The sequence below is a fragment of the Pseudomonadales bacterium genome, from assembly GCA_024234165.1.
Taxonomy (GTDB): Bacteria; Pseudomonadota; Gammaproteobacteria; order Pseudomonadales; family UBA5518; genus UBA5518.
On record JACKOP010000001.1, the window covers coordinates 403,699 to 634,384 of the forward strand.

Here is a 230,686-nt window from a genome sequence, read left to right on the forward strand (position 1 = left end):
GCTTTCGGAGCACGCACGCGAAGCACTCAGACCCTACCTGGCACCGAACGTCCATATCGTCGACAGCCTGGGCTCATCCGAAACCGGCACTTCCGGTGGTGGAGGCAAGCCTGACGATGGAGGACTGCTGCGGATCCCGCCCAGTCCGACGGTCGCGGTAGCGGTGGACGGCAAGCGCTTCGCCAAGCCCGGCGAAATGGGCATCCTGGTCCGCATGGGGCATCTGCCACTCGGCTACTTTCGCGATCCGGAGAAAACCGCCAGCACCTTCGTCATCATCGACGGCAGGCGCTGTGCGATCAGCGGCGATGCTGCCCGCCTCGAAACCGATGCTTCGATCACGGTTTTCGGTCGGGATTCGCAGTGCATCAACACCGGCGGCGAGAAGGTGTTCACCGAAGAGGTGGAAGAAGGTCTGCGTTCGTATCCGGGCGTGCGTGATGCCGTAGTGGTCGGTGTTCCCGATCCGCGCTGGGGCCAGAAGGTCGTGGCACTGGTGTCGTTACGCCGGGACGTTGCCGAGGATACCGATGCGCTGAAGCAGCACTGCCGTGCCAGACTCGCTGGTTACAAGGTACCCAAGGATGTCCTGTTCGTTGCCGAAGTGGCGCGCAATCCGATGGGCAAGGCCGACTATCGCTGGGCGCGCCAGGTTGCAGAACGAAGACTGGGCAGTGAGCCCGTATCCTGAACCGTCACCGACACGGTGTCAGCCCCGCGCAATCAGCCTGGCTCCCCGGCTGCGTCGGAATGCGTCGCTCCACGGCCGCGAGCAGATCGGCAAATCCCTCGCGCAACACGTCTTCCGAGGAAATCTCTGCGTACTGTGAACGCAGCACAAGGAAGAACTGCTGCTGCCGTGGTTCAAGCTCGTCGAGTCGATCCAGCGCGGGCGGCGAATGGTAGTTGACGTTACCGAATTCCATTGCCAGCAGGCTCAGCACCTGGTGGCAGAACAGCCAGTTCGTCAGCGTCAGTTCCCGGCCACGGAATCCGAGTCCATGCAAGGTTTCACCGACCACGTGTGCGATTGCCAGCCAGCCTGCGGAAGTCTTGCCGTCGACCCCTGTGACCTTGAACATCATCGGATAGCGTTTGCCGAGTGCGTACAGCGTCCACATCCAGTCGCTCAGCGTCCTCTTCCAGTCTTGCCCTGGAATCGGTTCGGGCATGCGGAACTGTTTGCAGACCTCGTTGGCGACCTCCGCCAGCAACGCTTCGCGACTCGGGAAATAGTTATAGAGTGCCATCGACACCGTGCCGAGCCGCCGCGCCACGCTGGCCAGCGTGAACTGCTCCACCGTGCAGTTCTGCAACAGCGACAGCGACTCGGCGATGATCGCCTCGCGCGAGATCCGCGGAGGCCGCCCTACGCGTGCTTTACGTGCCTGCTGCGGACAATCCATCGTTCACTCTTCTCCGTTGAATTCCGCTACGACTCGCGAACTCCATGCGATGGCCTCCGGACTCGCCGGGCAAGGGTGCCGTTCGTTCAAAGGCCCAGGCGCAACTCACTGGCAAGTGGTCGGGCCGGGTAGTGAAAGCCGACCGGACCGTCCGGCTCTGCGTTGATGAACTGGCGCACGAAGGGATCGTCGGAAGCCACGATGTCGGCGGTACTGCCCCCGGCGACGATCCGCCCATCGGAGATGAAATAGGCGTAGTCGACGACCTTCAGTGATTCCGAGACATCGTAGGTAACCACCACCGACGAGGTACCAAGGGCATCATTGAGACGTCGCAGGATGCTCGCGATGACGTTCAGCGAAATCGGATCGAGACCGGCAAACGGCTCGTCGTACATGACCAGCAGAGGATCGATCGCGATGGCGCGCGCCAATGCGACGCGCCGCTGCATGCCACCGGAGAGCTCCCGCGGCATCATCGCGTGCGCTCCACGCAACCCGACCGCATGCAGCTTCATCAGCACCAGATCGCGGATCGTTCGCTCCGGCAGGTCGGTGTGCTCGCGCATCGAGAAAGCCACGTTCTCGAATACCGACAGGTCACTGAACAGACCGCTGACCTGGAACATCATGCCCATCTTGCGCCGCAGACGGTACAGCCCGGCGTTGTCGAGTGCGTGCACGTCCTCGCCATCGACCAGCACCCGCCCGCGCGCCGGCTGCAGTTGCCCGCCGATCAGACGCAGCAGGGTGCTCTTGCCGCAGCCACTGGTACCGAGGATCGCGACCAGTTTTCCGCGCGGGATGCGCAGATCCAGCCCTTTCAGGATCTGCCGCTGACCGTACGCAAAATGCAGATCGCTGACCTCGATGATGTTGTCGTCGGACACGCTGGAATTCCCGATAGTGCAGTGGAGCCCGGTTACACGACGCCATGTCGTTGCCGGGACGAAGCAAGCGCCAGTCTACGGATCGGGTCGTGACAGGTCGAGTGCACGCCGAGCAATTGCACTCCTTCAGGCAATTTCAGGGAATCGTGCCGTCGCGCTTCAACTCTGCAATCTGCTCCCAGCCATAACCCAGTTCCAGCAGCAGCATTTCGGTGTCGGCACCGTGCTCCGGTGCCGGTTTGCGCACGCATGAGTTCACACCATCGAAATCAGCCGGCCCTGCCGGCATGCGGACATTGCCATGCACCGGATCATCGATCGCAATCCAGGCGTTGTTGAGCGCGGCCTGCGTGTCGTGGACGATCTCCTCGACCGTCTGTGCCTCGGCCCAGATCACACCTTCCGCATCGAAGCGCACACCCCACTCGGCTCGGGTACGCGCCGTAAAGGCCTCATCGAGCAAGCCGACCAGGCCGGACGCATTGCGCATCCGGTTGGCGAACACATCGTAGCGTGGATCATCGATCAGCTCGCTGCGACCGATCGCACGACACAATCCGGGCCAGTACGGATCCGGGGTATTCATCGTGAGATAGAAATCCAGTCCGTCTGCGGCACGGTAGACGTTATACAGCGCATTCAGCACCTGATCGCGCTGCGGATGACGGAAAACCGGAATGCCGCGCAACTGCCCCGCAATGTTCCAGGCCATCACATGAATGCCGGTTCGGTACAACGATACGTCGATCAGTGCGCCCTCACCGGTGCTGGCACGGCGAAACAACGCAGCCGCTATGGCACCTGTGCAGGCGAGCGCGGTCGACATGTCCCCCACGCCCGACGGCGGCACCGGAGGATCCGCACCCGGCTGCATCATCGACGTCATGAATCCGGACCGCGCCCAGAATGCTCCGCTGTCGAAGCTCGGGCGATCGGCATCCGGACCGTACGCACCGTAGCCGGTGATGCGGCAATAGAGCAGCGATGGATGCGCGGCTCGCACGGTTTCGGCGTCCACACCGAGCTTCTGTGCGGCACTCGATTGCAGGTTCACGATCAGCACGTCGCTTTCCGAAAGCAGACGATCGAACAGTTCACGCCCGGCCCGGCGACGCAGATCGATTGCCATCGAGCGCTTGCCCCGATTCACCATCTGGAACCAGGGATTGCTGCCTTCCGGCATGCCAGGCTGCGTGATGCCGCGCAACGGATCGCCACCAGGTGGTTCGATCTTGATCACGCTCGCGCCCCAGTCGGCAAGCAAGGTGCCTGCGGCCGGAGCCGCAACCCACATACCGAGTTCGAGTACGCGCACGCCCTGCAGCGGCTGGTTCATGGTCGATTCACACTGCTGCATCATCTGCCGCCGGTCGGCAGGCCAAGCGCTACGAAGCTGCCATAGTCCGGTCCGCGCCGCAGGTGGTTGCCGCCGTCGATGCGGATCGTCTCGCCGGTGATCCAGCGCGCTTCGGGGCCGAGCAGGAAACGCACCAGCGCTGCCACATCCTCTGCGCGCCCGATGTCACCGAGCGGGGTGTTGTCGACGTAGGAACGGAAAACCGGACTGTCGCGCGGCACCACGGCCATCGCCTCGGTATCGATGAAACCCGGCGCGACCGCGTTGAAGCGCAGGTTCACTGGTCCGTATTCGTCGGCGGCATTGCGCACCAGCGCCTCTATTCCCGCCTTCGCGATCGGGTAGGCGCCAAAATACGGATGCGGCAGGCTGCCGGCGAGCGATGACATCGCGATGAAGGCGCCGCCCCCGGCCCCAGCCAGTGCAGGCGCGGCGTGCTTGACACACAATACCGTGCTCAACAGGTTCAGGTTCAGCACGCGCACGAATTCAGCGATGTCTCGCCGGTGATACGGTTCGAGCGTGCCGCCACCACCGGCGTTGGCAACGAAGCCGTGCAGAGAACCATGCTGCGCCACCGCCTGTGCGACCAGTCGTGCCACGTCATCCTCGACGGTCACATCGGCCACCTCGAAGTGCAGCCGCGCACGCACCGAGGAATCCCCACGTGCAAGCTGCTCTGCAGCATCGTGCAGCCGTCGTTCGCTGCGTCCGCAGATCGTGACCATCGCACCATCGGCAAGCAGCCGTGCGGCGCAGGCCGCACCGATTCCTGCACTGCCGCCGGTCACGATGAACGACTGTCCTTCAACGCCTCGCATCCTGTCTTCCTCGACGAGCAGTTGCCTTGTGCAGCGCCATCACGCCGTGCGATCAGGCGATGAACTGCAGGAACACGCCCCAGTCGACCTTGCCCGGATACATGGCAGCCTCTTCGAGTGCGTGCTGCGGGATCTGGTAGCCTGCCGTGTCCATCGCCTCGGGGAAATGCGCCAATGCATCCTCGATGGTGAGCGGTGTTCCCTCCGGCTGCTGGTAGCCAGGCGTGGCACCCAGGAAAATACGCCGGAATCCGCCACCACCAACGCTGAAGATCTCGCCGTTGCACGGACATCGTTCGTGCGCAAGCAACGCGACCACGGGTGCAACCGCCTCCGGCGGGAAGTAACGCTCCATCGCCGCGTCGACTTCCTCGCCCATGTGCACCGTCATGCGGCTGCGCGAGATCGGCATGATCACGTTGATGCGCAGATTGCGCTCCCTCATCTGCGCTGCCACCGCCGTGCCACGCGTCATGCCGATCACGGCACCCTTCGCCGCCGGGTAAGGCACGGCGCTGCCCATGCCGAAGAAGGAACCCGAGGCCACGTTGACGATCCGGCCGTAGTTGCGATCCCACATCTGACGCCACACCGCACGCATCAGATGGAAAGTCCCTCCTGCCGCACTGTAGAGATCGGTATGAAAGTTCTGGTCGCTGACCTGGTCGAGCGTACCCGTCGAAGTGACCACGCCGGCGTTGTTGACCAGGATATCGACCTGCCCCCACAGATCCATCGCATGCTGCACGATCGCCGCCGCGGCCTTCGGTTCGGCCACCGAGTGCGGATCGGATTGGGCCATCCCACCTTCGGCGCGTATCTCCGCCGCAACCGCCTCGGCATATCCCGGGTCGGCCCCCTTGCCCATGGTGTCACCACCCAGGTCGTTTACCAACACGCGTGCACCACGCGCAGCAAGCAATTTTGCGTATGCCCGTCCCAGGCCACCTCCCGCACCGGTGACGATCGCCACCTTTCCATCGAATCGCAACTGCTCCATCGTCGATCTCCTCTGATTGTCTTATGAAAACGGAATCCCGCTGCGGGTGGTATCAGAAACTGTAGTCAGGCAGTGCAGTGAGGCCGTCGAGGCTCATCACGCCATTCATCCCGAGTTCCCGCAGCAACTCCAGACTGAGCGTGATCCGCCCGGACAGCTCGCCTGCCGGCCGCGTGGAAAGCGCGAGTGCGGCTTCCGCCATCGCCTCCAGCGGCTCGTAATGCGCCACCGCGTCGATCACGCCAAGCTCGACCGCACCTTCGCTGGCGACCGCCTCGACCGGCGCCAGCGTATTGACCGCGATATGGTACGGCGCGAGTTCGACCGCCAGTCCGGCAGTGAGCCGCTGCAGGGCAGCCTTGGTCGATCCGTAAACCGTCGGTCCCATCTTCAGGTTGAAGCCAATGTAACGCTCGTTGAAATCATACGGCGCAGGATGCGGCAGGTCAGCAGTCGCACTCGAGAGATTCACCACCCAGCCGCCGCCGCGCGCCTTCATGGCCTCCAGACACTGTTGCGTGAGATCGAGCGGTGTCACCACGTTGATCTCCCACGCGAGACGCAGGTTGCGCATATCCTGCTGGTGCGCCGGAACATAGCGCCCCCAGGCAGCGTTGTTGACCAGCACATCGACACCACCAAAGGCCGCGACCGTCTGCGGCACGATGCGCTTGCGATCTTCTTCGCTGGAGAGGTCGGCTGCAATACACACGCACTCACTACCCTGCGCGCGGATCCACGCCGCAACCTCGTTCAGCGAGCCGGGGAGCCTGCTGTCGCCCTCTTCCACCGTGCGCGCCACCAGCGCCACCCGGGCGCCCTCGGCCGCGAAGCGCTTCGCGATCCCCGCGCCGATACCGCGACTGGCACCGGTGACTATGACGACCTTGCCTGCGAGTTTCCCCACCATGTCCTTTGCTCTCCTTTTACAAATCGATGTCAGTGCTGGCGATAACGCCGTTGTACGTGCTCCTGACGGATCGCTATCTGGTGCCGCCGCTCCTCGGCTGTGACACGAACCGTCCCGGCCGGCAGATACTGCATGATCTCGCCGAACCGGACCTTCGTCGCACTGGCCCACGGCAGATCCTGCTGCGGACGCACCGAATAGGCCCAGCGCACCGTCATATAGCCCTCCGGATGCCCCGTCGTATCCACCCAGTTCGCAACCCCTGGATCGTCGTGTGCGATCACGTAGCGGATCACATTGTCGCGGTCGCGGTGCGCCTGCACACCGTTCAGGCTGCTCTGGCAGTTCGCGAAGTCGAGCGACTCGCCCCACATGTTGCCAAGGCTGAAGCCTATATAGTCCGGCTCGATCGGTTGATGCAGTTCGACGATCATCGCTTCGTCCGCCGCCAGTTCGAAAATGCCGCCACTGTAGATATTGGTTGCCATGCCGCCGGCAGTCGCCAGCGACGCCGCATTCGGTTTGTTGAAACCGTTGCGCGGCATGAAGCACTGGCCATCACCGTTCATGTCACCGTAGGCCTCGCAGGTCACGGCGTAGAACTCGTTCCAGAAGTGCACCTGGTTGCGCGTCAGCCGCCCGATCTCCTCCATCTGGCGTACTGCGTCCGCGGGCGTATACGCCGGCATCGGACGTCCGAGCCGATCACTGCGGTAGATGAACAGATCGAGCAGATCCTCGTGCTCCCAGTCGCAGAAAAGTTCGCGCAACACCACGAACCGTGCCACGTACACCTGCTGCTGCGTGCTACCGTCGGGCAGGGTTCGGCTGCGTTCGGTGCGCGTGTGCATGAAGTTGCCGGTGTGCCCTGCGGGGCGCTCCGGCGCAAGCAGGATCTCGAAGCTTCCATCCTGCTCGACCTGCAGCTTCGGGCTGTCGAGCACGGCGCAATTCGCGCGCGTGCCCGGGCGCAACTCGGCGATGTTGCCGGTATCACCGGAATAGCCACTCGGCGCCTCGAAGATCACGTAGTGCGGAGCCTTGCGTGCTCCCTTGACGGCAGGCTCACCCCGCCAGTGCCGGGCATCGGCGGCACGACCACGGATCACGTAGCTGTGGTTGCCGTCGATCGGCGCCGCAAGATAGATCGCATCGGCATTGTCGATCGTCGAGCGGTTCAGTGGCTGGATCGCGCGTACGAAGTACGGAAACTCGGGCGTGGGGCCCAGAGTACGGGCCAGCGACCCATACAGAAAACCCAGCACGTAGCGATAACCTTCGGCAAGGTTGCGCTCCCCCAGAGGCGGCGGCCAGCGCTGCGGATCGTCGATCGCCTCGCGCGTCTCGACGAGCTGTTCGAGCAGACGATCCCACGCCGCCCGCAACTGCAGTGCTGCCGTCCGCGTGCGCTCCGACTCATTGCTCATGCGGCATGACCTCCCTCGAATTGAATTCACTCACGGCAGATACGGCAACACCCGCGTTTCGAACAGCCGCAGCATCCGCCACGCCTCGTGGATCGGGATGCCTCCCATCAGCGGGTTCAGCAGCAGCAGCCCGCGCGAGCCGAGCCGTTCACCGAGCGCGATCGCCTCATCCACGGTCAACACGCGGTAGGCCGGGTTTGCACGCGCCTGCTCGGGACTGACCCCTCCCCGGTACGGACCACGCGCCTCGCCGAAACCCTCCACCGTGAACTGTACGTATTCCTCGATCTGGCCAAGCACATGGGGCATCAGCATGCGCCAGGCTGCCTCGACGTCTTCGGCCACCCAGAGAAACACCGGCCCAAGCGCCTGCGCAGGTCCCGGATCCGGCTTGCCGAGCGCCAGACATTCCTTGCGGTAAGGTTCCCACAGGGCCGCATCGTGCGGGGTGGCAAAACCATCTGCCATGCGTGCAGCGCGCCTGGCCGTCGCGGCACTGCCACCCCCGAGGAAGATCCGTGGCAGCGGATCCGGCACCGGCCGGATGCAGAGGCTCCGGCCCTCGTATTCGAAGGATTCACCGGTCCAGGCGCTGCGCAGGAACGCGATCGTATCGCCAACGGTCTGCCAGCGATCATCCAGGCGAGTTCCGTACATAGCGCACTCGCGCTGGCGGTAACCACCACCGATTGCAATATCGAAGCGCCCGCGCGACACCAGTGACAGAACCGCCGTGTCTTCCGCCAGCCGCACCGGGTTGTAGAACGGTGCCAGCAACACGTTCGGCCGCATGCGGATGCGCCGAGTGCGCCCTGCCACCGCAGCGCAACTCACCAGCGGAGACGGGTTGTAACCACTCACGGAGGCGTGATGCTCACCGAAATTCGCATAGGCGAAGCCCAGATCGTCCGCCCACGTGCAGACATCGAGCATCGCAGGGTGCAGGTCTCGATGTGGCGTGGCGCCCGCCGGCGAACGCAATTCGAACGCAAGATGCAGTTCCATTTGGCTCTCCTTGGCTCTCCGCTTCGTCCTACGGGATCGACATCGGCAAGGTACAAGAGCTCGCTGTACCCGATGACGACCACGGCACTCTACAAGGCTGGTATATGATTGAACAAATACATTCTTTTCATGCTAACGATATGGACCGAATCAATATCAGACGGGGCGATCTGCATCTGCTCGTCGTGTTCGACGCGATCTACCGCGAAGGCACCGTGACGCGCGCGAGCGACCGATTGCACGTCACACAATCGACTTTGAGCCACTCCCTGCGCCGCTTGCGTGAGCTGTTCGACGATCCGCTGTTCGAGCGCCAGGGCAATGTGATGTCACCGACCGCAAAGGCACGCAGCCTGATCAAGCCGATCCAGGCTGGGCTGGAGATGCTCGAGAGTTCGGTGAACGAGATCGTGCCTTCGCAACCCCGACGTGCTCGCCAGAAGCTCACGATCGGTATCGACAATACCGAAGTCGCCAGCTTCCTGCCGGAGCTCATCGCTCGCCAGGATGCTGATTCGGATTACGACATCACGATCGCGCACTACGATCCGGGCCAGTTCGAGACACGCCTCGTGACCGGCAGGTTCGACGCGGTGCTGCAGCCGCTGGCATCGCACTCCGAACATATACGCCGTGTACTGCTGACCCGTCAGGGTCTCGCCATCGCCGCACGCCACGACCATCCTGCAGTCGTCGACGGCGAGATCAGCTTCGATGCGTATATGCGCCAGCGCCATGTGTTGATCTCACCGGGCAGTGCGCCGTGGAGCCTGGTCGATGCGGCGTTCCGCGAAGCACGGCTGAAGCGCGAGATCCAGGTGCGCTGCCTGGACTACTGGACTGCATGCCGGATCGTCGCATTGACCGATTGTCTGCTGACCGCGACACAGGCCACGATCACGCGTGTTGCCGCCAGCTTCCCGGAACTGCAGGTATGTCCGCCACCCACGGAACTGCAGATGGAACCACAGGATGTCTACCTCTTCTGGCACGCAGCACGCGACAACGACCCAGCGAACCGCTGGCTGCGCGAGAGCCTGCTGACGATATTCGAGGAGCGGCAACGCCAGGCTCCATCGAAATCATCGATTTACTCTTGATGCAAATATCTCATTTGCTCGATTGTCCAGCCCCCCGCTAACTTCCCATAGTGCTCGAACGCCGTCGGGTTCGTGGCGACCCGCGATCAGCACAGCCGCTCTCGCAAGGCCTTACAACAACGACCGGAACACCGAAGAGGAGTCGCACCATGCAAGCAATCCTGCTCCGTCCAAATGGGTCTCCACTGCTGCGAGCAGCAATCGTCGCCGGCATGTTCGGGTCGTACACCAGCGTCACAGCCGCACAACAGCCCGGCACCCCGGCATCCGGCGGATTGGTACTGGATGAAATCGTCGTGACGGCACAGCGGCGGGCAGAGAACATCCAGGACGTATCGATTGCGATCAGCGCCTTCGACGCCAACACGCTGCGCCAGCAGAGCATCGCCAACGCGTACGACATCGTCGGCAAGGTACCCAGCGTGATGGTCAGCACCGGTGGTGGCCCGCGCAACTCCGAGGTAGTCGTGATCCGCGGCCAGGGCCAGACTTACCTCGCGTCGGTCGGCGTTGTGAACTACTTCGCCGAGGTGCCACTGATCCAGGGCACGATCATGCCGACTCAGGGCGCCCCCGGCACCTTCTTCGATCTCGAATCGCTGCAGGTGCTGCGCGGGCCGCAGGGCACGCTGTTCGGGCGCAACACCACCGGTGGCGCGGTGCTGCTCGGACCAAAGAAGCCCGACGAGCATTTCGAGGGCTATGCGCAGGTCCAGGCGGGCAACTACGACGATCGCGAATACGAGGGCGCACTGAACCTGCCGCTGTTCACCGACAAGTTGATGGTTCGCGCAGCATACAAGGACGTCAGCCGCGACGGTTTCACCAAGGATGTCGGGCCGAGGGCCTTTGGCTTCAATACGGTGTGCGATGTGGGGAGTGGCAACTCCTGCGGGTTCGGCAACCCGAACGGTGCGGGATTCGCCGGCAAGGACTACGACAACCAGGACTACTGGCATGCACGGATCAGCGTGCTGTGGCGTCCGACCGACAACGTCGAAAACAATCTGATCGCGTTGCGCGGACGATCGCAGGACAACGGCACCGGAATCATCTTCGATGGAGCTGGCCCTGGAGCCAACCTCGCCAATCTGGTGGGCAACATGGCCTACCACTTCCCGAACCTGTTTTCGCCGGCGACGATGTTCGACCCCGCGGTCACGCAATCGGTACTCGCACGGCAGAAGGCCCTCGGCAAGCGCAAGACTGCACTGAATACCGACCAGTTCTTCCGCATCGAGCACGACGGTGCAATCGACACGTTGGCGATCGATCTTCGCGACAACCTCACCTTCCGCAACATCCTCAGCCACCAGGAAATGAAGATCAGCTACAGCTGGGACAACGACGGTTCGATCCTGCCGATCCTGTCACAGCTACCGCCATACGTTCCGGCCACTGTACACAGCAACCCGCTTGCACCGGCAGGGGCACGCGGCAGCCTGTCGGATGCGAGCCAGTTGACCGAGGAGGCACAACTCGTCGGCAAGCTGCTCGACGATCGGCTCGACTTCGTTGTCGGTTTGTATTACTCGAAACTGGAGCCTGAAGGCTTGCAGGGAACCGGCACCTTCAACGCTGCAACGATCGGACCCGGCACTTTCTATTCGATCGAAACCACCAGCAAGGCGATCTATGCACAGGGAACACTGCAGCTCGGCCTGCTCGCGCCGTCGCTGGAGCGGTGGAAGCTGACCGTCGGCGCCCGCTACACCGAGGACGAAACCCGGGGTACCCGCTACAGTGAAAACTTCTACGGTGATCGCGTTTATACCGACATCGCGGCTAACGTGTACACGATTCCACCACGCCGCGCAGTGTTGAAGTCCGAGGAGCCGACCTGGACCCTGGGGCTCGACTACGAGCTGGATGATCGCACGCTGCTCTACGGCAAGATCACGCATGGCTACAAGGCGGGCGGTTTCAACTACGCAGGGACTGGCCCCCTTACCTACGAGCCGGAGCTGGTCACGAACTACGAAATCGGCGCCAAGGCAGACTTCGACCTGGGCGGCATGCCGGCCCGTGTGAATGCAAGCGTGTTCCACCTCGACTACAAGGACATCCAGCGAGCCGCCGCCTACAACCACCCGATCGGCAGCTTCGTGAACGGTGTCTGCACCGGACCCAACGGCGAGAATTTCTCGAGCAGCCGCACCTGCCTCGACCAGGGTGCCGTGACCTTCAACGCCGACAAGGCATGGATTCGTGGCGTCGAACTGGAAGCACTGCTTCGGCTGAACCAGAGCTTCGATATTTCGGGCAGCTATTCGTACCTGGACGGCGAGTACGACGACTTCAGACTCAAGGTGCAGCCAGACCCGATCCGTGGCGGTTACTCCACGTACACCTGCGACGGCCCGCGCCAGATACCGTACATCGGCCAGCCAGACATGGTCGCGAACCTGTCGTGCATTCCGATGCAGAACATTCCCCGCCACACCGCCTCGCTGAACCTGCGCTACACGCAGCAGCTCGGCGATGACCTCGGCGAGGTCGTGCTGCTTGCCGGATGGAACTATCGCGGCAAGCTGTATTCGTCGGCGAGCACGCACCCCAAGGACGATCCGAACGCATGGATCAAGAGCTACGACGTCCTGAACCTTTCGGCCGAATGGAACGGGATCATGGGTTCGAACTTCGATCTGCGTGCCTTCGTGAACAACGCCACCGACAAGACCTACAAGGTATTCGGCTACATCGGATTGCAGCAGTCGACCGGTTTCGTGACCGCCACCTATGGCGAGCCACGCATGTACGGTGTCTCGCTGCGCTATCGCTTCGGTGCACAAGGAGGCTGATTCACCCGGCGGGACCTCGAACATCGCAGAAAGATCGCAAGCTCCCCGTGCAGGAGGGTATGCTGAAACAGCAGTCGTGAAGTGGGCCACATGTCCTGAGGAGGAGTTTGCACATGCAACCGATCCATGCGACTCGCCGGGATTTTCTGCGCAGCGCAGCCATCGGTACGCTCGCGCTCACGCTGGACCTGAAAAGCCTTCGCTCGCTCATGGCGGATGATCGTCTGCCAGAGCAAGCGCGGGCATATGCCGGTTATCGCGACGTCTACCGCCGCAAGTGGCGATGGGATCGCATCGGCATAGGCACGCATTCGTGCACGAACTGCGCAAGCGGCGGCTGCTCGTGGGACCTGTATGTGCGCGACGGCATCGTCTGGCGGGAAGAACAGGCGGCTCCGTATACACAGACCAACGCGAGCGTCCCCGACGCCAATCCGCGTGGTTGCCAGAAAGGCGCGCTGGCCAGTGTGCTGTACCGCAGCCCGGCACGGATTCGCTATCCCCTGAAGCGCGTGGGGAAGCGTGGTGAGAATCGCTGGAAACGCATCAGCTGGGACGAAGCGCTTGACGAGATTGCAGCGCAACTGGTCGACACGCTCTCGACGCGCGGCGGCGTCGGGGCGTACTGCGAGAACGGCAACAACAGCGACTTCGGCCCGAGCTGGATCGCGATGGTGCGCTTCTTCAACCAGCTCGGCATACCGATCACCGAAAACTTTGCCAGCACCGGCGACCTGATGACCGGCGGGACGGTCACGCTCGGCGCCCCTGTACCAGGCGGCTCCTCGGATGACTGGTTCCGCAGCGACTACTTCGTGAACTGGTTCGGCAACCCGATCACGACCCGGATGCCTGATGCACACTTCATCACCGAAATGCGCTACCGCGGCGGCAGGTACGTATCGATCACACCGGACTACAACGCGAGTGCGATCCATGCCGACCTGTGGATAGGACCGCGTCCGGGCACCGATGCGGCGCTCGCGCTGGCGGCCTGCAGGATCATTCTCGACGAGAATCTGCACGATCTGCCCTACATCATTGAGCAGACCGACCTGCCGCTGCTGATCCGTGAAGACACCCGACAGTTCCTGCGCGAATCCGACGTGATCGGGGGTGGCCGGCGCGAGTGCTTCGCATGGTGGGATGCCCGGAGGCAGGAAATCGTCTGGTCGACGAGCTCGGCAGGGTTCGACAAGGATCGACGCACGCTGAAGCTGGCACCCGAGGACCGGGTCGACATCGACCCCCATAATGCGCATGTGCAACTGCTGTCGGGAGAGGATGTGCGGCTGCGCAGTGCATTTTCGCTGCTGCGCGACACACTCGATGCCTACGACACCGATAGCGCCTCGAGAATTACCGGCGTACACCCGGACGTGATCCGGCGCTTTGCACGCGAGTTCGCCACCGCAAGGTCGGCGAAAATCTATATTGGTGCGGCTGCCGGCAAGATCCTGCACGGCGAGCTGGTGCAGCGTGCGACGATCCTGCTGTGCGCACTGACCGGCAATAACGGCCGTATCGGTGGCGGCTGGGAAGTCATGACGTTCTGGGAACTCGACGGCAAGATCCTTTCTGCCTTCCACGACTTCCCCAGCGATCTGATCGCGGGCGACATGAACAGCATCTACCCGGCTCTGATCGACATCGGTTCCCGCCAGGCAGAAAGCCCTGCGTTCATCTCGGGATCGCTGATGATGCTGATGAACGGCGGCACACGCGACGCACAACTCAAGCCCGAGTACAACGACCCGACACTGCCTCGCACCCCGGAGGCGTTCCTCGAAGACGCGCTTGCAAGCAACGAATTGCATAACGTGCCGGGCGCGGAACTCGCCAATCCGGACGTGATCTTCAACATGTTCGGCAACCCGTTCCGGCATCGCCGCATGGGCGAGCGACTTGGCAGGACACTGTTCGCGAAAGCCAGGCTGGTCGTCGATATCACGCTGCGAATGGACGACACCGCACGCCACTCCGACATCCTGCTGCCTACGGCCGGACCGTACGAAAAGCTCGGATTCAAGTACTCGGTCGCGTATCCACCATACCTGCACCTCGCCGACAAGGCTGTCGAGCCGCTTGGCGAGGCGAAGTCGGACTGGGAGATCCTGTCGCTGCTGATGCAGCGCGTCGAGACCGAAGCAAGGCGCCGCAGCGTAGCAAAGGTGAAGACCTACCGCGGCGTCGAGTACGACCTCGGTCAGGCGTACTGGCGCTTCAGCGACAAGGGACGCATCGGTCCGCGCGAGGATGAAAGGATCATGCGCCTGATTCTCGCTCTGTCACCAGCCACGCGAGGCATCACGCTGGAGGATCTGCGCGCGAACAGGGGCGTCATGCGCTACACCGGCGTGAGCCGGATGGGCAGGATGTGGTGCGGCACCAGCGATTACCGTCCCGACGAACCGCTGGTTCCGTACCAGGACTACGTCACCAGGAAGGTACCGTGGCCGACCAGCACCGGTCGCCAGCAGTTCTACATCGACCATCCTTTCTATATCGAAATCGGCGAGACGCTTCCGGTGCACAAGCAACCGCCGAAAGCCGGCGGTGACTATCCGCTGGTCATGACCTGTGGTCATACGCGCTGGAGCGTGCACACGCTATGGCGTGACGTCGATATCCTGCTGCAGTTGCAGCGAGGCGAGCCGGTGATTTTCGTAAACCCTGACGATGCAAACCATCGCGGTCTCATCGATCATGACTATGCCGCCGTGCATAACGACCTCGGCGAGTTCATCGCACGGGTGAAACTCACGCCCGGGATACAACCGGGGCAGGTCCACATCTACCACGCCTGGCTCGCCAGCCAGCATGTGGGCGGCCACGCCAGCGATGCGATCACGCCAAGCCCGGCACGAGTGACGAATTTCGTCGGGCGACATGGCCATCTGGTCAACGAGGTCGGCTGGCTCGATCTCAGCGGCAACGATCGCGACACGCGTGTCGATTTGCGTAAATATACGTCCTGAGCGAAGCCGTGCGGTGTTGTCGCACGCGACAGCACCGGACCTTTGCAAGGACCACGATAAACCAGAGCAGGATCGGCATCGTGATCGAGACATCGCGCAGCCTGAGCTATCTCGCGTTCGCAACGGCTTTCACTTATCCGGATCAGGAAGTCTTGCAGGCGATTCGGGGCGGCGAGTTGGCCGGCGCCCTGCAGCGGCTGCTCGGGGCCGTCGATCCTGCCCTGGTTGCAGACGTGGACTGGAAGGCGCTGGGCAGCGCCGTACCGGACGACGACACGCTGCTGGTCGAGTTCACGCGGCTATTCGAGGCAGGCGCGAACGGTCCCGACTGTCCGCTCAACGGCGCGCACCACCAGGGCAGAAAGACGGATCTGCACGAGGAACTGGTTCGCTTCTACGATTTCTTCGGACTGTCGCTCGACCACGCCACGCAGGGTGAACCGGACCATCTGCTCACCGAACTCGAGTTCCTGCATTTCCTGGCGTTCCAGGAGGCACAGCTCGGGGCGGCTGGCGAAGACGTGGGTGCCCTGCTCCGTGCACAACGTGATTTCATCGAACGGCATCCCGGCGCCTGGGTACCCGCCTTGCGCGAACAGCTGGCCAAACACGATGCACCTCGCATCTTTTGCGAACTTGCACGACTGCTTGAACGTTTTCTCGAATTCGAACTGATACGCTTACGCCGGCAGACCGGTGGCGAATCCATCGCACATTGAATGCTTTTGGTCCGTTTCATCGACCTACCGAAGGACACACCCAGATGAAGCACTATCACTACACGTCCACAGCGCCGCTCGAAGGGCTGCCGGGAGCTGTTTTCGGCCTCGCGCTGCGCGAGTCGCCCGTGCCAACACCTGGTCCGGGCGAGGTACTGGTACGCATGCGCGCCAGCGCCCTGAACTTCGCCGATCTGGTATTCCTGCACGGCAGCGTGCCGCAGGTGGATGGTGTGGTGCCGCTACTCGACGGCGCCGGTGAAATCGCAACAGTCGGCGACGGAGTCGACGGCTGGCGCAGCGGGGACAAAGTGATCGTGCATCCGCACCGCAAGTGGATCGCCGGCGAACCCTGTCCCGAGCACTACGGTGAGGTACTCGGCAGCCTGGTCGATGGCACGCTTGCCGAATACGCACTGATGCCTGCCGAAGCGCTGGTCGCGATGCCAGCCCATCTTTCCTTTGCCGAAGCGGCTGCCCTGCCCTGCGCCGGCCTGTCGGCATGGAACAGCATCCTCGGCGGCCCTCCCGCACGCCGCCCGTGCCTGCCCGGAGAAACGGTGCTGGTGCAGGGTACCGGCGGTGTTTCGCTGTTTGCGCTGCAGTTCGCGAAACTTGCCGGATGCCGGGTGATCGCCACCACATCGACCGCCGCCAAGGCCGAACTGCTGCAGCGCATGGGCGCCGACGCCGTCGTGAACTATCGCGAAAATCCGCAGTGGAGCGATGCGGTTCTCGCGGCCACCAATGGGCGCGGCGTCGATCTGGTGGTCGAGGTCGGCGGTCCGAACACACTGGCACAGTCGATACGCAGCGTACGTGTCGGCGGACGGATCGCGATGATCGGCATCGTTGGCGGACTCGGCAGCATAGACTACCTGCACCTGTTGCCAGTGATCGAACGCGCCTTGACGTTGTTTGCGAACGCGATGGGCAGTCGTGCCGATCTTTCGGCGATGCTGCGTGCGGTCGCACAACATCGCCTGCGGCCGGTGATCGATCGCGAATTTCCATTCGCTCAGGCAACGCAGGCTGTGCAGCATTTCGCTGCACGCGGCCATATCGGCAAGGTAGTGATCACACATGACTGAAACGACGCAGCAACTCACGGCAGGGCGCACCAGCACACGCGATCCGGCTGAACTCCACACACTCCTGAGCGCGTGGTTCGAACGCACGCTGGGCGCGCAGAGCAGGCCACGCCTGTCGGCGCTCAGCAGTCCCGGCAAGGCCGGCATGTCGAGCGAGACACTGCTGTTCGACATGCAGTGGAACGAACAGGGACAGGAGCGCAGCGGCAGCTTCGTCGCGCGTCTGCCGCCCCCGGCGGACGCGTTTCCGCTGTTTCCCCGCTACGACTTCGATCTGCAGGTCAACGTGATGCGCCTGGTCAGCAGCCACACCAACGTACCGGTACCCGGTGTACCGTGGCAGGAGCGCTCCAGCGAGGCGCTGGGTGTCCCGTTCTTCGTGATGGAACGCATCGACGGTGCCATGGTGCCCGACAGCCCACCCTACGTCTTCGGCGGCTGGCTGGCCGACGCCTCGCCCGCGCAGCAGCGCCAGGTCCAAGACGAGATGCTGCGTGCGATCGCCGGCATTCACGGTATCCGTGCCGGTGCCAGCGAAATCGCCTTCCTGAACATCGACCAGCCAGGCGACACTGCATTACGCCGGCACTTTGCGCGCGAACGGGCACTTTACGAATGGGGACGCGGCGAGCTGCGCTTTCCACTCGTCGAGCGCTTGTTCGACTGGCTGGAGGCACACTGGCCCGCACAGGAGGGCGAACCGGTGGTGAGCTGGGGTGATGCGCGTCCTGCAAACGCGTTGTGGCGCGACACGCACATCGTCGCAGTGCTCGACTGGGAACTCGCGATGCTCGGGCCACGTGAAATGGACGTTGGCTACCTGATCTTCTTCCACCAGTATTTCCGACACATCGCGAAAGTCATCGCGGGCATCGACACGATGGCCGATTTCCTGCGCCGTGATGCCGTGGTTGCCGGCTATGAAGCGCTGACCGGTGTGCAGCTCGACAACATCGACTGGTATATCAACTACGGGTTGCTGCAGCAGTCGGTGATCGATATCCGCGTCACGCAGCGGCGCATCCTGTTCGGCGAACTGGAACGCCCGCAGAACACCGACGAATACCTCTTCGGTCGGCAACTGATCGAACGGGTACTGGCCGGCGATCGCGATATCTGGCTGTCGTAGGCCCGGGCTGTGCCGGAACATGTTCGACTACAGACCCGAACCGGGCAGACACGATCACACACAGAGGCGCACTCATGGACAACACCGTCAGCCCCGGCAGCAACCCCATCGGGCCCCTGATCGAGGCCGACGAGCAGTTCTGCCACCAGGTCATGGATTCCTTCGCCTGCGTGGGCAGTACAGATCCCTCGTGGACCGAGAAGGTCTGCGCGATGGCGATGGCCCGCAACGGTAGCCTGCAGCTCGGCTTCGGGCTCGGCAAGTACACCAACCGCAACGTGATGGACGCCTACGCGGGCATCTCACGCGGCAAGGAACAGATCACGGTGCGCGCCAGCCGCGAGCTCGCACCGGAAGCAAACCTGACTGCAATCGGCCCGATCCGCTACGAAGTGGTGGAGCCGCTGAAGAAGGTGCGCTTCGTCCTCGAACCCAACGCCACGCAACCGATCGCCTTCAATTGCCTGTTCGAGTACCGCATTCCGGCCCGTTTCGAGGATCGCACGCATATTCGCCAGGGGTATCGGGTGATGAGCGAGCTGGTGCGCTATCACCAGATCGGCATCGCATCAGGCTGGATCGAGGTCGACGGCGTGCGCACCGTGATCGATCCCGACGGCTGGGTCTGTACGCGCGACCACTCGTGGGGCGTACGCTACGGCGTCGGTCACCCGCTGATCGACGCCGAGCCGCCCGGCGTCGGCATGCAGGCCGATTACGAGTTCTTCTGGAGCCCGAGCTACCTGCAGCGCGCCGACGGCAGCCATTACGCGATTTTTCTCAGCTTCAACCAGTTCGACACCGCAAGCGGGCGTACGCGCTCGGTGATGTCCGCGATCGAGCACCCGGACGGGCGCATCGAGCGCATCGTCGATATCGAACCCGAACTCGAGTACCACCCGGTCAACCGTCGCCTGCTCGGCGGCAGAATCGTATGTCGCATGGCCGACGGCTCACTGCGCCCGATGACCATCGAGGTGCTGTCGGATACGGGTTTTCATCTTGGTGCCGGACTCTATTTCGGTTTCGAAGGCCAGTTTCACGGCGGCTGGCGCGGCAGGCTGCACGTCGACGGCGAACGCATCATCGACTGCAGCACGCTCGAGAACGCCAAGCGCCTGCACCAGATCCGCGACACAGCAGTGCGCATCAGCGACCCGGTCGGCGGCGGCGTGGGCTGGGGCAACTGGCAACCCATGATGGTGGGCAAGAACGAACGGCTCGGCCTGAAGGCCGAGGATTCATTCTCCTGATTCTGCATTGCCCGGAGACGATGCGCGATGAATGCAGCGGTCTACTACCAGAACGGCGGCCCCGAGGTGCTTCGCCACGAGGACGTCCCGAACCCGGTGTGCGGTGCAACGGGGCGACTCCCATGCCTTACCTGAAACGCAACGATGCCAGCGTGTTCTTCGACGATACCGGCGGGCGCGGCGAGGCAATCGTCACGCTGCACGACTTCATCGAGAACGGCAGCTACTGGGGACGCACCGGCGTCTCGGGCGCGCTGGCCAATGTCGGCTACCGTGTGATCGACATGGACATGCGCGGCCACGGGCGCAGCGTGCCGGAAGGCGCGAACCCGGGTTATTCGATCGAGTCGGTCGCCGCAGACATCGGCGCGCTAGCCGATCTGCTCGGCCTGCAGCGCTTCCATCTGCTCACCCACGCCACCGGCGGCATGGCGGCGCTGCGCTACGCGATGGACCACAGCGAGCGGCTGCTGTCGATCACCTCCAGCGACACCTCCTCGGCCACGATCCCGCTCGACAAATACTGCGGGCCGGAATGGGACGAGCGGCTGGTGCCGATGGACGATCCCGACATCCTCTCGGTGGCCGAATACAACACCGGCATGCTGGCGGCGTTCCCGAACTTCGCCGAAATGTTCCGCCGCCTGCGGGAGGACCCGGCGAACCACCCGCTGGCGCCGTTCTACAACCGCTTCGACAGCAACTCGGACCCCGAACGCTGCTGGCGCTGGGCACTGGAGATCCAGTCGTTGAACAACCCGGTGCTGTGCAGCACCTTCGCGCGCAGCTACTACGCGGACCACGATCCGCGCACCGCGGCCCTGCGACGCATCGGTTGTCCGAATCTGGTGATCGTCGGCGAGCACGACGTCTACATGGTGAAGCCCGCCGAACAGCTCGCACGCTGCATACCGCAGGCGGAGCTGGTCGTGATGGAAGGCCTGGGTCACATGACCGCGATCGAGGCACCGGAGCGCATCACCGAACTGGTGCTGCGCTTCCTGCACTCGACATAGGTCGGGTTTCAACCCGACAGGGAAACGCATCCGGCACACGCACCTGTCGGCATGAATGCCGACCTACGACCAAACCGTCGGCATGAATGCCGACCTACGACCAAACCGCCGGCATGAATGCCGACCTATGACGTAGGTCGGGTTTCAACCCGACCGGTATCGCGCCCGCCTCAATCGTGCCCGAAGATCATCGCCCCGGTGGGCACGCCCACCCCGCTCGACACCAGCACATGCTCGGCACGCTTTGGCTGGTTGTATGAGGTGCCACGGATCAGGCGCACTCCTTCGGCGATATTGTTCACACCGTGGATGTACGCTTCCGAAAGCAGACCACCGTGCGTGTTGTTCGGCAAGCGTCCATCTATGCGCAGGTTTCCGTCGGCGATGAAATCCTTGGCTTCGCCGCGCGCGCAGAAACCGAACGACTCGAGCTGCATCGGAATCTCGGTGGTAAATGCGTCATACAGGCAGGCAGCATCGATGTCGTCCGGCCCCAGCCCGGACATCGCGAACACACGTCGAGCTGCGAGCTCCATTTCCGGCAGCGAGTCGAGTTCCTCGCGGTAGAAGCTGGTCATCTGCTCCTGTCCACGCGTGGAGGCCTGGGTGACACCGCGAATCACCGCCGGCTTCTGCCGCAGGTCGCGCGCACGCTCGACACTGGTGATCAACAGGGCGCAACCACCGTCGGTTTCCTGGCAGCAGTCGTAGATGCACAGGCGCTCCGTGATCCGCTTCGCCGCCATGTACTCTTCCAGCGTCAACGGGCGCCCATAGCCCGCAGCATTCGGGTTGTTCAGCGCGAAGCTGCGTTGTGCCATCGCGACTTCCGCCAGATGCTCCCGCTGCAGACCGTACTTGTGCATGTAGGTGTTTGCAATCATCGCGACCCAGGAAACCGGCGTCAGCATTCCGTACGCCATGTACCACGACCAGTGGATCAGGTCGCTGCTGACGATGTTGCCCGAAACGCCCTGCCCCATGCGCTGACCCGAGCGGCCGTTCATCGCGCGCCAGACGACGACGTTCTTCGCTGCACCGGTGGCCACCGCCATCACCGCTTGCTGAATCAGACCGACCGCAGCGCCACCGCCGTAGTTGATCTTGGCCCAGGTCGTGAGATCACCCAGACCCACTGCCCGTGCGACCTCGATCTCGTCACTGGTTTCCATCGTGTACGTGATCAGACCGTCGACCTCGGCCGGATCAAGACCGGCGTCGTCGCAACAGTTGCGCACCGCCTCACAGGCCAGTGCGAGTTCCGATACACCCGAATTCTTCGTGAACTTGGTGGTGCCGATGCCGGCAACCGCTGCCTGGTTCTTCATCGAAATCGCCATCGTCACACACTCCCCTTCGCCGCCGGCCGGAACATCGGAATCCTGAATCCGTCCTCGTCCTCATGGATGTACGCCGTAACCGGCATCCCGAACTCGATTTCCTCGGGAGTGCAATCGGTCAGACACGACGTGATTCGTGTACCCTCGTCGAGATCAATCAGAACGATGTTCAACGGGTACTCGTAACCCGGGAACTGCGGATGATAGAGCGTCGTGTAGCTCGTCACGGTACCCTTGCCGCCAGCCGCAACGAAATCCCACTCGAGCGAACGACACTCACTGCACATCGGTCGCGGGGGATGACGCAGCGTCTGGCATTTCTTGCAGCGCTGGATGGCAAGCACGCCGTTGGCGGCCTGCTCCCACCACCACCCATTGTCGTGCGCCATCGGGGGCTTGATCCGGCCGGGCTTGGGCATCAGTTGACTCCTCATCGTATGGTTCGCTTGCCGACCCACGCATCTTAGCACCACAACTGCGACGACATGGGGCATATCGGCACCCGGTCCACGGGCAATGCACTTGCACCTGAACCAGCCGGGTTACCTGCACGTCACATTTGCACGCTGCCGGGGCGTGGCGGTTATGATTGCTGCCAACTTCCCTGCGAAATACGCCATATCCACCGGAGGAAAACCGACGTGTCGAAACCGTATTCACTCTCGCAGCCGCTACGCCTCGACGCTGTACAGCAATGGGACATCGAAACCGAGGTGGCGGTGATCGGTTTCGGCATCGCCGGAGCCTGTGCGGCGATCGAAGCGCACGAAGCCGGCGCCCGGGTCACCGTGTTCGAACTGGCCGGCGCTTCGGGTGGCAGCGCGGCGCTTTCCGGCGGCGAGTTCTATCTCGGCGGCAACGGCGGCACGCCGATCCAGAACGCGGCCGGGTTCGAGGACTCGACCGAAGATTTTTACAACTACCTGATGATGGCTGGCGGTCCGAACGCCGACGAAGCGCGGGTACGTTGCTACGCCGATGGGGCACGCGCGCACTTCGACTGGCTGGTTGCCCAGGGGATCCCGTTCAAGGGTACTTACTACCCCGAGAAGTGCCTCGAGCCGACGACCGACGACACGCTGGTGTGGTCCGGCAGTGAAAATGCCTGGCCTTTCTCGAGCCGCGCCAGACCTGCCCCGCGTGGCCACACCGCCCAGTTGGTCGGCATGGGTGCGGGCAGATTGATCATGCAAAAGCTGACCGACCGCGCGAACGCACTGGGCATCTCTGCCCACTTCAACGCCCGCGCCCTGGCGCTGGTCGCAGATGCCGACAACCGTGTCCACGGCCTGGTAATGCGTATCGACGGCAAGGAACAGACCGTGCGCGCCACCAAGGGTGTGATCCTGTGCACTGGGGGGTTCATCTGCAACGAGAACATGGTCAGGCATTATGCGCCTGAGGCCCAGCGCTGCCCGAACCCGACCACAGGCGGCAACGATCATGGTGCGGGCATCCTGATGGGTGCCTCGGTTGGCGGTGCGACGATACACATGGGCGAATTTTTCGCTACGCGCCCGATGTTTCCACCCCCGCAGTTGCTGGAAGGAGTCCTGATCAATTCGCTCGGGCAACGCTTCATCAATGAAGATGCCTATCACGGTCGGGTAACACACTACATGATGCGCCAGCCCGAGGACCGCTGCTGGTTGCTGGTCGACAACAAGATATTCGCCCGTCCCTGGGTGTTTCAGGACATCGAGATCAGCGCCGCTGGCGAAAGTTGGGAGGAGGTCGAGGGCGAGCTTGGCCTGCCATCCGGCGAACTCGTGCACACGCTGGATAACTACAACCGCCATGCAGCCAGTGGCGAAGATCCGCTGTGGCACAAGACTCCACAATTCCTTCGCCCGCTCACCGAGCCGCCGTTTGCCGCACTCAATTTCAGCGGCGATGCGGTGAGGGGCACCTCGTTCACGCTGGGCGGCCTGTCGACGCTGCCCACCGGCGAGGTGCTCACACCCGACAACCGGGTGATCGAAGGTCTCTATGCCGCGGGGCGCACCGCTTGTGGCATCCCACGCTGGGGCGAAGGCTACAGTTCCGGCATGTCACTCGGCGATTCGAGCTTCTTCGGTCGTCAGGCCGGGCGCCATGCCGCTACGCATTGAGTACATCGTATAGCGCATGCATCCTCCCGTGGCGCGACACCCAGGTGGCGCCAATCCTCGAGGTGACAGGTGAACGGGAGAATCTGGTAACGCGGCACCGTAGTGCGGCTGCCTGCAGAGGCTGTCGCAAAACGATACGAAACGTGTGGCAGCGCCTTCACATCGTTTTGCGGCAGCCTCTGCAGTCAGGGCGCGTAGACGAGCAGCGCATTGCCCGGACGAAGGATCGAACTGGCTCCCGAGGTGACGTAGATCGCGCCCTTGCCGATCACGACCGGATAACCTGAAACCTGACCACCACGTGCCTTCAAGCCGCCCACCGCGGCAAACTCGCCGCCGGTGTCGATGTCGCGGATCAGCTTGCCGTCATCGCTCGCGTAGATGCGCAGATGCCCGTCCCAGGCACCGGCGAATACCGCACCGGGAACCGCACTGGGTGCCGCAACGAATGCCGCAAGACACGGTTCACTGCCCCAGGCGCATTGCGGATCGGGACCGGCCACGCGCCACAGCACGGCGCCGGAGGCCGGATCGAGTGCCGCCAGACCACCCGGTCGATGCGGCGGACGTACCTCGTCGTCCGATACCGGCACATACAGCGCGTTGCCGTCGAATGCCATGCCGTACATCACACCGCCGAGATCACCGCCGAGCCCGACCCGCGTGCGCCACAGTTCCTCACCGTCGCGGTCCGGATCCAGCCCGTAGACCCAACCCCATTTCTGCCCCACTGCCAGCACCTCGCGCCCGCCGGCCAGTTGCAGGATCGACACCGAGGTACCCATCGAAAACACGTTGCGGCAATCGGTTTCAACCTGCGCAGCGCACGCCGCCTCGCGCGCAGCGCCAGCGGCAGGCAGGAACTGTCGTTGCCAGCGCCGCTCGCCGGTCGCGAGATCGTAGGCGATCACCGAATAGGGTCCCTGCGGGTTCAGGAAGCCATATTCCTCGGCGGTACTCGCATACACCAGACCACGCCTGGGATCGATCGCAAGCGGCGTGTAGGTGGACGCTCCTGCCGGTCCGAACTGCTGCGGCCTCGCATCGGGTGCCGAACGCAACGCAGGCTCCTGCGCAATGTGGTACTGCTTCCACACGATCCGTCCGCTCGCCAGATCCAGCGCCGCCACACCACCACGCGAGGTGCAGCAGGCGTATTGCGGATCGTGCGTCAGTGGATCCTCGATGCCGGAAATCGGCACATACACGCGAGCGGCATGCACCGACGGAGCCGAGGTGATGCGCGACAGCACGTGCTCCTCGACCCGTGTCGCCCACACCCGCTCACCGGTAGTTGCATCGAGTGCCGTCAGCGTGCTGGTGTCATCGCCGAACAGCGCCAGCACACGCTGCGTTCCCTCCGGCGTCGCCAGCGCGGCAAGCGTGACGGCACGCACGATACGCCCGGTCACCGGATACGCCCAGCGCGTGCAACCGCTCGCCGCGTCCAGCGATACCACGTGGCTGCTCGATGAGAGGTACACCCGATTACCAGCCAGACTCACCGGACCAGAGGCACGCCCCGGATACGCGAAGCTCCACTTCAGACGCAGTGTCGGCACACTGGCCGCGTCGATGCCGGCATCAGCCCGGTAGCGGATATTGCGCGGATCGGCCTGAATGCTCTTCCAGTCGGCCGGATCGAGCACTACCTGATCCACCGGTGTGGTGCACGCGTTGGCCATCGGGTCGGCGGTTGCCTCGGCTTCACGTCCGGTCAGCAAGACGACCAGCGAGCGGATCTGCTCGTCGGTCAAGCCTTCGGCCATGAGGCGCATCGGACCTTCGCGCAACGCGTGCAGTACGTTCTCGGGCGGCGTGTAACGCAGCGAGGAACGCGGCGGTACGCGACCCTGCGGATGGTCGTGGCAACTGGCACAACGTTCGGCATAGAGCTGCCCAGCGGGCGAATCTCCGTCGCCATCCGCGATCACGTTGCCGTGCGCGTCGAGTTGCACCGCCGCGACCGGTTCGTGAACGAGTACGGACAGCAACACGACCGCGCGCAACCCCGCTCGCAGATTCTGCAGTGACGCCCTGGTCTGCATGGCGGTTCCGCGCATGGCCGGCCTTCCTCAGTAAACGTAACGCAGATCGGCACCGACGCTGCGCAGCTCCCGGTAGGTATTGGTCGCATAGCCGAGTGCACCGAAATCGATGCCCCACTCGCGCACCTCTTCGTTACCGAGGTTGCGTCCCCACAGGGCCAGCGACAGGTCACCACGCGGCACCGGAATGTCCTGTAGCGTCAGGCGCGCGTTCCACACCGTATGGCGACCGCTGCGGTCATAGCGGTTCAGTTGCGAATGAAAGTTGCGGGCGCTGGCGTACGTCGTGTCCACCTGGGCGACGAAGGTGCCGATGCTGGTGCTCGGGAACGAGTACTGCATGATCAGCGCCGCCTGGTGCTTCGGGCTGCCGAAGATGGTGCTGGCAACCGTCGCGATATCGGTAACCACCGGCTCGTAGTTCTCATCCATCTTCGGGAACCCGGTGACCGGGTTCATCACGCTGGTCACGAAACGGTTGTACTGCGTATCGACGTAGCCGTAGTTGAGCGTCAGCAACAAATCATCGACCGGTGCTGCCGTCAACTCGAGTTCGACGCCCTTGGCCTCCGATGAGCCGGCGTTCACGATTACGGATGAGGCTCCGCCGGAACCGGCTTCGAACTGTTCTACCTGACGGTCATCGTATTCGTAGAAGTACAGCGCGCCATTCAGGCGCAGGCGGTTATCGAACCACTCGCTCTTGCCGCCGACCTCCCACGATTCCACCGTTTCTTCGTCAGCCGGTTTTGCGAACCCGGCACTCGTACTGGCCCGGATGTTGTAGCCGCCAGCCCGGTAGCCGGTACTGTACTTCGCGTAGACCATCACCGAATCGCTCCACTGGTAGGTCAGCGTGAACGAGGGGTTGAAATGGTTCCATGAATCGTCTGCCTTGAGCGTTGCATGCCCGATATCCTCGAAGCCCGTACGCAACTTCGTGGCCTTGTCGTCGACGCTCCAGCGCAGCCCCACGATCGCCGTGAGCCGATCGCTCAGGCGGTAGTCGAATTGCCCGTAGATCGCCCACGCATCGTTGTCGGTCCAGTATTCGTAATCCGGCACCGTGCCAAGCAGCACACTCTTGCCAAAGCAATCGCCTGCGCACAGGTAATCCTGGGAATCCTGATCCAGCCCGCCGAACGCGAGCAGCGCCGGAAATACGTAACTCTGTGGATCGAGCTGTCGCCCTTCCTCGTGGAAGTAGTAGACACCCGCGTTATAGCCGAAGCGTTCATCGAACAGTCGACCCACGAGTTGAAACTCCTGCGACCACTGCTCGTGCTTGTTGAACCCTCCCGGGCTGGTGGTGGAGAAGGCCGTCACCCAGGTGCCGGCGGGCACGAAGCTGCCGTCGAAATCCGGTCCCAGCAGACTGCTTCCATCAGCGAGGTAATCGCCGGGAAACGCCTGCCGGTCGTAACTATTGTCAAATTTGCGCCAGGACGAGATCGATTTCAGGGTCGCGTTGTCGAGGTCGAAACTGACCGTGAGTGCATGTCCATCGATCTCGAGCTTCTGATCCTTGTCATCGTGCGCGTACGGCAAGTGACCCCGGCGGCGCTTCGACGCCGTCGCCGCCATGTTTTCGTAATACGACCCGCCGAGCATCAGTTGCAGCGGGCGCACGAAACTCGCCTGGGTCAGGTTCGTGTTCGAATCCTGCTGGAAATGATCGTAGGTGTAATCGGCCGTGACCCGGTCCGACGGTGTCCAGCGCAACGCTGCACGCCAGGCCTGCTGATCATACTGGCCGAGTTCGCCACCGGTGATGCTGCTCTTCGCCAGACCACCACGTTCGCCATGAATGAACGACAGCTTCGCGGAAAAATCCCCGAAGGCACCGGTGTCCAGCGAGGTTGCCGACCGCAGCAGATCACGCTCACCGACCGTGAACTCCTGCTTGAACCCGAATTCGGTACCGGGTTTCGTGGTCACGATATTGACAGCACCGCCGGTGGTGTTGCGTCCATACAAGGTGCCCTGCGGCCCGCGCAGTACCTCGATGCGCTCCATATCGACGATCTCGAACGCCGCTGCCGAACTCCGGCCCAGATACACACCGTCCACATAGATGCCGACCGTGGGATCGACGGCCAGCGACGGCTCACCCGAGCTCACACCACGGATACCCATCCCGTACGCGTTCTGGCTCCCCGGCGTCTTGTTCATGGTCAGGTTCGGTGTATACGCAGCGATATCACCAGTCTCAATCGCGCCCAAGGCATCGAGACTGGCCGCATTGAAGGCCGACAGCGAAATCGGGGTTTCCTGTAGTGAGGCCTCGACACGTTCGGCGGTGACGACGATCTCCTCGAGCCCGTGTCCGGGGTTGTCCTGTGCCCGGACATGCTGCGCCGCGGTGGCCGCCGCTACGGTAGAAATCGTGACGGCAAGAAGGCGTGCAGCGCGATTGAACACACTCATCGGATGCTCCATGGAATGGTTATGGATCGGCATAGAGCAAACGATACATGACGATCGTCTTGTTAGCAAGTGGACTGTCATGCGCACATGATGTCCGTCTTTTCGATACACTGTCGCGGATGCGGAAACCAGGAAACAGACACACTGCATGACACGTACACCCTTCCCCAAGGTCGCCGACACGGCGCACGAAAGGCGGACCCACATCATCGAAGCGACTGCCGCCTTGATGGCGCGCGCGGGGCTTGCGGGCATATCGGTGCGCTCGGTTGCCGAACACGCAGGATGTTCCCGTGGATTGGTCGAACACTATTTCAACAGCAAGGCCGAACTGCTCGCTGCGGCGGATCTCTGGGTCAACGAGAGCTATCTCGAGCGGGTTGCAAACGCGGTCGGTGATCGTCGCGGGCTTGCCGCACTCGAGGCGCGCCTGCGCAATCTGCTGCCGTATACCGAATCGGTGCTGGACGAATGGCGCGTGCGCCTCGAGTTCTGGCGCCAGGCCGGTGTCAACTCAACGACTGCGCTGCACAACAGCGAATCGTTCTATGCTGCCTACGAGCAGATCCTCACCGACGTGCGTCATGCACAGGCGCATGGCGAAATCCCCGACTCCATACCGCTGATCGAGAGTTCCGAACTCGTGCTTTTTTTCGTGATCGGCATCGCGACTGCCTGCATCACCACTGAACGCCTGCGGCAGCAGAGACCGCTCGACCGGCGCATCGAGATGATCCTCGGCATGCTGAAGACGGACACTCTGGCCGCGTTGCGCATCGGCGACCCGGAAATAGAATTCTGATCGATGCCGCTCCCGTTACCGTACGGCAACGGGAGTGAAGGAATCGGCGTCCGATGTTCAGGCAAGCCCGTAATCGGCGAATCTGGGGCTATCCATCTCCTCGGCAAAAGCCTGGTAACTCCACGGCCAGGTGATCGGAACGCCTGCGGCGTCGAGATACCAGCTCGTGCAACCGGAGGCAAAGATGGTTGTCCTGGCTGCAGCGATACGGCGACTGTCGTAATCCGCCATCGCTTCGGCCGTCGGCGCGATCTCCGCAACGTTGGCGTCCCGCAGATGCTGCAACAACTGCTCGATATAGCTCCACTGACGTTCTGCGATATCGATCAACGAGAAGTTGCCCACGGGGCCGGTAGGGCCGTTCAGCATGAAGAAATTGGGCATGTCGGGAATCGTGACCGCGTAGTACGCGCTCGGGCTGACTTTCCATTTGTCGTCGAGGCAGGCACCGCCCTTGCCTTTGACGATCGTCGGGCGGATGAAACGGTCGACCTTGAAGCCGGTTGCCAGCACGATCACGTCGAGTTCATGGAAGGTCCCGTCCCGCATGCGGATACCTGCGGGTTCCACACGATCGATCGCGTCGATTTCCACGACGATGTTAGGTTGCTGCACCGCATCGTAGTAGTTCCACGAATAGATGAGCCGCTTGCAGGCTGCACGATAGTTGGGGCGAAGCTTCTCACGCAGTACCGGATCGCTGATGCTGTTCTCGAGGTTCTGCCGGCACAACTCCTCGATCTCGTGCATATCGGAACCTTCCGGATCGACGAGTGCCCGGTTGAACCGGTAGATACCTGACCAGTACTGCTCGCCGTAACGCATGTCGTCGATCAACTGGGGATCGGCACGAAACGCTGCGCGATCCTCTTCCGTATAGTCGAACTGCTGTACCGGCATGATCCATTGCGGTGAGCGCTGGAAGTGCACGACCCGCGCCGAACGCTTCTGCAGCGCGGTCACGATCTGCACGCCGGTCGAACCACTGCCGATCACGCCGACACGCCTGCCATCGACCTCGGCTGCATCATCCCAGCGTGCGCTGTGAAAGGCTTTCCCGGTGAAGCTCTGCAGACCCGGGATCTCTGCAACATTCGGATGGTGCAGCACGCCCGAGGCCGCGATCACCACGTCAGCGCTGTCGGTGCGCCCATCGGCGAGCTTCAGCTTCCATTTGCAGGTGGCATCGTCGTAGATGCACTCGACCACTTCGCTGTCGGTATCGATCAACGCCCGGATGCCATGATCCTCGACCACCTTCTGGAAATAGCGCTGGATTTCCGCACCGGTGGCGTAGAACGCACTCCAGTCTGGATTCGGCGCAAAACTGTACGTGTAGGCATGGGCAGGTACATCACAGGTCAGACCCGGGTAGCGATTCTCGCGCCAGGTACCACCGATCGTGTGGCCCTTTTCATACACGACGACGTCCGTCTCGCCCCGTTGCTTGAGCTTGACTGCCGCCAGGATTCCCGACATTCCTGCGCCGATGACGACATAGCGGAACTTGCGTTCGTTGGGGGTGCTGTCTGGACTCATGTCTCTGTCACTTCCCTCGTTGAATGGCGATACACGCTCACCCGTTTCCGAATGAGCAAACCCGTGAATTCCAGATGGATAAAAAGACGCACTGAGAATCATTCGCCATGCATCATAAGCGATCCCGTTGGCCGATTTCCACGCCAGGCGACGATCAAACGGAACACGCGGCCCGCCGCTCGACGTGTTACCCGAGCTGAACGTCCAGGCCAGTCATTCCTTCACTCTTGACAAAATCAATTTGTCTCGCAAGATAGTAATCAATTACTTTCTTACAGGTGTCGATATGAGCAATCGTCCGCAATATCTGTCGGCCGAGGAGCGACGGGCCGCCACCGTGCAGGCCGTGGTCGAGCTGGCTGCAGAGCAGAATCCCGCTGAAATCACGACTGCAGCGATCGCCGACCGGATGGGCTTGACGCAAGGCGCCCTGTTCCGTCATTTCCCCACCAAAGACGCGATTCTTGAGGCAGCAATGTCCTGGGTCGGTGACCGTCTGCTGGCCCGTCTGGACAAGGCAGCCGAAAACGCCGCATCTCCGGCTGCAGCACTCGAAGCCATGTTCATGGCACACATCGACTTCGTGGCAAGTCATCCCGGAGTGCCGCGCATGCTGTTCGGAGAACTGCAGCGCTCCGGCGAGACACTCGCCAAGCGGATGGTGCAGACCTTGCTCCGTCAATACGAACAGCGCCTGCGCCGCCTGATGGAAGCAGGCAAGGCGCAAGGCGAGCTGAACGCAGATCTGAATGTGGATTCCGCCGCCGTGCTGTTCATCGGCACCATCCAGGGACTGGTCATGCAGTCGCTGCTGGCCGGCAAGGTCAGTCGCATCCGCCGTGATGCACCAGGCGTGTTTGCCATCTATCGGCGTGGCATCGAAAGCAGCAAATGAAGGATCCGTCTGCTCCGCAAGCGCGACTTCAACCTCCAGACCCTTCCATGAATCGGGAGCAACAAACATGACGGCACACGGCGAACGCGCAATCTGGATGCGTGTGGTCTCCTTGATTGCGATCGGTTTTGGTCTGCTGACCATCAGGGAAGGCGGCGCAGTCCTGTTTGTCGACGGGACAGCGCGTGCTGCGGCCGGAAGCTATGTGCCGTTCGTGCTCTGGTTCAACTTTCTGGCCGGGTTCGCCTACATCGTCGCCGGCGTCGGCCTGTGGATGCGCCGGCACTGGGCCGCATGGCTGGCCCTTGCCATCGCGGTGACGACGGCGCTCGTGTTCCTGGCTTTCGGCGTGCACTTAGCTCTGGGTGGTGCCTGGGAGCGGCGCACGCTGGTCGCGATGACGCTGCGCACCCTGGTGTGGGCCGGCATAGCGGCCATGGCCTGGCGCCGCTCAGCGGTGAATGCGCAGGCTGCGCGCGGGCACTGAACACCTTTGTCCAGCGGAAATCCATCGATGACCACTCCAAACCTCCCCACCGGAAAAACCCGTTGGATCGTGATCGCCGTCACCGTGCTCGCTGTTGGCGGCGCGCTGGCGTTCTGGCTGACGCGTGGGAATGACAAACCGGATTCGTTGCGCCTCTACGGCAACGTCGATATCCGCGAGGTGCAACTGGCCTTCCGCCAGCCAGGGCGGGTGATGCAGATGGTTTTCGACGAGGGGGATGCCGTCAGCACCGGCGCGCGCCTGGCGGCGCTGGATGCGCAACCGTATCGGGACGCCCTTGTGGCAGCACAGGCCCAGGTGCAGGTAGCGCAGGCGGAGCTGGCCAAGCTGCGCCGCGGGCTGCGACCGCAGGAAATCACCCAGGCGCGCGAGGCGCTCCGGCAGGCCCAGGCGCTCGCCACCGAGGCCGAGCGCAATTTCCAGCGCCAGAGTGGCCTGCTTCCATCGGGTGCCAGCAGCCAGCGCACGGTCGATGCCGCCCACGCGGCAAGGGATCAGGCCAGCGCGAGCGTCGAGGCAGCCAGGGCTGCCCTGTCGCAAGCATCCGAAGGCTTTCGCAAGGAAGACATCGCCGCGGCCGAGGCTCGGCTTGCGGCCGCGCAGGCTGCCGCCGCGCAAGCCACCACATCCCTGGCCGACACCGAACTGATGGCACCCAGCGACGGCACCATCATCGCCCGCGTGCGCGAACCCGGCAGCATGGTTGCAAGTCAGAGCACCGTCTACAGCCTGAGCCTGGACAAGCCGGTGTACGTGCGCGCCTACGTGGGCGAGTCGGACCTGGGGCGCATCGCACCCGGTACCACGGTACGGGTCAGAAGCGACTCGTCGGAAAAGGTCTATCGCGGTCAGATCGGCTTCATCTCACCACGCGCCGAGTTCACCCCCAAGACAGTGGAGACGACGGATTTGCGCACCGCCCTGGTGTATCGCCTGCGCATCGTCATCGACGAAGCCGACAGCGACGCTGCCTTGCGCCAGGGTATGCCGGTGACGATCGATGTCGATGCCCAGCCAGCCGCAGGTGCACGCGCGGGAGAGCGTTGAATGCAGGCAAACGCAGCGATGGCCGCCACGCCGACAGGCCCCAGCGCCGATGTCGCTGCCGTCGTCATCGAGGGGGTGAGCAAGCATTTCGGCAAGGTGCAGGCCCTGCGGAACCTGAGCGCGCATATCCACTATGGGCGGCTGACAGGTCTGGTCGGCCCCGACGGGGCCGGCAAGACGACGCTGATGCGGATTCTGACCGGCCTGCTGGTGCCGAACGCCGGCCGTGTCACCTTGGCCGGCTATGACGTGGTCAAGGACAACGACGCCATCCACGTCGCCAGCGGCTACATGCCGCAACGCTTCGGGCTGTACGAAGATCTGTCGGTGATGGAGAACATGCGTCTGTATGCGCAGTTGCGCGGCATGGATGCGGATCGCAACGCCGATCTGTTTGCCGAGCTGCTGGACTTCACGCGGCTCGGACCCTTCACCAGGCGCCTGGCTGGCAAGCTCTCCGGCGGCATGAAGCAAAAGCTCGGCCTTGCCTGTGCGCTGATGGCGCGGCCCAAGGTGCTGCTGCTGGACGAGCCTGGCGTGGGTGTCGACCCGGTCAGCCGCCAGGATTTGTGGCGCATGGTGCAGGCGCTGACTGACGAAGGTATGGCTGTGGTCTGGTCCACCGCCTATCTCGACGAGGCCGAACGCTGCGAGAGCGTGCTGCTCCTGAACCAGGGGCAGCTCCTGTTCGATGGTCCGCCGCACGCACTGACCGCGCAGCTCGAAGGCCGCAGTTTCCGTCTGGAAGACGTCGGTGCCGAGCGCCGAGCGGTCCTGACCCAGGCACTCGACCTGCCCAGCGTGAGCGATGGCGTGATCCAGGGCGCCGGCGTGCGCGTGGTGTTGCGCGAGGGCGCTCAAGCGGAGCAGCTCCAGGCCCTGTCCGATCAGGCGCGAGTGGAGCTGGCGCAGGTGCCCGCGCGCTTCGAAGACGCCTTCATCGATCTGCTCGGTGGCGGCCCCGGCGGCACTTCGACGCTGGCCGAGCGTCTGCCGCCGGTTGAGCTGGGTTCCGACATTGCCGTGTCGTGCCGAAACCTCACCAAGCGCTTCGGCGAGTTCACCGCCACCGACAACGTCAGCTTCGAGGTGCAAAAGGGCGAAATCTTCGGCCTGCTCGGCCCCAACGGCGCCGGCAAGTCCACCACCTTCAAGATGCTGTGCGGCCTGCTCAAGCCGACTGCGGGCGAGGCGCATGTGGTGGGCCATGATCTTCGCCGCGCCACCGGCGCGGCCAAGAGTCGGCTCGGCTACATGGCGCAGAAGTTTTCACTTTATGGACTGCTCTCGGTACAGCAGAACCTGGAATTCTCGGCTGGCGTCTACGGGCTGGAAGGCAACGCCCGACGCGAGCGCATCGAGGAAATGATCGCCACCTTCGATCTGGGCGGATGGCTGTCCGCGACACCCGATTCCCTGCCGCTGGGGCACAAACAGCGCCTGGCGCTGGCCTGTTCGCTGATGCACCGACCCCCCGTGCTGTTCCTTGACGAGCCGACGTCAGGCGTGGACCCGATCACGCGGCGTGAATTCTGGACCCACATCAACGGCCTGGCGCGCAAGGGCGTGACCATCATGGTCACCACCCACTTCATGGACGAAGCCGAGTACTGCGACCGCGTCGCCATGCTCTCGCGTGCGCAACTGATTGCACTGAATACGCCCGACGCGCTGAAACGTTCGGCGATCAGTCCCGAACGACCCGACCCGACGATGGAGGACGCCTTCATTCATCTGGTGGAGTCTGCCGACCGTGAAATGGAGGCCGCCCCATGAGCGCCGCTGCACCACACAAGGACACGGGGGGCACCGTGCACGCCGATTTGCGGCGCTTCGACCTGCGGCGCCTCATCGCCCTGGTGACCAAGGAAAGCCACCAGGCATTGCGCGATCCTTCGACATTGCTGATCGCGTTCGCGCTGCCGGTGGTGTTGCTGCTGCTGTTCGCCTATGCGGTGTCGCTCGATACCAAGGCGGTTCGCGTCGGTGTGGTGCTGGAGTCACGCGGCGCCTCGGCTCAGTCCCTGGTCGCGGCGTTTTCCGGCACACGCTTCCTGGACACGCACTTCGTCCATGAGCGACGCGAAGTGGCCGACCAGCTCGTCTCGGGCACGCTGCGCGGCTACGTAGTGATTCCGCAGGACTTCGAGCAGCGTCTGGCCCAGCGCGGCAGCGAACCGCTGGTGCAGATCGTCACCGACGGCTCTTACCCCAACACCGCCAACTACGTCGAGAACTATGCCCGCGGCGTGGTCCAGTCCTGGCGCGCCGGACTGGATGTCGCAGCGCCGGCGCAGGCCGTCGTGCTGGAGCCGCGCTACTGGTTCAACCCCGAGCTGGAAAGCCGCCGCGCACTGATTCCCGGCGCCATCGCCATCGTCATGACGATCATCGGCACCATGCTGACCGCGCTGGTGGTGGCGCGCGAATGGGAGCGCGGCACCATGGAGGCGGTGCTGTCCACACCGGCCTCGGTGGCGGAAATCCTGATCGGCAAGCTGCTGCCGTACTTCGTGCTCGGCATGCTGGCCACGCTGGGCGCGGCGGCGCTGGCGGTGTTCGTGTTCGGCGTGCCGATGCGGGGCTCGCTGGCAGCGCTGCTGCTGCTGTCGGCGGTGTTCATGGTGCCGGCGCTGGGTCAGGGTCTGCTGATCTCGTCACTGGCGCGCAACCAGTTCCTGGCGGCGCAGATCGCGCTGTTCACGGGCTTCCTGCCGGCTTTCATCCTGTCGGGCTTTCTGTACGAGATCGACGCCATGCCGACGCCGATCCGGGCCATCACCCTGGCGGTTCCGGCGCGCTACTTCGTCGATTCGCTGAAGACGGTGTTTCTGGCCGGCGACATCTGGGCGGTATTCCTGCCCAACCTGGCGGCCATGATGGCAATCGGAGCGCTGTTCTTCGTGATCGCCAAGCGCGCCACGCGCAAGAACCTGGAGTGAGACCATGTTGAGCTTCGCGCTCTCGCTCACCCGCCTGCGCGCCCAGTTCATCAAGGAAGTGCTGAGCGTCCTGCGCGACCCGCGCAGCCGCATGGTGGTGCTCGTGCCGCCCATGCTGCAACTGCTTGTCTTCGCCTTTGCCGCGACGCTAGAAGTGCGCAATGTCGATATCGCCGTCTACAACCAGGACGTCGGGCGCTGGTCGCACGAGCTGGCGCAGCGCCTGGACGGCGCCCGCTTCATCACCCACGTCCGGCATGTCGACAGCCAGCAGCAGTTGCACGAACTGATCGAGCGCGGCGAGGTGATCGCCGCGCTCGCCATTCCCGTCGATTTCTCGCGCACCATCGCCGCCGGTGACAGCGGCAGCGTACAGGTACTGGTGGATGGCCGGCGCAGCAACTCCGGACAGATCACCGTCGCCTACCTGTCCACCATCGCCGCCGATGTCGGCGCCGAGATCGTGCCCGACGCCCAGGGACCGACGCCCGTGGTCGTGCGCCACTGGTTCAATCCGAACCTGGTCTACCGCTGGTACATCGTGCCGGGCCTCACCGGCATCCTGGCGCTGTTCAGTTCGTTGATGATCACAGCATTGTCGATCGCGCGCGAACGCGAACTCGGCACCTTCGACCAGTTGCTGGTATCGCCCACCTCGACGCCGGAAATCATCATTTCCAAGTCACTGCCGGCGCTCGCGATTGGCGCCGCGCTGGGCCTGTTCATGATCAGCGTGGGCGTCTTCCTGTTCGGCATCCCGTTCACGGGCTCGTTCGTGATGCTGCTCGCCAGCCTGGTGCTGTTCATCGCCTCGGTGGTCGGCATCGGTCTCATGATCTCTGCGGTCAGCATGACGCAGCAGCAGGCCATTCTGGGTGCATTCGCCGCTGGTATTCCGGCGGTGCTGATGTCCGGCTTTGCGACGGCGGTGGAAAACATGCCCGTCGTCCTGCAATGGCTGGCCCAGGCCATTCCGCTGACCCACTTCCTCGTCATCGTCGAAGGCAGCTTTCTCAAGGCCATGCCGCCAGGCGACATTCTTTCCAGCCTGTGGCCGCTGGCGCTCATCGCGCTGACATCGCTCACCACGGCCACGTTCTTCGTTCGAGGGCGATTGCAATGAAACTCGCGACCCACACCAGCTTCTCTTCCCGCGAACAGTCGATGCATGGAACACATGGATGCCTGCACCTGCGGGTGCTGGTGCTGGTCCTGACCTGCACTTTCTTGTCCGCCTGCACTGTTGTTGGCCCGGATTACCGGGAGCCTCCGCCAGTCGATATCGGTGACGGATGGACGCTACCACTGCTGGACCAATCCAGTGCGGACCGCCTGACCCGTTGGTGGTCCGAGCTGGGCGATCCAGTGCTTGAGCGCCTGGTCGATACCACCCTGGAACAGAACCTGGACCTGCGCCAGGCGATGGCACGCATCGATGAGGCCCGGGCACTGCGCGATCGCGTTGCCGGCAGGCAGTTACCCGCCGCTGGCGCCAGCGCGAGCGTCAACCGGCGAAGGCAGAGCGAGAATGGCCCGCTGCCCGTCGGCAGCATCCCCGGGCTCGATGTGACGCAGACGATTCACGACGCTGGCTTCGATGCTGCCTGGGAGATCGATCTGTTTGGCGGCCAACGACGCGCACTCGAGGGGGCCAATGCCCGACTGCAGGCAAGTAGAATCGACGCCGAAAGCGTGCGTCTGCGCATCGTCGCCGAGGTCGCACGCAATTGGTTCAGCGTCGTCGGCGCAGCTGAAGAATTACGCGTACAGCGGGCCAAGGTCGATACCTTGCAACAGACATTGGATCTCGTGCGCTTGCGCCATGCTGCGGGTGATGCTCCTTCTTTCGAAGTGGATTCAGCCTACGCACAGTGGCTCGGCGCCAATGCCTCGTTGCCAGATATTCAGGCGAACCAACGCGCCGCTGTGCTCGCGCTTGGCGTGCTGACAGGGGTAGCACCTGAGCGCGAACTGGCATTGCTGGATGCCGAACCACATCCGCTCGTCTTGCCTATGTTGCCGGTGGGCGAACGCGTCGATGTGTTGCGCCGACGCCCCGATGTACTGGCGGCGGAGCGACGTCTGGCTGCGAGTACGGCGGATGTGGGCGTTGCGACAGCCGAGCTGTTTCCCAAACTGTCGATCGGCATCGGTGGCGGCTTTCAGACACTTGACTCGAGTGATTGGTTCGAATCGCCGAGTTCGCGTTTTTCTGTCTTGCCACTGATCTCCTGGCGACTGTTTGACGGCGGGCGTGTGCAAGCCGAAATACGTGCACGCGAGGCGTCGGAACGACAGGCTGCGCTCGCCTACGAACAGACCGTATTGACTGCACTTGCTGATGCCGAGCGTGCTCTGAACGACTATCAGGCAGGGTTGGAAGCACTGCAACATCGCACAGCTGCCCTGGCGTCGGCGCGTGCAAGTTACGGTCACGCCAAGGCACGTCATGACGCAGGCGATATCGCGCTGGTCGATCTGCTGGTGGCTCAACGTAGCCTGCAGGAGACCGAAATTGCAGCCGTTCATGCGCATACCAATGCAACCGTGCGGTTGGTAGCACTGTACAAGGCGCTCGGTGGCGGCTGGGATCCAGCAAAGGTGAGTGCGCCATGAAACTGAAACAGCAAGAAGCGCAGGCCGGTCATCAGGTCTGTGCGTGACCGGTTTTGTAGCGCGCCAAACATGAACGGCATATGAACAAGCGCTTCAGTTCGCGTTCATGTCGGTTGTGGAAAATGGCCTCAATGCGCTGGCGTGGTGCCAACACACTTGACGAGAGGGAATGAACCTAGCCCACACGCAGCATCTTCATTCGCCGCTCCCTGATTGCAAGAGTCGGTGATCGCCGCGCCAACCAGCACCCTCGACATCCGGGAGATCTGTCATGAAAGCACGCTCGACCATGCAACGAAGCCTCGTTGTCCTGGCGGCAGGCATCATCGCACTCCCTGCCCTGGCCTCGGATGACTGCGAAGTTCCCCTGCAGCGCTGGCAGTCGCGTGATGCGGTGATGCAAATGGCCGTGCGCCAGGGCTGGGACGTGAGCCGCCTGAAGATAGACGACGGTTGCTACGAGCTGTACGGCACGGACGCCGAGGGGCGCCGCTTCAAGGCCAAGCTCGACCCCGAGACGCTGCAACTGGTGAAGATGAAGCTGCGCGACGAGAAGAAGGACCGGCATCGCTCGCAGGAACGCGACCATGAGCAGCACAGACACCCAACACCCTGACCGGAGTAAGCACATGTCCAAACCCATCCTGACCACGATTGCCGCCACCTGTGCGCTGACCCTGCCGCTGCTGGCACACAGCCGACCGGTGACGATTTCGACCACGCTCAACAATTACGGTGGCGACGGCGCCTACCTGGCCGTCTACCTCACCGATGCGCAAGGCGCCTACGCCGGCACGCTCTGGGTCGCCGGTGGCAAGGCCAAGTTCTACAGGCACCTGCGCGACTGGGCGCGTCTGTCGGCGAATGACACAAAACGACTCGATGGCGTCACTGGCGCCAGCGTCGGCGCCGGTCGAACGTTGAAGGTAACCGCCGACCTGGCCGATGCACTCATCGACGCCGGGTACGAGATCCACATCGACGCCGCTGCCGAGGACATGCGCGAGAGCCCGTCGGAGGTGCGCCTGCCACTGACCAGCGACGGCAGTGGCAAGGCTGTCGCCGGCAAGCAGTACATCCAGTCCGCGGCCTACCTGCTCGAGTAGGCCGGGGCCACCGACTGACCAGGAAAGGACCGCACCATGATCTGGCGTTTCATGCACCGCTGGCTGGGACTGACGTTGGGCAGCGTGGCACTGCTGCTCGCACTGACCGGCGTCATTCTGGCCACCTATCCGGCGATCGACGCGTTCAACGCCCTACCGGCCGCAAGCGAGCTGTCCGTCGCCACGCTGGCCGAGCGCATCACCGGCCGCATTGCCGGTGTCGAGCAGATCCGTCGTCTGCCATCGGGCGACATCGTCGTCTACTCGTTCGACGATGGGCAGGCGCAGGCGGCACGCATCGACCCGGAGGACGGCAGCGTGCTGCAGAGCTGGCAGCCATCGGCGTTCTCGCGCTGGGTGAAGAATCTGCACCGCAGCCTCCTGCTCGGCGATGCCGGGCGCATGATCGCTGCAGCCGTGGCGCTCGGCATGCTGTTGATCTCCGTCTCCGGCCTCGTGCTCATGGCGCGGCGCCAGGGCGGCATGCGGCATCTACTCGCACGCGTGCGCGGCAGCAGTCTGCAGCGCCTGCACGTGGTCAGTGGTCGCATCGTGTTGCTGGTCCTGCTGCTCACATCGCTCACGGCGCTCTACATGAGCGCGGCCACCTTCGGTTGGGTATCGGTGGAGAGCGATTTCGACCCCGACGTCGTTTCGCAGATATCACCAACCACCAACGGTACGGACCTGGCGCCCCGGGAACTACCGCTGCTGCGCGATCTGCGTATGCGTGATCTGCGCAAGCTGAGCGTACCCGCTGCCGATGATCCCGAGGACACCTGGCTGGTGGCGACCGACCACGGCGAGGGCTGGATCGACCGCCACACCGGCCAGACGCTGGCCTGGCAGGATGCATCTGCCGCACAGCGCGTCTACGACTGGATTCTGCTGCTGCACACCGGCGAGGGTGCCTGGGCCTGGGCTCTGGTGCTGGGTGCCATGGGTACCAGCATCCCCATGTTCTGGGTCACCGGACTGCTGCTTTGGCTGCAGGGTCGTCGGCAATTGCCCAGGATTCGCGACAACAGCGCGGTACGCGACGCCGAGGTGTTGATCTTCGTCGCCAGCGAGACCGGTTCGACGTGGGGGTTTGCCGAGGCGCTGCACCGCGCTTTCGTGCACGCAGGCCAGCGCGTGCATACCGGTGCGCTGGAGCACTTTCAGGCGAATACGACGGCCCAGCAGGTCTTCGTGCTGGCAGCCACCTACGGCGACGGCCAGACGCCGGCGCACGCGGTGCAGGCCATCGAGCGCATCCGGACGCAACCGGTGGGTACGGCAGCAGTGACCGTGCTTGGTTTTGGTGACCGCCAGTTCACCGCATATTGTGGCTATGCCGAGGCCGTGGACAACGCGCTGCGCGCACGCGGCTGGCCACAGTTGCTGCCACTGGAACGCATCCACCAGCAGTCGGCACAACAGTTCGCGCTCTGGGCCGAGGCGCTCAGCGCTGCCCTGCTGCCCGGGCTCGGCCAGCCGCTCGTGGTCGACTATGTGCCACGCGTGCCGGCAACGACGACGCTCACGCTTGTCTCACGGCAGGACTTCACGGGCGAGCTGGGTTGGCCGGCGGCGATTCTGCGCTTTGCCTGGCCCAGGCAAAACGGGTTCATGCGTCTGGCTGGACGCGGCCTTCCACGCTTCGCCGCCGGCGACCTGGTTGGCATCGTAGCGCCAAACGTGCACGCACCACGCTACTACTCACTGGCATCGAGCTGGCGCGACGGTTTCCTTGAAATCTGCGTTCGCAAGGTCCCCGATGGTCAGTGCTCGCCCTTTCTGCACGCCCTGCAGCCGGGTGATGTGATCCAGGCATTCATCAAGACAAACCCCGGTTTCGCGCTCGAACGTGCACGCGTCCCTGTGCTGCTCATCGGCGCTGGTACCGGCGTCGCACCGCTGGTCGGATTCATCCGTGACAACCGCAGGCACACGCCCATGCACCTGTTCTTCGGGGCACGTGATCCGGCACGGGATTTCTACTTTGGTCCGGAAATGGAGCGCTGGCTGACCGCCGGGCAATTGGCCACCCTGCGCACGACTTTCTCGCGCGTCGATGCGGGTGGTGGCTACGTGCAGGATGCGCTGCGCCGCGACGCCGTGCGCGTGCAGGAGCTGATGCGCCAGGGCGCCATCGTGCGCGTCTGTGGCAGCCGGCCCATGGCGCAGGGTGTCACCGAAGCGCTCAACGAGATCCTGGGTGCGGTCAAGCTCAACGTGCAACAGCTCAAGGCCAGGGGGCGCTATGCGGAAGACGTGTTCTGAAGCGCCAATGCGGCGCCTCAAGCTGCACGGGCCGACCATGGCCACGCGCTGGTCACTGATCTGCGACGCCGGCCCGGAAGTGGACGAACCAGCACTGCGTCGCAACCTGGCCGTGGTCGTCGACGAGGTAGACCGCCAGATGTCGCCGTGGAAGCCGAAAAGCGACCTGACGCGGCTGAATGCATCGCCTGCTGACACCTGGGTATCGCTGCCCCCGGCAATCCTCGAGGTGCTTGCTCGCGCACTGGAGATATCGCGTTTGAGCGACGGGGCGTTCGATCCCGCCGTCGGCACGTTGGTCGATGCCTGGGGCTTCGGCGCCGCCCGTGGCGAGCCCGACGTCCAGGCCATCGGCTGCGCCCGCAGCGAGGATGGGCGTCCGGCGCACAACTGGCTCGAGCTGGACCTGACGGCCGGGCGTGCCCGCAAGCACGCACGCATGCAACTGGATCTGTGCGGCATCGCCAAGGGCTACGCTGTCGATCGCATGATCGCCGTAGTCCAAACCCACGAGGTGGAGCATGCACTTGCCGCGCTGGACGGCGAACTCCGTGCACTCGGCCACCAGGGCAACGGGGAACCATGGGCGATCGCGCTCGAGAGTCCGCAGTACACACAGCGCACGACACGCAGCGTGATCGAACTGGCGGATCTTGCCGTTGCCACTTCGGGCGACTACCGGCACTGGCTGCAGATCGGTGGCGTGCGCGTCGCCCACACCATGGATGGGCGAAGCAGCGTCCCGGTGCACAACGACGTTGCCTCGGTCACGGTACTGGCCAGGGACGGCATCAGCGCCGACGCCTGGGCCACGGCACTGCTCGTCAGCGGCCCCAACGCTGGCCTCGCGCTGGCGCAACGCATGGGACTGGAAGCGCTGTGGCTGTTGCGTCGTGAGGGAAGTCTGGTGGAGCTGGGCCTGGGGCGTTTTGCAAACCCGTTGTGATGGAAATCAGGGCACCTGCATCTGCTCATCCGTTAAGTACAGGTTAAGCGTTGTGAACGACGATGAATGTTGGCAGAGGTTCTTCTGGAAAGGCGACATGCGAGTAGATCCAGTCACATTGATTTTTTATTTCTTGCTCGCACTGGGCACAGTGTCGGTTTCCGCTGTCGAAAAAGAGGATTCGCTGACGACATACGTAACCACTGCTTCTGGCCTCACCTTGCACGACGTATATGTTGCTGCGCTTGCTAATGATTCACGTAACGGTGTCGCGAATGCCTATCGCCTCGAATCAGAGGCGCTGGCAGTAAAGGCCGACGGAATGTTCGCCGATGCACCGGCCTTGAGCCTGCGCCAACAAAGCGATCGTACGGGTACCGACCGCGGCTTGCGCGAGTGGGAGGCCAATGTGGAGATGCCATTGTGGCGTCTAGGTCAGCGCTCAGCAACGCGTAGTGAGGCAACGAGTATGGAGCTGCTGGCAAGCGCGCAGGCACTCGCCCTGCAACTGGATGTGGCTGGACGAGTGCGCACCACTTTGTGGGAGCTGGCACTCGTCGAGCAGCAGCGTGACCTGGCATCCCGATCCTGGCTCGCCGCTCAGGAACTAGAGCGGGACGTGCAGCACCGCGTAGAGGCAGGAGATCTGGCACAGGCCGATCTGCTCTTGGCACGCGACGAGACATTGGGCAAACATGACGAGTATCTGTTGGCACTGGATGGCGTGCGTGCGGTGAAGCAACGCTACCTGTTGCTGAGTGGCATGCAGGAACCACCAGCGGAATTCAGAGAAACGCAGAGTCCACGCGAGCGTATCGAACCCGATCATCCTCTGCTGCTGGAAGCGCAACGGCGTGTCGAAACAACGCAGGCAGAGCTGCGCCGGGTACGCGCGGCAGGTAGTGGCAATCCACTGCTGATCGTAGGCAGCCGTCGTGAACGTGAACCGGTGACGCAGATCGAGCACGACAGTATCGGTGTATCACTGCGCGTGCCTTTCGGTGGCGTCCGGTACAGTGGTTCGACAATTGCTGCAGCCAACAGCAAGTTGGTGCAGGCGCAGGCTGAACAGTTGGCGCTACAGCGCAAGCTCGAGCTGGAGTTGCACGACGCAGTGCGCGCACTGGACACCCTGCGCGCGGAGCTGGACCTCGCGGAACAACAGCACACAATGGCGCAGCAAAGTCTGCACATGGCTCGCATCGCCTTCGATTCGGGTGAGATCGATCTGGTGCAACGTCTGCGCGTCCAGGCCCGCACCTACGCTGCGGAACGAAGCATGAACCTGCGCAAGCTGCAGTTGCAGCAGGCGGTTGCCCGCTACAACCAGGCTGTCGGAGACCTTCCATGAAGTACCTGTCATCCGCATTCATGCTTGTGGTACTGGTGTCGCTACGGGTATGGGCGGCGGATCTGCCCGCAAAGGATGTGACGATGACACCAGAACAGCAGCAAATCCTGGCAATCACGACCATCCTCCCGGAGTTGGTGGCTGCGGTTCCAGGCCGGGAATTGCCGGCCCAAGTCACTGTTGCGCCAGACCAGGTTCACCTGCTCACGGCACCTCAGCGAGGGCTCCTGGAGTACATGCCGATCGCAGTTGGCGACGAGGTGCTTGCGGGTCAGGTCGTCGCACGTCTCGCAAGCCCCGAATTGGTGAGTCTGCAGCGTGACTTTCTGCAGGCATTCAGCCAGCAGCGGCTGGCTCAAGCCGCGATGACCCGCGACGAAATGCTGCTCGCGGAAGGCGTGATCGCCGAACGTCGCTATCAGGAAACACGCAGCGGCTTCGATGAAACTAATGCAGCGTTGGAAGAGCGTCGCCAGGCGTTGTTGTTGGCTGGGATGAGTGTCGAAGACATCGAGAAACTGCGCCAGGACCGACGCCTCGGCACTACGCTGGAAGTGCGCGCACCGATCACCGGTGTGGTGATCGAGCGGCTCGCCGAACCGGGGCAACGCCTGGGACTCAGTGACCCCATCTATCGCATCGCAAACCTTGATCCGCTATGGCTGGAAATACGCGTTCCATTGGAATTGCTACCGGGGGTGAGCGCCGGCGCCGAGACCAGCGTTATAGGGATCGGTGCGTCAGGACATGTATTGAACGTGGGGCATGAGGTTGATGCGGCTAGTCAGACGGTGCGTGTACGCGCCGAGCTCACATCCGGTGGCGGAGCACTGCGACCGGGCCAATACGTGCAGGCATCGATCGCGAGCGTGGCTGGGGGGCAGCACTACCGGCTGCCCACCGCTGCAGTGATGCGTAGTGGGCAGCACAGCATCGTGTTCGTGCGTACCGAGAACGGATTCTCGCCACGCATCGTCGATGTGATGGGCACACAGAACGGTAGCACCGTAGTCACCGCAGCTTTCAACGGGCAGGAACAGGTGGCGATAACCGGCCTTGCCGCGCTGAAAGGAGCTGCGATGGGTCTCGGAGGGAGCGAATGATGCTGGTGCGCATGATCCAGTTCGCTCTGACCCAGCGTCTGCTGATGCTGCTGGGGATTCTGGTGCTGGTTGGTGCTGGCACGCTGGCATTTCGCAGCATTCCGATCGATGCATTCCCCGATATCTCTTCCACACAGGTCAAGATCATCATCAAGGCGGCCGGGATGACACCGGAAGAGGTGGAGCAGCGAATCACTTCCCCCATCGAAGTGGAATTGCTCGGCATTCCGCGCCAAGTGATGCTGCGTTCGGTGGCGAAGTATGCAATGACCGATATCACGGTCGATTTCGAGGATGGCACCGACATCTACTGGGCCCGCCAGCAGGTTGCCGAGCGACTGAACAGCCTTTGGGCCGAGCTGCCTGAAGGCGTCAGCGGCGGTATTGCACCGATGACGACACCGCTCGGCGAGATGTTTATGTTCAGCATCGAAGGCAGTTCGCTCGATGCGATGGGAAAGCGCAGCCTCCTCGATTGGGTAATCCGACCCGCACTGCGTACTGTACCGGGTGTGGCTGACGTCAACGCGCTAGGCGGTCTGGTGCGCGCCTTCGAAGTTGTACCGGATCCGATGCGCATGAACGCGCGTGGTGTCAGCATGAGCGAGCTGGTCGAGGCGCTGCAGCAGAACAACCGCAACGATGGTGCCGGGCGTCTCGGCGAAGGCGACGAAGCGCTGCTGGTACGCGCCGAGGGAAGCATCCGCTCGCTGGACGATGTGAATGCGGTCGTCGTCAGGGTAGTGGCCGGTGTGCCGGTTCGCGTGGGCGAAGTGGCGACAGTGCGCCTCGGTGCGCTCACGCGCTACGGTGCAGTGACGCGCAATGGCGAGGGCGAGGCGGTCGAGGGCCTGGTGCTGGGACTGCGCGGCGCAAACGCGCGCACCGTCGTAAAGGGTGTGCAGGCCAGGCTTGATGAGCTAGCACCCTCCTTGCCGAAAGGCATCACGATCGAGGTTTTCTACAACCGCGGCGATCTGGTCGCCAAGGCAATTGCGACTGTCAGCAGGGCTCTGACCGAGGCCATCGTCCTGGTGGTGGTGCTATTGGTCCTGTTCCTGGGCAATTTGCGAGCTGCGCTGACCGTGGCGCTCGTGCTGCCGCTGGCAGCGCTCGCCACATTCATTCTGATGCACTGGTTCGGCATGTCCGCGAATCTGATGAGTCTGGGGGGGCTTGCAATCGCCATCGGCATGCTGGTAGATGCCGCAGTCGTCGTGGTGGAGAACATCGTCACTCACCTCACACACGACGAGCAGCAACGACGGGTGCCGCGGCTGCACGTCATCTATCGCGCCGTGCGTGAGGTTGCTGTGCCGGTAACCTCCGGAATTTTGATCATCATCATTGTCTTCCTGCCGCTGCTGACCCTGCAGGGTCTGGAAGGCAAGATGTTCATCCCAGTTGCGCTCACGATCGTGTTTGCGTTGGCCGCATCGCTGTTGCTGTCGCTGACGGCAATTCCAGTACTGGCGTCCTTCTTGCTAAAACAAGTGAGCCATGAGGATCCATGGATTGTCCGCCGCTTGACACGGATTTATATGTCGCTGCTGCACCGCTGCCTGGAACAACCGCGCGTAGTCATTGTGATTGCGTTGGTGCTCCTGTTGTTGACCGGTGCGGTCTATACCCGGATCGGCAAGACTTTCATGCCGACAATGGACGAAGGCAGTCTGCTGGTTCAGATCGAAAAGCTGCCGTCGATTAACCTGGAGCAGTCCGTAGCGCTTGATCTGCAGGTGCAACGTGCACTGCTTCAGAAGGTGCCGGAGATCGTCGGTGTCGTTGCGCGCGTGGGATCCGACGAACTTGGCCTTGACCCCATGGGACTCAACGATACTGACAGCTTTCTGGTGCTCCAGCCACGCGACAAATGGCGGATGCGCAGCAAAGAGGAGCTGGTCGATACGATTCGGCTGGTGATGAACGATATTCCCGGCATCAATTTTGGTTTTACCCAGCCAATTGAAATGCGGATCTCGGAGATGCTGACCGGTGTGCGCGGCGATGTTGCCGTGAAGATCTTCGGTTCAGATGTTGAAGAGCTCGACAGGCTGGCGCGGCAACTCAGTCAGCTGCTGGGTGGCATCGCGGGTGCCGAAGACGTACGCACCACCGAGAATTCCGGCGTACAGTACTTGCAAGTGACCATCGACCGGCTGGGCGTCGGACGCCTTGGCTTGTCGGTTGATGAACTGGAGCGCGTGCTGCGGGCACAAGTCGAGGGTTTGAATATTGGCAAAATCCATGAGGGAGCACGTCGTACCCCACTGATCTTGCGCGGTGGCGAGGTGCTGCGCACCGCGCCTGAACGGTTCGCTGCCATGCAGATAACTCTGCCCGACGGCAGCAATGTTCCGTTGTCGACCATTGCCACGTTGCAGCGGGTCGAAGGTCCGGTGAAGATATCGCGTGAAAACGCTGCCCGCTACACAGTGGTGATGGCAAACGTGCGTGGACGTGACCTGGTCGGATTCGTCGACGAAGCGAAGTCGACGGTGGCACAACAGGTTGAACTGCCGACGGGCTATCGCATCGAGTGGGGCGGTCAGTTCGAGAACCAGCAGCGCGCCGCGAGACGCCTGTCGATCGTGGTGCCGGTGGCTATCGGGTTGATTTTCCTGCTGCTGTTTTCCACCTTTGGAACCGTTCGTCAGGCCGTGCTTGTTCTGACGAACATTCCATTCGCGATGGTGGGTGGCGTTTTCTCGCTGTGGCTGACCGGGGAGTACCTGTCGGTTCCTGCGTCGGTCGGTTTCATCGCACTGCTCGGCATTGCTGTGCTGAACGGTGTCGTCATGGTGACGTACTTCAACCAGTTGCAAGCGCACGGCATGGCCTTGGCCGATGTGGTGGTCGAAGGAGCTCGTCGACGCCTGCGTCCGGTGTTGATGACGGCGAGCATCGCGGCGTTCGGACTCGTGCCCATGCTCTTCGCCAGCGGTCCAGGATCGGAGGTCCAGCGCCCATTGGCGATCGTCGTGATCGGCGGACTGGTCAGTTCGACACTGCTGACGCTGATTCTGTTGCCTATCCTCTATCGACGTTTCGGCGTGCAACACTAGGACAAGATCATGTCGCAATGTCTCTTGGTGATCGTAACGACACCGTCGTTGGAAGAGTCGATGGCAGACTGGCTATTGATGAAGGATGGGTTGTCGGGCTTCAGCAGTATGCGTATCGATGGTCACGGTAGCAGGCTGTCTGACTTGTCATTGGCCGAACAGGTCCTCGGGCGCCAACGCAAAGTGATGTTCCACGTACACGCCGAATGTATCGCGCTGAGCGCGCTCCTTGAAGAGTTGCGTCACGATTTCGGCGGCACTGGCCTCCATTACTGGCTGATGCCGTTGCTGGACGCCGGGGTTATCGAGTGAGCAGTGCGGATAGTCGATCGATCGGATGCGGCAGCCACATTACTGCTTCAGGGCATGACGCAGGTAGCCACCAGCAACGCGCAGCGTTTCCAGCAGACCGTAACGTCCACGCACGTTGCAGCCCTCGCAGAGATCCACAAGCTCCGGCATCCGCTCACGTCGTTGCAGGGCCTCGCGCACACTCATTTGGGCGACGTGCCCGATCGGATGGGCGTGGGCGACATCGTTGAAGCAGTACTGGTAGCTGCCGTCGGCGGCAACCGGCAACACCGTGTTGCGAGGCAGGCAGCGAAAGCGGTTGCAGCGCCACTGACCAAACACGTCATGGAGCGAAGGGATGAAATCGAATTCCTGGCTGCGAAGCCCGTACTTCGCGATGATCTGTCGCAACTGCAGTCCCGGATCGGCTTCTTCGTGCATGGCTCCGGCACGGTCATAGAGCGTTGGTGACATCGTCAGCAGCGTGACGCCACGCCCGCGCAGCCAGGCGATGGTTTGTTCCAGCGATGCAAGGCAGGCAGTGAGCGGAGTCAGACTGATTGCCAGTCGTGTGTGCTGCAGTCGCGCCTGCGCAAGTTCGATGTTGCGCATCACACGCTGATGGTCGAGGTTCACATGCACGCTTTGGTACACCTCGGGATCAACGCTGGAAAACGATATGACCAGCATGTGCAGCAGCCCATCGAGTGCCAGGAGCCGCTCTTCATCAAGCAAATGACCGTTGCTCACCATGTCGAGACGCACCCGCGCACCGCGCAGGATTTCGATGCAATCACGCCAGCGCGGATGCGTGGTGGGTTCACCGTAACCGGCAATCACGACGCGATACACATCCTGCGGTTCGAGTCGTTCGACCACCCGCTGCAGGACGTCGAGCTGCATGGGACGTGGTGATGCAACTGTCTCGCGCGGACACATCACGCACAGAGCGTTGCACTTCGCCGTCAGTTCCAGGTTCACCGTGACACGGTAGCTGCCCATGAATCACCTCAACCGCGTGTTGCCGCCGGCACCAGACGGGGTACGTGCGCTGCGCAGTTGGGCACCACCTGTTCCACCTGCACGCGCACCACCCGTCGCACGTGTGGAAGACGCGAGAACAGTTCGAGCTGGGCAATGCCATCGTGGATGGTGGCACTCCCGTTCACGCGCAACCGTGCGCCATCGGCGAAGTCGATGAACAACAGGCCGACGTACGGGTTGTCGAGGATGTTGCCTAGACTCATGAACGCATGATTGCCGTCGAAGTCGGCGAAGACGAGCGTGTGTGGATCGATGATGCGCACCAGGCCGGGGCCGCCGCCCTTGAACGAGCAGTCGCAGTGGCCGTCGCGATCACTGGTCGCAAGGAAGAAGAACGGCACCGCCTCGACGCGCGTGTGGTACTGCGGCGGGATCTCGGTCCATAGCAGGCGGGTGATCCGCGCCTCGTCCCATACTGCCGGATTGCCCCAGCGTCGTTGTGCATCACGTTCGCTGTCGCCAAATACATCATGCCAGTCGTGCATCGTTCCTCCTGCCGGATCGTCCGGACGATGCCCCTTCAGTCCGGGCGCGGGGCAGATGATGCACCGCGCTTGCTTAACCGGACCTTAGGCTGCGCACGAATGCCGGGTGCCGGACGCTTAAGCCGTCGTTAAGGTCCGCTGTCTAGTCTGTGCGTCGATACGGGTACACCGGGCGAGCGTCCAGGCTGCAGCAATGATGTTGGTGTCGGTGGATGGTGAGCGGTCCGAACGGGAGCAGCGGGTGTTCGTGCGTTCGCTGGAAAGATTCGGTGAAAACAGATCGCACTTCGACCTGCTGCGGCCTGGTGAACCCGGACGAGTCGAGCTGGAACATTTCATCTACGAACGCTTCGAAGCCATACACGGTGCGCGCGTCACCAGCTTCATGCCGTTGCTGCTCGGCATGTGGTCGGGCTCCGCATGCCGGGCGGCGCTTGGAATCCGTCGGGCCAGCGAAGGGCGACTGTTTCTCGAAGACTATCTCGACCAGCCAGCGGAACAGGTGATCGCGGGCATTCGCCACATGCCGGTACTGCGTACGACGCTGGTAGAGATCGGCAATCTGGTCTCTGGCCCCGGCGCCTCCACGCCGTTGCTGTATCTGTTGTTGCTGGCGGTGCTCGCCCGCGCTGGGTATCGCTGGCTGATGTTCGTGGCGACACCGGAAGTGCAGCGCGGCATCCGTGCGTTGGGACTCGAGATCGACGCGGTGTGTCCAGCCGACCCAGGCCGGATCGCGAATGTTGCGGCATGGGGCAGCTATTACGCCGTTCATCCGCAGGTGATGCTGGGTTGTGTCGAGGATGGCATGCGGCATTGCACTGCTGATGCGCATCTTGCTGACGCCCTGATACGTGCGGACGCGTCGATTGCGACACTTGCGTCGCGGCTGGGTGCACCGTGAGCAGTGAGGCCGACAATCTGTGCGCACGGCTTCCAGGAGACGCCGACAACCGTATGCGGTTGAGCGCGGACAACGGTGATTCACTGTCGCTGAGCGAACTGGCGCGCGAGGCTGCTGCCCTTGCCTCCGCCATCCGCATTGCGGGTGGCACGCGCGTCGCCCTGCTGGCTCGAAATGGCATCGCGTGGATCGTCGCCGATATTGCCTGCCAGATCGCAGCGGTGCCGCTGCTGCCGGTACCCGGCTTCTTCTCGCCAACCCAGAGTGCGCACGCCTTGCATGAGGCCGGGGTGGATCTGCTGCTGTGCGACCACCATGCTCGACACGATCAACAGCGTCTGCTTGCCGAACTCGACGGACATCTGCAGCCTGGTAGCGGGTGCTGCGGACTGCGTGTGTTGCGACTGGCAACGAACTCTCCAGATGGCAACGAATCGCTGCCCTTGGGTACTGGCAAGATAACCTATACCTCGGGCTCGACGGGTGCGCCCAAAGGCGTCTGCCTCAGCAATGCGCGGTTGCTGCGCCAGGCCGCCGCACTGGCGCAAATCGTGGGCGTTGAACGCCCGCGGCATCTGTCGCTGCTGCCCTTGTCGGTGCTGCTGGAGAACGTCGCCGGTGCCTACGCAGCCCTGCTTGCCGGTGGCGAAGTGCTGCTGCCGGACCTGGCACGTATCGGGATCCGCGGCAGTTCTTCCGTCGCTGCGCCAGCCTTGCTCTCTGCGCTCGATGAGCTGCAGCCGCAGACCCTGATTCTGATCCCGCAGCTGCTGAAAATGCTGGTGCACGCGTGTGGTCGCGGCTGGCGGCCACCGTCGAGCCTGCGTTTCGTTGCAGTCGGCGGTGCACACGTGGCCGCCAGCCAGATCCTGCGGGCACGCGAGTACGGCATCCCCGCCTACGAGGGCTACGGCCTGTCGGAATGCGTATCGGTCGTCACACTGAACACCCCGCATGCTGATCGGCCCGGCAGTGCCGGCAGAGCGTTGCCGCACCTGGATGTGGTGACTCGTGACGGTGAGCTGATGATTTCCGGCAACCCGTTCCTCGGCTATGTCGGGAAGCGTGCGAGCTGGCATCCGCGCACGATCGCCAGCGGTGACCTCGGGTATCTGGACGATGAGGGTTTCCTGCATCTGCAAGGACGGCGCAGCAACGTATTGATCAGCAGTTACGGGCGCAATATCAGTCCGGAATGGGTCGAAAGCGAACTTGCTGCAGACGCAGTGATCGACCAGTGCATCGTATTTGGCGAGGCGCGGCCGTTTCTGGTAGCACTGGTATGGGCAGATGCCAGTGCGACCGACGCGATGATCGCAAGCCGGATCGAAACCACCAACGCGATGCTTCCTGACTACGCACGGGTGCAACGCTGGCTGCGTCTCGAAACGCCATTGACACACGCAGACGGGTTGCTGACTGTCAACGGCAAACCGCAACGTACAGCGATCGCTGAAATCTTCGAGGCGCAGATCGCGCGGCTGTACGGTGAATCGACGGAGCTTTGCCGAACATGACGTTTTATGAAGAACTCGCGCGCGAGACAGCGACCGAACGGCAGTACCTGCTCTCCTCGCCAATCATCATCCATGCCCTGGAAGGCAAGGTCGACCTGGTCGACTATATGTCGTTTCTGACGCAGGCGTACCACCATGTTCGGCATACGGTCCCGTTGCTGATGGCAACCGGTGCGCAGCTGCCGGACGAAAAGGAGTGGCTACGCGAGGCCGTCGCCGGGTATATCCGCGAGGAGCTGGGGCACCAGGAGTGGGTGTTGAACGATATCGCAGCCTGCGGTTTCGACCGCGAGGCTGCGCGTCGCAGCACGCCGAGTGCCGCCACCGAACTGATGGTCGCCTACGCATACGACACCATCCAGCGCGTCGATCCGCTCGGTTTCTTTGGCATGGTCTATGTGCTTGAGGGAACCAGCATCACGGTTGCGTCGCAGGCGGCTGGCATCATCCGCGAACGACTCGGGCTGCCCGAGAGCGCATTCACGTACCTGAGCTCGCATGGTTCGCTGGATGTCGGACACATGCGCTTCTTCGAGTCACTGATGAATCGCATCGACGATCAGTGTGAACGCGCGATCATCGTGCATGCTGCACGGATGTTCTTTGCACTGTATGCAAACGTGTTCCGCACGCTGCCGCTGCCGGATTTCGTGCGCGACGCGACGTCTGTTGCCTGAGCCAGGAGGAAGTGCAGATGGATGGATCCGGCCGGAAGGTGCTGCTTACCGGAGCCAGCGGCGGTATCGGGCGCGCGATCGCACACCAGCTCGCGGATACGGGTGCGCGCCTGTTGCTGAGCGCACGTGACGCCATACGACTCGCTGAACTCGCACGCGAACTGCCGCAGGACACGGTTACAGTCGTAGCCGATATCACGTCGACCATCGACAGGGCTGCGTTGGTGCAGGCGGCGCACGAGATGGGCATCGACATGGTCATCCACAACGCCGGGGTACAGGAGTTCGGCCTCTTCCAGCAGCAGGATCCCGGGGTGCTGCAGCAGCAGCTCGAATTGAACCTGTGCGCACCCATGCTGCTGAGCCGCGAGCTGTTGCCGCTCTTGCTGCAGCAGGAGACGGCTGCGCTGGTGTTCATCGGATCTACTTTCGGCAGCATCGGACACCCCGGCTTTGCCGCGTATTGCGCCAGCAAGTTCGGGCTGCGTGGTCTGGCAGAGTGCCTGCGGCGAGAGCTGGCTGATACCGGTGTACGTGTGCATTACCTGGCACCGCGCGCGACCCGCACTGCGCTGAACGGACCGCGTGTGGACGCACTGAACAAGGCGCTGGGCAACGCTACGGATGAGCCGGAAGTCGTAGCTGGCGAACTTCTGCGCTTGCTGGCGCATGAGCGCAGTTCCGAGCGCTTCGTTGGCTGGCCCGAAAAGCTGTTCGTTCGCATCAACGCCGTGCTGCCACGCATCGTCGATTCCGCGCTGGCCGGCAAACTGGCCATCGTTCGTCGTTTCGCATCGCCTGAGACGTCTTTTGAGAGGACCGACACATGAAACGCATCGCCTTTCTTTTGTTCATCCTGTGCCTGGGAACACTACGTGTTGGCACGGCATCCGCCAGTCTCGAGGACGACATCACCCATCTGCAGACGCGCTGGGCAGAAGTCAATTACCAGTTGGAGGGCAAAGCACAACTGTCGGCGTTCGAGCAGCTTGTGGCGGAAGCGGATAGTGTTACGGCTGCATACCCCGAGCGTGCCGAGGGCTGGATCTGGAGCGGCATCATCAAGTCCACTTACGCGGGTGCGAACGGAGGGCTCGGCGCCCTGTCACTCGCGAAGGCGTCAAGGAAGGACCTCGAACAGGCCATTGCAATCGACCCACAGGCTCTTGCAGGAGCAGCCTGCACAAGCCTGGGCACCTTGTATTACAGTGTCCCGGGCTGGCCTGTCGGGTTCGGTGATCGGCGCAAGGCCGAGCAACTGTTGAAGCGCGCACTGAGCATCGACCCGCAGGGAATCGACAGCAACTACTTCTATGGCGATTTCCTGTTACGCCAGAAGCGTTACGATGACGCGAGAAAACATCTGCTGCTGGCGCAGCATGCAGCGCCACGCCCCGGTCGTGAAGTGGCTGATGCGGGCAGGCAACGGGAAATTGCTGCGGCGCTCGAGCGGATCGTGAAGGAAACTCGTTGAGGAAATACACGGATCCGTTTGTGGATGCCGTTGGACACGGTCGTTTGTGATGCGGATTCTCCTGGTCGAAGACGATGCAGCACTCGCGAACGGTCTGGCACGAGCGTTGCGCGCGCATGCCCACGTGGTGAACCACGTAAGCGAAGGTCGCGTTGCACTTGCGGCGCTGCGGGCCGAGACTCCGGATGTCGTCGTACTCGACCTCGGCCTACCGGATCTGGACGGATTGCAGGTGCTGCGACGTATCCGTGAACGTGATCGCAGCCTGCCGGTGCTGGTACTCACGGCGCGTGCCACGGTCGAAGATATCGTTGCGGGACTTGACCGGGGTGCAGACGATTACCTTGCGAAGCCGTTCGAGATGTCCGAGCTGCTGGCACGCTTGCGTGTGCTCGAACGACGTCTCGGGATTGGCGACAGCAGCGAGATCCGGATTGGCAACGTCAGCCTGGACACTGCACGACTCGAGGTTCGCTGTGATGGAGTTCCGGTGGAATTGTCGCGACGCGAGTACATGCTGCTGAAAACCCTGATGGAAAATGCAGGCAAGGTGCTTGGTCGCTCCAGTCTGGAATCGCGGCTGTACGGGTGGGGCGAGGAGGTGGCGAGCAATGCTCTCGAAGTGCATGTGCATCACCTGCGCCGCAAGCTCGGCGCGCAGCTCATCCAGACGGTGCGAGGCATAGGCTATCGGATCCCTGTGCCTTGAGATCGATCCGCATCTTTCTGGTCGGTGCGACACTGGCGATGCTGGTGCTGGTGGTGTTCGTGTCTGCCGTGCAGGGTTACCGCGCAGGGATGGCCGAAACGGAGCGCGTATTCGACAGTCAACTGCAGGAGCAGGCACACCTTGCCGCCAGCGTGGACGACAGCCGATTCCCTGTGCTTGCCAACGCGACCAGTACGGCATTCCAGCGCTGGCTTCTGGCCCCGGGACAGCCACCTCAATTGCTGGCGCACACGCATAATGCCCCCGATACGGTGCTTGGCGTATTCGAGCCAGGCTTCGGGTATGCAAACTTCGGTGGCTATCGCTGGCGAACCTACGTTCACTTCGTTGCAGCCGGTGATGTCGTGGTGGCAGCAGCACGCATGGACATTCGCTATCGCCTGGCGGATGACGTAGTCGTCGAGACCATCATGCCGATCGTGCTGTGGTTACCCCTGTCAGCCTTGTTGATCTGGTTCATTACGCGCCGCGGACTGCGACCGCTTGGATTACTTGCCGCGCAACTGCACGACAAACAGTCGCACGACCTGTCGGTAGTGGCGCTTGCAGAATGCCCGCAGGAACTACAACCAGTGCTGGATTCGGTGAACCAGTTGCTGGAACGGCTGTGTGCGGCGTTCGAACGCGAAGAGCGTTTCGTCGCAGATGCCGCACACGAATTGCGAACACCGATTGCCGTACTCAAGGTGCAACTGCATAACTTGCGTGAGCAGTTGACGGAGCACAGACCGGAACTCCAGGAGCTGGAGTCTGCAGTGGAGCGTATGCACCGTCTGGTGGAACAAATCCTGATGCTGCATCGACTGGGCCCGGAACAGATGAAGCGGCGCTTCGAGGTGCTCGATCTGCACGCGCTGGTGCAAGGTGTGGCGGCCTCATGCTACGGCAGCATCGAGGCCCGTAATCAGCGCATGGAGCTCGTTGCCGACTCCGAGGCGCGTGAGGGTCGCGCAACGATTGCAGGCGATCCCTTCTTGTTGGAGACGCTGACACGCAATCTGCTGGACAACGCGAACAAGTACACGCATGCCGGTGGGCAAATTCGGGTTTGCCTGTGCTGCGCGGAAACCAACGTCGTTCTTTGTGTAGAAGATGACGGGCCCGGCATTCTGCAGACGGCGCGCGAGCATATCTTTGATCGCTTCCACCGTGCCGGCGGCGATATGCACGCCTCGGGTGTGAGTGGATCCGGACTCGGGCTGGCGATCGTGCGTAACATCACCGAGCTGCACGGGGCACGCATCGAGGTTGGCGATTCGACGTTTGCCAGTGGAGTCAGTTTCACGGTGGTGTTCCGCCGCTACGCTGGCGTGAGGAATTGAATGATGCGCGGCTTCACTGCGGTTCTGCTGGGTTGGTTCTGGCCGGTTGCGGCAGTCGTGGCAGGTCAGGCAGAGTTCCAGCTCGAGATCCGTGACCACCTGTTCTTTCCATCTGAACTCGTGGTGCCGGCGAACACCAAGATCCGCCTGCTGATTACCAACCATGATCCAACCGCCGAGGAGTTCGAAAGCTATGAACTGAATCGGGAAAAGATCATACCGGGTGGGCGCACGGCGGTGATTTTCGTAGGTCCACTTGGACCCGGCGAGTATCCGTTTTTCGGTGAGTTCTTTCCGAATACTGCTCAAGGAAGACTGATCGCGAAATGAGGCGTGCATGTTGCTGACCACTGCAGTGCTGGTACTGCGCGAGACACTCGAAGCCACCGTCGTGGTGAGCGTGTTGCTCGCCTGGTCCGTGCTGCATCGGCGCAGTCGTGGCTGGGCATGGTGGGCCTTCGGCGCAGGTATTGCCGGTTCCGCACTGTATGCGGCGCAGGTAGACGTTGTCTCGGAATGGTTCGATTTTGCGGGTATGGAAGTCGTGAACGCGGGCATGCACGTGCTGATCTGCGCCATGCTGTCGGTGCTTGCGTGGCGACCCACCGCTCATCCAGCACCGACCTCGCCGATGTTGGTGGTGGTGGCACTGGCTGTGGTCCGTGAAGGATTCGAGATCCTCCTGTACCTCTCCGGATTCGCAGCCGATCATCGGGCATGGGGTACGGTGCTGCTCGGCTCTGTGCTTGGTGCAGGTATCGGAGTCAGCATCGGTGCGCTGCTGTTTTATCTGGCAGTCGGAATGCCGCGCGAGCGCGCACTGTGGTTTGCCCGGGTGCTGATCGCGCTGTTTGCAGGGAACATGGCTGCGCAAGCAGTGCTGCTGCTGATCCAGGCGGACTGGATCAGCACTGGCGCGCCACTGTGGAACACTTCGCATCTGCTCGCCGAGGACAGCATCGTCGGACAACTCCTGTACGCGCTCATCGGTTACGAGGCGACGCCCTCGGTGTGGCAGGTGGTTGCTTATGGCGCTACGTTCTGTTTGATGTTGTGGCCATTTTTTGGTCGACCACTACGCAAGCACAGCTCCGACGGAGGAAGCTGACGCAATGAATCTGCACCGGGGTGTCTGTTTTTGTGTGATGGCAGCAGGGGTTGCTCCAGCCTGGGCTGACGGCCTTTCTCTTGACCGGATCTATCACCCTTACGTCGAGCCAATGGAGCGCGAAATCGAATGGCGCACCTACGGATACCCGAAGGACCGTGATGTAGGCGACCGTACGCAAGTACATCAGTTCGGATATGGCCAAGCGCTCGGTGAACGCTGGCTTGTCGAGGCATACGCGCTGGTCGAGAGCAAGGGAGACGATACGGCTACAGCCGAGGGTTGGGAACTGGAACTGCGTCGTCAGTTGACCGAACAGGGCGAGTACTGGGCCGACTGGGGATTGATCTTCGAGATCGAACGCGAGCATGGCGATCGTTGGGAGGCGAGCTCGGGCGTACTGATGGAGAAGGAGCACGGACAGTGGAGCACAACGCTGAACGTAGTGCTCCAGGCCGAGAGGGGAAAAGACGTGGACAGCGAATTGGAAACGCGTCTGGCTGTGCAGACACGTTACCGATGGTTGCCGCTGTTCGAACCAGCGATCGAGTTGCATGCAGCCGAAGACACGCTGGCCGTCGGCCCCGTGGTACTCGGTACGTTGCACCTGAGAAACCGCCGCACACTACACTGGGAAACGGGCATCTATGCCGGACTTCGCAGCGACACGCCTGATCGGACATTTCGCGCAGGGATCGAGTTCGGATTCTGATCTATGTCGTTACTGGCGGTGAGGGAGGGATTCGAACCCTCGATACGCTGTTAACGTATACACACTTTCCAGGCGTGCTCCTTCAACCACTCGGACACCTCACCGGGACCTGGACGTCTCACCGACGGGCGGTGCAACGAGCCGCGTACTTTATAGAAGCGTCCGGGGGCTTACAAGCGATGCGGGGGACGTGCGATACGGAGACGTGTGGCCACGCTCGCTGCTCCTGCCACCACCTGAACTTGTTACGATGGTTCTACTGACGCGCGAGACGCAGTTGATGCGATGGTGATGCGTTCACGGTGCTGCGAAACGGGTTGATGTCGATGCCACCGCGACGATTGTAGCGGGCATAGACACTGAGTTCCCGTGGGCGGCAATGATGAAGGATGTCGAGAAAGATGCGCTCGACGCACTGTTCGTGAAAGCCCTGGTGTTCGCGGTACGACACGATGTAGCGCAGCAGTGCTTCGTGATCGATACGCATACCGGAATAGCTGATCTGGATGCTGCCGATGTCCGGCTGCCCGGTCACCGGACACAGTGAGCGCAGCAGATTCGAATACACGGATTCGGTGACGATGCGGCTGTTCTCGACTACGCCCAACAGTTCCGCGTCCGGGCGATAGACATCCACGGTCACGGGCAGCGTGTCGAGACACTCGCCGGTGAAGTTACCAATCCCCGCGTGTTGCGCATGAACCAAAGTCAGCAGATCGACAACCAATGGCATGCCCGCAGTCACCGACAGATCCGATTCCAGCGTGCGTGCCACATCGTAGGCACTCGCGAATGCGGTCTGGCTGAAGGAGTTCAGGTAAAGCTTCAGGGATTTGGATTCGAACACCGCATACGACCGGCATGGCACACGGATCTGCACCACGCCGACCTCGGGTTTGCCGTCACGATCGAGCCAGCTCAGCTCCCAGGCAGTCCACAGGTCACAGCCATCGAACGGTAACCGTTCAGGGTCGGGCAAAAGCCCCTCCCGCAGGCGTTGCCGCTGGATCGGATGCAGCAGCGAGGGCGTATAGCACGAAACCGCCTCTACCCTGCGCCCGAGCGGAGTGTCATCAAAATTGCCGTCGCTCATCGCCCGCGCTGCACACCCGTCATACGATCGATCTTCATCGCAAGTGTAGTCGATCCCTGCGGTCCGGGCTGACAGCCTCACTGCCGCAGGCGTTTTCCCGATTTCAGCAGCTGAAGGCTGTAGGCCCACAACACCACGATGAACAGCGCGATCATCGTGAGTGCAAATCCGACGTTCACGTCCGACACACCCAGTACGCCATGACGAAATGCATTGACCATGTGCAGGATCGGATTCGTCTGTGACAGCGCACGCCAGAACGGAGGCAGCAGATCGATCGAATAGAACACCCCGCCAAGATACGTGAGCGGTGTGAGAACAAAAGTCGGGATGATCGAAATATCATCGAAACTGTTCGCATAGACTGCATTGACCAGGCCTGCCATCGAGAACAGCATCGAGGTCAGCAGCACCACCAGCATGGTCAACCCGGCATGCGCCACATGCAGGCGTGTGAACGCGAGCGACAGCAGCGTGACGATGAACCCGACACAGATCCCTCGAGCCATACCGCCCATGGTGTACCCGAGCAGGATGATCCATTCAGGGGTGGGTGATACCAGCAACTCCTCGATACTGTGCTGGTACTTTGCACCGAAGAACGAAGACACCACGTTGGCATAAGAATTCGTGATCACTGCCATCATGATCAACCCCGGCACGACGAACTGCATATAGTCGAAACCGCTCATCGGTCCGATGCGTGAACCGATCAGATTGCCGAAAATCACGTAGTAGAGCGCGATTGTGATCGCTGGCGGCACCAGCGTCTGTGGCCAGATGCGGAAGAAGCGACGCACTTCCTTGACCAGGATCGTCGCAAACGCCACGAACATTTCGTTCCGGCTCATGTCGTGGCACCCTCCTCCTTGTGGCGGGCCAGCAGAGAGACGAACAGCTCCTCGAGCCGGTTGGCCTTGTTGCGCATGCTGTGCACTGCAATGCCGCGTGCAGTGAGACCTTCGAACAGCGCGTTCAGTTGTCCGGCACGCTCGACCGTCACCTCCAGCGTGTGTGTGTCCACGACCCGTGTGATATACCCTTCGAGCGTGAAATCACCCGCCAACTCACCACTGATGTCGAACACCAGCACTTCGCGGTCCAGGCGGCGCAGCAGCGCGCGCATGCTGGTGTTTTCGATGATGCTGCCGCGATCGATGATGGCGATGTTGCGGCAAAGACTCTCGGCCTCCTCGAGGTAATGCGTGGTCAGGATTATCGTGGTGCCGCTCGCATTGATTTCACGCAGGAAGCCCCACATCGAGCGCCTGAGTTCGATATCGACGCCAGCCGTTGGCTCATCGAGGATAAGCAGCCGCGGCTCGTGCACCAGCGCGCGCGCAATCATCAGCCTGCGCTTCATCCCGCCCGAAAGATTGCGTGCCGGTTGCGCTCGCTTGTCCCACAGATCGAGCTTCTTCAGATATTTCTCGCTTCGCTCGCGCGCCAGCACCAACGGCAAGCCGTAATAACCGGCCTGCTGGACGAGGATGTCGCCGACTCGCTCGAAATGATTGAAATTGAATTCCTGCGGTACCACGCCGAGATGGCGCTTGGCTGCCGCAAAATCACGATCGATGTCGATACCGAAAACCGTGACGCTGCCGGCGGTCTTGCGTACCAGCGAGCAGATCACGCTGATCGTCGTCGATTTTCCGGCACCGTTGGGACCAAGCAGCGCAAAGAAGTCGCCTTCGCCGACATCGAGATCGATGCCATCAAGCGCAACGAAACCGTTGGCGTAAGTCTTGCGAAGCTGACGAATGGAGAGGGCATTGCTCATCGGCACGATGGACAAGCAGTACAACGGGGAAGCTGATGCAGCGAAGATCCGCTGAGGGCGGGCCACCAACGGCAGCCCACCCGGTTCGGCACACGCAGGCTCAGTGCTGCTGATGCGCTTCGTGCGTTGCCGCGTCCATCGCCTCGGTAGCCTTCTCCTTCACAGCCGCTGCGGCGTCACCCGCTGCGTCCTTCGCAGCATCGACCGCCTTGCCGGCCGCTGCAGCTGCATCGGCACCGATCTGTTCTGCAGCGGTTGCAGCGTCGGATGCCGCATCGGAAGCCGCGTCAGCCGCTTCGTCGGTGGCTTCGGCTGCAGCATCGGCCGCATCCGTCGTGGCATCGGCGGCTGCCGTGGCAGCCTCGCTGGTTGCCTCTGCAGCCTTGTCCGCCGCCGTGCCAACGGCGCCAGCAGCTTCCTGCGCGGCACCGGATACGCTCTTCGCTTCTTCCTTGCCACAACCGGTGAGGGTGAAGGTCAACATCACGGCCGCGATGGCCGCAGGAATCTTTACGTGTTTCATGATCATTCCTTACATGAGTACTGCGGGCGACGATACTGTTCCCGCGATGCCTGGTTTCGTTCGCCCCCCCCTGCATGACGCGAACATGCCGCCCCAAGACTAGCCATGTTTGCATCGGACGTAAACGGGAACAGGGCGATAACGGGGAAAGTGACACACACGGACCGAGAAGCCGGCCGGCACCCACCTGGGTGAATACCGGCCCGCAGGGGAAGCCGCCTCAGAAGCTGCGGCGACGCGGCGCGCTGTCGCGCTCCCGGCGCGGCTCGGCCTGGTTGACCTTCAACGCGCGGCCATTGAGCTGCTGTCCGTTCAGCGCCTTGATCGCTGCATCTGCCTCGGAGTTGTTGGGCATTTCGACGAAGCCGAAACCCTTCGACTGGCCAGTGGTGCGATCGATGATCACGGAGGCGGAAGTGACCTTGCCGAACGCTTCGAAAGCGCTGCGCAGATCCTGGTCGGAAACACTGTAAGCCAGATTGCCGGTATAGATATTCATACGAGTCCTGATAGTGCGTGCCGTGCGAAAAATGAAAACACTATCGAATATGCACGAGCACGAACTATCGGATAGCGGTCAGGCGCGGGGTTGCCGCGCGAGTCACGAATGACGATGCAACATCGTATTCACCATGGCAGTCTGACACATGTCAGCGCATCTGTCTGTAACCAACGCACCGTACAAACTGCACGCGAGCGAATGCGGGCAGCAGTCATGCAACAAAAAAGCCGGCACGAGGCCGGCTTTTTCGTATGGCGTCCCCTAGGGGATTCGAACCCCTGTTACCGCCGTGAAAGGGCAGTGTCCTAGGCCTCTAGACGAAGGGGACTTGAACCAGTCATCGCTCCAGGACGGCGCGCATTCTATGAATGGCTTCCTGCAGCGTCAAGCTGCGAGTGTGGATGATCACGGCATTAGTGCCGACGACGGGCACGGGGCCGCGATCATTGCCCGCCATGCTCCTCAAGCTCCAGCGATACCGAGTTGATGCAGTAACGCAACCCGCCCGGCGGCGGCCCATCGGAAAACACATGGCCGAGGTGTGCATCGCAATTGCGACACAACACCTCGGTACGCACCATGCCACACGACATGTCGGCCTCGGTGCGCAGCACCGCATCCGCAACCGGCTGCCGGAAACTCGGCCAGCCGGAACCCGAATCGTACTTGCTTGCAGAATCGAACAGCGCGTTGCCACAGCACGCGCAGCGGTAGATACCCGCCGCCTTCGTGTTCCAGTACTCGCCCGAAAACGCCCGCTCCGTCCCCTTGCCACGACAGACCCGATACTGCTCCGGCGTCAGGCGCTGGCGCCACTCGTCCTCACGCGTTGGATCCATTCCAGCCACTCCTGTCGGCGCTCACCGGGAACAATTCCGCACATCGTACTCGCACCCACCGTCTGCGCGCGACCGCCGGGGCAGCGTTCCCCTATACTTGGCGGCCCTGACCCACGCGCCAGAAACCGTACCATGCTCGAATACCTGAAGTCGCACAAACTTGCCAACGTCTGCTACGACATCCGTGGCCCGGTACATGCGCGCGCGACGGCAATGGAGGAAGAAGGCAACCGCATCATCAAGCTGAACATCGGCAACCCTGCGCCATTCGGCTTCGACGCACCCGAAGAAATCCTCATCGACGTAATCCACAACATCCCCAATTCCGAAGGCTATAGCGAATCGAAAGGACTGTACTCGGCGCGCAAGGCAGTGATGCAATACGCCCAGCAGCTGTGCATCCCCGGTGTGGAGGTCAATGACATCTACCTCGGCAATGGTGTCAGCGAACTGATCGTGATGGTGATGCAGGCGCTGGCAAACAACGGTGACGAGGTGCTGATACCCGCACCGGACTATCCGCTGTGGACAGCGGCGACCACGCTGGCGGGCGGCAAGCCGGTGCATTACCGCTGCGACGAGCAATCGGACTGGATTCCCGACATTGCGGACATCCGTGCCAGGATCACCGACCGCACCCGGGCGATTCTGGTCATCAACCCGAACAATCCGACCGGAGCGGTCTACCCTCGCGAGATTCTCGAGAAAATCGTCGAGATCGCGATCGAGCACCGCCTGGTCATCCTGTCCGACGAGATCTACGACAAGATCCTCTACGACGACGCACAGCATACTGCCCTCGGGAGCATCTCGAACGAACCGCTGTGCATCACCTTCAACGGCCTGTCGAAAAGCTACCGCCTCGCAGGATTCCGTTCCGGCTGGATGATCATCTCGGGAGCCAAGCATCGCGCGCGTGACTTCATCGAGGGCGTGGATATCCTCTCCTCGATGCGCCTGTGCGCGAACGTACCTGCGCAGCACGCGATCCAGACGGCACTTGGTGGCTATCAGAGCATCAACGACCTGGTGCTGCCTGGTGGCCGCCTTCGTGAGCAGCGCGATCGCGCGTGGGAGGTGATCAACGCGATTCCCGGCGTGAGCTGCGTGAAACCGCGTGGCGCAATCTACCTGTTTCCGCGTCTGGACCCGGCGGTGCACCGCATCCTCGACGACGAAAAGATGATCTTCGACCTGCTGACCCAGGAGAAAATGCTGCTGGTACAGGGCAGTGCCTTCAATTACCCCGAGCCGGACCACTTCCGCGTGGTATTCCTGCCTCGCGTGGAAGACATCGAGGAAGCTTTCGCGCGCTTTGCGCGATTCATCAGCGGCTATCGGCAGGCGTAGGCTCGTAGCCTACCGGGTACAGAATCGCTTCACGGTAACCGGTGATCACGCGCAGATAGCGCCGCAGTTCACGATCGAGCCCGGCATCGTTCGTGTCTACGAGCAACGGGCGCCCCGCCAGTGCGGCAATCTTGACCGGTGCGGCGACGATCGTGATGTTGCCGATGCCTACGGCATGTATCACCGGCGCACTGATCTGCTGGTTGCCGCGTCCGAATACGTGCCCCTGCCCTCCGATCGCCGTGACGACGATACGCGCGGGCCCCTTGTGCGCATCCAGCAACGCGAGCAGCTCCCGTTCGCCGGCGTCACGCGCCAGCTGAACGCCGTCACGACACACATCGACGCCGAGCAAGGTACCGTCGATACCGAGTGCCTGCTTGACCGCAAACGTCGTGGTGCCGGGCCCAAGGATGCACAATTCCCCCGGTTCGAGCTCCTCGACCACTTCAGCCGCGATATCTGTCAGTCGCTGCGCATCGGGTGCTGCCCCACCCTCCTTCACGTGTTGCACATAACGACTTTCCTCTGGCACCAGCAACTCGCCGAAATAGCGCGAGCTCACGCGCCCGGCACGGAAAGCATCCTCGTCGAGATCACGCACCTCAGCGAGCGTGACACGCACCGGATCGCGCCGTACCAGTTGTTGCACGATTTCGCCAGCCGCCTCCGGCGACACCGCGTAGACGCCGGAATGCATCTTGACCCCGGCCGGGATACCAAGCGCGGGAATTCGGGTGCCGATCGCGCTGCACACATCACGCGCCGTACCATCACCACCGGCAAACAGCAGCAGGTCGACCGGCAGCCCGGCAAGCCCACGCGCAGCAGCAACGGTGTGCTCGGCTGCGGTTTGCAACGGAACCTCGAGTGGCAGCAGCTGCGCAGCGAAACCCGCCTCGCGCGCAGCATCAGCCCCCATCTCGCCCGCACAGCAATGCAGCTCGATCTGCTGCGCCAGCGGAAGCAGCGTGCGCAATGCACGCACCGCACGCGCATGTGCGCGTGGTTGTGCACCGCGCGCTCGCGCCTCGGCGACGATTGCCGCACCATCGCTGCCCTTGAGCCCCACTGCACCACCGATTCCGGCCAGCGGGTTCACGATAAGCCCGAGCCGGAAAATGACACGACGCTCCACATCACTCACGGTGAAAACCCTGCGGCGAGCAGCTCGCGGTAGCGCACCGAGTCGCTCGGAACCGCGGCACCGATTCGCCACGCCGAAAATTCGCGCCGCTGCGGGTAATCACGTCGCAACCTGTCGAAGGCTGCGGCACGCACCGTGTGCTCCTCGTCAAGTGTTGCTGCACGCAGCCTGGCATCGTCACGACGCGGGTCATAGCAGGCTAGCACCCCGTCCTGCCAGCAACCGCAGCAGCCGGCATGCAGGTCGCCGGCTGGCGACGCCTCCAGACCTGCAGCCACGTCGGCGTCGATAACGACACCGACGAACGCAGCCAGTGCCTCGAACACCTGTCGCGCACCGCGCAGCTTGCCGTCCCATGCGTATCCGGCGATGTGCGGCGTCCCGATCAGCACGTGTGCCTGCAAGCTGCGGTCCGGCAGCGGCTCACCCTCCCACACGTCGAGCGCGGCACGCAGCCGCGGACGAGCGAGCAACACATCTCGCAATGCCTCGTTGTCCACGATGGCGCCACGCGCTGCATTGATCAGCAGCGCGTCCTCCCCCAATGCATGCAGTTCACGCGTACCGATCAGATGGTGTGTCGCATGCACGCCTTCGCGCGTCAGCGGTACATGCAGGCTGACGACATCGGCTGCGAGCACGTCGGCGAACGATGCTTCCTCGGGTGGCGCTGCATCACCAAGCAGTGGATCATGGACCAGACAACGTATGCCCAGGGCACGCAGTCGACGCAGCAGCCGCCCTCCGACCTGCCCGCAACCGACGATACCGACGCTGCGTCCGCGCAAACCCGCCGGACCGGGAAATGCCAGTGCCAGCACGGCAAGCACGTAATCCACCACGGAATCGGCGTTGCTGCCCGGCGCGTGCGCGAACGCGATGCCCAACTCCGCAAGCGCCGGCGTGTCCACGTGGTCGATGCCCGCAGTCGCGCTGGCGACGAACCGTACCGGAGTGCCCGCGAGCAGTGCGCGGTCGACGCGGGTCACCGAGCGTATCAGCAACGCATCGATATCGTGCAGCACCGCACGTGTGATTGCCCGTCCGGGCAGCGTACGCACCTCGCCAAGGCAGCCAAACACACTGGCGGCACCCGGTATGTTTTCGTCGATCAGCAACTTCATGACGACAGCACTCCATGCCGGACTGCCCGTACCTCAACCACCCTTGCGGATGCGATAGCGGAACTCGCCCTCACCGCACTCCTCGGACAACAACGCGTGGCCGAGGAACTCGCAGAAACGCGGGATATCACGCTGCGTCGACGGATCGCTGGCCAGCACGGTCAGCACATCGCCCACCGCGATGGCACGAATACGCTTGTGCAGCAACATTACCGGTTCCGGGCAAAGCAAGCCACGCGTGTCGAGCTCGCCTTCGCTCATGGGTCCGTCTCCACGATGCTTCGCAGTCGCACCGCCTGCTCGTGCGTCAGCAACTGGCAACTCCCGGACACATCATCGAAGAAGATCGAAATCTCTCCACGTTCGAGCTGGCGACGGATCTGTTCGACCTTCACGGCAAGCGAGACTTCCTGCTCGCCGTACTCGGTCCCCTCGCGCGTCGCGAACTCCTCGATGACGCCGAGCAGCGCTTGCGAGGAAAGCGCACGCCAGGGAACCTGGACGACGCTCACCGCACCGGCTTGCGGAAGCGCAAGGTCATGCGATCGCTCTCGCCGATCGCGAGATAGCGTGCGCGGTCGGTGTCTCCGAGCGCGAGCGTGGGTGGCAGCGTCCAGACGCCCTTCGGATGGTCGTGCGTGTCACGCGGGTTTGCGTTGATCTCGCTGCTCTCCTCGAGTTCGAACCCGGCAGCACGCGCTGCCGCGATCACCGCCTCCTCGCTCAAGTAACCGCTCTTCTTCATCTGTTCGGGCGTCGCACCTGCGCTGGCGCGGTGCTCGACCACTCCCAGCACGCCGCCAGGCTTCAATGCCGTGTAGGCGGCCTTCAGCACCGCCACGTCCGCACCCTGTCCATACCAGTTGTGCAGGTTGCGGAACGTGAGCACTGCATCCGCGCTGCCGGCAGGGGCGATTTCCAGTCCCGCGGGCGGAGCGAGTTCAGTGACCTTGACCCGATCGTAGAGCTCCGGGTGCGCGGCAAGCCTGGCTTCGAACGCAGCGCGACCACGCCGGTAGTATTCCTGTTCGCTCTCCCGCGGGAAATGCGCGGTGTAAAGCAAACCGTTCTCGCGCAGGTACGGTGCGAGAATTTCCGTATACCAGCCTGCACCGGGCCACAACTCGACCACGGTCATGTCAGGCCGGACGCCGAAGAACTCGAGTGTCTCGGCGGGATGGCGCCACACATCACGTGCGCGGTTCTCTGCGCTGCGATGCTCACCGGCAATCACCGCCGCCAGATCGGGAGCAGCCTGTGCAGCAGAGCACAGGATGACAAGAGAACATACGATCACGTGGAACCAGGGTGCGACGGAAAATGGTGACTTCATGCAGATACCCCCATGGAGAGTCGATACAGCGGGATCCCGCTCGTGTGCCCCATACGCAACGGCCATACAGTCGGGCGGCTGGTATTATACGCAGCGACGGCTTCCCCAGGACCACACACATGCAGACACAGCTTCTGATCAGCTTCATCGCGGACGATCGACCCGGACTCGTGCAGAGCATCGCGGAAACCGTATCGGCGCACGGCGGAAACTGGCTGGAGAGCCGCATGACGCATCTCGGCGGCAAGTTCGCCGGAATCGTCAACGTGGAGCTGGCACCGGCACGCACGGAGGAACTGCAGCGTGCACTGCGTGCGCTCGAAGCACTGGGACTCACGCTGCGCATCGAAACGCCTCCGCAGCCGCTCGCCGCCGTCCCGCACACATCGTGGCGACTCGACATCGTCGGTCAGGACCGTCCCGGTATCGTGCACGAGTTCTCGGCTGCGCTGGCCAGCCGGCGAATCAACGTGGTGCAGTTGCGCAGTGACATCACCAGCGCGCCGATGAGTGCCGACCCGCTGTTCACGGCCAGCGTGATCATCCATGTGCCGGCCGAGATCGATATCGACGAACTGCGTGAACGCCTGGAGGCGATTGCCGAGGAACTGACGATCGACTATGCGCTGATCGAGGCCGGCTGAACCTTCATTTGGCACCGCGCCCGAACAGGGCACGCAATGCGAGCAGCAGACCGAACAGCACGCCCGCGCAAAGAATGATCGCGCCGATCATCAGCATGGTCTGCCACAGAAACGCCACTATCGCACCGATACGAAAATCGAAGACCAGGGCCGTCGACGCCGCCAGCGCGAACATGGCCACGACGCCGAACAGCAGCAGGCGATTGCGTCGCAGCAGCCGCAGGACTTCCATCACACGATCCTCCCTTCCGCTTGCATTCCCTCTGCCGCATGTACCGTTCCGGCCAGAGGTCCACGCACTGCGACAAGCACCAGCGCCCAACCCGCAAACGCTGCAAGTGCAGCGGCTACGTATGCGAGCTGTGGCTCGACATCCCACAGCACGCCGCTCGCCAGCGCTCCGGCTGCGCCGCCGGCGCCAAAACTCACGGCCGCATACAGTGCCTGTCCACGCCCCTGTTGCGCCGGTGCGAAGTGACGGCGGAGCAGCTCGATTCCCGCAGCATGGAAGCTGCCGAAGCTCGCTGCGTGCAGACACTGCGCAAGCAACAACACCGGCGTGTAACGCGCACCGAAGCCGATCATCAACCAGCGCAGCGCGGCGAGCAACAGGCTGGCGAGCAAGATGCTGCGCAAACCGTGGCGAGCCAGCAGCCGGTGCGCGAACGCGAACACTCCGATTTCGGCGACCACGCCGAGAGCCCACATCTGTCCGGTCGCGGCACGGGTGTAACCGTACTGCTCCAGATACAGACTGAAGAAGCCGTAGTACGGTGCGTGCGAAAATTGCAGCAGGAACGACGCTGCGAGAAATGCCACCAGCGCTGGCTCGCGCAACCTGCTACCGATCCCCTGCACGTCGCGCGTGCGTGATCCGGCATCCGGATCCCGGATCAGCCAGGCGCCGGCTGCGATCAGCATCAGCAGCGCAAGCAACAGCCACGGCACCCGAATCACGTCGACGTGATCGAACAACATTCCGCTGCCTACGACCGCGACGATGAAACTCACCGAACCCCACAGCCGCACCAGACCGTAACGCTGCACCGCATCGCGCAGCGATGCCAGCGTGATCACCTCGAACTGGGCGAGGATCGCATTCCAGAACACCGAGTGCACGAGCACCACAGCCACGATCCACGCGACGCTGCTGCGCCACGGCAGCGCTGCAAAGCTCGCCGCGGCGAACAATGCACCGACACGAATCAGTCGCAGATGGCATCCGCTGCGATCGGCGATCCAGCCCCACAGGTTGGGCGCCACGATACGCGTTGCTGCCATCACGGCGAGCACGACGCCGATCGCCGTGGCATCCAGCCCGACCGCCTGCAGGTACAGGCTCCAGTAGGGCATCATCACCCCGAGGAACGCGTAGTACAGGAAATAGAATGAAGACAGACGGACGTAGGTCGACCGCCCTGGAATCATCGAGCAGTCGGAGCGGGAACGGATGCCGGAACCACAGGCGTCACCGACTGCACATCGGCATTCTGGGCCCGGTGACGCAGCCAGTGATCCATCAGCACCAGGGCCAGCATCGCCTCCGCGATCGGAGTCGCGCGGATGCCGACGCAGGGATCGTGGCGTCCGTGCGTGACCACCTCGAGCGGATTGCCTGAGCGGTCGATCGACGGGCCTGGCAGGCGGATGCTCGAGGTGGGCTTCAGGGCAATCGAGACCACGATATCCTGGCCGCTGGAAATGCCACCGAGAATGCCACCGGCGTTGTTGCTGAGGAATCCCTGCGGCGTGATCCCGTCGCGGTGTTCGCTGCCCTTCTGGTCGACGACTGCGAAGCCCGCACCGATCTCCACGCCCTTCACTGCGTTGATTCCCATCATCGCATGCGCGATATCGGCGTCGAGGCGGTCGAACACCGGCTCGCCGAGTCCGGGCGGAACACCACTCGCGACGACATTGATACGCGCCCCGATCGAATCACCCGACTTGCGCAGCGCAGCCATGTACTCCTCGAGTCGTGGCACCAGTGCCGGATCGGGGCAGAAGAACGGGTTCTCGCCTACCGTGTCCCAGTCGAGCGTCGCTGCCGCAAGCGGACCAAGCTGCGCCAGATAGCCACGCACCGAAACACCGAGACGCTCGCGCAGGTACTTCTTCGCGATCGCGCCGGCAGCAACCCTCACAGCGGTTTCGCGTGCCGAGGAACGGCCTCCACCACGGTAGTCACGCATTCCGTATTTTTGCGTGTACGTGTAATCCGCATGATTCGGCCGAAACGCGTCCTGAATCGCGGCGTAGTCCTTCGAGCGCTGATCGGTATTCTCGATCAGCAATCCGATCGGTGTACCCGTAGTCACACCTTCGAACACACCGGAGAGGATACGCACACGATCGTCTTCGCGTCGCTGCGTGGTGAAGCGCGAACTGCCGGGACGACGCCGGTCCAGATCCGGCTGCATGTCTTCCTCCGCCAGAGGCAGCCCCGGCGGGCAACCGTCGACGACGCCTCCGATGGCTGGACCGTGGCTCTCACCGAAGGTGGTCAGCGTGAAGAGCCGTCCGATGGTATTGCCTGACATGGAAAATCCGCGCTCTGTGGGTGAAGCGCGATTATACGGAGATTGCGGCGCGCATCGCTCGCAAACAGCTTTGCCTCCGTGTCAGGCAGGCAGCGTTGCCCCGCCACTGGCAAGCTCGGCAGCATGGATCAGCGCAACACCGTGCCCTCCGTGCTCCAGATCCGGCCACACGAAGGCAAGCTGCGGAAAGGTGTGCTCGAGCGCATCGGCACTGTTGCCCACTTCAAGCACCAGCAGACCGTCGCAATCGAGATGCGGCACCACATCGACGAGAATGCGTCGCACAAGATCGAGTCCGTCGGCACCCGCTGCCAGTCCGAGCTGCGGCTCATGCCGATACTCGGCCGGCAGCGTCGCCATATCGGCAGCGTCGACGTAGGGTGGATTGCACAGGATCAGGTCGAAGCATTCCCCTGCCAGCGCCGTGAACAGATCCGACTCGACCACACGCACGCGCCCGGCCACATCGTGCAGCGCGACGTTCATGCGCGCCACCTCGAGCGCCTCCGGTGACACATCGGCAAGTACCACCTCGGCATCCGGCCACGTCAGTGCTGCAGCGATGCCGATGCAGCCGCTACCGCAGCACAGGTCGAGGATACGCAGCGGAGCTCTCCCGTCCAGCCACGGTTCACAGCCTCTGGCAAGCAGCTCCGCAATCGGCGAGCGTGGCACCAGCACCGCGGGTGTCACACGGAAACGCAGTCCGCCGAACCACGCTTCGCCAAGCAGATACGCGGTCGGCACGCGCTCACCGATACGCCGTGCCAGGAGCGCATCCAGACGCTGGCGTTCCCGCGCAGCCAGGCGAGCGTCGAACACCCAGTCGGGACTGTCGAACGGCAGGTGCAGCGCACCCAGCACCAGCCAGCGTGCCTCGTCCCACGCGTTGTCGGTTCCGTGCCCGAACGCCACACCTGCGGCATTGAAAGCACTCACCGTCCAGCGCAGGAAATCCCGGATCGTTGCCAATTCCACCGGGGCCCGGTGGGTATCGTCACGCTTGCCCACATTCCCTCCAGAGACGCCCAACGCGCTCGGCGATCACCGGAGCCGCCTCGAGCATATGGCAGTGATGACAGCCCTCGACCGTCTCGCGCTGCAGGCCCGGATACCAGTCGAGCGCACCATGACGCGGCAGCCGCCTGGCCATGCCGGCGCCAGTCGTGAAGATCAGTGTCGGCACCGTGATGCCTGACAGTATGTTGCGGACCTGCGCCCGCGTGAACTTCAACGCCGACGCGTAACGCAGCCGCGGGTCGGTGCGCCAGCGAAAACCGCCGGCAACCGGATCCAGGCTGCGCGGCACCAGCAGGCGCGCTGCGCGCGGATCGATTCCGGTCGCCGTGCAGCGCGCCGTGATCGCTGCTTCCACGTCCGGGAACACTGGCGCATCACGTGAACTGCGCTTCGCGTAATCGTGGGTGAAGCTGCGCAATTGCTGCAAGGTCTGTGGTCCCTCGAGCAGCGGTATCAGCGCACCATCCAGCATTACCAGACTGCTCACAGCCGGTACTTCTGCTGCGGCCAGCAGCGAAGCAATCGCAGCACCACGCGAATGTCCGAGCAGGTCGTAACGCTCGAGATCCAGCGCCGCCGTGAAATGCATCAGTGTCGGCAGATCGTCCCAGATGTTGTAGGTGCCATCGACACCACGATGTGCACTCAGCCCGTGGCCCGGCAAATCGAGCGCAATGATCCGTCGCTCGCCCAGCAACGGCGCCAGCGTGTCGAACGACGCCGCGTTGTCGAGCCAGCCATGCAGCGCCAGTACCGGGTACGCATCCCTGTTCCCCCATTCACGCCACGCAAGCCGCACGCCGCGCACCTCACGGCTGTATTCCCGAGGCTGGTGTGCACCCGTGTTCACGGCGACAGCGTGTCAGGCAGGACCGGCATCGACAATCGGCTGCGCATCACGCCTCAGGCGCCACTCAGCTCGAGCAGAAGCCGGTTCAGTCGCTGCACGTACGCTGCCGGGTCTTCGAGATCATCGCCGGAAGCGAGCTGCGCCTGCTCGAACAGGATCATCGTCAAGGTCGCAAAACGATCCTCGTCGACCTCTCGATCGAGCCGCCCGACCAGCGGGTGATCCGGATTGATTTCCAGAATCGGTTTCGCGTCGGGAACCTGCTGGCCTGCCGCCTGCATGATGCGGCGCATCTGCACGCCCATATCGTAGTCACCTACCACCAGGCAGGCAGGCGATTCGGTCAGCCGTGCCGTAATGCGCACATCCTGCACACGCTCCCCCAGCGCCTTCTTCACTCGATCGACGAGGTCCCTCGCTTCTTCCTGGCGCTTCGCGCGTGCTTCCCGGCTCGTGCTGTCGTCGAGGTCACCGAGATCCAGATCACCACGTGCCACATCCTTCAGCTTCTTGCCGCCGAACTCGCCGAGGTAGGTGATCATCCACTCATCGATGCGATCGTACAGCAGGATCGCTTCTATGCCCTTCTGGCGCAGCAATTCCAGGTGCGGACTGCTGCGCGCGGCAAGGAAGCTGTCCGCGACCACGTAGTAGATGTCCTGCTGCCCGTCGCGCATGCGCGCCACATACTGCTCGAGGCTCTGGTCCTGCACCGCCTTGTCGGAATGCGTGGTCGCAAAACGCAGCAGCTTCGCGATCCGTTCCCGATGCGCGAAATCCTCTGCCGGACCCTCCTTCATGACCTGGCCGAATACATCCCAGAATTTCTGGTAATCATCGGGACGCTGATCGGCGACATTCTCGAGCATGTCGAGCACCCGCTTGCTCAACGCACCTCGCATCGCGTCGACCGCCGCGCTGTTCTGCAGGATCTCGCGCGAGACGTTCAACGGCAGATCGGTGGAATCCACCACGCCCTTCACGAAACGCAGGTACAGCGGCAGGAACTGCTCCGCGTCGTCCATGATGAACGTACGCTGTATATACAGCTTCAGGCCACGTGGCGCATCGCGATTCCACAGGTCGAACGGAGCATGCGACGGAATGTACAGCAGCGAGTTGTATTCATAACGGCCCTCGACCCGGTGATGGCTCCATGTGAGCGGGTCCTCGAAGTCATGCGCGATATGCTTGTAGAACTCGCGATACTCCTCGTCGGTGATTTCGGTGCGCGCACGGGTCCACAACGCCTTCGCCTGGTTGACCGTCTCCCATTCGGGAGCACCGGCTTCCTTGCCATCCTCGTCCTCGCCATGGTGCTCCTTCTCCATGCGCACCGGCAGCGAGATATGGTCCGAATAGCGCTTGACGATGCTGCGCACTTGCCACGCATCGAGGAATTCGCCCGCGTCTTCCTTCAGGTGCAACACCACCATGGTGCCACGGCGCTCGCGCACCACGTCCTCGACCGTGAACTCGCTCTCGCCAGCCGACTCCCAGCGCACCCCGGCACCCGCGTCCAGTCCCGCGCGCCGACTGAATACCTCGACGCGATCCGCCACCATGAAGGTGCTGTAGAAACCCACCCCGAACTGGCCGATCAGCTGCGAATCCCGGCGCTGGTCACCCGAGAGCTGCTGCACGAACTGCGCCGTACCCGAGCGTGCAATCGTTCCCAGATGGCTGATCGCCTCCTCGCGTGACATGCCGATACCGTTGTCGCTGATCGAGAGCGTGCGCGCGTCCTTGTCGATCGCGATACGGATCTCGAGTTCGGTATCGTCTGCGAGCAGCTCCGGGTGTGCGAGTGATTCGAAGCGCAGCTTGTCGGCGGCATCGGATGCGTTCGATATCAGCTCGCGCAGGAAGATTTCCCGCTTGCTGTACAGCGAATGGATCATCAGGTGCAGAAGCTGGCGAGCCTCGGTCTGGAAACCCATCGTCTCCCGGTGCGCTGCAGTCATGAGGTGTTCTCCCTGGTTATGGACGGCGATTCCAGGCATATGGGGTCGGCTTCGTCCCTTTCAAGACTTCGTCCGTGACCCTGTTGCCCGCGATGATCGTCTGACTGAAGCTCGAACGAACCGGTATCGCGGTTCAGGCAGGTGCTGCGGGATCGAACCAGCGCAGCAGCGCTTCGTTGCCGGCGTCGGTGAAATCACGGCGATTGCCGGGTACACGCCACGCACGCGACGAGTGCAGGGTGCTGTAGCTGTAGCAGGAATCCGGACGCATCGGATACTGCGAGGCGGGTCCAGGTGGCAGCACGTCTTCGTCGAACCTGCGTGACAGTGCAACCAGAAAGCCGCGCTGCAACAGAAACGAGTGCTCGAATGCGTCGTCGTCGAGCGTCTCGCGCGCCCAGCCCGTAAAGCCGCCGAACACCTTCTGCCCCGCGTAGCGCTCGGGTGCAACGATCACATCGTGCTCCAGCGTCCACGAGAGCACGCGCTCGCCATTACAGTCCAGCGTCGCGACGGTACGCCCCTCGACCACATCCGGGATCGCCACGTCATAGCGCTGCACACGCGCGGCACGCCGTGCATGTACCATCGCCAGCGCCGCCAGATCGTACAGATGCGTGCAGTGCGTGCGCGGATTCTGCCAACGCGAGAGCGTACGCAACGGATCCGTCAGTGGCGCACCGATCAGCGTACGCAATTCCCGAGTGGCTTCCGGGCAGGTCGTCAACGGATAGCGCCTGGCTTCGGCGGCAATCCCGAGCACACGCTCGCCATCGTGCTCCAGCGTGACCGCGAACGCATGCGGATCATCCTCGACCGCGGCGCGTACGCACGCCGACGCATCACGCTGCAGCACGATCGCACGGCGATAACAACCGCTGCCGTAGTGCGGATCGAAAATCGCACTCGGATAGCGGTTGCCCTGTACGGCGTCGATCATCGCCGCGCTCCTCGTACAGGAGCACGGCGACTGCTGCGACGGCAGATCACCAGCCGGTGATCGACTTCAGCGCGCTGCCGATATCGGCCAGGCTGCGCACGGTCTTGACACCGGCAGCTTCGAGCGCAGCGAATTTTTCATCCGCGGTACCCTTGCCGCCTGCGATGATCGCTCCCGCGTGACCCATTCGCTTGCCCTTGGGCGCCGTGACTCCGGCAATGTAGGACACCACCGGCTTGGTCACATTGGCCTTGATGAAGGCAGCGGCTTCTTCCTCGGCAGAACCGCCGATCTCGCCGATCATCACGATCGCCTCGGTTGCCGGATCCTGCTGGAACATGCCGAGGATATCGATGAAGTTCGAGCCGGGAATCGGATCGCCACCGATGCCGACGCAGGTCGACTGGCCCAGTCCCGTATCGGTGGTCTGCTTGACCGCTTCATAGGTCAGCGTTCCGGAGCGTGACACGATGCCGACGCGTCCCGGCTTGTGGATATGGCCCGGCATGATGCCGATCTTGCACTCACCCGGCGTGATCACGCCGGGGCAGTTCGGTCCGATCAGGCGCACACCGAGTTCATCGCACCTGACCTTGACCTCGAGCATATCGAGCGTCGGTATGCCCTCGGTGATGCATACGATCAGGCGGATACCGTTGTTTGCGGCCTCGAGAATCGAATCCTTGCAGAACGGTGCCGGAACGTAGATCACGGAAGCATCGGCGCCGGTGGCGGCCACCGCATCGGCCACGGTGTCGAACACCGGCAGTCCGAGGTGAGTCTGTCCGCCCTTGCCGGGCGTTACGCCCCCGACCATCTTGGTGCCGTATTCGATCGCCTGCTTCGAGTGCGACGTTCCCTGCGAGCCGGTGAAGCCCTGGCAGATGACCTTGGTGTCCTTGTTGACCAGAATGCTCATCGAATTACCCCTTCGCTGCCTTGACGACGGCCTGTGCAGCCTGGGTCAGGCTCGTTGCCGCGATGATGTTGAGTCCACTCTCGGCCAGCATCTTCGAGCCGAGATCCGCATTGTTGCCCTCGAGACGCACCACGACGGGCACCTTGACGCCCACTTCCGAAACGGCACCGATGATGCCCTCGGCGATCAGATCGCAACGCACGATGCCGCCAAAGATGTTGACGAGCACCGCGCGCACGCTGGTGTCGGAGAGAATGATCTTGAACGCCTCCGAAACCCGCTCCTTGGTCGCACCACCGCCGACGTCGAGGAAATTTGCCGGACGTCCACCGTGCAGGTTCACGATGTCCATCGTGCCCATGGCGAGACCCGCACCGTTGACCATGCAACCGATGTCACCGTCGAGCGCGACGTAGTTCAGCTCCCACTTGGACGCGTGCACCTCGCGCGGGTCCTCCTGCGTGGTGTCGTGCATCTCGCTCAGCGCCTTCTGGCGAAACAGCGCATTGCCGTCGACGCCGAGCTTGGCGTCCAGGCAGTGCAGGTTGCCGGCTGTCGTGATCACCAGCGGGTTCACTTCGATCAGCGCCAGATCCTTGTCCTGGAACAGCTTCGCCAGACCGAGGAAAATATTCGTGAACTGCTTGACCTGGTCACCCTTGAGCCCGAGTTTGAACGCGAGTTCACGCCCCTGGTACGGTTGCGCACCGGTCAGCGGATCGATCGTCGCCTTGAAGATCTTCTCGGGCGTCTCGTGCGCGACCTTCTCGATATCGACACCACCCTCGGGTGAAGCCATGAACACGATGCGGCGCGAACCCCGATCGACCACTGCACCGAGATAGAGCTCTTCCGCAATGTCGGTGCACGACTCGACCAGAATCTTGTTGACCGGCTGGCCCTTCTCGTCGGTCTGGTAGGTCACGAGGTTGCGGCCCAGCCAGTGCGCTGCGAAGTCGCGAATCTCGTCCTTGCTCTTCACCAGCTTGACGCCACCCGCCTTGCCGCGCCCACCGGCGTGTACCTGCGCCTTGACGACCCACTGGCTGCCGCCGATCTGCTCGGCGGCCTCGACTGCCTGCTTCGGTGTTTCCGCGGCAAAGCCCTTCGACACGGGCAGCCCGTACTCGGCAAACAGCTGTTTGCCCTGGTATTCGTGCAAATTCATGGCGTATTACCGTCCTGAAGTGTGAATGGATGTATCCCGGCGCGCCGGCTTCCAGGTCTGCGTCTCACCCGCGTGCCGAGCTGGCAGGGGGGGGCAAAAGCGGGCGCAATTATCACGGAAATCCCCCGCGAGGCATACCCTTCAGCGGGACTTGCGATTGGGAATATGAATTGCGTGCCCGAGCGCCGCGAGCGCGGCCTCGTGCACCGCCTCCGACAGGGTCGGGTGCCCGAACACGGTGAGCGCGAGATCTTCGGCACTGGCACCGAACTCCATCGCAATCACCACCTGCTGCACCAGATCCGCTGCGCCGGGACCCACGATATGACAGCCCAGCACGCGGTCTGTACGCGCGTCGGTCAGCAACTTCACCATGCCCAGCGCATCGTTCGCCGCCAGTGCGCGGCCACTCGCCGCAAAAGGGAATACACCGGTAGCGAACTCCTGCCCCGCAGCCTTGAGCTGCTGCTCGCCCGGTCCGACCCAGGCAATCTCTGGATGGGTATAGATGATCGCGGGAATGCCGTCGTAATTGACCTGCGTCTTGCGACCGGCGATGCGCTCGGCGACCATCACGCCTTCCTCCATCGCCTTGTGCGCCAGCATCGGCCCACGCACGATGTCCCCGATCGCGTAGACGCCCGGCATATCGGTTGCGCAGCATTCGTTGACGTGAACGAAGCCTCGCTCTTCGAGATTCACGCCGCTGTCGGCTGCGAGCAAGCCTTCCGTCACCGGTCGCCTGCCGACTGCAACGATCAGACGATCGAACTCCTCCTGCTTCTGCTGTTCGACCTCGACGTAGTTCACGCGCACGGGTCCCGTACCGCCGCCGCCGACCTCGGTGGAAGTGACGCGTGCATTCAGCCGGATATCCAGCCCCTGTGCCCGCATGATCTTCTGGGCCTCCTTCGAGACCTGACGGTCCACCGCGAGCAGGAAGTCGGGCAAGGCTTCGATCACGACGACCTCCGCCCCGAGGCGCGCCCAGACGCTGCCGAGTTCGAGCCCGATCACCCCGGCCCCGACCACACCGAGACGGCGTGGCACCTCGGTGAATTCCAGCGCTCCGGCCGAGTCGACGATCGGTCCGCCGAACGGTGCAGCCGGGATCTCGATCGGCGCGGAACCGGTGGCGAGAATCACGTTGGCTGCCTCGATCGTCTCGACCGTGCCGTCATGCGCGGTCACCTCGACCCGACGCCCCGCCAACAGGCGGGCGCTGCCGGCAAGCGTCGCCACACCGTTCGCCTTGAACAATCCCGCGATGCCGCCGGTGAGCTGCTCGACGATGCGACGCTTGCGCGCCTGCATCGCTGCCACATCGACGGCAACTCCCTGCGCACTGATGCCGTGCACCGCCAGTCCGTGTGCTGCATCGTGGAAACGATGCGAGCTGTCGAGCAATGCCTTCGACGGAATGCAACCGACGTTGAGGCAGGTACCACCGTATACCGGCTTGCCGTCGGCGCTGCGCCACTTCTCGATCACCACGGTCTTCAGCCCGAGCTGCGCAGCACGAATCGCTGCCACATAACCACCAGGACCGGCGCCAATCACGACCACGTCGAATTGCTGGGCCATTTCATGTCTCCATCGTGTGTGTCGCTGCGTTTTTCGAGCAGAAGTCGGATCTACAGGTCCAGCAGGATCCGGGCCGGATCCTCGATCATCTCCTTGATCGCCACCAGGAACTGCACCGCATCCTTGCCATCGACCAGGCGGTGGTCGTAGGACAGCGCCAGATACATCATCGGCCGGATCACGACCTGCCCGTCCAGCGCAACCGGGCGCTCCTGCACCTTGTGCATGCCGAGGATGGCCGTCTGCGGCGGGTTCAGGATCGGCGTCGACAGCAGCGAGCCGAAGACGCCGCCGTTGGTGATCGTGAAGGTACCGCCGGTCATCTCCTCGATCGAAAGCTTGTTGTCGCGCGCCTTGGTGCCGTACTCGCGCACCCTGGCCTCGATCTCGGCCAGCGTCATCGCATCGGCGTCACGCAGCACCGGCACCACCAGTCCGCGCTCGCTGGACACCGCAACACCGATGTCCTGATAGCCGTGGTAGACGACATCGGAACCGTCGATCGATGCGTTGACTACCGGAAAACGCTTCAGAGCCTCGACGCTCGCGCGCACGAAGAATCCCATGTAACCGAGTCGGATCCCGTTGTGCCGTTTCTCGAACAGCTCGCGATACTTCGCACGCAGATCCATCACCGGCTGCATGTCCACTTCGTTGAACGTGGTGAGCATCGCGGTGTTGCGCGATGCGTCCAGCAGGCGTTCGGCGACGCGCGCACGCAGCCGCGTCATCGGCACCCGCCGCTCGACCCGTCCTCCGGCAAGTGCCACCGACGGCGCGGTCGGCGTCTGCGGTACCGCGGTGTTCGCCTGAGTGGGTGGCTGCGCCGCGTGTGCGGCCACGTCTTCGCGGGTCACTCGCCCGCCCTTGCCGCTGCCGCTGATGGCTGCCGGATCGACCCCGTGCTCGGCTGCCGCCAGGCGCGCGGCAGGCCCGGAGCGCGGCAGAGCAGCACCCTCATCCCTCGCCGCCACCGCAGCCGTCTGCGCAGTCGGCGCGACGGCTCCGGCCGTGAACCGGCCGATGATCTCCTCTCCAAGTACCGTCTCGCCCGTATCCTTGAGGATTTCGCTCACGCTGCCGTCCGCCGGCGCCACCACTTCGAGCACGACCTTGTCGGTCTCGATGTCGACCAGCACTTCGTCACGGCGACAGACGTCTCCCGGGCGCTTGTGCCAGTGCGCCACCGTGCCTTCGGCAACCGACTCGGGAAACTGGGGGGCCTTGATGTCCATGCTCATTGCTGCGATTTCCTGTCGGGTTTGCTGTCACGCGGATCACGGGTTCGGCCAGCGCGGCACCTGCATGCCGAGCGCATCACGGATCAACTTCTCCTGCTGTGCGAGGTGCAGCGCCGAATATCCTGCTGCCGGTGCCGCAGACGCATCGCGCCCGGAGTATTCCAGGTACAGGTCACGATTGTGTTCGCGAACCGCCTGTCGCATGTGATGCTGGCTATTGAACCAGGCACCCTGGTTCTGCGGCTCCTCCTGACACCAGGCGACCTCGAGCAGGTTGCGGTACGGTGCGATCGCCGCCACCAGCTCCCGCAGCGGGAACGGGTACAACTGTTCTATGCGCACGATCGCCACATGCCCGAGACCCTGCCGGTTGCGCAATTCGTGCAACTCGTAATACACCTTGCCGCTGCACAGCACCACCCGCGTCACGGCCTGCGGATCCAGTGGATCACCTTCCGGAATGACCGTCCTGAAGCTGCCGCCCGCCAGTTCGGGCAACTCGGAAATCGCATCCTTGTGGCGCAACAGGCTCTTCGGCGTGAACACCACCAGCGGCTTGCGCAGCGGCCGCAGAGCCTGGCGGCGCAGCAAATGGAAGATCTGCGCCGGGGTCGTGGGCACGCAGATCTGGATGTTGTGCTCGGCACAGAGTTGCAGGAAGCGCTCGAGCCGTGCCGAGGAGTGTTCCGGCCCCTGTCCCTCATAGCCGTGTGGCAGCAGCAGGGTCAGTCCGCACAGGCGCCCCCACTTGTGCTCGCCGCTGGTAATGAACTGATCGATCACGATCTGTGCGCCGTTCGCAAAATCACCGAACTGTGCTTCCCACAGGATCAGCGCCTTCGGCGTCGTCGTCGCGTACCCGTACTCGAATCCGAGAGCAGCCAGTTCGCTGAGCAGGGAGTCGTAGATATGGAATTTCGCCTGGGCATCCGAGAGGTGCTGCAACGGCACGTGCACCGCCCCGTTCTTCTGGTTGTGCAGCACCGCGTGCCGGTGTGCGAACGTGCCTCGCCCCACGTCCTGTCCGCTCAGGCGTACCGGAAAACCTTCCTCGAGCAGCGTCGCGTACGCCAGCAGTTCGGCAAATCCCCAGTTGACCGGCGTGGCCGCTGCACTCATCAGGCGTCGGTCCTCATAGATCTTCTGCACCTGGCGCTGCAGCACGAAGCCGTCGGGCAGCATCGACATGCGTGCGGCAATATCCTGCAGGCGTGCCAGTTCGACACGCGTATCGGCCGTCGATGTCGTCATGTGACCGAGGTACGGTTGCCAATCGACGTACAGTGCCTTGTCTGGTTCCGTCACCACGCTCCTGGCGACCTGTTCCCCCGCTTCCACCGCCGCACGGTAGCTGTCGATCAGCGCACGTTCCCCGTCCTTGTCGATCACACCCTCCGTGATCAGACGCTCGGCGTAGATCGCTCGCGTCCCGGGCTGGCTGCGGATCTTCTGATACATCAGTGGCTGCGTGGCCGCCGGCTCATCGGCTTCGTTGTGTCCACGACGGCGGTAGCACACGAGGTCGATCACGACGTCCTTGCGAAAGCGCTGACGGAAATCCACCGCGAGCTGCGTGACGAACAGCACCGCCTCGGGATCGTCACCGTTCACATGGAAAATCGGCGCCTGCACCATCTTCGCCACGTCGGTGCAGTACTCCGTCGAGCGCGCATCGCTCGGGCAACTGGTGGTGAAACCGACCTGGTTGTTGATCACGACGTGCACGGTGCCGCCGGTACCGAAGCCGCGGGTCTGTGACATCTGGAACGTCTCCATGACGACGCCCTGCCCCGCAAAGGCCGCATCACCGTGGATGATCACCGGAACCACCTGATCGCGCTGCGCATCGCCACGCCGGTCCTGGCGGGCGCGCACCGAACCCTCGACGACCGGTGCCACGATTTCCAGATGCGAGGGATTGAACGCGAGCGCGATATGCATCTCGCCACCGGGCGTCATCACGTTCGACGAAAAGCCCTGGTGGTACTTCACGTCACCGGACCCCTGATAGATCGCGCGCCCTTCGAATTCCTCGAACAGGCTCTCGGGGTTCTTGCCGAAGATGTTCACCAGCACCGCGAGTCGCCCGCGATGCGCCATGCCGAGCACGATCTCCTGGACCCCGTAACCACCGCAGCGCTGCACCACCTCGTCCAGCAGTGGAATCAGACTCTCGCCGCCCTCGAGCCCGAAACGCTTCGCACCCGGATAGCGGGCCGCGAGAAACTGCTCAAGTCCCTCTGCAGCCGTCAGGCGCTCGAGCAGATGGCACTTCATGTGCGCGGTGTATACCGGTGCAGCACGCACGCTTTCCATGCGATTCTGGATCCAGTGCCGCTCCTCGGTCGAGACGATGTGCTTGAACTCGGCGCCGACCGCATTGCAGTAGGTGCTCTCGAGTGCCGCGACGATCTCGCGTAGCGGTGCCTCGGACTTGCCGATGTGCAGCGATCCAGTCTGGAAGACCGTATCGAAGTCGGCTGCGGACAGCTGGTGGAACTGCAGATCCAGGTCGGGCACATCTTCGCGCACGGCGAGACCGAGCGGATCGAGGCGTGCCTTCTGGTGACCACGGTGACGGTACGCGCTGATCAGTTGCACCACGCGCACCTGCTTGCGTTCGTACTCGGTGCTGATGCCGGGGTGGGGAACCGGCGCCGGCCGGGATTTCTGCCGTCCCAGCAGTGCGAAGTGCTCCTGGATCGTCGAATGGGGCACATCGATCGTGGTGCCATCGACCCGCGGCAGGCGGTCGAAATAATCACGCCATTCGGGCGCTATCGCGTTCGGGTCGCGCAGGTACGTCTCGTACATCGCCTCGACGTAGGCGGCGTTGCCACCCGATATATGGGAGCTGCCCCAGAGCAACTCCATGCTCTCCTGCTGCATATCGCAACGCCTCCACGCCGGTCCACCGCGACCGGAACGGGTTGATTCCACATCAACTCCCGGCCCACACCCGCATCGACGGATGCAGCGACTGTAGCCGGGCTGTGGCTCAGTGCCCGGCCCGCCGAATTCAGGTTCCGCGCACCAGCAGCATGTTGCGGATGTGCCCGATCGCCTGCGTCGGATTGAGGCCCTTGGGACAGACCGCAACGCAGTTCTGGATTCCATGGCAGCGGAACACGCTGTACGGGTCATCGAGTTCCGCGAGCCGTTCCCCGGTTGCCGTATCACGGCTGTCGATCAGGAAACGGTAGGCCTGCAACAGACCGGATGGACCAACGAAACGGTCGGGATTCCACCAGAACGACGGGCACGCAGTCGAGCAGCACGCGCAGAGGATGCACTCGTAGAGCCCGTCGAGTTTGGCACGCTCTTCGATCGACTGCAGCCGCTCGATCGCAGGTGCCGGCTCGTCGTTGATCAGATAAGGCTTCACCTTTTCGTACTGACGATAGAACATCGTCATGTCGACCACGAGATCGCGGATCACCGGCAGCCCCGGCAGTGGCCGGATCACCAGTCGGTCGTTCCTGACGATCGAGGACAGTGGCGTGATGCACGCCAGTCCGTTCTTGCCATTCATGTTCACGCCGTCGGAGCCGCACACGCCTTCACGACACGAACGACGGAAGGTCAGCGAGGGATCCTGCACCTTCAGCAACTCGAGTACGTCGAGCACCATCAGATCCCGGCCCCCGGTGTCGAGTTGCACCTCGTGCATCGAGGGTTCCCGATCGCTTTCCGGGTTGTAACGATAAACACTCACTGTCAGCATGTTGAAAAATTCCCGGTCAATAGGTGCGCTTCACGGGCTCGAACGTGTCGACGGTCTTCGGCGTGAAATTCACACTGCGCCGCCCCATGCGCTTTCCGTCCGGGAAGAACAGCGAATGGCACAGCCAGTTCGCGTCGTCGCGTTCCGGGTAGTCCTCGCGCGCGTGCGCGCCTCGGCTCTCGGTGCGCACCTCGGCCGCAACCGCAGTCGATTCAGCCACTTCAAGCAGGTTCTGCAGTTCGAGCGCCTCGAGGCGAGCCGTATTGAACGCCTGCGACTTGTCCCTGAGGTGCAGGTTTTCGATGCGGGGCCGCAGCGCAGCCAGACTCGCCACACCCTCGCGCATCTTTTCTCCCGTGCGGAACACGCCGAAGAAGTTCTGCATCACCGTCTGCAGCTCCTTGCGCAGCGGTGCCACCGCCTCGCCGTCCTTCGATGAGTTCAGGCGATCGAGGCGGCCCATCGCCTGGTCCACATCCGAATCGGATGCATCGCGATATTCGATCCCTTCGCGCAGCGCCTTCTCGATGAACAGGCCCGATGCACGTCCGAAAACGATCAGATCGAGCAGCGAGTTGCCACCAAGGCGGTTCGCGCCGTGCACCGACACGCACGCCACCTCGCCGCAGGCAAACAGCCCCGGAATCACGCGGTCTGCGCCGGAGAGATCCTGGGTCAGCGCCTGTCCGTGCACGTTGGTCGGTATGCCACCCATCATGTAGTGGCACGTCGGTACGACCGGGATCGGCTCGCGCACCGGATCGACGTGTGCGAAGGTCTTCGAGAGTTCACAGATGCCCGGCAGCCGCGATTCCAGCACCTCGGCTCCCAGATGATCGAGCTTGAGGTATACGTGATCGCCCTCGGGACCGCAGCCACGCCCTTCGATGATCTCCTTGATCATCGAACGCGCAACCACGTCACGGCTCGCGAGGTCCTTGGCATTCGGCGCATAACGCTCCATGAAACGCTCGCCGTCCTTGTTCAGCAGATAGCCACCCTCCCCGCGGCAGCCTTCGGTGACCAGCACACCTGCGCCAGCGATGCCGGTCGGGTGGAACTGCCACATCTCGATGTCCTGCACCGGGAAGCCCGCCCGCAGAGCCATCCCGACGCCGTCGCCGGTGTTGATATGGGCATTGGTCGTCGATGCGTAGATCCGCCCGGCACCGCCAGTGGCAAGCACCGTTGCCCGCGACTTCACATACACCGTTTCGCCGGTTTCCATGCAGATCGCGATCACACCGACCACCGCGCCGTCCTGGTTCTTGACCAGATCGACTGCGAACCACTCGTTCAGGAATGCAGTACGGCTCTTCAGGTTCGCCTGGAACAGCGTGTGCAACAGTGCATGTCCGGTACGGTCTGCCGCAGCACAGGTGCGCGCAGCCTGACCGCCCCGACCGAAATCCTTGCTCTGTCCGCCGAACGGACGCTGGTAGATACGACCTTCCTCCGTGCGTGAAAACGGCAGCCCGAGGTGTTCCATCTCGAATACCGCCTGCGGCCCCACCGAGCACATGTACTCGATTGCGTCCTGGTCACCGATGTAGTCGGAGCCCTTCACGGTGTCGTACATATGCCAGCGCCAGTCATCACCCGGATCGGCACTGGCGATCGCGCAGGTGATGCCCCCCTGCGCCGACACCGTGTGCGAGCGCGTCGGGAACACCTTCGAAATCACCGCAGTACGGTAACCCGACTGGGCCAGTTGCAGCGCGGCACGCATCCCGGCACCACCGCCACCGACGATCACACCATCGAAACTCAGAGTGCGGATTCGCGTCATTTCTCAATTACCCCACAAGATCTGTGCGCCCCAGACGAGGTACGCGAACAGCACCACACCGTATGCAGCCTGGAAAACCCACCGGAACAGATTGCCTTTCGGACCAAGCAGCCGCTCGGTGAAGTAATCGGTACTCACCGTCCACAGGCCGATCCACGCATGCACCACGCTCGAGACGATTGCCATCATGCTGAAGATCTTCATCGGCGTCCCGGCGAAAGCCGCGCGCCATGTCGCGTAGTCAAGACCAGGCGTGAAAGCCAGGATACCGATGATGCACAGCACGTACGCAAGCAGGATCAGTGCCGTGACACGCTGCAGGATCCAGTCGTGCAGGCCGCTGCGGCCGTAATTCGTGACTGCAGTTACCATACCCACACCCCCGCGAGAACGATGAGAAGTCCGGCCACCACCAGCGTCGCACGCGCCGCCAACCTGCCGCCCTCGAGCGATTCGCCGTAGCCCAGATCCATGATCAGGTGCTTGACGCCCGCAGCGCAGTGATAGGCCAGCGCCGCCAGTACCGCCCATACGAGCAGCTTCGCCGGCACCGAGCCCAGCAATTCCGTGGCACGCGCGAAACCCTGCTCGTCGGACAACGAAAGATCGAACAGGTACAAGAGGATTCCCAGCCCGACCAGAAGCGCCACACCGGATACGCGGTGCAGGATCGATACGTAGGCAGTTATCGGCAACGCAATCGTGCCGATGTCCAGGTTGACGGGTCTGTTTGGCTTCACGGATCAGATTCCTTTTCGAGAAATTCCGTTGGAAGGAAGCGTGTCCACGCATAGCATCGCGCCCCGCGTGGGCCAGGTGGCGACAGCAACGTGAACCGCTGCGGATTATAGGGAGCCACCCCCCCGAATACAAACGACGATCACGACGCAAACCGCCATCTGCAGCCGCTGGCACGGCGATTTTTTCCGTGTGATGAGCGCCATCCCGTCGCGACAGTCGCGAATTGACAATGCGCGTGCGCGGTCTATAGAGTTGACGCCCGCGCCGCACCGCGGCCCCACGATCTAAAACCTTACAAGGAGCCGTAGAGCCATGTCGGGAAAGACCGCCAGACTATCGATACCGGGCGCCACGACGGAGCTCGAACTGCCGGTTCACACCGGCACCATCGGTCCTGACGTCGTCGACGTGCAGGCACTGAGCACCAAGGGTTATTTCACCTACGACCCCGGTTTCGTTTCGACCGCCGCCTGCGAAAGCAAGATCACCTACATCGACGGTGATCGCGGCATCCTGCTCCACCGTGGCTACCCGATCGAACAGCTCGCCGAACGTTCCGACTACCTGGAGGTGTGCTACCTGCTGATGTACGGTGAACTGCCGACGGCAGCACAAAAGAAAAATTTCGTCGATGTGGTGATGCGCCACACGATGGTGCATGAGCAACTGCAGTTCTTCTTCCGGGGCTTCCGCCGTGATGCCCACCCGATGGCGATCATGTGCGGCGTCGTCGGCGCGCTGTCGGCCTTCTACCACGACGCGCTCAACATCACCGACGAGGAGCATCGCGAGATCGCCGCGTACCGGTTGATAGCGAAGATGCCGACGCTGGCGGCGATGTGCTTCAAGTATTCGATCGGCATGCCTTTCATGCACCCCGACAACTCGCTCGACTACGCATCCAACTTCCTGCACATGATGTTCGGCAATCCCTGCGAGACAACGAAGATCAACCCGGTTCTGGCCCGTGCGATGGACCGTATCTTCCTGCTGCACGCCGACCACGAGCAGAACGCTTCCACATCGGCGGTGCGTCTGACCGGCTCCACCGGCGCCAACCCGTTCGCCTGCATAGCAGCCGGCATCGCCGCACTCTGGGGGCCTGCACACGGTGGTGCGAACGAGGCCGTGCTGAACCAGCTCGAGGAGATCGGCGACGAATCACGCATCCCCGAGTTCATCAAGCGTGCGAAGGACAAGAACGATCCGTTCCGGCTGATGGGTTTCGGGCATCGTGTATACAAGAACTTCGACCCGCGCGCGAAGGTCATGAAGCAGACCTGCGACGAAGTGCTTTCAGAACTCGGCCTCGAAAGGGACCCCTTGTTCCGCATCGCGCAGAAGCTCGAAAAGATCGCCGTCGAGGACGACTACTTCGTCGAAAAGAAGCTCTATCCGAACGTGGACTTCTACTCCGGCATCATCCTGCGTGCGCTCGGCATCCCGACCAACATGTTCACCGTGATGTTCGCGACCGGACGCACCGTCGGCTGGATCGCACACTGGCACGAGATGATCAGCGCCAGCTACAAGATCGGTCGCCCGCGCCAGCTCTACACCGGTCACACGCAACGCGACTACGTACCGATCGACCAGCGCTCCTGATGAACTCACCACTGCAGCCGGCGCTACCGCAGCGCCGGCTGCAGCAACACCTTCCGATCGATAAGATTCCTGCGCCCGGGGAATGCCAGCTCAGACCCTGGCTGCATTACTGCCGCGACGAATCGCATAGAGTCGATGCGGTGGCGGTTCACGCGCAAAATCCGCATCGATGCTGCGCGCAGTCAGATCCTGCACTTCCAGGTCTGCAAGAGCCTCGCCATCGAGGCGAAAGCCGCGGCGGTTGGTCGAGAACAGCAACAGGCCATCATCGCCAAGCACGCGCACGGCTGCACGTATCAGCGCAACGTGGTCACGCTGCACGTCCAGAGTACCGCGCATGCTCTTCGAGTTCGAGAACGACGGCGGATCGAGAAACACCAGGTCCCAGCGCTGTGATTGCTGCGCCAGCCAGGGCAGGCAGTCGGCACGCACCAGTTCGTGGCGCATGCGGGCCAGCCCGTTCAGCTCGAGGTTGCGCCGCGCCCAATCCAGATAGGTCACAGACAGATCCACGCCTGTGGTCGTGCTCGCACCGCCCAACCCGGCAAATACGCTGACCGAACCGGTGTAGCAGAACAGGTTCAGGAAGCGTTTGCCGCACGCTGCAGCCTCGACCATGCGACGCACTGGCCGATGATCGAGAAACAACCCCGTATCGAGAAAGTCGTGCAGGTTGACCAGAAGCTGCGCCGGGCCTTCGCGCACCGTCACGAAATGATTCTCGCGTGCCAGACGCTGGTATTGTTGCGTACCACGCTGACGCGTGCGCGTCTTCAGCACCACATTCCGCGCCGGCACCCCGAGCAGCGACGGCAGCATCGCGCACACGTCGGCAAGCCGTGCACGCGCCGTATCTGCATCGATCGATGCGGGTGGTGCGTACTCCGCGACATGCACCCAGTCCTCGTAGCGATCCACGGCAACCGCATACTCCGGAATGTCGGCATCGTAGATGCGATAGCAGGTACAGCCGCTGGATGCGAGCCAGCCTTTCAGCCGGCGCAGGTTCTTGCGCACACGGTTCGCGAACATCACGGCGCCCGGGCCGGGTTCGTACTGATCCGTCACCGTCGCGACGGTCGGGGGTAGCTCGACGGCAGGAGCATCCTGCCCGCCGGCAGACGCAGGTTTCGGTATACGCACAGTCCGCGACTCGTACACCAGCAGACAGCAATCGAGCGCACCGTTGCGCACCCGGTAGCGTCGCTGCCAGCGCAGGCCCGGCGCGTCCTCGAGCGGGCCTTCCATGGTCAGGATCGCTGCTCGCCAGTCACCGAATTCCTCGCGCACCAGACGTCCGAGCTCCGCGTACAACGCCGGCAACGCAGCCGTGCTGCCGAGACGTTCACCGTACGGCGGGTTGCAGATCAGCAGTCCGCTGCGCCCCACCATCGACGCCGGCCGCCGCTGCAACGCCAGCGCACAGGCATCGAATGCAATCTGTTCGCCCAGGCCAGCCGCAAGCGCATTGCGTCGCGCATGCTCGAGCACGCGCGCGTCCTGATCGGCACCCGCGATCGGTGGCAGGGTCGGCACTACTGCCTCGCGCTGTGCACGTGCCTCTCGCAGCATGCGCTCGTACAGCGCCGCATCGTGTCCGCACCAACTGCGTGTCGCCAGCGCACGAAACTCCCCCACTGCAGCGCCTGCCGCGATCAGTGCCGCCTCGATCAACAGCGTCCCGGAACCGCACATCGGATCGTAGAGTGCGCCACCGCCGGCAGCGATCGCTGGCCAGCCGGCACGCAACAGCAGCGCCGCAGCCAGATTCTCCTTCAGCGGTGCAGCGCCCGCTGGACCACGCCAGCCGCGACGGTGCTGCGTTCCGACCAGATCGATCGCAAGTGTCAGCCGGTCACGCACAAGATGCGCCACGATGCGGATATCCGGATCGCGTACGTCCACGTCGGGGCGCAAACCACTCACCGCGCGCAAGCGGTCGACCACGGCATCCTTGACCCGGCGGGCGCCAAACAGGCTGTTGCGCAACGCTTCGGACACGCCGTTGAAGTCGACCGCAATCGTGGCACCGGGAGCGATATGCCGCTCCCACGGCAGATCGAGCGCACTGGCGTAGAGTTCATCGGCATCACGCGCGGGAATCTCGGCCAGCATCACCATCACCCGACTCGCGACGCGCGACCACAGGCACGCACGATACGCATCGGCGAGGCAGCCCTTGAAGCGGATGCCACCGCGAGCGCTGCGTGCGTCCGTGATGCCGACCGCGTGCAGCTCTGCCAGCAACAGATCCTCCAGTCCGCGCGGGCAGCTGGCGAAATAATGTGCTTGCGCTGCGGCGGTGCGCGCCTGGCGGGTGCGAGGCTTCATTGCGGGCAGCGCCGCGTCAATGCTGCACGTTCGCGCGCGATCGCACTGGCTGCGCGGGCGATCAGCGCAGGCCCGTGATAAATGAAGCCGGTGTAGAGCTGCACCAGGCGCGCGCCGCTGCGCATGCGCTGCGCCGCCGCCTCCGCGCTCATGATGCCACCGGCGCCGATCAGCGGCACCTCGCCCCCGAGACGTGCAGCGAGCCGGGCCATTACCGCATCGGCACGCTGCGTGAGCGGTGCGCCACTGAGCCCGCCGGCTTCCTGCGCTCCGGGGAATCCTTCCACTCCGGCGCGCGCCACGGTGGTGTTGGTTGCGATCAGCGCATCGATACGCGCGCGGCGCACGGCATCGGCAATGTGGTCGATATCCTCGTCCGCAAGATCCGGCGCCACCTTCAACGCCAGCGGAACCGACTTGCCGTGGCATTCGGCAAGTTCGTCGCGCCGGCGCACCAGTACGCCCAGCAGGCGCTCCATCGGCTCGCCGAACTGCAGGTCACGCAAACCCGGCGTATTCGGTGACGAGAGATTGATCGTGATGTACGAGGCAAGTGGATACACCTGTTCCAGACAGTACAGGTAGTCCTCGTCCGCGCGCTCCAGAGGCGTGTCCTTGTTCTTGCCGATATTGATTCCGAGCACGCCGCGGTAGCTCGAAGCACGCACGCGCTCGCACAGATGGGCAACACCCCGGTTGTTGAAACCCATGCGATTGATCAGCGCCTCGGCCTGCGGAATGCGGAACAGCCGCGGCTGCGGATTGCCAGGCTGCGGCCGCGGCGTCACGGTACCGATCTCGATGAATGCAAAGCCGAGTGCGGCGAGCGCATCGATGTATTCACCGTTCTTGTCGAATCCTGCTGCCAACCCGACTGCATGCGGAAATTCGAGCCCCATGCAGCGTATCGGATCGGGGGGGGGCTGTACCGACAACAGGCCGTGCAGGCGCAGACGCAGCAGCGCATCGAGCCCGTGCAACCCGAGCTCATGCGCACTCTCGCCTGGAACCAGGAACAACAGCTTGCGCAGCACGGGGTATGGCAGGATCACGTCTGGGACCGATCGATTCGAATGGGGCGCCAAGGATAACCGATCGAACGCGCCGCGGGCTGCGGTTCAGGGCGCCAACGGCTGCGGCTGCGCCAGCGCGAGCAGCGCACGCACGGCAACCGCGTACATCGCGTAGTCCTGCGTGCGCGCATCACGGATCTGCTTCAGCAGCAAGCGCCACCGCGCCACGGCTGGCGCCCGCGCGGATTCCCAGCACTCGAGACAACGCTCGATATCCTGTTCTGCTGCCGCTTCCCGCGCAGTCTGCGCCACCTGTGCAACGACCGCACGCAACTGCCAGTCGAGCTCATCCAGATAGGACTCGCGCGCCATGGCCTGCCAGTAGCCGTCGACCGTGAGTGCACTGATCTGCTTGCCGAACCAGTAGAAATCCAGGCGCTCGTTCAGCGCAAAGGCAATCCGTGCCGTACGTTCCACCGCTAGCCCCTGCATCCGCGCTACATCGACCATCCCGAGCGCCGCAACCAGCATCGACGAACCGGCGAGCCCCACCGCCACTGGCTGCGGCAGCCCTGCAGCCAGCAGCTCGTCATGACGCTTGCGCCATGCGAGCTGCTGCTCGCCACGTGCGTACTCGCCCATCGCCACCTGGATATGTGCCACCGGCGCTGCCAGTGCCGCGACCTCGGCGCCGAGGTCGAGGTTGGCGCGCCGATTGTGAAGGAACCAGCGCGTGGCCAGACGCAGCAGCCGCTGCAGATCCGCGAACACCTGGAGCTGCACACGTGCATCCACCGCATGATCCAGCCCTTCCACCACGCTCCACCATTGATGCAGCCCGAACACGTCGCGTGCCTTCGCATACGCCTTCACGATTGCTGCAATGCTGGCGTTGGTGCTTTGCTGCAGACGCTCGATGAAGGTGATGCCCATCAGGTCCACGAGATCATTGCCGATCTGCGTCGCAATGATTTCGCGGTGCAACTCGTGCTGCAGCAGCCGTTCACCGAAACGTTCGACCAGACGCGCCGGGAACGCCCGCGCGATGCTTCGCGCCAGATACGGATCCTCGGGTAGATCCGAGGCGAGGATGTCGCGTTTCAACTGGCCCTTCACATAACACATCAGCACGGCCAGCTCTGGCCGGACCAGGCCCTTGCCCCGCGTGCGCCGTTCCTCCAGGGCATCGTCGCCGGGCAGGAACTCGAGGCGCCGATCGAGCACGCCACGGGCTTCGAGCGAGGATATCAACGCACGATGTTCGTTGATGCGCGCGGGCGCATCATGCTCCGCAATACTGACCGCCTGTGTCTGGCGACAGTTGTTCGCGAGTACCAGGCACGCAACCTCGTCGCTCATGTCTTCGAGCAACGCCGCGCGCTGCTGCGACGTCATCTCGCCGGATGCGACGATCCTGTTCAGCAGAATCTTGATGTTGACTTCGTGGTCGGAGCAATCGACCCCACCCGAATTGTCGATGAAGTCGGTATTGCAGGCGCCGCCGGCCGCCGCAAACTCGACACGCGCACGCTGCGTCAGTCCAAGGTTGCCACCCTCGCCGATGACGCGCGCACGAATCCGGGTTGCATCGATGCGCACACCATCGTTCGCCTTGTCGCCGACCGAGGCGTGATCCTCGTCGCTCGCCTTGAACCAGGTACCGATGCCGCCATTGAAGATCAGATCCACCGGTGCCGCGAGCAGCACGGATATCAGTTCGGCAGGAGTCAGACGCTCGGCATCGGTGGCAAGCAGACGGCGCATCTCCGCACCGAGTGCAATCGATTTCACATTGCGCGCGAATACGCCACCACCGCGCGAGATCAGCGCCGGATCGTAATCCGCCCAGCTCGAACGGGGCAACGCGAACAAGCGTTCACGCTCGGCGCACGCCGCCGACGGATCGGGGTCGGGATCAATGAAGATGTGCCGGTGATCGAAGGCAGCCACGAGCCGGATGCTGCGCGAGCACAGCATGCCGTTGCCGAACACGTCGCCCGACATGTCGCCGATCCCGATCACGCTGACCGGATCCTGCTGCACATCCACCCCGCGCTCGCGAAAGTGGCGCTGCACCGCGACCCACGCACCGCGCGCGGTGATCGCCATCCGCTTGTGGTTGTAGCCTACGCTGCCACCCGAAGCGAAGGCGTCGTGCAGCCAGAATCCGTAGCGTTCCGACAACGCGTTGGCGATATCGGAAAACGCCGCGGTACCCTTGTCGGCCGCGACCACGAGATAGGGATCCGGCTCATCGTGGCAGACCACCTCCGGCGGCGTCACCGTCACGCCATCGATCACATTGTCGGTGAGATCGAGCATCCCGCCGATGAAGATCTCGTAACAGGCCACACCTTCGGCCTGCACGGCATCGCGCCCCGCTTCGGCGCACAGCCGCTTCGGCACGAAGCCACCCTTGGCACCTACCGGAACGATCACAGCGTTCTTTACCTGCTGCGCCTTCACCAGACCCAGCACTTCAGTACGGAAATCCTCCAGGCGGTCCGACCAGCGCAACCCGCCACGCGCCACGCGTCCGTAGCGCAGATGCACACCTTCGACACGCGGTGAATAGACCCAGATCTCGTACATCGGTACCGGTCGCGGCAACCTCGGTACGCGGGCGCAGTCGAACTTGAACGAGAAATGCTCCCGCGCGACATCATCGCCAGACCGACGGAACCAGTTGGTCCGCAGCGTGGCGCGGATCAGCGCGAGATACGCGCGCAGCACCTGGTCATCGTTGAGCTGTTCGACCGCCTCGAGTGCCGCCTGGATCCGCGTCGCAACCTCCTCCTCGAGCCGACCGCGCAGCGAGTCATCGCCAGAGGGATCGAAACGCACGCGAAACAGTTCGATCAGCGCGCGCGCAAGCGGCAGATGCCGGCCCAGCACTTCGGCGACGAACTGCGGTGCGACGTTGTAGCGCACCTGCTTCATGTAGTGCGCGTACGCACGCAGGATCGCGATTTCGCGCCACTCGGACCCCGTACCGAGCACCAGACGATTGAACGCGTCGTTCTCGGCACGCCCGGCATGCACCGCGACGAAGCAAGCCTGTACCGCCGGTGCCACCGCAGCGATGTCGATCCCGGCGGCAAGCGCGTTGCTCAGCGTGAAATCGTGCAGCCAGAACTCACGTCCATCGGCGCGCACGAGTCGATACGGCCGCTCACCGTGCACTCGCATGCCGAGGTTCTCGAGCATCGGAATCACATCCGACAGTATCGCGCCATGATCCGGACAGTAGAGCCGGAAGCGGAGCATCGATTCCTCGTCCTGGCTGGAGCGATAGAAGCGTACCCCCGGCATCACGCCGGGTGCGCAGCGCTCGAACTCGCGGATGTCTGCCACTGCCGTTGTGGCATCGTTGTCGTCACGATAGGCACCGGGAAAGGCCTCCCCCCACAGGCGCATGTGGTGCATGCCCTCCTCTTCGTCGAACTCTGCGAGCAGCGACTGCTGCAGTTGTTCCTGCCACCGTTCGCACAGACGTACGACCCTGGACTCAAGCTCATCGACGTCGGGTTCGGTGGGGAGCGGGGAGCCGAGACGCATCACGAAATACGTGCCAACCAGCACCGACTCGGAAAAGAACGTGGTGCACTCCGAGGCATCGGCACCGAGTACCTGCATCAGCATCGCTTCGATCTTTTGCTGGATCTCCGTGCAGTAGACGTCGCGCGGCATGTAGACGAGGCACGACGCAAAGCGTCTGCGCGCATCGAAACGAATGAACAGTCGGGTCTTGCGCCGCTCCTGGATGTGGAAGATGCGCATCGCCGTGCGGAACAACTGCTCCTCGTCCGACTGGAACAGTTCATCGCGCGGCAACAGTCCGAATACGCGGCGAAGAGTCCGTTCGCGGTGGCTGCTGGCATCCGGGCGTGCCCGCGCGATCAGCCTCGCCACCTTGCGGCGCACGATCGGAATCTCTTCGGGATCCATCGAGTAGACCGCAGCGGCAAACAGCCCAAGGAAATTGTGCTGCGTCACGACCCGGCCTGCGGCGTCGTGACAGCGGACGGTCACATAATCGGGGTGTGCCGAGCGATGCACGCGCGAGCGCTGCGTCGACTTGAAGAACAGCGCCTGCGGACGTTCGCGCAGCACCTGCGGTCCGGATCCGGCCAGATCCTGCGCAAGAAAGTCCGCTCCCGGCGTCCTGCGAGTGCGCAACAGCCCAAGCGCCGAACCTGCGCGCACCTCGACGCGTGGGCCCGCCTCGCCCCACTCCACATCGAGCACCTCATGGCCAAGAAACGTGAAATTGTGCGCCAGCAGCCACTGCAGCAACGCACGGTTCTCCTGCCACTGTTCCTCGGCAATGCCCGTGGAACATCCGGGCAGACGCTCGATGAGCTCGAGTACCGATTCACGCATCGCAGGAAAGTCGCCGACTACACAGGCGACCTCGGCAACCACGCCAGCAAGCACCCCCACCAGTTCCGCACGCGCGACCGGGTCACCGATACGCGAGATTTCCATATACACCAGCGCCTCGCGCCGACGGCGCACACCGTCAGCGGTTACGGTCGCCGGCAGCATGCGCTGCAACCGATGGTTCGTGTCACGCTCCACGGTGAGGTCCGAACTCAGCAGCACGTGGATCACGATGTTGCGCCGGTTGAGCTCCAGCCGCAGTGATTCCGAAACGAACGGAATGCCTTCGGTGAGTACCAGCACCGCCGTATGGCGCGATGTCCAGCCGTGCTCTTCGCGGCGCGGATCGAAGACCGCGAGCTTCGGGCCGGCGTGATCGTAGTGCTGCAGATAGCGCCATGCGTAGTCGATGGCCGCGAACACATCCTGTGGATTTCGGTCGCGGATGTCCTCGAAGTCGATATTGCCGATCACCTCCGCCGCAAAAGCCTTCAGCGACGCGACTCCGTTCACGGTTGCACTACGGTCGATCAGTTCGTCAATCGACACCAGAAACCGCTCTCTGCCCGCCGAATCATTCATCTCGCCACCTGCACTGCGCCATATCCCGCCACGGAAGCCGATTCGCGCAAGCATAGTACGGAACCGTCGCAGTGCAGGTGCCAGTCAGCAATGTCAGCAGGAGCCAGTCAGTAATGGTGTCGGTACGGAACCGTCGCGGCCACAGGCGGTCGAAACGAACCGAAACATCCGGCGTACACTGGATCGTCGTTGTGGCTGGCTACAATGCACGCCGTCAAAGGCACGCCGCAGGTAGAAGGAGATATGGCTTGAGCACGCAGAGCGAACCGGTCGCGCAACTGCGCAACTGGCTGAGACAGGAAATCATCGGCCAGGAGCGACTGGTCGACGGGTTGCTGATTGCCCTGCTCGCCGACGGCCATCTGCTGGTCGAAGGCGCTCCGGGTCTTGCCAAGACCCGTGCGATCCGCCAGCTCGCACGCGGCATCGAGTGCGATTTCCAGCGCATCCAGTTCACGCCGGACCTGCTGCCTGGCGACGTGACCGGTACCGACATCTATCGCCCCGAGGACGGAAGTTTCCGTTTCCAGCGCGGCCCGGTGTTCCACAACCTTGTGCTCGCCGATGAGATCAACCGCGCACCGGCCAAGGTGCAGTCAGCGCTGCTGGAAGCCATGTCGGAGCGGCAGGTCAGCGTGGGAGGAACGACTCACGCACTGCCCGCACTGTTCCTGGTCATGGCGACACAGAACCCGATCGAGCACGAAGGCACCTATCCGCTGCCCGAAGCGCAACTCGACCGTTTCCTGCTGCATGTACAGGTCGATTATCCGCATGCGCAGGCCGAACGCGAGATCCTGCGTCTCGCGCGTCGCGAGGCTGCACATGCCCCGGCCCCGGCACCATCCATACTCAGCCAGCAACATATCTTCGCGGCGCGTGCAGCGGTCCTCGAGCTGCACATGGCACCGGCGGTGGAGGAGTACATCGTGCAGCTCGCACTGGCAACGCGCGGTGACGGCCCGCTGCGACGCTGGGTCGACTACGGCGTCAGTCCACGCGCAACGATCGGCCTCGATCGTGCTGCACGTGCCCACGCATGGCTTGCAGGGCGTGATTTCGTTGCTCCCGACGATGTGCAGACGGTGCTCTGCGACGTGTTCCGGCATCGCCTGATCCTGAACTACGATGCGGAGGCAAGCGGAACGACGCCGGACCGCGTGATCGACGAGCTGTTGAACGCGGTCCCCGTAGGCTGATCGACCATGCGAAGACGGATTGCGACACCGGCGTCGCACGCCCAGGGAGCCTTCTGCGACCTGCACGAACTGATCCGGCTGCGCGCCGAGGCGGCACGAATCAGGCTGCGCGCCCCGCCGGCACGCAATGCAGCCGCCGGCATGCACACCGGTTCCCGGCGCGGACGCGGCATCGAATTCGAGGAACTGCGTGCCTACGCGGCCGGCGACGACGTCCGCAGCATCGACTGGCGTGTCACTGCCCGCAGCGGACGCGTACACACCCGCGTATTCCGCGAGGAGCGCGAACGTCCCGTATTCCTGCTGGTCGACCAGCGCCGCGATATGTTCTTCGGCAGCCGCCGCACGCTGAAGTCGGTGCAGGCTGCACACGCTGCGGCATTGCTTGCGTGGGCGACACTCGCCGCCGGCGATCGCATCGGCGGCCTCGTCATCGGCGAACACGGACAACACGAGGTCCGCCCACGTCGCGATCATCGTGCCGTGCTCGAACTGCTGCGGAGCTGCCACGAGTTCAACCACCGCCTGGGCATTCCCTCTGCGGCGCAAGCGGCTGCACCGCTTGCACCCGCCTTCGCGGCACTGCGCCGCATCGTGCGTCCCGGCAGCCTGGTGATCACAATCAGCGATTTCTCCGGCTGGGATGCCGCCAGCTCCAGGGAGCTGCACCTGCTTGCACGCCATACCGAGAGCTGCGCGATCCACGTATACGACGTGCTCGAACGCGAACTGCCGCCCGTCGGTGCTGCGCCTGCCAGCGATGGGCTCCGACGCGTTGTGATCGATACCGACGACGACCGAACCCGGCAGCACCACACGGCACGGTTCGAGCGCAACGCAGGCGACGCTGCGCAGGCATTCGGGCGGCTCGGTGCGGCATTCATCGCACTGCCCACCGACCAGGCTGCCGCGACCACCCTCGCCAACGCGTTCCGCGGAACTGCACGATGAACGCCGCTGACCCCCTCGCCGGCCTGCAACCAATCCACTTCCCTGCACCGATCGGCTGGTGGCCGCCCGCCTTCGGCTGGTGGCTCCTTGCTGCACTGGCCGCGATCGCCCTGGTGCTGGTGTGCGTGCTGGCAACGCGCCACCGGCGACGCAACCGCTACCGGCGCGCTGCACTCGGCGAGCTCGAGGTGCTGTTCGCAAGCCTGCACGCACACGCCGATCCCGCAGCGTTTGCCGCCGCCGGCAACGCCTTGTTGCGCCGGGCGGCACTGTGTCGTTACCCGCCGGCTGAGATTGCAGCGCTGACCGGAACGGACTGGCTTGCGTTTCTCGACCGCAGCGGGCGTACCGATGCATTCAGCCACGGACCCGGGCGTGCACTGGCCGACGCACCGTATGATCCGGCATGCCGATACGATGCCTCCGCCCTGTACTGCGTGTGCCGCAGCTGGCTGAGGCGGCACCGGTGATCGAGTTCGCCCAGCCATGGGCCGCGGTGCTGCTGCCATTGCCACTCGTGTTGCGCCTGCTGTGGCGGCGCGCCCCGTCGTACGACGCGGCGCTCTATTTCCCGCACGCGGTGAGCAGTGCCGTCACGCCGGATGGCAGATCGCAACGCAGGCGGCTGCCGCACGTGCGCCTCGCGCTGATGTCGCTGGTGTGGCTGGCGCTGGTAGCGGCTGCGAGCGCACCTCGCCAGGTCGGTGATGCCGTCGCCACTCCGGCCAGTGGTCGCGACCTGATGCTCGCGATCGATATTTCCGAGAGCATGCTGACCGAAGACCTCGAACTCGACGGACACACCGCCGACCGTCTTGCCGTGGTGCGGCGGGTTTCACGCGATTTCATCGGCAGACGCACTGCTGATCGTATCGGGCTGATCCTGTTCGCGAGCGCCGCCTACCTGCACGTACCGCTCACCTTCGACCACGCCACGTTGCAGCGGCTGCTCGACGAGGCGCGCATCGGATTCGCCGGACGCCAGACCGCGATCGGCGATGCGCTGGGGCTCGCCGTGAAGCACCTGCGCAACCGTCCGGAACACGCGCGCGTGCTGATACTGGTCACCGACGGTGCCAACACGGCCGGCGAGCTGCCGCCACTGCAGGCAGCCGAACTCGCGGCGCGGGCTGGCCTGCGCGTCTACACGATCGGCGTCGGTGCGGAATCGATGAGCTTGCCGGGGCTGCTGGGCGGCATGTTCGGGGCGAGACGACTGAATCCATCCGCAGACCTCGACGAAAACACCTTGCGCCGGATCGCGGAACTTACCGGCGGGCAGTATTTCCGCGCACGCGATGGCAGCGAACTGCAACGGATCTACACCGAACTCGATCGCCTCGAGCCGGTGGAACAGAACGCGCTCTACTACCGTCCACGGGTCTCGCTGGCGCACTGGCCGCTGGCGCTTGCACTGACGGTGACGCTAGTGCTCGCTGCCAGCCTGCTGCGGCCACAGCGCAGCACATCGCCACGTGGAGGCTGACCCGGTGCATGCCCTGCTGACCGACTTTCACTTCCTGCGCCCGTGGTGGCTGCTCGCCCTGTTGCCGTGCGCGCTGCTCACGCTGTGGCTCGCACGCCGGCACCGCCGCCCGCCGGTGTGGGGCGAGCTGATCGACCCGATGCTGCTGCCACACCTGTTGCTGCCGAGCGACGCGAAGCGATCGAAGGCGCTGCCGATGCTGTTGTTCGGCGGCTGGACGCTCGGCGTGCTGGCGCTTGCCGGACCAGCCTGGGAGCGGCTGCCGGAGCCGGTGGAGCGCAGCAACGATGCGCTGATCATTGCACTCGAACTCGACGCCAGCATGCGCGCCACCGACCTTGCCCCGTCACGGCTGCAGCGCGCACGCCACAAGATCGCCGACATCCTCGCCGCACGCCACGACGGCCTGACCGCGCTGATCGTCTACGCGGGCGACGCACACGTGGTCACTCCGCTGTCCGACGACGTCAACACGCTGGCTGCCATGCTGGCGGCGCTCGACCCCGCGATCATGCCCGAACCCGGTAACGATCCGCGCACTGCCGCGGAGCTGGCCGCGCAATTGCTGCATGGTGCGGGGCTGAACGAAGGTCGCGTGCTGTTCGTCGCCGACGCATTTCCACGCTCCGCGCAGGCAACGGTCGCGCATACCCTCGCTGGCGCCAGACTCGGCTTCTCGCTGCTTGCGGTCGGCACCGCGCAAGGCGCACCGGTTCCGCTACCCGACGGCGGGTTCCTGCGCGACCCCGATGGTGGCATCCGCGTTCCCGGAGTCGATCTTGCAACGATGCGCGATGCCGCGGCCACGGCGCGCGGGCGCTTTGCGCAGCTTGGTGTGGACGACAGCGATATCCGTTACCTGCTGCCTGCCGAAGCAGCGGTACCGGCACGCACATCCGCGGACACGAACCGCCGCTTCGATCAGTGGCAGGACCGGGCGCCGTGGCTGGCTCTCGCGCTGCTGCCACTGGCAGCGCTGGCATTCCGGCGGGGCTGGCTGCTTGCGCTGACGCTGGCGGCACTGCTGCCCGCACCACACGCCGACGCGCTCGAATGGCGCGATCTGTGGCTGCGCAAGGATCAGCAGGGAGCGCAGGCTCTCGCTGCCGGTGAAGCCGAACGCGCCGCGGGACTGTTCCGCTCCCCGGCATGGCGCGGTGCAGCGCAATATCGGTCAGGAGACTACGTCGGTGCAGCCCGGAGCTGGTCCCAGCAGGACGATGCGACGGCGCACTACAACCGTGGCAACGCGCTGGCGCGTGCCGGTCGGCTCGACGCCGCGATCGCAGCCTACGACGCCGCCCTCGCACGTGACCCGCAGCTTGCCGACGCAGCCGCGAACCGTCGTCTGGTCGAGGAACTCGCACGCCAGCGCAACGCCAACCCGCAGACTGGCGGCAACGATCGCAACGGCTCACCGGCGGACTCGCAGGATCAGGCAGCCGGAACCCCGCAAGCCGACACCGCGCAGGCGCCGTCCGCACCCCGGCCGGGATCGAGCGGCGGTAGCGATTCCGCAAGACCGTCCGGACCCGATGCCAGAGCCGATTCCGCAACACACCCCGGAGCCGGCACCAACGGAAGCCCAGCGACCGAACCGAGTGCCGCAACCGGCGCAGACTCCGCAGCCGTGCAGCAACTGCAGGAACACGATGCTGCGGGTGCGGGCGACGAGTCCGGCCAGACTCGAGATGTGCAACCGCAGGCAGAAGGCAGTGCAGCGTCGGCGCAATCGCCAACACACGCCGCAGAAGACACAGAATCCGTCAGCGGCGCCGCTTCGATTGCGCCCGACCAATCCGCAGACAGCGAAGACGACCAGGCGATGGAGCACTGGTTGCGGCGCATCCCGGACGACCCGGGCGAGTTGCTGCGGCGCAAGTTCGAGTACGAGAACCGGTCACGTAACGACGAATCCGGCAGGAGCAAGTGGTGATGGAATCGCTGACGCTGTGGCGCTTGATCCTGCTGCTGCTCGCGTTCGGTGCCGCAAGCGCGTCTGCCGGCGTCACAGCCCGCGTCGACCGCGAGCATCTGTCCCTGTCCGAAAGCCTGCAGCTCACGATCCGCGTCAGCGGGAGCCTGGACGCCGACGCTCCCGATCTCACGGCTCTGGAGCAGGATTTCGAAGTGCTGGAAAGAAGTCGCAGCTCGAGCTTTTCGATCGGCGGTGGACAGCGTGAGACCGCCACCGAATGGCAGATCACGCTGGCACCACGACGCAGCGGTCAATTGCAGATTCCCTCACTCGCGGTCGACGGCGAAAAAACGGATCCGATCACCGTCACGGTCGACACCGACTCCGCGGCAGCCGCTGGAAGTGGCGACATCAGGCTCGAAGTCGAGGCCGATGCCGACGAGCTGCACGTGCAACAGCAACTGCTGGTCTCCGTTCGCGTGCTGCATGCCGTGAACCTCGAACGCGGTGCGACGCTGGAACCACTCGTGATCGATGGCGCCATCGTCAGCGAACTCGGCGAGAACACCCATACCAGGACTATCGGCGGGCGACGCTTCGCGGTATTCGAGCGCCGCTACGCCGTTTTCCCTCAGCGCAGTGGCGAGCTGCTGATACCGTCGATCGGCTTTCGTGCCGCAGTCGGCCGCGCCGGCGGTGGCTGGTTCGACCAGTTCGGCGCACGCGCCATCCGCCTGCGCTCGCAGGAGAAGCAGCTGCGTGTGCTGCCTCCGGTGGATCACGCCACGCCATGGTTGCCAGCACGCGTGCTGACGCTGGTCGAAACCTGGGACAAGGACCCGCAGCAGCTGCGGGCCGGCGATTCGGCAACGCGCACGGTCACGCTGAGCGCACACGGATTGACGGCGGCACAACTTCCCTCGCTACCGGCGACAGCGACACCCGGGTTACATTTCTACCCCGACCAGCCACGGCTCGAAGACACCCCGGGCGAAGACGGCATCACCGGCACCCGCACCGAAAGTGCCGCCGTGATCCCCGAGCACGCCGGTACCTTCGTGCTGCCTCCGGTCGAGTTGCGCTGGTGGGATACCGTCAATCGGCGCTTCGAAGCCGCCCTGATTCCGGAACGCACGATCGAGATCCAGCCTGCAGTAGCCGGGGCCGGCACACCGACAGCGCAACCGGCTACGTCAAGGCAGGTAGGCGAAACGGATCCGGCAACCAACACGACAGATGCATCCGGTCTTCCCGGCTCAGGCGAGTCCGCCGCTGCGAACCCGTCGCTGCCGTGGATGCTCGCGACGCTGCTGTTTGCGCTCAGCACCCTGTTCACGAGCTGGCGGTGGCGGCGAGCCGCGCGCAGTCCGCGCCCGAGCCTCCCCGCGGCGCCGGCCCGGAACGTCCAACCGGACGAGGACTCCGCGTTTGCCACCCTGCAGGCCGCGTGCACCGGCGCGGATCTGGCACGCATCCGCACCGCCTTGCGTGCATGGGGCATGGCTGCATTCCCGGACCGGCACATCCTCAGCGCCAGCGACGCGCTTGCAGCGATCGCGGACGCGGCCGTGACAGCCGAATACGAACGCCTCCTCGCCAACACCTACCGAGGCGACACCAGGCTGATCGATGCTACCGGGTTCCTGGCCAGGCTTACGGCGCATCGCACGCGACTGCGAGGTCCGCGCGGGTCCGACGACCTTCATGCGGGCGATCTGCCACCGCTGTACCCCCACGGCAGGTCGGCATAGTTCGACGGCAGAGCTCGTGTGCAGCCGCGACGGCGGGTTGTCCTGATCAGGCCAGGCTCTTGGACACCACCTCGAAACAGTCCCGTGATAAGCCACGGTGTTCCAGCAGTTTCTCGAGTTCGGCACGCATGCCGTCACGATACGGTGCCGAAAATCTGCGCCAGCGTGTGAGCGGCACCAGCAGGCGCGCCGCGATCATCGGGTTCAGCGCATCGATCTCGGCAACCTGTTCGCCAAGAAAGCGATACCCGGCATGGTCGGGCAGATGAAAGGAACCCGGATTGGCGTTTGCAAAACTGCCGATCAGCGCACGCACCTTGTTCGGATTGCGTACGTCGAACTCCGCGCTCACACGCAGGCGCTTCACCTCGTCGAGCGTATCGATGCCGCTGCGCGTCGCCTGCGCCTGCAGCCACAGATTCATCGCCAGCGGTTCGTGATGCCAGCGTGCACGGAAATCGAGCAACATTTCCTGCGCCATTTCGCGTCCGATCGTGCCTGTTGCCTGCAGCATCGCGTGCAGCGCAGCGAGCACATCGGTCATGTTCTCCTGCGCGTGGTACTGCTGGTATGCCAGATCGCGCACCTCCTCGTCGTCGAGCAACAGCAGGTACGAAAGACAGGCGTTCTTCAGGCTTCGCCGTGCAATGTCGGCTGCTTCGACACGATACGCCGAACCACCCACGTTCCCCAGGCAGCATCGCAACAGCGGGTCGCGCAGCGTCGACGCAATGTCCCTGCGCAGACTGCTCCGCGCCGTGTGGATAGCCTGCGGGTCTATCGATTCGACGAGGTCGGCCAGATACGCCTCGCCAGGCAGGATCAACATCTGCGCAATCAGCGCCCTGTCGCTGGACGTGTCACCGAGCAGCCCGCGAAAACCGTCGAGCAGGTGCTCGTCGGCCGCCGGCACTGGCGCGGCGCCGGATGCGGTGATCCGTTGCTGCAACACCCGTACTGCCAGCGACTGTCCCGCGTCCCAGCGTGCCACGCCATCGGTGTCGCGGCGCATCAAGGCAGCAAGGTCGTCCAGACTGTACGCATACCGCAGCCTGAGCGGCGCCGAGAAACCTCTCAGCAAGCTGGGCAACGGTCGTTCGCGCACGTCCTGGAACTCGAATTCGTGTTCGGCGTCGGTGAGTTCCAGCACCCGCTCGCTCCCACCTGCAACGGCTTCTCCGGCAAGGCGCAGCGGGATTTCGCCATTGCTGCCGAGCAGCGCCAGGCGAACCGGAATATGAAAGGGTTGCTTGAACGGCTGCCCCGGCGTCGCCCCGCAACTCTGCACGAAACGCAGGCGGTAACACCCGTTCACGGCATCGTACTCGTCACTCACCGCAAGCTGCGGGGTACCCGCCTGCGTATACCAGCGGAAGAACTGCGCGAGATCGCGTCCGCTCGCGTCTTCCATCGCACGCACGAAGTCCTCGACCGTGACTGCCTGCCCGTCGTGGCGCACGAAGTACAGGTCGCAGCCACGGCGAAACGCCGGCGCACCGATCAGCTCGCGGATCATCCGCACCACCTCGGCGCCCTTCTCGTAGACCGTCAGCGTGTAGAAATTGTTGATCTCGATGTAGGAGTCCGGGCGCACCGGATGCGCCATCGGACCGGCATCCTCGGCGAACTGGCTGCTGCGCAACAGGTTCACGCCTTCGATGCGGCGCACCGCACGTGAACCGGTGTCGGCCGAGAATTCACTGTCGCGAAAGACCGTGAAACCCTCTTTCAGGCTGAGCTGGAACCAGTCGCGGCAAGTCACGCGGTTGCCGGACCAGTTGTGGAAGTATTCGTGCGCGACGATCCCGGCGATACGCTGGAAGGCTGCATCGGTGGTGATTGCGGGATTCGCGAGCACTGCCTGGGTGTTGAAGATGTTGAGTCCCTTGTTCTCCATCGCGCCCATGTTGAAATCGTCGACAGCGACGATCATGAACGTGTCGAGATCGTACTCGCGCCCGAATCTTTCCTCGTCCCAGCGCATCGCCTGCTGCAGCGAGCGCAGCGCGAACCCGCATTTGTCGAGATCCTTCTCTTCGACGAAGATCCGCAACACGACCTCGCGACCGGAGCAGGTCACGAAACGATCCTCGACCCGGGCAAGATTCCCGGCTACCAGCGCAAACAGATAACCGGGCTTCGGAAACGGATCCTCCCAGCACACCCAGTGACGACCGCCGTCGAGATCGCCCGCACCGGTCCGGTTGCCGTTGCTCAGCAGTACCGGGAAGCGCTCGCGATCGGCGACGATCGTCGTCGTGTAGCGCGCAAGCACGTCGGGGCGATCCGGAAAGAACGTGATGCGCCGAAATCCCTCGGCTTCGCACTGCGTGCAGTACATGCCACGCGAAAGGTACAGCCCCTCGAGCGCGGTGTTTTCCCGTGGCTGCAGTTCGACCAGCGTTTCGAGTTCGAAGCGATCCGGAACCTCGTCTATTTCAAGACCGGCCGCATCGTGGCGGTAGCGCACTGTCGGCAGCGCGACGCCGTCGAGCATGATCGAGCGCAACACAAGCGCATGGCCGTCGAGCCGCAGCGTTCGTGTCGGCTGCACTGCAGCCGGATTGCGCACGATACGCAGGCGACTGCGCACTCGTGTGGCGTCGTCACCCAGTTCGAAGTGCAGATCGACGTGACTCACCAGATACGGTGGCACATGGTAGTCACGCAACAGCACCGCACGCGGTGACGCATCGTCCATCATCGACGCCTCCTCAGCCGGCCAGGCCGCTGGCACGCACGATGCGGATCAGCTCCGGTTCTTCGTCGGCAGGGGTTGCGCAGACCTCGCCACGTGTCTTGCTGCCGCAATCGATATAGCCCGTACGTTCCTCGCTGGGCAGATTGTGCACCTCCCACGCGATCAGCGCCTGCATGCACAACTCGCGCTGCTCACCGGTCAGCGCTGCACCGTCGGCCCATTTGCCGATCTCGATCGCACGCCGCAGGCCGCTGTGTACCTCCGGCGTGATCAGTTGCAGCATCGCCTCGAAATCCATCGTGCTACCTCCCATTGGCTCCCGTGGCGGGGGGGCGCGAGTATAACAAGGCAGCGCCGAACCCCAGCAGCGCACCCAGTGCCAGGCCTCCCGCGTGCGCGGCATTCGCAATCGCACCGAACCCGATCGCCTCCACCACTCCGCTCATGCACACCAACAACCAGATCAGCATTGCCGCCATCACCCCGGGCGGAAGTGTCACAGTGGGCTGTGCCCCCATGCGCGTCCATGCCCATGCATAACCCAGCAGTCCGTAGATCACGCCCGACATGCCACCGAACATCACGGTGCCATCGTAGAGGTACTGCGCGATGTTGCCGCCAGCGCCGGTCAGCACCAGCAACGCCAGCATCGTGAGCGGGCCGCGTGTACTCTCGATGCGTCGGCCGAGCTCCCACAGCCACAGCATGTTGAATGCCAGATGCAGCAGCCCGAAATGCAGGAAAACCGGCGTGAGCAGACGCCAGTATTCGCCCCGGCCATAGGTGGCAATCACGCTTTCGAACACGGGGTTTCCGGCGGGATCCAGATGGAAGCCGGTGAAGCTCAACCAGCGCAGCATGCTGGCATCGTGGTCGAAGAACACCAGCAGCGTGCCCGCGATGCTGAGCACGATCGCCGTCAGGGTGAGCGGCTGGCGCCGCCAGCCGCTCGCAACCGCTGCACCGGCGCGCTGCAGCCACGCATGCCGTGACGGCAACTCGGCCACCGGCAGCTCACCGGCCCGCCAGCGCTCGAACGCGGTACGCACCTCCGCCACGTCCTGCTCCCGCGCCACCACCAGTACCTGCCTGCCGTCCGGCGTATCGAAGACGCGATGTACGATGCGCCGCTGCCACAGGTAGCGGCTGAATTCGGCCAGCTCGACGCCGATGCGTGTTTCGATCGCGACGCAAGCACTCATCGCGGCAGATCCCGAAACAATGCACGCACGCGCTCAGTCGCCATCGGGACGACTGCCCCAACCGAGCTTCGCACGGCAGATCGCATAGAAATTGTGATCCAGTGGATGCAGCAAGCGCAGGTGCTCGGGCTTCTTGTGCACGTGCACCATATCGCCCGGACTGGCAGAGAAATCGAGCTGGCCATCGCAGCTTATGGCCGGATGCAGGTCGTTGTATTCGTTGATCACGATGCGCACGCTGCTGCTGCCGTGGATTACCAGCGGCCGACTGCTCAGCGTGTGCGGGAACATCGGCACCAGCACCAGGGCATCGAGTCCGGGGTGCATGATCGGTCCGCCACCGGACAGCGAATACGCGGTACTGCCGGTAGGCGTGGAAATGATCAGGCCATCCGAGCGCTGCGTATAGACGAACTGCTCCTCGATGTAGAGCTCGAATTCGATCATGCGTGCCGAAATGCCCGAGTTGAGCACCACGTCGTTCAGCGCGTCGCCGCGCGCGAGTACACGATGTCCACGCGTGACCACCACATCGAGCAGAAAGCGCGACTCGATCAGATAACGCCCGGCGAGCACCTCACTGATCTGTGCCTCCAGCTGTTGTGGCGAAATATCGGTAAGAAAACCGAGACGGCCGCGGTTCACCCCGAGCACAGGAGCGCTCTGCGCTGCCAGCGCGCGCGCCGCACCGAGCAGGCTGCCGTCTCCGCCGACCACGATCACCAGTTCGGTATGCCGCCCGATCTCCTCGCGCGGCAGCACTTCCTCCGGCAACGAGCCGAGTTGCTCCGCCACCTCGCGCTCCACCACCACCTCGCGTCCACGCGCGCGCAGCAGCTCACGCAGATGTACCAGCGTCTCGAGAACCTCCGGGTTGCCGACCCGTCCCATCAAGCCGATGCGGTGAAACTGGCTCATCGCTGCGCGAACTGCTTGTGGATTTCACAACGGTCATGCAGGCCAGCCATGAACTCGACCGGCTTCAGCAGCTTCTGCACAGGTTTGGCGCACGGCCCACCGTCGCCACCCGCGCCCTGACAGACCGGCTCGTGATAGTGCGCCAGCCAGCGCCGGTAGTGATCCAGCGATACCCCGCACTTTGCGGCCACGTAGGCTTCGGTGTCGCCCAGATAGATCCGCAGTTCCTCCATCGGAATCGTGATGTGTCCGGCTCCTGGCTGGTACGCCACGAACTTGACGCCCTTTTCCTTCAGCGCCGCAAAGAACTTGTCTGCACCCTCGCCCATCAGGCGCAGCTTGTCACGCCGCAGCTCCGTGAGTTCGCTGCGCAGACTCAGCAACTGCTCTTCCTGCAGCGCACGCTCCTGTTCGAGTCGTGCCAGTTCCTCGTGCATGCGCGCGTCGCGCTCGGCCAGTGCAGCATCACGCTCGCATTCTGCCGCACGTCGCGCCGCCTCGATCGCTGTCCGCGCCTGTCCTGTGTGTTGGCGCAGTTCCTCCTGCAGGCTTCCCTTCTGCTGCTCGAACACCTTCTGCTCGGTTGCCAGACGTTCGCGCAGTGCCTGGCGCTCGGTTTCCAGCTTGCGCACCTGCTCGCGGGCTCCGGTCAGCTCACGCTGCAGTGTCATCACATCCCGGCGGGTCTGCTCGCGCAGCGTCTCCAGTTGCTCATTGCTCTGCTGCAGCAACGTGAGCAACACCTCGGAGCCGCCCTGCACCGGAGCCGCCATGACGGGAGCAACATCCACCCGCGGCGGCGGTGCGGGCGGCGGTGCCGGGTCGGACACGTCCAGGCCAAGCCGGTTCATCTGCACGCGTTCACGCAACACATCGAGCGTGTTGCCCGCCGGGTCGAAGCGCATGTCCCACAGCTTGTCGGCCTGCTCTGCCAGCGGACACTGGCTGCGCGTGACGAGCCGCACCGGCCCCGCTCCCAAATCCGGGCCGATTGACACTCCCCGCTCCGCCAGCATGCGCAGCGGCACATCCCAGTTCCGGTCGGGAAAGCCCTCGGCGTCGAACGGGATCAGGAAGAAAACGGCCGTCTGCGGTACAAGCCGCGCGTCCAGGCGCACATAGACGGCCTCGAGCGTGGTTCCGACGAAATCACGGATCGGCACCACGCAGTCCAGCAGAGCCTCGAATTCCGCATACAGCATCTCGCACACGATCTGGCTGTCGTGGAAAAAAACCACGGCCTCCTGCGTCTGCGTCGAGGATTTCTGGTGGACCGTCATCCGCGTTTCCCTGAATCGCTCCGCTGGACTGCATGCACAGCGGCAGAATCGCCGTTCATGTTAGCAGTCCCGCGGAGCCGGTGGGGTACCGGAATCGCCTCGGCGATGCGGATGCGCTTCAGGCGCGGTCGAGTATGAAGCGCTCGCGGTATGCGCTGAACAGGTTCACCAGTTCGTCGCGGTCCAGGCCGAACTCCTCGAGCGTGTAGTGATGCGTCGCCCGCTGCTCGCGCCGGTTGTTGCCCAGCCACTTCGTGGCCAGCGCTTCGGCTGCGGCATCCGTTGGTTCGCCAAGGAGGTCGAGCACCCGCCGCCATTCGGCGAGCGGTGCGCGCTGCACGCTGCGGTAGTCGACATCGATGAAACGCCCCGCACTACCGGTATCGCGCGCCCGTGTGAATCGATCCAGCAGCGCGGCCCAGCGCTGCGCCGTGAAGCGTCCGACCGCGACGCGGTCGAGCTGCTCAGTCGCGGCACCGTGCAGCGCGGCGACCATGCTGCAGTACGACGGGACCGTCTCGAGCGGATCGCGGTGCGTCATCACGAAGCGCGCCTCGGGAAACACGGCCGTTGCCGCACCAAGCGCCGCGAGGTGCCCGGGAGTCTTCAATACCCAGCGCTTGCCGCCCCGCGCCTCGTCCTGCCATTGCAGGAAACCGAGTACCGCACGCAGCTCACGATAGGCCGGCGTGAGATCCGCTCCGTCCAGCCAGGCCGAGTAGGACGGAATGTACGCATAGGCTTCGGGCTGCGTGCCAACGAAGAACTGATCCAGGATCATGATCTCCTCGTCGGCCCCATCCACCTGATACGGATGAATCGACAGCAAATCCGGTGTGATGCGCAGCATCTCCGCAATCAGATCTGCGGCCCACTGGCGCCGGGCGGCAGGTTGGCCACGCATTTCCCCCGGAAAAGGCGCGTAGTTCTGCGCTTCCCAGAAACGCACTGCGGTAAGGCCTGGAGCCGTCGTCAGCAGGCGGTGGAACAGCGTGCTGCCGGTGCGTGGCAACCCGACGATGATTGCAGTCACCTCGACCGATTCGCTTGCAATCTCCGGATGCAGCCGCAACGCATCGACCATTCGCAGCCGGTTCACCAATCCCGTGACGATACGCTCATGATGGGCAGCCACACCCGCCGCGCTGAGTCTTGCCTCACGATTCAACGCCTCGAGCATCACCCCGAGCGGCTGCATGAACCACGGGTCGCCGAAATCGTCCAGCCCCGCTCGCTTGCGTGCGTCCGCCAGAAGCTCGTCCGCTTGCAACGAAAACTTGTCTGTACTCATGTTTTTGCGCCCCGCCCGGTAGCTCGCCACTGAACCCGGCTGCCAGTACGACACACGGGACTCCGAGTGCAGTTTAGTTCCTGGACTTGCGTGATGGGATCGCCCAAGCGGGTGAGCGCAGCAGCAATTTCACGATTGCCAGACGCAGCAGAGCGGCCTGCGGGGCCGCTCTGCTCACATTCCGGTCAGCAACGTCCGGTCAATCGTACGTATAGACCACGTCGAAACCGTAGGTGCGCGGCTCGCCGTAGACCGCACCGGCCCAGCCTATTGCGCCGAAATCGATGCCGAAGTTGATGTATTCCTCGTCGGTCAGGTTCTTGCCCCACAGCGACACCCGCAACCTGCTCTTGTCGTCGCAGCAACTGCCCAGATTGATATCGTTCAGACTGATGCGCGCGTTGAGCAGCGTGCGGCTGCCGGGTGAGTCCCACTGGTAGTTGATCGGATTCTGCACATGCGGACTCTGGTAGGCAACATCGACCCGCGCGGACAGCGCACCGAAACTGAAAGGCTCGAAGTCGTACTGGACGCCGAGCGAGGCATTGTTCCTCGAAGTCATCGGGACCCTGGCGACATCCGAGATATCGACCAGTTGATCTGTCGCGGGATCGCGTGCAATGAATTCGTTGAACTTGGCATCGATATAGCCGTAACTGAGGTCGATCGTCAGACCATCGAGTGGTACTGCCACGATGTCGAACTCGATGCCCTTGAGCGTTGCCTCGCCCGCATTCACGATCTTGCTCGATGCACCGCCCGTGCCCAGTTCCGATTGGGCAACCTGCATATCGGCGTATTCGTTGTGGAAGGCCGCCACGTTGAGCCGCAGGCGGTTGTCGAACAACTCCGATTTCATGCCGATTTCAAACGACTTGACCTCCTCTTCGTCATAAGGGGTCTCGAAGGCCGCCCTGGTTGCGGCACGGGCGTTCAGGCCACCACCGTTATAGCCGGTGGCGTAGGTGAAGTAGACCCGAATCTCGTCGGTGAGCTGGTAGTTGAGGTTGCCCATGTAGCTGGTGTTGTGCCAGTCCCCCTTGCCACGCAGCGGGTTTGCGATGCTGTGCCCAGGTACGCTTCGCTCGATGTTCTGGCTGTACAGGAACGCGTTCTTCTTGTCTTTCGTGTACCGGATGCCGAGCGTCAGATCGAGTGCGTCGGTGATCGAGTAGGTTGCCTGCCCGTAGGCGGCACGTGACTTCGCAGTCTGCCCGTACTCGAAATCATTGACACCGGCGACATAGGAATCACCGAAGGGAAGCGGTATACGCTGAGTGCCGATGCACAGAGTTCCTCCGTACATCGCCGGGCAAAAGCCGGCACTGTCATAGAGTGGCCCAAGAAACGGAGTGGACGCACCGCTGGTGGCGACGAACGCAAGCGGCAGCGAGAAGGTCTGCGGGTTATGTTCGTAAACCTCTTCCTTGTAGGTGTAAATACCACCCGTATAGTGCAGCTGATCATCGAGGGCGCTGCCGATGAACTGGAACTCGTGCGAGTCCATGTCGATATAGGCCTTGTCGATGCGGGAATGGAAACCCGGAACCTGGACCCGATCGCCACCGCCGTAGAACAGATCGCGGGCATAGTACACGCCACCGTCCAGGTCCGAGCCGTTGTTGTGTCGCGAGCGCCGTGAGCCAAAGAGGTACTTCAGCGTGAGGTTGGGTTGCACATCCCAGGCTGCGATGAAGGTATGTGCATTGATCTTCACATACTCTTCGGTCGACTCGTCGTAGCTGAAGTGTTCCTGACGCTTGCTGCGCGGGTGTACGTTCTGCGCCATCTGGTCGTACAACCCACCTGCACCGCTGAGGAAGCGATAATCCGCAGGCGTCCACCGGAAACCGTTCCAGAGCGCGTCCTTGACCTTCAGGATCTGGAACGGTGCTGCGACGCCCGAGTTGTCGGTCCTGTCAAAGGCGTAATCGAAGGTGAGATCATCGCGTGGTGTCCAGCGCAGCGCGAGACGGTAGGCGTCGTTGTCCTCCGAGGCGAGATTGCGCTGCAGTTTCTCACCCGGCCGTTGCGGTGCCAGCGCCGGCCCCCTGTAATCGTTGCGCGCCCAGCCGTCGGTTTCCGTGTGGTTGAAGGCAACGCTCGCGGCAAGATCGCCAACTGCCGGCAGGTCGAGGTTGCCACCGTAGCGCAGGTAGCCGAAGTTCCCGGTCGACACCTGCGCCTTGCCGCGCAGTTCACCGCTTGGCTTGCGCGTGGTCACGTTGATCGCGCCACCCGTGGTGTTGCGCCCGAACAGCGTGCCCTGCGGACCACGCAATACCTCGATGCGTTCGAGATCGGCAATGTCGAACACCGCGCTGATCGACTTGCTGATGAGGATGCCGTCGATGTACATGCCGACCTTCGGGTCTGCCAGCAACGCGGTCTCGTTCATGCCCATGCCGCGGATCGTGATCGACATGTTCGAGTTGGACGACGGCTGCTTCTGGATGGTCACGTTGGGTGAAAAATCGGCAATCTGCGATGCGTTGGTGATGCCCATGTCGGTCATCTTGTCGGCAGTGAATGCCGTGATCGCGATCGGAGTGTCCTGCAGCGACTCCTCGCGCCGTTGGGCCGTGACGACGATTTCCTCGAGTCCGCCTGCACGCGGGGATTCCTGGGCAGTTACTGGAACTGACGCGCCGGCCGCGGCCGTGATTGCAATGGCAAGTGCCGAGGCACGCCACATGAATGCGTTTCGTGGATCTGACATGAATGCATCCCCTTGATGTCGTTGGTGTATGCAGCGCATGCGAATCGTGGACAGCACGTTCTCTCGAGCAACCTCATGCCACAACCGTACGTTACACGCCGTTCATGATAGGACTGGTTTGAGGTTTGCGCACAATTTTTCTTGCTGGCGAATCCAGCCGGAAGGCATGGAAGCAACCCTCTTGCCAAGACGATCCAGTACGCGAAGGCGCGTGTGGCCACATCGCGTGACAATTCGCCGTCCGCAGCGGCGTACAAAAGCCGGACAGATGCGTCCAGATTCTGGAATTCACGGCTGTGCCATGACGATGGCGTGGGCCGCTGGCCGCTGCAAAGGGCGTTTCCAACCATTTGATATAAAAACAAATTTGCGTGTGCCGTAGCGCGGAGACGCAAGCTGGCATCAATTCTGCGTTCAGGTGAGGAAGAGCTGCTGGCGGGCTCATCCTGGAGAAAAAAGTGCTTGCGTCTTTCATGCAACCGGCGTTGTTCGAATTGCTGCTGCGCTTTGGCATCGACGTGGCAGCGGTGGTGCTGCTGATCTACGGCCTGTACTACCGCCGCCACCATGACAAGGAACTGGTGACCACGGCAGTGATGTTCAACTTCTCGGCCTTCGCGGTGCTGGTGGTACTGGCCGACGTGCAATTCGGCGTGGCGGCGGGCTTTGGCCTGTTCGCCATCCTGGCGCTGTTTCGGCTGCGCTCGGAGCAGTTCGACAAGATCGAGATCAGCTATTTCTTCGGCGCGGTGGCGATCGCGGTGATCTGCTCGGTGAAGGGCACCACGCTGCCCTTTGTACTGGCAGTGGTGCTGTTCCTGCTGCTGGGCGCCTTCGTGCTGGACCACCCACGCATCCTGCACTCGGTGGCCGGCGTAAAGATCGTGCTGGACAAGATCGACCACCGCGCCCTGACCGACGCAGCGGCAATGCGTGCCGACCTGGGCCAGCGCCTGGGGGTGGAGGTGATCAATTACGAGATCAAATCCTTCGATTACGTCAACGAGACGGCGCACATCAATGTCTTCTACCGCAAGTAGAGGCCGCCCGCATCCAGCGCCGGAAGGAAGGTTCGTGTTCTCGCTCAGCCGCCTGTTGGGCCACAAGGACTCGGTGCTCGAGCTGCTGCAGGCCAGGGCCGAGGCCGCACGCGACGCGGCGCACGCCGTGCACCAGCTGGCGCAGGGCAACGTCGAGCCGGCGCAGTGTCTGGCCACGCTGAGCGCGGCGCGGCACCGCGAGAAGGTTCTGGCGGCGCAGGTCAGCGAGGCGCTGGTGGCCCGCTTCGTGATGGCGCTGGATCGCGAGGACATCGAGGCCATCAACGCTGCGCTGTACCCGATCCCCAAGACGGTGGAGAAGTTTGCCGCCCGCCACCTGCGGGTGGCGGGTCGCCTGCAGGGGCTGGACTTCAGCCCGCGCACCGCACTCCTGGCAGCCTGCACCGAGGTGGTGGTGACCATGGTGCGCGAGCTGTGCGCCGGCCTGCGCATCGAACCGATGCGCAAGCTGCACGCGCGCCTGCAGGCACTGGAGGCCGAGGCCGACCAGCTGCTGCTGGAGCCCTGCGGCGGGCTGTACCTGCACGAGCGCGATGCGATCCGCGTGCTGCTGGCCAATGACCTGTTCGAGACCATCGAGAAGGCAATCGACGCCTGCTGCGACGTGGGCAACGTGATCTACGTCATCGTGCTCAAGAACAGCTGACGACCCAGGGAGATTCCCATGAGCAAGCCGGGCTGCTCCCATGTGCGAATCCCGCAGCGCGCAGCGCGGAGAGTGGTCCAGTGAGCATCGAACTGCTGACCCTGGTGATCGCGATTGCGCTGGGCTTTACCTACATCAACGGCTTTCATGACACAGCCAATTCCATCGCCACGGTGGTGGCCACCAAGGTGCTGACGCCAGGCCAGGCGGTGGCGATGGCGGCGGTCACCAACTTGATCGGCGCGCTGACCGGTACGGCCGTGGCCAGGACGATCGCCGAAGGCCTGGTCAACGCCAATATGGTGGAGACGAGGGCCTGGTTCCTGCTCAGCGCGCTGGGCGGCGCCTGCCTGTGGAACCTGGTCACCTGGTGGTGGGGGCTGCCATCGAGCTCCAGCCACGCCCTGGTGGGTGGGCTGGTGGGGGCTGCGCTGGCGGTCAGCGCCAACGACTGGCACGCCATCATCTGGTGGTCGGTACGGGACGGCCCGTGGTGGCTGGCCGGCGGCGTGGTGCCCAAGGTGATGATCCCCATGGTGCTCTCGCCGGCGCTGGGCTTTGCCGTGGCCTTTACCGCCATGCTGGGCCTGTACGCGCTGCTGCTGTGGTTATCGCGGCGCACCGGCTTCGCGCGGCGGCTGGGCAGCACGCCCTGGGTCAACGCGGTGTTCGGCCGTTCGCAGATCGTGTCGGCTGCTGCCATGGGGCTGTCGCACGGCATGAACGACGCACAGAAGTCCATGGGCATCGTGGCACTGGCGTTGGCCGGGGCGACCGCCGCCGGCAGCCTGGACGGCTTACCGCGCTGGCTGGACTTTCTGCGGCTGGCACCGGGTGCCGGCGGCGCGTTCGAGGTGCCGACCTGGGTAGTGGTGCTGTGCGCGCTGGTGATGGCCGCGGGCACGGCCGGCGGCGGCTTGCGCATCATCCGCACGCTGGGTCACAAGATGGTGCGGCTGCACCCAATCCACGGCTTCGTCGCCGAGACCAGCTCGGCTCTGGTCATCATAGCCGCCTCGTCGATCGGCATTCCTGTGTCGACCACCCATTGCGTGTCCTCGACGATCATGGGCGTGGGCGCGGCCAAGCGCTTCAGCGCCATCCGCTGGTCGGTAGTGCAGCGCATGGTCTGGGCCTGGGTGCTGACGCTGCCGATCACCGCATCCATCAGCTACGCCATCGCCTGCGCGCTGGCACCCATGGTGTGAGGTCCGCCGCAATGACCCATCCCGATTCCAGATCCTTGCGTCCAGTATCTGGAATCGGGACGGGCACCACGGTTTCCGTCATCACCGTCGTGAATGAGAAGATCTATTCATACTCGTCATATTCGATCACTTGCGTGTCGATTTCCTGCCCTCAAGTGAGCTGGCACGGGGCTTGCCAGCCACTTGCCAGAAGCAGGACAGGATCCTGCCCGGCACAGCCCGTACCACGCCCGCCACACGGTACCCGACACCGGATGCCTGTAGAGCGTCAGCCCTCTGGGAGCCATGTCATGTCCACCGCCACTCGTCTTCATCCGGCGCCCGTCACCGGCCCGGCCGCGCCCGGGGTGTTTCGCGCGCCGCCGTGGCTGCTCGAACCCTTCGCGCCAATCAGCCTCGAGCAGCTCAACGCCAAGGCCGACATGCTGGAGCGGCGCGATAACAAGTACGTGGTCGACCTCGCGGTGCTGCGCCAGGCGCTGGCCGAGCTGGCCGTGCACTTCGACATCCTGGAGATCGACGGCCTGCGCGATTTCACCTACGACACCTGCTATTTCGACGATGCCGAGCACTCGAGCTACCACGACCACCACAAGGGCCGGCGCATCCGCTCCAAGGTGCGCATGCGCACCTACGTGGACGCGGGCCTGTGCTTCGTCGAGGTCAAACTCAAGTACATGCGCGGCATGACCATCAAGGAGCGCCTGCAGCGTCCGGTCGAGCAGTACGGCGTGATGGACCCCGCCGCGCGCGAGTTCGTCGAGACCTGTCACCACGAGCTGTACGGGCGCGCCTTCGGCCGCGTCCTGCAGCCCACGCTGCGCATGCGCTACCAGCGCGTCACCCTGGTGGCCAGGCAGGGCGGTGAGCGCATGACGATCGACCTGGGCGTGCGCTTCGAGGACTCCGCCGACGTGCGCACGGTGCATGCGGATACCGTGCTGGTCGAGACCAAGTCCGACAAGGCCAACGGCATTGCCGACAAGATCCTGCGCACGCTGCACCAGCACCCCACCAACAGCTGCTCCAAGTACTGTGTGGCCGCCGCGGCGCTGAACAAGGTGGGCAAGTACAACAAGTTCCTGGTGCCGCTGCGCAAGCTGGGCATGGTGCCGGACGCGACGCTGACCCGGGCGGCGGTTGCGCCACCCTGCGCCGTGGTGGGGGTCTGACATGAGGGGGCGCACGCGACTTCACATGACGCTGACCGCCGCGGTGCTGGCGGCACTGGCCTGGGTGGGTGGGTGCAGTGGTGTGACGCAGGCCGCATCCGGCGGGGCGCCGGCAGCGGTCAGCCGCTTCGTGGTGCCGGCCATGCCGGCGGCCGGCCAGCGGGTGGGCGAGGTCTCGGGCCTGGCCTGGGATGCCGACGCACAGTTGTTGTACGCGGTCTCGGACCAAGGCTTGCTCTACCGCTTTCGCGTCGAACGCGCGGGCGCCACGTTGCGCTCGGTACGGCTGATGGACACCGCCGCGCTGATCGATCCGGCCACCGGCGAAGGCCAGCCGCGCGCGGGCTGGCGCTTCAACGCCGAGGGGCTGGCGCTGCGCCCTGCAGGCGGCGATCCGCGCGGCCCCAGCGAACTGGTGGTGGCGCTGGAAGAACGGCCACCGCAGATCGCCCGCTTTCGCCCGGACGGCACCTTGCTGGGTCGCCTGGCAGTGCCGCCACCGGCCGACGACAGCGCCAACTACCGCAAGAAGGGGCGCGGCTTGGAGTCGGTGGCGCTGCACCCGGCACACGGCCTGGTCACGGCGCCCGAGGCACCGCTGCAAGGGCACCCCGACACGCTGCACACGGTCTATGCCCGGGGCCAGGCGTGGTCGTTTGTGCGCCACACGCCCGACAGCCGCCTGAAGGGCATCGAGATTCTGCCCGACGGTGGCCTGCTGATACTGGAGCGCTCGCGCCCTACCCGCTCCAAGGACGAGCAGGTGGCCACGCTGCGCCGCGTGGACCTTGGCCGCTGCGACCCTCAGGGCGTATGTGCGACACGCCTGCTGGCCGCGCTGCCTCCGGGGCCCGAGAACTTCGAGGGTCTGAGCCTGCTGGACGTCCACCACGCCCTGATCGCCAGCGACAACGGGGGCCAGGCGAGGCAGGGCACCACCTTTGCCTTGGTCACGCTACCATGACGAATCACCATCCCTCCGCCACGGCGTGCTGGGTCCTGGCCCTGGGTGTGCTCGGCCTGTGCCTGGCCGACCACGCCATGGCCTTCAAGCTCGAACCCGAAGCACGCCTGCACCTGGACTACGCCGCTCACGACGCCGACGCCGAGCCGCTGGACGACGGTGACATCGTGCGCCGCGCCATCATCGGCCTGAAGGGCAAGGCGGGCGAGGACTGGACGTTCGAGGCCGCCTACGAGCTGGCCGACAAGGGCCGGCTGCGTCCCGGCGACGGCAAGTTCAAGGACGTGGCACTGAGCTACGAAGGCTGGCGCGTCGGCGACTTCACGCTGGGCCAGATCAAGCTGCCTTTCAGCCTGGAGGAGTTGACCAGTTCCAACGACTCTCTGTTCATCGAGCGCGCACTGCCGGTCGATGCCTTCGCACCCTCGCGGCGCCTGGGCTTGGGCTTTCGCCATCAGCGCGACGCATACACGGTATCGGCGATGGCCTTTGGCTCGTCCATCGACGGCGACGACCGCGGGCGCGGGCTGGGCGCGCGTGCGACCTGGGTGCCGGCACAAAGCAGCACGTCGGTGCTGCACCTGGGCGCGGCTGTCGTCGTCGAGCGACCGCGCAGCAAGGTCGATTTCGATACCACGCCGGAGTCGCGTGTGGCGGACGAAGACCTGGTCAACACCGGCGGCGTCGAGGACGTACGCCGCATCGATCGGCTGGGCCTGGAGGCGGCCTGGCGCAGCGGCCCGCTGACCGTGCAGACCGAGTGGCTGCAGGCCTGGCTGCGCCGCGACGCGGGCGCACCTGGCGCGCGCCTGAACGGCGGCTACCTGGCCACCAGCTGGCTGCTGAGCGGCGAGGTGCGCCCTTACAAGAACGGCCGATTCAAGGGCATCAGCCCCAGCCGCTCAACCGGCGCCTGGGAGCTGACGGCGCGTCTGTCCCACATCGACCTGGATGACGCCGGGGTGCGCGGCGGGCACGAGCGTAATCTGACCTTCGGCTTGAACTACCATTTCAACGAGCACATGCGCGTCATGTTCAATTACATTCAGGTGCACAGCCAGCGCCGTGGCCAGACAGACGATCCGCACCTGCTGTTGCTGCGGCTGCAGCTGGCCTTGTAAAGCGTCCAGCCAGCGGAGAGATTCAAGTTGTCCAGCAAGCGCATTCTGATCGTCGACGACGAGGAAAGCATCCGGTTCGGGATTCACGACTTCCTGCGGTCGCGCGGCTTTCGCGTGTTCGAGGCCGAGAGCTGCCAGCAGGCGCGCGAGCAGTTCCAGGCCGTGGCGCCCGACGCCGCAGTGATCGACTTCCGACTGCCCGACGGCACCGCCATCGACCTGCTGCACGCGTTCAAGCAGATGGACGCCGGCGTGCCACTGATCGTGCTGACGGCCTATGGCTCGATCGAACTGGCGGTAGAGGCCGTCAAACAGGGGGCCGAGCAGTTCCTGACCAAGCCGATCGAGCTACCGGCGCTGCTGGCCATCCTGAACCGGCTGTTCGCGCAGCGGCGCGTGCACCGCCAGCAGCAGGTCATGGCTTCGCGCGAGCAGCGCCAGCGCCTGGACCCGTTCGCAGGTTGCAGCGCGGCCATCCGCGAGCTGGCCGAGCAGGCCGCCAAGGTCTGCGCTGCCGACCGCCCGATCCTGGTGCTGGGCGAGACCGGCACCGGCAAGGGCCTGCTGGCCAACTGGCTGCACCAGCACGGGCCGCGTGCCGACGAGCCGTTCGTCGACCTGAACTGCGCCGGTCTGCAGCCCGACTTCCTGGAGACCGAGCTGTTCGGCCACGAAAAGGGTGCCTTCACCGGTGCAGTGGCGGCCAAGCAGGGCCTGTTCGAGGTGGCCGATGGTGGCACGGTGTTTCTCGACGAGATCGGCGACGTCGATCCGCGCGTGCAGCCCAAGCTGCTCAAGGTGCTGGAAGACAAGCGCTTTCGCCGCATGGGCGCGGTGCGCGAGCGCGAGGTGGACGTGGCGCTGATCGCGGCCACCCACAAGGATCTGGCCGAGCAGGTGCAGCAGGGACGCTTTCGCAGCGACCTGTATTTTCGTATCAGCAGCATCCCGCTGGTGATGCCCGCGCTGCGCGAGCGCCGCGAGGACATCCCGCTGCTGGCCGAGATGCTGCTGTCCCAGCTGCGCCCCACCCTGGGCCGCCCGGTCGAGCTGGCGCAGGCGGCGGTGCAGGCCTTGCGCGACTATCCCTGGCCCGGCAATATCCGCGAGCTGCGCAACGTGCTCGAGCACGCCGCGCTGCTGTGCGAGCGGGAGTGCATCACGCCGCGCGACCTGCACTTTGGCAGCGTGGCCGGCCCGACGCCCGCAGTGTCCGACACCAGCCTGACCCTGGTGGAGCTGGAGCGCCAGTACATCGAGAGCGTGCTGCGCGAGGAAGGCGGCCGGGTGGCGCAGGCGGCGCTGCGACTGGACGTGCCGCGCAGCACGTTATATCAGAAGATCAAGACCTACGGCATCCAGGTGCCGCAAAGCGCCACGACCTGATCCGAGTCGTGATGCATGGCCGGCGCGGACAACCGGCAGGCCGGGAGTCGGCATGTTCAAGATCAAGGTTTACGCCGGCATGGCCATCATCGTGGCCTTGGGGGTGTTGGCCATGCTGCACGTCTATCGCACGCTGGACAACGTGGCTGGCTATCTGGCCACGCTCGATCACGTGAGTGTGCCGTTCAGCATCGCCGCGCTGGAGATGGAGAAGAACACCGGCGAGTACGCCAGCGATGTGCTGCGCTATGTCGGCGACCCGGACCCGGATGTGCGCGCCGAAGCAGCGCACGACATCCAGGATTTCAACGAACGCCACGCGGTCTACATGCGGCTGAGCACCAGCGCGCACGAGCGCGAGCTTGGCGGCAAGGTCGGGGCCGAACACCGCAAGCTGGTAGCCGCCGGCGAGGCCCTGATGGATGAGCGCGAGCGGCTGGACGCGGTCTTCGAGCAGACCGCCGATCTGCTCGAACGCATCGATCGGGTGCTCGATGGCCCGATGCAGACGGCGATTCCCGCCGACCAGCCACAGCGCAGCACCGTGCTGACTGCGTTGCAGGACGTCGAGGCGGAAACCGCAGAGGTGGGATTCTGGCTGACACTGTTCAAGCACCGCCCAACGCCGCTCGCGCGCCAGCGCCTGCTGGAGAAGGTGCAGGAGCAACACGAAGCCACAACGACACTGCGCGCGCTACCGCTGGCGGGCGAGGTGCGCCGGCTGGAGGAGGTGCTGCATGGCTACCACCGGCAGGTGGCCGCCAACGTGCGGCTGCTGCTGCCCGGCGAAACCAGCATCAGCACGCGGGCCCAGCAGTTCAGTGCGCTGGCATCATCCATCGACGACATCTTCGACAACGAGATTCAGGCGATGCTCAGCAGTGACCTGTCGGAGCCGCACGCCAACGCCGACCTGGCGATTCGTCGCGTGCAGACGAGCTTGCGCTACATCATCCCGGGCTACCTGTTTGTGGCGGCGCTCGTCGCCCTGCTCTTCATCCTGGCCATCATGCGCCCGCTCAAGCGTCTGGCGGCGGGCACCCGCGCGCTGGGCGCGGGCCAACTGGACTACCGCATCGACGCGCGCGGCCACGACGAGTTCGGTACGCTGGCGCGGCAGTTCAACCACATGGCCGAGCGGCTGCAGGAGAGCACCGTCTCGCGCGAACTTCTGGAGGCCAGCGAGCAGCAGTTGCAGCGCTCGGTGACCGAGCTGCGTCAGGAGATCGCCGAGCGTCAGCAGGCCGAACGCGAACGCGAGAGGCTGCAAGACCAATTGCGCCGCAGCGCGACGATGGCGGCCATGGGCCAGCTGGTGGCGGGCGTGGCCCATGAAGTGCGCAACCCGTTGTTCGGCATTTCCTCGACCCTCGATGCGATGGATGCCAATGCCGAGACCGGCCGGATGAATCCGCGCTACCGCGAGGTGCTGCGTCGCGAGGTGCTCCGCCTGAACAAGCTGATGGCCGACCTGCTGGAATTCGGCCGCGCGCCACCGGCGGGATGCAGCGTGGAGCCGCTTGGCGACGCCCTTGTGGAGGCCACGCGCAACGGTCGTGCGGCGGCGCAGGCGGCAGGGGTGTCGATCGTGAACCAGGCGCGCGACGATGCGCCGGTGGTCATGAACCGCGACCGCCTGGTGCAGATGCTGACCAACCTGATCGAGAACGCGCTGCAGCATGCGCCACCGGGCTCGGAAGTCGCGATCACCACGCGCCTCAGCACGCACGCGGACGGACGGCACTGGCTCGAACTGTGCGTGCTGGACCGCGGCCCGGGATTCACGGCGCAAGACCTGCCACGTCTGTTCGAGCCCTTCTTCACCCGCAGACGCAAGGGCACGGGTCTGGGCCTGGCCATCGTGCGCCGAATCGTCGATGAGCACCATGGCAACATCCATGCCGCCAACCGGCCCGGAGGTGGCGCCAGCATGACCGTGCTCCTGCCCGTCGCACAGTCCGCCCCACCTTCACCCGCGCGCGGAAACACGCATGTGTAGCCAGCCAGGCCAACGCCGAAGCTGCCCACCTTCGCCCGCGTGCGGAAACGCGACCGATCGGGCAGAATGAATTGCAGTCGTCGCATCACGCCACGCAGCAATGCCTTGAGTCCGCGTGTGAGGAATCCGGGCTAGCAAGATGCTGATGGCAGGTGTCGAGCCGGGGTATGGCGTACGCCAGCTGGGTCACAGCTTGGAGATGTTTTTCCGCACCTACGCCGCATGGATCAACCGGGAAAAGGGTGCCGAGCAGACTGCCAAGTTGGATGACAGAAAAGAAATACGCGACTAATTCATTGATCTAGCCGCGTTTTTGAATGGCGGAGCGGACGTCTGCAACATATCATTGAATTTCAATATATTGCGCAGTTTTACGGTAAAAATACCCCCATAAATACCCCCAGAAATCCAGTGAAATATAGATAGGTCAAGAGACGCGCTGGAAAGTGTTTGCTAACACCTCGTCACACACGAAACGTGTGTCAGCTCCGGCATCGCTACTGCTAACCCGGATTTCTAACACCCGCGCACCCCGCCTTGATCGGGGTCTCGTCCATCGCCACCACCGATCCGCTGAGGATGTGTGCGTGCTGGGCCGCTGCGATGGGGCGCAGCAGATCGATGGCCCGTCCGCTCCAGTTGCTGAGGCTGGTGCGGCTCAGCTGGATGCCACACTGGGCGATCCGCTGGTGTTGGCGATACAGCGGCAAGTGGTAGCAGAACTTGTCGACGAGCATTCCGGCCAGCAGGCTCACATCGGCCACACAGCGCTCGAGTACGCTGGCCGGTGCCGGGGTGCTGACGATGCGCTGCTCTTCGATCAGCTTCCAGGTCTGGTAGTGGTACTCGATGATCCCGTAGCTGCCCGGGCGTTGTGCCAGGCGGTAGCTGACGCGCTCGGAGACCAGCTCGCGTCGCTCCTCGGGTACGCCAGCAATTGCCGGATCGACGATGGTGACCACGTCGCGGGTGACATCCGGGCCAAAGCGCAATCCTGAGTCGTTCACCGCCGCATCGCGCACCTTGCGCCGGCGCGTGTAGGTGATCGACTGCTCGGAAGGCGGTGGGGACTTCTGCGGCGGTTCAAGCACACCGAGTGCATCGAGCAGGTTGCCCTGCACGGCAGGATCGATGCTCAGCTGCTTCTCGCTCTTCTGCCCGAAGAGCTGGCGCTTGAACCAGTCGAGCTGCTGCTTCAGCGCGGCGATCTCGGCGCCAAACTGCTGCGTCATCGCGGCCATCTGCACCGTGAGTTGCGCATTGGTTTGTTCGAGTTCGGCGATGCGCGAAGCGGCGTTCAAGGGCGGAAGATACTGCAGGAAAACCGTGCTGTCATTGTACCGGAATGCCCCTGCTCATGCCGCTGTTCGGTAGCGTTTTCGCTGCCTTTTTATCTCAACATCGACGCCTTCGAGCAGCGCCAGAAACTCGGTGGCGCACAGTGCGCGTTTCACGCGTCCATCGCGTGTCATCAAGCGGGCAAAGTGTCCGCGCTCGAGTCGCTTCGACCAGATCCAGTAGCCGCCCGTCTCGAAGCCGAGCACCTTGATCTGCGTGGCGCGGCGGTTGAGAAACGCAAACCATTGGCTGCTGTTGCCCAGTGGGTCTTCGCCCAGGTGTTGCTTCACCCGTGCCGACAGCCCATCGAACGAGCAGCGCATATCGGTGGGCTCCAGGCACAGCCAGATGCGCGATGCACTGCTGATGCTCAGCATGGGGCGCCCCGGCGCAGCCGCAGCACCACACCCGCACCCAGGTCGAGCTCTACCTCCCATGCAGGTGTGGTCGGTAGCACCTCGGTCTTGTCGACCACTGGCGCGGTCAGCTCGACAAACAGCGCCTCGGGCCGAACGCCCGCCACATCGGTGTTCCGGGCTCCGCGCAGCTTGCGCCGCCACAGCTCGAAGGTGCTCTTCGCCAGGCCGTGGCGGGTGCAGAACGCCTGCTGCGAAACACCGCTCGCCTCGAACTCGCTTATCAGCGCGCGCCACTGTGCCGCGCTGTGGCGTGCATACTTGCGCACAGAACCTGAACCCGTCGATGCCGAACCCATGGCGATACTCCTCCAACACCACTTCGTTGAAACAGAGCATCGCGAAGGTTCAGACGGGATAACAGAACGGCGTGGTTTGGACGGTTACGAATCAGAGACGAAGTGCGAAACTTGGAGGACGGGCCACATCAGGCGATTGGCACTGAAAAGCGCAAAGAGTTTTGCAAGAAGCTTCACCCATATGGGTGTTGTTATAGAACTTTTCTATTTGCAAGATGCCCATGTGAACATGGGAATTTGAGCCTCGTTACGGGCATGGCCGACACGCCCCGGTTCGGTCTCTCACAAAACCGGGTCAAGCAGATCTAGTGAAATTGAGGGACAAGACATGAGTGACACCAAACCTAATCTATTACCCATAGACGCTAATCTCTCCGACCAAAACGTCCTGACTAGGCTGATTGGTCTGATCTATGAAGGTCCGCTGGAACTGGTACCCTGGTCTGGTATCCTCAACTGGCTGCGGTGCCGGCTCCACAGCAATGCAACGGGCATGGTGCTGCGACCAGCCACCATGGACGAACCGGCCTTTGCTATCAATTCCAACAGCCGAGGAACGCGGATATCCAGCAACGTCTACGGGAGTTTCTACTACTATTCTCTCGACACCTTCCGCCACCTCCCACCTGAGCAAGTATTAACGGTAGAAGAATGGCTCGGCGAAGAAACGTTCCTCAACAGTGATTTTTATCATGAGTATTATCTACCCAGAGATATCCGCTACGTCATGGGTGCCGATTTGTACACCGATGACGAGTCCGAATGCCGAATACGGACCTGCCGAGCTCCGGATATGGGACCCTTCTCGTCCGAGGACAAGGCGCTGCTTCAATTGTTGGTCTCCCATTTCAAACGGGCCGTGCAATTGTATTTCAGATTTTGCAAGGTCGAGACCGAACGTAAACTCTACGCCAACACTCTGAATAGAATCCGTCTAGGCTCCATCCTCCTCGACGATACAGGAAAAATCATGAGCTGCAACGAAGTAGCAGCGAAAATCCTGTCCCGGCGTAATAGCATCTGGGAGCAGGAAGGTAGCCTGCGAGTGATCCCTACCACCCAAAGGCGCTCCTTTCAGGTTCTTCTTGAAAGAGTTCTGGAAAAGGGAAAACAGACGACCTTATCGATCACCGAAGCGATCTTTATACCCGGGAAAACCGACCATTCGGATTTGAGTGTGCTGATCAAATCCATTCCTCGGGTGGAAAGGGGAGACGGCAAGCGTCGGCCGGCTGTCGAGGTATTCCTGCGCGACTCGGAACAGAAAGTACTTCCCTCCCCAGATACCTTGAGCAAGCTTTTCAAGCTAACATCGGCGGAGATCGAGTTGTGCATCCTCCTCACTGCGGGTAACAACATCAATGAGATTTGCACGGTGCTGGGCATTACCCGCAACACGGTAAAATCCAGACTGAAGAGCATTTTCGGCAAAACCGGCGCTATGCGCCAATCTCATCTAGTCAGCATCCTACTCGACACCATCGCGCTCCTCTGAATTGTAGTCATCATTCAGCTGAGATGCCCTAGGGAAAAACTGATTTATTCGACACTCGAGCCGCCCGCTCGAGTGTCGGATCATCGATAATGCGCACATCACGCAGCAGCACGGTGTTCACCCTCATGAAGCAGATCAGTTTCTCGGATGCTGAGTTCGCGGCGAAGAAAAAGGTCACGCGCCGTGAACGCTTTCTGATGGACCTCGACCGCCTGGTGCCGTGGCTTGTGCTGGTTGCACTTATCGAGCCGTACTACCCGAAGAGCGGAGAACGTGGGCGTCCTCCGATTGGACTCGAGCGCATGTTGCGGATGTACGTGGCGCAGAACGCCCTGGGGCTGTCCGACGAAGGCATCGAGGACGCCATTTACGACAGTGGTTCGGTACGACGCTTCGTGGGTGTTGACCTCGCAATCGAGTCGGCTCCCGATGCTACGACGCTGCTCAAGTTCCGCCGTCTGCTCGAAGCGCACGGGCAGACCCGCAAGCTCTTTGGCGCGATCAACGCCGGACTCGAGTCTGTCGGGTTGCTGCTGCGCCAGGGCTCCATCGTCGATGCCACGCTGATCGCGGCTGCCCCTTCGACGAAGAACCGCTCCAGATCGCGTGACCCCGAGATGCATCAGTCGAAGAAAGGAAACCAGTGGCATTTCGGCATGAAAGCCCATGTGGGCGTCGATGCGGACTCTGGTCTGGTGCACACGGTGGTGGGCACGGCAGGAAACGTTTCCGATGTCACCGTAACCGAGCAGTTGCTGCATGGCGAGGAAGCGGTCGTGTTCGCTGATGCGGGCTACACCGGTGCGCCCAAGCGTGACGGGTTGGCAACCAAGGAAGTCGAATGGCAGATCGCCGCCAAGCGTGGTTCGATCAAGAAGCTGCCCGAAGGAAGCCCCTATCGCATGGCTCTCGAGGCACAGGAAAAGGCCAAAGCCAGCATGCGCGCGAAGGTGGAGCATCCGTTCCATGTGGTGAAGAACCTGTTCCGTCACCGCAAGGTTCGATACAAAGGGCTGGCGAAGAACGAAGCGCAGCTCTTCACGCTGTTCGGGTTGGCAAATCTGATACTGGCGCGCAGGCATTTTGCAGGTGCGTGCGAGAGAGGTATGCCTTGAAAACGAGGAATCGGGAGAAAACCTTCCGATTAGGAGCGAATAGGGACTGATTTCGTCAGCTTCAGGCGAAAAAACGGCCTTCAACGCGAAAATTCGCGCCGACGGCAATAATTTTCGTCTGGAGTCGACGGATTTCATGGATAGATCAGTGTTTCCCTAGGGAAAAACAGATTTATTCGACACTCGAGCAGCACGCGCGAGCGTTGGATCATCGATAATACGCACATCACGCAGCAGCACGGTGTTCTCCCTCATGAAGCAGATCAGTTTCTCGGATCCCGAGTTCGCAGCGAAGAAAGTCACGCGCCGTGAACGCTTTCTGCGGTGCCGTGGCTTGTGCTGGTTGCACTCATCGAGCCGTACTACCCGAAGAGCGGAGAGCGTGGACGCCCTCCGATCGGACTCGAGCGCATGCTGCGCATGTATGTGGCTCAGAACGCCCCAGGGCTGTCCGACGAAGGTATCGAGGACGCCATGTACGACAGTGGTTCGGTACGACACTTCGTGGGCGTGGACCTCGCGATCGAGTCGGCTCCTGGATGCCACGACGCTGCTCAAGTTCCGCCGCCTGCTCGAAGCGCATGGGCTGACCCGCAAACTCTTTGGCGCGATCAACGCTCAACTCGAGTCTGTCGGATTGCTGCTGCGTCAGGGGCTCCATCGTCGATGCCACGCTGATCGCGGCTGCCCCTTCGACGAAGAACCGCTCCAGATCGCGTGACCCCGAGATGCATCAATCGAAGAAAGGAAACCCGTGGCATTTCGGCATGAAAGCCCCTGTGAGCGTCGATGCGGACTCTGGCGGGTGCACACGGTGGTGGGCACGGCAGGAACGTGTCCGATGTCACCGTGACCGAGCAGTTGCTGCATGGCGAGGAAGAAGTCGTGTTCGCCGATGCGGGCTACACCGGTGCGCCCAAGCGTGACGGGTTGACCAACAAGGAAGTCGAATGGCAGATCGCCGCCAAGCGTGGTTCGATCAAGAAGCTGCCCGAAGGAAGCCCCTATCGCATGGCCCTCGAGGCATTGGAGAAGGCCAAGGCCAGCATGCGTGCGAAGGTGGAGCATCCGTTCTGCATGGTGAAGAACCTGTTCCGTCACCGCAAGGTGCGTTACAAGAGATTGGCGAAGAACGAAGCGCAGCTCTTCACGCTGTTCGGGTTGGCGAATCTGATGCTGGCTCGCAGGCATTTTGCGGGCGTATACGGAGAGGTACGTCTTGAAAACGGGAAATCGGGAGAAAACCTCCCGATTTGAGGTGAAAATGGGCTGATTTCGTCAGTTTCAGGTGAAGAAACGGCAGCCAGCGCAAAAATTCGCGTTGATGGCAATAGTTTTCGCTTTGAGTCGACGGATTTCATGGATAGATCAGCGCTTCCCTAGCATCTATACGCTAAACTACATTGCCAAACGCAACCCAATCCAGGCTGCTCGCGGAGCGCCAACACCGATGAACCGGGCGTTTTTGTTTTCTTTCAACCCCAGTCTTTGTAATACTTCACCGGTTTCGGCCCAGGCACCGAAGTTGGCGTAATCGCGGTCGAATAAGTTGTTGATTCGACCGAAGAAGACTACATGTTTGTTGAAGCGGAATTCGCTGCGTAGATTGAAAATGACGAAAGCTGGGATCTTGGGGGTCAGGTTGGCTTCGTCGCCACGCAAGTATTGCGAACTGTTGTAGTTGATGTCGAATCCAAATGTCCATTTTGGAGCAATATCATAGTCCGCGCTGAACTTGGCCTGATGCGCGGGGATACTAGGAATTTTGCTGCCGGGGCGAACTTGCGTGACGCCATCCACCGCATTAGGGTGAGCACTGTTCGGACTGCCAAAGGTGGATTGGTAAGTGGCATCGATGAAGGTATAATTGGCCGTCCAGCGCATGCGATCATCGAAAAACAAACCTGATAGACCCGCTTCCACGCCCTGACGCTGGGTTTTACCGACATTTTCGAAATACCCCATGCCGTTGACGGCACCGTTACCCTGCCAAAGAATGTCGTTTTTGTTGATGGCATGAAAAAAACCGGCGTTCCAATGTATGCGACCAAACGGTAGGTGTTTCAAATAGCCGCGAAAACCCGCTTCCCAGCTATTGACTACTACCTGTTCCAATGGTGGATCGGCCACGAAGGCATTCGGTAGTTTACAAGGATTGTTTGAGTCCGCACAGCTCAACTCCATTGGGGTCGGTACCCTAGACGATTCACTATAGTTACCATAAAACGTCAGCTCAGGCATGAACGCATAGATCAAACCAGCAGCCAGATTGATACGGTTGAAGGTGTGATAGCCAGTCAGATTCTCATCTGGATCGTCGCCCGGAAATTGATCTTTCAACTCCAGATGCGTTATGTTGTAGCGACCAGAAGCGGTCACATCCAATTTATTGGTTACGGATAGGTTCTCGATCAGGAATACGCCGTAATTATTGGTCTCGGTATTCAAACGTACTCGAGATTCCTGCAGTAACACGCCGCCCGCTCTGACACCGCGATCACTAGTCAAGTTACCCAGCTCGGTATCGGCACGATAATGTGTCGTACTGTAATCATAACTGATCCCGCCGATCAACCGGTTGTTCATTTCCAAAATCTTGTGATGAAAAACGTTTTGCAACACAAAACCGAAGGATTGTTGCTTGGTTTCCGACGTGTTGATGGAGCCGCCTTCCAATGACTCGTCTTCTAACACCCAATTACCGTCCGTCGCCACCAAAGGCTCGTCACCTTCACACAAAAATTCGATTCGATCGATCTCGCAACCATCAAATTCGCTGCCATCGCCGTTATAGGTACTGATCTTATTGCGACGGTAATAGGCCATGCCGGACAACTGGCTCTGATCGTTTAACCAGGTATCGCCGTCCATCGACACCATGAACAAATGGTTACGCGTCAGATCGGGATGGGTAAAGACCTTGTTCCGACCGAAGGCCAGCAACTCTTCGGGAATTGCGCCATTACCGCGCAATTCGTTTTCGGTGCCGGCGAAATTCAAATCCAGGCTGGATTGACGACCACGCCAGCTCAAAGTACCGAACCCGCTCTTGACCTCGCTACGCGAATGATCGCGCCAACCTTCCTCGAACCAATCATTGAAGTCAGCAAAGTAGCCCCAGGTGCCATTATTCCAGCCACTGCTTAGTTCTTCCGAATGCCTGTCCCAGGAACCGCCCTGTAGTTCTATTTGATGTTTGGGCGACGAAAAGCCAGTCTTGGTATTAATGGTGATAGCTCCACCCAAGGCGTTCAAACCGAAGGCTGGGTTGGAAGCGGGCTGCAGGGTCATGTTCTCGATGGCACCCTGTGGAATCAAATCCCAGTTGATCATGTCGCCAAAAGGCTCGTTGAAACGAACGCCGTTCACATAGACAGCCATACCTGCCGGCAAGCCCATCAGCGACGACGCGCTGAAGCCGCGATATTGAATATCCGGCTGCAAGGGATTGTTTTGCGCATCGTTGATATTTACGCTACCCATGTAGCGATTCATGTAGTCTGCCAGCGATATTGCCTGTGACCGTTGCAGCCCTTCGGTCGTGGTAGTTTGCACATTAGCGGGAATTTTGTTGATATTTACACTGCTGGATTGTAACGGTGATACCGTCACTACTTCGATATCCTCCAATGACTCAGCATTACTGATCACTTCTTTCGCGATGGTTTCCGGCTGCGGCAATATTACAAACCAGGTTAACAATCCGAAGGCAAATTTCTTCATCAAAACCTCTTGTAAAACGCATGAGGTAGCGTGGTTTTTTGTAAAGGCGTGCGAGAAGGAAAGGAGCGTGGGCGACCATTTCTAACATGGCGCATTTGTGCAAGTTGGTGGCGATATAAACGCATCCCACGGCTGGCACATGCCGAGACAGCGGACACTCATCGGGCGGGCTTCTCGTGAAGGCGGTTTGAAAAACGGGAGAAACGAACGCAAAAAACCCGATATCCCGAGGCCGAAATCGGCCTCTCGAATCGCGCTGGATGACGACTCAACCACCGATAGCGAGGGTGAGTTGTTCAAAAATATCCTCCGCCGAAGAATTGTGGGTAGGTAACACGGATTCAGGCGACCCAGCGCCATATCATTGTCTTGTCTTCCAGTTCCACTGGACCCGCTTGACCCGGTTTTGTGAGAGATCAAACCGGGCCGTGTCGGTCATGTCCGGCGGCATAGTCGCCATCTCGCATTGATGCCGAACCCATGGCGATACTCCTCCAACACCACTTCGTTGAAGCAGAGCATCGCGACGGTTCAGACGGGATAACAGAACGGTGTGGTTTGGACGGTTACAGGAGTTAGCCATGAACCTGATCGCTCGGAAACAATGGGGTTGAGGGATCACTTACAAATCTGATGCTTGCCCGCAGGCATTTTGCAGGATCGTCTACTTACCGTCCACCGCGAACACCAGCAATGCGTTGCCCGGCTTGCCCCAGAACGGTGCGTAGCCGGAATTGACGAACAGTCTGCCGTCGGCAAGCACCACGCCGCCCTGCGCCAGCGAACCGCCGCGCGCAATGGTACCGTTGACGGCCGGGTAGTTGCCGTACGTGTCCACATCCCAGAGGATGCGGCCACTGGTAGTATCCCACGCACGCAGGTGCGCATCCAGCGATCCTGCGAACACCACCCCCGGGATCACAGTGACCGCCTGCATGAAGCCTCCGGCGCACTTGTCCTCACCCCAACTGCACGCGGCCGAACCGGGTTGTACGGTATTCCACACAATTTCGCCGCTCGCAATGTCGATGGCTGCGATGCCATTCGGCCCAGCATCGGGCGTAGGCACGAGATCGCCAGTGTAGGCGGCGTACACACGTGATGTGTCGGCCGCAGAACCCCACACCAGACCACCGATCGGAGAGGACTGACCCAGTTTGTGGCTCCACAGCACCGCGCCCGCGCGGTCCGCATCGAGCGCCCACAGCACGCCGGACTTCTGCGGTGCAAGCAACACACGGCGGCCGTTGGGCAGCACGCGCAAGATCGGCGGTGCTCCGAAATCCCAATCCCCGCCGAGCGGATCTGGGCAGTTGTGGCCGTCACCTCCGTGGGTGCCCACACCGCAGCCGCCGATGAAGTTGTCCTTCGACGTGAGTTGTCGGATCCACTTGCGCGCGCCGCTGGAGAGATCGAAGGCGACCACCGCATCGGTACCTTCGGCGTCGGCATTCGTGTAAGAATTGCCGGTGGCAACGAACACCTCACCGTGTGCGGCATCGATGGTTGGTGGCGACCAGATCGCGCCGCCGGCGGGTCCAAACCGCGCCTTGCCGGGTTGCGGATTGGGGAACGGCCGCGGCTCGTCAACGACGTAACTCTTCCAGAGCAGTCGACCTGTGCGGGCATCGAGGGCGCTGAGGCTGCCGCGGAAGGTGCAGCAGGGATAATCTTCCTGCATCGCCAGCCCTTCCTCGCTCGAAGATGCCGTCACATACAGCCGTCCGTCATGAAACACTGGACTGCCGGTCAGTCGAGTAGCGACGTGGGCATCGATCTTGAACTCCCACCGGTGCTCGCCAGTGCGTGCATCGAGCGCGTGCATTATGCCAGCGTCGTCACCGATGAAAGCGGTGAACTCTCCGGGGGTCGTCTCGGCGACGACCACGCCGGCGCGGGCCGAACGGCCGAGATCCCGATGCCAGTACATGCACCCGGTGGCTGCATCAAGCGCCAACACCATACCCGTGTGCGTAGACACGAACACCCTGCCCGCCGCAATTGCTGGTTGCCCATAGACCGTATCGCCGGGATAGGCGAAGGCCCACACGAGCGCGAGCCGTGGCACCTCGGTAGCCTTCAGGCCGGATGTCGGATGGTAGCGCCCGTTGTCAGGGCGGTAGCCCCAGTTGCGCCAGTCGTCTGGCTGCAGCACGAAGGGCGGGTTTCTCGCGGCGCAGAGGTTTACCACCGGGTCCGCCGCTGGCGCCGATTCGATCTTGCCGGTCAGGAACAGCGCCAGCGACTGGCGGTCCGTCAGCGATAGCCCCTGACCCTGCTGCATCATCACGCCGCCGTCCAGCGCGTTGATCACGGTCTCGGGTGAGCGTCCCGCGAGTTGCAGACGCGTGGGGACGCGCTCTGCGGGTTTATCGTGACACTGTGCACAGCGTGCAGCATAAAGTGCGCCGCCGTGCTCCGTATCAGGCGTAGGATTCAGCGCGTGCACTGATGCGGCAAACAACCCGAACAGGAGTGCAGCGACTGCGCAGCTTTGAAGCCGTGATCGGCGATCACGCAGGCGGTGCCGTGCGAAAGAGCTCATGCTAGGCCTTCCTCGCGCAGCGCCTGCTGTACCGCAGGCCGTGCGCCGATGCTTGTCTGGTACGTTTGTAGCGTTGGCCAGCAACCGAGATCCAATCCGCCGTAATCGCACCAGCCGAGCATCGTGAACAAGTAGCAATCGGCCAGCGTGAAGGTGTTGCCGCTCAGGAAAGGAGACTGTTCGAGCGCTGCAGTGATGTGCGCGAAGTGCTTGCCGATCTGGGCGCGAACCGTGTCCTTGAACGCATCTGGTGCCGCCGGATTCATCAGTACGCTGAAGGACTTGTGCACGTCGGATGCGAGGTAGTTCAACCACTCAAGGACGCGGTAGTGCGCCAGCGTGTGCCCGACGGGAAGCAGCGGTGATGCGGGAGAGCGATCCACGATGTACTGCATGATCACTGCAGCCTCGGTGATCACAGAGCCGTCGTCAAGTTGCAGCGCCGGTAGCGCACCCTTCGGGTTGAGCGCCAGATAGTCCTCGCCGTATTCGGTCTTCTTGGTGAACAAGTCGGTGCGCACCAGTTCGCAGGTCATTCCAGTCTCGCATACCGCGATGTGGGGGGCGAGCGAACACGAGCCGGGGTACCAGTAGAGTTTCATGGAACGACTTTCCTCAAAGGTAAAAAAGATAAGTAGTTGGCCCTGCAAAATTCCTCACACGTCCGTTGTCCGTTTTTCAGCCCAACGCGGATAGCGTAGCAAGGGTGTTGATCCGCACGTTGTCTGCAAGATCAGCATCCTAAACATGCCCATCAGGCTGTTTACCACCCGAAGCGCCGCCAACCACCAGACGTAAAAAAGCCGTTTGATGAGCTCGCCCCACTGGTACAAATCTTGTGGCTTCTTCGGGTTCGGCACGTCACATCGTACTTCGCTTTGAGCGATCGCTCGAAAGCGCAGTGTCCGGCCGGGATCTGCATCAGCAGATCCTCAGGCAAGTGCTGTTCGAGCACCGCAGCGGGTAGCATCAGATCGATCTCGAAGGCCTAGCCGCCGATGTATTGGCGCAACCAGCGGATGTCGGCCGCGATCTGCTCGGGCGTGTGCATCGCCACGCCGAGCACTGCGAAGCCACCCGCGTTGATGTCCGCTGCAGCCAGTCCTTGCAATGCATAACGCCACCACCGGGTATTCGATTCCGAGTCGCTCCCACAGTACCGTGTGCAATGGGGACTGCTTCATGGTCGCGATCTCTAGGGAGAAACAGATTTATTCGACACTCGAGCAGCACGCGCGAGCGTTGGATCATCGATAATACGCACATCACGCAGCAGCACGGTGTTCTCCCTCATGAAGCAGATCAGTTTCTCGGATGCAGAGTTCGCGGCGAAGAAAAAAGTCACGCGCCGTGAACGCTTTCTGACGGAGCTTGATCGCCTGGTGCCGTGGCGTGTGCTGGTTGCACTCATCGAGCCGTACTACCCGAAGAGCGGAGAGCGTGGACGCCCTCCGATCGGACTCGAGCGCATGCTGCGCATGTATGTGGCTCAGAACGCCCTGGGGCTGTCCGACGAAGGTATCGAGGACGCCATGTACGACAGTGGTTCGGTACGACACTTCGTGGGCGTGGACCTCGCGATCGAGTCGGCTCCCGATGCCACGACGCTGCTCAAGTTCCGCCGCCTGCTCGAAGCGCATGGGCTGACCCGCAAACTCTTTGGCGCGATCAACGCTCAACTCGAGTCTGTCGGATTGCTGCTGCGTCAGGGCTCCATCGTCGATGCCACGCTGATCGCGGCTGCCCCTTCGACGAAGAACCGCTCCAGATCGCGTGACCCCGAGATGCATCAATCGAAGAAAGGAAACCCGTGGCATTTCGGCATGAAAGCCCCTGTGAGCGTCGATGCGGACTCTGGCCTGGTGCACACGGTGGTGGGCACGGCAGGAAACGTGTCCGATGTCACCGTGACCGAGCAGTTGCTGCATGGCGAGGAAGAAGTCGTGTTCGCCGATGCGGGCTACACCGGTGCGCCCAAGCGTGACGGGTTGACCAACAAGGAAGTCGAATGGCAGATCGCCGCCAAGCGTGGTTCGATCAAGAAGCTGCCCGAAGGAAGCCCCTATCGCATGGCCCTCGAGGCATTGGAGAAGGCCAAGGCCAGCATGCGTGCGAAGGTGGAGCATCCGTTCTGCATGGTGAAGAACCTGTTCCGTCACCGCAAGGTGCGTTACAAGGGATTGGCGAAGAACGAAGCGCAGCTCTTCACGCTGTTCGGGTTGGCGAATCTGATGCTGGCTCGCAGGCATTTTGCGGGCGTATACGGGAGAGGTACGTCTTGAAAACGGGAAATCGGGAGAAAACCTCCCGATTTGAGGTGAAAATGGGCTGATTTCGTCAGTTTCAGGTGAAGAAACGGCAGCCAGCGCAAAAATTCGCGTTGATGGCAATAGTTTTCGCTTTGAGTCGACGGATTTCATGGATAGATCAGCGTTTCCCTAACGCTGCGACATCAGCCGTTGAAACGCGGCGGGCGTTTCTCGATGAACGCGCGCGTGGCCTCGGCGAAATCGGGGCCTTTCATCAGCCGCTCCTCAACCTCGGTCTCGCGCCATAATACCTTGTGGCCGTCGGCCTCGCACATGTTGTCCCACACCAGTTGTTTTGTCGCGATCAGCGACGACACCGGATGTGCTGCGATTTCGGTGGCAAGCGCCACCGCCGCATCCAACAGCTCTTCGTGCGGCACCACGTCGGTGACCAGGCCGATACGTTCGGCTTCGCGCGCATCAATGCGCCGCGCTGTGAGCTGCAGCCGCAACGCGTGCGCCAACCCCACCATCTGCACCAGCAGCCGACTGCTGCCCATGTCTGGCATCAACCCCATGCGCACGTGACGCTCCTCGAACTGCGCCCGATCAGAGGCGATGCGCACGTCGCACGACAGGATCAGCGTGATGCCGCCGCCAACCGCCAACCCATTCACCGCCACCACCACCGGCTTCGATTCGCGCATCATCTCCAGCCAGCGCAGTTGTGAGCGATAATTCATCGGCTCGCCGTTCGGCGGTGGTTCGGGATCCTCCCAGTCCTGCACGTCAAGTCCGGCGCAGAACGCGCGTCCCTGTCCGGTCAACACAATCACGCCGACGCTGCTGTCGCGATTGTAGCGCTCAAACACGTCGTAGAGCTCGTGCACCAGCTGCATGCTCAAGGCATTCAGCCGCTCGGGGCGGTTCAGCGTCACGATAGCTACGCGCCCACGTTGTTCAGTCAATATAGTTTGGTATGTCATCGTCCGCCCTCCCGTCGATTCCTTATTCAGGCCGCGCCGAAACGCTCGCCCACCATCGCTTCCGAAGCCGTCCACAACCCGAGCGCCATCGCGCCATCGAGTGCGTAGGATTTCACGCCCTCGGCCGAACCTCTTGCGTCGTTGATCGCCGCGACATGGCAATCCTCGAGATAACAGCCACCACGCCCCGCCAGCTCCGGCGCCGTTGCCGCATACACTGTCGTAGCCGCTCCCTCGGCCACGGTCTTGCGCTGTAGCTTGCCACCCGGGCTGTGAGCATCAACTGCCGCGAGCTCGGCAGCGTCCAGATGGCGATTGAGCTCGGTCGGGATCGCGCCCGGATGAACCGCGTAGGCATGCACGCCATCAGGGCCGAAGCGACGGTCAAACTCCACCGCGAACAGCACATTCGCCGTCTTCGACTGCCCGTAGGCGATCCACGCGTTGTACGCTCGACGCTCGAAGTTGAGGTCGTCAAGCTGCACACCGCAGACGCGGTGCCCGATCGAGCTGAGCGCCACTACCCTGCTCGGTGCCGCCCGCAGCAGCGACGGCAGCAGCAGCCCGGCCAGCAGGAAATGCCCCAGATGATTGCTCGCAAGCTGCATCTCAAAACCCTCGACCGTGCGCTCTAGCGGGCACGCCATGATGCCTGCATTGTTGATCAGCAAATGGATCGCCAGATGCCTCCGCAGCAGTCGCGCAGCGCAGGCGCGAACGCTCGCCAGCGATGCCAGGTCGAGTCGTTCGAACTCAAGCGCCTCGCTCCCAGTGGCTACGCGAATCCGCTCCAGTGCCACACTCGCCTTCTGCTCGTTGCGCGCAGCTACCACCACGTGCGCCCCAGCAGCCGCCAGCGCGCGCGCGGTTTCCTCACCGAGCCCACCGGAGGCGCCAGTGACCACTGCCACCCGCCCCCTCAGATTGATACCCTGCAACACCTCATCGGTGGTCGATCTAGCACCGAAACACCTGTTCCCGCTCATAAGTGCCTCCACCTGTCTCCATCAAACCTTGGGCGCACGCTTCTTCGGAATCCGCGAGTTGTCCCAGCTGAAACCGCGTTCGGGTGTGAATACGATCCAACGCCAGTTCTTTCCCATAGCGGTGCTTTCGTTGCGCGTGCTGCCACCGCTGCCAAAACCGTCGTTCGCATACTTGGCGCCCATCGCATCGCGCACCAGCACATCAAGGTGCGCATCGGCGGCCTCCGCAGCAGCGTCCTCCAACACCCGTGCCGTTCCTTCGAGCATCACCCCCTGCAAATCGGGATAGCGCTCATTGCGGTCGAGCGTCATCGTGCAGCGCGGGTTGCGCCGCAGGTTCTCCACCTTCTGCCCGCGCGTGTACACATAGATCTTACCCTCGGCCCAGCAATACCACAGCGGCGCTAGGTTGATGCGCTCGTCCGGTCCATGCGTCGCTAGTCGGATGATCTTCGCTTCGCGCAGAAAGCCTTCGATTTCGATGTCGCTCATTGCGAAATTGCCGTTGATTTTCATGTACGAACCTCTATGGAGAAACAGATTTATTCGACACTCGAGCAGCACGCGCGAGCGTTGGATCATCGATAATACGCACATCACGCAGCAGCACGGTGTTCTCCCTCATGAAGCAGATCAGTTTCTCGGATGCAGAGTTCGCGGCGAAGAAAAAAGTCACGCGCCGTGAACGCTTTCTGACGGAGCTTGATCGCCTGGTGCCGTGGCGTGTGCTGGTTGCACTCATCGAGCCGTACTACCCGAAGAGCGGAGAGCGTGGACGCCTCCGATCGGACTCGAGCGCATGCTGCGCATGTATGTGGCTCAGAACGCCACGGGGCTGTCCGACGAAGGTATCGAGGACGCCATGTACGACAGTGGTTCGGTACGACACTTCGTGGGCGTGGACCTCGCGATCGAGTCGGCTCCCGATGCCACGACGCTGCTCAAGTTCCGCCGCCTGCTCGAAGCGCATGGGCTGACCCGCAAACTCTTTGGCGCGATCAACGCTCAACTCGAGTCTGTCGGATTGCTGCTGCGTCAGGGCTCCATCGTCGATGCCACGCTGATCGCGGCTGCCCTTCGACGAAGAACCGCTCCAGATCGCGTGACCCCGAGATGCATCAATCGAAGAAAGGAAACCCGTGGCATTTCGGCATGAAAGCCCCTGTGAGCGTCGATGCGGACTCTGGCCCGGTGCACACGGTGGTGGGCACGGCAGGAAACGTGTCCGATGTCACCGTGACCGAGCAGTTGCTGCATGGCGAGGAAGAAGTCGTGTTCGCCGATGCGGGCTACACCGGTGCGCCCAAGCGTGACGGGTTGACCAACAAGGAAGTCGAATGGCAGATCGCCGCCAAGCGTGGTTCGATCAAGAAGCTGCCCGAAGGAAGCCCCTATCGCATGGCCCTCGAGGCATTGGAGAAGGCCAAGGCCAGCATGCGTGCGAAGGTGGAGCATCCGTTCTGCATGGTGAAGAACCTGTTCCGTCACCGCAAGGTGCGTTACAAGGGATTGGCGAAGAACGAAGCGCAGCTCTTCACGCTGTTCGGGTTGGCGAATCTGATGCTGGCTCGCAGGCATTTTGCGGGCGTATACGGGAGAGGTACGTCTTGAAAACGGGAAATCGGGAGAAAACCTCCCGATTTGAGGTGAAAATGGGCTGATTTCGTCAGTTTCAGGTGAAGAAACGGCAGCCAGCGCAAAAATTCGCGTTGATGGCAATAGTTTTCGCTTTGAGTCGACGGATTTCATGGATAGATCAGCGCTTCCGTAACGAGGCTCAAATTCCCATGTTCACATGGGCATCTTGCAAATAGAAAAGTTCTATAACAACACCCATATGGGTGAAGCTTCTTGCAAAACTCTTTGCGCTTTTCAGTGCCAATCGCCTGATGTGGCCCGTCCTCCAAGTTTCGCACTTCGTCTCTGATTCGTAACCGTCCAAACCACGCCGTTCTGTTATCCCGTCTGAACCTTCGCGATGCTCTGTTTCAACGAAGTGGTGTTGGAGGAGTATCGCCATGGGTTCGGCATCGACGGGTTCAGGTTCTGTGCGCAAGTATGCACGCCACAGCGCGGCACAGTGGCGCGCGCTGATAAGCGAGTTCGAGGCGAGCGGTGTTTCGCAGCAGGCGTTCTGCACCCGCCACGGCACGGCGAAGAGCACCTTCGAGCTGTGGCGGCGCAAGCTGCGCGGAGCCCGGAACACCGATGTGGCGGGCGTTCGGCCCGAGGCGCTGTTTGTCGAGCTGACCGCGCCAGTGGTCGACAAGACCGAGGTGCTACCGACCACACCTGCATGGGAGGTAGAGCTCGACCGGGTGCGGGTGTGGTGCTGCGGCTGCGCCGGGGCGCCCCATGCTGAGCATCAGCAGTGCATCGCGCATCTGGCTGTGCCTGGAGCCCACCGATATGCGCTGCTCGTTCGATGGGCTGTCGGCACGGGTGAGGCAACACCTGGGCGAAGACCCGCTGGGCAGCAGCAGCCAATGGTTTGCGTTTATCAACCGCCGCGCCACGCAGATCAAGGTGCTCGGCTTCGAGACGGGCGGTTACTGGATCTGGTCGAAGCGACTCGAGCGCGGACACTTTGCCCGCCTGATGACACGCGATGGACGCGTGAAACGCGCACTGTGCGCCACCGAGTTTCTGGCGCTGCTCGAAGGCGTCGACGTCGAGATAAAAAGGCAGCGAAAACGCTACCGAACAACGGCATGAGCAGGGGCATTCCGGTACAATAACAGCACGGTTTTCCTGCAGTATCTTCCGCCCTTGAACGCCGCTTCGCGCATCGTCGAACTCGAACAAACTAATGCGCAACTCACGGTGCAGATGGCCGCGATGACGCAGCAGTTTGGCGCCGAGATCGCCGCGCTGAAGCAGCAGCTCGACTGGTTCAAGCGCCAGCTCTTCGGGCAGAAGAGCGAGAAGCAGCTGAGCATCGATCCTGCCGTGCAGGGCAACCTGCTCGATGCACTCGGTGTGCTTGAACCGCCGCAGAAGTCCCCACCGCCTCCCGAGCAGTCGATCACCTACACGCGCCGGGGCAAGGTGCGCGATGCGGCGGTGAACGACTCAGGATTGCGCTTTGGCCCCGATGTCACCCGCGACGTGATCACCATCGTCGATCCGGCGATTGCCGCCGTACCCGAGGAGCGACGCAAGCTGGTCTCTGAGCGCGTCAGCTACCGCCTGGCGCAGCGCCCGGGCAGCTACGGGATCATCGAGTACCACTACCAGACCTGGAAGCTGGTCGACGAGCAGCGCATCGTCAGCACCCCGGCACCGGCCAGCGTACTCGAGCGCTGTGTGGCCGATGTGAGCCTGCTGGCCGGAATGCTCGTCGACAAGTTCTGCTACCACCTGCCGCTGTATCGCCAGCACCAGCGGATCGCCCAGTGTGGCATCCAGCTGAGCCGCACCAGCCTCGGCAACTGGAGCGGACGGGCCATCGATCTGCTGCGTCCCATCGCAGCCGCCCAGCACGCCCACATCCTCAGCGGATCGGTGGTAGCGATAGACGAGACCCCGATCAAGGCGGGACGCGAGAAGCAGGGCAAGATGCGCCAGGCCTACCTCTGGCCGATCTACGGCGAGGACGACGAGATCGTCTTCCACTACGCGCCGACCCGGGCGCACCACCATGTCGAGAAGATCCTGGGGCCGGACTTCCGGGGAACGCTGCTCTCGGACGGCTACGCCGCCTACAGCGCCTATGCGGCACGCAAGGGTGGTATCACCCACGCGGGTTGTTGGGCGCATTATCCCGAGTCTGCAGTTATCCGGAGTAGATGCATCAAGCAGCGGCTTCGTGTCACAAAGTAAGCGTTTTTTGTCCGGATAATGCGGCGGCGTCATCCGCATCGACCAGCCAGCGTTGTATTGACTGACGACCACGCGTTTCGTGGAGTGCGGGAGATGCCCGATGCGGCGACCCGTCGGTGTTCCGTATCGATTGACCGATGTCAAACACGTTTGGCGTCGTAATCACGGGCTGGGACGTCAGTCGCTCGCCGTCTACGAGTATTGGCTGTATCGCTTTGCTCGCTACTGCGAGCGGTACTCACTGGATCAGCGCACCGAGCTGACACAGTGCGGTGCCGAGCGCTTCGCGCGCTGGTGGCAATTGCACGGCAGTTGTCGTCACGGCCGGATCGAGGTTGCGACCGCCGCATCACACGGACCGTTGCGCGCATGGGCGTTTGCCCTCTCGATGTTAGGCGAGCCAATGCCGCCGTGGAGCCCCCCCACAGGCTGCGCCACCTGTCTTGCCTCCCAGTTCCACTGGACCCGCTTGACCCGGTTTTGTGAGAGACCGAACCGGGGCGTGTCGGCCATGCCCGTCGGCATAGTCGCCATCTCGCATTCTCTCTGCAAGGCAGGCGCAAAGCACCTCGTTGTGCCTGTGTACCCTGTGGGCGCGAGGGGTAAGAGTCGTGGGCACGCGGTGGGCAACAGGGATGTTGTCCACGGCGTGTCCACACGGCCCGCAGGGCTTGCCCCGCTCCGCAGGACGCGTCCACAAGTGCACAGGCCTGTGCATCTCAGGCCACCCGCCTGCGCTCGGCATCCTGCGCCAGCGCTTCGTCGAGCTTCCTGCGCGCTGCCTTTGCCCAACCCTGCCAGCGTGGCAAGGTGATGGCTACTCCGTCGACATACACGTCCCGCGGCGTAACCACATCACCGCCGTCAGCCGGCCCGAGCGCCCAGTGCGGGCGGATCGTGTTGTAGCGTTCGCGAAACGCGGCCAACTTCTCGCGTGCATCGGCCGGCGAGTCGTAGAGCTGCCAGTACACCTCTTCGCGTTTGAGTGTCTGGTGAAAACGCTCCAGCAGACCCAACTGCTGTGGCGTGCGGTAGCGCGTACGCACGTGACGAAACGTCTCCCCGACATGCGCCCGAAAACGTTTGGCCAGGAAGCTCGAGCCGTTGTCTGTCACCAAAAACGGCTGTGTCCCGATCTCTCCGTGCAGACGCTCAGCCTCGGCTCGCGCCTGATCGATCGCCACGTTGATCTCGGGCGCCGCATAGCTTGGCGTCAAATGCAGCGCCAGCAGGTAACGGCTGTAGTAATCGATCACCGTGACCGCATACCACCACCCGTGGCCAGGAATGTGGACATAGGTCACGTCCGCCTGCCACAGCGCATTGACCCGCGTCGGCAGCAGCTCGAAGAGCTTCGCACTCTGGTGCAACTCGGCCGCTGTGGCGCGGCGCTTCTGGAACAGTTTCTCGGCCTTGAACACCGCGTGCACGAACTTGCGGCTCATCGCATGACCATCGCGCCGGAGCACGATGGTCGGACGCTTGTAGCCCCACCACGGGTAGCGTCGCGCGTACGCTACGACCGTGGCCTTCTGCCCTTCGTCAAGCACCTGAGGCTTGGGACCCGGGCGAGCCCGTTGTCCCGTAACCGCGCGCCGGTAGTAGGTTGATGCGGCCACGCCTAGCGCACGCAGCACCGCCTTCATGCGTACCCTGGGATTCGCGCGAACCTGCGCCACAATCAGGACCCGTACTTCTGCGCTCAAAGTGATGGGCCCGAGAGCTTCCTAAGAAACACCCTCGAGAGCCTCCAACCGAAAACCGAACTCGGCCGCACGTCGATGTAATTGCTTGACGACACGTTCACGGTATCTGTGCTCGTAGTGATCGCTGCCTGGATCTCGGTAGTCCGTGCCAAATCGCATCGCGTTGTAGAACAAAACGGCAATCTTGCGCGCCGTCGCAGTCACTGCCTTGGCCTTACCGATTCGTGCCCCTAAACGTCGATAGAATGCGCCAAGTGCCGTGTTCGTTCGTCCCACTGTCACCGCAGCCAACCGCAGGTGTGCCGCAACCCGGTTGCTGGTCTTTCGCGTATGCGCCGATAACACTTTGCCGCCGCTGATCTTGCAGCCTGGCGACAAGGTCAACCAGGAGGTGAAGTGCTTCGCTGTTGGCCAACGGCTCAGGTCGGTGCCGCACTCTGCAATCAGACGCAACGCGAGGAAGGGCCCGATGCCGTGGATCTGCGTCAAGTCGGTCCCCGCAAGCTGATATAACGCGGGCCGCGTATCAAAGCGCAACGCATTCTTGTGTCGCGTCTTGTGTCGCGCCTTGGGCAACGGTGACGCGGGACACGCCTTGTCGGCACTCAGATCAAGCAGAGTTTCTTGCAAAACTCTTTGCGTTTTTCATTGCGCAACCGCCTGATGTGTCCCACCACATGCGTAGCAGCATTTTGTCGGGATTTTCGAACCCATGAATGTGATCGCAGCGATCGATTTCGACGCATTCGAGCCGTTTTGTCGGGCGCAGTCGATAGCTGCCCGTTCCCGCGTGGGTGGGGAGGAGGACTTTGATGGGATCGGGTGAAGCGTACCTACAAGAGCAGCCGCATCAACTGATCGGCACTGAGCACCAGCACACCGAACATCAAATGGCTCATCACCTTGGCGGCGCCCTGCACGCGCACCTGATTGCCGCCGAACTCGTCCTTGAGCCGCGCGTTGCTGCGCTCGGCGACGACGGTGCGCTCGTTGTAGCGCACGGCGTCCGCCGGATCGAACGACTCGCCTTGAGTCCGCCACGTGGATTGTGATCGATCAGCGGTACGTGGTTCAGGCTACGACAGTGCTCGTGCAGATCGAGGCTGCAGTAGGCGGCGTCCATCACATCGTAGAGATTGGTCACGCGCTCGGCGCTGATCAGCGACAACGGGATCGCGGCGCGGCTGTCGTGCATCGAGGCCGCGGACAGCAGCGCCGATATCGGCACCCCACAGTCGGCGGTGTCGAGATGCAGCTTGTAGCCGTTCCAGCTGACCTTGTAGCCCTGCGCATTGGACTTCGTGCCGCGATCACAGGCGGTCGGAATCTCCGCCAGCATCTCAGCCGGGCACTGTCCGCGTTGGCGCTCGATCGGCGAGCGCGTGACCACCGTGCACTTTTCATCACGCCGTGGCCCACCCGTTTCGTGCACGGTGTATGCCCCGACATCGAATTGGTCGCCGTTGCCGTCGTACCGCGCACCGGTCGCTCGCGCGCCTTGATCGCCGTGCCGTCGCGGCTGATGTGACCGATCAGCTGATCACCGAGATGCGTCTTGATCAACGTCTCATGCATGCACGCTCGGCCAACTTCGTGGTCGCAAACTCCTCGAAGGCCCGCGAAAACGTGGCTTCCGATGGCAACTTGCGGTACAGCGGGAATCCGCAAATCCGCCGCAGAGCCCGATCGATCATCAATCGCTCGATCAGCGCCGCAGTCGTGGTCAACCCCAGCGCCGCCTTGGCCACGAAGGCATTCGCGAGCCACGCCCGATCGTGTGGACGGCGTCCGACGCCGCACCTTACCCGGGACGAGGCAACGAATTCCTCGATCCGCACCCACTCCAGCAGGTGGATCAATCGCTCGAGCTTCGGCGTCGTCTGGCCGAGGTCTTGCTTCAATTCGGGAAGCACCTCGTGCTGGATGACATGCCAGCGTTGCAGGATCAGGTCTCGACGGGTAGCATTCATGGCGTGGGCGATATGGTGTTGGATTTGACAACTGCATCATGCCAGAAATGGCCGCCCACTCTCCCTTCCTTTCCGCGCACCATCGCAAAAAATCCACGCTACCTCATGCGTTTTGCAAGAGGCTCAGCAGTATCCGTTCGATCGCTTTATCACATTCATCAATACATGCCTGGTAACTGTCATACAGTGCAAGCGCTTGTTGCAGCGCAAAGACATGTTCAGCCTGGTAGTTGCCCACGAGGGCGGCACATACCGTCTCCTGAGATGCCTTGCAATTGACATCGCGCATGGCGGCCAACACCTGTGGGTCACGCTCGCCGCTGACGATGGCACGGACGATCCGCATACCCGTCACGCCGGTGATATCGCTGACCACATGGTGCAACTGCAGGTTCATGAAGGTCAGCGCTTTCTGCATATGCTGAATGTGTGCAGCCGCATAGTCGAGAAGTCGTTCACGCTGGCGCAGATACGAGCGCAGGGCGGCGATGCCGCCCGTCGGCCGAAAGCTTGCTCGCAACAACCCACAGGCATGCAGCCGTTGCAACCACTGCGCATCGTTGACATCGCTCTTGCGACCCGGCACGGCGCGAGCCTCTCGCGCATTGGCCACGATGGCATCGATGCCATGTCGGACCAGCACCTCGTACACCGGCACCCAGTACACGCCGGTGGACTCCATCGCCACCGTTTTCACACCAACGGATACCAACCAGTCGGCCATGCGTTCGATATCGGCGGTGAAGGCTTGAAACGTCTGTACTGGTTCGTCACTAAGTTCCGCTGCAACGGCAACAACATGGAAGCGCGAACCAATATCGATGCCGGCAGCTCGTTCGTGGATGACAGGCAATCCACGTGGTTTTGTCGTAGATTTGGACATGATCATCTCCTGTTGGCTGAGTACGCCGGACGGGGACTCGGATCAGATCATCTTCCTAAACGGGGTCACACGAAGTGCCGCCACAGTTGGGTCCGCAGCTTCCCCTGGGCCAGGTTTTTTGACGGGGTCACAACCTCCAAAAGGCTTACGGCCTCAGTCCAGGCGTCGGCGCAGTGTAGCCGGGCGTGTGTTTCTAGTCACAAGGGACGCGGCAGGCCGCGAGAGAGGTTTTTTAACACGCGGTTCGCCACCGTAAGCTCCCCGATCACCTGCTCGCGCGATTCGATTTCGCGCTGCAGTCGTGACACTTCCTTCGTCAGTGCCGCATTCGCGGTCTTGCCGCTCAACCCTTGCTTACCGGCTTGTAGAAAATCATCACGCCAGCGGTACAACGACTGCTCACTCACCCCATAACGGCGCGCTACCTGCGCCGCTGGCTCCTCCTTGCGCAGCATCGACAACACCGCCTCGATGCGCTTCTCTACCGATAGTTCACTCCGCTTTCCCATGGCTTGTTCCTCAGCGTAGAAATCACATTACACTGGGTCCAAGAATCTCGGGGCAAGACACCACCAGTGGATCCTCGCTTCCAGACCTTCGCCGCTTTTTTGCACGATGTGCGTGGCAACTCCCCGCGAACCATTCACAAGAAGCTCGTGCATCTGTCGGAGTTCTTCCATTACCGGGGCAATCGGGGCGTCGCGGGGCTGCCTATCGGCCTGCCGGAGATCGACGCGTATATCGTTACGTGTCGTCAACGCTTCGCGCGCAGAACGGTCGCGGGCATCTGTTCGACGATCCGCAGTTATCTACAATTCTTGCACGTCACTGGTGTGATCGATGTCGATCTCGCCACTTCGGTGCCGGCTCCGATCATCCGCACCGACGAGCAACCACACCGCGCATTGCCATGGACAGATGTACAACGGATTCTGCATGCGGTCGACCGTGCCTGCCCGAAGGGGCGTCGCGATTACGCGCTGTTGCTGATGATGAGCGTCTACGGGCTCGGAGCCGGAGAGGTCATCCGCATCTCGCTCGATGACATCGACTGGCAAGCAGCAAAGTTCCGGATCAAGCGTCCGAAGACCGACGTGGAGTTTCAACTACCGTTGCTGCCACCAGTCGCTCGCGCGCTCCTCGACTATTTGAAGCGTGGACGCCCGGCGTACACGCCGTCACGCCACTTATTCGTCACAATGCGCACGCCATTCAAGTCCCTGGCCTGTTCAACCACGGTGTGGTGGATTTTGCATTCGACAGCGCAGCGAGCCGATGTCACAGCGCCGTTTCTCGGCACGCATGCACTGCGTCACACGCAGGCCTGTCGGCAGCTCGAGCTCGGTGTTGCGCCCAAGATCATCGGAGACATTCTCGGCCACCGTGACCCGAAGTCCACGTCCGCCTACCTGCGCGTCACCAGCGATCGCCTTCGGGACTTGTCGCTGCCGGTTCCGGTATGAACGCTCTGGCAGCGGCGCACCTTGGGCAGGAAGTCACCGCCTTCCTGAAGTACAAACGCGCGCTCGGGCATTCGTACCGACGCGGCGAGGCGACGCTGCGCAGCTTCGAGCACTTTGCCCGCCACGGTAGAGGACCGCGGTCTCGGATCGACTTGGAGGCTACGATCCGGACGTGGCTGTTACGCCGCCCCGGACGCAAGCCGGTCACCCTTGCGAACGACCTCGGCGCGGTGCGGCAGTTCTGCTTGTACCTGCGCCGTAGTGACCCCGCGGCGTTTGTGCCGCCGGTCAGTTTGGCGCCGCAGACTGAATCGCTCTACGTCCCGTATATTTTCTCGCTGGAGGAGATCCGTCGGCTGATCCATGCGACACAGCACTATCACGGACACAATTTCTGGCCCGAAATGTTCCGGATGTTGCTGATTGCGACCTATTGCACGGGTTTGCGCTTGGGCGAGACAGTCCGGCTCCTGCGGTCCGATCTCGACAATGCGCGCTGGGTGCTACATATCCGTGAGAGCAAGGGGCGAAGCCGTGATGTGCCGTTCCAGGCCGACTTGGCACAGGTGTTCGCGCGCTATCTTCGCCAACGCGACGAACTGCTGCATGCCCTTGGCCGAGCGAACGAACCGGCACTGTTTGTCGGACTGAACGGGGACGGCGTCACGGTGCGTGCGACATCGGATGCGATCCGCCGCCTTTTGCGCCGGCTGGGCATGAAGAGCCCGATGGGCCGCTGCGGACCCCGCCCGTACGACCTGCGTCACGCATTTGCCGTCCACCGACTCACGGCCTGGTACCACGACGGTGTCGACTTGCACGCCAGCCTGCCATGGCTCTCGGCCTACATGGGGCACGTCAACGTACTCGGTACCGAAGTCTATCTTCACGCTACGGCGGAGCTGCTCGAAATTGCCGCTGATCGTTTTGCCGCGCGGTTCGCGCAGCCGGGAGGGTGGTCATGAGCAGAGTTTGCGATGCCACTCTTCTGTCGTCGGTCGAAGCATACTTTCGCGGCTACCTGATCCAGACCCGAGGCACCAGTGCTCACACGATCCGTGCCTATCGCGACACGTTGCGACTGCTGTTCAGGTTCCTCGCCGACCGGCGCAACTGTCCGGTCGCAGAACTTACCCTCGATGACCTTCACGTCGATGCCATCCTTGCATTCTTGGCACATCTCGAGACGGTGCGGGCCAATAGTGTCGCGAGCCGTAATGCCCGCTTGGCGGCCATCCGTAGCTTCTTCCGCCACCTTGTCGAACACGACCTGCCACGCGCCGGACAATATCAACGCGTGCTGTCGATACCGAATAAGCGAGCACATCTCGGCGCAGCGCAGTACCTCGAGCCGCCGGATGTTAAATCACTCCTCACCCAGCCCGACCGCACCACTACGGCTGGACGCCGCGACTACGCGCTGATGCTCTTCTTGTACAACACCGGCGCTCGTATCAGCGAGGCGCTCGGCGTACGCGCCGAACACCTGTCCTTGATCCTGCCGCGACGCGTGCGGCTGTTCGGCAAGGGAGGCAAGGAGCGACTGTGCCCTCTGTGGCATGAGACGACAGAGGCGCTGGCGCAACTGCTGGCAGTTGGCTCAGACTCACCCGAAGGTTACGTGTTCTGTAACCGAAACGGCCAGCAGTTGACCCGAGATGGAGCTGCATACCTGTTACGTAAATATGCGGGTATGGCAGTTCGTACCTGCCCACAGCTACGCCGCCGACGCATCACACCTCACGTTCTGCGCCACAGCTGCGCAGTGGCACTGCTGCAGGCCGGTGTCGATATCACGGTAATACGCGACTATCTCGGACACGCCAGCATTACCACCACCAGTCGCTACGTCGCGACGAATTTGCAGATGAAACGCGACGCACTGGAGTTATTCTGGAGCCGATCGGGACTTCTCCCGACTCGTCCGCGGCCGTGGAAGCCGAAGCCCGATGTGCTCACCTATCTCGCGTCGGTCGGATCGACGCCCCATTATTATCCGGAGCAATCAGATTGTGAAACTCGAAAATGAGCCGAGCGTGACGCGCGCTCTGCAGCGTAACTACGGATAACTGCAGACTCGGGATAATGCGCCTTATCCAGAGATCTGGATAAGGCGCATTGCCGCCGAGGCTTCGAGCAGGCCCGAGATGCCGAACCGCAGGCGGCGGCCGAGGCGCTGGCGATGATTGCCGCGCTGTACCGGCACGAGCAGATCATCCGGGAACAGAACCTGGACCGGGAACACAAGCTCGCTTACCGAACACAGCACAGCGAGCCGATCGTCAACCGCTTCTGGCACTGGTGTGACGACCAGTGCCACCGCATGGATCTGTTGCCGAGTAACCCGCTTGCCAAGGCGATCCAGTACGCGAAGGCACGGGTGGCGAGTCTGCGGGTGTTCTTGTCGGATCCGGATGTGCCGATCGACACCAACCACCTGGAGCGCAGCCTGCGGGCGGTTCCAATGGGACGGCGTTATGCACGGTTCACTGTTATGGAAGGTTGCGACGGCTGACGTCGGCAAAGGTGCACGACTGCGGACGGTAATAGCCAGTGCCGGAGCCGCTTCAGCCTCGTCACCTGCCATAGGTCATTCAATCGAACCTTACATAACTACAAGGCCTGCAGAGCCGCAGGATGTGATCTGTCGGCCGGTAACCGATCGACCCGGTGCCGGGTGGACTCAATGCCATCAATGCGCTCTCCTTCATCGCGAGGTCTGCCCCCGAGATAGTGAGGCGCGGTTGTCGTGCCCGAACCGGAGCGCAACGACGGTGATGTTGACGCCGGCCTGGAGCATATGCATGGCAGTCGAGTGCCGGTTGATGTGCGGAGAAACGTGCTGGGTCGCCAACTCGGAATGCTTGCGAGCAACACTTCGAATTGCTTACGGGGCGGCATGAGTACTCTCCCGTGACGATCGTGAGATCGCCACGAAAGCAGTCCGGATTATGAAAGGTAACTCAACATAGACGGCGTGCTGCGAGTCGCGAAATACCAAGCGAAATCAAGCAGCGTCCCGGAAACCTTCCATAACAGTGAACCGTGCATAATTTCTGTTATGGAAAGCTTTCCATAACAGAAAAAACTGGCTCTTCTGTTGGACCGAGGTCGGTGCCGAGCGGGTGGCGGTTATCCAGAGCCTGCTGGTGAGCTGCCGCCTACAGAGCGTGGACCCATACACCTATCTGGTCGATGTGCTACAGCGCTTCAGCGTGCATCCGGCGAGTCGGGCAGTCGAGCTCACGCCGCGCGAGTGGAAGGCACGCTTCGCTCACGATCCCATGAAATCCATACCCCCCAAGTTCCGCAGCTAGAGACGCAAGTGATTGATTTATTTGATTCCAACATGGCGTTTGTGGCACAACGCTAGTGGTTTGGCGGCGTCCTGGTGCCGAGTGCGCTGAAGAGTTCTTGCTGGATGGGGTCAGGCGCGTTGATGCCGCGCAGGGTGTCTTTGCCCACCTTGACCCGATGACGCTGGATGGTCTGCAGGATCTTGAGGGCTGCAGTCGGTGAATGTCCGTTGCCCGCCGCCTTGAGCTTTTGCCGCATGATCCGATGGAGCACCAGGGCCAGGAAGCAGATCAGCGCATGGGTGCGGATACGCTCGGGCAGGCGGTGATGCACGGGAGCGATTTCGATATCGCTCTTGAGCACCCGAAAGCCACGCTTGATGTCGGCCAGTGCCTTGTAGCGGGCAATGACCTCATCGGCAGCGAGTGCGGTGTTGGTGACCAGCAGCAGCTTGCCATCGAGGCGCTCGGCGTTGGCCATCGCGGCCTCGTCGCGGTGAAAACTGAAGCGCTCCGCCGCCAGGTCTGCCTTGAGGATACGGCTGAGCCCTGCTTCGCTGACCGCCTCGCAGAAACGCAGATACGCCCTCCGGTCGGTGGACTTGCGCCCGCGCAGCGGCTGGCCTGCGTCCGCCTCGTCGAGGCGCCTCGCCATGCGCTCGCCTTCGGCCTCGATGGACGCGATCAGGGCGCGGCGCCGGGCGCTTTGCTCTGCCGCGCGCCCGGAGTCGTGCGCGACGACCAGGCGCCGCCCCTGCCACTTGGACTCGCCGACACCCGCATCGAGTGGCATGTTGGCCACCAGCTCGCCAAAGTCCGCGTAACGCCGTGCCGGCACGGCGAGAATGTACTCCACCGCCTGGCCAGTCGCGGTGCGTAGTGCCTCTACCGCGTCCAGGTTGTCGAGACTCAGCAAGCCACGATCCGCCACCAGTACCACCCGCTCGATCCGATAGCGCGCAATGGCCTTCTCGATGGCGGGCAGCAACGTGGACACTTCGCCGACATTGCCCGCATGGACTTCATGGGCGATCGGCAGCCCCTCGGCGGTCTGGATCACACCGAGCACGAACTGGCGAGCAATGCCTCCGGTGTCCTTGTTGAGCCCGAAGGCACGCACATCGTCCACCACCGTGCCGTCCCCCTGGATACGCACCGTGGTGAGGTCGTAGAACACCACCGACAGCGATCGATCGAGCAGCGGGCGCAGTTGCTCCGCAATGACGGCCTCGACCGCATCGATATGCTCCATCAACGCATCCATCGTTCGCAGCAGCTGGTCGTGCGTGACCGTCTCCGGCGCATCGGGCAGGCTGACCGTCTCCAGCCAGCGCAGGACGCCGAGCTTCGAGGTAGGCTCGCACAGGCGGTTGAAGACCATCGCGCGCACCAGCGCCGCCGCGTCGAACCGGCGGCGCGTGGAACGTAGCGCACGGGACAGCGCAGACTCCAGGCCCAGTGACTGCCAGAGCTCATGGAGCAGATACACGTGCCCGAACGCCTGGGCAGCGAGGAACTGGGGTTGTCCAGGCGACACCGTCTTGTGGCCTGCAACGCGTTGCAGGCCGGCAATCAGGGCATCGAGTGCACCGTCCTGAAGTTGATCGATCCGCCCCAGGGTGGCAATGACGCGCTGGCGCACCTTGTCGCCTTCACGGCGACCTTCGACCAGCTGCAGATACTGGCGTGGACCGCTTTGTTTGATGCGTGCATACATGGCACGACATTATAAGCGTCATTAAAGGATAAACAAGCATTAAATATAAAATACGTGGCACAACATTACTTTTCTGGAAACAGGCCGAAAAAGCCTGAAATCCCGTACGCCACAGGGCTTTCAGAGGACTGAATCAGAGACGAAGTGCGGAACTTGGGGCACCCAGGTCGAGCTCTACCTCCCACACAGGTGTGGCCGGCAGTACCTCGGTCTTGTCGACCACCGGTGCGGTCAGCTCGACAAACAGCGCCTCGGGCCGAGCGCCCGCCACATCGGTGTTCCGGGCCTCGCGTAGTTTGCGCCGCCACAGCTCGAAGGTGCTCTTCGCCAGGCCGTGACGGGTGCAGAACGTCTGCTGCGAAACGCCGCTCGCCTCGAACTCGCTGATCAGCGCGCGCCACTGTGCCGCGCTGTGACGCGCATACTTGCGCACAGAACCTGAACCCGTCGATGCCGAACCCATGGCGATACTCCTCCAACATCACTGCGTTGAAACAGAGCATCGCGAAGGTTCAGACGGGATAACAGAACGGCGTGGTTTGGACGGTTACTTTGGTTTCGTCACGCCGACGCAACGCCATGCAGGCGAAGACACGGCCACCTTGGCCCATCGAGCGTGGGTGTACGAGCGTGCCAAGGCAACCCATCCGTTACGCTGGAAAACCCGTCCGGTGCGTAACTGGGAGCCCGTCCGTGTTGTTTACCTCAACCCGGACAAAACCGACGTGCTGTCATCCAAATCAATAGGCATGGCAGCATGAGAAAGCGGACATCTTTGTTGACAAACACCGGGTGACCCGGGACGGTATGCGGCGGCGGACGATTCGTGCTGCACGTGCAAACTGTGTGTGCTGCAAACCAAGCTGACGCAGTGCTTCCTTGATGCGGTTTTTCATCTCACAACACGCGCTGTAGGATGTCTTCGTACAGCGCCCGAACGTCCCAGTCGTGCGCATCGAGCGAAGTGACCACGAACCGTGGATTCGATCCCAATAGCGTCACTTCGGCCTTGCCAATATCGTAACTTGTGTAACCCACCCTCCCGGCCTGTTTTGTTACCCATCATGCCGGTTTGGACACCGTAAACGCCAGCCCTCTGGGTGCCATGAGTTCGACCAACTGTGCGAGGCGTTGGGAATCGAACATCGGTTGACGCCTCCGCGACGACCTCAAACCAATGGCATGGTGGAGCGTTTCAACGGCCGTATTGCCGACGTACTGGCGACGCATCGCTTTCGTGATGCCGAAGATCTGACCAGTACACTGTTGCGTTACGTCAACGCTCTACAACCATCGGTTTCCTCAATCAGCTCTGGGCGGCAAGACACCCGTACAAGCCATGAAACAGTGGCATGCTGACAGGCCGGACCTCTTTCATCGTAGACCTTATGATCACCTGGGATTTGACAGTTATAAAAATTTTGCAGGGATTCTTTAATTTATACAATATGCATGCCTCCATCTACATGTAATACTTGGCCGGTAATCCAACGGCCGTCCTCAGAAACAAGCATACTTATCGCATCCGCTATATCCTCCGGTAGCCCTAAACGCCCCATAGCAGCTGCCTTTTCACCATATTTACGCAAAGCTTCCGCATTTCCACCTAACAGCATAGGTGTGTCAGTCATTCCAGGAGAAACGGCATTAACAGTAACTCCCCGCGGAGCCAATTCACGCGCTAAAACTTTGGTAAAACCTTCGATAGATCCTGATTCCGTGTTCCATTGATTGGATTTAGTATCTAACATATTGATTTAATGAGACAATACTGCTTTTATAGCCTTCACCCAAGCTCATGCCGAAATTCCAAGTCCGCCAGAGCCGTAACCTCGACCTGACCTCCCACGCCGGCTTGGCCCTGATCGGGCAATGCTGCGAGGCAGCGCAAGTGGATCTGGTGCTCGATTCGCGGCTGCCCGTCTCGCAAGGCATGCGCACCTCGGATCTGGCCAAGTCGATTGTGGGCCTTTTGGCCCTGGGCAAGAGCGACTTCGAAGCCATCGAGGCGTTTCGGAACAACCGCTTTTTCAAGCAGGCCCTGGGGTTGGCCAAGGTGCCCGGCAGCGTCTGGATGCGCCAGCGACTCGATACCAAGGCGGTACAGCTGCGGGAACTGACCGATGAGTTGAGTCTGCGTCTTTTGGAGCGGACCCAGGCGCCCATCACACCCCACAAGGGCTATGTCTGTGCCGACATGGACACCTTCGTGATGGACAACTCTGACAGCAAGAAGGAACACGTCAGCCGCACCTATCAGGGCGTGGATGGCTACACCCCGATCGCCCTGTATCTGGGCAACGAGGGCTGGAACATCGGTCTGGAGCTGCGTGCCGGCTCCCACCATTCGGCGCTGGAGACCGAGTATTTCCTGGAGCGTGCGTTTCCGCGTCTGGAGCGACTTTGTCCGACGGACGCCAAGGTGCTGTGGCGTGACGACAGCGGCTTCGACAGCGTACGTCTGCTGTTTGCCAAGGCGGCTGAGCGTGAGCGTTGGGCCGCACTGGGGCGCTCGTTCGATTACCTCACCAAGTGGAACCCGCGCAAACAGGACAAGGCCTCCTGGGTCGAGCAGGCCGAAGCGCTCGATGCCTTGGTCGAAAGCCGCCCGGGCAAACGTAGCGGCTTGCTGGATCTGCAAATCGAACGTGCCTGGGGCAAGACCCGACGCACGCTGCGACTGGTGGTGCGAGTGACCGAGCGCACGATCGACAAGAGAGGGCAACACCTGCTGGTGCCATTGGTCGAACTGGAAGGTTGGTGGACCAGCCTGACGGTGTCGCCACAAGAGGTGATCGAGCTGTACAAGCACCACGGCACCCATGAGCAGTTCCATTCCGAGCTCAAGAGCGATCTGGACCTGGAACGTTTGCCCTCGGGCAAGTTCGACACCAACGATGCGATCCTGCACCTGGCGGGCTTTGCCTACAACTGCCTGCGCCTGGTGGGGCAATTGGGGCTGACCGGCACGCTCTCGCCGGTACGCCATCCAGCCAAACGTCGCCGCCTCAAGACTGTGCTGCAAGAGGTGATGTACCGCGCAGCCCAGTTCATCACGCATGCTCGACGTGTGCTGCTCGACTTTGGTCGTGGCGTGGAGGCGCATGTGCGGGTGTTCGATGCGGTGCAGGCGCATTTGTGCAAGCTGGTGCCGATATGAACGCATCCTGCGGCTGGCACATGTCGAGACAGCGGACACCCATCTGGGCGGGCTTCTCGTGGACGCAGTTTGAAAAACGGGAGAAACGGATGCAAAAAACCCGATATCTCGAGGCCGAAATCGGTCTCTCGAATCGCGAATCGCGCTGGATGACGACTCAACCACCGATAGCGAGGGTGAGTTGTTCAAAAATATCCTCCGCCGAAGAATTGTGGGTGGGTAACACGCATTCAGGTAGATAATTTACTTCCAATATAAAGAGACATACCGGATGAATTAGAGAGAGTTGCACCGCTAGAAATATTTAGTATTCTGCCAAAATCCTTTATTTTACGTGCAGCCTCACGACACATCACAAATGTTCCCCAAGAATTCACATCAAAAATCATTTTATATTCATCAAACGTAATTTCAGAAAAAGGCTTCATATGACCTATGCCGGCATTATTTATCACCACATCTACACGTCCATATTTTTTTATTGCATAATCAAAAAAATTTATTACTTCTTCTTCGTGCGTAATATCAATACGAAATGCAAATGCTTCACCACCAGATTCTTTTATTGTAAAAACCGCAGCCTCTGCTCCCGCAGATGATTGAGAATATCCAACACCAACAATAAAGCCATCACGCGACAACCTTCGTGCTACTGCACCGCCAATGCCTGTTCCGGCACCGGTTATTAAAGCAACTCGTCCTGCATTGTTTTTATACGAAAAGTTATTCATCTTACTCACCTCTCACGGAAATATACATTAAAAACCTCTACACAACATCCGATGGTAATCCCCCCGGAATTAGGAGCGTTCAGAAGTAGAGCTACGCGGCCATGGTCAGCCGCTGTTTTGGCGTGATGCCGCCCAAGGCCATGTTTGGGCGGTCATGATTGTAGTCGTACATCCACTGGGTGGCGAAGAGCTGGACTTCATCGAGATCCGCTCAGCAATACTGGGATAGCCACTCGTAACGTACCGTCCAGTTGAAGCGCTCGGCATAGGCATTCTGCTGAGGCTTGCCCGGCTGGATGTAATTCATCTTGATCATCCGCTTCTCTGCCCAGCGTTGAACCAAGTCGCTGATATTCTCTGGGCCGTTGTCGCAGCGAATCGCCGCCGGCTTGCCTCGCCATTCGATGATCTGTTCCAGCGCTCGGATCACCTGCTCGGCCGGCAAGGAGAAATCGATCTCGATGCCCAGTGCTTCCCGGTTGATTGAAATCATCGATCACATTGAACAGCCGGAAACAGCGCCCGTCTTCAAGCTGATCATGCATGAAGTCCATGGACCAGACCTGATTGATCGCCGTCGGCACCGCCAGCGGCTCCGGCCTCTTCCGCACCAGCCGTTTCCTGGGCTTGATCCGTAGATTTAATTCCAATTCCCAGCAAATGCGATAGACCCGCTTGTGGTTCCAGGCGAAGGCCTTCACGTTACGCAGATACAGAAAACACAGGCCGAATCCCCAGTTGCGATGATTGTCGGTCAGCCGCATCAGCCAGTCAGCGATTTCCTCGTCCTCGGCATTTTTCTTGGCCGAATACCGATAACAGGTTTCGCTCACTTGGAAGATGTCGCAAGCCAGGCTGATCGAGATACCTCTTTGGGACACCACTTCCTTGGCCACCTCACGCCGGCGAGATGGCCGAGTCACTTTTTTCCCAGGTACTCCTTCAGAATGTCGGCCTTGAGCCGCTCCTCGGCATACATCTTCTTGAGCCGGGCATTCTCCGCTTCCAGCTCCTTCATCCGGGCCCTCATCAAAACGTCGAGGCCGCAGTACTTCCATGTCATTTGTAAAACGTCGCCGAGCTGATCCCCAGCTCCCGACACAACTCCGACACCGACAGCACACCTTCCACCCGCCTCAACGCCTCGATGATCTGGCTATCCGAAAACTTCGACTTCTTCATGTAGAACTCTCCCTGAACGAGAAAAATCTAATTCTGTCCGCCTCTATTGGCCCGGGGGATTACCCTTTGACCAAATAAATCGGTCACCTCGACCGCGGTCCCTGAGCGCTCCTTGCGTGCGAACATAGGGGCCAACGCATTCTCGATTTTCTGCAACGGGATGTGATTGGCGAGAACTGCCAGCGGATGACGCAAATCGATCATTTGGTCGAGACGACTGCGGAAGAAATAATCGGTAGCCAAGGCGAGAATCCCCGTGTGGATCGTTATCGAAAACTCCCAGGTTTTGCAGGTAGCAGTAACGGTTTCTGGGAGTTTCAAGAGCCGCCATTTTACAATAATGCGTTTATAAAACAAATTGTTATTACATGTCGCAATGCCGGCTATTTAAAAATAGGAAACAAACAAATGATTTTCAATCGTCAAAACATAACTTTAATTCTTTATTTATAGAAAGTGCGAGTTGTAAATTATCAGTATAAATATTTGGACTGATGCGATCAACCAAGCCTCCGCGGCTTTCATATATTTGTTCCGCAACCTGAGAAGGCGTACCAACTACTGCAATCTTGCATAAAATATCATCGTCGATCAACTTTCCCATATCGTTCCATTTATTTGATCTAGACAAATCAAGCAAAGACTCATGAACATCGAGACGATCAATAGATTCCAGAACGGGTTTATAAGTGGGAGTTGAAGCGTAAAAAGCAATTTGTTGCCTCACAAAATTTTTTGCGATCTCAATCTCACTTGCATTTAAACCTGAAGCGACGATAACTTGACATGAAATCTCAAAACCATCCCTCGACCTCCCGCTTTTAGAAAACCCACAATTAAGAGTTTCTTGCAAAACTCTTTGCGTTTTTCATTGCGCAACCGCCTGATGTGTCCCACCACATGCGTAGCAGCATTTTGTCGGGATTTTCGAACCCATGAATGTGATCGCAGCGATCGATTTCGACGCATTCGAGCCGTTTTGTCGGGCGCAGTCGATAGCTGCCCGTTCCCGCGTGGGTGGGGAGGAGGACTTTGATGGGATCGGGTGAAGCGTACCTACAAGAGCAGCCGCATCAACTGATCGGCACTGAGCACCAGCACACCGAACATCAAATGGCTCATCACCTTGGCGGCGCCCTGCACGCGCACCTGATTGCCGCCGAACTCGTCCTTGAGCCGCGCGTTGCTGCGCTCGGCGACGGTGCGCTCGTTGTAGCGCACGGCGTCCGCCGGATCGAACGACTCCTTGAGTCCGCCACGTGGATTGTGATCGATCAGCGGTACGTGGTTCAGGCTACGACAGTGCTCGTGCAGATCGAGGCTGCAGTAGGCGGCGTCCATCACATCGTAGAGATTGGTCACGCGCTCGGCGCTGATCAGCGACAACGGGATCGCGGCGCGGCTGTCGTGCATCGAGGCCGCGGACAGCAGCGCCGATATCGGCACCCCACAGTCGGCGGTGTCGAGATGCAGCTTGTAGCCGTTCCAGCTGACCTTGTAGCCCTGCGCATTGGACTTCGTGCCGCGATCACAGGCGGTCGGAATCTCCGCCAGCATCTCAGCCAGGCACTGTCCGCGTTGGCGCTCGATCGGCGAGCGCGTGACCACCGTGCACTTTTCATCACGCCGTGGCCCACCCCGTTTCGTGCACGGTGTATGCCCCGACATCGAATTGGTCGCCGTTGCCGTCGTACCGCGCACCGGTCGCTCGCGCGCCTTGATCGCCGTGCCGTCGCGGCTGATGTGACCGATCAGCTGATCACCGAGATGCGTCTTGATCAACGTCTCATGCACACGCTCGGCCAACTTCGTGGTCGCAAACTCCTCGAAGGCCCGCGAAAACGTGGCTTCCGATGGCAACTTGCGGTACAGCGGGAATCCGCAAATCCGCCGCAGAGCCCGATCGATCATCAATCGCTCGATCAGCGCCGCAGTCGTGGTCAACCCCAGCGCCGCCTTGGCCACGAAGGCATTCGCGAGCCACGCCCGATCGTGTGGACGGCGTCCGACGCCGCACCAGGACGAGGCAACGAATTCCTCGATCCGCACCCACTCCAGCAGGTGGATCAATCGCTCGAGCTTCGGCGTCGTCTGGCCGAGGTCTTGCTTCAATTCGGGAAGCACCTCGTGCTGGATGACATGCCAGCGTTGCAGGATCAGGTCTCGACGGGTAGCATTCATGGCGTGGGCGATATGGTGTTGGATTTGACAACTGCATCATGCCAGAAATGGCCGCCCACTCTCCCTTCCTTTCCGCGCACCATCGCAAAAAATCCACGCTACCTCATGCGTTTTGCAAGAGGCTCTTAAGTGTCGGTAACGTATGCGTCAGAAGGTATTCTTTGGTGTGAAACGGATGAATAATATGTCCATCTCCTACCTCACCCGCCACCCTAACCATGGAATCACCAACTCCGCCTAAAAATATTTTTGGAATTCCGAAATTAGTTGGTCCTGGATTAAATGTAGGTGACATAAGCGTATGTTCATAAAAATTACCCTTAAAGTTCAAATCCGCACCATATTGCCAACAGTTCCATATAGATCGCAATGCGGAAACGTATTCCTTCATTCTGGCTGCCGGATGGGACCAAGGCATACTATAACGACGCTCTATATGTGCCTTAACCTGGCTCCCAAGACCTAACGTAAAACGTCCTTCAGAAATAAAATTCAAATCATAAGCAGTATGCGCGATAGTGAGTGGGCTTCTTCCAAAAGCAATTGCTACAGCAGTCATTAAATCGATATTTTTTGTACTTGCTGCGGCAAAAGCCAAGGGAATGAAAGGGTCATGTTGTCCCTCAAATGTATAAATACCATTAAAACCGGCCGACTCGAGTTCACAAGCAAATTTCTTGATTTCGTCAGGCGCGTTATTTAATAAACAAAAATCAAATTTCATTTCGACTCGACTAATCGTATTGACAGTGCTATTGTTCTATGAAAATTTTCTAATAATAAACACAGACATGAGAGATTGCGAAAAACAAAGCGCAGTTCTTCAAGCTGTTTAGATGAACATATTTCATATTGTCTACCTGCGTGTACGGTTGCATACAGAACATGTGTCCTTTAAAAGGACACACTCTACGCAAATACTCAGTAAACGATATAAATTGTGTCTAAAATTGACAACTCCATAAGTAAGTCAGTTTTACTGTCATCAGAGTATCTTGTTATATACTCCGGTGACCAACTAAATACCAGTTATGTGGAAAAACCTCTGCACATTATTCGATGAATTACGAGATATTGCGTAGGTTGGACAAAATAATGAGCCTCTTGCAAAACGCATGAGGTAGCGTGGATTTTTTGCGATGGTGCGCGGAAAGGAAGGGAGAGTGGGCGGCCATTTCTGGCATGATGCAGTTGTCAAATCCAACACCATATCGCCCACGCCATGAATGCTACCCGTCGAGACCTGATCCTGCAACGCTGGCATGTCATCCAGCACGAGGTGCTTCCTGAATTGAAGCAAGACCTCGGCCAGACGACGCCGAAGCTCGAGCGATTGATCCACCTGCTGGAGTGGGTGCGGATCGAGGAATTCGTTGCCTCGTCACGGTGCGGCGTCGGACGCCGTCCACACGATCGGGCGTGGCTCGCGAATGCCTTCGTGGCCAAGGCGGCGCTGGGGTTGACCACGACTGCGGCGCTGATCGAGCGATTGATGATCGATCGGGCTCTGCGGCGGATTTGCGGATTCCCGCTGTACCGCAAGTTGCCATCGGAAGCCACGTTTTCGCGGGCCTTCGAGGAGTTTGCGACCACGAAGTTGGCCGAGCGTGTGCATGAGACGTTGATCAAGACGCATCTCGGTGATCAGCTGATCGGTCACATCAGCCGCGACGGCACGGCGATCAAGGCGCGCGAGCGACCGGTGCGCGGTACGACGGCAACGGCGACCAATTCGATGTCGGGGCATACACCGTGCACGAAACAGGGTGGGCCACGGCGTGATGAAAAGTGCACGGTGGTCACGCGCTCGCCGATCGAGCGCCAACGCGGACAGTGCCCGGCTGAGATGCTGGCGGAGATTCCGACCGCCTGTGATCGCGGCACGAAGTCCAATGCGCAGGGCTACAAGGTCAGCTGGAACGGCTACAAGCTGCATCTCGACACCGCCGACTGTGGGGTGCCGATATCGGCGCTGCTGTCCGCGGCCTCGATGCACGACAGCCGCGCCGCGATCCCGTTGTCGCTGATCAGCGCCGAGCGCGTGACCAATCTCTACGATGTGATGGACGCCGCCTACTGCAGCCTCGATCTGCACGAGCACTGTCGTAGCCTGAACCACGTACCGCTGATCGATCACAATCCACGTGGCGGACTCAAGGAGTCGTTCGATCCGGCGGACGCCGTGCGCTACAACGAGCGCACCGTCGCCGAGCGCAGCAACGCGCGGCTCAAGGACGAGTTCGGCGGCAATCAGGTGCGCGTGCAGGGGCGCCGCCAAGGTGATGAGCCATTTGATGTTCGGTGTGCTGGTGCTCAGTGCCGATCAGTTGATGCGGCTGCTCTTGTAGGTACGCTTCACCCGATCCCATCAAAGTCCTCCTCCCCACCCACGCGGGAACGGGCAGCTATCGACTGCGCCCGACAAAACGGCTCGAATGCGTCGAAATCGATCGCTGCGATCACATTCATGGGTTCGAAAATCCCGACAAAATGCTGCTACGCATGTGGTGGGACACATCAGGCGGTTGCGCAATGAAAAACGCAAAGAGTTTTGCAAGAAACTCTAATGAGTGTGGCAGCTGATTTTCATCAAATCCGCCCGTTTTTTGGCTACTTTCAGCCCGTTTCGGGGCTCTTGCCCGTGCTGCGGGCACACTCATCCCCCGCAAGCCTGCAAAATTCGTTTGCGCGCCAGCCACAAATTGACCAACGCAAAGAGGGTGGCCAGGTTGGCTGTGTTCTTGGCCAGACCCTTGTAGCGCACCTTGGTGAATCCGAACTGGCACTTGAGCACCCGAAACGGATGCTCGACCTTCGCCCGGATACGCGCCTTGGTCCGCTCCAGCGCATCGACCAGACTGCCGCGCGGGGTATTCTTGTCCAGCACTCGGCGCTTGCCGGGCATCATCGCCACGTGCCAGTTCGGCTGTGGCTGATTCGCCTTGATCTCCTCGCGCTTTTCAACGCCTCGGTAGCCCGAGTCAGCGAAGACATCCTCTTCTTCACCGTGCAACAGTTCGTGTGCTTGCGTGACGTCGTGCGCGTTGGCCGATGTCGTCACCACCGTGTGCACCAGCCCCGAGTCGGCATCCACCCCAATGTGCGCCTTCATGCCGAAGAACCATTGGTTTCCTTTCTTTGTCTGGTGCATCTCAGAGTCGCGCGTACCCGTATCGTTTTTCGTCGAGGACGGGGCAGCGATGATCGTGGCGTCGACGGCTGTTCCCGCCTTGAGAAGCAAACCGCGCTCCGCCAGAATCATGTTGATGTGATCGAAGAGGCGTGTGCTCAAGCCGTGCGCTTCGAGCAGATGCCGAAAACGCAAAATGGTGCTCTCATCAGGCAGGCGGTCAACCCCCACATCCAGACCAGCAAACTCGCGGTACAGCGGCACGTCGTAGAGCGCCTCTTCCATGGCCGGATCCGACAAACCGAACCACTGCTGCAGGAAGTGGATGCGCAGCATCGTTTCCACTGCAAATGGCGGGCGCCCGCCTTTCGGGCCGGGTGTGGGTGCATACGGCGCAATGATTGCCACCAGATCCGCCCACGGCACGACCTGCTGCATCTCACTCAGGAACACACGCTTTCGCGTGCGCCGCGTCTTCAACTCAAAACCGCTCATGGAGGCAAGGCTCATCTGTTTCATGCGTCGACTGTCTCATACCAGGCGGATGCAAGCCAGGTTTTTACAGAGGTTTTGCAGAGGTTCCCTAACGACACACGGGGTGATCACGACGGATAAGTCGATCAGGTTGCGCTGCGCTTTCGTGCGATCGCTTCATGAGACCGAGGGCTGGCACGGACGGGGAAACGCCGGTGCCGCAGCCTACGCCGGTGCTTGGGTTGCAGCTTCGTCGAGATAATCGGCCCACCACTGCATCATCAGCACGCGCTCTTCAAAACGATCTCCCCGGTCGTAGGCACCCTTGACCTTGTTCTGCTCGACATGCGCAAGCGCACGCTCCACCGCATCCACCGACCACATACGCTGTTTCCGGCCGTCAATTTCAGCTACCGCTTCATTGAGGATCGTCGAACCCAGTGCCCGAAAGCCGTGGACAGTAGTACGTCTGTGAAAACCCATCCGGTATACAGCAAAGAGCATCGTGTTCTCGCTGACGGGCTTAATGTCGATCCGACCCGGCATCAGCCATCGGGTGTGGCCAGACACTTTGTGCAACTCCTGCAGTGTGGCAAGTGCCTGCCGCGACAGTGGAACCCGATGGATGAGACGATTTTTCATACGTTCATCCGGAACCGTCCAGACTCTTTCCTCAAGATCAAATTCGGCCCATTTGGCCTCACGAATTTCGCTGGTGCGAGCCAGCGTAAGGATGAGCAATCGCAGTCCCAGTCGAGTCGCTACATCACCATCATAGCTTTCCAGAGCACGCAAGAATCCGGGTAGTTCTGTGATATCAAGAGCGGTCTGTTTTCCCTTCTGCCGCGGTTTCAGGTGGCGATGAAGCTCACTGGCCGGATTGATATCCCGGTACCCCAGCGCAACCGCACGGGAGAACACGGCGCGGACACGCTGCAACACACGCGCCGCCACTTCTCCCGCACCCCGATCTTCGATGGCTTCGATCAGCACCATGATCTCGCGTGGCAGGATCGCATCAATCGGACGCGAACCAAGTTCGGGGAAGATATCTGCTTCCAGGGTGCTCCAGACCTGTGCCGCATGCTTGCGTGTCCAGCCATGCAGCTGCCGACTGTGCCACTCTTTAGCGACATCAAGGAAAGTCGGTGCTTTCGAGCCCGTCGACTGCTTCTCTGCCTGCTTGGCAGCGGACGGATCATCGAGCTTACAGGCGTTACGCCACTTATCACGGGCCTCCGCCAAACTGACTTTGGGGAAAGGTCCGATGCTGAGAGTCTTTTCCTTGCCATCGACGCGGTACTTGCCCCGCCACAGCTTGCCACCCGCCGGAGAGACGAACAGGTACAGGCCGTCACGGTCGTAAAGCTTGTACGCTTTGTCAGCCGCCTTCGCGTTTCGGATTTCCTGAACCGTGAGCATCTGGGGGTATTTTCCGCTGGGGGGATTTTATACCCCCAATAATACCCCCAAATGAGGCGTGCTAGGCAGCTATAACGAGAGACCTCGCGATATAGCTTTGCTAAGTGTATCTACTTGTTTTATAACAAGAAATTTGTGAAATCTAACGGTTTTTATAAGCTTATCAAGGGCTTAAAAACAGTAAAATGGCGGAGCGGACGGGACTCGAACCCGCGACCCCCGGCGTGACAGGCCGGTATTCTAACCGACTGAACTACCGCTCCGTGAATGCGTTCGTCTGCAGTTTGGTGGGTGGTGACGGGATCGAACCGCCGACCCCCTGCTTGTAAGGCAGGTGCTCTACCAGCTGAGCTAACCACCCCTGAGGCGAGACGCGCATTCTACAGATCCCACCCTTGATGTCAAAAGAAAATTTCCTGCTGTGTGCCGATGATCCGATGCAGCTCCCGCACGCTGCAGGTCTTTCGCGAAACATGGCTGGCACAGCCATCTCGGGATGGTCAAGAGCATCGGTAACGCAACGCAGGTACGGTCTGTTATCAACATGCAACACGCACACCCTGATTCCTAAGGGATTGCACTGAATTCTTGCAAAATCATTTCATATTATTTCTGCAACGTTTTGTTATTACACAATAAATTTGTTAGTTCGTAATTTGATCAATTACCACAAGTTCGCCATTTCCCCGGTATGGAGCGGCCGACAGACATATTGCTCACAGTTTTATCCACAGAAACTGTGAACAACTTCGTCAGGAACGGCCCCGCTCGCCAGATACCGTGTTGTGCTCTTTGCACAGCCAAGCCTGCACGATCTGCGTGGACCAGTCTGGACCAGCTTGCATGACATACCCCTCGGCAAAGGCTTGCCCATGATCACTCAGCAGCCACGCCCCGTCTTCGCGATAGCGCAGCAGGTGCACCAGGTTGCGTCTGCGCCTGGGGCGCGACAACGGGCGGCTTGCGATCTTCATGTCGGCGATATCGATGAGCCCGAGTCGGCCGTCGTCGTCGAGCACGATGTTGCCAAGATGGATGGAGCGGAAAAAGACCCCCAGATCGTGCAGCCGTGCAACGAAGCGACCAAGCCGGGTCCGCAATGCGGGCGTCTCACACTCGACTCGATTGCCCTGGACGAGCTGCCGCAATGTGGCACCTGGCAACGGGTGGTAGTGGACCACATCGCGCCGAATGCCCGGAAAGCGATGAACGGCGATGATCTGCGGGCAGGGTATGCCCAACCGCTCCAGCGTGACGGCATGGTCTGCAAATCGTCGCGCGTATGGGTACCAGAGTGCGGAAGACAGCAGCCGCTTGCGTCGGAAAAGCTTCAGGTAGCTGCCATCGCGAAGTCGCAACACCTTTTCGCCGTGGCCATCGGCCTCGATGACTTCGGCATCACCCCGCAGCACGAAGTAGTCGTTGGCACTCATCATTCGCACCCTTCGAAAAAGCCAGCGCTTCACCGCACGTCTCGTGCTTGCTGTCGCGGTGCGTACTTGCGCAGGTAGCGCCTCTCGAGCCGCCTGGCCTCGGCTCCAAGTCTGTCCAGCACTACCCGCTCCGCCTCCAGGGTGGTACGCAATGGCCCCGGAAAGTACTCACGCACGAAACGCAGCAGGTCACGCCGCGTCAGGCCGATGTCGAGTGCCGAGAAATACAATGCAGCCAGATCCTTGTCGCGCCAGCGGCGCGGCGTGTGTTCGCGCACCTGACTGCGGTGCAGATCGATCAGCGACACGCGCAGCGCGGTGGACGACGGCGCCGGATCGAGATGCAGCAGAAAATGGCACAGATAGAAGTCGCGATGATTCATCCCGCCTTCGTGCATGTGCCGCGCGATGCCTGCCACCTGCCGGATCAGCGCGCGCTTCAGCGCAGGCTGCGGTGGTTGCTGCAACCAGTTGCGACAGTAGTCCTCCAGACTGATCGTAGGGACCAGTTCATCCGTGACGATGAAGGAGTGCCGACGTGCCGGATTGCATCCACGTTCACCGTACGCCGCGACACGCAGCGTCGCGACACCAAGCTGCTCCAGCCGTGCAATGGCTTTCCACTCATTGGCTGCACCGAGTACCGGCAGGCGGCCTGACAGCAGATTCTTCCATATTTCACGCCAGCCGATTCCGTGGTGAATCTTCACGAAATAGGCACGCCCCTCGACTACCGTGCGTAACGTGCGGCGACCTTCCAGTTCGCGGAAAATCTCGCCATGCAGCGCATCCACTGCCTCGAAGGCATCACAGCCCTGCCATAGGCTGCGAAAAGGCTCCTTCAGCACCAGCACACTCATGCCGGCCGATCCCTCGTGCCGAACCTCAAGATCAGATCTGCAGCGCGCTCGGGCAAACTGTACAGATCTGCCCGGGCGGCGAAAGTGAGGCCGTTGAACTGCCAGCACCGGCGGGCATCTGCATCACCCAGCATCTCCGCCAAGGCCTGGTCAAGGTGTGCCTGCACGAAAGGTTCGGGCAGCACACGGCCGGCGTCGGCATCTTCGATGTAATGGGCATAGCCGCAAACGGCCGTCGTCAACACCGGCAGTCCGGCCACCAGGGCTTCGAGCAGCACGGTGCCGGTGTTCTCGTTGTAGGCAGGGTGGGCAAGAAGATCGGCTCCCAGCAGGAACCGCGGTATATCGCTGCGTCCTTCAAGAAAGAGAACCTGTTCGCCAATGCCCAGCTTTGCCGTCTGGCGCCTGAACGGCCTCGTCTGGTCCTGGCCGATCACGATCAATCGGGTGCGGCTGCGCAACGGCGGCGACAACGCCGCGAGTGCTTTCAGTGTACGGTCGAGGCCCTTGGTCCGGAAGCCGGAGCCGATCTGCACCAGCAGCAGATCATCGTCACTTGCGCCGAATTCGGCGCGAAACGCAGCACGCACGGCGACAGCATCGCTCGGCCGGCGCCGATCGGCGTCGATTCCGGGAGGAAGCAGGTGGAATCGGCTCTCCGGCGTGCCGTAGTACTTCACGAACAACGGTTGTTGCACGCCGGAAATCATCAGGATTTCGGTATGGCTCTGCGCGCCGAACACCGCGTGCTCGTACGCGGCAAAGTGGCGATAGCGGCCACCAAGCCGGTACAGCGGATTGCGCAACGTACGCGCCTTCGCCTCGAAGCAGGGATCGGCTGCATAGTACACGCCCAGGCCTGGCATCTTGTTGAAGCCGACAACACAGTCTGCCGGTCGGCACCCGAGGTCAGCCTGCACCCAGGCGGTGTACTTCCGGTAGCGCCGATGATTCAGCCACGCGCGCATCGGCACCTGCACCACTTCGAAGCCTGGCGGTATTTCGCCTTGCCATTCGCCCACATAGACCCGGATCGCATGGCCACGTACCTGACACGCCAACGCGATACGCAGGAAGTCGCGCTGCATGCCACCGAACGGGAAAAACTTATAAAGACAAAACGCGATTTGCATCAAAGGTATTCGGCAGAACGAGCCTCGGCAGTGACTCAGAACCGGGCATCGAGGTCGATCTGCAACGCATCGATATCGGCCCCCCGAAGCCCGCGACTGCTCGCAGCGTCCGATTCTGCCATGAACCAGGTGGCTCCGATCGTGAAATTCTCGAGGATCCCGTAACTCAGCTTCAATTTGTGACCGCTGGAGTTGGTGTAACCGGCTGCGAAATCGGATTCGGTCAAACCACCGACGACCGCGTTTGCCTCCACGTCACGGTAGCTGTAGTCAAGCGCAAGACGCTCGATGCTGCTACGCAGTCCGATCAGGTAGGCTGCGTCCTGATCACCATCGAGCGCAGCGCCGAAGTCACGAGCATCGCGATTGCGTACGTATTGGGCGTAAACCGACAACGGCAATGGCAACCCGGTCACATCGGCCTGCATGAACAATTCGTTCAGGCCGAAGCGGTCGGTGGAGTTGCCATTGGCACGAAACGCGCTCGTAGAACCAAACTGTTCGTTGTCGAATCCGAACAGGCTGCCACCGAGCGTCAGGTGCACGCGCTTGCCAACATCGAATCCAGAGCCGATCTGCAGGTGGTAGAGGGACAGGTCATTCCTGAATTCAAAGCCGTCACCATCCACACCATCGTTCATCGTGTAATAGCCGACGCTGCCGAACAATGTGACCGTACCGCTCTTCCTCGTGTACGCAAACGCCAGACCCTCGGGATTGATATCGGCATCCCACGCCACCTCGGCGACTGCCATCCACGGCTGCTTCATCTTGCCTGCAGAAATCCTCAGTCCGGGAACCGCCGTCGGCGTGTAATCGATATACGCGAGATCGAGCCACGCTGCCTTCTTGTCGAAATAGTTGTCCATATCCTGCATGAGCGAACGACGATCCGGACCGCTGCCACTGGCAATCCGTATCCCGGTTGCAACCTCGGGGTTGATCTTCGTGAACGCACCGAGCCGCGCACGCAGCCGCTGCCGATCCTTGTTGCGGCTGCCGGTGAAATCGGGCTCACCCCGGATATCGATCGACTCGTGCCTTACCCGCACATCGCCACGCAGTACGGTGTTTTCGACCCACCCTGCGGCACTCCGGAACGCGACGAAATCCTTCTTATCAGGAACTTCACTATTCGCCCGGGTCGCACCCCGGCTCTCGCGTGCCAGATCGCCCATCAGCTCCGCATGCTGTGCCCCGGTGATGGCACCATTTGCCAACAGCATGTCGAGCAGCTTCTCGTCCACCATACCTGCGTTTGTCTGGGCGACGCACGCCAGCACAACACTACCCAGCAGAAACTGCTTTTTCACGAAACCCATCCCGTACCCCTCCGTTGTGACTTGCGAAAACGCGCCAGCCGGCACCGCAACACGAACCGCCGAACCATGCATGAGCAATCACCGTCGATCACGGCAGAGCCACGATAAGCAAAGAATATGACGCCTTGACGACTGCGGTGTCCACGTCGTGAGCGGGAAATGCGTCCGTGCTGGCGCTCGTCAGACGGGCACGCAGGACAAATCGACGTTGCAGGATGCCGGATCGAGGCCGGCAACGATTTCCAACAGCTTGCCATCACCGTCGTGTGTCGTCACCGCCAGGTCGAGTGGTCGCGGATCCTGCAACTGCTTGCCGGTGCGATCGAGCAGTACCAGCAGTTGCGGACGCAGCCGGCGTGTACGGTAACCGGCGGTCGTGATTCCGACCTCACCATTGCTCAGCTCCACCAGCGTGCCCGCCGGGTAGGCGCCGATCGCCTGGATGAACTCTTCGATCAGATCTGCCTGAAAGTCCACGTCACGCCACGCGTAGAGCCGCTTTACCGCATTGCTCGGCGCCATTGCCTGCGCGTACGGACGCGGGCTGGTGATCGCATCGTAACAGTCGACGATCCCGGCGATCCGTCCGAAGATCGGTATGTCGCTCCCCCGCAACCCACGCGGATAGCCGTGGCCGCCATGGCGTTCGTGGTGGAACTCGACCATGTCGTTGATCGTGCGATTCAGAATGCCGGTGTCACGCAGCATCTCGAGACCGAAGTCTACGTGCGACTTCAGCAACTGGAACTCACCTGCCGACAACGGCATCGGCTTGCACAGCAATTCGTCGGGAATCTTCAGCTTGCCAACATCGAACAGCAGCGCACCAATCGCCAACCTTTGCAGGTCGACCCGTGGCAGTCCCATATGGCGCCCGAACGCTACGGCCCACACGGCAGCCCCTACCGAATGTCCGGCGATATATCCCGCTTCGTCACGGTTGCGGGCCAGCCACACGCAGGCGTCCGGATTGCGAATCATGCTCTCGACCAGCGGATTCACGGCATCGCGAATCCCGCTGACGTCGATCCGTGCGTTCCGGCCGTACTCTTCCATCATCTGCCGGTAGGCGAGCGCAACGTCTGCATACGCCGTGCGTGCAGGCGTCAGTTCCTGGGCGAAACCGCTGCTGTCCGTATACGCCTTGAGCTTGCGGTGCGGGAACAACTCTGCCGTGACACTCTCGCCACGAGGACGGAACTTCACCGGTCCGGTCGCCGCGCTGCCAGCAGCCGATACCGGGCGCGAAGCGATCGACGGCCGCAGCACCGACGTCCCGACGACGCGACTGCTGCGTGTCCGTCGATCGTTGCTGAGGCGGCTGCGCACCACGTCGACGTAGACGACGTCGCAATACTTTTCGAGCTCCTCGATATCGGTTTCGCTGCTGATATAGAAGCCTTCGACGAGAAACGGCGTCTCGATCCAGGGACGATCGAGAGCTGTCACGTACATACCGACTTCAAGGTCGGTCACAGCGGTGGGTACGGCGTTCATATCGAATATCGACTGAGTTGCTGCAGGCTTGAACCGGACCGTCCCAGACGCTCCGCTGTCTGGCCGACCGACTGGAAAATCCGCGTCATAGTCTAATCCACGCCAGCAGCGCGCGCACCGTCACGGCGCTTGCCGCGGCGATTCTGGCGTTCCTCGAGCAGTTCCAGTCGTAACGTCAACATCCACACCGAGCCACGCGCCTCCTCGATGCTGTCGCGGCGCCAGACATGTGCCGGCTCCACTTCCACGAAGATCCATGGCCGTGCCACGTTGCGTCGATAACGCACACCGACACCATAACCCGTCGTGAACTGATCCGGGTCCGTCTGCCCCGACACCGAAGCAAAGTAACTCAGGGCCTGCCGGGAATCGATACGGATCTGGTAGCTGAGAAGAGATCCCCATTCGGCGCCAGCGGTCTCTTCCCCATAGTCGACCTGGTTGGTCCACCGCACCATGCGATCAGTGCCGATCAGATAATCCAGGTCGACCCGACTCAGAGCTCCGAAGCCGTCGTCCTGCTTGTAATAGAGTTTCTCGCCAAACTGCACCCGCCAATCGTCGCCGAATGTCCGCAGGTACTTGTAACGCAGGCTGGTACGCAGATCGAGCGAGCCATTGAGGCTCATCGAAGCCCAAAGCCGTGACGCACCACGATCGGACAGGCGCAACTGCAGCCCTACATCCTTGCCGCCGCTGCTTTCCGGAACGACCTCCTGGTACTCTTCGTTTTCTTCGGAAAATATCAGGCTCAGACGCTTGCTGAGTCGCGGCAGGTCGACCTTGCCGCGCAGACGCAGATCGGTGTCGACGCCATGGTCTTCGTCGAGCACCGCCTCGCCACGCAAGCGCAATATCGTATCTGCCGACTCACGGTCCGAGGTCGGCGTGCCAAAGAACGAATCCAGCCAGACTGCGAGTGTGTCGCTGTGTGACGTCACGTACTCGTAGGACGTGTCCACCCAGCTTTGCTCAGCCGACGGACAGGGATCGTGTCCGGCGGTGCAGTCCGCATCGGGCGCCGCCGTTACCGTCAGACTGCAGAACCACAACAGGCACGGCAGCAGCATCCCGTATGGAACAACGCCAGAGCGCCGGGTTCCATCCGGCCTCGCTGGCAAACCCGGCCTGTTCACTGCACTCAGGCGCCGCCGGGTGCCGCGTAAAATCCGCAGAACACGTCGATGAACCGCGCCAGATCCTCCGGCGGCAAGCGGTTGATGCCAGCGGCTGCCTTGCGCCCACCGCCGGTCGCAAACTGCCGGCAGATCTCATCGGCTCCGGTACGATTCGTCAACGGGGCCCGCACACTGACCAGCAGGTCCCCTCCGCCGATTTCCGTCAGGACCGCGTGTGCCCGCTCCGGATGCAGGTTCACCAGATCGTTGCTGTAGACCCCGCTGACACGTCGCGCCCACGGCTCGTCGGGCAGCAGGAAGACCGCAGCCTGCGAAGTCTGGTGCATCGGCGTCAGCGCAGCCGCAGCAGCCATATCACCGCGATAGCCATCCTCCAGCCGTGCAAACGATTCATGGTCACCTTCGATGAACTGCAGCGGATTCGCGTATGGACGCAACCGCCGGAACAGCTCTTCCGGTGCGAAGTGCAGATCCTCGACTGCTGGTCCGTAACCGTTGTAGTTGATGTACGTACCCAGGCGCTCGGCTGCATCGAGGGCGGCACCATCGATTCCGATCTGCGCGGCGAGTGCGCGTGCGCTTGCCGCGAGGTTGTCTCCGAATGCGCCGACCACCGCCCACGCAGCCCACGCCCCGCCGAGATGTCCATTGACCAGCAGGCTGGTACAGACCTCCGGCGCAGTATTGATGATCGCCTGCAACCCCGGGTGATCCGGCACATCCCCGGGGATGTGGTGATCGACGTAGAACACCGTCGCCCCTGCGGCGAGCAGCCGGTCGAGGTCGGTCCGGTTTTTTTCCATCGCCACGTCCAGCACCGTGACCCGATCGCCATGTCCGGCGGAAACACGACGCAGCAGGTCGATATCGCGTTTCACTCCCGTGACCAGTTCACTCTCACGCGGCACGGCAAGATGCAATTGCATCAGCGCGCAGATACCATCGGCGTCACCATTGAATACATCCACATAGCGCATTTTTGCTTTCCTTTATTGGTATCAGCGATCCTTGGGCAATCGTACTGTATTCCCGGATTCCGGGAACAGGGCGAAGACAAAGGCCTGCAGCATCGTCCCGGCATCTTATGCTTGCACTCACGGCCTGCAAACACGCTCAGGCAAGCATAGCCTGCATCCAGCATAGCCTGCATCCGATCCCTGCACGATGCATCCGGCTGCAGGATGGATGATGCGCGGTGGTATTCGAGCGGAGAATGGGGGAACGGGCGCCCTGCGGCGCCCGTGGTTGGCGTTTACCGATCTCTCAAAGCGATACCTGCGGGCGCAGTTGCTCCAGCATCTTCTCACCGATTCCCTTCACATTGATCAGCTCGTCCACCGACTTGAACGGTCCATGCTGATCACGATACGCAACGATCGCCTCTGCCTTCTTGACCCCCACTCCGTTCAACGCACTTGCGAGCGTGGATGCATCGGCGGTGTTGATATTGACGCGCTGCGCGGCCTGCTGCACGGGTGCAGCAACTCTGGATGGTTCGGCCGCAACATGCGCGAGTGGAAGCGTGAGCAGCGACAGTCCGAACACCGCTGCCTTGAGAACGTCTGCGAGTTTCATGGAAATCCTCCTTGATACATTCGTCCATGCACGGTGCATCCATTGCACCGTGGACATACGCTAGCAAGTGGATTCAGCCAGGGCTGTACGAGATATCGGAGCCGATTTCGGTCAATGCCGCCAGCGGATCCACGGCCGCAGTAACCGGTCTGCCGATGACCAGATAGTCTGCACCCGCAGCAATTGCCTGTGCCGGCGTCAGCGTGCGCCGCTGGTCGTCTGCCGGCGCACGTGCAGGCCGAATCCCCGGCGTGACCAGCAGCGGCTGCGGCCCCAACCGTTCACGCAGCATCGATGTCTCACGAGCGGAACAGACGACACCGTCCAGACCGCATTCGAGCGCAAGTCCTGCCAGTCGCAACACCTGCGCATCCACACCGTCGCCGACACCGGTTTCGTTCAGCTCCGCAGCTTCCATGCTGGTGAGCACGGTTACCGCAATCAACAAAGGCCGCTGCTGCGTCGTGCCGAGCAGCACCTCACGCGCAGCACTCATCATGCGGCGCCCGCCACTTGCGTGCACGTTCACCATCCAGACGCCAAGTTCCGCCGCAGCACGCACTGCACCGGCAACCGTGTTGGGTATGTCGTGGAATTTGAGATCAAGAAACACGTCGAAGCCGCGCGCCACCAGCGCGCGCACCGGCTCGGGGCCTTCGGCGGTGAACAGCTCCTTGCCGATCTTCAGTCGACACTGATGCGGATCCAGACGATCGGCCAGTGCCAGCGCCGGAGCTGCACGGGGAAAATCGAGCGCAACGATCAAGCGTGACCCGGACCCCGCGATCGTGCTACCCGCGAGATTCATGTATCTCCGCCGCGCGAACGCGTCAACGCACGGCGCGCACGCCAGATCGCACCACCGCCGGCCGCAAGGCCGCACAGCCCCCCGGCGATGAAAGCCGCGACGATCCACACCGACAGCGCGGCCTCCGGCAGGCGCAACAGCACCAGATCCAGCGCCACCACCTCGTTGTTGGCCAGCGAAAAAAGGAACGCCCAGAAACCGACCACCAGTACGGACAACAGCAGCAACAGTCGCAGCAGACGGGTGCGGATCACTGTACTCAGCCGCTGCTTGCCTGATCCATATCGGGGTTCACGCGCTCGCGCATCTCCTTGCCGGGTTTGAAGTAGGGAACATACTTGCCCATCAGTTCGACCGCATCGCCAGTCTTCGGGTTGCGACCCCGTCGTGGTTCACGGTAGTGCAGCGAGAAACTGCCGAAACCGCGCACCTCGATACGTTCACCCTGTGCCAGGCTCGAGGCCATGTACTCGATGATCATCTTGACCGCGAGTTCCACGTCCTTCGGTGACAACTGTTGCTGCTGTGCAGCGATGCGTTCGATCAACTCCGATTTGGTCATGTGCAACTCGCTGTTTTTATTTGAAAAACATACGATGCCAAGCATAGTTGAGAACAGCGGGCGCGTCTAATGCAGGTATTCGCTGCAACCAGCACCAAGGCCATGTGATGACGGCGGAGCCCGCGAGCGGACCCCGCCGTTCTGGCGCGTCAGCGACGATCCATCTGTGCCTTGATCAGATCGCCGATCGTGGTTGGTGCTGCTGCATCAGCCTCCTCCCGCAACGCCTTGATCGCATCCTTTTCGTCCTGAACGTCCTTGGCCTTGATCGACAGCCCGATCACGCGGCTCTTGCGATCGACGTTGATGATCTTGGCCTCGACGCTGTCGCCCATATTCAGCACATTGCGCGCGTCCTCGATGCGGTCGCGGCTGATTTCCGACGCCTTCAGGATCCCCTGCACGTCATCGGCCAACTGCACCACTGCCGACTTCGCGTCGAGCTCGACGATCTTGCCCGTGACGATCGAACCCTTGTCGTTGACAGCGACGAAGTTGTTGAACGGATCCCCTTCGAGCTGCTTGATGCCAAGTGAAATGCGTTCGCGCTCCGGATCGATCGACAGGATCACCGTGCTGACGTCGTCACCCTTCTTGTACGCACGCACGGCTTCCTCGCCCGTCTCGTGCCACGAGATGTCCGACAGGTGCACCAGGCCGTCGATATTGCCTTCCAGCCCGATGAAGAGTCCGAAGTCGGTGATCGACTTGATCTTGCCGGTGATCCGTTCGCCCTTGGCATGCGCGGCCGCGAACACGTCCCACGGGTTCTCGGTGCACTGCTTCATGCCGAGCGAGATACGACGACGTTCCTCGTCGATGTCGAGAATCATCACATCGACCTCGTCGCCGACCTGCACGACCTTGGACGGATGGATGTTCTTGTTGGTCCAGTCCATCTCCGAGACGTGTACCAGACCCTCGACACCCTGCTCGAGTTCGGCGAAACAGCCATAGTCGGTCAGGTTCGTCACCCGGGCCTTGACCCGGGTGTTTTCGGGGTAACGCGACTTGATGCTGACCCACGGGTCCGCCCCGAGCTGCTTCAACCCGAGCGAGACACGGTTCGTCTCGCGGTCGAACTTCAGCACCTTGACGTCGATCTCGTCGCCGACCTTCACGACTTCGCTCGGGTGCTTGATGCGACGCCACGCCATGTCCGTGATGTGCAGCAGTCCGTCCACGCCGCCCAGATCGACGAAGGCGCCGTAGTCGGTGAGGTTCTTGACCACGCCCTTGAGCGTTGCGCCTTCCTGCAGATTCGCCAGCAGCGCCTCACGCTCGGCGCTGTTGGCCTGCTCGAGAACGGCCCGGCGCGAGACCACGATGTTGTTGCGCTTCTGGTCCAGCTTGATGACCTTGAACTCGAGCGGCTGACTCTCGAGGTGCGCGGTGTCGCGCACGGGACGCACATCGACCAGCGAACCGGGCAGGAACGCACGGATGCCTTGCACATCGACGGTGAAGCCGCCCTTGACCTTGCCGTTGATCATGCCACGCACGACTTCGCTGTTTTCGAACGCGGACTCGAGATTCTTCCAGGTTTCGGCACGGCGCGCCTTCTCGCGTGACAGCCGTGTCTCGCCATAACCGTCCTCGATCGCCTCGAGTGCGACGTACACTTCGTCGCCGATCTCGAGATGGAACTCGCCGTTCTCGTCGAGAAACTGGCTACGCGGTATCACTCCCTCGGACTTGAGTCCCGCGTGCACGGTGACCCATTCGCTGTCGATATCCATCACGACGCCGGTGATGATCGAACCGACATCCATCTCGACGGTCTTCAGGCTCTCTTCGAAAAGCTGCGCAAAACTCTCGGTCATTGAAATTCCCTGCTGCGGCAACGCCGCAAATGGTCTTGCCCGCGCCCCAGCCGGCTCGGGGTCAACGATGAAAAACCAGCCACCGGGATGCTGGATACAGGGTGCCCGGGGACCGGAACCACACGGTGCACTGCGGGAGCAGCGCGACCGCGACGGAGCATCAGATCATGCCCCTGCCTTTCACTTCGGCCATCAAGCGGAGAAACACCTCCGTGATGCCGATGCCCGTCGTATCGACCAGTACCGCATCGGGTGCTGCCCGCAACGGGGCCACCGCGCGTTCGGTATCACGCCGATCGCGCGCCTCGATCTCCTCCACGAGGCGCGGCAGGCTAACAGCTTCCCCCTTTCCTTTCAACTGCTTATAGCGGCGTTGCGCACGCTCGGAGACGCTTGCAGTGAGGAAAACCTTCAGCGTCGCATCAGGAAACACCACCGTACCCATGTCACGCCCGTCGGCCACCAGCCCCGGCGGGATGCGGAAGGCACGCTGGCGCATCAGCAGCGCGCTGCGCACACCCGGCACTGCGGCGACCTCCGATGCGAGCGCCCCGACCTGCTCGCTGCGCACGATCGCGCTTACGTCCTCGCCTTCGAGGACCACACGCGCCTCCCCGCCGCCTGCGCCCGGGCGGAACCGCACATCCAGATGCCTGGCCAGTGCCTCGAGCGCTGCATGGTCGTCGAAGTCGACCTCGTGCTTGCGTGCCGCAATACCGACCAGCCGGTACAGGGCTCCACTATCGAGCAGATTCCAGCCAAGCTCGCGCGCAAGCAGTCGGCACACGGTACCCTTGCCGGAGCCGCTGGGGCCATCGACCGTGACAACCGGAGCGTCCTTTTCCCTCGCCTTCCTCATCTCGAATTCCCGCTGCCCGCTTCAGGACGCAGCGGGTGCTACGGCGTGCTGGTCCACACGCAATCCGGCGTGTGCTGCAAGTTCACGGAAGCCCGGGAACGAAGTCGCCACGTTCGCGCAATCGCGAATCTCGATCGCCGCGCTCGCGCGCAGCGATGCAATCGCAAACGCCATCGCGATCCGGTGGTCGCTGCGGCTGTCTATTCTGCCACCGCCGAAGGCACCACCACGGATGCGAATGCCATCCGGCAATGTTTCGTGCACCACTCCGATCTGCTGGAAACCACGCGCCATGGCGTCGATTCGATCGCTCTCCTTGACCCGCAGCTCCTCGGCCCCGCACAACACCGTTTCACCGTCCGCACACGCAGCAGCGATGAACAACACCGGAAACTCGTCGATCGCAAGCGGCACCAATTCCACGGGAATCCCGACTCCACGCAATGGTGCATGACGCACACGCAGATCCGCAACAGGTTCGCCACCGCTCTCACGACGCGCCAGCATCTCGATATCCGCACCCATCAGACGCAGGATGTCGATCACCCCGGTACGCGTCGGATTCACTCCGACATTGCGCAGCAACAGATCCGAACCCGGCGTGATCGCCGCGCCGACCAGGAAGAATGCCGCCGACGAAATATCGCCGGGGACCTCGATGGCTGCAGCCTGCAACCGGCCGCCACCCTCGAGCATCACTGCCGCACCAGCGCGCCGTACGGGATAGCCAAACCCCTGCAGCATGCGCTCGGTATGGTCGCGCGTCGGTGCCGGTTCGATCACGCAGGTGCCGCCGCTCGCGTAGAGGCCGGCGAGCAACACCGCCGATTTCACCTGCGCGCTGGCTACCGGCATCCGGTACTCGATTCCGTGCAAGCTGCATCCGCCGTGCAGCCGCAACGGGGGACGGCCACCATCGGCAGTATCGATCCGCGCTCCCATCAGGCGCAGCGGATCCGCAACGCGTGCCATCGGCCGACGGGTCAGTGATGCATCACCGCTCAGGACCACGTCGAAGGGCTGGGCTGCCAGGAGACCGGACAACAGCCGCATCGAGGTACCCGAATTGCCGAGGTAGAGTGGCGCTTGCGGGGCGCGCAGGCCATGCATTCCCACCCCTTCGATGCGGACACGCCCGGCCTCTGGTCCACTGATCTGCACGCCCATGGCACGAAATGCTGCAAGCGTCGCGAGGCTGTCCTCACCGTCCAGGAAACCCTGTACCTCGGTCACACCTTCAGCCAGCGAACCGAGCATGATCGAGCGATGCGATATCGACTTGTCACCCGGTACGCGAATTTCTCCACGCAACGCACTGCCGCCACGTGCGACGTAATCGATCCGTTCCTGCTGCACCACGCTGCCCCCGTCCGAACTCACTGCTGGATACCTTGTTCGAGCCAGCGCAGATACCGCTCGCGCGCCGTACGTGCGCGCACGAAAACCTGCTCCAGCGCCGCCGCATCACCTGCGGCAACTGCCGAGCGCAGCGCATCGAGAGTGACCGTGAAACCGTCGATCGCGTCGAGCAATGCGCTGCGGTTCGTAATCGCGATGTCGCGCCACATCACGGCATCGCTCGATGCGATGCGGGTGAAATCTCGAAACCCTCCCGCCGCAAAGCGAAAGATGTCCTCGCTCGCACTCTGGCGCGCAAGACTGTCCACGAGCGCAAACGCCAGCATATGCGGCAGATGGCTGGTCAAGGCGAGGATGCGATCGTGAGCCGCGACGTCCATGCGTACGACCTCGGCGCCGGTCAGCCGCCACATCGCATCCACGATCGCAAGTGCTGCGTCATCGGTATCCGGGAGTGGCGTGAGAATCACCCGGTGGCGTTCGAACAATCCGGCATGCGCTGCCTCCACACCGGACCTCTCCGCACCAGCGATCGGGTGCCCCGGAACCAGGCGTGGCGGCACGCTGCCGAAGACCGCTGCGGCGGCTGCGACCACGCTGCCCTTCACACTGGCGACATCGGTGATCAGCACGTCCGGGCGGCCATGATCACGGATCGCCTCGAAAATCCGTCCGACCGTGAGTGTCGGCACACCGACCACGATCAGGTCGGCCTCTGCAACGGCTGCTTCGAGGCTCTGCGGCGCGGCATCAATCAACCCGGCAGCGAGTGCGTAATCGAGCGAGGCACGGTTGCGGTTGAACGCGGTAATGCGACGTGCAAAACCCTTGTCACGCAGGGCGGCAGCCAGCGAGCCACCGATCAGGCCGAGGCCGACGACCAGAAGCGTATCGATCCGGCGATTCATGTCCGCTGTCTCCGCGGACAGGGACGAACACAACGACGCGGCACGCGCGACACCGGGCCGTCCATCGCTCAGATCACCGCCTGCGGATAGGAACCGAGGATCTTCAGCATCACGGTCTGCTCTTCCAGTTCGCGCAGCACGCGTGCAACCACGGGATCCTCGCGGTGTCCCTCGAACTCGATGAAAAAGAGATAGGTCCAGGTCTCCGACCGCGAAGGCCGTGTATCGATCCGTGTCAGCATCAGTTGTTCACGCTGGAACGGTTCCAGCAGGGCGAACAGCGCACCAGGCTTGTTGTGCGTGGACACGATGATCGAGGTCTTGTCCCTGCCGGCCGGCTTCACCAGTTCACGCCCGATGACCAGGAAGCGTGTCGAGTTGTCGGCATAATCCTGGATGTTCGACGCCAGCCGGTTCAGACCATAGATCTCCCGAGCCACGTCACCGGCGATCGCTGCCACCGTGGCGTCGACTGCCGCGAGCCGTGCCGCTTCGCCGTTGCTGGAGCTTGCCTGCTGCTCGACGTGTGGCCAGTTCTTCTCCAGCCAGCCACGACACTGCGCAAGCGCCTGCTGATGCGCGCAGATACGCCGCACATCCTGCGGCGTGCAGCCAGGCCCGCCGAGCAGATGCAGGCGAATCGGCAGCTCGACCTCACCACAGATCTTCAGCGTCGAGCGGATGAAGTTGTCCAGAGTGTGCGTGACCATGCCTTCGGTGGAATTCTCTACCGGTACCACCCCGTAATCCGCCTCGCCCGATTCGACGGCGTCGAACACCGCATCGATGCTCATCAGCGGCCGGCTGATCACCGCGTGACCGAAATGCTTGACCGCGGCCGCCTGCGTGAACGTGCCCTCCGGACCAAGGAACGCGATCGTCATCGGCTTTTCGAGTGCGAGGCAGGCCGACATGATCTCGCGGAAGATATGCGCGACCTCGTGTGCCGGCAACGGGCCCCGGTTGCGCTCCATCACGGTGTGCAGCACCTGCGCCTCGCGCTCGGGGCGGTAGAAGCTCACCGCCGTCTCGCCGCATCTTCCATGCATGGCGAGCAGTTCGGTCTTCTTGACTTCGGCCACCTGTTGCGCACAACCGGCACGCCGGTTCAGCAGATCCTGCAACTGGAGATCGATACCGTCGATCTCGGCACGGATGCGCGCAAGACGCTCGGCCGGATCGGCAGCGTCGCTGCGTCCGGATTCAGCCATTGCGTTTCGCAAAGTCCTGCATGAAAGCGATCAGGGTTTCGACGGCATCCATGCCGAGTGCGTTATAAATGCTTGCGCGCATGCCGCCGACCGAACGGTGCCCTTCCAGATACAGCAGACCCGCAGCTGTCGCTTCGGCCACGAAGGGTTTCTCCAGCGCCGCATCGCTCACGGTGAACGGTACGTTCATCCACGAACGCGAAGCAGCTTCCACCGGGTTGGCATAGAAACCGCTCGCATCAATGTAACCGTAGAGCCGCTCTGCCTTGCGCCGGTTCGATTCTCCAACCGCAGCCAGCCCACCCTGGCGCTTCAGCCAGTCGAACACCAGTCCGGCGAGATAGATGCTGAACGTCGGCGGCGTGTTGTACATCGATGCGTTCTTCGCCTGCAGCGTCCAGTCGAGCACTGCGGGTGTGCGCGGATCCGCACGCCCGAGCAGTTCGCGGCGTACGATCACGATCACCAGCCCGGCCGGACCGATATTCTTCTGCGCACCGGCGTAGATCACGCCGAAACGATTCACGTCGACAGGCCGTGAGAGGATCGTCGACGACATGTCGGCAACCAGCGGAGTCGAACCGACCTCGGGCACCCAGCCGTACTCGACACCTCCGATCGTCTCGTTCGGCGTGTAGTGCAGATAAGCCGCTGCCGGCGAACGCTGCCACAGATCCTGCGCCGGTACCGTCGTGTAGCGGGTGGCTTGCGCGCTCGCGACCACATTCACGTCACAGTACTTGCGCGCCTCGGCGATCGCCTTCTGGGACCACTGTCCGGTGTCGACGTAATCCGCCGTGGTGGCACCACCGAGCAGGTTCATCGGTATCGCCGCGAACTGCGCCGTCGCTCCGCCCTGCAGGAACAGCACGGCGTAATCGTCGCCGATACCGAGCAGCTCGCACAGATCCGCCTCGGCACGTTCGGCGATGCCGACCATGTCCTTGCCGCGATGGCTCATTTCCATCACCGACAGTCCGCAACCGTGCCAATCGAGCAGCTCGTCGCGCGCCTGTTTCAGCACGGCCTCGGGGAGCGCCGCCGGTCCGGCGCAGAAGTTGAACACTCGTGTCATCGCAGTTTCATCCTCGTTGTATCAGGAACGGAATCGCCAACGGCGACCCGCCATCAGTGGATCGATTCCGGCACCGGCGCATCGGCGTCGGCTGGCGTATCGCCACCATTCGCCTCGGCAATGCGTGCAAGACCGACCAGTGTCTCGCCGTCGCGCATGTTCATGACCTTCACTCCCTGCGTGTTGCGCCCCAGCAGCGAGATCTGCACCACCACCGTGCGCAACAGTGTTCCCTGGTCGCTGATCAGCATCACCTCGTCGTCAGACGAGACATTGATCGCGCCTACCAGCGCACCGTTACGGCTGCTGGTCTGCATCCCAATCACACCCTGGCCGCCGCGACGGTGCAGCGGGAAGTCAGCGGTCGCAGTACGCTTGCCGTACCCGTTGCCGCTCACGGTCAGCACCTGCAGCGCGTCGCCTCCGGGGACGATCAGCGACACCACACGCTGGGCCTCGCCAAGACGCATGCCGCGCACACCATGCGCGGTGCGGCCCATTGCACGCACGTCGACTTCACTGAAGCGGATGGCACGCCCGGAACTGCAGAACAGCATCACCTCGCTGCTGCCATCGGTGATCGCCGTTCCCACCAGGTGATCACCCTCGCCGAGATCGATGGCAATCAGCCCGGCCGAACGCGGCCTCGCGAACGCGACCAGCGGGGTTTTCTTCACCGTGCCGTCCGAGGTCGCCATGAACACGAAACGATCCTCGCCGAACTCCGCGACCGGCAGCAGCGAGGTGATGCGCTCACCGTCCTCGAGTGGCAGCAGGTTGACCAGCGGGCGACCCTTCGCACCCCGCGACGCACTCGGGATCTCGAACACCCGCAGCCAGTAGACACGTCCCCGATCGGAAAAGCACAGGATCGTGTGATGCGAGTTGGCAACCAGCAGGTGCTCAATCGAGTCCTCCTCGCGCACAGGTGCGCCCGAGCGACCGACGCCGCCACGGCGCTGGGCCTGGTACGCATCGAGCGGCTGCGATTTTGCGTATCCGCTGAAAGATACGGTGACTACACGCTCCTCCTGTGGAATCAGGTCTTCCGCGCGCAGGTCCTGGCGGCTGGTGACGATCTCGGTCCGTCGCGCATCGCCGTATTCGGTCGCAACTTCCTCTAGTTCGGTACGAATCACCCGCATCAGGCGAATCGGGTCGGCGAGGATCTCGAGGTAATCCGTGATCTGGGCGAGCTTCTCCTGATATTCCGTGAGCAGCTTCTCATGCTCGAGACCGGTAAGACGGTGCAGACGCAGATCCAGGATCGCCTGCGCCTGCTCTGGTGAAAGGTGATAGTGACCGTCGCGCAGACCGTACTCGCCCGGCAGATCTTCCGGGCGACAGGCGTTCGCGCCTGCCCTGTCGAGCATCGCCAGCACGCCACCGGGGGCCCAGACGCGCGCCACCAGACGCTCGCGTGCATCCATCGGGCTTGCCGAGGCGCGGATCAGCTCGATCACTGCATCGATGTTCGCCAGCGCAACCGCAAGCCCCTCGAGCACGTGACCACGCTCGCGCGCCTTGCGCAGCAGGAACACCGTGCGCCGGGTGACTACCTCGCGCCGATGTCGCAGGAACGCGTCGAGCATTTCCTTGAGGTTCAGTGTGCGCGGCTGGCCGTCTACCAGCGCGACTGCATTGATGCCGAACACGCTCTCGAGCTGTGTCTGCGCATACAGGTTGTTCAGCACCACCTCGCCGGACTCGCCACGGCGCAGTTCGATCACCACCCGTAGCCCGTCCTTGTCCGACTCGTCGCGCAGTTCGCTGATTCCCTCGATGCGCTCGTCCTTGACCAGTTCGGCGATCTTCTCGATCAGCCGTGCCTTGTTCACCTGGTACGGAAGCTCCGTGACCACGATCACATCACGGCCGCCCGCCTTGTCCTCGACGACCTCGGCACACGCGCGCACGTAGATGCGACCCCGACCGGTGCGGTAGGCCTCGACGATGCCCTGGCGCCCGTTGATGATGCCGCCGGTCGGAAAATCGGGTCCCGGCACGTATTCGATCAGCTCATCGACGTCGAGGTCCGGTCGGTCGATCAGCGCCAGGCACGCAGCGATCACCTCGTTCAGGTTGTGCGGCGGGATATTGGTCGCCATTCCGACCGCGATACCCGAAGAGCCGTTGACCAGCAGGTTCGGAACCCGGGTGGGCAGCACTGCCGGGATCTGCTCGGTGCCATCGTAGTTCGGTACGAAATCGACCGTCTCCTTGTCGAGATCGGCCATCAGATCGTGCGCGATGCGACGCATGCGGATCTCGGTATAGCGCATCGCCGCTGCCGAGTCTCCGTCAACGGATCCGAAGTTGCCCTGGCCGTCGACCAGCACGTAGCGCATCGAGAATGGCTGCGCCATGCGCACGATGGTGTCGTAGACGGCCGAATCGCCGTGCGGGTGATACTTGCCGATCACGTCGCCGACCACGCGCGCGGACTTCTTGTACGCCTTGTTCCAATCATTGCCGAGTTCGCTCATCGCGAACAGCACCCGCCGATGCACCGGTTTCAGGCCGTCGCGCACGTCTGGCAGGGCGCGTCCGACGATCACGCTCATCGCGTAATCGAGGTAGGACTGGCGCAGCTCGCCCTCGATACCGACCACAACGACTTCTTTTGCTGATTCGCCCATAATAACCTGAAAAATCAATGGTTTCCACATGCCGGAAAACAGATCGACGGCATCTTTCAGGCATCGATTCCGGCTGCTTCAAAAGGGCGGCATCATAGCATAGCCGGACGATGCGCGGTTAGCCGCCGACCCGCGGTTCGCGCCTGCGGGCCAGCGGGTATACTTGCCGCCGCCCGGCGCGCCCGGTGTCGGTCCTGGAGGGGGTATTGGAGAACGTCGACCACATCATCCATGCGCGCTGGCTGCTGCCGGTCGCACCACGCAATGTGTTGCTCGAGGCGCACAGCGTCGCGCTGCGTGACGGGCGAATCGTGGCGATCGCAGCGCACGATGAAATCACGCGCTGCTTCAGCGCCCCCGGCGAAACCGCACTCGCGCACCATGTGCTGATGCCGGGGCTGGTCAATACGCACGGCCACCTCGCGATGACGCTGCTGCGCGGGCTGGCAGACGACCACGGCCTCACGAGCTGGTTGCAGCAGCATATCTGGCCGGCCGAGGCACGCTGGGTCGGCGAGGATTTCGTGCGCATCGGCACCCGCCTCGCGATCGCCGAGATGCTCGCCGGCGGCACCACCTGCGCGAGCGACATGTATTTCTTTCCCGACGTCGTCGCGGCAACGGTCGTCGAGACGGGTTTCCGTGCCCAGATCGCGTTTCCGGTCCTCGACCACCCCAGTGCCTGGGCGTCCACCGCTGCGGAGTACCTCGCGAAGGGGCTGCAGGTGCGCGACGACTACCGCGGCAATCCGCGCCTGAGCTTCGCATTCGGACCACACGCGCCGTACACCAACAGCGATGCCATGCTCGCACGCATCGCGATGCTCGCGGCCGAACTCGATGCACCGGTACAGATGCACGTGCACGAGACCGCGGGCGAGATACGCGACTCGATCGCGCAACACGGCAAACGGCCCCTGCTCCGCCTCGCGGAACTCGGCCTGCTGTCACCACGCTTCCAGGCCGTGCACATGACCCAAGTCGCAGCCGCCGATCTGGAAGTGCTCGCACGCGAACGCGTGCACGTGCTGCACTGTCCCAGCTCGAACCTGAAGCTCGCGGCTGGCTTTTGCCCGGTACACAGCCTGTGCAACGCCGGGATCAACGTCGCCCTGGGCACCGATGGCGCTGCGAGCAACAATACGCTCGACCTGTTCGCCGAGATGCGCCTGGCAGCACTGCTCGCCAAGGGCAGCAGCGGCGACCCGACTGCCGTATCGGCACATGCGGCATTGCGCATGGCAACCCTGGGCGGCGCCGAGGCACTGGGACTCGCCGAGCGCATCGGCAGTCTCGAGGCTGGCAAGGATGCCGACATGATCGCCGTGAACGTCGCGCGACACGGGTGCCAGCCGATATACGACATGCACTCGGCTCTCGTTTACGCGGGCAGCGCAGCAGCCGTAACCCACGCATGGATCGAGGGCCGTCAACTCCTTGGCGCGGGCTGGCCTTCCGCTCTGGATCACGCGTGTCTGCTGGCCGACGCCGCACACTGGCGCCAGCGCATCGCAGCGCACTGAACACTCCCCATTCATCCTTTGTCAGACGGACTTTCGCGCATGAACGAACAGCACCCGACGCGCAACGTGGATCAGGCGGAAATCGCCAAGTTCGAAGCCCTCGCCAGCCGCTGGTGGGATCGTGCGGGCGACTTCCGCCCGCTGCACCTGATGAATCCGCTGCGCGCGAACTGGATCGATGCACGTGCGCCCGTGGCGGGGCGGCGCGTGCTCGACGTAGGCTGTGGTGGCGGCATCCTCAGCGAGGCACTCGCGCAGCGCGGTGCCGAAGTCACCGGCATCGACATGGGCGAGGCACCGCTGGCGGTGGCCCGCCTGCACCTCGTCGAGTCAGGGCTCGTCATCGACTACCGGCACGCAAGCGCCGAGGAGCTCGCCAACGAAGTTCCCGCCAGCTTCGATATCGTCACCTGCATGGAGGTACTGGAGCACGTACCGGACCCTGCATCGCTGGTGCGCGCCTGCGCGCAACTGGTGCACCCCGGCGGGCACCTGTTCTTCGCCACGATCAACCGCAACCCCAAGAGCTACGTGTTTGCGATTCTCGGTGCCGAACACATCCTGAAACTGTTGCCCAAAGGTACGCACGACTACGCACGCTTCATCCGGCCCTCGGAGCTCGCTGGCTGGGCACGCGCCGCAGGACTCACCCTTGGCGAGGTCGAAGGCATGCTCTACAACCCGATCACGCGCACGTTCAGCCTCGGGCGCGATGTCGACGTGAACTACCTGCTGCACGCGCAGAAGCCCGAGTGAGCGTCGTCGACGGTGGCACGCGGCTGCGTGCCGTTCTGTTCGATCTCGATGGCACGCTGCTCGACACAGCGCCCGATTTCGTGACCGCCGTGAACCACCTGCGGGCAGAACACGATCTGGCTGCGCTGCCGTTTGCAGCAATCCGGGCCACCGTGTCGCATGGAGCACGCGCCCTGATCAAGCTTGCGTTCGGCATCGGCGAGGAAGACCCCGCATTCGAAGCGCTGCGCCGGCGCTTGCTCGTGCTGTACGAACGACGACTGCTCGTGGAGACCGCTCCGTTTGCAGGGATGATCCCGCTGATCGCAGCACTGGCAGCCCACGGCGTGCGCTGGGGTGTGGTCACGAACAAGCCGAACTACCTCGCAGCCCCACTGCTCGCGCACGCTCCGCTCACGCCACCGGCGGCGGTACTGATCTGTCCGGATCACGTGACACGCACCAAGCCCGACCCGGAGCCCTTGCTGCTCGCCTGTACACGCCTCGGCTGCAGCGCAAACGAAGCTATCTATATTGGCGATCACGCACGCGACATCGAAGCCGGGCGCAACGCGGGCATGCACACGATTGCCGCCAGCTACGGCTACCTGCAACCCGGGGAGACGGTCGATGCCTGGTGCGCCGACTACGAAGCTGACTCCGTGGCCGCGATCGAGCACATCCTCTTCACCCGATTCCTTCCCGACCGGGACGACAGGACACCGCCATGACCGAACCTCGCCTCTACCAGGCACCACCCGGACTGCTCGCCGGGCGCAACATCCTCGTCACCGGCGCCGGAGCCGGCATCGGACGCGCAGCCGCGCTCAGCCTTGCTGCCCATGGAGCAACCGCAGTCCTGCTCGGACGCAACCAGGCGCGGCTCGAGGAATGCTATGACACGATCGTCGACGCGGGTGGACCGGAACCCGTGATCCAGGTGCTCGACCTGAAGGACGCCGATGACGCGCTGTACCGCGCGCTGAACGAGCAGATCCTTGAGCATCTCGGCTGCCTGCACGGCGTGCTTCACAATGCTGCACTGCTTGGACCGCGCACACCACTCGAACAGTACCCGAGTGCGAAATGGCTCGAGGTCATGTCCGTGAACCTGAATGCACCGTTCATGCTGACACGCGCGCTGATGCCGGCGCTGCACGCCGCCCCTGACGCCTCGATCGTCTTCACGAGCTCCGGCGTCGGTCGCCGCGGGCGGGCGTACTGGGGCGCCTACGCCGTATCCAAAGCCGGCATCGAAGGGCTGTGCCAGGTATTGGCCGACGAGCTGGCCAATACCAGCACGATCCGTGTCAACTGCATCAACCCCGGCGCGACGAACACCGCGATGCGCCGCGAGGCCTATCCGGCGGAAACACCACAAAGCAACCCGCCACCGGAACGGATCATGGCCGCCTACCTGTACCTGCTGGGACCCGACAGCATCGGTTGCACGGGTGGATCGTTCGACGCACAAGCCCGTTGACCAAGGCATTCCGAGGATGGCGCGATACCCCGCGCCCTCTTCGTGGTGGGAATGCGGCGTCAAATACCCGTCGGACGCTGGCTCGCGAGTCGGTGCGACCATTGAAATTTCTTTTGTCTTTCAATGCATTGGAGCCTGCATCAGCATCGCTGGCACGATAATCGCTTGGGCCTGCGCCACGCGATCATCCGCCACCGCCGAGGGCACGCATGGCCAGCGCCGACATCCTCGAGTTTCCACGTCCCGGAACCGAAATCCCACCACAGCGCGGCACAGCACCGATCGAGCACCCGTTGACCCCGCCAGAACTGCAATTGGCGCACACACTGCACGGACATCTCGATCTCGTGAGCCTGCTGGAGCGCTTTCTCGCCGAAGTACGGCGCGCACAGCCGCTCGAAGGCATCTGCTACTCACCACCGGACTCCGGTGAATGCTTCGTCGCCGGACGCACCAGCGCGGCACGCCTGCGTTCGCGTCTGTACTTCGCTGGGGAGTACCTCGGACAGCTCGAGGCACAGGTGCACGGCGAACTGCACTCCCCGCTCGGCGTGCTGCTCGCTCCGCTGGCCTCGCCGCTACGCAATGCGCTGCACCACCATCGCGTGAAGCTGCTCGCACGCAAGGATTCACTGACCGGCCTCGGTAACCGCATGGCGCTCGATTCGGCGCTGGAAACCGAGCTTGCACGAGCACAACGCTTCGGACAGGCGTTCTCGCTGCTGATCGCCGATATCGACCACTTCAAGCAGATCAACGACACGCTGGGCCACGGCTTCGGTGACCAGGTGATTCGAGCCGTCGCAGGCCAGGTGCACCGCTGCCTGCGCCCCTACGACCAGGCCTTCCGCTACGGTGGCGAGGAGTTCGTGGTGATACTCAGCCAGACCGGCCTCGGCAAGGCGATGCAGGTCGCCGAGCGGTTGCGCAAACGCATCCGCCAGCGCTGCTCCGTCGATACCACCAGCGGGCGCGTCACGGTCAGCATCGGCGTTGGTGAGATCCGCGACGGCGAAAGCATAGACAGGCTGTTCGATCGCACCGACCGCGCGTTGTACCAGGCGAAGCGGGACGGCCGCAACCGCAGCCTTGCGGCAAGCTGACTCAGTCCCGACGCCGACGCGGTGCCGGCACGCGCGCAGCAGCAGACACGGTACCGCGAGCACGGCCTTGGCGCGGTGCGCGCTTTGCCGTCACGCCGGCGGGCGGCGGGCGCCGCGGCAGCTCCATGCCAGCGCAGGCACACAACGCGCGAACTTCATCCTCCGCAAGCTCGCGCCAGGTTCCGCGCCGTTCGCGTGAACCGAGTGCAACCGGACCGAAGCGAACCCGCTTCAGGCGACTGACACGGCAGCCCTGGGACTCCCACAGACGCCGCACCTCGCGATTGCGCCCTTCGCGCAGCGTGACCATGAACCAGCGGTTGCTGCCTTCGCCGGGCAGCTCACGGATCTCGTCGAAAGCGGCCAGGCCGTCCTCGAGCAGGACCCCGGCTCGCAACCGTCCAAGCAGCCCATCGTCGACGGGACCCAGCACCCGCACCAGGTATTCGCGTTCGATCTGCGTGCCAGGGTGCATCAGCCGGTTCGCGAGTTCACCGGAATCCGTCGCCAGCAGCAGACCGGTGGTATTCAGATCGAGCCTTCCGACCAGCACCCAGCGTGCATCACGCAGGCGCGGCAAGGCGGCGAACACGGTCGGCCTCCCCTCGGGATCGCGCCGGCTGCAGATCTCGCCCTCGGGCTTGCTGTACGCGATGACGCGCGGCAACCGGGGTGCTGCCTGCGCAGCGCGCACGGGCTTGCCATCGACCGTGATGCGATCATCGCTGTCGACACGTTGCCCGAGGCTGGCCGTCGCACCGTTCACGGCAACGCGCCCCGCCGTGATCCAGGCTTCGATCTGACGCCGCGAACCCAGACCGAGGTCGGCCAGCGCCTTCTGCAGTCGTATGCCCTCATCCATCGTGCTTTTCGTCCGTAGCAACGCTCTCTTCGTCGAACAGTGGCTCGGCACCGGCATCTGCCCTGCGCAAGGCGTTGACCTCGGTACCTGCCACCTCGATCTCGATCGCGAGCGGGATCTCCGGGCTCACCTGTTCGATATCCTTGATTTCGGCGAGTGTCGGCAGGCCGTCGAGCCCCTTGAGACCGAACTGATCAAGGAACTCACGCGTGGTCGCCAGCAGTTCCGGCCGACCGGGCACATCACGATGGCCCACGACGCGCACCCACTCGCGCTCCTGCAGCGTGCGAATGATGTTCGGGTTCACCGCGACACCACGCACTTCCTCGATATCGCCGCGTGTGATCGGCTGGCGGTACGCGATGATCGCCAGTGTTTCCAGCAGCGCACGCGAGTAGCGCGCCGGCTTCTCTTCCCACAGCCGCGATATCCACTGGCCCAGTTCCCGGCGCACCTGCAGACGGTAGCCGCTCGCCACCTCGCAGAGCTCGACGCCACGCCCGGCGCAATCCACCGCAAGTTCATCGACTGCCGCCCGCAACTCCTCTTCCGAGGGGCGGTCCGTGAGATCGAAAAGCTGCATCAACTCCTCGAGCGTCAACGGCCTGCCGGCTGCCAGCAGAGCACCCTCAATGATCGACTTCAACTGCATCCTGCCCCCGAGGCTTCACATGAATGGGTCCGAACGGCTGCGGCTGCACGAGTTCGATCAGCGACTCCTTGATCAGCTCCATGACCGCAAGAAAGGTCACCACCACGCCCATGCGTCCCTCGTCGAAACGGAACAGGCTGATGAACGGCACGAACTGGGGCGCCTGCAGACGCCCCAGGATCTCGGCCATCCGCTCGCGGGTCGACAGGCGCTCCATCTGCACGTGATGGCTGACGGTCATCGCCGCGCGCCGCATCACTTCGGCGAACGCGAGCAGCAGTTCGCGTAACTCCACGTGCGGCTGCGGGCGTTCGCGACGCGTATCGGGACGCTCCACCTGCGCCACGAACACGTCGCGCTCGAGCCGCGGCAGCGCATCCAGATCCTCGGCCGCCTGCTTGAACTGCTCGTACTCCTGCAGGCGACGAATCAGGTCTGCTCGCGGATCGGCCTCTTCGTCGGCCACACCACCCTGGCGCGGCAGCAGCATGCGCGACTTGATCTCGGCCAGCATCGCCGACATCACGAGGTATTCGGCGGCAAGCTCGAATTGCATCGCGTCCATCAGTTCGACGTAGCGCATGTACTGTTCGGTGATTTCGGCGACGTTGATTTCCAGGATATCGAGATTCTGGCGCCGGATCAGATACAGCAGCAGGTCGAGAGGGCCCTCGAAGGCCTCCAGAAATACTTCCAGCGCCTCCGGCGGAATATAGAGGTCACGCGGCAGCACGGTGAGCGGCTTGCCGTGCACGAAGGCAAGTGGCAGCTCCTGCTGTTCGCCCGCCCCTGCTTCACGCTGGGATTCCTCTGTGTCTGGCTGCTCCACTGCGGCTCCCGTCGCTTGGGCGCGCCACATCGTACGCGCCAGGAAAAAGGCGGCGGATTATAGCCGTCGGCACCGACCGATCCCAAATCGCGGCTTCATTCGAAGGCGCGCACGTCCCCCTTGCCACGCCGGGTTACCAGTGGTGCCCCCCCGGCAAGGTCGATCACGCTGGTGGGCTCGAGGCCGCAGCCACCCCCATCGATGATCAGATCGACCTGATGCCCGAGGCGCTGCTGCATTTCCTCGGCATCGGTCAACGGCAACTCATCGCCGGGCAGCGTCAATGTCACACTCATCAACGGTTCGTCGAGCAGCTCGAGCAATGCCAGCACGATCGCGTTGTCCGGAACACGCATCCCGATGGTCTTGCGTCGCGGGTGCATGAGCCGCCGCGGCACTTCGGCGGTAGCCTTCAATATGAATGTGTATGGCCCGGGCGTGTGGTTGCGCAGCAACCTGAAACTGGCGTTGTCGACGAGTGCATAGGTCGACAATTCCGACAGGTCGCGACAGACGAGCGTGAAATTGTGCTTCTCGTCGAGCCGGCGGATCGCCCGGATGCGATCGAGTGCTGCCTTGTCGCCGAGGTGGCAGCCCAGCGCGTAGGCCGAATCGGTGGGATAGATGATCACGGCTCCGGAACGCAGGCGATCGACGACCTGCAGCAACAGCCGCCGCTGCGGGTTCACCGGATGTATCTGCAGTACGACGCTCACGGGTCGCGAGTGTAATGCCGCCCCACGGGTCGATCAAACCCATTGCTCCCAGAGTGCATCGAGCCCCGGCGGCAGTGGCGGAATCCGTGCCGGATGGTTCCAGCCCGCGCGACGATGGAAATCGCTGCCCGCAGAGGCGCGCAACTGCGCCTCGCGCGTCACGCGAGCGAGCACCTCGAGTTCACCGGCTGCCAACCCCGGCATCGCAACCTCGAGCGCATCACCTCCGGCAGCACGAAATTCCGCCACCAGCGCACGCAAGCCGCCGCGGCTCAGCCGGTACGCATGCGGATGGGCGAGTACCGTACTTCCGCCCGCAGCCCGGATCCACTCGAGCACCTCGTGCAGCGGCGGCCACTCGACACGGCAGGCTGCGGGCTTCCCCCTCCCGAGGTAACGCCGGAACGCCTCGTCGACACTGCGCACCCGACCGCTGGCGACGAGGAAATGTGCGAAATGCGGCCTGCCGATCCCCGCTCCGCCGGCGGCAGCCTCAGCCCCTGCCAGCGCCCCGCCGACGCCCAGATATTCGAGGCGATCGGCGATGCGTTCTGCGCGTTCGCGGCGCCGCAACTGCTGCCTGCACACCGCCTGGCGCAGTACCGGATGGTCCGGATCGAAGCCCAGCCCGAGCACGTGTACCTCACGACGCCCGGCCTCGACCGAGAACTCGATGCCCGGCAGCAGGCGCAGCATCTGTGCCTGTACGGCCGGCAGCCCCTGCGCCCGCTCCCAGCCATCGAGCGTGTCATGGTCCGTTATCGCGACCAGCCCCACGCCTGCCTCAGCCTGCAGCGCAAGCAGTTCACGCGCGGTGAGTTCACCGTCAGAAGCGTTGGTGTGGGTATGCAGATCGACCAGCATCACGCCTGCCTGTGCCGAAACCGTTGCGGGGCGCTAGAATAGTCGCAATCGACCGTCAGGCGTGACGCAATCCCCGCACGACGACCAACGCTCTCCCCGAGGCGCCTCGCCCCTTACGCCATGAAACAGATCGCAGAACTGATTCCGGTCATCCTGTTCTTTGCCACCTATCAACTCGACGGACGCACGCTCGGAGTCGCCGGTTGGGAGTACCGTTTCGACGGCATCTATTCCGCCACTGCGGTACTGATGATCGCCACGGTGGTGCAACTGGTGCTCACGCGCCTGGTCAGCGGACACGTGGAAAGGCGCCTGCTGCTGCTGACCGCCGTCGTTTGCGCTTTCGGGGGCGCCACGCTGGCCTTGCACAACGAACTGTTCATCCAGTGGAAGCCGACGATCTTCAACTGGGCGCTCGCGGCAGCATTCCTCGTCACGCGCGCATGGAGTGGGCGCACGGTAATGGAGCGCGCCATCGGCACCCAGCTCGAGCTTCCGGCGCAAGCCTGGCGCAAGGTGGACACGCTGTGGATCGCGAACTTCCTGATCGTCGGTTCGCTGAACCTGTTCGTCGCCTACCGGTTCAGCGAGTCGGCGTGGGTCAGCTACAAGCTGTACAGTTCGATCGGCTTCACGCTGCTGGTTACGGCGCTGACCGTGGCGCTGCTGATGCCTTATATGAAGAACGACGGCGAACCGCCCGCCGGCTCCTGCTGAACCGTCCCGCGAGGCCTGCCCATGCTCTGCTACGCCATCCTCGCCGAGGACGTCCCGGATTCACTCGCCAGGCGTCTCGCGGCGCGGCCTGCCCATCTCGCACGGCTGCAGACCCTGCGCGACGAAGGCCGGCTGCTGCTGGCCGGGCCGCATCCGGCGGCAGACTGCGAAGACCCCGGCGTGGCCGGTTTCAGCGGCAGCCTGGTGGTGGCACGCTTCGACGACCTCGCAAGCGCCGAGGCATGGGCTGCAGACGACCCGTACGTGCATGCCGGCGTGTATGCCACCGTCCGTGTCAAGCCGTTCAGGAAAGTTCTACCGTGAACTCAAAAATCCTGTTGACACCATACAAATTGCAACTAGATTAATGCGTTATCGATTGAACCGAATCCATTATCAGAGCTCGTCCATGTTGTTCAGGCTTATCGTCACGGCTCTGCTGGGCAGCTTCCTCCTGAGCCAGCCGGCCACGGCACAGGATCGCCGCTATGTCGACGACACCCGCAGCGTACCGTTGCGCTCCGACGCCTTCGCGGAAGCCTCACCGATACGCGCCGGGGTGCCGAGTGGCTCGGCCGTCACACTGCTCTCGGAACGCGCGGAAACCGGCTGGGCGCTGGTGCGGACCGAAGACGGCACCGAGGGCTGGATTCCGACCCGCTATCTCAAACGGGAAGCCGGACCGCGCTACCAGATCATCAACGCCTTGCGTCAGCTCGGGCAGCCCGACGACGGCAGCGTAGCGCTCTCGGCTGCGATCGAGCAGGCACGCAAACAGCTCGACGAAACGGTGACTGCACGCGATGCACTGCTTGCCGAGCTGGCCGAGCTGAAGAAGGTGTCCGGTTCTGCCCAGCAACTCGATGCAAGCAATCGGGAAATGGGGCGCCAGCTCGAGGAAATGAAGAACCGTATCGGCGTACTGGAAGCGGAAAACCAGCGCCTGCACGACGATGCATGGCAGAAGTGGTTCATCAACGGTGTGTGGGCGACGGGCATCGGTGGCGTACTGACGCTGTTGCTGCCGCGACTTGTCCCACAACGGCGTCGCCGTTCGGAATGGACTTGATGCCGTGAACCGCAGTCCCTGCAAGACCTGGTGGACTCCCCGATGATGAAACGACTTCTTGCCCTGCTCGCCGTAACCTACGCAGCGCTGCTGTTCCATCCAGTCGCGGCACGCACCGACGCGAGCGCGAATCCGCGCGTCGAGATTCGCACCAACGCCGGCAGCTTCATCGTCGAGCTGTACCCGGAAGACGCTCCACTGACGGTGGCAAACTTTCTCTCGCATGTGGACAGCGGTTTCTACGCAGGAACGATCTTTCACCGCGTGATCCCGAATTTCATGATCCAGGGCGGCGGGTTCACAGCGGCAATGGAGCAGAAGCCGGAGGGCGAACTGGTCCGGAACGAGTCGCACAATCGCCTGCACAACGAGCGCGGCACGATCGCGATGGCACGCACCGCGGACCCCGACAGCGCGTCTGCACAATTTTTCGTGAACGTGCGTGCGAATCTCACTCTCGATTTCAACTATGTCACGCGAGAGCCAGGCTATACGGTATTCGGTCGTGTCGTCGACGGCATGGACGTGATCGACGGGATCTCGCTGGTCGGCACGCACAGCGCGGGGTCATTCGACGACGTGCCGGTGAATCCGATCGTGATCGAATCGGCGCGACGCGTCGAATGAGCGTTGCGCTCTCGATCAACCTGAACAAGATCGCGCTGATCCGCAATTCGCGCGTCGGCGACTACCCGAGCGTGACCGAACACGCAGCGCTGTGCATCGCGGCTGGCGCCGACGGCATCACCGTGCATCCACGCCCGGACCAGCGCCACATCCGTGCCAGCGACGTACCCGCGCTGGCAGCCATGGTTCGCGTGGAACTCAACGTCGAGGGCAATCCCTTCGCAGGTCCCGCAACCAGCCATCGCCCGGACGTGGCCGATTACCCCGGCTTCATGCCGCTGGTGTGTGCGGTACGGCCGGTACAGTGCACGCTGGTTCCGGACGCCGATACGCAACTCACCTCGGACCACGGCTTCGACCTGCGAAGGGATGGCGAGCGGTTGCGACCGCTGATCGCGCAACTGCGTGCGCTGGGGATCCGGGTCAGCCTGTTCATGGATCCCGATCCGGATCAGATCCGTCTCGCTGCCGCTTGTGGCGCCGACCGGGTCGAGCTCTACACCGGGCCCTACGCGGCCGCCTTTGCAGCCGGAGCAGAGCGCACGATGATCCTGCGCCCGCACGCCGAGGCAGCGCAGGTTGCCCACGACCTCGGTCTCGGCGTCAATGCCGGCCACGATCTGAGCCTCCACAACCTGCGCCCCTATGCAGAAGCAGTACCCGGGCTGCTGGAGGTCTCGATCGGACATGCCTTCACCGTCGATGCGTTGCGCATGGGCATGAGCGCCGCAGTGGTGGCGTACCAGCGCTGCCTCGGAAAGACGGCCTGAGCGAAACACACCGGCCCTGCGTGCGTTGACCCGTGCTGCAAGGCCGCGTTAGCCTGCCGCGTCCAGCTCCCGGAGCCGATACCCATGCACGTCCAGGACACGGACCGTACCGCGCCTGCGGCCGGCGGCGCACGACGACAGCGTCGATCGATCGTACTCGCATTGCTGGTGGGTGCGCTGCTCGCAGCCACCGTGCTGGTGCTCGGCGATCTGTGGCTGCGCAACCCGCTCCCCGAGCGCTCGACCTCCGTTGCTTCTGGCGATGTGATGCAGGCTCCTGCCGCGCCGTCCGCGGCCATCACTCCTGCCCCTGCCACACAGCCCACGGCAGACATCGACCAGACGGGCCCCGCCGCGGCCCCGCTACCTGCGCTGGCAGACAGTGACGACGAGGTGCGAGGCACACTCACCGAACTGCTGCCGGTCACCCTGCATCCCAGCCTCGCACCATCGAGTCTGGTGGCGCGGGCCGCTTCGCTGCTCGACAGCTTTGCGCATGGCCGCGTGGTGCGCGACAAACTGCCGCTGCCGACGGTGCCCGGCAAGACCGTGGCGATCGAGCGCGGTGGACGGCTCTTTCTCGATCCAGCGAACCACGCACGTTACGACACGCTCGTCTCGGCACTGGAGTCGATCGACGCGAAAGCCCTGGCACATTGGTATCTGCGCTACGAACCGCTGTTGCAACAGGCCTGTACCGAACTCGGCAACGGCGACATCCGGGCACGCACGCTCTTGCTGGGAGGCATCGACACCATGCTGGGTGCGCCGATCGCACCGCCACAGATCGCGCTGGTGCAACCTGCGGTTTTCTACAAGTTTGCCGATCCGGCACTGGAGTCACTGCCGGACAGCCAGAAACTGCTGCTGCGCATCGGTCCGCACAATCGCGAGATCGTCACGGCATGGCTCGTGGGCTTCGCGAACCAGCTGCGCTGAACGCCCTCAATCGAGATACTTCTCGAGGATATCGGCCCCGTTGAACTCGGCACCGAGCACTGCGATGAACGTATAGACCCCGATCAGCTTGCGATTGAGGAACACGAATTCCTGCGGCGGGACACGGAAATACGGGCTGAAGGCAGCCTTCGTCGCACGCGAGGCGACTCGCGACGGCAGGTCGCTGTGGCGCCAGCGATACTGTCCTTCGGCATTCAGCGCCTCTTCGGGAACATTTCCCGGACGGCACACCAGCGGCTCGATCACTCCTGCGCACACCTCGGCGAAAGACTGCTGCACATGCGGCGGATACTCCGGGCGGATGAAGCGCAACGCCAGCGCCCCTTCCCGCACGGCATCGAGATCACCGCGGTAGGCGCCGATGATCATCCGTTGCAACGGCATGATGAATTCGTCCGGATACTCCTGCACGGCACCGAAGTCGAGCAATACCAGCCGGTCGCGCGCACGCGCGTTCGCTGCCGGGCGGACGCGGTAATTGCCGAAATTCGGATCGGTCTGCAGCTCCTTCCACTCGAAGATTTCGCGCAGGAACAGCTCGAGGAACGCCCGTCCGATCTCGTTGCGGCGCGACTGCGGCAAGGCCTCGACATCGGCGCTGCTCACCGCATAGCCCTGCTCGAAGGTGGTCGCCAGCACGTGCGCCGTCGAGTAGCGATCGATCACCTCGGGAACGACGAAACGCGGGTCACGCTGCAGGCGGGCACGGAACGCCATCGTCTTGGCTGCCTCCAGCGTGTAGTCGACCTCGCGATGGAGCATCGCGCGCACCTCTTCGAGCCATGCGCTGAACTCCTCGCTCGCCGATACCATACGTCCGATCTGCAACAGGCCGACCACCGCGTCGATATCGACGTCGATCGAATCCGCCACGCCCGGGTACTGCACCTTCAGGCACAGTGCAGCGCCGCCGTTGCGCGGATGCGCCAGATGAACCTGTCCGAGCGAGGCAGCACCGATCGGCACCGGATCGATATCCAGCTCCGCCAGCCGGGCACGCCCGAGTTCGCGCTCCAGCTCCCGGCGGATCACCGGCCATTCGAGCGCAACGGTACGGTCCTCGAGCGAGTGCAACGCTGCCGTGACTTCCTCGGGCAGAAAGTGCTCGCCGTAGAGCGCGAGCATCTGGCCGATCTTGACCACGCTGCCCTTGAGCTTGCCGAGTTCCTCGACCAGGAAGCGGGCCTGCTCGCCGAGCGCTGCGCGCCGGCGCTCGGCCCGCAGCGCTCGCGGCAACAGCAACGAGGTCGCCGATTGCGCCATGTAGCGAGTACCCGCGAGCAGGGTGCTGCGCGTCAGGCTCAGTCGCCGCTCGAAGCTGCCGGTGCGGATCCGTGTCAGTGTCGTCCTTTCGCGCTCTGTCATCCAACGATGCCCTCGAATCCTGCCGCCACTGTAACGCATCGCGGTTATACTGCGCGCCACCCGTGAATCTGCCACGTTTCCCGATGCCCGATCGTCCTGCCAGCAATGTGCCGTCGGCGCGTGACGCGGTGTACGCCGAGCAGCGCGAGCGTATCGATGCGTTCCGCTTCGACGCAGCAGTCGCCGACGTATTCGCCGACATGATCGCCCGTTCCGTGCCTGGCTACGCCCTCACGCTGCAGATGATCGCCGTGGTCGCCAGCCGCTTCGCCCGATCCGGGACCCATTGCTACGATCTCGGCTGTTCGCTCGGGGCATCCACGCTGGCTATCCGCCATCACGTCCCGCACGACTGCGTGGTGATCGGAGTCGACAATTCGCCACCGATGGTCGAGCGTGCACGAGCGATCGCCGCCGCTGATCGCGCAGCCGCGGCCATCGAGATCCGCTGCGAAGACGTGTGTGCAGTCGCCCTGCGCAATGCATCGCTGGTCACACTGAACTTCACGCTGCAGTTCGTGCCTCCGCCGGCTCGCCCGCTGCTGCTCGCGCGAATCGCCACGGCACTGCATTCCGGTGGCTGCCTGATGCTGTCGGAGAAGATCGCCTTCGACGACCCGGCCGAGCAGGAACTGCTCGGCGCGCTGCACCACGATTTCAAGCAGTTGCAGGGTTACAGCGCACTCGAAATCGCGCAAAAGCGTGCAGCACTGGAAAACGTGTTGATTCCGGAAACGCTTGCCGCTCACCGCGAGCGCCTGCTGGATGCAGGATTTCGCCGCGTCACGCTCTGGCTGCAGTGCCTGAACTTCGTGTCGCTGCTCGCCGAAAAATGAACATGCTTGCAACCCTCGAAGGTGCACTCGCTGCGTTCCCGCCTGCGAGGGCACGCGAGCAACTGTACGCTGCGCTGACTGCACGTACGGAAGCGCTGCACCATGGTGACGCAGCGGCGTGGGAGGCAGCGCTCGCGGCACTCCCGCCGCTGCTCGCGCAGGATGTGGATCCGGGCGCGGCCGCCGTACGCGTCGGGCGCCGCTCAGACGCCAGTGACGCCGAGCGCGCACGCCTGCGCGCCGCGCTGCAGGCGCTGCACCCCTGGCGCAAGGGCCCGTTCGAGCTGTTCGGCATGACCATCGACAGCGAGTGGCGCTCGGACCTGAAATGGGAACGCGTCGCACGCCACATCGAAGTCGGCGGACACTGCGTGCTCGATGTCGGCTGCGGCAACGGCTACTACGCCTGGCGGATGCGAGGCGCCGGTGCCGCATTCGTGCTCGGGATCGATCCCACGCTGCGCTTCCTCGCCCAGTTCCTCGCCGTGCAACGCTATATCGGCGATCCGTGTGTGGTGCTGCTGCCGCTGCGCGCCGAGGATCTGCCGGCGCGCCTCGGGTGTTTCGACACCGCGTTGTCGATGGGTGTGCTGTACCACCGTCGCTCACCGTTCGAGCACCTCGGCGAACTTTTCGAGGCGCTGCGCCCCGGTGGTCAACTGCTGCTGGAGACACTACTGGTCGATGGCGACGCCACGCGGGTGCTGGTGCCGCGGGAGCGCTATGCGATGATGCGCAACGTCTGGTTCATTCCGTCCGCCGACGCGCTGGCGCTATGGCTCGAGCGCGCCGGATTCACCGGTGTACGACTGGCCGAACTGACGCCGACCACCAGCGCCGAACAGCGACGCACCGAGTGGATGCGGTTCGAATCGCTGACCGATTTTCTCGACCCGACTGATCCGCAACGCACCCGCGAAGGCCATCCGGCGCCGTTGCGCGGTATCTTTGTGGCCCGGCGCCCATGACGAAGGAGACACCGCAGATGAAGAAGCTTGCACTGCACTGGCAGATCCTGATCGCGATCCTGCTTGCCGGATTGGCAGGGTGGTTGAGCGGCACCGAGGCTGGCATCGGGCCACTGCGTTTTCACGCGGTGTACGGTTTCCTCGGCACGATCTTCATCAAGGCCCTGAAAATGATCATCGTGCCGCTGATCTTCTCGTCGATCGTGGTGGGCATCACCGGCATCGGGCGCGCAGGAGACGTCGGCCGGCTCGGCGCCAGGACGCTCGCCATCTACATGGGTACAGGCCTGCTGGCGGTACTGCTCGGACTGGCCTGCGTGAACCTGGTCCGCCCGGGCTTTGCTGACGGCAGGCCGGTCGGAGAGCAGCTCGCCTTGCACGCCGACGGAGCCGAGGTGGCCGCGTCGCTGCAGAATCATGGCGGGATCGGCGAACTGGTCGCGATCTTCGAACGCATGGTTCCGGAAAACGTCGTCGCCACCGCCTCGGACAACAGCGACATGCTGGCGCTGATCGTGTTCGCGCTGCTGTTCGGCTTCTTCATCGCGCGTGCCGGCGACGAGCACGCCGAGCCGCTGTTCAACTTCTGGAACGCCGTGTTTCACGTGATGATGGACATCACCGCGCTGGTGATGCGCTTCGCACCGCTCGGCGTGTTCGGACTGGTCGCGAGCGTGGTTGCCGAAACAGGTTTCGACGCCGTACGCCCGCTGGCGCTGTTCGCGCTGACAGTAACGGTTGCCCTCGCAATACACGCCTTCGTCACGATGCCGTTGCTGATCCGCCTGCTGGCCGCAGTCCCCGCATGGCGTCTCTACCGGGCGATGTCGCCTGCGCTGCTGACGGCCTTTTCCACGGCTTCCTCATCGGGAACGCTGCCGGTCACGATGGAATGCATGGAGCGCCAGGCGGGAATTTCCAACCGCATCTCGAGTTTCGTGCTTCCGCTGGGGGCAACCGTCAACATGAACGGTACCGCGCTCTACGAATGCATGGCGGTGATCTTCCTTGCCCAGGCGTACGGGATCGAACTCGGACTGACCACGCAGGTGCTGATCGTGATCAGCGCGCTGCTCACCTCGATCGGCGTGGCGGGAGTTCCTTCGGCGTCACTGGTGGCCATCGGCATGATCCTCACCATGGTGGGCATTCCGGTCGAGGCAATGGGGGTACTGTTCGTGTTCGACCGCATCCTCGACATGTTGCGCACCAGTGTGAACGTGTTCGGCGATGGCGCTGCAGCACTGATCGTCGCGCGCATGGAAGGAGAACAGACGGCACTGGCCGCGACCCCGCTGCGCGAGCGTATCTATCGCTGAGCAGCGCCCTCCGGGTCGCCACCCTCTTTCGTCGACACACACGGATCGGCTATAAAGCGTCGGTCAGCGCAACAACGAGGAAACAGCAGGATGGACGCCAGCCAGGCCACCGCCATCGTCGACAAGTACCTGGACGCCGCCACACGCCAGGATGTAGCTGCAATCAGCAAGCTCTATGCGGACCACGCCGTGGTCGAGGATCCGGTCGGCACCGAACCGCACCGCGGCATCGAAGCGATCACCGGTTTCTACACCCGCAGCCTCGCGGGCGGGGCACGTATGCAGCGCGTCGGCAGCGTGCGCTGCGCGGGCAACTCGGCAGCCTTCTGCTTCGACGTGCATGTAGGCGGCATGAAGATCGAGGTCCTCGACGTGTTCGAGTTTGGCCTCGACGGCAAGATCGTTTCCATGAAGGCGTACTGGGGCCCAGACAACGTCGTGCAATAGAGTCGCTCGCAGGTTTCGGGCAGGCAGACACGGCACGGGAGCACCGGCAGATGACAATAACACTGGACAAGGCACGCTACCTCAATCTCGCAACCTGGAAGCGTGATGGCACGACGGTCGAGACTCCGGTCTGGTTCGCAGAACACCGTGGAGCGTATTACGTGTTTTCCGCGGGCGAAACCGGCAAGGTACGACGGTTGCGCAATTCACCACGTGCGCGTATCGCACCGTGCGACCACCGCGGTCGCGTGCTTGGCGACTGGGTCGACGCACAGGCCGTGATCGTCAGCGACCCACGCGAGGAGCAGACGGCGTACCGCGCGCTGCGCCGCAAGTACGGCTGGCAGATGCATATGCTCGATTTCTTCTCGCGTCTGGGCGGCAAGATCGGTCAGCGCGCCGTGATCCGCATCCGCACCCGTACCGGCTCCCGCACCGGAACCGTCCGTGGTCGCAAGACGCGGCGTGCACGCTGAAGAGGGTTCAGAGTCCCGTGTGCAGGCCGCACTCGCGGTGGTCGAGGACCTTGGTGGGATCGAAGTAATGCCGGCACGACGGTAGCGCGCGGCTCTCGACATGGCGTGCCACGTCTTCCTCGCTCCACTCGAAGATCGGTGCGACGCGCAGGATGCCGCGCCGCTCATCCCAGGATACGATGTCGAGCGAACGCCGGAAGTCGGTTTCGTCACGCCGGATACCGGTCAGCCACAACTCGGGCTGCAGTTCCTGCAGTGCACGCTCGAAGGGTTCGAGCTTGATGTTGCGCGTGAACTGCTCGTGCAGATCGACCTCATCGAGCTGCGGAATGCCACCGTACAGCGCGTTCCAACGCTCGGCGCTCATGCGGGGCGTGTACACCTGCAGGTTGAGCGGCAACAGCTTCATCAGCTTCTCGGCCACCACATAGGTATCACGCAGGTTGTAGCCGGTGTCGACCCAGACCACCGGCACCGTCGGATCCGCACTGCTGACCAGATCCAGCATCAGCGCTGCATTCGGACCGAAGCTCGTGGTCATGAACGGCCGCAAACCGAGCCCCAGCGCCCAGCGCACGATATCCTGTGCCGGCATACCCGCCAGCTCCCGGTTCGCACGGGCGATATCCGGAAATGCGACGGTGTCCCTGATGACGGCCAACCCCATGCCTGCGGTCCGAGTTGTTTGCGAACGGCGCCATTATAAGAAAAACGCATGGTCAGCCTAATATCGATGCTGCATATGGTTATTTCAAACGATGATCTAGAATCCGCAATTCCGGATCAGGAATCGGCCATGAACGCACGGCTGCAGCGACTGCTGGGCGACAACATCCCGTACGCGAGCGTATTCGCGCACGGCATGGGCCAGAGCATGGTGTTTGCGCTGCTGCCGGCGCTCGGGCGTGAAATCGGGCTCACCGAAGTGATGATCGGCTCGATCATCTCGATGTCCTCGCTGGTGTTCTTCATTGCCAGCCGGGCATGGGGACGCCTCAGCGACCGCATCGGCCGCAAGCCGGTGATCCTGATCGGGCTGTGGGGCTACAGCGTGGGGACGCTCGTGTTCACACTGCTGTTCGGACTCGGCATGCACGGCGTGCTCGGTGGCACGCTGCTGTACATGCTGATCATGCTGACGCGCATGGCCCAGTCGGTAGTGATGTCGGGAACTGCTCCGGCGACGTCCGCGTACATCGCCGACATCACGACCACGGAAACGCGCGCATCGGGAATGGGCCGGCTGGCCGCAGCGAGCAACATCGGCTCGATCCTCGGCCCTGCAGTGGCCGGAACCCTGGCCGTACTTGGCCTGCTGTCGCCGCTGGCATTTGCGTCACTGATCACGATCGTGGCTGCCCTGCTGATCCGCTCCCACCTCCCCGACACCGGAGCACGCACCACCCGCCATGGCCCGGCCGTGAAGCTGCGCCTGCGCGACCCGCGCTTTCGCGCCCTGCTGCTGCTCGGCATGGCAGCATTCAGCGCCTTCGCGATCGTGCAGCAGACGCTCGCGTTCCGCATCCAGGACACGCTGATGCTCGATACGCGTGCCACCGCACGCACCTACGGCTACACGATGATGATTCTCGCCGGCGCTTCGCTGTTCTCGCAGTCGCTGATCGTGCAACGGCTGAAGCCACCGCCACTGCTGCTGCTGCGCATCGGGCTGCCCCTTTTGATGCTCGCCTTTGCGCTGCTGACTCCAGCAGACACCGTCGCTGCGTTCAGCCTGACGATGGCACTGATGGGGTTTGCGCTCGGGCTGTGCGGTCCGGGATTCAACGCGGCGGTATCCCTCGCGGTGAGTGCGAGCGAACAGGGTGCGGCGGCCGGCATTGCGACGGCAATCCCCGCGCTGGGATTCATCCTCGGCCCGGTCGCTGGAACCTGGCTGTACCAGTACGATCCGCACTACCCGTACCTGATGACCACCCTGATGCTGCTGCCTGCCAGCATCGGCGCCTTGCACATGCGTACTCACGTGCACACCGAAACCTAGACCGCATGGCGGCGCATGCTGCCGGTTTGGGCGATAATCCGCGCCTTGCACAGCCCCAACGCACCCATTTTTTGCCGATGTCCACGACCAAGGAATCCACCGATGGCGCGCTCGAACGCGTCGCGGCGCGCTACGCGGTGGCGATCACGCCCGCGATGGAGGCGCTGATCGACCCTGCCGATCCGCACGACCCGATCGCCGCCCAGTTCCGTCCCGACACACGGGAACTGCAGACCCTTGCCGACGAAAACGCCGACCCGATCGGTGACACAGCACATTCACCCTGTCCCGGCATCGTGCATCGCTACCCGGACCGCTGCCTGCTGACACCGCTGCACGTCTGTGCCGTCTACTGCCGCTACTGCTTCCGACGCGAGGTCGTGGGCCCCCGGGGCGACGGCATGCTCGACGCCGAAGCGCTCGAAACCGCACTCGGCTACATCGCAGCGCATCCCGACATCTGGGAAGTGATCCTCACCGGTGGCGACCCACTGGTGCTGTCGCCACGACGCATCGCTGCACTCACGGCGCGCCTCGACACGATTGCGCACGTGAAGATCCAGCGCTGGCACACACGGCTGCCGATCGTGGATCCGGCCCGAATCGACCACGAACTGTGCACGGCATTGCGCGCTGCACGTGCCGCCACCTGGATGGTGGTACACGTCAACCACCCACGCGAGCTGACGGCGCAGGCGCGTGCGGCGCTGGCACGTCTGGCCGACGCCGGGATCCCGCTGCTCGCCCAAAGCGTGCTGCTGCGCGGCGTCAACGACGATGCCGCCACGCTGGAGGCGCTGCTGCGTGCGCTGGTGGAATCGCGCGTGAAACCCTACTACCTGCACCATCTCGACAAGGCACCTGGCACGGCACGCTTTCGCTGCACGCTGCGCGAGGGACGCGAACTGGTGCGCACACTGCACGAACGGGTCTCGGGCATCTGCCAGCCCGCATACGTGCTGGACATCCCGGGCGGAGCCGGCAAGGCACCGATCGCGGAATCCGCCCTGCGCGAGACTGCATGCGGCCACGAAGTGCGCGACCGCACCGGCACCTGGCACACCCTGCCCGCCACGGACTGATGTCTTGCCGCGCGCGGCACGTGCGTCGTGTGCGACGGATTCACTCGCTGTGCGCTCTTGCATCCGCTGCGCCGAGTTGCGCGCTGATCTGCAACGCCGCAACACGGTAGGCTTCGGCCAGGGTCGGGAAGTTGAAGATGTTCTCGACGAAATCACTGGCCGTGAAACCGCCGAGCAGGGCCATCTGCGCAATATGAATCAGCTCGGTGGCACCTTCACCGACGATCTGCGCACCCAGCAGCCTGCCACTGCGATCGGTCACCATCTTCAGCATGCCGTCCTGGTTGGCGGAAATGTGTCCGCGCGCGATCTCGTCGAACCGCGCCCGTCCGACCAGCACCCCGGCGCCGGCCTGTTGCGCCGCTGCCTCATCGACACCGATGGCCGCCATCTCGGGAATCGCATAGATGCCGACCGGAATCGTGGCGTTCAACGCACCGAGATCGATTCCGAGTGCATGCGCGCTGGCACGCCGCCCCTGTTCCATCGACGCCGAAGCCAGCGCCGGCGGTCCGATCACATCACCCACGGCGTAGATTCCCGGCACTGGCGTACGACACGCAGCATCGACCGGCAGGTGTCCGGACGCGGTGAGCTCGAGCCCCGCCGCTGCCAGTTCGAGCCCTCGCACGTTGGCGACCCGCCCGGCAGCGCTCAGCAGTTTTTCGGCAGCAAACCGGCGCCCATCGCCAAGGCGCACCCACACCCGCGAAACGCCGTCCCAGCGTACCTCCTCGATGCGTGCATCGGCGATGAACTCGCCTCCTGCAGCGCGAAATGCACTGAGAAAGTGTTCGACGATCTCGCCGTCGATGAAGCCCAGCGGTCGCGGATAGCGATCGATCATCGTCACCCGCACGCCCAGGGCAGCGAATACCGACGCGTACTCGCTGGCGATGATGCCACCGCCAAGCACCAGCAATGATTCCGGCAGATAGAGCATCGACAGTATGGAATCACTGTCGAGCACATGTTCGTGATCGAGCGGCACTTCCGCAGCCTGGCGCGGTACCGAGCCGGTCGCGATGATCACGTGCGCGGCGTCCCATACCGCCACCTCACCACGCAACCCCTCCACACGCACCCGTCGCGGTGCAAGGAAACGCGCACGTCCGTGCACACAGCGCACACCGTTGCGTTCGAGCTGCACACGAATGAAGCGATCGTGCGCGTCGGTCACATTCTGCAGATTGCTGACCAGCACACCCATTTCCTGACCGGCTGGAAACGAGACCCCTTGCACGCCCGGCAGTCGGCGCGCCTGGTGCAAGCGCAGCGCGCTCTCGCGCAGTGTCTTGCTCGGGATGGTGCCGCGATACACGCAGGCGCCGCCAAGCCGGCGATCGCTTTCGACCAGTGCGACCCGCCAGCCACCCTTGGCCGCCTGGATCGCCGCCTTCTGCCCTGCAGGCCCACTGCCGATCACCAGCAGATCGACCGTGTGCTCACTCATGCACGCATCTCCACCAGCGTCTGCAACACGGTTGCCGACTGCGACAGCAACTCCTCGATATCCGCACGGTAAAGGTTGATCGTCGCGATCGCCGGGTGCTCCGCCAGGCGCGCCGCTACCGCCGTCACATCGGACAAGGCCTCCGCGGGAAACGCATCGGCAACCGCCACCAGCGCCACCAGCGTGGTGGATGACTGCGCCTGCGTGAAGTCATCGACGTGCGCGATCGCCCGCGCAACCGGTTCCGGCAAATGCCATGCGCCCGCCAGCAACTCGCCGGCAACCACCCCGTGGCGCTGCAACAGGCTCGACACCGCCTGCTCGTCGGGCGCCACCACCCCATCGGCCAGCAGCTCCTGCAACGTCTGCAGCACGACCGGATGCCCGATGCGAGCGAGCAACCCGCACAGGAACGCGACTTCCACGTTCGAACGCAGATGACGCGCAATCTCGCGCGCCCACAGCGCGGTGGCCAGGGAACGGCTCCACAGCACATCGATCAGCCGCGCGTACGCAGGAGCAGTGAACAGTCGCGGCCCCAGACAGGCGGCGAACGCAATCTCGCCGACGCGGCGGATGCCGAGCCGCGCGATCGCCTGCTGCAGCGATACGATCACTGCTCCGGCGCGCAGCAACGGCGAGTTCGCCACCCGCATCACATGCCCGGCGAGCGCCGGATCGTTGCGGATCGCACTCGCAATCGCCACATCGTCGGCACGCGGATCGTCGAGCAGAGCAAGCACCGCGCAGGCCACCGCGGGCAGCACCGGAATCGTGATCGTGCCGGCATCGAGGCGAGCCAGCAGTGCCGCATCGAGGCCCTGCTGCAACTGTCGTGATTCGTCGCCCATCCCGTTCACCCTGCGTGGAGACGCGCCACGATACGACCGGCGCCGGCGCGGCTCAAGAGCCAGCCATGACCTGCGACGGCCCTTCCGGTACCTGCCCGGCGCGGCTACCATGGCGGCCTCGCTGCTGCCGTCGCGAAGCCCCGGGGAAATGGCACTCAAGTCCACGATTCATCGCCTCGAACTCGACGTCGCCGACGTCGATCGTGGCGTCTACGACTCGTTCACGCTGACGCTTGCGTGCCACCCGTCGGAAACCGCAGAACGCCTGATGGTGCGTGTGCTCGCATTCGCGCTGCACGCCGATCATGCACTCGAGTTCGGCCGCGGCATCTCCACCGACGACGACGCCGATCTGTGGCTGAAGGATGCCACCGGCGCAATCCGGCTGTGGATCGACGTCGGGCTGCCGGAAGAGCGACGGCTGCGCCGCGCCGCCGGGCGTGCAGGGCGCATCGTGGCAGTCGCCTACGGCGGCCGCGCGGTCGACGTCTGGTGGGAACGCAACCGTGAAGCGCTGGGGCGCCTGCCACAGCTCGAAATCGTGACGTTGCCCGTCGAGGCGACACGCGCGCTTGCCGGGTTCGTCGGGCGCACGATGCGCCTGCAGTGCACGATCCAGGACCGGCAGATTTTCCTCAGCGATGCGCAGCGCTCGCTCGCGATCGAGCCCGAGATGCTGCAGGCACCGCAGCACATGTCCGGTAAAGGTCGATGAGCGCTCGACTGCACGCATCGCGCGCCATGCGCGTCGCATTCATCGCACTCGGCATGATCGCGCTTGCGCTCGGCATTGCCGGCGTCGTGCTGCCGGTGCTGCCGACCACGCCGTTCGTTCTGCTCGCCGCCGCCTGCTTCGCCCGCGGCTCGCAGCGCTTTCACGCGTGGCTGCTCGCGCACCCGCTGTTCGGCCCGATCATCATCGAGTGGAACGAGTACGGCAGTATCCCGTGGCGTACCAAGATCGTCGCCATCGTGCTGATGAGCACCACGCTGACCGTCTCGATCGTGCTCTTCGTCGAACCGCGCTGGCTGCAGGCAGCGCTGGCGCTGCTCGGCATGCTGCTCGCCACATGGCTCTACCGTGTGCCCTCACGGGATCACCCCGACGCGTAGGCCAGTGACAGAAAGGCTCTACTTGCACCACCAATCGCCCCGGCGCATCATGAATCCGCCCTGTGCAGAACAAACCAAACAAGCGGGAGAATCCAATGACACGCGAGCGGGTATTGCTGACCGGAGCTTCCGGTTCGATGGGTTTCGTTGCCTTCGAGGAATTGTGGAAGCGGCGCGATCGCTTCGACATCGTGCTGCTGTTGCGGCCGTCGGAGAAGAACATCACCATGTTCGAACCGTACATCGAAGGGCGCCGCGTCGACGGCAAGGGCACGGCGCGCTATCACGGTGGCAACCTCACGATCGTCTGGGGCGATGCGCTCGACGAGACCGACATCCGCGCTGCCTGCTCGGGAATCGACGTGGTCCTGAACCCGATGGCGTTCATCGCGCCGGCCGCGGATCACGATCCGGCGATGGCCGAGGCCGTCAACGCGAAGGCGGTCGAAACGCTGGTCAAGGCGGTCTGCGCGGAGCCTGACGGTGCCGAGCGCATCCGCTTCGTGCACGTGGGCTCGGTGGCGCAGTACGGTGATCGCCTGCCTCCGCGTCACATGATCCGCACCGGCGACCCGATGGTGCCATCGGTATTCGATTTCTACGCCACGACCAAGATCCGCGGCGAACGCGCGGTGATCGAGAGCGGCATCCGCCACTGGGTGTCGCTGCGCCAGACCTTCATCACGATTCCCGAATTCATGACGGTGCTGCTCGATCCGATCTACTTCCATCTGCCGCTCAACACGGCGACGGAAATGAACACCAAGTACGACGCGGGTCGCGGCCTCGTAAATGCACTCGACGTGCCCGCGAGTTCCGACTTCTGGGGGCGTGTCTACAACATGGCCGGCGGACCATCGTGCCGTTTCGCCGCGATCGACTACAGCCGGAAACTGTTCGAGATCGTCGGCGGGGGTGACTTCCGCGAGCTGACCGAGCGACGCTGGTACGCGACCCGCAACTTCCACTGCGGCTGGTTCGCCGACAGCGCGGTGCTGAACGGCTACCTGAACTTCTGGCGCGACGATAACGAAGCGCACTACGAACAGGTACGCCAGTACATGGCCGGGCTTGCGGCCGAGCTTGCGGCTCGCGGCGAATCGATGCCCGGAGGCAGCGACTACATACGCAACGTCCTCGCACAGATGGTCGATGCGCGCACCGGAACCCGCTTCTGGCGCCAGAACGGCTACGACATGCGCATGCGCGCGTTCTACGGCTCGAACGAAGCCTACGACGCGATACCGGACTGGGATGCGAAAATGCCGCCGATGCCGCAGGACACGCCCGCACGCCTGATCGAACACGGCTACGACCACACGAAGTCACGACTCGAGCTCGCGGATCTGCGCCAGGCGGCGGAATTCCGCGGCGGCAAGCTCGTCTCACCGGACTGGGACGGCGACTGGCGCACACGGCTCGAGTGGGCCGACGCCGAAGGCAAGCGCTTCCACGGCTCACCGAACCTGATCCTCAAGGCCGGGCACTGGTCGCCGCACGAGGCAGCGCCGCCGTGGGACTTCGACCGTGTCGCGAAACGCAATCCTTTCTTCGCGCAGGTGTGGCACAACACGCACCAGCCGGAGGAGAGCAACTTCTACCCGGCCGACTGCTATCTGGACATCGTCTGAACCATCGAGGTTTTGCTTCGCCCGTGTCTTCGCAGGATCGCGTGAAATGGAACGCGCGCTACGCCGAGCAGTCCGCCGGCGCGGCGCGCGAGATCAGCGCATGTCTGCGCGAATGGGTGGAGCACGCCTCTCCTGGCAGAGCGCTCGATATCGCCTGCGGTACCGGCCGCAACGCGATCTTCCTGGCCAGCCGTGGCTTTGTGGTCGAGGCGCTCGATATCTCGGCGGTCGCGCTGGCGCAGGCGCGCCAGGCGGCTGCCGCAGCCGGGACGCAGGTCGACTGGATCGAACGCGACCTGGACGATGGGCTGGCGGCGGCTACCGGTCCATACCAGCTCGTGATCCAGATGCACTACGTGAACGCTGCGATCACGCGCAGCGTGCCGTTACTGCTCGCGTCGGGCGGCGTGTTCATCTGCCAGCAGCACCTGCAGACCAGCGAAGCCGTCGGCGGCCCGCAGAGCCCGCAACACCGCGTTGCGGCAGGCGAACTCCCGCAACTGGTCGCGGATCTGGAAATCCTCCACTACACCGAAACACTTCGCAGCGACCCCGACGGCCAGCGTTTCGCGTTGGCGACGCTGGTAGCCCGCCGCACGTCGGCATGAACGCCGGCGCGTGACCCGCACCGCCGGTATGGGCATCATTCACACGACCCGGCGCCCAGGGTCCAGACAGAACCAGAGCCTGACGCACACAGTCCGGAGAACACGATGAACGACCAGCACAAAACCCTCAGCCGCCGTGAATTCGTCACCACCGCCACCGCCGTTGCAGCGGCGGCAGCGCTGGTGCCGCCAGGTGCTGCCGCCGCCGGCACCTCGGCAGGGGCCTTGCGTGACTACATGCAGCACGATGCGACCGGGCTGGCGGAGCTGGTCAGGCGCCGCGAAGTCTCGCCGGCCGAGCTGCTCGAGCTCGCGATCGCCCGTGCGGAGGCGGTGAACGGCGCGATCAACGCGCTGTGCCTGAAACACTACGACGAGGCCCGCGCGGCGTTGAAGAACATCGACACCAGCGCCCCGCTCGCGGGCGTACCGTTCCTGCTGAAGGACCTCGGCGTCCATCTCGAAGGCACGGTGACCAGCAACGGTTCACGCTTCTTCCGTGACCGGGTAGCCACCCAGACCAGCACCGTGGTGCGCCGTTACCAGACGGCAGGCCTGAACATCTTCGGCAAGACCACCTCACCGGAATTCGGCCAGATCCCGAACACCGTCTCCTCGCTGTACGGCAAGACACGCAATCCGTGGAATCTCGAGTACTCCGCGGGCGGCAGCTCGGGCGGCTCGGCCGCGGCGGTCGCTGCCGGTGTACTGCCCGCTGCACACGCCACCGACGGCGGCGGTTCGATCCGCTTCCCGGCCGCGATGTGCGGGCTGGTGGGCCTGAAGCCCACGCGGGCACGCACGCCACTGGGTCCGAACAAGAGCGAGGGCTGGTCAGGGTTGTCGTGCGGACACGTGGTCTCCAGATCGCTTCGCGACAGCGCGCTGCTGCTCGACCTCACGCAGGGCGCCGAACCCGGCGCTGCCTACTGGCCACCGAAGCCCGAAGACAGTTACGTGAACGAGCTGAAGCGCGAACCGGGGCGACTGCGCATCGCCGTGATCAGCCGATCCCCGCTCGGCGCCACCGTACACCAGGACAACCTCGATGCGATCGCGAACGCACGCAAGCTGCTGGACTCGCTGGGCCACGAGGTATTCGACGCCGAATTGCCAGCCGACTTCCAGCGCTACATGGACAGCTTCGGCGTGCTGTCCTTCGTGGGAGTCTGCTCCACGATCCGCGATCGCGCACGCGAACTGGGACGCGAACCCGGACCGGACGACCTCGAGCCGATCGTCTACGGCTTCTACCAGCAGGGCCGCTCGATCAGTGCGCTCGACTACGAGTCGGCACGCCAGGCGGTGCAGCGACTCGGCTTCGCGATCAGCCGCTTCATGGCAGACATCGACGTGCTGCTGATGCCGATGGCGGCACGCGCACCCTGGAAGGTGGACGACATCGTGCTGACGATGGAACAGGATGTCTTCTACCGCGAAGCGCTCGGCTACAGCGATTTCAGCGCCCTCTTCAACTGTACCGGGCAACCGGCGATCACGTTGCCGCTGACGGTGAACGCAGCCGGGATTCCGGTCGGAACGCATTTCGCCGCGCGCTACGGCGACGAGAAGACGCTGATCCGCCTCGCTGCGCAGATCGAGCAGGCTGCGCCGTGGCAGCAGCGCGTGAGCCCGATGCTCGCGAAGGCACTGCGCGCATGAGGCACACGCACGGGAGCATTCGGCGATGAGCGGCGAGATCCGGGACGCCATCACGTTTGGTGAACAACTGCTGGCGCAGGCAGGCCGCATCGCGCTGCGGTATTTCCGCCAGCCACTGGAGGTGATCGACAAGGACGGCAACGGACGCTTCGATCCGGTCACGGTCGCCGATCGTGAAGTCGAACGCTTCATCGGCAACGCGATCCGCGAACGCTTCCCGGACCACGGCACGGTCGGCGAGGAACACGGCGTGATCGCAGGTACCTCACGCTTCAGCTGGATCATCGACCCGATCGACGGCACACGCGCGTTCATCAGCGGCATGCCGGCATGGGGCATCCTGCTCGGCCTGCGCGAGCACGCGCGCTGCATCGCCGGCCTGATGCACCAGCCGTATCTCGACGAGACCTTCGTCGGCACACCCGATGGCGCGTGGATGCAGCACGGCAGCGAACGCCGCGAACTGCACACCCGCCAGGACGCACGCCTGGCGGACGCGATTCTGTACTGCACGCATCCGAGCATCTTCCCGTTCCCGTCCGAGCTGGCAGATTTCGAGTACGCCGCCGCGCGCTGTCGCCTGATGCGCTACGGTGGCGACTGCTACTCGTACTGCCTGCTCGCGCTCGGGCAGGTCGACCTGGTCATCGAAGGCGGGCTGCAGGCCTACGACATCCAGCCGCTGATCCCGATCATCGAGGCGGCGGGAGGCGTCGTCAGCGGACGCGATGGCGACAGCGCGGCCGGCGGCGGTTTCGTGGTCGCGGCAGCCAACCGCACGCTGCACGCGGAAGCATTGGCCGTGCTGCGGGAAGCGGCTGCCGCACGCGGGGCCTGACCGAGCCCGCACCTGCCGCACCCGCTCAGGGGCGAAAGCGCGCGTCGAAAGCCGTACGCAGCACCTGGCGCATGCGACGCCGCTGCTGCGGATCCACCGTTGGCAGACCGGTCAGTTCGCGCACCGCGGTGACATCGACGACGCGGCAACGCGGAATCGGCAGATTCCCCTCGCTGAGCTGCCAGCGGATTGCGATATGACCTTCGCGATGATGCGCGGTCTCCAGCCAGTTGACCGTGCCGGGATCCTCCTGCGCAACGACCAGCGTGAGCGATCCGTCGTCGCGCAGGTGAGCCTGCTCGCAGGTCAGCCCGCTGAAACGGTTACGGTAATCGAAGGACTCGTACCAGCCGTTGCCTACCTGCGCATCCCAGTAGGCACAGGGTGTGGGCGGCGTCACTTCGACCAGCAGCGCATGCGAAGGCTCGAGCGCCCAACGTGCGGTCACCGAGTTGCCACCCGGCACCCCGCCGGCGCGCGAGGTCGGATCGCCGATATCGGTCGCGAACCGGTTCTTCGCTGTACCCTTCGCGATCAGCTCCGACTGCATCGCCGGCACCATGCCGGCGAACATCGCGGCAGCGGCGTCGATTCCCGCAATCGCACCATCCAGCACCAGCAGCGGCGAAGCCTCGTCACCGCGCGTGAGATTCTCGATCCGGATGTCCATCGGACGCACATCGTCGGGCGTACCGAAGAACTGCCGGATCATCAGCGTGGCGCTGAACGCATCACTGCGCAGCCAGTTGCCCGCATGCGGCGTCGGGGCAATCATGATCTCGAAACGCCCATCCTCACCAACCTGCAGATCGGGTGAGAACAGCGCGGCCCCCCACGCTGCCTCGCCGGCAGCGACGGCAGCCGGTGTGCGCCCGGTCAGAAACGACATCCAGCGCGCCGATCCGCGCGTGCCATGCACGCGAAACGTATCGCTGCCGTTGATCGGCGCTGCGAGATACAGGCCCTGCGGATTGTCGCCCCCCATCTTCAGATCGGGTCCCAGCGAACGCCACAGATACGGGTGTGCGGAGTCACGATTCTCCATCGTCACCTGCAGCACCAGTCGTGCCATGCGGCCCATGTGGCGCAGGCCTTCGGCGAGGTCGATCTCATCGTGCGTGATCGTCTGGCGCAAGGCCTGCAAGCCGACGCTTTCCAGTGTGCGGCACCAGCGTCGCCAGGCCTCGGACGCGTCCTCGAGTTGCTCATTCCATACCACCATATCCCTGCTCCTTGTTCTTTCGTCGATACGGGGCTCCGGTGCTTGCGCTGCACCGTGGCCTCGCACCGTGGCCTCGCGTCGACAGCCTGCCGGGGCTTGGCTATCATCCTTGCGGCCTGCGCCTTTTCCGTGACTGTCGGGACTGCGTGACTTGAAGATCGACGACCGCGAATTCTCCGACCATTACTACCAGCTTTCGTACATGCTGTCGCGCTTCATCGTACCGGCGATGCGCGCGACGTATCACGAGTTCGGTGGCGACATGCTGCTGACGCTGGTGCTGGGCGAAATTGCCACCCACAACCTCGGCCAGTTCTTCAGCCGCGGCGAACCCGAGATGCCGGAATCGGCGCTGAACGATCCGCAGTTGCAGCGGCGTCTGCTCCGCCCGTGCAATGCCCTGTCGATCAGCAACGCAACCGGGATCCCGCGCGAGACGGTGCGCCGGCGTGTGAAGGCCTTGTGCGAACTCGGCCTGATCGAGCAGGACGAGCGTGGACACCTCTACGTGACCGACAAGGCAGCGGAGCGCTTCCAGCGCCTGACGCGTTCGACGGTGGAGAGCCTGCTGCCGATCGCCGAGTCGTTGAAGGCGTTGTTGCGTCAGCAGACTTGACGCGTGTCGGGTTGAAACCCGACCTACGTCACGGCGCATTCGTGGATCGGCATTCGTCGGGTTGAAACCCGACCCACGTCACGCGGCATCCCGCCCGTAGGTCGGCATTCATGCCGACAAAAACACCGCAGCGGTTCATGTCGGGTTGAAACCCGACCTACGTCACGGCGCATTCGTGGATCGGCATTCGTCGGGTTGAAACCCGACCTACGTGGGGCGCATTCGTGGATCGGCACGAAACCCGACCCACGTGGGGCGGCGTCCCGCCCGTAGGTCGGCATTCATGCCGACAAAAACACCGCAGCGGCTCATGTCGGGTTGAAACCCGACCCACGTCACGGGCGCAGTCGTGGATCGGCATTCGTCGGGTTGAAACCCGACCCACGTGGGGCGGCATCCCGCCCGTAGGTCGGCATTCATGCCGACAAAATCACCGCAGCAGCTCATGTCGGGTTGAAACCCGACCCCGTCACGGCGCAGTCGTGGATCGGCATTCGTCGGGTTGAAACCCGACCCACGTGGGGCGGCGTCCCGCCCGTAGGTCGGCATTCATGCCGACAAAATCACCGCAGCGGTTCATGTCGTTGAAACCCGACCCACGTCACGGCGCATTCGTGGATCGGCATTCGTCGGGTTGAAACCCGACCCACGTGGGGCGGCATCCCGCCCGTAGGTCGGCATTCATGCCGACAAAAAGACCGCAGCGGCTCATGTCGGGTTGAAACCCGACCCACGTCACGCCGCATTCGTGGATCGGCATTCGTCGGGTTGAAACCCGACCTACGTCACGGCGCATTCGTGGATCGGCACCGTCGATCGTTCAACCGAGGTCGGCATCCACCATCGCCGCGACCTTGAAGCCGGAATCGACGGCCTGGTGGGTACCGGCGCCGGTACCACCCGCATCGCAACCGACCAGATACAACCCCGCAAGCGGTGTACGCGCATCGGGTTTGGATCGACCTACCTGACCGACCACCTGCGCCAGTCCCACGGCTTCCCCCCCGGCACCGGGCACCACGGAGTCGCGGCTCATCCCGGACACCTGCTTCGGCCCGTAGGGTTCCTTGCGCAGCACGTGCCTGGCCAGATCCGGCCACAGCTCTCCGATCACTGCATCGGCGCGCCGGATCGCTTCGCGCCAGAGCGTCGACTCCGGATCCGCCGAGCAGAACACCTGGCAGTTCGCCACCTGGTGACCCGGTGCAGCAACCAGCGAAGGGTCGAATTCGGACGCCACGTCGATCGCGATCAGCGGCACGTCGGGCCACTCACCGCGCTCCATGCGTGCGAAGCGTTCATCATCGAGCCAGCTCTGGTCGGAAAAGACCGGGATCAGCGCCGCGTCGAACACGCGCGCATCGAGCACATAACGGTAGCCGGCAATCGACCAGGACGGTTCCAGCGCTTCCACGCGCCGTACGTAGTCGGGCGGAAAGTGCTCACGCCCGGCCAGTGCAAGTATCGTCGGCTGGATACCGGCCCCCGAGATCACGCTGCGCGCCCGAATCACGCCGTCTGCGGTGGCCACACCCACTGCACGACCGCCCTCGACGACGATCTGCGTTGCGCGGCACTTCGGCCGGAACAACCCGCCCTGCTCCGTGACGACTTCCGCGCAGACTTCCGCCACCCGACCGTAGCCACCCACGTGATAACGACCCGCACCCCCGAGCGCCTGGGCGCGCAATACCGGAACGGCTTCCGACGCGGCGAGGCGGTTCACCGGCGCGACGAACAAGGTGTTCAGGTTCATGCAGATCTGCGCCTCGAGCGCCGGATGCAAGCCGAACTGCTGCAGCCACCCGTATGTGCCTACGCTCTCGAGTCCGACGAGCGCCGCATCGTCCAGCGCGAACAGCGCCGCATAGTAGTTGCCAAGCGCCGCGAGATCGGCGTCGTCCAGGCCGTAGACCCGCTTCGTATTGGCGATTTCCGCAGGCGTGCCGGTGGCGATCAGCGGTGCACGCATGCTGCGCCAGCTTCCGTCCGGTGCCTTGTAACGCACCGCCGCCATTTCACCCTGCGGCACCACGAACTGGACACGATCCGTGATGCCGAGGCGCTCGACGAGTTCATGGAACCGCGAATTGAGCGCCGGGATACCCACCGCGCCGAACATCTCGAAGCGATACCCCAGTCGTTCGGTGGTCTGTGCCTTGCCACCGGCGCGCGCGGTCTTCTCCAGCAGCGCGACCCGACGCCCCGAGTGCGCAAGCAGCGCCGCCACGCTCGCACCACCAAAACCTGCACCGATCACGCAGACATCGTACTCATCCATCGCTGCATCCTGTTGTCATTGCCATCCACACCATTATGTGGTCATGGCATGACCTGCATGATTACGATTTGCACAGCCCGCAACACACGCCGATCACAGAACCACCGGCGCATCAGCCAGCGTGTTGCTGCCAGTTCCCGGGCAGTGCTCTTCCAGCAACACACCGACCGCCGCGATCGCATCCAGTGCCCCGCGGCGGAAATCAGCCCGACCGAACGTCTGCTCCATCGCCACGCAGATCGCTTCCCAGCACCCGGGTGCAACCCGCGTTGCGATGCCGCGGTCAGCAACGATCTGGACGTCACGATCGGCGAGCAGCACGTAGATCAGAACGCCGTTGTTCTCTTCGGTATCCCATACGCCGAGTTCGCCGAAGACCTGCCATGCCCGCTGCCGCACAGTGAGTCCGTGCAGCAGTTGCCACGGATCGAGGCTGGTTTCGATCGCGAACCGGATCTGGCCACGATGACGGCATTCCGAGGCTGAAATCGCTGCCTCGATCGCCAGCATCGCCGTCGTCGGCAAGACGCGCCGCAAATGCCACGGGGGCAGCAGCAGGTGGCGCAGCACGCGTCGCCAGCGACTCACCATCTGCCCGAAGCGCCTCCACCGCCAAAACCGCCTCCGCCTCCACTGAAACCTCCCCCGCCGAAACCTCCTCCACCTCCACTGACGCCGCCACCGCGACCGAAGCCCCCGCTCGACCAGCGACCGTGACGGCTGCCTCCCGGCAACAGCACGAACAGGAACACCAGCAACGCGCTCCCCAGTGCCGGCGTCACGGCTCCGATCAGCAGCCAGACGAGCAACGCCATGGCGCCTGCACCGATGCACGCGCCACCCAGGCGACCGAAAAGCTGCCGCAGGGCCGGCCCCAGCGACAGCAGCACGAAGAACGGGATCAGCATCCAATCCGGAAGACTCGCGGGTGGGTCCGGTCGTCGCGGCGCCACCAACGCCTCGCCGTCGATTATCCGCATCAGTTGCTGTACGCCCGCGTCGATGCCAGCCGCCAATTCACCGCGCTGGAAGAAGGGTACGATCGTCTCGTCGATCACCCGCCGGGCGACGGCATCGGGCACCACGCCTTCGAGCCCGTAGCCCGCCTCGATACGCAATGCTCGATCCCTCGTGACGACCAGCAGCAACAGACCGTCGTCGACGCCCGAGCGACCGAGTCGCCACGCTTCGACGACGCGCATCGCGTACTGCTCGACCGTCTCCGGTGCGGTGCTCGGAACGATCAGCACGGCGAGTTGCGCGCCCTTGCGCAGCTCGAAGGCACGCAGCGACGCTTCGAGCGCGTCGCGCTCGACAGGGCTCAGAATCGCGCCGAGGTCGGTGACACGCGCCTGCAGCTCCGGCACCGCCACCAGCGCGTGGCCTGCGGGAGACGTCGCCCCCGCGACCAGCAGCGCGACCAGCAGCCAACGCAGCGCGATTGCCGGCACGCTTCAGTCCTGCGCCGCAGGAGCCGCGCTGCCGAAATCGACCATCGGCGGTCGGGCGATCGCGGCCTCGTCATCGACCCCGAACTGCGGCTTGACCTCGAAGCCGAACAGCATCGCGGTCAGATTGACCGGGAAACGCCGCACGATGACGTTGTACTGTTCGATTGCAGCGATATAGCGATTGCGGGCGACCGTGATCCGGTTTTCGGTTCCCTCGAGCTGCGCCTGCAGGTCACGGAACGCCGCGTCGGCCTTGAGCTGCGGATAGTTCTCGGCAACCACCAGCAAGCGCGACAGCGCCGAGTGCAGCTCGCCCTGCGCGGCCTGGAAGCGCGCGAGCGCTGCAGGATCGTCGAGTGTTCCGGCAGACAGCGTGACGCTGCCGACGCGTGCACGCGCCTCGGTGACCTGGGTCAGCACCTCCTTCTCGTGCGCCGCGTATCCTTTCACGACGTTCACGAGATTCGGCACCAGATCGGCGCGTCGCTGGTACTGATTCAGAACCTCCGACCACGCCGACTTGGTCTGCTCATCCGCGCTCTGCAGCGAGTTGTACCCGCAACCACCCAGGCCGAGCGCAAGCAGCAGTACGCACAACGGGTGCAACCAACGGTACATGATGAACTCCGTACTTTTCCGAACAAGGGCACTTCCTGTTGGACACCGCTGACACGAGTCCTCGTCAGGCGGCATACGTCGGACCAGTAAAGCATAATGGACGCTTCGATGTGGCATCGGCAACGTACTGGAGGCGGCGATTCCATGCTGCGATGGCGGGTCGAAACGCAGGTTCTTGCCGGCTTCGTGCTGGCGGTGATCGTACTGGCGATCATCGGCGGAAGTCTCTATCGCACCACAGCGAGGTTCATTGCGACCAGCGAGGCACTGGACCGTTCGCAACGTGCGGTAAACATGCTGGAAAGCATCTATTCGCTGCTGAACCAGGCGGAATCACGCCAGCGCGCCTGGCTGTTGCTCGGCGACGACGTTGAGCTGGATACGCGCGCAGACGTGCTCGTCCGCGTGGATGCCCTGCTCGACGAACTCGAGACGCTGACCGCAGGCATGCCGGCATCGCAGGCACGGCTGCCGGCGTTGCGCACGGGTATCGCCATACGCCTGCGGATGCTCGATGCAGTGCTCGACGCGTACCGCCACGAAGGCGCGGAGGCCGGACGTCGCCAGCTTGCTGCAGGACCCGGTCGCGCCGAGATGGAGCGGGTACTCGCGATGATCGTGGCGATGCAGGCCGAACTCGGCCACCAGATCGCCGCAGAGCGGCGGTCGACGGAACGCAGCGCCACTCACACGCTGTCGATGCTCGGCTTGCTGCTGCTGTTGGTCGCAGCCGCACTCGCCGCGCTGTACGCGGGCATTCATCGCGAAACGCGCGAACGACTCGCCAGCGAGGAGCGTCGGCAGTCCCTGATCGCCGAACTGCGCAGTGCAAACGGCGAACTGGAAAATTTCGCCTACGTGGTGTCGCACGACCTGAAGGCACCGCTGCGCGGCATCGGCTCGCTGGCCGACTGGCTGCTCGCCGACTACACGGCCGCACTCGACGAGCAGGGGCGCGAGTATCTGGGGTTGATGAAGAACCGCGTCCTGCGCATGGATGCCCTGATCGATGGCATCCTCGCCTACTCGCGTGTGGGGCGAACCGCACAGACCCATTCGCCGGTCGATCTGTCCGCGCTCGTGAACCAGACCCTGCAGTTGCTCGCGCCGCCGCCCGGAATCACCGTCGACATCGAAGGCGAGCTCCCGGTCGTCGCGGTCGACCCGACGCGCATGCAGCAGGTGCTGCAGAATCTGATCGGCAACGCGATCGCGCATCGCGACAAGCCGCAGTGCAGGATCCGCATCTACTGCACCGATCTGGGCGAGCAGTGGCAGATCAGCATCGCCGATGACGGCCCCGGCATCGAAGCACGCCATCACGAGCGTATTTTCCAGCTGTTCCAGGTCCTTGCACCTCGCGATCGCAAGGAGAGTACCGGCGTCGGCCTCGCGCTGGTGCGCAAGATCATCGAGCTGCACGGCGGTCGGATCTGGGTAGAATCGCAGCCCGGTGCGGGTGCCACCTTCCACTTCACACTGCCAAAATCCGCCACTCCCGCTGCCAGAGGAGGACACGACGCATGAAGTCCGACGCCAAGCCCATCCTGCTGGTCGAGGATGATCTGATAGACACGATGACCGTACGGCGCGCGCTGAAGGCACTGCACATCACGAACCCGATCGCTCACGCCGAGCACGGCGAGGCCGCACTCGCATGGCTCGGCGATGCGCGCAACGATCGCCCATGCCTGATCCTGCTCGATCTGAACATGCCGGTGATGGGTGGAATCGAGTTTCTGCGCATCGTGAAGACCGAGGGCAATCCGTTGCGCCGCATACCGGTCATCGTGCTCACCACTTCCGAGGAACAGCGTGACAAGGTCGAGAGTTTCGATCTCGGCATCGCCGGCTACATCCGCAAACCCGTTGATTACCAGCGCTTCGTCGACACCATGCGCACCGTCCACGCCTACTGGACGATCAGCGAAATGCCGGAGTGAAGCCCGCGATGGAGCGTGCTGGCGTGCGCATTCTGCTGATCGACGACGACCTTGTGGACCGGCTCGCCTGCCGGCGTGCACTCGGCTCGCATCCGGATTACGACTTCGAACTGCTCGAAGCGGCCACCGGTCGTGAAGGGATCGAGCTCGCACGCTCGACGCGCCCCGGAGTGATCCTGCTCGACTACCATCTGCCGGACCTCGACGGCATCGGTTTTCTGGCCGAGCTGCACGCGCACGACGGCGGCACCGATATTCCGGTGCTGATGCTGACCGGAGCCGACAACGTCGGCATGGCCGTGCAGGCCATGCGCCATGGCGCACGCGATTATCTGGTCAAGGACGGCGAACGCACCCATCTGCAACTGCTGCCGGCGGTGATCGAGCGTGTACTGCGCGAACAGCGTCTGGACGGCGAGAAACGTGCTGCCGAAGCCAGGTTCCGCACTCTCGTGGAACAGATCCCGGCCGTCACCTACATGGCAACGTCCGACGGCTCGGCCCGGCTGCTCTACATCAGCCCGCAGGCGAGCGCACTGGGTCTGGATCCGCAACGCCTGCTCGAGGATCCCGAAGGCGTGCTGGCGCAGGTTCATCCGCAGGACCGCGAAGAACTGCGTGCTGCCTACGCACGCTGCTGCCATGGCGGCGAACCACTGCATCACGAATACCGCGTGCTGGACAAGAGCGGTGCGATCCACTGGCTGCTCGACGAAGCACGGCTGGTTCACGCTGTCGACGGCACACCTCCGTTCCTGCAGGGCGTACGCATCGACATCACCGAGGACAGGCGTACCGACGACGAACTGCGCCAGCGGCTGGAGCAGATGGTCGATGAGCGCACGGCACGCATCGCCGAACAGACCCGGCTTCTCGCGGCGGCGAACACCCGTCTCCTCGCCGAGATCGAAGAGCGTCGCCAGGTCGAAGCGGCGCTGCGCACGAGCGAGGAGCGGTTCCGGCTGCTGCTCGAGTCGGCTGGCGAAGGAATCTACGGACTCGACACGCAGGGTCGCTGCACCTTCGTGAACGATGCCGCCCTCGAAATGCTCGGCTACCGGCGCGAAGAGATGCTCGGCCGCAACACGCACCAGCTGATCCACCACAGCCACGGCGACGGCACACCTTATCCACCCGAGCAATGCCGGATCTACGATGCGTTCCGCACGGGTGTTGCGTCTCGCGCTCAGGTGGAAGCGCTGTGGCGAGCAGACGGCACGGCGCTGAGTGCCGAATATTCTTCGCATCCGTTGCGCGTCGGCGATGAAATCCTGGGCGCTGTACTGGTTTTCCGTGACGTCACCGAAGCACAGGCGCGTGCCACACGCCTGGCATGGCAGGCTTCACACGACGCGCTGACCGGCCTGGCGAACCGTCGGGAGTTCGAGATACGGCTTGCGAACGCGATCGAGAACGCTCGCTCCAAAGGGGACACACACGCACTGTGTTACCTCGACCTGGATCGCTTCAAGGCGGTCAACGACAGCTGCGGACACGCTGCCGGCGATGAACTGCTGCGTCATGTGAGCCAGCTGCTGCACCAGCGATTGCGCCAACGCGACACGCTCGCGCGCCTCGGCGGCGATGAGTTCGGCGTTCTGCTCGAACACTGCCCTGTCGACAAGGCAGTGGAGATCGCCCGGGAGCTCTGCGCGGTCGTGCGTGAATTGCGCTTCACCTGGCAAGGCCACGAGTTCAGGATCGGCGCCAGTATCGGCGTGGCGCCGATCGACCCCTCGGTACGCGACGTCGCGACCCTGATGAGTGCGGCCGATGCAGCCTGCTACGCCGCAAAGTCAGCCGGTCGTGGTCGCGTGCACCTGTTCGACGAGACTGCCGCGCAAGCTCCGGACGGGCGTCCCTGACGGCGCTCCGTGACTCAGCGCGGATGCAGGCGCAGGAACGGATTCGCGATACGTCCGAACAGACCACCAAGCCGGATCGGTGCCTCGAGAACCCCCAGACACAGACAATCGGCCTCCGGTGCGGCAACGGGCCGGTGCACGTCGGTTGTGCCGCGCAGAACGAAATCCCCTGCACGATAACATCCCTCGTGATCCGCAAACGCACCACTCAGCACCACCGTGATCTCGCTGCCGCAGTGTCCGTGCTCCAGCACGCGCGAGCCGGCACGGATACGATAGAGCGCCACTTCTCTTTGCGGATCACCAAAGCGCAGCCGGGAAGTGCGCACCCCTCGCCCGCTGCGCTTCCACTCGAGCTGCTCCACTCCGGCCGGGGCGAGTCGCCGCAGCGCACGCGGCAGGCCTGCACAGCCACCATGGGCGGGTAGTTGCACCGCTTCGGCCGCGGATGCCGGACTGCTGTCGTCCAGGCGCTGCAACAGCCGTGTGAATGCGTCCTCGGCAACCGGTACCGGATCGAGACCGCCAAGCAATTCGCCACCCAGTCGATTCAGTTGTCGCATTCCGTCACGACAGCGGCGGCAGAAATCGAGATGCACGGCCATGGCAAGTGCCACCGCACCCGGCAGGCTGCCGGCAGCGTAATCGTTCAGAAGGTACGGGTCGGGATGGTGTCGGGGCATCGTCACGGCTCTCGGCGGTCCAGCATCGGTTTCAGCTTGCTCAGCGCCAGGCGCACCCGCGATTTCACCGTCCCCAGCGGCAGGCCGAGTTCCGCCGCGACCTCCGTATGCGACTTGCCTTCCATGTACACCTTGTCGATGATCCGACGCTGCTCCTGCGGCAGCATCCGCAACGACTCGCGCACCTCTTTCCGGGCGCGCTGCTGCTGTACTTGCTCGTCGAGCAGATCCTCGTCGGTCCCCAGATCCCACAACTCGTCGACATCGACTTCTTCGCGCACCCGGTATTTCCTGCGCAGCAGATCGATGCGACAGTTGCGCGCCAGCGTGTAGATCCAGGTCGTCGCACTCGCCTTGGTCGCATCGAAGGTGCAGGCCCGGTTCCACACCTTCAGCATGACTTCCTGCACCAGCTCTTCAGCCGACGCATTCGACGCCATACCGGGGCTGGACAGTGCAAAGGACTTCAGCAGCGGTGCAAAGTGGCGGAACAGTTCTGCGTACGCGTGACGATCACGCTGGCGCGCCACCGCTTCGAGCCGGGTGCTCCACACGTCGACGTCGTGCACGGCTTGCACTGTCGCCACAGGCTTGTTCATGGTCGGCCATGGTCCATGGCTTGGTCCGGCAGTGTAAACCACGGTCAGCGCCAGATGGCACCACACTCAGGCCCTGCATCTCCTGGTTCCGGTACGGACAACTTCGATGCCGCGTTCTACGCGCACATCCCGGCAGCGGATCACCGTGCCATCCGGTACCGGTACCGGTCGACCGGCGCGTGGCAACGCCTTCGCACCGGTGGGACACCGTCGATGCATCCCTGCAGGCTCGAGTGCCGCATCCCTGCGGCACACGCCCCCCGATGCGAAGGCGTTGCCACGCGCCTCGTGATGTCTTGCGATGCCGTCTCAAGCCAGGCGTGCGTCGATCAGCAGATTGCGCGGCGACAGCTCGCGTGCGCAGAAAGTCCCCACGCCGACGCGATAGCCTGCCTCGACCAGGAATTGCGCGCGATCGAGCACCAGCCACAGCTCCAGCAGGCGACGAAAGCGGTGACGCACCAGATCGAAGGCACTCACCTCGCGAAAACGTGCGGCACCGGCACGCTCGTAGCACGCGAAATCGAGCGTGCCGGGCAACGTGAGCTGCTTCATTGCAGCGATGTCACGGCAATACGCTGCAAAGCCATGCTGCAGCACCGTCGCCGGCTGCGCGGGCAGCGGCAGGTAATCATCGACACCCCGCAACTCCCGTTGCAGCAGGTCGAAGCCGAGCTGCCATTGCTGCATGCGGCGGCGCTGACGCCGTGCATGCCCCGCTGCGGTCACCGTTTCCTGCACCGCGGTGCGCAGGTCCGCAGCCACCAGAGGCGGTGCGGTACGAACACCCTCGCGTGACAGTGCCAGTGGTGCCTCGACCGCCGTCAGGTGATAGCAGCACGGCGCACAGGACAGCGCCGCCACGCGCGCCCCGACGCCCACCTGCAACAAGCGCTGGTGCAGTGCCCCGCAGGCATGCAGCGCCAGGACATGGCATTGCGGAGAGAGCCAACCCAGCGCCTGCGTTTGCATCACGTCGCAGACGTGCAGGTTCACGTCCACCCCGCTACGCTGCACCAGTTCCTCGCCCGCGTGCACCCGTCTGACATCTCGCTCCAGCGCATCGAAGGCGCAGGATCGCCACTGCCAGCAGGCCGCGCGCGCCAGATGCCCCTTGCCGGCACACCAGTCGATGCCACGCTGCCCGCCCGACGGCACCGCCCCCAGAAAGGCCTCGATCTGCTGCCACTTGCGCCCCGGAACCGTACTTGCAAACCCGGATGGCCACGGGCGAAGCGCCATGCGTGGCCAGGCACCTACCGCTTCGAGTCCTGCGACTGCATCGAGTGGCAACCAGCGTGCGAGCCAAGCCTGCGCCGCGTGCGGCTCGGCGTGCAGTGCCTCGACCTGCTCCAGTCGCAGCGCACGCAGCGCGGCAGCGAGCTCCGGCAGTACGGCCTCCCAGGCGGGTCGTCGCTCGCGAAACGCCACCGATCGCCACAGCAGGGCGTGCTCGCGAAGCGTCTCCCCGCAGTCGGCCAGGCGTCCGGCAATCACTTCATTCCGAATCGGGCCCGTTTCGGCGCCGATCGGGCGTTCAGCGCATATGGCGGAAGCACTCACGCAGTTCATCAACGAAGATTGCCGGTTGCTCGAACGCGGCAAAATGTCCGCCGCGCTCGAGTTCATTCCAGTGCACGAGACGACTGAAGCGCCTTTGCGCCCAGCGCCGCGATGGCCGCAGGATCTCGCGTGGAAAGATGCTGATGCCGACCGGCACGTCGAGCGGATCCATGTTCGGTGTGGCCATGCTCTCCCAGTAAAGACGCGCCGAGGACGCAGCCGAGTTCGTCAGCCAGTACATCATCACGTTGTCGAGCAACTGGTCGCGTGACAGCGCATTCTCCGGGTGCGCCGCCGCGCCTTCGCCGCAGTCGGTCCAGGCGCGAAATTTCTCGATGATCCACGCCGCCTGGCCGGCCGGCGAATCGGCCAGACCGTAGCCCAGGGTCTGAGGTCGTGTGCTCTGCTGCTTCGCGTAGCCCGACTCCAGATCCTGGTAGTGCTGCATGTCGGCGAGTGATTTCTGCTCCGCAGCAGTGAGCTTGGCGAATGTATCGGGATCGGGCGCAACGATTGCCATGTTCAGGTGGATGCCGCGACAGTGTGCGGCGTCCGCCTGCGCCAGCGCGACCGTGACCATCGCACCCCAGTCACCGCCCTGCGCGACGTAGCCCGCGTACCCGAGGCGGTGCATCAACTCGCGCCAGGCAAGTCCGATGCGTTCGACGTTCCAGCCAGCCTCGCCCGGTTTGTCCGAAAAGCCGTAACCGGGCAATGCCGGGCACACGACGTCGAATGCATCACCGGCATCGCCACCATGCGCAACCGGATCTACCAGCGGTCCGATCGCGTCAAGGAACTCGATCACC

At 62.8% G+C, this 230,686-nt stretch carries 204 protein-coding genes, 4 tRNA genes and 9 pseudogenes (2 of these 217 running past the window's edge); 97 read left to right on the top strand and 120 right to left on the bottom strand.

The annotated features are described in order from the left end of the window. Positions 1-691: the 3' end of an AMP-binding protein gene (locus H7A12_01680; GenBank protein MCP5319539.1), read on the top strand. Its footprint begins 935 nt before the window's first position; only the last 691 of its 1,626 coding nucleotides appear in the window; the start codon falls outside the window, past its left edge; it ends in the stop codon at positions 689-691. A 4-nt stretch (positions 692-695) separates the two neighbouring features. Here H7A12_01680 and H7A12_01685 read toward each other — a convergent pair whose 3' ends face one another. The 8 genes from H7A12_01685 to H7A12_01720 form a co-directional block, all read right to left on the bottom strand. Continuing rightward, positions 696-1,406: a TetR/AcrR family transcriptional regulator gene (locus tag H7A12_01685; GenBank protein MCP5319540.1), complete on the bottom strand. Its 711-nt coding sequence runs from the start codon at positions 1,404-1,406 to the stop codon at positions 696-698. An 86-nt stretch (positions 1,407-1,492) separates the two neighbouring features. Continuing rightward, entirely contained in the window at positions 1,493-2,296 is an 804-nt protein-coding gene (locus H7A12_01690) for an ABC transporter ATP-binding protein (protein MCP5319541.1), read from the bottom strand. A 136-nt stretch (positions 2,297-2,432) separates the two neighbouring features. Then, the gene (locus H7A12_01695) at positions 2,433-3,632 is read right to left on the bottom strand and encodes a CoA transferase (GenBank protein ID MCP5319542.1); all 1,200 of its coding nucleotides are present in this window, start codon (positions 3,630-3,632) and stop codon (positions 2,433-2,435) included. A 20-nt stretch (positions 3,633-3,652) separates the two neighbouring features. Beyond that, a complete protein-coding gene (locus tag H7A12_01700; GenBank protein ID MCP5319543.1) occupies positions 3,653-4,474 on the bottom strand; it encodes an SDR family oxidoreductase in 822 nt (273 codons plus the stop codon). A 52-nt stretch (positions 4,475-4,526) separates the two neighbouring features. Beyond that, positions 4,527-5,474, bottom strand: coding sequence for an SDR family NAD(P)-dependent oxidoreductase (locus tag H7A12_01705; GenBank protein ID MCP5319544.1), 948 nt, complete (start codon positions 5,472-5,474; stop codon positions 4,527-4,529). Between the two features lie 52 nt (positions 5,475-5,526). Further along, positions 5,527-6,384 (bottom strand): SDR family NAD(P)-dependent oxidoreductase, encoded by an 858-nt coding sequence (locus H7A12_01710; protein ID MCP5319545.1) that lies wholly within the window; start codon positions 6,382-6,384, stop codon positions 5,527-5,529. Positions 6,385-6,413: 29 nt separating this feature from the next. Next, positions 6,414-7,811 carry a hypothetical protein gene (locus H7A12_01715; protein MCP5319546.1) on the bottom strand — a complete coding sequence of 466 codons (1,398 nt, stop codon included), beginning with the start codon at positions 7,809-7,811 and terminating at the stop codon, positions 6,414-6,416. A gap of 30 nt (positions 7,812-7,841) precedes the next feature. Beyond that, positions 7,842-8,816 carry an LLM class flavin-dependent oxidoreductase gene (locus tag H7A12_01720; GenBank protein MCP5319547.1) on the bottom strand — a complete coding sequence of 325 codons (975 nt, stop codon included), beginning with the start codon at positions 8,814-8,816 and terminating at the stop codon, positions 7,842-7,844. Positions 8,817-8,956: 140 nt separating this feature from the next. On the opposite strand from H7A12_01720, the gene H7A12_01725 reads away from it, so the two are divergent. From H7A12_01725 to H7A12_01760, 8 genes are all read left to right on the top strand, one after another. Next, entirely contained in the window at positions 8,957-9,916 is a 960-nt protein-coding gene (locus tag H7A12_01725) for a LysR family transcriptional regulator (GenBank protein ID MCP5319548.1), read from the top strand. Positions 9,917-10,065: 149 nt separating this feature from the next. Continuing rightward, positions 10,066-12,717 carry a TonB-dependent receptor gene (locus H7A12_01730; protein MCP5319549.1) on the top strand — a complete coding sequence of 884 codons (2,652 nt, stop codon included), beginning with the start codon at positions 10,066-10,068 and terminating at the stop codon, positions 12,715-12,717. Positions 12,718-12,830: 113 nt separating this feature from the next. Then, positions 12,831-15,695 carry a molybdopterin-dependent oxidoreductase gene (locus H7A12_01735; protein ID MCP5319550.1) on the top strand — a complete coding sequence of 955 codons (2,865 nt, stop codon included), beginning with the start codon at positions 12,831-12,833 and terminating at the stop codon, positions 15,693-15,695. Between the two features lie 56 nt (positions 15,696-15,751). After that, on the top strand, positions 15,752-16,414 hold the full coding sequence (locus tag H7A12_01740) for a molecular chaperone TorD family protein (protein ID MCP5319551.1): 663 nt from the start codon (positions 15,752-15,754) through the stop codon (positions 16,412-16,414). A 44-nt stretch (positions 16,415-16,458) separates the two neighbouring features. Continuing rightward, on the top strand, positions 16,459-17,505 hold the full coding sequence (locus tag H7A12_01745; GenBank protein MCP5319552.1) for an NAD(P)-dependent alcohol dehydrogenase: 1,047 nt from the start codon (positions 16,459-16,461) through the stop codon (positions 17,503-17,505). Next, complete coding sequence (locus H7A12_01750) at positions 17,498-18,634, top strand: phosphotransferase family protein (protein MCP5319553.1); 1,137 nt, start codon at positions 17,498-17,500, stop codon at positions 18,632-18,634. Before H7A12_01745 ends, H7A12_01750 begins: the two co-directional genes overlap by 8 nt. A gap of 74 nt (positions 18,635-18,708) precedes the next feature. Next, positions 18,709-19,887, top strand: a complete 1,179-nt coding sequence (locus H7A12_01755; protein ID MCP5319554.1) for a hypothetical protein — start codon at positions 18,709-18,711, stop codon at positions 19,885-19,887. 122 nt (positions 19,888-20,009) lie between these two features. Beyond that, the gene (locus H7A12_01760; GenBank protein MCP5319555.1) at positions 20,010-20,903 is read left to right on the top strand and encodes an alpha/beta hydrolase; all 894 of its coding nucleotides are present in this window, start codon (positions 20,010-20,012) and stop codon (positions 20,901-20,903) included. 170 nt (positions 20,904-21,073) lie between these two features. Here the strand turns inward: H7A12_01760 and H7A12_01765 are convergent, their stop codons facing one another. Together H7A12_01765 and H7A12_01770 are read right to left on the bottom strand one after the other, a co-directional pair. Then, positions 21,074-22,243: a lipid-transfer protein gene (locus H7A12_01765; protein ID MCP5319556.1), complete on the bottom strand. Its 1,170-nt coding sequence runs from the start codon at positions 22,241-22,243 to the stop codon at positions 21,074-21,076. A 2-nt stretch (positions 22,244-22,245) separates the two neighbouring features. After that, positions 22,246-22,662, bottom strand: coding sequence for an OB-fold domain-containing protein (locus tag H7A12_01770; GenBank protein ID MCP5319557.1), 417 nt, complete (start codon positions 22,660-22,662; stop codon positions 22,246-22,248). Between the two features lie 222 nt (positions 22,663-22,884). Here H7A12_01770 and H7A12_01775 point away from each other — a divergent pair, with 222 nt between their 5' ends. Continuing rightward, positions 22,885-24,354, top strand: a complete 1,470-nt coding sequence (locus H7A12_01775; GenBank protein MCP5319558.1) for an FAD-dependent oxidoreductase — start codon at positions 22,885-22,887, stop codon at positions 24,352-24,354. Positions 24,355-24,539: 185 nt separating this feature from the next. Here H7A12_01775 and H7A12_01780 read toward each other — a convergent pair whose 3' ends face one another. Both H7A12_01780 and H7A12_01785 read right to left on the bottom strand, forming a co-directional pair. Further along, positions 24,540-26,417 (bottom strand): PQQ-binding-like beta-propeller repeat protein, encoded by a 1,878-nt coding sequence (locus H7A12_01780; protein MCP5319559.1) that lies wholly within the window; start codon positions 26,415-26,417, stop codon positions 24,540-24,542. 12 nt (positions 26,418-26,429) lie between these two features. Continuing rightward, positions 26,430-28,829, bottom strand: a complete 2,400-nt coding sequence (locus H7A12_01785) for a TonB-dependent receptor (protein ID MCP5319560.1) — start codon at positions 28,827-28,829, stop codon at positions 26,430-26,432. 148 nt (positions 28,830-28,977) lie between these two features. Between H7A12_01785 and H7A12_01790 the strand changes: the two genes are divergently transcribed. After that, positions 28,978-29,631, top strand: coding sequence for a TetR/AcrR family transcriptional regulator (locus tag H7A12_01790; protein MCP5319561.1), 654 nt, complete (start codon positions 28,978-28,980; stop codon positions 29,629-29,631). Positions 29,632-29,688: 57 nt separating this feature from the next. On the opposite strand, the gene H7A12_01795 is transcribed toward H7A12_01790, so the two are convergent. Beyond that, positions 29,689-31,170, bottom strand: coding sequence for an NAD(P)/FAD-dependent oxidoreductase (locus tag H7A12_01795; protein ID MCP5319562.1), 1,482 nt, complete (start codon positions 31,168-31,170; stop codon positions 29,689-29,691). A 286-nt stretch (positions 31,171-31,456) separates the two neighbouring features. Here H7A12_01795 and H7A12_01800 point away from each other — a divergent pair, with 286 nt between their 5' ends. The 15 genes from H7A12_01800 (at position 31,457) to H7A12_01870 (ending at position 49,326) form a co-directional block, all read left to right on the top strand. Continuing rightward, positions 31,457-32,065 carry a TetR/AcrR family transcriptional regulator gene (locus H7A12_01800; protein MCP5319563.1) on the top strand — a complete coding sequence of 203 codons (609 nt, stop codon included), beginning with the start codon at positions 31,457-31,459 and terminating at the stop codon, positions 32,063-32,065. A 67-nt stretch (positions 32,066-32,132) separates the two neighbouring features. Continuing rightward, entirely contained in the window at positions 32,133-32,552 is a 420-nt protein-coding gene (locus tag H7A12_01805; GenBank protein ID MCP5319564.1) for a hypothetical protein, read from the top strand. Between the two features lie 27 nt (positions 32,553-32,579). Continuing rightward, a complete protein-coding gene (gene hlyD, locus H7A12_01810; GenBank protein ID MCP5319565.1) occupies positions 32,580-33,620 on the top strand; it encodes a secretion protein HlyD in 1,041 nt (346 codons plus the stop codon). Further along, positions 33,621-35,396, top strand: coding sequence for an ABC transporter ATP-binding protein (locus H7A12_01815; GenBank protein ID MCP5319566.1), 1,776 nt, complete (start codon positions 33,621-33,623; stop codon positions 35,394-35,396). Further along, positions 35,393-36,562, top strand: coding sequence for an ABC transporter permease (locus H7A12_01820; protein ID MCP5319567.1), 1,170 nt, complete (start codon positions 35,393-35,395; stop codon positions 36,560-36,562). Before H7A12_01815 ends, H7A12_01820 begins: the two co-directional genes overlap by 4 nt. Before the next feature lie 4 nt (positions 36,563-36,566). Then, complete coding sequence (locus H7A12_01825) at positions 36,567-37,685, top strand: ABC transporter permease (GenBank protein MCP5319568.1); 1,119 nt, start codon at positions 36,567-36,569, stop codon at positions 37,683-37,685. Between the two features lie 41 nt (positions 37,686-37,726). Further along, on the top strand, positions 37,727-39,178 hold the full coding sequence (locus H7A12_01830) for a TolC family protein (protein MCP5319569.1): 1,452 nt from the start codon (positions 37,727-37,729) through the stop codon (positions 39,176-39,178). Between the two features lie 271 nt (positions 39,179-39,449). After that, on the top strand, positions 39,450-39,794 hold the full coding sequence (locus H7A12_01835) for a PepSY domain-containing protein (GenBank protein ID MCP5319570.1): 345 nt from the start codon (positions 39,450-39,452) through the stop codon (positions 39,792-39,794). Positions 39,795-39,807: 13 nt separating this feature from the next. Further along, positions 39,808-40,284 (top strand): DUF2271 domain-containing protein, encoded by a 477-nt coding sequence (locus tag H7A12_01840; protein MCP5319571.1) that lies wholly within the window; start codon positions 39,808-39,810, stop codon positions 40,282-40,284. Positions 40,285-40,320: 36 nt separating this feature from the next. Further along, entirely contained in the window at positions 40,321-42,549 is a 2,229-nt protein-coding gene (locus H7A12_01845) for a PepSY domain-containing protein (GenBank protein ID MCP5319572.1), read from the top strand. After that, positions 42,530-43,495 carry an FAD:protein FMN transferase gene (locus H7A12_01850; protein MCP5319573.1) on the top strand — a complete coding sequence of 322 codons (966 nt, stop codon included), beginning with the start codon at positions 42,530-42,532 and terminating at the stop codon, positions 43,493-43,495. Before H7A12_01845 ends, H7A12_01850 begins: the two co-directional genes overlap by 20 nt. 52 nt (positions 43,496-43,547) lie before the next feature. Next, positions 43,548-44,846: a TolC family protein gene (locus H7A12_01855; GenBank protein ID MCP5319574.1), complete on the top strand. Its 1,299-nt coding sequence runs from the start codon at positions 43,548-43,550 to the stop codon at positions 44,844-44,846. Then, positions 44,843-45,949: an efflux RND transporter periplasmic adaptor subunit gene (locus tag H7A12_01860; GenBank protein ID MCP5319575.1), complete on the top strand. Its 1,107-nt coding sequence runs from the start codon at positions 44,843-44,845 to the stop codon at positions 45,947-45,949. Before H7A12_01855 ends, H7A12_01860 begins: the two co-directional genes overlap by 4 nt. Next, on the top strand, positions 45,949-49,014 hold the full coding sequence (locus tag H7A12_01865; protein ID MCP5319576.1) for an efflux RND transporter permease subunit: 3,066 nt from the start codon (positions 45,949-45,951) through the stop codon (positions 49,012-49,014). The genes H7A12_01860 and H7A12_01865 overlap by 1 nt, the downstream gene beginning before the upstream one ends. A 9-nt stretch (positions 49,015-49,023) precedes the next feature. Next, positions 49,024-49,326, top strand: coding sequence for a DUF3240 family protein (locus tag H7A12_01870; protein MCP5319577.1), 303 nt, complete (start codon positions 49,024-49,026; stop codon positions 49,324-49,326). A gap of 39 nt (positions 49,327-49,365) precedes the next feature. Here the strand turns inward: H7A12_01870 and H7A12_01875 are convergent, their stop codons facing one another. Both H7A12_01875 and H7A12_01880 read right to left on the bottom strand, forming a co-directional pair. Next, complete coding sequence (locus H7A12_01875) at positions 49,366-50,307, bottom strand: radical SAM protein (protein ID MCP5319578.1); 942 nt, start codon at positions 50,305-50,307, stop codon at positions 49,366-49,368. An 8-nt stretch (positions 50,308-50,315) separates the two neighbouring features. Further along, positions 50,316-50,834 carry a pyridoxamine 5'-phosphate oxidase family protein gene (locus H7A12_01880; protein ID MCP5319579.1) on the bottom strand — a complete coding sequence of 173 codons (519 nt, stop codon included), beginning with the start codon at positions 50,832-50,834 and terminating at the stop codon, positions 50,316-50,318. Positions 50,835-51,027: 193 nt separating this feature from the next. On the opposite strand from H7A12_01880, the gene H7A12_01885 reads away from it, so the two are divergent. The 10 genes from H7A12_01885 to H7A12_01930 are packed head-to-tail and all read left to right on the top strand — an operon-like array spanning position 51,028 to position 59,278. Next, a complete protein-coding gene (locus H7A12_01885) occupies positions 51,028-51,738 on the top strand; it encodes a thermostable hemolysin (protein MCP5319580.1) in 711 nt (236 codons plus the stop codon). Continuing rightward, positions 51,735-53,255 carry an AMP-binding protein gene (locus H7A12_01890; GenBank protein MCP5319581.1) on the top strand — a complete coding sequence of 507 codons (1,521 nt, stop codon included), beginning with the start codon at positions 51,735-51,737 and terminating at the stop codon, positions 53,253-53,255. Before H7A12_01885 ends, H7A12_01890 begins: the two co-directional genes overlap by 4 nt. After that, positions 53,252-53,932, top strand: coding sequence for an iron-containing redox enzyme family protein (locus H7A12_01895; GenBank protein MCP5319582.1), 681 nt, complete (start codon positions 53,252-53,254; stop codon positions 53,930-53,932). The genes H7A12_01890 and H7A12_01895 overlap by 4 nt, the downstream gene beginning before the upstream one ends. A 17-nt stretch (positions 53,933-53,949) precedes the next feature. Beyond that, the gene (locus H7A12_01900) at positions 53,950-54,762 is read left to right on the top strand and encodes an SDR family oxidoreductase (protein MCP5319583.1); all 813 of its coding nucleotides are present in this window, start codon (positions 53,950-53,952) and stop codon (positions 54,760-54,762) included. Next, entirely contained in the window at positions 54,759-55,406 is a 648-nt protein-coding gene (locus tag H7A12_01905; GenBank protein ID MCP5319584.1) for a tetratricopeptide repeat protein, read from the top strand. Before H7A12_01900 ends, H7A12_01905 begins: the two co-directional genes overlap by 4 nt. A 49-nt stretch (positions 55,407-55,455) precedes the next feature. Next, positions 55,456-56,115 carry a response regulator gene (locus H7A12_01910; GenBank protein ID MCP5319585.1) on the top strand — a complete coding sequence of 220 codons (660 nt, stop codon included), beginning with the start codon at positions 55,456-55,458 and terminating at the stop codon, positions 56,113-56,115. Next, positions 56,112-57,458, top strand: a complete 1,347-nt coding sequence (locus tag H7A12_01915) for a two-component sensor histidine kinase (protein ID MCP5319586.1) — start codon at positions 56,112-56,114, stop codon at positions 57,456-57,458. The genes H7A12_01910 and H7A12_01915 overlap by 4 nt, the downstream gene beginning before the upstream one ends. Before the next feature lie 3 nt (positions 57,459-57,461). Further along, a complete protein-coding gene (locus H7A12_01920; GenBank protein MCP5319587.1) occupies positions 57,462-57,788 on the top strand; it encodes a cupredoxin domain-containing protein in 327 nt (108 codons plus the stop codon). 7 nt (positions 57,789-57,795) lie between these two features. Beyond that, positions 57,796-58,566, top strand: a complete 771-nt coding sequence (locus tag H7A12_01925) for an FTR1 family protein (protein ID MCP5319588.1) — start codon at positions 57,796-57,798, stop codon at positions 58,564-58,566. 4 nt (positions 58,567-58,570) lie between these two features. Then, positions 58,571-59,278, top strand: coding sequence for a hypothetical protein (locus H7A12_01930; GenBank protein MCP5319589.1), 708 nt, complete (start codon positions 58,571-58,573; stop codon positions 59,276-59,278). Positions 59,279-59,291: 13 nt separating this feature from the next. Here the strand turns inward: H7A12_01930 and H7A12_01935 are convergent. From H7A12_01935 to msrB, 8 genes are all read right to left on the bottom strand, one after another. After that, positions 59,292-59,382, bottom strand: a tRNA-Ser gene (locus tag H7A12_01935). A 152-nt stretch (positions 59,383-59,534) separates the two neighbouring features. Beyond that, positions 59,535-60,371 (bottom strand): NADPH-dependent 7-cyano-7-deazaguanine reductase QueF, encoded by an 837-nt coding sequence (gene queF, locus H7A12_01940; GenBank protein MCP5319590.1) that lies wholly within the window; start codon positions 60,369-60,371, stop codon positions 59,535-59,537. Between the two features lie 77 nt (positions 60,372-60,448). Then, positions 60,449-61,222: an ABC transporter permease gene (locus H7A12_01945; protein ID MCP5319591.1), complete on the bottom strand. Its 774-nt coding sequence runs from the start codon at positions 61,220-61,222 to the stop codon at positions 60,449-60,451. Further along, complete coding sequence (locus H7A12_01950; GenBank protein MCP5319592.1) at positions 61,219-62,154, bottom strand: ABC transporter ATP-binding protein; 936 nt, start codon at positions 62,152-62,154, stop codon at positions 61,219-61,221. The genes H7A12_01945 and H7A12_01950 overlap by 4 nt, the downstream gene beginning before the upstream one ends. A gap of 100 nt (positions 62,155-62,254) precedes the next feature. Beyond that, positions 62,255-62,677: a hypothetical protein gene (locus tag H7A12_01955; protein ID MCP5319593.1), complete on the bottom strand. Its 423-nt coding sequence runs from the start codon at positions 62,675-62,677 to the stop codon at positions 62,255-62,257. Between the two features lie 220 nt (positions 62,678-62,897). Then, positions 62,898-63,176 (bottom strand): RNA-binding protein, encoded by a 279-nt coding sequence (locus tag H7A12_01960; protein ID MCP5319594.1) that lies wholly within the window; start codon positions 63,174-63,176, stop codon positions 62,898-62,900. 255 nt (positions 63,177-63,431) lie between these two features. Continuing rightward, positions 63,432-63,507 (bottom strand) — tRNA-Glu (locus H7A12_01965). Between the two features lie 115 nt (positions 63,508-63,622). Then, the gene (gene msrB, locus H7A12_01970) at positions 63,623-64,018 is read right to left on the bottom strand and encodes a peptide-methionine (R)-S-oxide reductase MsrB (GenBank protein ID MCP5319595.1); all 396 of its coding nucleotides are present in this window, start codon (positions 64,016-64,018) and stop codon (positions 63,623-63,625) included. Between the two features lie 132 nt (positions 64,019-64,150). Here msrB and H7A12_01975 point away from each other — a divergent pair, with 132 nt between their 5' ends. Further along, positions 64,151-65,368 carry a pyridoxal phosphate-dependent aminotransferase gene (locus H7A12_01975; GenBank protein ID MCP5319596.1) on the top strand — a complete coding sequence of 406 codons (1,218 nt, stop codon included), beginning with the start codon at positions 64,151-64,153 and terminating at the stop codon, positions 65,366-65,368. Here the strand turns inward: H7A12_01975 and H7A12_01980 are convergent. Genes H7A12_01980 through H7A12_02000 form a run of 5 tightly spaced genes read right to left on the bottom strand, consistent with a single transcriptional unit; the run spans position 65,346 to position 68,972 of the window. After that, positions 65,346-66,491 (bottom strand): ATP-NAD kinase family protein, encoded by a 1,146-nt coding sequence (locus tag H7A12_01980; GenBank protein MCP5319597.1) that lies wholly within the window; start codon positions 66,489-66,491, stop codon positions 65,346-65,348. The genes H7A12_01975 and H7A12_01980 overlap by 23 nt on opposite strands. A 20-nt stretch (positions 66,492-66,511) precedes the next feature. Next, complete coding sequence (locus tag H7A12_01985) at positions 66,512-67,639, bottom strand: 4-phosphoerythronate dehydrogenase (GenBank protein ID MCP5319598.1); 1,128 nt, start codon at positions 67,637-67,639, stop codon at positions 66,512-66,514. 33 nt (positions 67,640-67,672) lie between these two features. Next, positions 67,673-67,900 carry a sulfurtransferase TusA gene (tusA, locus tag H7A12_01990; protein ID MCP5319599.1) on the bottom strand — a complete coding sequence of 76 codons (228 nt, stop codon included), beginning with the start codon at positions 67,898-67,900 and terminating at the stop codon, positions 67,673-67,675. Continuing rightward, on the bottom strand, positions 67,897-68,151 hold the full coding sequence (locus H7A12_01995; GenBank protein MCP5319600.1) for a YheU family protein: 255 nt from the start codon (positions 68,149-68,151) through the stop codon (positions 67,897-67,899). The genes tusA and H7A12_01995 overlap by 4 nt, the downstream gene beginning before the upstream one ends. Then, on the bottom strand, positions 68,148-68,972 hold the full coding sequence (locus H7A12_02000; GenBank protein MCP5319601.1) for a class I SAM-dependent methyltransferase: 825 nt from the start codon (positions 68,970-68,972) through the stop codon (positions 68,148-68,150). Before H7A12_02000 ends, H7A12_01995 begins: the two co-directional genes overlap by 4 nt. 119 nt (positions 68,973-69,091) lie before the next feature. On the opposite strand from H7A12_02000, the gene H7A12_02005 reads away from it, so the two are divergent. Continuing rightward, positions 69,092-69,616: an ACT domain-containing protein gene (locus tag H7A12_02005; GenBank protein MCP5319602.1), complete on the top strand. Its 525-nt coding sequence runs from the start codon at positions 69,092-69,094 to the stop codon at positions 69,614-69,616. 4 nt (positions 69,617-69,620) lie between these two features. Here H7A12_02005 and H7A12_02010 read toward each other — a convergent pair whose 3' ends face one another. From H7A12_02010 to sdhC, 16 genes are all read right to left on the bottom strand, one after another. Further along, positions 69,621-69,848, bottom strand: coding sequence for a hypothetical protein (locus H7A12_02010; GenBank protein ID MCP5319603.1), 228 nt, complete (start codon positions 69,846-69,848; stop codon positions 69,621-69,623). Further along, positions 69,848-71,044, bottom strand: coding sequence for an MFS transporter (locus H7A12_02015; GenBank protein MCP5319604.1), 1,197 nt, complete (start codon positions 71,042-71,044; stop codon positions 69,848-69,850). The genes H7A12_02010 and H7A12_02015 overlap by 1 nt, the downstream gene beginning before the upstream one ends. Continuing rightward, positions 71,041-72,156 carry a chorismate synthase gene (aroC, locus tag H7A12_02020; GenBank protein MCP5319605.1) on the bottom strand — a complete coding sequence of 372 codons (1,116 nt, stop codon included), beginning with the start codon at positions 72,154-72,156 and terminating at the stop codon, positions 71,041-71,043. Before aroC ends, H7A12_02015 begins: the two co-directional genes overlap by 4 nt. Positions 72,157-72,237: 81 nt before the next feature. Beyond that, positions 72,238-73,134, bottom strand: a complete 897-nt coding sequence (gene prmB / locus H7A12_02025; protein ID MCP5319606.1) for a 50S ribosomal protein L3 N(5)-glutamine methyltransferase — start codon at positions 73,132-73,134, stop codon at positions 72,238-72,240. Between the two features lie 19 nt (positions 73,135-73,153). Further along, positions 73,154-74,026 carry an alpha/beta hydrolase gene (locus H7A12_02030; GenBank protein ID MCP5319607.1) on the bottom strand — a complete coding sequence of 291 codons (873 nt, stop codon included), beginning with the start codon at positions 74,024-74,026 and terminating at the stop codon, positions 73,154-73,156. 53 nt (positions 74,027-74,079) lie between these two features. Continuing rightward, positions 74,080-75,990 carry a molecular chaperone HtpG gene (gene htpG / locus H7A12_02035; GenBank protein ID MCP5319608.1) on the bottom strand — a complete coding sequence of 637 codons (1,911 nt, stop codon included), beginning with the start codon at positions 75,988-75,990 and terminating at the stop codon, positions 74,080-74,082. A gap of 133 nt (positions 75,991-76,123) precedes the next feature. Next, positions 76,124-76,930: a DUF2889 domain-containing protein gene (locus tag H7A12_02040; protein MCP5319609.1), complete on the bottom strand. Its 807-nt coding sequence runs from the start codon at positions 76,928-76,930 to the stop codon at positions 76,124-76,126. A gap of 46 nt (positions 76,931-76,976) precedes the next feature. After that, complete coding sequence (gene sucD / locus H7A12_02045) at positions 76,977-77,849, bottom strand: succinate--CoA ligase subunit alpha (GenBank protein ID MCP5319610.1); 873 nt, start codon at positions 77,847-77,849, stop codon at positions 76,977-76,979. A 4-nt stretch (positions 77,850-77,853) separates the two neighbouring features. Then, positions 77,854-79,017, bottom strand: coding sequence for an ADP-forming succinate--CoA ligase subunit beta (gene sucC, locus H7A12_02050; GenBank protein MCP5319611.1), 1,164 nt, complete (start codon positions 79,015-79,017; stop codon positions 77,854-77,856). Positions 79,018-79,158: 141 nt separating this feature from the next. Then, a complete protein-coding gene (gene lpdA / locus H7A12_02055; protein ID MCP5319612.1) occupies positions 79,159-80,601 on the bottom strand; it encodes a dihydrolipoyl dehydrogenase in 1,443 nt (480 codons plus the stop codon). Between the two features lie 50 nt (positions 80,602-80,651). Then, positions 80,652-81,842, bottom strand: coding sequence for a 2-oxoglutarate dehydrogenase complex dihydrolipoyllysine-residue succinyltransferase (gene odhB / locus H7A12_02060; GenBank protein ID MCP5319613.1), 1,191 nt, complete (start codon positions 81,840-81,842; stop codon positions 80,652-80,654). A 36-nt stretch (positions 81,843-81,878) separates the two neighbouring features. Beyond that, entirely contained in the window at positions 81,879-84,731 is a 2,853-nt protein-coding gene (locus tag H7A12_02065; GenBank protein MCP5319614.1) for a 2-oxoglutarate dehydrogenase E1 component, read from the bottom strand. A 130-nt stretch (positions 84,732-84,861) separates the two neighbouring features. After that, positions 84,862-85,566: a succinate dehydrogenase iron-sulfur subunit gene (locus tag H7A12_02070; protein ID MCP5319615.1), complete on the bottom strand. Its 705-nt coding sequence runs from the start codon at positions 85,564-85,566 to the stop codon at positions 84,862-84,864. 16 nt (positions 85,567-85,582) lie between these two features. Beyond that, positions 85,583-87,355, bottom strand: coding sequence for a succinate dehydrogenase flavoprotein subunit (locus H7A12_02075; GenBank protein MCP5319616.1), 1,773 nt, complete (start codon positions 87,353-87,355; stop codon positions 85,583-85,585). A 3-nt stretch (positions 87,356-87,358) separates the two neighbouring features. Beyond that, entirely contained in the window at positions 87,359-87,727 is a 369-nt protein-coding gene (gene sdhD / locus H7A12_02080; protein ID MCP5319617.1) for a succinate dehydrogenase, hydrophobic membrane anchor protein, read from the bottom strand. Further along, positions 87,721-88,095, bottom strand: a complete 375-nt coding sequence (sdhC, locus tag H7A12_02085) for a succinate dehydrogenase, cytochrome b556 subunit (protein ID MCP5319618.1) — start codon at positions 88,093-88,095, stop codon at positions 87,721-87,723. The genes sdhD and sdhC overlap by 7 nt, the downstream gene beginning before the upstream one ends. 313 nt (positions 88,096-88,408) lie before the next feature. On the opposite strand from sdhC, the gene gltA reads away from it, so the two are divergent. Then, a complete protein-coding gene (gene gltA, locus H7A12_02090; protein MCP5319619.1) occupies positions 88,409-89,701 on the top strand; it encodes a citrate (Si)-synthase in 1,293 nt (430 codons plus the stop codon). Between the two features lie 90 nt (positions 89,702-89,791). On the opposite strand, the gene rlmKL is transcribed toward gltA, so the two are convergent. The 3 genes from rlmKL to H7A12_02105 all read right to left on the bottom strand — a co-directional run bounded on the left by rlmKL (position 89,792) and on the right by H7A12_02105 (position 98,010). Then, entirely contained in the window at positions 89,792-92,032 is a 2,241-nt protein-coding gene (gene rlmKL, locus H7A12_02095) for a bifunctional 23S rRNA (guanine(2069)-N(7))-methyltransferase RlmK/23S rRNA (guanine(2445)-N(2))-methyltransferase RlmL (protein ID MCP5319620.1), read from the bottom strand. Continuing rightward, positions 92,029-93,078, bottom strand: coding sequence for a quinone-dependent dihydroorotate dehydrogenase (locus H7A12_02100; GenBank protein MCP5319621.1), 1,050 nt, complete (start codon positions 93,076-93,078; stop codon positions 92,029-92,031). The genes rlmKL and H7A12_02100 overlap by 4 nt, the downstream gene beginning before the upstream one ends. Before the next feature lie 72 nt (positions 93,079-93,150). Continuing rightward, entirely contained in the window at positions 93,151-98,010 is a 4,860-nt protein-coding gene (locus tag H7A12_02105; GenBank protein MCP5319622.1) for an NAD-glutamate dehydrogenase, read from the bottom strand. Between the two features lie 113 nt (positions 98,011-98,123). Here H7A12_02105 and H7A12_02110 point away from each other — a divergent pair, with 113 nt between their 5' ends. Genes H7A12_02110 through H7A12_02135 form a run of 6 tightly spaced genes read left to right on the top strand, consistent with a single transcriptional unit; the run spans position 98,124 to position 105,315 of the window. Next, a complete protein-coding gene (locus tag H7A12_02110; protein ID MCP5319623.1) occupies positions 98,124-99,209 on the top strand; it encodes an AAA family ATPase in 1,086 nt (361 codons plus the stop codon). A gap of 6 nt (positions 99,210-99,215) precedes the next feature. Continuing rightward, complete coding sequence (locus H7A12_02115; protein MCP5319624.1) at positions 99,216-100,160, top strand: DUF58 domain-containing protein; 945 nt, start codon at positions 99,216-99,218, stop codon at positions 100,158-100,160. Beyond that, positions 100,157-100,630, top strand: a complete 474-nt coding sequence (locus tag H7A12_02120) for a DUF4381 domain-containing protein (GenBank protein ID MCP5319625.1) — start codon at positions 100,157-100,159, stop codon at positions 100,628-100,630. Before H7A12_02115 ends, H7A12_02120 begins: the two co-directional genes overlap by 4 nt. Continuing rightward, complete coding sequence (locus tag H7A12_02125) at positions 100,627-101,646, top strand: VWA domain-containing protein (protein MCP5319626.1); 1,020 nt, start codon at positions 100,627-100,629, stop codon at positions 101,644-101,646. The genes H7A12_02120 and H7A12_02125 overlap by 4 nt, the downstream gene beginning before the upstream one ends. 4 nt (positions 101,647-101,650) lie before the next feature. Beyond that, positions 101,651-103,582 carry a VWA domain-containing protein gene (locus H7A12_02130; protein MCP5319627.1) on the top strand — a complete coding sequence of 644 codons (1,932 nt, stop codon included), beginning with the start codon at positions 101,651-101,653 and terminating at the stop codon, positions 103,580-103,582. Next, on the top strand, positions 103,582-105,315 hold the full coding sequence (locus H7A12_02135; GenBank protein MCP5319628.1) for a protein BatD: 1,734 nt from the start codon (positions 103,582-103,584) through the stop codon (positions 105,313-105,315). Before H7A12_02130 ends, H7A12_02135 begins: the two co-directional genes overlap by 1 nt. A 46-nt stretch (positions 105,316-105,361) precedes the next feature. Here the strand turns inward: H7A12_02135 and pepN are convergent, their stop codons facing one another. From pepN to H7A12_02170, 7 genes are all read right to left on the bottom strand, one after another. Next, on the bottom strand, positions 105,362-108,016 hold the full coding sequence (pepN, locus tag H7A12_02140; protein MCP5319629.1) for an aminopeptidase N: 2,655 nt from the start codon (positions 108,014-108,016) through the stop codon (positions 105,362-105,364). Positions 108,017-108,029: 13 nt separating this feature from the next. Continuing rightward, positions 108,030-108,314 (bottom strand): DUF1315 family protein, encoded by a 285-nt coding sequence (locus H7A12_02145; GenBank protein ID MCP5319630.1) that lies wholly within the window; start codon positions 108,312-108,314, stop codon positions 108,030-108,032. Between the two features lie 4 nt (positions 108,315-108,318). Further along, positions 108,319-109,218: a rhomboid family intramembrane serine protease gene (locus H7A12_02150; protein MCP5319631.1), complete on the bottom strand. Its 900-nt coding sequence runs from the start codon at positions 109,216-109,218 to the stop codon at positions 108,319-108,321. A gap of 33 nt (positions 109,219-109,251) precedes the next feature. Beyond that, positions 109,252-110,136: an NAD(+) kinase gene (locus H7A12_02155; GenBank protein MCP5319632.1), complete on the bottom strand. Its 885-nt coding sequence runs from the start codon at positions 110,134-110,136 to the stop codon at positions 109,252-109,254. Further along, on the bottom strand, positions 110,133-111,416 hold the full coding sequence (locus H7A12_02160) for a hypothetical protein (GenBank protein MCP5319633.1): 1,284 nt from the start codon (positions 111,414-111,416) through the stop codon (positions 110,133-110,135). The genes H7A12_02155 and H7A12_02160 overlap by 4 nt, the downstream gene beginning before the upstream one ends. A gap of 118 nt (positions 111,417-111,534) precedes the next feature. Beyond that, entirely contained in the window at positions 111,535-112,707 is a 1,173-nt protein-coding gene (locus H7A12_02165) for a sulfotransferase (protein MCP5319634.1), read from the bottom strand. 199 nt (positions 112,708-112,906) lie between these two features. Further along, the gene (locus H7A12_02170; GenBank protein ID MCP5319635.1) at positions 112,907-115,426 is read right to left on the bottom strand and encodes a TonB-dependent receptor; all 2,520 of its coding nucleotides are present in this window, start codon (positions 115,424-115,426) and stop codon (positions 112,907-112,909) included. Positions 115,427-115,899: 473 nt separating this feature from the next. On the opposite strand from H7A12_02170, the gene H7A12_02175 reads away from it, so the two are divergent. The 8 genes from H7A12_02175 (at position 115,900) to H7A12_02210 (ending at position 124,983) form a co-directional block, all read left to right on the top strand. Then, positions 115,900-116,466, top strand: a complete 567-nt coding sequence (locus H7A12_02175) for a DUF4956 domain-containing protein (protein MCP5319636.1) — start codon at positions 115,900-115,902, stop codon at positions 116,464-116,466. A 34-nt stretch (positions 116,467-116,500) separates the two neighbouring features. Beyond that, positions 116,501-117,133 (top strand): pit accessory protein, encoded by a 633-nt coding sequence (locus tag H7A12_02180; protein MCP5319637.1) that lies wholly within the window; start codon positions 116,501-116,503, stop codon positions 117,131-117,133. A gap of 86 nt (positions 117,134-117,219) precedes the next feature. Continuing rightward, on the top strand, positions 117,220-118,341 hold the full coding sequence (locus tag H7A12_02185) for an inorganic phosphate transporter (protein ID MCP5319638.1): 1,122 nt from the start codon (positions 117,220-117,222) through the stop codon (positions 118,339-118,341). Between the two features lie 290 nt (positions 118,342-118,631). After that, positions 118,632-119,513 (top strand): polyphosphate polymerase domain-containing protein, encoded by an 882-nt coding sequence (locus H7A12_02190; protein ID MCP5319639.1) that lies wholly within the window; start codon positions 118,632-118,634, stop codon positions 119,511-119,513. A gap of 1 nt (position 119,514) precedes the next feature. Next, positions 119,515-120,477: an esterase-like activity of phytase family protein gene (locus H7A12_02195; protein MCP5319640.1), complete on the top strand. Its 963-nt coding sequence runs from the start codon at positions 119,515-119,517 to the stop codon at positions 120,475-120,477. Further along, the gene (locus H7A12_02200; protein ID MCP5319641.1) at positions 120,474-121,598 is read left to right on the top strand and encodes a porin; all 1,125 of its coding nucleotides are present in this window, start codon (positions 120,474-120,476) and stop codon (positions 121,596-121,598) included. Before H7A12_02195 ends, H7A12_02200 begins: the two co-directional genes overlap by 4 nt. Positions 121,599-121,625: 27 nt before the next feature. Continuing rightward, positions 121,626-122,984 (top strand): sigma-54-dependent Fis family transcriptional regulator, encoded by a 1,359-nt coding sequence (locus H7A12_02205; GenBank protein ID MCP5319642.1) that lies wholly within the window; start codon positions 121,626-121,628, stop codon positions 122,982-122,984. Positions 122,985-123,036: 52 nt separating this feature from the next. Beyond that, positions 123,037-124,983 (top strand): HAMP domain-containing protein, encoded by a 1,947-nt coding sequence (locus H7A12_02210; protein MCP5319643.1) that lies wholly within the window; start codon positions 123,037-123,039, stop codon positions 124,981-124,983. A 503-nt stretch (positions 124,984-125,486) separates the two neighbouring features. Here the strand turns inward: H7A12_02210 and H7A12_02215 are convergent. From H7A12_02215 to H7A12_02225, 3 genes are read right to left on the bottom strand one after another with little or no spacing between them, the layout of a single operon-like run. After that, positions 125,487-126,284 (bottom strand): transposase, encoded by a 798-nt coding sequence (locus H7A12_02215; GenBank protein MCP5319644.1) that lies wholly within the window; start codon positions 126,282-126,284, stop codon positions 125,487-125,489. Positions 126,285-126,338: 54 nt separating this feature from the next. Beyond that, the gene (gene tnpB / locus H7A12_02220) at positions 126,339-126,698 is read right to left on the bottom strand and encodes an IS66 family insertion sequence element accessory protein TnpB (protein ID MCP5319645.1); all 360 of its coding nucleotides are present in this window, start codon (positions 126,696-126,698) and stop codon (positions 126,339-126,341) included. After that, positions 126,692-127,036, bottom strand: coding sequence for an IS66 family insertion sequence element accessory protein TnpB (locus H7A12_02225; GenBank protein MCP5319646.1), 345 nt, complete (start codon positions 127,034-127,036; stop codon positions 126,692-126,694). Before H7A12_02225 ends, tnpB (H7A12_02220) begins: the two co-directional genes overlap by 7 nt. A 328-nt stretch (positions 127,037-127,364) precedes the next feature. On the opposite strand from H7A12_02225, the gene H7A12_02230 reads away from it, so the two are divergent. The 3 genes and pseudogenes from H7A12_02230 (at position 127,365) to H7A12_02240 (ending at position 130,903) form a co-directional block, all read left to right on the top strand. After that, positions 127,365-128,531: a helix-turn-helix transcriptional regulator gene (locus H7A12_02230; GenBank protein MCP5319647.1), complete on the top strand. Its 1,167-nt coding sequence runs from the start codon at positions 127,365-127,367 to the stop codon at positions 128,529-128,531. 125 nt (positions 128,532-128,656) lie between these two features. Continuing rightward, positions 128,657-129,646 (top strand): IS5 family transposase, encoded by a 990-nt coding sequence (locus H7A12_02235; GenBank protein MCP5319648.1) that lies wholly within the window; start codon positions 128,657-128,659, stop codon positions 129,644-129,646. Positions 129,647-129,899: 253 nt separating this feature from the next. Then, positions 129,900-130,903 (top strand): annotated as a pseudogene (locus tag H7A12_02240) (IS5 family transposase). 141 nt (positions 130,904-131,044) lie between these two features. Here H7A12_02240 and H7A12_02245 read toward each other — a convergent pair. The 3 genes from H7A12_02245 to gstA all read right to left on the bottom strand — a co-directional run bounded on the left by H7A12_02245 (position 131,045) and on the right by gstA (position 136,516). Continuing rightward, positions 131,045-133,369 (bottom strand): TonB-dependent receptor, encoded by a 2,325-nt coding sequence (locus H7A12_02245; GenBank protein MCP5319649.1) that lies wholly within the window; start codon positions 133,367-133,369, stop codon positions 131,045-131,047. A 664-nt stretch (positions 133,370-134,033) separates the two neighbouring features. After that, positions 134,034-135,914, bottom strand: a complete 1,881-nt coding sequence (locus H7A12_02250; protein MCP5319650.1) for a PQQ-binding-like beta-propeller repeat protein — start codon at positions 135,912-135,914, stop codon at positions 134,034-134,036. Further along, positions 135,911-136,516 carry a glutathione transferase GstA gene (gene gstA / locus H7A12_02255; GenBank protein MCP5319651.1) on the bottom strand — a complete coding sequence of 202 codons (606 nt, stop codon included), beginning with the start codon at positions 136,514-136,516 and terminating at the stop codon, positions 135,911-135,913. The genes H7A12_02250 and gstA overlap by 4 nt, the downstream gene beginning before the upstream one ends. 690 nt (positions 136,517-137,206) lie before the next feature. On the opposite strand from gstA, the gene H7A12_02260 reads away from it, so the two are divergent. Beyond that, positions 137,207-138,196: an IS5 family transposase gene (locus H7A12_02260; protein MCP5319652.1), complete on the top strand. Its 990-nt coding sequence runs from the start codon at positions 137,207-137,209 to the stop codon at positions 138,194-138,196. Positions 138,197-138,366: 170 nt separating this feature from the next. Here H7A12_02260 and H7A12_02265 read toward each other — a convergent pair whose 3' ends face one another. Genes H7A12_02265 through H7A12_02275 form a run of 3 tightly spaced genes read right to left on the bottom strand, consistent with a single transcriptional unit; the run spans position 138,367 to position 140,651 of the window. Then, positions 138,367-139,224 carry an enoyl-CoA hydratase/isomerase family protein gene (locus H7A12_02265; GenBank protein MCP5319653.1) on the bottom strand — a complete coding sequence of 286 codons (858 nt, stop codon included), beginning with the start codon at positions 139,222-139,224 and terminating at the stop codon, positions 138,367-138,369. Beyond that, positions 139,176-140,135, bottom strand: coding sequence for an SDR family NAD(P)-dependent oxidoreductase (locus H7A12_02270; protein ID MCP5319654.1), 960 nt, complete (start codon positions 140,133-140,135; stop codon positions 139,176-139,178). The genes H7A12_02265 and H7A12_02270 overlap by 49 nt, the downstream gene beginning before the upstream one ends. 21 nt (positions 140,136-140,156) lie before the next feature. Then, positions 140,157-140,651, bottom strand: coding sequence for a pyridoxamine 5'-phosphate oxidase family protein (locus tag H7A12_02275; protein MCP5319655.1), 495 nt, complete (start codon positions 140,649-140,651; stop codon positions 140,157-140,159). 107 nt (positions 140,652-140,758) lie between these two features. On the opposite strand from H7A12_02275, the pseudogene H7A12_02280 reads away from it, so the two are divergent. Next, positions 140,759-141,746: pseudogene (locus H7A12_02280) on the top strand (IS5 family transposase). Positions 141,747-141,912: 166 nt separating this feature from the next. Here the strand turns inward: H7A12_02280 and H7A12_02285 are convergent. Then, entirely contained in the window at positions 141,913-142,299 is a 387-nt protein-coding gene (locus H7A12_02285; GenBank protein ID MCP5319656.1) for a hypothetical protein, read from the bottom strand. Positions 142,300-142,490: 191 nt separating this feature from the next. On the opposite strand from H7A12_02285, the gene tnpB (H7A12_02290) reads away from it, so the two are divergent. Together tnpB (H7A12_02290) and H7A12_02295 are read left to right on the top strand one after the other, a co-directional pair. Beyond that, entirely contained in the window at positions 142,491-142,850 is a 360-nt protein-coding gene (gene tnpB / locus H7A12_02290) for an IS66 family insertion sequence element accessory protein TnpB (protein MCP5319657.1), read from the top strand. A 54-nt stretch (positions 142,851-142,904) separates the two neighbouring features. After that, entirely contained in the window at positions 142,905-143,957 is a 1,053-nt protein-coding gene (locus H7A12_02295; protein ID MCP5319658.1) for an IS66 family transposase, read from the top strand. A 719-nt stretch (positions 143,958-144,676) separates the two neighbouring features. On the opposite strand, the gene H7A12_02300 is transcribed toward H7A12_02295, so the two are convergent. From H7A12_02300 to H7A12_02320, 5 genes and pseudogenes are all read right to left on the bottom strand, one after another. Continuing rightward, positions 144,677-145,603, bottom strand: a complete 927-nt coding sequence (locus tag H7A12_02300; GenBank protein ID MCP5319659.1) for a transposase family protein — start codon at positions 145,601-145,603, stop codon at positions 144,677-144,679. 81 nt (positions 145,604-145,684) lie between these two features. After that, positions 145,685-146,302: pseudogene (locus H7A12_02305) on the bottom strand (IS110 family transposase). A gap of 194 nt (positions 146,303-146,496) precedes the next feature. After that, a pseudogene (locus H7A12_02310) lies at positions 146,497-147,633 on the bottom strand (transposase). Between the two features lie 112 nt (positions 147,634-147,745). Beyond that, positions 147,746-148,516 (bottom strand): annotated as a pseudogene (locus H7A12_02315) (IS110 family transposase). 197 nt (positions 148,517-148,713) lie between these two features. After that, complete coding sequence (locus H7A12_02320) at positions 148,714-149,025, bottom strand: transposase (protein MCP5319660.1); 312 nt, start codon at positions 149,023-149,025, stop codon at positions 148,714-148,716. 66 nt (positions 149,026-149,091) lie between these two features. On the opposite strand from H7A12_02320, the gene H7A12_02325 reads away from it, so the two are divergent. The 4 genes from H7A12_02325 (at position 149,092) to H7A12_02340 (ending at position 152,494) form a co-directional block, all read left to right on the top strand. Continuing rightward, positions 149,092-149,979 carry a tyrosine-type recombinase/integrase gene (locus H7A12_02325; GenBank protein ID MCP5319661.1) on the top strand — a complete coding sequence of 296 codons (888 nt, stop codon included), beginning with the start codon at positions 149,092-149,094 and terminating at the stop codon, positions 149,977-149,979. Then, complete coding sequence (locus H7A12_02330; GenBank protein ID MCP5319662.1) at positions 149,976-150,944, top strand: tyrosine-type recombinase/integrase; 969 nt, start codon at positions 149,976-149,978, stop codon at positions 150,942-150,944. The genes H7A12_02325 and H7A12_02330 overlap by 4 nt, the downstream gene beginning before the upstream one ends. After that, positions 150,941-152,008 carry a site-specific integrase gene (locus H7A12_02335; GenBank protein ID MCP5319663.1) on the top strand — a complete coding sequence of 356 codons (1,068 nt, stop codon included), beginning with the start codon at positions 150,941-150,943 and terminating at the stop codon, positions 152,006-152,008. Before H7A12_02330 ends, H7A12_02335 begins: the two co-directional genes overlap by 4 nt. 75 nt (positions 152,009-152,083) lie before the next feature. Then, the gene (locus tag H7A12_02340) at positions 152,084-152,494 is read left to right on the top strand and encodes a transposase (protein MCP5319664.1); all 411 of its coding nucleotides are present in this window, start codon (positions 152,084-152,086) and stop codon (positions 152,492-152,494) included. A 192-nt stretch (positions 152,495-152,686) separates the two neighbouring features. Here the strand turns inward: H7A12_02340 and H7A12_02345 are convergent, their stop codons facing one another. After that, entirely contained in the window at positions 152,687-152,833 is a 147-nt protein-coding gene (locus tag H7A12_02345) for a tyrosine-type recombinase/integrase (GenBank protein ID MCP5319665.1), read from the bottom strand. A 226-nt stretch (positions 152,834-153,059) separates the two neighbouring features. On the opposite strand from H7A12_02345, the pseudogene H7A12_02350 reads away from it, so the two are divergent. After that, positions 153,060-153,296, top strand: a pseudogene (locus H7A12_02350) (transposase domain-containing protein). 52 nt (positions 153,297-153,348) lie between these two features. On the opposite strand, the gene H7A12_02355 reads toward H7A12_02350, so the two are convergent. Further along, positions 153,349-154,992: an IS1634 family transposase gene (locus H7A12_02355; GenBank protein ID MCP5319666.1), complete on the bottom strand. Its 1,644-nt coding sequence runs from the start codon at positions 154,990-154,992 to the stop codon at positions 153,349-153,351. A 133-nt stretch (positions 154,993-155,125) separates the two neighbouring features. After that, positions 155,126-155,455 (bottom strand): IS66 family insertion sequence element accessory protein TnpB, encoded by a 330-nt coding sequence (locus tag H7A12_02360; protein MCP5319667.1) that lies wholly within the window; start codon positions 155,453-155,455, stop codon positions 155,126-155,128. Between H7A12_02360 and H7A12_02365 the strand changes: the two genes are divergently transcribed. Further along, positions 155,454-155,753 (top strand): hypothetical protein, encoded by a 300-nt coding sequence (locus H7A12_02365; GenBank protein ID MCP5319668.1) that lies wholly within the window; start codon positions 155,454-155,456, stop codon positions 155,751-155,753. The two genes, H7A12_02360 and H7A12_02365, sit on opposite strands and share 2 nt — an antisense overlap. A 136-nt stretch (positions 155,754-155,889) precedes the next feature. Here the strand turns inward: H7A12_02365 and H7A12_02370 are convergent, their stop codons facing one another. After that, positions 155,890-156,030 carry a hypothetical protein gene (locus H7A12_02370; protein ID MCP5319669.1) on the bottom strand — a complete coding sequence of 47 codons (141 nt, stop codon included), beginning with the start codon at positions 156,028-156,030 and terminating at the stop codon, positions 155,890-155,892. Between the two features lie 45 nt (positions 156,031-156,075). On the opposite strand from H7A12_02370, the pseudogene H7A12_02375 reads away from it, so the two are divergent. Continuing rightward, a pseudogene (locus tag H7A12_02375) lies at positions 156,076-156,430 on the top strand (transposase). 1 nt (position 156,431) lies between these two features. Here the strand turns inward: H7A12_02375 and H7A12_02380 are convergent. Continuing rightward, positions 156,432-156,743, bottom strand: a complete 312-nt coding sequence (locus tag H7A12_02380; GenBank protein MCP5319670.1) for an SDR family oxidoreductase — start codon at positions 156,741-156,743, stop codon at positions 156,432-156,434. 47 nt (positions 156,744-156,790) lie between these two features. On the opposite strand from H7A12_02380, the gene H7A12_02385 reads away from it, so the two are divergent. Then, positions 156,791-158,152, top strand: coding sequence for an IS1380 family transposase (locus H7A12_02385; GenBank protein MCP5319671.1), 1,362 nt, complete (start codon positions 156,791-156,793; stop codon positions 158,150-158,152). Positions 158,153-158,382: 230 nt separating this feature from the next. Here H7A12_02385 and H7A12_02390 read toward each other — a convergent pair whose 3' ends face one another. The 6 genes and pseudogenes from H7A12_02390 to H7A12_02415 form a co-directional block, all read right to left on the bottom strand. Then, complete coding sequence (locus H7A12_02390; GenBank protein ID MCP5319672.1) at positions 158,383-158,883, bottom strand: SDR family NAD(P)-dependent oxidoreductase; 501 nt, start codon at positions 158,881-158,883, stop codon at positions 158,383-158,385. A 91-nt stretch (positions 158,884-158,974) separates the two neighbouring features. Then, positions 158,975-160,065 (bottom strand): annotated as a pseudogene (locus H7A12_02395) (IS3 family transposase). A 27-nt stretch (positions 160,066-160,092) separates the two neighbouring features. Beyond that, complete coding sequence (locus H7A12_02400; protein MCP5319673.1) at positions 160,093-160,386, bottom strand: hypothetical protein; 294 nt, start codon at positions 160,384-160,386, stop codon at positions 160,093-160,095. A 94-nt stretch (positions 160,387-160,480) separates the two neighbouring features. Further along, the gene (locus H7A12_02405; GenBank protein MCP5319674.1) at positions 160,481-160,918 is read right to left on the bottom strand and encodes an LLM class flavin-dependent oxidoreductase; all 438 of its coding nucleotides are present in this window, start codon (positions 160,916-160,918) and stop codon (positions 160,481-160,483) included. A gap of 203 nt (positions 160,919-161,121) precedes the next feature. Beyond that, positions 161,122-162,246: a transposase gene (locus H7A12_02410; protein ID MCP5319675.1), complete on the bottom strand. Its 1,125-nt coding sequence runs from the start codon at positions 162,244-162,246 to the stop codon at positions 161,122-161,124. A gap of 103 nt (positions 162,247-162,349) precedes the next feature. Continuing rightward, a complete protein-coding gene (locus H7A12_02415) occupies positions 162,350-162,970 on the bottom strand; it encodes a TIGR03617 family F420-dependent LLM class oxidoreductase (protein MCP5319676.1) in 621 nt (206 codons plus the stop codon). Positions 162,971-163,468: 498 nt separating this feature from the next. Between H7A12_02415 and H7A12_02420 the strand changes: the two are divergent. Next, positions 163,469-164,594: pseudogene (locus tag H7A12_02420) on the top strand (transposase). A gap of 308 nt (positions 164,595-164,902) precedes the next feature. Here the strand turns inward: H7A12_02420 and H7A12_02425 are convergent. From H7A12_02425 to gyrA, 22 genes are all read right to left on the bottom strand, one after another. After that, complete coding sequence (locus H7A12_02425) at positions 164,903-165,895, bottom strand: IS5 family transposase (GenBank protein MCP5319677.1); 993 nt, start codon at positions 165,893-165,895, stop codon at positions 164,903-164,905. Positions 165,896-166,075: 180 nt separating this feature from the next. Beyond that, on the bottom strand, positions 166,076-167,272 hold the full coding sequence (locus tag H7A12_02430) for a tyrosine-type recombinase/integrase (GenBank protein ID MCP5319678.1): 1,197 nt from the start codon (positions 167,270-167,272) through the stop codon (positions 166,076-166,078). 186 nt (positions 167,273-167,458) lie between these two features. Beyond that, a tRNA-Asp gene (locus tag H7A12_02435) sits at positions 167,459-167,535 on the bottom strand. 22 nt (positions 167,536-167,557) lie between these two features. Beyond that, positions 167,558-167,633, bottom strand: a tRNA-Val gene (locus tag H7A12_02440). Between the two features lie 391 nt (positions 167,634-168,024). Continuing rightward, entirely contained in the window at positions 168,025-168,708 is a 684-nt protein-coding gene (locus tag H7A12_02445; protein ID MCP5319679.1) for a toluene tolerance protein, read from the bottom strand. A 26-nt stretch (positions 168,709-168,734) separates the two neighbouring features. Continuing rightward, complete coding sequence (gene rfaP, locus H7A12_02450) at positions 168,735-169,565, bottom strand: lipopolysaccharide core heptose(I) kinase RfaP (protein ID MCP5319680.1); 831 nt, start codon at positions 169,563-169,565, stop codon at positions 168,735-168,737. Continuing rightward, the gene (locus H7A12_02455; protein ID MCP5319681.1) at positions 169,562-170,698 is read right to left on the bottom strand and encodes a glycosyltransferase family 4 protein; all 1,137 of its coding nucleotides are present in this window, start codon (positions 170,696-170,698) and stop codon (positions 169,562-169,564) included. Before H7A12_02455 ends, rfaP begins: the two co-directional genes overlap by 4 nt. A gap of 35 nt (positions 170,699-170,733) precedes the next feature. Next, positions 170,734-172,020 carry a putative porin gene (locus H7A12_02460; protein ID MCP5319682.1) on the bottom strand — a complete coding sequence of 429 codons (1,287 nt, stop codon included), beginning with the start codon at positions 172,018-172,020 and terminating at the stop codon, positions 170,734-170,736. A gap of 180 nt (positions 172,021-172,200) precedes the next feature. After that, entirely contained in the window at positions 172,201-173,517 is a 1,317-nt protein-coding gene (locus H7A12_02465) for an HD-GYP domain-containing protein (protein ID MCP5319683.1), read from the bottom strand. 92 nt (positions 173,518-173,609) lie between these two features. Beyond that, on the bottom strand, positions 173,610-174,479 hold the full coding sequence (locus H7A12_02470; protein MCP5319684.1) for a hypothetical protein: 870 nt from the start codon (positions 174,477-174,479) through the stop codon (positions 173,610-173,612). A 179-nt stretch (positions 174,480-174,658) separates the two neighbouring features. Beyond that, the gene (locus H7A12_02475; protein MCP5319685.1) at positions 174,659-175,633 is read right to left on the bottom strand and encodes a DHH family phosphoesterase; all 975 of its coding nucleotides are present in this window, start codon (positions 175,631-175,633) and stop codon (positions 174,659-174,661) included. 286 nt (positions 175,634-175,919) lie between these two features. Further along, positions 175,920-176,231 carry a helix-hairpin-helix domain-containing protein gene (locus H7A12_02480; GenBank protein ID MCP5319686.1) on the bottom strand — a complete coding sequence of 104 codons (312 nt, stop codon included), beginning with the start codon at positions 176,229-176,231 and terminating at the stop codon, positions 175,920-175,922. A 73-nt stretch (positions 176,232-176,304) separates the two neighbouring features. After that, entirely contained in the window at positions 176,305-177,039 is a 735-nt protein-coding gene (gene pyrF, locus H7A12_02485) for an orotidine-5'-phosphate decarboxylase (GenBank protein MCP5319687.1), read from the bottom strand. After that, positions 177,036-177,293 (bottom strand): DUF1049 domain-containing protein, encoded by a 258-nt coding sequence (locus H7A12_02490; GenBank protein MCP5319688.1) that lies wholly within the window; start codon positions 177,291-177,293, stop codon positions 177,036-177,038. Before H7A12_02490 ends, pyrF begins: the two co-directional genes overlap by 4 nt. Before the next feature lie 5 nt (positions 177,294-177,298). Further along, the gene (ihfB, locus tag H7A12_02495; protein MCP5319689.1) at positions 177,299-177,601 is read right to left on the bottom strand and encodes an integration host factor subunit beta; all 303 of its coding nucleotides are present in this window, start codon (positions 177,599-177,601) and stop codon (positions 177,299-177,301) included. 149 nt (positions 177,602-177,750) lie between these two features. Continuing rightward, positions 177,751-179,424 carry a 30S ribosomal protein S1 gene (gene rpsA / locus H7A12_02500; GenBank protein MCP5319690.1) on the bottom strand — a complete coding sequence of 558 codons (1,674 nt, stop codon included), beginning with the start codon at positions 179,422-179,424 and terminating at the stop codon, positions 177,751-177,753. 160 nt (positions 179,425-179,584) lie between these two features. Continuing rightward, positions 179,585-180,283: a (d)CMP kinase gene (cmk, locus tag H7A12_02505; GenBank protein ID MCP5319691.1), complete on the bottom strand. Its 699-nt coding sequence runs from the start codon at positions 180,281-180,283 to the stop codon at positions 179,585-179,587. A 21-nt stretch (positions 180,284-180,304) separates the two neighbouring features. Continuing rightward, complete coding sequence (aroA, locus tag H7A12_02510; protein MCP5319692.1) at positions 180,305-181,639, bottom strand: 3-phosphoshikimate 1-carboxyvinyltransferase; 1,335 nt, start codon at positions 181,637-181,639, stop codon at positions 180,305-180,307. A gap of 20 nt (positions 181,640-181,659) precedes the next feature. Beyond that, positions 181,660-182,550 carry a prephenate dehydrogenase/arogenate dehydrogenase family protein gene (locus tag H7A12_02515; GenBank protein ID MCP5319693.1) on the bottom strand — a complete coding sequence of 297 codons (891 nt, stop codon included), beginning with the start codon at positions 182,548-182,550 and terminating at the stop codon, positions 181,660-181,662. Between the two features lie 68 nt (positions 182,551-182,618). After that, complete coding sequence (gene pheA / locus H7A12_02520; GenBank protein MCP5319694.1) at positions 182,619-183,761, bottom strand: prephenate dehydratase; 1,143 nt, start codon at positions 183,759-183,761, stop codon at positions 182,619-182,621. Then, positions 183,754-184,836, bottom strand: a complete 1,083-nt coding sequence (serC, locus tag H7A12_02525) for a 3-phosphoserine/phosphohydroxythreonine transaminase (protein MCP5319695.1) — start codon at positions 184,834-184,836, stop codon at positions 183,754-183,756. Before serC ends, pheA begins: the two co-directional genes overlap by 8 nt. Before the next feature lie 53 nt (positions 184,837-184,889). Beyond that, on the bottom strand, positions 184,890-187,475 hold the full coding sequence (gene gyrA, locus H7A12_02530; protein MCP5319696.1) for a DNA gyrase subunit A: 2,586 nt from the start codon (positions 187,473-187,475) through the stop codon (positions 184,890-184,892). 194 nt (positions 187,476-187,669) lie between these two features. Between gyrA and H7A12_02535 the strand changes: the two genes are divergently transcribed. The 5 genes from H7A12_02535 (at position 187,670) to H7A12_02555 (ending at position 192,319) form a co-directional block, all read left to right on the top strand. Beyond that, entirely contained in the window at positions 187,670-188,998 is a 1,329-nt protein-coding gene (locus tag H7A12_02535; GenBank protein ID MCP5319697.1) for a TRZ/ATZ family hydrolase, read from the top strand. A 39-nt stretch (positions 188,999-189,037) separates the two neighbouring features. Further along, on the top strand, positions 189,038-189,754 hold the full coding sequence (ubiG, locus tag H7A12_02540; protein MCP5319698.1) for a bifunctional 2-polyprenyl-6-hydroxyphenol methylase/3-demethylubiquinol 3-O-methyltransferase UbiG: 717 nt from the start codon (positions 189,038-189,040) through the stop codon (positions 189,752-189,754). A 23-nt stretch (positions 189,755-189,777) separates the two neighbouring features. Beyond that, the gene (locus H7A12_02545; GenBank protein ID MCP5319699.1) at positions 189,778-190,464 is read left to right on the top strand and encodes an HAD-IA family hydrolase; all 687 of its coding nucleotides are present in this window, start codon (positions 189,778-189,780) and stop codon (positions 190,462-190,464) included. Continuing rightward, the gene (locus H7A12_02550; protein ID MCP5319700.1) at positions 190,461-191,216 is read left to right on the top strand and encodes a YciK family oxidoreductase; all 756 of its coding nucleotides are present in this window, start codon (positions 190,461-190,463) and stop codon (positions 191,214-191,216) included. The genes H7A12_02545 and H7A12_02550 overlap by 4 nt, the downstream gene beginning before the upstream one ends. Positions 191,217-191,425: 209 nt before the next feature. Continuing rightward, positions 191,426-192,319: a GGDEF domain-containing protein gene (locus tag H7A12_02555; GenBank protein ID MCP5319701.1), complete on the top strand. Its 894-nt coding sequence runs from the start codon at positions 191,426-191,428 to the stop codon at positions 192,317-192,319. Between the two features lies 1 nt (position 192,320). On the opposite strand, the gene H7A12_02560 is transcribed toward H7A12_02555, so the two are convergent. From H7A12_02560 to H7A12_02580, 5 genes are all read right to left on the bottom strand, one after another. Further along, positions 192,321-193,181: an rRNA pseudouridine synthase gene (locus H7A12_02560; GenBank protein MCP5319702.1), complete on the bottom strand. Its 861-nt coding sequence runs from the start codon at positions 193,179-193,181 to the stop codon at positions 192,321-192,323. Further along, the gene (gene scpB / locus H7A12_02565; protein MCP5319703.1) at positions 193,174-193,833 is read right to left on the bottom strand and encodes an SMC-Scp complex subunit ScpB; all 660 of its coding nucleotides are present in this window, start codon (positions 193,831-193,833) and stop codon (positions 193,174-193,176) included. The genes H7A12_02560 and scpB overlap by 8 nt, the downstream gene beginning before the upstream one ends. Beyond that, complete coding sequence (locus H7A12_02570) at positions 193,811-194,692, bottom strand: segregation/condensation protein A (protein ID MCP5319704.1); 882 nt, start codon at positions 194,690-194,692, stop codon at positions 193,811-193,813. The genes scpB and H7A12_02570 overlap by 23 nt, the downstream gene beginning before the upstream one ends. Positions 194,693-194,757: 65 nt before the next feature. Continuing rightward, complete coding sequence (locus H7A12_02575) at positions 194,758-195,378, bottom strand: threonylcarbamoyl-AMP synthase (protein ID MCP5319705.1); 621 nt, start codon at positions 195,376-195,378, stop codon at positions 194,758-194,760. A gap of 33 nt (positions 195,379-195,411) precedes the next feature. Beyond that, a complete protein-coding gene (locus tag H7A12_02580; GenBank protein ID MCP5319706.1) occupies positions 195,412-196,242 on the bottom strand; it encodes a PHP domain-containing protein in 831 nt (276 codons plus the stop codon). Positions 196,243-196,362: 120 nt separating this feature from the next. Between H7A12_02580 and H7A12_02585 the strand changes: the two genes are divergently transcribed. The 6 genes from H7A12_02585 to H7A12_02610 all read left to right on the top strand — a co-directional run bounded on the left by H7A12_02585 (position 196,363) and on the right by H7A12_02610 (position 200,364). Further along, on the top strand, positions 196,363-196,959 hold the full coding sequence (locus H7A12_02585) for a septation protein IspZ (protein ID MCP5319707.1): 597 nt from the start codon (positions 196,363-196,365) through the stop codon (positions 196,957-196,959). A gap of 21 nt (positions 196,960-196,980) precedes the next feature. Beyond that, positions 196,981-197,283 carry a YciI family protein gene (locus tag H7A12_02590; GenBank protein ID MCP5319708.1) on the top strand — a complete coding sequence of 101 codons (303 nt, stop codon included), beginning with the start codon at positions 196,981-196,983 and terminating at the stop codon, positions 197,281-197,283. Between the two features lie 85 nt (positions 197,284-197,368). Beyond that, positions 197,369-198,028 (top strand): TIGR04211 family SH3 domain-containing protein, encoded by a 660-nt coding sequence (locus H7A12_02595; GenBank protein ID MCP5319709.1) that lies wholly within the window; start codon positions 197,369-197,371, stop codon positions 198,026-198,028. Positions 198,029-198,070: 42 nt separating this feature from the next. Continuing rightward, positions 198,071-198,655 (top strand): peptidylprolyl isomerase, encoded by a 585-nt coding sequence (locus H7A12_02600; GenBank protein ID MCP5319710.1) that lies wholly within the window; start codon positions 198,071-198,073, stop codon positions 198,653-198,655. Further along, entirely contained in the window at positions 198,652-199,425 is a 774-nt protein-coding gene (locus tag H7A12_02605; GenBank protein ID MCP5319711.1) for a pyridoxine 5'-phosphate synthase, read from the top strand. The genes H7A12_02600 and H7A12_02605 overlap by 4 nt, the downstream gene beginning before the upstream one ends. Before the next feature lie 84 nt (positions 199,426-199,509). Then, the gene (locus H7A12_02610) at positions 199,510-200,364 is read left to right on the top strand and encodes a DUF3014 domain-containing protein (GenBank protein ID MCP5319712.1); all 855 of its coding nucleotides are present in this window, start codon (positions 199,510-199,512) and stop codon (positions 200,362-200,364) included. Between the two features lie 6 nt (positions 200,365-200,370). Here the strand turns inward: H7A12_02610 and H7A12_02615 are convergent, their stop codons facing one another. After that, complete coding sequence (locus H7A12_02615) at positions 200,371-201,750, bottom strand: AarF/ABC1/UbiB kinase family protein (protein MCP5319713.1); 1,380 nt, start codon at positions 201,748-201,750, stop codon at positions 200,371-200,373. Positions 201,751-201,833: 83 nt separating this feature from the next. Here H7A12_02615 and cmoA point away from each other — a divergent pair, with 83 nt between their 5' ends. The 5 genes from cmoA (at position 201,834) to H7A12_02640 (ending at position 205,796) form a co-directional block, all read left to right on the top strand. Then, entirely contained in the window at positions 201,834-202,586 is a 753-nt protein-coding gene (gene cmoA / locus H7A12_02620) for a carboxy-S-adenosyl-L-methionine synthase CmoA (protein ID MCP5319714.1), read from the top strand. Then, positions 202,583-203,554, top strand: coding sequence for a tRNA 5-methoxyuridine(34)/uridine 5-oxyacetic acid(34) synthase CmoB (gene cmoB, locus H7A12_02625; GenBank protein MCP5319715.1), 972 nt, complete (start codon positions 202,583-202,585; stop codon positions 203,552-203,554). Before cmoA ends, cmoB begins: the two co-directional genes overlap by 4 nt. Before the next feature lie 17 nt (positions 203,555-203,571). Then, on the top strand, positions 203,572-204,873 hold the full coding sequence (locus tag H7A12_02630) for a dicarboxylate/amino acid:cation symporter (protein MCP5319716.1): 1,302 nt from the start codon (positions 203,572-203,574) through the stop codon (positions 204,871-204,873). A 90-nt stretch (positions 204,874-204,963) separates the two neighbouring features. Next, positions 204,964-205,320, top strand: a complete 357-nt coding sequence (locus tag H7A12_02635; GenBank protein ID MCP5319717.1) for a nuclear transport factor 2 family protein — start codon at positions 204,964-204,966, stop codon at positions 205,318-205,320. Positions 205,321-205,370: 50 nt separating this feature from the next. Continuing rightward, a complete protein-coding gene (locus tag H7A12_02640) occupies positions 205,371-205,796 on the top strand; it encodes a PPOX class F420-dependent oxidoreductase (protein MCP5319718.1) in 426 nt (141 codons plus the stop codon). A gap of 7 nt (positions 205,797-205,803) precedes the next feature. Here H7A12_02640 and H7A12_02645 read toward each other — a convergent pair whose 3' ends face one another. Beyond that, complete coding sequence (locus H7A12_02645; protein ID MCP5319719.1) at positions 205,804-206,391, bottom strand: phosphoadenosine phosphosulfate reductase family protein; 588 nt, start codon at positions 206,389-206,391, stop codon at positions 205,804-205,806. 201 nt (positions 206,392-206,592) lie between these two features. Between H7A12_02645 and H7A12_02650 the strand changes: the two genes are divergently transcribed. Together H7A12_02650 and H7A12_02655 are read left to right on the top strand one after the other, a co-directional pair. Further along, positions 206,593-207,798: an MFS transporter gene (locus tag H7A12_02650; GenBank protein ID MCP5319720.1), complete on the top strand. Its 1,206-nt coding sequence runs from the start codon at positions 206,593-206,595 to the stop codon at positions 207,796-207,798. A 77-nt stretch (positions 207,799-207,875) separates the two neighbouring features. Then, positions 207,876-208,880 (top strand): lysine-2,3-aminomutase-like protein, encoded by a 1,005-nt coding sequence (locus tag H7A12_02655; GenBank protein MCP5319721.1) that lies wholly within the window; start codon positions 207,876-207,878, stop codon positions 208,878-208,880. Positions 208,881-208,920: 40 nt separating this feature from the next. Here H7A12_02655 and sthA read toward each other — a convergent pair whose 3' ends face one another. Together sthA and H7A12_02665 are read right to left on the bottom strand one after the other, a co-directional pair. After that, positions 208,921-210,333 (bottom strand): Si-specific NAD(P)(+) transhydrogenase, encoded by a 1,413-nt coding sequence (gene sthA, locus H7A12_02660; GenBank protein MCP5319722.1) that lies wholly within the window; start codon positions 210,331-210,333, stop codon positions 208,921-208,923. Then, positions 210,330-211,184 (bottom strand): HDOD domain-containing protein, encoded by an 855-nt coding sequence (locus H7A12_02665; GenBank protein ID MCP5319723.1) that lies wholly within the window; start codon positions 211,182-211,184, stop codon positions 210,330-210,332. Before H7A12_02665 ends, sthA begins: the two co-directional genes overlap by 4 nt. 148 nt (positions 211,185-211,332) lie before the next feature. On the opposite strand from H7A12_02665, the gene H7A12_02670 reads away from it, so the two are divergent. The 6 genes from H7A12_02670 (at position 211,333) to H7A12_02695 (ending at position 217,036) form a co-directional block, all read left to right on the top strand. Continuing rightward, the gene (locus tag H7A12_02670; GenBank protein MCP5319724.1) at positions 211,333-211,899 is read left to right on the top strand and encodes a YaeQ family protein; all 567 of its coding nucleotides are present in this window, start codon (positions 211,333-211,335) and stop codon (positions 211,897-211,899) included. Beyond that, positions 211,896-212,297: a YbaN family protein gene (locus H7A12_02675; GenBank protein ID MCP5319725.1), complete on the top strand. Its 402-nt coding sequence runs from the start codon at positions 211,896-211,898 to the stop codon at positions 212,295-212,297. Before H7A12_02670 ends, H7A12_02675 begins: the two co-directional genes overlap by 4 nt. Positions 212,298-212,392: 95 nt before the next feature. Beyond that, positions 212,393-213,928: an NAD-dependent epimerase/dehydratase family protein gene (locus H7A12_02680; protein MCP5319726.1), complete on the top strand. Its 1,536-nt coding sequence runs from the start codon at positions 212,393-212,395 to the stop codon at positions 213,926-213,928. A gap of 41 nt (positions 213,929-213,969) precedes the next feature. Further along, positions 213,970-214,536, top strand: coding sequence for a methyltransferase domain-containing protein (locus H7A12_02685; protein MCP5319727.1), 567 nt, complete (start codon positions 213,970-213,972; stop codon positions 214,534-214,536). A 105-nt stretch (positions 214,537-214,641) separates the two neighbouring features. Beyond that, positions 214,642-216,198: an amidase gene (locus H7A12_02690; protein MCP5319728.1), complete on the top strand. Its 1,557-nt coding sequence runs from the start codon at positions 214,642-214,644 to the stop codon at positions 216,196-216,198. 25 nt (positions 216,199-216,223) lie between these two features. Then, positions 216,224-217,036 (top strand): inositol monophosphatase family protein, encoded by an 813-nt coding sequence (locus H7A12_02695; GenBank protein ID MCP5319729.1) that lies wholly within the window; start codon positions 216,224-216,226, stop codon positions 217,034-217,036. A gap of 25 nt (positions 217,037-217,061) precedes the next feature. Here H7A12_02695 and H7A12_02700 read toward each other — a convergent pair whose 3' ends face one another. Next, positions 217,062-218,258, bottom strand: a complete 1,197-nt coding sequence (locus tag H7A12_02700) for a DUF1214 domain-containing protein (GenBank protein ID MCP5319730.1) — start codon at positions 218,256-218,258, stop codon at positions 217,062-217,064. A 151-nt stretch (positions 218,259-218,409) separates the two neighbouring features. Here H7A12_02700 and H7A12_02705 point away from each other — a divergent pair, with 151 nt between their 5' ends. Further along, complete coding sequence (locus H7A12_02705; protein ID MCP5319731.1) at positions 218,410-218,874, top strand: winged helix-turn-helix transcriptional regulator; 465 nt, start codon at positions 218,410-218,412, stop codon at positions 218,872-218,874. Between the two features lie 820 nt (positions 218,875-219,694). Here H7A12_02705 and H7A12_02710 read toward each other — a convergent pair. The 4 genes from H7A12_02710 to H7A12_02725 form a co-directional block, all read right to left on the bottom strand. After that, the gene (locus H7A12_02710; protein ID MCP5319732.1) at positions 219,695-221,155 is read right to left on the bottom strand and encodes an NAD(P)/FAD-dependent oxidoreductase; all 1,461 of its coding nucleotides are present in this window, start codon (positions 221,153-221,155) and stop codon (positions 219,695-219,697) included. A 93-nt stretch (positions 221,156-221,248) separates the two neighbouring features. Further along, positions 221,249-221,746, bottom strand: a complete 498-nt coding sequence (locus H7A12_02715) for a TPM domain-containing protein (GenBank protein MCP5319733.1) — start codon at positions 221,744-221,746, stop codon at positions 221,249-221,251. Further along, positions 221,740-222,606, bottom strand: a complete 867-nt coding sequence (locus H7A12_02720) for a TPM domain-containing protein (protein ID MCP5319734.1) — start codon at positions 222,604-222,606, stop codon at positions 221,740-221,742. Before H7A12_02720 ends, H7A12_02715 begins: the two co-directional genes overlap by 7 nt. Before the next feature lie 3 nt (positions 222,607-222,609). Continuing rightward, positions 222,610-223,224 (bottom strand): LemA family protein, encoded by a 615-nt coding sequence (locus H7A12_02725; protein MCP5319735.1) that lies wholly within the window; start codon positions 223,222-223,224, stop codon positions 222,610-222,612. Between the two features lie 594 nt (positions 223,225-223,818). Between H7A12_02725 and H7A12_02730 the strand changes: the two genes are divergently transcribed. Genes H7A12_02730 through H7A12_02740 form a run of 3 tightly spaced genes read left to right on the top strand, consistent with a single transcriptional unit; the run spans position 223,819 to position 227,032 of the window. Beyond that, positions 223,819-224,751, top strand: a complete 933-nt coding sequence (locus H7A12_02730) for a histidine kinase (GenBank protein ID MCP5319736.1) — start codon at positions 223,819-223,821, stop codon at positions 224,749-224,751. Beyond that, a complete protein-coding gene (locus H7A12_02735; GenBank protein MCP5319737.1) occupies positions 224,748-225,167 on the top strand; it encodes a response regulator in 420 nt (139 codons plus the stop codon). Before H7A12_02730 ends, H7A12_02735 begins: the two co-directional genes overlap by 4 nt. A gap of 8 nt (positions 225,168-225,175) precedes the next feature. Then, the gene (locus H7A12_02740) at positions 225,176-227,032 is read left to right on the top strand and encodes a diguanylate cyclase (GenBank protein MCP5319738.1); all 1,857 of its coding nucleotides are present in this window, start codon (positions 225,176-225,178) and stop codon (positions 227,030-227,032) included. A 14-nt stretch (positions 227,033-227,046) separates the two neighbouring features. Here H7A12_02740 and H7A12_02745 read toward each other — a convergent pair whose 3' ends face one another. The 4 genes from H7A12_02745 to H7A12_02760 form a co-directional block, all read right to left on the bottom strand. Further along, positions 227,047-227,715, bottom strand: a complete 669-nt coding sequence (locus H7A12_02745; protein MCP5319739.1) for a cupin domain-containing protein — start codon at positions 227,713-227,715, stop codon at positions 227,047-227,049. Positions 227,716-227,717: 2 nt separating this feature from the next. Beyond that, positions 227,718-228,314 carry a sigma-70 family RNA polymerase sigma factor gene (locus tag H7A12_02750; protein MCP5319740.1) on the bottom strand — a complete coding sequence of 199 codons (597 nt, stop codon included), beginning with the start codon at positions 228,312-228,314 and terminating at the stop codon, positions 227,718-227,720. A gap of 309 nt (positions 228,315-228,623) precedes the next feature. Next, the gene (locus H7A12_02755) at positions 228,624-229,811 is read right to left on the bottom strand and encodes a methyltransferase (protein MCP5319741.1); all 1,188 of its coding nucleotides are present in this window, start codon (positions 229,809-229,811) and stop codon (positions 228,624-228,626) included. Between the two features lie 40 nt (positions 229,812-229,851). After that, positions 229,852-230,686, bottom strand: the 3' portion of a protein-coding gene (locus H7A12_02760) for an epoxide hydrolase (GenBank protein MCP5319742.1). 317 nt of this gene lie beyond the right edge of the window; 835 of the gene's 1,152 nt are visible here — the last part of the coding sequence; its start codon lies off the right edge, out of view; its stop codon occupies positions 229,852-229,854.

Coding starts and splice junctions, on each gene's coding strand:
- H7A12_01685 (MCP5319540.1), bottom strand. CDS start 1,406: ATGGATTGTCCGCAGCAGGCACGTAAAGCACGCGTAGGGCGGCCTCCG.
- H7A12_01695 (MCP5319542.1), bottom strand. CDS start 3,632: ATGAACCAGCCGCTGCAGGGCGTGCGCGTACTCGAACTCGGTATGTGG.
- H7A12_01700 (MCP5319543.1), bottom strand. CDS start 4,474: ATGCGAGGCGTTGAAGGACAGTCGTTCATCGTGACCGGCGGCAGTGCA.
- H7A12_01705 (MCP5319544.1), bottom strand. CDS start 5,474: ATGGAGCAGTTGCGATTCGATGGAAAGGTGGCGATCGTCACCGGTGCG.
- H7A12_01710 (MCP5319545.1), bottom strand. CDS start 6,384: ATGGTGGGGAAACTCGCAGGCAAGGTCGTCATAGTCACCGGTGCCAGT.
- H7A12_01715 (MCP5319546.1), bottom strand. CDS start 7,811: ATGAGCAATGAGTCGGAGCGCACGCGGACGGCAGCACTGCAGTTGCGG.
- H7A12_01720 (MCP5319547.1), bottom strand. CDS start 8,816: ATGGAACTGCATCTTGCGTTCGAATTGCGTTCGCCGGCGGGCGCCACG.
- H7A12_01725 (MCP5319548.1), top strand. CDS start 8,957: ATGGACCGAATCAATATCAGACGGGGCGATCTGCATCTGCTCGTCGTG.
- H7A12_01730 (MCP5319549.1), top strand. CDS start 10,066: ATGCAAGCAATCCTGCTCCGTCCAAATGGGTCTCCACTGCTGCGAGCA.
- H7A12_01735 (MCP5319550.1), top strand. CDS start 12,831: ATGCAACCGATCCATGCGACTCGCCGGGATTTTCTGCGCAGCGCAGCC.
- H7A12_01745 (MCP5319552.1), top strand. CDS start 16,459: ATGAAGCACTATCACTACACGTCCACAGCGCCGCTCGAAGGGCTGCCG.
- H7A12_01750 (MCP5319553.1), top strand. CDS start 17,498: ATGACTGAAACGACGCAGCAACTCACGGCAGGGCGCACCAGCACACGC.
- H7A12_01755 (MCP5319554.1), top strand. CDS start 18,709: ATGGACAACACCGTCAGCCCCGGCAGCAACCCCATCGGGCCCCTGATC.
- H7A12_01760 (MCP5319555.1), top strand. CDS start 20,010: ATGCCTTACCTGAAACGCAACGATGCCAGCGTGTTCTTCGACGATACC.
- H7A12_01765 (MCP5319556.1), bottom strand. CDS start 22,243: ATGGCGATTTCGATGAAGAACCAGGCAGCGGTTGCCGGCATCGGCACC.
- H7A12_01770 (MCP5319557.1), bottom strand. CDS start 22,662: ATGCCCAAGCCCGGCCGGATCAAGCCCCCGATGGCGCACGACAATGGG.
- H7A12_01780 (MCP5319559.1), bottom strand. CDS start 26,417: ATGCGCGGAACCGCCATGCAGACCAGGGCGTCACTGCAGAATCTGCGA.
- H7A12_01785 (MCP5319560.1), bottom strand. CDS start 28,829: ATGAGTGTGTTCAATCGCGCTGCACGCCTTCTTGCCGTCACGATTTCT.
- H7A12_01790 (MCP5319561.1), top strand. CDS start 28,978: ATGACACGTACACCCTTCCCCAAGGTCGCCGACACGGCGCACGAAAGG.
- H7A12_01795 (MCP5319562.1), bottom strand. CDS start 31,170: ATGAGTCCAGACAGCACCCCCAACGAACGCAAGTTCCGCTATGTCGTC.
- H7A12_01800 (MCP5319563.1), top strand. CDS start 31,457: ATGAGCAATCGTCCGCAATATCTGTCGGCCGAGGAGCGACGGGCCGCC.
- H7A12_01805 (MCP5319564.1), top strand. CDS start 32,133: ATGACGGCACACGGCGAACGCGCAATCTGGATGCGTGTGGTCTCCTTG.
- hlyD (MCP5319565.1), top strand. CDS start 32,580: ATGACCACTCCAAACCTCCCCACCGGAAAAACCCGTTGGATCGTGATC.
- H7A12_01815 (MCP5319566.1), top strand. CDS start 33,621: ATGCAGGCAAACGCAGCGATGGCCGCCACGCCGACAGGCCCCAGCGCC.
- H7A12_01820 (MCP5319567.1), top strand. CDS start 35,393: ATGAGCGCCGCTGCACCACACAAGGACACGGGGGGCACCGTGCACGCC.
- H7A12_01825 (MCP5319568.1), top strand. CDS start 36,567: ATGTTGAGCTTCGCGCTCTCGCTCACCCGCCTGCGCGCCCAGTTCATC.
- H7A12_01830 (MCP5319569.1), top strand. CDS start 37,727: ATGCATGGAACACATGGATGCCTGCACCTGCGGGTGCTGGTGCTGGTC.
- H7A12_01835 (MCP5319570.1), top strand. CDS start 39,450: ATGAAAGCACGCTCGACCATGCAACGAAGCCTCGTTGTCCTGGCGGCA.
- H7A12_01840 (MCP5319571.1), top strand. CDS start 39,808: ATGTCCAAACCCATCCTGACCACGATTGCCGCCACCTGTGCGCTGACC.
- H7A12_01845 (MCP5319572.1), top strand. CDS start 40,321: ATGATCTGGCGTTTCATGCACCGCTGGCTGGGACTGACGTTGGGCAGC.
- H7A12_01850 (MCP5319573.1), top strand. CDS start 42,530: ATGCGGAAGACGTGTTCTGAAGCGCCAATGCGGCGCCTCAAGCTGCAC.
- H7A12_01860 (MCP5319575.1), top strand. CDS start 44,843: ATGAAGTACCTGTCATCCGCATTCATGCTTGTGGTACTGGTGTCGCTA.
- H7A12_01865 (MCP5319576.1), top strand. CDS start 45,949: ATGCTGGTGCGCATGATCCAGTTCGCTCTGACCCAGCGTCTGCTGATG.
- H7A12_01870 (MCP5319577.1), top strand. CDS start 49,024: ATGTCGCAATGTCTCTTGGTGATCGTAACGACACCGTCGTTGGAAGAG.
- H7A12_01875 (MCP5319578.1), bottom strand. CDS start 50,307: ATGGGCAGCTACCGTGTCACGGTGAACCTGGAACTGACGGCGAAGTGC.
- H7A12_01880 (MCP5319579.1), bottom strand. CDS start 50,834: ATGCACGACTGGCATGATGTATTTGGCGACAGCGAACGTGATGCACAA.
- H7A12_01885 (MCP5319580.1), top strand. CDS start 51,028: ATGATGTTGGTGTCGGTGGATGGTGAGCGGTCCGAACGGGAGCAGCGG.
- H7A12_01895 (MCP5319582.1), top strand. CDS start 53,252: ATGACGTTTTATGAAGAACTCGCGCGCGAGACAGCGACCGAACGGCAG.
- H7A12_01900 (MCP5319583.1), top strand. CDS start 53,950: ATGGATGGATCCGGCCGGAAGGTGCTGCTTACCGGAGCCAGCGGCGGT.
- H7A12_01905 (MCP5319584.1), top strand. CDS start 54,759: ATGAAACGCATCGCCTTTCTTTTGTTCATCCTGTGCCTGGGAACACTA.
- H7A12_01910 (MCP5319585.1), top strand. CDS start 55,456: ATGCGGATTCTCCTGGTCGAAGACGATGCAGCACTCGCGAACGGTCTG.
- H7A12_01920 (MCP5319587.1), top strand. CDS start 57,462: ATGCGCGGCTTCACTGCGGTTCTGCTGGGTTGGTTCTGGCCGGTTGCG.
- H7A12_01925 (MCP5319588.1), top strand. CDS start 57,796: ATGTTGCTGACCACTGCAGTGCTGGTACTGCGCGAGACACTCGAAGCC.
- H7A12_01930 (MCP5319589.1), top strand. CDS start 58,571: ATGAATCTGCACCGGGGTGTCTGTTTTTGTGTGATGGCAGCAGGGGTT.
- queF (MCP5319590.1), bottom strand. CDS start 60,371: ATGAGCGACGGCAATTTTGATGACACTCCGCTCGGGCGCAGGGTAGAG.
- H7A12_01945 (MCP5319591.1), bottom strand. CDS start 61,222: ATGAGCCGGAACGAAATGTTCGTGGCGTTTGCGACGATCCTGGTCAAG.
- H7A12_01950 (MCP5319592.1), bottom strand. CDS start 62,154: ATGAGCAATGCCCTCTCCATTCGTCAGCTTCGCAAGACTTACGCCAAC.
- H7A12_01955 (MCP5319593.1), bottom strand. CDS start 62,677: ATGAAACACGTAAAGATTCCTGCGGCCATCGCGGCCGTGATGTTGACC.
- H7A12_01960 (MCP5319594.1), bottom strand. CDS start 63,176: ATGAATATCTATACCGGCAATCTGGCTTACAGTGTTTCCGACCAGGAT.
- msrB (MCP5319595.1), bottom strand. CDS start 64,018: ATGGATCCAACGCGTGAGGACGAGTGGCGCCAGCGCCTGACGCCGGAG.
- H7A12_01975 (MCP5319596.1), top strand. CDS start 64,151: ATGCTCGAATACCTGAAGTCGCACAAACTTGCCAACGTCTGCTACGAC.
- H7A12_01985 (MCP5319598.1), bottom strand. CDS start 67,639: ATGAAGTTGCTGATCGACGAAAACATACCGGGTGCCGCCAGTGTGTTT.
- tusA (MCP5319599.1), bottom strand. CDS start 67,900: ATGAGCGAAGGCGAGCTCGACACGCGTGGCTTGCTTTGCCCGGAACCG.
- H7A12_02000 (MCP5319601.1), bottom strand. CDS start 68,972: ATGAAGTCACCATTTTCCGTCGCACCCTGGTTCCACGTGATCGTATGT.
- H7A12_02005 (MCP5319602.1), top strand. CDS start 69,092: ATGCAGACACAGCTTCTGATCAGCTTCATCGCGGACGATCGACCCGGA.
- H7A12_02010 (MCP5319603.1), bottom strand. CDS start 69,848: ATGGAAGTCCTGCGGCTGCTGCGACGCAATCGCCTGCTGCTGTTCGGC.
- H7A12_02015 (MCP5319604.1), bottom strand. CDS start 71,044: ATGATTCCAGGGCGGTCGACCTACGTCCGTCTGTCTTCATTCTATTTC.
- aroC (MCP5319605.1), bottom strand. CDS start 72,156: ATGTCAGGCAATACCATCGGACGGCTCTTCACGCTGACCACCTTCGGT.
- htpG (MCP5319608.1), bottom strand. CDS start 75,990: ATGACTGCAGCGCACCGGGAGACGATGGGTTTCCAGACCGAGGCTCGC.
- H7A12_02040 (MCP5319609.1), bottom strand. CDS start 76,930: ATGATCGACGCCGTACAGGGCAACCGCTATCCGAGTGCGATTTTCGAT.
- sucD (MCP5319610.1), bottom strand. CDS start 77,849: ATGAGCATTCTGGTCAACAAGGACACCAAGGTCATCTGCCAGGGCTTC.
- sucC (MCP5319611.1), bottom strand. CDS start 79,017: ATGAATTTGCACGAATACCAGGGCAAACAGCTGTTTGCCGAGTACGGG.
- lpdA (MCP5319612.1), bottom strand. CDS start 80,601: ATGGCCCAGCAATTCGACGTGGTCGTGATTGGCGCCGGTCCTGGTGGT.
- odhB (MCP5319613.1), bottom strand. CDS start 81,842: ATGAGCATGGACATCAAGGCCCCCCAGTTTCCCGAGTCGGTTGCCGAA.
- H7A12_02065 (MCP5319614.1), bottom strand. CDS start 84,731: ATGCAGCAGGAGAGCATGGAGTTGCTCTGGGGCAGCTCCCATATATCG.
- H7A12_02070 (MCP5319615.1), bottom strand. CDS start 85,566: ATGCTGACAGTGAGTGTTTATCGTTACAACCCGGAAAGCGATCGGGAA.
- H7A12_02075 (MCP5319616.1), bottom strand. CDS start 87,355: ATGACGCGAATCCGCACTCTGAGTTTCGATGGTGTGATCGTCGGTGGC.
- sdhD (MCP5319617.1), bottom strand. CDS start 87,727: ATGGTAACTGCAGTCACGAATTACGGCCGCAGCGGCCTGCACGACTGG.
- gltA (MCP5319619.1), top strand. CDS start 88,409: ATGTCGGGAAAGACCGCCAGACTATCGATACCGGGCGCCACGACGGAG.
- rlmKL (MCP5319620.1), bottom strand. CDS start 92,032: ATGAAGCCTCGCACCCGCCAGGCGCGCACCGCCGCAGCGCAAGCACAT.
- H7A12_02105 (MCP5319622.1), bottom strand. CDS start 98,010: ATGAATGATTCGGCGGGCAGAGAGCGGTTTCTGGTGTCGATTGACGAA.
- H7A12_02110 (MCP5319623.1), top strand. CDS start 98,124: ATGGTGTCGGTACGGAACCGTCGCGGCCACAGGCGGTCGAAACGAACC.
- H7A12_02115 (MCP5319624.1), top strand. CDS start 99,216: ATGCGAAGACGGATTGCGACACCGGCGTCGCACGCCCAGGGAGCCTTC.
- H7A12_02120 (MCP5319625.1), top strand. CDS start 100,157: ATGAACGCCGCTGACCCCCTCGCCGGCCTGCAACCAATCCACTTCCCT.
- H7A12_02135 (MCP5319628.1), top strand. CDS start 103,582: ATGGAATCGCTGACGCTGTGGCGCTTGATCCTGCTGCTGCTCGCGTTC.
- pepN (MCP5319629.1), bottom strand. CDS start 108,016: ATGGACGATGCGTCACCGCGTGCGGTGCTGTTGCGTGACTACCATGTG.
- H7A12_02145 (MCP5319630.1), bottom strand. CDS start 108,314: ATGGATTTCGAGGCGATGCTGCAACTGATCACGCCGGAGGTACACAGC.
- H7A12_02150 (MCP5319631.1), bottom strand. CDS start 109,218: ATGAGTGCTTGCGTCGCGATCGAAACACGCATCGGCGTCGAGCTGGCC.
- H7A12_02155 (MCP5319632.1), bottom strand. CDS start 110,136: ATGAGCCAGTTTCACCGCATCGGCTTGATGGGACGGGTCGGCAACCCG.
- H7A12_02160 (MCP5319633.1), bottom strand. CDS start 111,416: ATGACGGTCCACCAGAAATCCTCGACGCAGACGCAGGAGGCCGTGGTT.
- H7A12_02165 (MCP5319634.1), bottom strand. CDS start 112,707: ATGAGTACAGACAAGTTTTCGTTGCAAGCGGACGAGCTTCTGGCGGAC.
- H7A12_02170 (MCP5319635.1), bottom strand. CDS start 115,426: ATGTCAGATCCACGAAACGCATTCATGTGGCGTGCCTCGGCACTTGCC.
- H7A12_02175 (MCP5319636.1), top strand. CDS start 115,900: ATGCAACCGGCGTTGTTCGAATTGCTGCTGCGCTTTGGCATCGACGTG.
- H7A12_02190 (MCP5319639.1), top strand. CDS start 118,632: ATGTCCACCGCCACTCGTCTTCATCCGGCGCCCGTCACCGGCCCGGCC.
- H7A12_02195 (MCP5319640.1), top strand. CDS start 119,515: ATGAGGGGGCGCACGCGACTTCACATGACGCTGACCGCCGCGGTGCTG.
- H7A12_02200 (MCP5319641.1), top strand. CDS start 120,474: ATGACGAATCACCATCCCTCCGCCACGGCGTGCTGGGTCCTGGCCCTG.
- H7A12_02210 (MCP5319643.1), top strand. CDS start 123,037: ATGTTCAAGATCAAGGTTTACGCCGGCATGGCCATCATCGTGGCCTTG.
- tnpB (MCP5319645.1), bottom strand. CDS start 126,698: ATGCTGAGCATCAGCAGTGCATCGCGCATCTGGCTGTGCCTGGAGCCC.
- H7A12_02225 (MCP5319646.1), bottom strand. CDS start 127,036: ATGGGTTCGGCATCGACGGGTTCAGGTTCTGTGCGCAAGTATGCACGC.
- H7A12_02230 (MCP5319647.1), top strand. CDS start 127,365: ATGAGTGACACCAAACCTAATCTATTACCCATAGACGCTAATCTCTCC.
- H7A12_02235 (MCP5319648.1), top strand. CDS start 128,657: ATGAAGCAGATCAGTTTCTCGGATGCTGAGTTCGCGGCGAAGAAAAAG.
- H7A12_02245 (MCP5319649.1), bottom strand. CDS start 133,369: ATGAAGAAATTTGCCTTCGGATTGTTAACCTGGTTTGTAATATTGCCG.
- H7A12_02250 (MCP5319650.1), bottom strand. CDS start 135,914: ATGAGCTCTTTCGCACGGCACCGCCTGCGTGATCGCCGATCACGGCTT.
- gstA (MCP5319651.1), bottom strand. CDS start 136,516: ATGAAACTCTACTGGTACCCCGGCTCGTGTTCGCTCGCCCCCCACATC.
- H7A12_02260 (MCP5319652.1), top strand. CDS start 137,207: ATGAAGCAGATCAGTTTCTCGGATGCAGAGTTCGCGGCGAAGAAAAAA.
- H7A12_02270 (MCP5319654.1), bottom strand. CDS start 140,135: ATGAGCGGGAACAGGTGTTTCGGTGCTAGATCGACCACCGATGAGGTG.
- H7A12_02275 (MCP5319655.1), bottom strand. CDS start 140,651: ATGAAAATCAACGGCAATTTCGCAATGAGCGACATCGAAATCGAAGGC.
- tnpB (MCP5319657.1), top strand. CDS start 142,491: ATGCTGAGCATCAGCAGTGCATCGCGCATCTGGCTGTGCCTGGAGCCC.
- H7A12_02300 (MCP5319659.1), bottom strand. CDS start 145,603: ATGAAGGCGGTGCTGCGTGCGCTAGGCGTGGCCGCATCAACCTACTAC.
- H7A12_02320 (MCP5319660.1), bottom strand. CDS start 149,025: ATGGGAAAGCGGAGTGAACTATCGGTAGAGAAGCGCATCGAGGCGGTG.
- H7A12_02330 (MCP5319662.1), top strand. CDS start 149,976: ATGAACGCTCTGGCAGCGGCGCACCTTGGGCAGGAAGTCACCGCCTTC.
- H7A12_02335 (MCP5319663.1), top strand. CDS start 150,941: ATGAGCAGAGTTTGCGATGCCACTCTTCTGTCGTCGGTCGAAGCATAC.
- H7A12_02355 (MCP5319666.1), bottom strand. CDS start 154,992: ATGTATGCACGCATCAAACAAAGCGGTCCACGCCAGTATCTGCAGCTG.
- H7A12_02365 (MCP5319668.1), top strand. CDS start 155,454: ATGGCGATACTCCTCCAACATCACTGCGTTGAAACAGAGCATCGCGAA.
- H7A12_02360 (MCP5319667.1), bottom strand. CDS start 155,455: ATGGGTTCGGCATCGACGGGTTCAGGTTCTGTGCGCAAGTATGCGCGT.
- H7A12_02380 (MCP5319670.1), bottom strand. CDS start 156,743: ATGTTAGATACTAAATCCAATCAATGGAACACGGAATCAGGATCTATC.
- H7A12_02385 (MCP5319671.1), top strand. CDS start 156,791: ATGCCGAAATTCCAAGTCCGCCAGAGCCGTAACCTCGACCTGACCTCC.
- H7A12_02390 (MCP5319672.1), bottom strand. CDS start 158,883: ATGAATAACTTTTCGTATAAAAACAATGCAGGACGAGTTGCTTTAATA.
- H7A12_02410 (MCP5319675.1), bottom strand. CDS start 162,246: ATGAATGCTACCCGTCGAGACCTGATCCTGCAACGCTGGCATGTCATC.
- H7A12_02415 (MCP5319676.1), bottom strand. CDS start 162,970: ATGAAATTTGATTTTTGTTTATTAAATAACGCGCCTGACGAAATCAAG.
- H7A12_02425 (MCP5319677.1), bottom strand. CDS start 165,895: ATGAAACAGATGAGCCTTGCCTCCATGAGCGGTTTTGAGTTGAAGACG.
- H7A12_02430 (MCP5319678.1), bottom strand. CDS start 167,272: ATGCTCACGGTTCAGGAAATCCGAAACGCGAAGGCGGCTGACAAAGCG.
- H7A12_02445 (MCP5319679.1), bottom strand. CDS start 168,708: ATGATGAGTGCCAACGACTACTTCGTGCTGCGGGGTGATGCCGAAGTC.
- rfaP (MCP5319680.1), bottom strand. CDS start 169,565: ATGAGTGTGCTGGTGCTGAAGGAGCCTTTTCGCAGCCTATGGCAGGGC.
- H7A12_02455 (MCP5319681.1), bottom strand. CDS start 170,698: ATGCAAATCGCGTTTTGTCTTTATAAGTTTTTCCCGTTCGGTGGCATG.
- H7A12_02460 (MCP5319682.1), bottom strand. CDS start 172,020: ATGGGTTTCGTGAAAAAGCAGTTTCTGCTGGGTAGTGTTGTGCTGGCG.
- H7A12_02465 (MCP5319683.1), bottom strand. CDS start 173,517: ATGAACGCCGTACCCACCGCTGTGACCGACCTTGAAGTCGGTATGTAC.
- H7A12_02475 (MCP5319685.1), bottom strand. CDS start 175,633: ATGCGCTATGTGGATGTATTCAATGGTGACGCCGATGGTATCTGCGCG.
- H7A12_02480 (MCP5319686.1), bottom strand. CDS start 176,231: ATGAAACTCGCAGACGTTCTCAAGGCAGCGGTGTTCGGACTGTCGCTG.
- pyrF (MCP5319687.1), bottom strand. CDS start 177,039: ATGAATCTCGCGGGTAGCACGATCGCGGGGTCCGGGTCACGCTTGATC.
- ihfB (MCP5319689.1), bottom strand. CDS start 177,601: ATGACCAAATCGGAGTTGATCGAACGCATCGCTGCACAGCAGCAACAG.
- rpsA (MCP5319690.1), bottom strand. CDS start 179,424: ATGACCGAGAGTTTTGCGCAGCTTTTCGAAGAGAGCCTGAAGACCGTC.
- cmk (MCP5319691.1), bottom strand. CDS start 180,283: ATGAGGAAGGCGAGGGAAAAGGACGCTCCGGTTGTCACGGTCGATGGC.
- H7A12_02515 (MCP5319693.1), bottom strand. CDS start 182,550: ATGAATCGCCGGATCGATACGCTTCTGGTCGTCGGCCTCGGCCTGATC.
- pheA (MCP5319694.1), bottom strand. CDS start 183,761: ATGGCTGAATCCGGACGCAGCGACGCTGCCGATCCGGCCGAGCGTCTT.
- serC (MCP5319695.1), bottom strand. CDS start 184,836: ATGACACGAGTGTTCAACTTCTGCGCCGGACCGGCGGCGCTCCCCGAG.
- gyrA (MCP5319696.1), bottom strand. CDS start 187,475: ATGGGCGAATCAGCAAAAGAAGTCGTTGTGGTCGGTATCGAGGGCGAG.
- ubiG (MCP5319698.1), top strand. CDS start 189,038: ATGAACGAACAGCACCCGACGCGCAACGTGGATCAGGCGGAAATCGCC.
- H7A12_02550 (MCP5319700.1), top strand. CDS start 190,461: ATGACCGAACCTCGCCTCTACCAGGCACCACCCGGACTGCTCGCCGGG.
- H7A12_02555 (MCP5319701.1), top strand. CDS start 191,426: ATGGCCAGCGCCGACATCCTCGAGTTTCCACGTCCCGGAACCGAAATC.
- H7A12_02560 (MCP5319702.1), bottom strand. CDS start 193,181: ATGGATGAGGGCATACGACTGCAGAAGGCGCTGGCCGACCTCGGTCTG.
- scpB (MCP5319703.1), bottom strand. CDS start 193,833: ATGCAGTTGAAGTCGATCATTGAGGGTGCTCTGCTGGCAGCCGGCAGG.
- H7A12_02570 (MCP5319704.1), bottom strand. CDS start 194,692: ATGTGGCGCGCCCAAGCGACGGGAGCCGCAGTGGAGCAGCCAGACACA.
- H7A12_02580 (MCP5319706.1), bottom strand. CDS start 196,242: ATGCTGGTCGATCTGCATACCCACACCAACGCTTCTGACGGTGAACTC.
- H7A12_02585 (MCP5319707.1), top strand. CDS start 196,363: ATGAAACAGATCGCAGAACTGATTCCGGTCATCCTGTTCTTTGCCACC.
- H7A12_02590 (MCP5319708.1), top strand. CDS start 196,981: ATGCTCTGCTACGCCATCCTCGCCGAGGACGTCCCGGATTCACTCGCC.
- H7A12_02595 (MCP5319709.1), top strand. CDS start 197,369: ATGTTGTTCAGGCTTATCGTCACGGCTCTGCTGGGCAGCTTCCTCCTG.
- H7A12_02600 (MCP5319710.1), top strand. CDS start 198,071: ATGATGAAACGACTTCTTGCCCTGCTCGCCGTAACCTACGCAGCGCTG.
- H7A12_02605 (MCP5319711.1), top strand. CDS start 198,652: ATGAGCGTTGCGCTCTCGATCAACCTGAACAAGATCGCGCTGATCCGC.
- H7A12_02610 (MCP5319712.1), top strand. CDS start 199,510: ATGCACGTCCAGGACACGGACCGTACCGCGCCTGCGGCCGGCGGCGCA.
- H7A12_02615 (MCP5319713.1), bottom strand. CDS start 201,750: ATGACAGAGCGCGAAAGGACGACACTGACACGGATCCGCACCGGCAGC.
- cmoA (MCP5319714.1), top strand. CDS start 201,834: ATGCCCGATCGTCCTGCCAGCAATGTGCCGTCGGCGCGTGACGCGGTG.
- cmoB (MCP5319715.1), top strand. CDS start 202,583: ATGAACATGCTTGCAACCCTCGAAGGTGCACTCGCTGCGTTCCCGCCT.
- H7A12_02630 (MCP5319716.1), top strand. CDS start 203,572: ATGAAGAAGCTTGCACTGCACTGGCAGATCCTGATCGCGATCCTGCTT.
- H7A12_02635 (MCP5319717.1), top strand. CDS start 204,964: ATGGACGCCAGCCAGGCCACCGCCATCGTCGACAAGTACCTGGACGCC.
- H7A12_02640 (MCP5319718.1), top strand. CDS start 205,371: ATGACAATAACACTGGACAAGGCACGCTACCTCAATCTCGCAACCTGG.
- H7A12_02645 (MCP5319719.1), bottom strand. CDS start 206,391: ATGCCGGCACAGGATATCGTGCGCTGGGCGCTGGGGCTCGGTTTGCGG.
- H7A12_02650 (MCP5319720.1), top strand. CDS start 206,593: ATGAACGCACGGCTGCAGCGACTGCTGGGCGACAACATCCCGTACGCG.
- H7A12_02655 (MCP5319721.1), top strand. CDS start 207,876: ATGTCCACGACCAAGGAATCCACCGATGGCGCGCTCGAACGCGTCGCG.
- sthA (MCP5319722.1), bottom strand. CDS start 210,333: ATGAGTGAGCACACGGTCGATCTGCTGGTGATCGGCAGTGGGCCTGCA.
- H7A12_02665 (MCP5319723.1), bottom strand. CDS start 211,184: ATGGGCGACGAATCACGACAGTTGCAGCAGGGCCTCGATGCGGCACTG.
- H7A12_02670 (MCP5319724.1), top strand. CDS start 211,333: ATGGCACTCAAGTCCACGATTCATCGCCTCGAACTCGACGTCGCCGAC.
- H7A12_02675 (MCP5319725.1), top strand. CDS start 211,896: ATGAGCGCTCGACTGCACGCATCGCGCGCCATGCGCGTCGCATTCATC.
- H7A12_02680 (MCP5319726.1), top strand. CDS start 212,393: ATGACACGCGAGCGGGTATTGCTGACCGGAGCTTCCGGTTCGATGGGT.
- H7A12_02690 (MCP5319728.1), top strand. CDS start 214,642: ATGAACGACCAGCACAAAACCCTCAGCCGCCGTGAATTCGTCACCACC.
- H7A12_02695 (MCP5319729.1), top strand. CDS start 216,224: ATGAGCGGCGAGATCCGGGACGCCATCACGTTTGGTGAACAACTGCTG.
- H7A12_02700 (MCP5319730.1), bottom strand. CDS start 218,258: ATGGTGGTATGGAATGAGCAACTCGAGGACGCGTCCGAGGCCTGGCGA.
- H7A12_02710 (MCP5319732.1), bottom strand. CDS start 221,155: ATGGATGAGTACGATGTCTGCGTGATCGGTGCAGGTTTTGGTGGTGCG.
- H7A12_02715 (MCP5319733.1), bottom strand. CDS start 221,746: ATGGTGAGTCGCTGGCGACGCGTGCTGCGCCACCTGCTGCTGCCCCCG.
- H7A12_02725 (MCP5319735.1), bottom strand. CDS start 223,224: ATGTACCGTTGGTTGCACCCGTTGTGCGTACTGCTGCTTGCGCTCGGC.
- H7A12_02730 (MCP5319736.1), top strand. CDS start 223,819: ATGGAGCGGGTACTCGCGATGATCGTGGCGATGCAGGCCGAACTCGGC.
- H7A12_02735 (MCP5319737.1), top strand. CDS start 224,748: ATGAAGTCCGACGCCAAGCCCATCCTGCTGGTCGAGGATGATCTGATA.
- H7A12_02740 (MCP5319738.1), top strand. CDS start 225,176: ATGGAGCGTGCTGGCGTGCGCATTCTGCTGATCGACGACGACCTTGTG.
- H7A12_02745 (MCP5319739.1), bottom strand. CDS start 227,715: ATGCCCCGACACCATCCCGACCCGTACCTTCTGAACGATTACGCTGCC.
- H7A12_02750 (MCP5319740.1), bottom strand. CDS start 228,314: ATGAACAAGCCTGTGGCGACAGTGCAAGCCGTGCACGACGTCGACGTG.